Origin of the sequence: Psychrobacter aquaticus CMS 56 (assembly GCF_000471625.1) — a bacterium.
GTDB lineage: Bacteria > Pseudomonadota > Gammaproteobacteria > Pseudomonadales > Moraxellaceae > Psychrobacter > Psychrobacter aquaticus.
Map to the genome: position 1 here is coordinate 1 of NZ_AUSW01000015.1, position 230686 is coordinate 230686.

Below are 230686 nucleotides of genomic sequence, written 5' to 3' on the forward strand. Positions count from 1 at the left end.
TAAAGTAAAAGCCCCCTTCGCTAACGCCAAGGGGGCTTTTCTTTCGTCTGCAGTTTTGTATTGTCTACTATATTTCCCGCTACCTCTTTTATCTGTCCACCTCGCTATCCATACATATCTAGTATGATTACTTCCTTTGTTTAATAATCTTCATACTTCTGTTTTATGCTTTCCTTAACTTAAATATTCGCTGTCTATAAATCTACTTTAGTTGCTTGTCTCACTATATTTAGATTGTTGGTTGCCGATATTAGTGCTAAATTTGCAGGATGATAAAATCTCATCTATAAGAGCAAAAATATGAATGCTGGTAAACTCCCACCTTATATTGGCGCGTCAGATAAAGTGATTCTCTTCGATGGTGTTTGTAAGCTTTGCAACGCGTGGAGCAACTTTATTATTAAGCATGATCGACAGCGCGTTTTTAAGTTGTGCAGCGTACAGTCAGAAGAAGGTAAAAAAATACTTCTCCATTTTGGTCTACCTTCTGAATCCTATGAAACGATGCTTTATGTAGAAGGTTGTCAGTCTTTCCAAAAAAGCGATGCATTTTTTCAGATAGTGGCAAAGCTTGTCTATCCATGGAAAGCAGTTTGTATCTTTAGGGTTATTCCAAAGCCAATACGTGACTGGATGTATGATCGCATTGCTTTAAACCGCTACAGTTTGTTTGGGAAATACGATTATTGTACTCTACCATCGCCAGATCACGAGGCGCGCTTCTTAGATGCAAAACATTAAGCTTTTTCATGTTTCTTTTGTCAGCAGGCTGCTATTAGGGTTCTTGTTTATTTATCATGGCTTAGTGCCCAAAATACTATGGCTAAGCGCGGTTGAAATTCATTTGGTTTCACTGAGTGGCCTTAATTTGCCAGCTAATATTGTTTCTCCATTAACTGGCATTGGAGAAATAATTTTGGGGTGCTTGATCATATTTTTTAGAAAATCTACTCTGCCTGTTTATATAGCAGCAGTCGCTTTATGTTTGTTATTGATCTTCGTAGGTTTAGCAAGCCCAGAATACTTGATTAGTGCATTTAACCCTGTTACCACCAATATCTTAGGGCTAGGTTTTTGTTATTTGATATTGTTTGTAGATAAAAATGATAATGCATAAGTGATGGTTCAAACGGTTCAATATTTTATGCAAAGAAACACATAAAAGTCGATATGAAAAATTCATACGATTAGTCTTCGAGACTTGAGTAACTAAGTTTATTAAAAGCTAAATGGAGTACTGATTGGCTTAGCGTCATGATGTGTTTGAATGGAAATTTATGCGTGAAGGTATGAAAAAAATCAATGTAATAGGAACTAGCGGAAGCGGTAAATCTACCTTTAGCTGTATGCTAGCGACAAAATTGAGTTACCCTTATTTTGAAATGGACGCGATGTTTTGGAAGCCTAATTGGCAAGAATCTACTGATGAAGAATTTTTTACCAAACTTAGAAGTTGCCTGTCTGGTGATACTTGGGTTCTTGATGGTAACTACCATAGAACAGCTGAGATAAAATGGGCCGATATTGATTCTGTTATATGGATAGATTACTCGTTCTCTCGTACTATTTATCAAGCGGTAAAACACGCATTTATTCGTTCAGTCAGCAAAACTGAGCTTTGGGATAATACTGGTAATGTTGAGACATTTGCTAAGTCATTCTTTAGCCGCGATTCCATTATCATTTGGACATTAAAAACGTATAAGCGTAACCGTATTCGTTACACAGAAATCTTTAACGATCCTAAGTATCGTCATATAGAGTTTGTAAGATTGAAAAGCCCTAAAATGGCCAAGGCGTATATAGACGAGCTACACACATCGTAAAGTGTTTAAAAAATGAATACGTCACAATTACCTTGGTTCTGCTTTACATTCTAGCCAATAATTAATTAGACGTGTCATATGGTTTTAGCTGCCTTTGGAAATCATCATGAATGTAACTAATATAAAAGTGTTTGTCCCTAGTAAGGATTATGAAGTCTCAAAGTTATTTTATTCTGAAATTGGCTTTAAACCCAAGTTTGTAACCGATAATTTAACACTCTTTCAAAATGGAGCGTGTTTTTTATATCTGCAACGGTTTTATAATCAAGAATTGGCAGATAATTTTATGCTGCAGATTTGCGTCTCAGATCTCAAAGAAGCGTTCGATTTGTGCTCAAGTTCCAAGCATAAGACAAGAATTACACCGATTCAACCAGAGGAGTGGGGCAAGGTCTTTTATTTATGGGGTCCAGCGGGTGAATTGCTGCATATCACTGAGTTTGATAGTTAATAATAAGTTTTGCGAAGATAGATTTTGTGCAGGCTTCGAACCAGCGGTAATTTTAGGCGTTATTTTAGATCTGTATGTAAAGGATAGATGTATGAGTATTCAAAAAGTGGCACTCATCACAGGTGGTGGTCGGGGTATTGGTGCTGCTACAGCGAGGCTGTTTGCCAAGCAAGGTTACGCGGTGGCTATTAACTATAAATCTAACTCAGAAGCGGCCAACAAACTGGCTGAGACGATCACGGCTGATGGTGGAAAGTGCATTGTGATTCAGGCAGATGTCTCTTTTGAAGAAGACGTCATCCGTATGTTTTCCACCGTCGATAAAGTGCTAGGTAGACTATCCGTACTCGTAAACAACGCTGGTATTTTGAAAAAACAATCCCGTTTAGAAGATATGACTGCCGACAGAATAAACGCAATACTCGTAAACAATGTCACCAGCTATTTTTTGTGTTGTAGAGAGGCGGTAAAACGCATGTCTACTCGGCACGGCGGCTTGGGAGGTGTCATTGTGAATGTCTCTTCTAGAGCAGCACGCTCAGGCTCACCGAATGAATATATTGATTATGCTGCATCGAAAGGCGCTATTGATACCTTAACTAAAGGATTGTCATTGGAAGTTGCGGCTGAAGGCATTCGGGTTAATTGTGTCCGTCCAGGGTTGATTTACACTGATATGCATGCCGATGGCGGAGAGCCGGAAAGAGTAGAGCGATTAAAGACAGTGATTCCACTGCAAAGAGGCGGGCAACCTGAGGAAGTTGCTGAAGCCATCTATTGGCTGGCGTCAGATAAATCTTCCTTTTCGACTGGAAACTTCTTGGATATTACAGGTGGTTTGTAAGTGGGATAAAGAGTTTAAAGATGAATACTTAATATTTTTTGCTTGGTTTATGTGAAGGTGAATAATAGCCTATTCTAGGTAAAATCTCCTTTCTTAGTAAAAAGGTACTTTTGCAAGAGGACTATAATTGGTTATATCAGAAATAATTTTATTTCTAACTTATTATTTTTTATATTATCTAATAATATACTTGATATACACTTTGTTAGTATACTGCTATTTTTAATTTTTTGATAAAATTTCACTTATCCTAATTAGCTATTATAGCTGGAGAAATATAGATGCAACGTAAATTATCAGCATTTATAGTAGGAATTTCTGCATACCCAGATGGTGCAGCACTGAAAAATCCAGTGAATGATGCCGATGACGTGACCGAAGCCCTTGAGGAATTAGAATTTAATGTGATAAAGATAACTGATGCTAGCGCAGAGGATATTGACAGAGGGTTGGAGGATTTTAAAGATTATCTTAACAATAGCGATGTGGGTTTGTTTTATTTTGCTGGGCATGGAATGCAGATCAAAGGCGAAAATTATCTTAACACTGTAGATACAAGCTTCGTAGATGAAATTTCAGCTAAACATTCATCGTTTCCTCTAAATCAAATTATTGATACGATGGATTCATGTACGAACTCAACTAATATAATTATTCTTGACGCTTGTAGGAATAATCCATTTATTAGAGCTTGGAATAGGGGGCCTGAACAGAGTGGATTGGCATCTGTTTATACTCCAAAAGGAACTTTTATGGCTTTTGCGACCTCCCCTGGTGAAATTGCAAAAGATGGATTAGGACGAAACGGTAGTTTTACGGAGTCTTTTTTGACTCATATAAACACTCAAGATGTCCCAATTGAAGATCTATTTAAGAGGGTTAGAAACACGTTATCAGCTAGAACATCTGGATCTCAAACATCTTGGGAACATACATCTTTATCTGGTAATTTCTTCTTCAATATGAGTATTGGGAGAATTGTTGATGAATACAGTTCTGAGTCGCTAGCAGACTCACTCTACATGCTGACATCTGGAAAAAAAATTGATGAAGTTATTAAAGACTTAAAAATAGGTAACTGGTATATACAGAACCCTGCAGTAAAAAAATTAACATCCGATGACATAAATGCTTCTGATAATGACTCCTTATTTGTATTAGGAAGGAACATATATCAAGCCTCTTGTGGTAGTTCAGACGCTGCAACAGAGTTTATTAAAAACTTCAAAGACGAAGTATTATTAGAAGAAGATAAGTCTAAGTGTATTTTAGATGGTATGTTATTCGAAATATTCTTCAACTCAAAGGGGGAGCTCAGATCAAGTTTCAAGGCAGCTCAATTTGAATTAGTGTTTTCTCTAAAATCTTATTCAAAGTTTTCAGGAAGCTTCGATTTTATATCTGAGATACTTTTGAAGTACCAGAATAGATTTTATGTGATACCTGGAAAAAATAACCAAGTTAATGTTGATGTAGTTTCACATAAAAACGATGAAAATGAAAATGTGATTGCGGAGATTCATTTTCAAGGTTTTAATATATTAAGAAAAGATGATAGAAATAATCGCTTAGATATGGGTACATATCCAATTAAATATAGTAAGTTAGTTAGACTTTTATCAGAAGAGATGATAATTCCTAACGCTCAACTAGTAGTTACAGCTTCTTTCACCAGTGAAGACAGGATTCTCTTCCCATATGGTATGAGCGTCAGTAAATGATGCAATAATTTGCGTAAAATAGGCTTCTTTGTTGGTGCGCTATTCTACTCAGCAATATGCGAAGAAAATAGAGAGAACTTCCTCTCTATTTATTAAAATAGATCTCTTAGTGAGAAGGGGTAAGTTGGCTACCTCTTCCACGGTGAGCATTAATACGAGAGTACAGAGCTTGCGAGTTCATGTTGAGCAGCTTCGCAATATCCTTAACAGAATAGCCTTTATCATAAATTTGCTGTAGCATTTCGTCTTGATCTTTACGTGGCATCTGATCAAAAATTGCTCGATTAAATTCTTTCTGAATACCGTTATTGAAAGGGAACATAGGATATATCCTTATACACATGATGACTAGTTGGTAGTAATCTAATATTAGTATGAAAAAGATACTGTTTTCATACTAATATTCTTAACTAGTCATTGTCAATATATAACTTCAACATGACTATTGCGGAAGTTAGAAAAATATAATGATTTGAGAGAATTCCCATGACCACGTCAAAAGTAACCTACCAAGGCGATTTGCGCACCACCGCCATCCACTTGCAATCAAACAATGAAATCATCACCGATGCGCCAACGGACAATCAAGGCAAGGGCGAGGCGTTTTCTCCGACTGACTTGCTAGCCACCAGCTTGGCAAGTTGTATGTTGACCATTATCGGTATCAAAGCCCGTGACATGGATATCGATATTGCAGGGACGACAGCTGAAGTGACCAAAGTCATGGCTGCTGATCCAAGACGCGTGAGCGAGATCCATATCATCGTGACGTTTAATAATGAACTTGATGATAGAACGCAAACGATCTTTTATAACACCGCATTGACTTGCCCAGTCGCCAAGAGCATTCATCCCGACATCACGCAGAACTTAACGTTCCGTACTGCTCGTGGCCTTTAAAGCTATGGCAAAAACACTACTGATAGTCGCGCATGCGCCATCGCCCAACACTGAAAAGTTGGCGCAAGCGGCTTACAACGGTGCCAATCATCCTGATATAGATATCAATGTCGTTTTGAAGTCGCCACAGGACACGCAGCCTGAAGATGTATTGGCTGCTGATGCATTACTACTAGGCACCACTGAAAATTTGGCGTACATGGCAGGGCTGACCAAAGACTTCTTTGATCGTTGTTACTATCCTGTGTTAGAAGAGAAGCAAGGTTTGCCATTTGCACTATACATACGTGCAGGACATGATGGTACAGGTACCAAGCTTGCCATGAAGACAATTACGACGGGGCTGCGTTGGTCATGGATTCAAGAGGCGTTGATACTACAAGGCGATTGGCAAGATAGCTTTACCGACCAAGTAGAGGAACTTGCCATGACATTAGCCGCTGGCGTAGAGGCAGGTATTTACTAGTAGTGAGTTGTTTGGGCAATCACTAGGGCAATATTTGACAATGCTCATCCATATATTGCAATCGATGCCAAGAGCATAATAGACGGTTTGGAGAATAATAATGCAGAACGATAATCCAAATAGTAAAATTGATATCGCTGCATTGCCATTTTCGCAAGCGTGTGAGAACAACAAGCAGCCCATCTTAGAAGTATTACAAAGCGAGCTGCAAGGCTTTACGCATGTACTAGAGATTGGTTCTGGAACGGGTCAGCATAGCGTCTATTTTGCACCGAATTTACCTGAGATACAGTGGCAGACCAGCGATGTCCTCAGTAATCATCGTCATATAACCGCTTGGCATAATGCCTATCCTGCGCCCAATCTATTTTTGCCGCTAGCGTTTGACTTGGATCATGATTCGATACCTGTTAATACTCATTTAAATAGCAGTCATTTAGATAGCAATCATTTAGACAAGCCTTATGATGCGTTATTTACGGCTAATACGTTACATATCATCAGTTGGGTTTTGGTCAAACGGTTATTTGCATTGGCTAGTGATGCGCTACCTATGGACGGCAAGCTAATTGTCTATGGCCCATTTAATGAGCATGGCAAATATACCAGTGAGGGGAACCAGCGATTTGATGCGATGTTAAGACAAGGTAATACTGACAGCGGCATCCGCGATAAAGAAGACATTGTCAGTTTGGCAAACGCACATCATCTACAACTCACTAATACATATGTAATGCCTGCCAATAATCAGCTATTGATATTTCAGAAACGTTAAATTGTTAAAGCCTCAGAAAAAAAGACACCGCAATTGATCGTTATAAGATCTTGATTGAGGTGTCTTTTTATTTAGCGTTACTTATATGGTTACTGATATTTTTATACCGCTAGGCTATTTATATTCATCTGCCAAAAAATCTAAATAGCGTTTCCAAGAACGCTCATCAGCGCGAGCATCATATCTATCGCTTCCGAACACGCTAAAGGCATGTGGCGCGCCACTGTAGGTGATCATCTCATGAGGTACATTAGCCGTTTCTAACGTCTTACCCAAAGTAGCGAAGCTCTCGAGAGACACGGATTCATCAGCAGAGCCATGGAATACCAATATCTCGCCTGTGGTATTATCATAATTTTGACCTGCTGGGGTATCAAAAGCACCGTGGAAAGGAACAAAGGCTTTTTGCTCAAAGCCAGATCTGGCAATCTCCAAAGCAACCGTGCCACCAAAACAATAGCCCATCGTTACGCCATTACGGACATTGTTACCTTGTAACTGGCCTGCAGTTAAAGCGCCAGCAACGATGCGTCGCATCTTGTTTCGGTCATCATATAGGGCGCCGGTCAAACGTTTATTCTCTTCAACAGACGTAGGGCGAATGCCTTGCCCAAACATATCTGCTGCTAGTACGTTGTAACCTTCTTCGGCCAACATGTCAGCGCGCTTGCGCTCATAATCTGTCAAACCGTCCCAATCATGAATCAATAAAATAAAAGGGGCATTCGGCTTATCGGCTTTGGCGTAATAGCCTTCGTATGCTTGGTTATCTACCGTGTAGGTAACATTTTTGGTCGTAATCGCGGCCGCTGTCTGACTAAACGTCAGTGCCATCACGCCCATTGATGCACCCACAACCAATGAATGATAAGATCTTTTAAACAGAAAATTCGCAGTTGATAACATAATAGATCGCCTTATGATTTAATAAAAAAGATAAATATATGGCTAAGAATGCTATCCATTTTATTTATCAGTGAGTTTTAGTTTTCATAAAATCATACCTTAAAGAATAACTACATTACAAGACTCGATTGTTAATGTCTTAATTTACATAAGAGAGATTAACATGCTTAAAAAAAATACATGATGTCTTATTTATGACAAGTGCAAAAGTTAACTAAATATAAACAAGGTTTACCATAAGTGAAGCTCGATTTTGGGTAGTATGGCTCGTAAGCCTATTATTTTTTTATATTTTTTAATAATTGGTAACATTGAAAACACAGATAAATAATCGACAGACGAAGTCATCATTATCTCCAAGGATACTAAATCTGTGTAAGTAAATTATTAATGGTCTCAAAAGGGATCATTTTATTCACTAGCCAGGACATTTTATGAATAATAATATTGATCATACCGACCCCGCCAAAGATATGAACATGGAACGTGGCAACGGTGGCGAGACTCATCAGCGTGCAGGCGAGGACACCAAAGTGTTGACGACTCAGCAAGGTGTGCCCATCAGTGACAATCAAAACTCGCTCAAAGCCGGTAGTCGTGGCCCCACGCTACTAGAAGACTTTGTATTGCGCGAAAAAATCAATCATTTTGACCATGAGCGTATCCCTGAGCGTATTGTTCATGCGCGCGGTAGTGCAGCGCATGGCTATTTTGAATTAACAGAATCATTAGAAGAGTATACCGTTGCCAAAATCCTGACAGAAACAGGCAAGCAGACGCCACTCTTTACGCGTTTTTCTACCGTGGCAGGTAGCAAAGGCTCAAAAGATACACCTCGTGATGTTCGCGGGTTTTCTGTAAAAGTCTATAGCGAAGAGGGCAACTGGGATATCGTTGGTAACAACATGCCGATTTTCTTTATCCAAGATGCGATTAAGTTTCCAGATTTGATTCATGCGGTTAAGCCTGAACCTGATCGCGGTTTTCCGCAAGCGGCCTCGGCTCATGATACGTTTTGGGATTTTGTATCGTTAAGTCCTGAAACCATGCATAACCTGATTTGGCTCATGAGCGATCGTGGTTTGCCACGTAGCCTACGTATGATGGAAGGCTTTGGTATTCACAGCTATCGTTTGATTAATAAAGAAGGCAAAAGCACCTTTGTACGTTTCCATTGGAAACCAGTACTTGGTGTGCAGTCAACCACATGGGATGAAGCAGTAAAAATCTCTGGCGCTGATCCTGATTATCATCGTCGTGACTTATTTGAGTCCATTGATAACGAGATGTATCCTGAATGGGAATTTGGTGTACAGCTATTTACAGAAGAAGAAGCGGATAATTTCCCATTTGACCATTTAGATGCGACCAAGCTCATTCCAGAAGAATTGGTACCCGTAAAAATCATCGGTAAAATGGTATTAAACCGCAATGTCGATAACTTTTTTGCAGAAACTGAGCAAGTGGCGTTTTGTCCATCGCACGTGCCACCTGGTATCGACTTTAGTAACGACCCATTACTCCAAGGTCGTCTGTTCAGTTATCTAGACACTCAGTTGTCACGCTTGGGTTCACCAAACTTTGCACAGATTCCAATCAATGCACCGAAATGCCCGTTTGCCAATAATCAGCAAGATGGTCATATGCAAATGCAAGTACCTAAAACACGTGTGCTTTATGAACCACAAAGTCTAGATCCAACTAGACCGCGTGAAAGCGCTAAACGTGGTTTTGCCTCATTCCAAGAGCAGCTGGATGATGGTGTCAAAGGTCGCATAAGAGCAGAAAGCTTTGCCGATCATTACAGTCAGCCACGTATGTTCTATCGCAGTCAAACCGCAGTAGGACAAGCGCATATTGCCTCCGCTTATGCATTTGAGTTGGGTAAAGTGGATACCGCTCATGTACGTACCCGTACGCTGAGCCATCTGCGTCATATCGACGAAGAGTTAGCAAACCGTGTGGCTACTGCACTTGGTATGGAACTACCAGAACCAGCTGATGCTGCCGCGCCTGTGCAAGATTTGGCCACTTCTGAAGCAGTTCAAACTATTGGTATCAGCCCAAAAAGCTTAAAAGGTCGTTTGGTCGGTATCTTAGTGGCTGAAGGTTCTAGCCATAGCGAAGTTGAGAAGTTTGAAAAAGCGGCTCGTGAAGCTGGCGCTAACGTCAAGATCGTTGCTCCCAATAAAGAAGTGATTTTAGATAACGGTACGCGCATTCAAGCGGATGAGCGTTTGGCTGGCGCGCCTTCAGTCATCTTTGATGCTGTGGTAAGTATCATCATGCATCCACCTGCTAAAAAGCTGGCCAAAGACGGCGCAGCACTAGACTGGTTTAATGATGCGTATGCGCATTGCAAAGCGATCGCTTATTGCCCTGCGACCGAAGAGCATATCTTGAGCAAATTACCTATTGAAAAAGATGCCTTTGTGACGCCACTTGATGATGTTGAAGGTTTTATCGAAAATGCTAAAACTCGTCTATGGGAACGTGAGCCAAAGGTACGTGATTTGGCGTAACTTATGAATCCATAAGGTTTATTTTGAACACAAAAAACCCAGCTTATGTGCTGGGTTTTTTTAGGGATAAAAATTTTTCGTAAGATATTGAGATGACCATAGGATAAACAAATAATAGTCACAAGCGTTCACTGAAAAGGATTTATTTCGTATTGATCAACGTTATACTAAAAATATAAATACGATCTAGTCAGGGACGATGAATGAGTTTATGTGAAATTGTACGTTTAGAGGGATATATCCAAAGTACGTATCTGGCGGTCTATCCTGACAAAATCCTATTATTAGATGGCGGTTGCCGTCCTGATGTGGCAATGGTGCTAAATTATATTGCAGTCAATTTGCAAAGACCAGTAACGGATCTAAAAGTAGTCATGGTCACTCATATGCATCCAGATCATGCAGGTGGCGCTCATAAATTTAGAGAAAAAACAGGCTGTCTGGTGGTTTCAGCCGATAAACAACATCAGTGGTACAGTGGGTTTGGTGGCCGTGCCATGCATCTTGTGGACATCAATCTTGCGCATTATGTAGCGAAACGTCAAGGCCGATCATCCAAGAATCTATATTATCCAGCGCATCTCAAACCTGATGTTAAGGTCAAAGATGGTGACGTCGTACCAGAGTTTGATGAATGGCAGGTGCTTGAGACGCCAGGACATACAGACCGCGATTTGTCTTTGTTTCATGTACCCAGTCGGCAAGTATATACGGCTGATTTGATTATTAAACTGCGTCATAAGTTTGTGGCGCCTTTCCCCATTTATGACCCCAAGGTGTATATCGAGTCACTACAACGCATAAAGGACTTAAAACCTTCAAAGGTTATGATGGCGCATGGCGGTGAGCTGGTGATAGATGAGGCAACTTTTGAAAGTTTAATTATCCAAGCACCGAAGCACCCACGCACGATTAAGGATACTATTAAACATAAATTGCTGTGGCGAAAGGAGGCTGGCTTCAGTATTCGTAAGCACAAGCATTAATAAATATTTTGAATAAAAAAAAGCCCCGTCAATTAAATGACTGGGCTTTCTAAATATGGTGGGCCGACCGCGACTCGAACGCGGGACCAATTGATTAAAAGTCAACTGCTCTACCAACTGAGCTATCGGCCCTGAAGAGCGTATAAAAAAAGCACTGCTTTTTTAGCTCTGCAAGTGAATTTACATGTTCGTAAATTCGGTGAAGTTTTCTAAAAGAAAGCTTCTTAAACTTTGTTACTTATTACGCCAATACCTGATAGGGCAATGTACACAACAAGCGCACTACTAAATATGGTGGGCCGACCGCGACTCGAACGCGGGACCAATTGATTAAAAGTCAACTGCTCTACCAACTGAGCTATCGGCCCTGAGTGAGGATAAAACAAAGCACTGCTTTGTCCGAGCGCAAGAGAATTTATATTTTCTTAAATTCTAAAAACACTGTATCCAAACTAGGTTTGCATTTACTGCAAGATAAACTTCCTTAAAGGAAAGTTTATTGAAACCAGACATCTAAAAAATGTCTCAAACTTAATTTTTTATATATTGAGTTATCAATAGTAAAAAATACATTAAGCTTGCTTCAACGTTTAAAGCATTTGTATCCCTAAACGTGAGAGCACATTATATATATTATTATGACAATTACAACCCCGAATTTGAAAAAAAATGCCAATCTCAAGTAAAAACATATATTTTTTCAAAATTTCACTGTGGTTTCATACAAAGTATTGAGCATTTTGCTTACACGTATTAGAAATGGCTGCTTAATCTCTAGACAGTGCTTCCACAGGATCCAATTTAGCAGCATTACGTGCTGGCAGGAAACCGAAGACGACACCAATCAGCGTTGAGCAAACAAACGCTGCAATGATAGAGGTTGACGAGTAGATCACTTGAAAGCTGTCACCGCCCACACGGTTGATGAGTTCACCGACAGCAAATGCTAAGCCAATGCCAATTAACCCTCCTAACACACAGACCAAAATGGCTTCAATCAAAAATTGCTGCATGATATCGTTTTGGCGTGCACCGACAGCCATGCGTACGCCAATCTCATTGGTGCGCTCGGTGACTGATACCAGCATAATATTCATCACGCCGATACCGCCAACGACCAAAGAGATAATAGCAATAGATGAGATTAATAACGTCATTGCCGTGGTAGTTGATTCAATAGTTTGGCGAATAGAGTCTGAGTTAGTGATACGAAAATCATCGGTGCCATGACGGCTTTCGATCAATTGATAGATAGCAGATTCAGCAGCGGTAGAGGAGATGTTATTATCAATCAGTGCAACAAAGCTTTCAATGTTGGAGCCGCCTATGATACGTGACATCATCGTCGTATAAGGCATGTACAAGGTTGGTGTATCGACACTTCTACCAAAGCCACCAGTATTAGGTGCAAGAACACCTATGATGCGTCCTGGTACGCTACCGATCAACACCACCTCACCGATGGGGTCGGGATTATCTGGAAAAAAGGTTTTTTTGGCATTGTCATCAATGATGATGTCTTGTGTTCGGCGTAATATACTTTGCTCATTAAAACCCTGACCTTGTATCAGTGTTTCACCACTGACACTCAGGTATTCTTCACCGACGCCACTGATGCTGGCTGCTTCTTGGATGTTGCGATAACGCACATCCAAATTGGTATCAAGCTGAGGACTGACACTGAGGACATAAGGCTGATCGGCAACCGCTTGCGCATCTTGCGGTGTCAAATTGTCATCGTTATATTGCCGTCTGGGATCTCCATAGGGATAGCCATCACGCACGGTAATGGTATTGGTGCCAAGCGAGCTGATGTTAGAAAGTATTTGCGCCTGTGAGCCTTTTCCAAGCCCGACGACTGAGACCACTGACGCAATACCAATGATAATACCCAGCATGGTAAGCAAGGTACGCATTTTGTGGGCGCGCATCGCTAGCAAAGACATTTTAAAGGCTTCAAGCAAACGATCGATGAAGCTGCTAAAAACGCTTTTACGATTGTTGTCTAAAATCGGCTCAGGTTGTACGTGGTTTTGCTTATAATTATCGTTTTTATAATCGGCAATTACGTAGCCGTCTTTGAGTTCAATCACACGCTCGGCTTGCGCCGCGAGATTGGGGTCATGGGTAACCATGATAATAGTATGACCTTGAGCGTTTAGGTCATACAAGATTTTCATAACATCTTCGCCAGACTTGCTATCAAGTGCCCCTGTTGGTTCATCCGCTAAGATGATATCGCCACCATTCATGAGTGCACGGGCGATAGACACACGCTGCTGCTGACCACCTGAGAGCTGGTTTGGACGATTATTGACTTTTTCGCCCAAGCCCAAATCTGTTAATAGTTTTTCGGCACGCTCGTTACGGGTTTGTCCATCCATACCAGCATACACGGCGGGGACAGAGACATTGTCTCGCGCACTGATATCGCCAAGCAAATGGTAACGCTGAAAAATAAAGCCAAAATGCTCACGGCGCAGTTTGGCCAGCTCATCGGCGTCTAAGCGACTGACTGACTGTCCATATACTTTATATTCACCAGCAGTTGCCTGATCCAAGCAACCTAAGATATTCATTAAGGTCGATTTGCCAGAGCCTGACTGACCAATGATGGCGACCATTTCGCCTTGATTGATGGTCAGATTGATATCATGGAGCACCCGAATGGTTTGTTCACCAGCTTTGAACTCTCTTATTAGCCCTTTGACTTCCATCAATGGGGTATCTGCTGCGATAGTAGGGCTGGGGTCTAGGGTATTCATTTGCGCTGCTACCTATATCAATACTGATTACATAATTGCTTTTGTCAAATTGAGTAGATACTTATTGATTAAGATACTTACTCTAAGATACCTACTCAATTTTTGTGATTAAGCGTTAAAAAGGTCTACCACCTTTGCTGCCTTGTCCTTGCTCTGCACTTTCTTCGCTTAATATCACTTCATCGCCTTCATTTAGACCGCTCAAAACCTGTACATTGACGCGGTTATTGATACCCGTTGTGACTACTTGTTCCACTACTTGACCATCCGCTTTTAAAACGCGAACCTGAGACGTTGTTACATTTGGATCGGCGTTGGGTGTACGTGCGTTGCTAGTCTTGCTGATAGGTTGTAGGGCTGCAGCCGGGATAAGTAAGGCGTCTTTTGCTTGATCGATGACAATATAAACCTGTGCGGTCATATCAATACGAAAACGTCGGTCAGTATTAGGTACTTCGATATAGCCGACATAGTAAATCGCAGAATCGGTCGAGCTGGTATCACTGATTACTTCGGGGGCAGGTTCGACGGCCTTGAGAACAGAGTCGAATTTTTGATCAGGATTGCCAATGATGTTGAAATAAACAGGCATCCCAGCATTGACGTTGATAACGTCAGCTTCGGATATTTGCGCGTTGATACGGACAGTAGATAAGTCTGCCAATGTAACGATGGTTGGCGCTGTTTGATTGGCGTTCACTGTGGTGCCTTGCTCGGTGGTGATTGATACCACCGTACCTGATATCGGTGCACGGATAGTGGTATAGCTGAGATCTTCTTGAGCAGTACTGACGTTAGTCTGTGATTTGCGCAGTGCCGCTTGTTGGCTATTGATATTGGCGTCTGCGGTAGCAATGGCTGCTTTAGCGGTATCGATAGCAGCACGTGCGTTAGCGACAGCCGCTTTGGCGGTTTCTACGCTGGTCGCTTGAGTGTCATACTCTTGCTGGGATATCGCGTCAATGGCGACCAAAGACTGCAAACGGGTAAAGTCCGACTGCGCTTGTTTGAGCTCAGACTGACGGCTGGCAAGATCGGCATAAGCACTTTCTAAGCTGGCTTGACGGCTCAATGCTTCTGCTTGAGCGCTTTGAATCGCAGCAACGCTTTGATCAAGGCTGGCTTGCTCATTGCTTAAGTTATTTTTTTGCGTGACTTGATCGATTTGGGCAATCAGGTCGCCTTGCTGCACTTCATCACCAACCTCGACGTAAAGGCGTTTTACTTCACCGGACACCTGAGCACCGACATCAACGGTATTGAGTGCTTTGACTTTACCAGAAGCCATCACGTTATTTTCGATATCACCAATTTCAGCCTTGGCAGTCAAATAGTTAGGGGCGACTTCTTCTGGTTTTAAGAAAGTGTAGGCCAAAGCCCCTAGTGCTATGATAACTAAGGCGATAACTCCCCATTTAATAGCAGATTTTTTGCTCATTTTGCGCATGACAACTATCCAATCACAATTAAATCAAGTGTAACTATAGTAGAGACTTCACAGGCAAAAGGGAATGGCAATTAGTTTAAGAAAGGTTAAGGCAAGGTCGGGGCAGTAAAAGTATAGAAGGAAAATGGAAATGAGAGAGAAAGTCAGAGTAGAGAATAAAAGAGAAAAGATGATTGATATTTATCGGCTAGCAAACAAACGCTTTCCTGCCAGCTCAAGTGCTGCCTGTAATAATAGCTCCCATGCTGGCTGGCGAATGAGGCCTTTGATGGCTTGGTCACAGCGATAAAGTAGGGCGAGCCACTCGGCAGTTTGCGCGTTTGAATGCCTGCGGCAAGCTTGTTGATACAGTCCTTGTTTACTACGCCAAATGCCAAGTGCTTGTGGATCTTGTCCATCCATCAACTGCATAATTTGACGCATGTCTTTACTGATTGCCCAAAGGACTAATGTGGTTGGCTCATCTGTGGCTTTGAGCTGAAAAATGATTTTGGCGACTTGTGGGCTGTTGCCTGCAAGCATGGCATCAGACAAATCAAACACACTAAATTGCGCATCACTGACCAGCGCGGCTTGTAAATCGTTAATGTCCAAAGCCACATTTGTCGTAGGCTGTGTAAGCTTATCTACGTGTTGATACGAGTCGTCATTGTTACCAACTAACTGCGGAGCAAATAAATAAGACAGTCGCCACAATGTTTGATAAGCACTTAATAAGTGGTGTTCGGTATGTGACATAAGCAGCTGCCAAGCATCTTGAGACAGTTTTAGCCCAAACTGCTCGGCTTGTATTTGTAGTAATTGCTGTCGTTGCTGCTCGTTGTATAAATTACAGTCAATCACGTGACCATATTGAGCAAACGGCGCAAACCATTTACTGCTTTGAGTACGGCGATCTTGTTTAGGTGTTAACCATAATAAGCTGTGACTATGCGCCCCTGTTTGTGCATCCTGTGCAAAACGTTCTAGCGCTTCGATAACGGCTTTGTCCGGTTTATGATTGCCTGTCACGATTAGCGCACTGGCATCGTCAAATAAAGATTGGCTGCCAAGCTCCGATAGCACTTCTTGCCAGCTCTTAACCGATATCAGCTCTATACGCTTGATTGCGTAATTCTGCGCGCGCCAATGTGGCCGCATGGCATCGATAAGCCATTGACTCAGTAACGGTTCATCACCATGCGCCAGCCACAAGCCAGCTACTGCAACGGAAGGCTGTAGTAGTTTTGGATAGGCTTGTATAAAGGTATCTTGCATAGACTCATGAGACACAAGTTGATGGGGGTGAGTAACGTAACGCGTTTATTTTGAACGGTCTATACGTTATGGGGTTGGCACTACTACTGCTGTTGAGGCAGAGCCGTTACCAGCAGGTATAGGTTTACTAGCGCCATTCGATGTCACTTTAGGTAAAGAGATGGCGACATATTGGTCAGTAATACGGCGCGCTAAGCTGTCATAAAGCCAATCGCGGATTTGGTCACCTTGTTGATCATCAGTATTTACCGACGCCTCATTATATTGATAACTGCGCTCGACTTGGATAGCGTTGCTTAGTGTCATTGGTTTGCCATTTTCTATCGTTTGGTAATTGACATCAGCTGACAGTACTAAGCGGATTTCTGTCAAAACACCGACCAGCTCATAACGCCTAAAACGGACGTTATTGATAGTAATAGCGGCAACGGGTGCAGCGCCAGCTTGTTGATTGTTATTGGCAACGTCAGCCACAGTCATATTATCAATAACGTCGACACCCAACGTTTCTAGGCTGCGCGTTAATGGTAGCTTGAGCGGAAACGAGGTACGATTGTCTTCGATAATCACCGCTGTTTTGGCGACATTAAGTAGCATCGGAGCGTCATAGCCACGTAACTGAAAGCCGCAACCACTCAGACCAGCTGTTGCGCCCAGCACTGCAAACATGGGTAAAGCTGCAAGTAGCGCTGTGGCTAGCTTTGGTACGTTCGACTTTTTGATAAAAAGGGTGTGTTTGCTTAATCTGGTTTGATGTGACTGCCCAGCTCGATGTTTATTTGACATAAACGCTATCCTTATATGATAAGAAGGCCTAGCGCATTAAAAGCACTAAGCCTAAAAGATCTAGCCTACAACCACGATATTAACCAGTTTATTAGGGACGACGATTTCTTTTTTGATCTCGCCAGTAATGAACTTTGCCACACTCTCCATCGTCCGAGCTTGTATTTTTAATTGCTCAGGATCACTGTTCGGTGCTACATCCATTTTGCCACGCATTTTACCATTGACCTGTACCACCATCGTAATAGTATCTTGTACCAGCGCGTTTTCATCAACGGCTGGGTAGTTCAAGGTCAATGTATCAAGGCCTAGCTGCTCAAGTAAATGCTCACCAACGTGCGGGGCATATGCCGATAGCATAATGAGCAAGTTAACCAGTGCCTCGTGTTTTACTTGCAACGCTTGCTCGCCACTCTCGTTAAAGCCAGTTAGCTCATTGGCAAGCTCCATGAGGCTCGATACTGGCGTGTTCAATGCCAAACGCTCACCCAAATCCTTATCAATTTTGGCAATGGTTTCATGCGTCTTGCGACGTAGGTTTTTCGCTTCTTTGCTCAAGTTTTTAGTATCAAACGAGCTATGATTTAGCATGTTTAACGGCATACCTGCACTTGCCAATGCTTGGACATGATCGCTGGCAATGCGCCAGACTTTTTTCACAAAGTTATAAGGGCCTTTTAAAGCATCATCTGACCACTCTAACGTTTGATCCGCAGGCGCAGTAAACAGCGTGTATAGACGAACTGTATCAGCGCCGTATCTATCAATGGTTATCTGTGGATCAACGCCATTGTTTTTTGACTTGGACATTTTTTCGATTTTGCCAATCGTCACGGGCTGTCCATCCAGCTTTAAGAGGGCTTTGATTGGTTGTCCGCGCTCGTCATAATCAATATCGATGTCTTCTGCAAAATAATAGGTGGTACTGCCATCAGCATTGACGCGGTAAAAAGTACCAGCAAGTACCATACCTTGAGTCATCAGATTGGCAAAGGGTTCATCACCGGTTACTAAGTTCTCATCACGCATGAGCTTGTGGAAGAAGCGTGCATACAAGAGGTGCATAACAGCGTGTTCTACACCGCCAACATATTGATCGACAGGCAGCCATTTGTTGGCAGCCGATTTGTTGACCATGTTTTGTGCATCATTTGGACTGGCAAAGCGTGCGTAGTACCAGCTCGATTCAACAAAAGTGTCAAAGGTATCGGTCTCACGCTCAGCAGGATTGCCACATTTCGGACACGTGGTGTTCACAAATTCTGGCAAGTTTTTGAGTGGGTTACCACGACCGTCAGGGACGACATCAGTCGGTAAGACGACTGGCAAGTCTTGCTCTTCGACAGGGACTGTGCCGCAATGCTCGCAGTTAATCATTGGGATAGGACAGCCCCAATAACGCTGGCGTGATACACCCCAATCTCGCAAGCGATACTGAATTTTTTTCTTAGCCAGTTGCTTGGGTTCAAGTTTGGCCAGCATGGCTTCAAACGCTTGCGCAAAATCTAACCCGTCAAATTCACCTGAGTTTACTAAAACATTACGTTCGGTATAAGCGAGATTGGCCTGAGTATCATTCGCTTTGGCATCTGCTTCTATCTCATCAAAATACCCAGCAGGAATGTCGATAACTTGCTTAATCGGTAAGTTATATTTGATCGCAAATTCATAATCACGCTCATCATGAGCAGGAACCGCCATAACGGCGCCTGAGCCATAACTCATGAGTACATAGTTGGCAACCCAAACAGGCACTTCTTCACCTGTGAGTGGATGAGTCACGGTGAGACCCGTGTCCATACCGATTTTTTCGGCTTTGGCCAAATCTGCTTCAGCGACCGAACCTTTTTTGCAAAGCGCACAGAATTGCGCAATCACTTCATCGTTCTCAGACGCGTACTGGGCGAGTGGATGCTCTGCTGCGACGGCGACATAAGTCACCCCCATCAAGGTATCAGGACGCGTGGTGAACACATCTAAAGTATTTTCTTGGCCAGCCAGCTCATAAGAAAAATGCACCTCCATACCTGCACTACGACCAATCCAGTTACGCTGCATGGTTAGCACTTCAGATGGCCAATGACCCTCTAACTGATCTAAATCATCGAGTAGCTCATCGGCATAATCAGTGATGTTGAAGTAATACATAGGGATGTCACGTTTTTCGACTGGAGCACCACTACGCCAGCCTTTACCGTCGATGACTTGCTCATTGGCTAAGACCGTATTGTCGATCGGATCCCAGTTAACCGTGGCAAGCTTTTTGTAAACCAAGCCTTTTTTGTATAACTGCAAAAACAACCACTGCTCCCACTGATAATACTCAGGACTACAGGTGGCAAATTCACGTGACCAGTCGATTGACAAGCCTAGTAATTTAAGCTGTGCGCGCATGTTGTCAATGTTAGCAAACGTCCATGCAGCAGGCGGGGTTTGGTTGGCAATCGCGGCATTTTCTGCTGGCAAGCCAAAGCCATCCCAGCCCATTGGTTGCATGACCTCATAGCCTTTGAGGCGATAATAACGGCTCAATACATCAGAAATCGTATAGTTACGAACGTGCCCCATGTGCAGCTTGCCACTTGGATAAGGGAACATCGACAGCATGTAACGACTTGGCTTGTCGCTTGGCTCATTACCCACTTCATAGCGCTTGTCTGTTGCCCATTTGGCTTGCTGCGCGGCTTCTATCTCTTGTGGGTTATAATAATTGTTTTCTGATTGGTCTGCTGTCACGGCATTGCTCATAGTCGGCTCGAAATTGGTTGATACAGATAAAAAATAGGTGGAATTTGACAATGCCATAGCATAGCGTAATTTGACAAAAATTGCGATGATATGATGACTTTGCTTATGAGGTTTACCACTTAGAAGTGGCTCATTAGAAGTGACGCAAAATTGATAAGCTGTTTCGTCTATTCAGACTTGGGTATAATCAAGCAGACAATAATCGTTACCAAGGAGTTTCCATGACCATCACTATTTACGGTATCAAATCTTGTAGCACGATGAAAAAAGCGTTTAACAAGTTGGACGAATTAGGTGTCAGCTATGAGTTTCATGACTATAAAAAACAAGGCATCGATAGACAAAGTGTACAGCGCTGGGTAGATGAACTGGGTATTGATAAAGTGCTCAACAAACGTGGAACAACATGGCGCAAGCTAGATGACAGCCAGAAGCTTGCAGCTGATGCCAGCGCGAATCATGCCATTAAGTTGCTGGTCGAAAATACCAGTATGATTAAACGACCAATGGTAGAAGGTCAGCTTCTCGACAAGAACCAAGGTCAGACAATATTGCTTTGCGGGTTTGACGAAATTGAGTTTGAAAAAGTTTTTTCATAAAAATGTTGTCAGCTTGGCGCATTATAAATTATGCTAACGTTTATAGAATAAAGTTTGCTAATTTAGTGTATTCAATAATGGAAATAAGACGATGAAAAAATTATTAATAATGGCTGCCTTCACATGCGCTCCTTTGATGGTTACAAGCGTTCAAGCGGCTGATACATCTACCAAAATCACTTTTGCAAAAGACAGTTATTGCGGCAGTTTTGCCGGTAATATCGAAAACGGAAAAGTATTTCGTCTATGGCTTACACCAGATCAAAATCTAGTCATTCGCAATGTGGGCGATGATCAAATAAACGTTGCTTATGTATCAGGGCCCAGTGGACGCCTAAATGGTGATCGCTATGACAATGAAACCTCTTATATCACTGAGCGTAAAGGTAATCACCGTATGAAAGTCTATGGCAATAGTAGCTATAGCTCGATAGAGTTTTGTGCTTATTAAATCCTTTGAGAGACTCGTGATAAAGCCTGAGTTTAGATCAATCTAAACTCAGGCTTTATCACGCCTACAATAAACCACAGCACACTAAACGCCCAGATAATGAGAACATATAGGCGAATCTGTTCGGCATTCCAGTCTAGCGCAAACCACTCAATGAGAAAAAAGGACTTCCAACCCTCGACCCATTTCGCGCCACCATAGCCAATAATCCACCAGCAATACAAACTTTCTAGTATAAAAAGCAGACACCATAGCCACAATGCCATTTTTTACTCCTACGCTAGCTCAAGGTAGAATCTAAATCACGACTGATGAGTGTACCAACGCCTTCATTGGTGAAAATCTCAAGTAACGTGGCATGAGGGACACGGCCATCGACGATAACGGCACTTTTTACGCCACTACGAACCGCATCGAGCGCACATTGTATTTTGGGAATCATACCACCTGAAATCGTACCGTCTTCGATTAAACTGTCGACTTTTTTGGGCGTGAGTCCAGTGACTACCTCACCATCACGACCCAGTACGCCTTTGATATTGGTCAGGAGCATGAGCTTTTCTGCTTGCAAAAATTCAGCCACTTTACCCGCGACCAAATCCGCATTGATGTTATAGGTATTGCCTTCGCTATCAACCCCAAGCGGCGCGATGACGGGAATAAAGTTCGAAGAGATAAGCATATTAATCACGTCTTTATTAACACTGACTACATCACCGACGAATCCTAAATCAACAGGAACAGCAATACCGTCTGCGCCGATTTTTTCCATCATCAGTTTTTTGGCAGTAATCAAGTTGGCATCTTTACCCGTGAGGCCAATAGCGCGGCCACCATGTTTATTGATTAAGCTCACGATAGACTTATTGACACTACCGCCCAAGACCATTTCTACGATATCCATGGTGCGTTTGTCAGTGACGCGCATACCATCGATACGATCAGATTGACGTCCCAGCTCTTTTAGTAAATTGTCAACTTGTGGGCCACCGCCATGTACGACGACTGGATGCATACCAACGGTTTTTAACAAGACAATATCGCGCGCAAACGAGCTTTCAAGCTCAGGATCAGTCATGGCATTGCCGCCATATTTGACCACGATAAGTTTGTCAACGAAACGTTGGATATAAGGTAGGGCGGTGGTCAATACCTCAGCGGTGATTTTGGCTTCATCTAAATTCAGTGTCATTACAAGCTCCTAAGGTATGGTTTAGAGGGTTTTGTTTTTGTATATGATAATTTTTGCAGCATGATTCATAAACAATCGATTGTCAGGATAGGCTTATTCGGCAGGCATAGTAGCGATTTGTCTTGCCAATTGTTTATCAAAGGGGTGACATAGAGCTGCAAATTTTGCTTGGATCTCTTTGAGATCCTCTAAAGTGTCACCAGCAAAACGGGCAGTCAGTTTGTGGCTAGTGTTTGATTGACGCAGTACCCCAAAACCGTGTGCAAAATCTAAACGTACCCCATCGATACAGCTCAGCTTGGTTCCTACTGGTAGTAAATCTCTGGCTTGTTTGAGTGTTATGCGTTGTCTGTTTGCTGAACAACGACAGAACGATGGCAAATCAGTATGTATCAAGTAATCGTCAGCGTCCTCTTCTACAGTCATATCCACAAGTTTGCGTAAATACTGACAAAGTCTGCTCAGCTGCTCGACGAATGAGCAGTCACTTTCAGGGATTGTTGGCATTGGTAGATAATGGTCAGCGGTATTAACCATGGCTGGTAAGCATTGTGTAATATCAGTGAGAGATCTTTTGCCATTGCCATTGATATCGTCAGCAGCGGCTAACCAGTGCAATAGGCGTAATGCTGCATACATTGCATCATCATAAATAATAAAGCGCTGATCATTAAATATGAAATGCCCTGACAACTCACCGGCAAAGAGAATCTGACTGTCAGCATGCTGCATCTGTTGACGCATAAAGCTGCTACCCGTTTTACTTATCACGGGGACGGTGCCAAGCTCAGACAGCAGTTTTGGCAGATGGTGGGAGCACTTAATATCAAAGAGGATTTGCGACGTCAACGATGCATCAGTTAAGGGTGTAGGACGTTCAGCCAGCGCCACTTGTGCCAATAAGTACAGTAAATGATCGGCAATGACCACGCTACCGCTATTGTCAACGACCATCAAGCGATCGCCGTCACCATCAAAGGCAATACCTATGTCTGCCTGATGATGAAGAACACTTTGCTGTAACTGTTTAAGGCGATAAGGTTCAGTTGGATCAGGATTGCCAAAGGGTAAATTGCCATCTGCTGTGTCATTGAGCATGATGATTTGCCTGCAAAAACGATCAAATAAACGCTCGGCGATATTGCTAGTGGCACCGTGTAGACAATCAATCACCACGACCAAATCAAGTTTGTCAGAAGATGAAGTATTATTTGAATTCTGTTTACAGGACGGATAAATTTGCCAAAACACTTGCGCGATAGCATCGATATAGACCTCGATGACTTGCTCACCCGATAGGTCGTTTTGATTGGTCGGCATAGGAATATCAAGTGTGTTTAAAAGCGTGTTTTGAGCGTTGCGTTGGTTTTGTGAATAATTATCGGTCAGTTGCTGATACAGTAATTGAATCTCGCGGCTACTAGGAGATTTATGATTGACTAACCATTTAATACCTAAAATATCTTTAGCAGAATGACTGGCTGTTACAACGATGCCATGACCTTGATATTGCTCTGTCCAAAAAGCCATCATTGGGGTAGTAATTAACCCCAACTGGATAACTTGTAAACCATGTTGAGTCAGTATATTTGCTAGTGTCTGAGCAATGGTGTCACTCCCAAAGCGCATATCATAACCAATCACGACGATGTTTTTGTCCGTGTTTTTTGGATTGCTGTCATTTTGCGTGGTTGCGCTGTTTTTTACATCACTATCTTCAAGGTGGTGATTGGCCGCGCGATAAAGGTGAGCAAAAGCATTGCCCACAGCATATACAAAATCGGTAGTAAAATGCTGGCGCGACCCGCGAATATCATAAGCACGAAATAAGCATTGCTGCGCAGCAAAAGACGGCATCGCTTATTCTCCTTACTCTTGTGATTATGTTATGAAGTTTATTGTGAATGAAGTTATCGTGGTTAGGACATGTCTTCAATTCAATTGATGTCCTTTTGATCGATAGTCCTCAAAAAACAGTACCTATTGACGACCAGAATGACCAAAACCGCCTGCACCGCGCACGCTCTCATCACTAAATTCTGAGACAACTTCAAATTCAGGACGAGCAACAGGAACCACAATATACTGAGCCATACGCTCTGCTGGATTGAGGACAAAGTCTTCCTCACTGCGATTCCAAATACTGACCATCAGCTCCCCTTGGTAATCGGCATCAATCAGCCCAACCAAATTGCCCAAAACGATACCATGCTTATGTCCAAGACCTGAACGCGGCAAAATCATACCAGCATAATTCGGATCTTGAATATAAACGGCAAGACCTGTCCCTATTAAGTGTGTTGTACCCGCTTTAATCGTCAAAGGCACATCGATGCAAGCGCGCAGATCAATGCCTGCGCTACCATCAGTGGCGCGAGTAGGGAGAGAAAAGGCTTTATCTTCGATGATTTTAGGGTTCAAAACTTTGACTTGTACAGCTTGCATAACGCACTCACTTAAAAATTTGATGATCTGATAAATAGAACGAATATGAATATAGGTTTTTAGACGCTCATGATAATAAGGTTGTTAAGGTAAAAGCAAACAATGGACTGTAGATTAAAGTATCAAGATACTGGCTAAGCCCAAAAACGACATAAAGCCGACAATGTCAGTCACCGTGGTGAGAATGACCGAGGCCGATAGGGCAGGATCAATGTCCATGCGTTTAAGCATCAAAGGAATACTAATGCCGGAAACATTGGCAGCGGTCATATTAATGGCAATGGCAAAGCCAATCACGGTGCTAATTTTAATGTCATGAAACCACAATTGGGCAATAAATGCCATTATTATCGCCCATATGATACCGTTTATCGCGCCGACCCACAGCTCTTTATTGAGTAGCCATAAACGGTTAGAGCCACCGATTTGCCCCATGGCCATACCGCGAATCACAACAGTGAGTGTCTGTGAGCCTGCAATACCGCCCATGCTTGCGACTACTGGCATGAGAACGGCTAGTGCCACCACTTTTGCTAGTACGGCCTCAAACTGACCAATTACTGCTGCTGCCAATAGTGCGGTACATAAATTGATACCCAACCAAACGCTACGACTTTTGGCACTGGTCAAAATAGGCGCAAACAGCTCTTCGTCCTGACTGACACCCGCAAGGTTTTTCATCGTGCTATCGACATCATCTTGGATAATCTCCATGATGTCTTCGCCATTTAACTGACCAACCAGCTCGCCATGACTGTTAATGACAGGTGCGAAGCGAATGTCTTCTGAACGAAAAATCGCGGCGGCATCTTGAATGTCTAAACGATCATTGATGGTGATGGCCGTATCGATCAGCTCGGAAACCAAGGTGCTTTGGTCATGTTTAATTAAGTCAACCAGACTCAATAACCCGAGTAACTGCTGACTTTGATCGACCACCAACAGCTCTTGGCTTTCATCATCGAGCAACTCGTCATTTTCTCGCAGCCAATTTTGTACTTCTGCCAGACTAATATCTTCTCTAACCTGAATGAGGTCAGGATCCATATAGCTACCGACTTCCCAATCTTCATAGGTGTCGAGTTTATTGACCTGAACACGAGTCTCTTCATCTAGGGTCGCCATGACAGAGGTACGTACGCTCTCAGTCACGGTATCTAAAATCTCAGAGATGTCTTGGGCATCGAGATCTTGGGTGAATAAAGATATTTCCTTTGAGGAGATATTCTCCATCAATGGCTGGCGCGTATCAAATTCTAGCTCAGCGAGTACTTCGCCTTTGATATTCTCAGGGACTTGCGCCCAAATCAAAAGGCGGTTTTGGGTAGGAAAAGACTCCAGTAAGTTCGCAATCTCATATTCCGACTGTTTTTCTAAAAACTCAGTAATGGCCTCATACGCCTTATCGGCAACCAAACCTTGCAAGTACAGTAGTTTATATTCGGCACTATATTCTGCCGGATTATAGTCTCCTGGTAGCGTAGAGGGGCGTTCCTGATCAGGCGTAGGCATAAGGGTTCCAAAGTTTTCAAAAATATAAATAATAGCAAATGGTGAAACGCTGGGTTATCGCCTGCTTAGTTATAATCAATCCTAAATAAAGTGGATACACGACATCATGACGCAGGGCTGCTACAAATTTTTCTTGCTTGCTGTGCCTGCGCAGCTCGATGCTGCAAAAAATTCGTAGTAGTCCTGCCGTATCCTTTTTATATTGACCTGACTATGGTTCTATTTGGCATCATTACTACTCGTACTGACGTTAGCGCTTACCTAGCAGCGCTCTAATATTGGCCAAATATTCATCAGCGACCGCTTCAGGGTCTTTGCTGGCTTTTTTCTTTTTCGCCTTGGCAGGCCAGTCGATATGATCTTCTGGTAGCTCGTCCAAAAACCGTGATTCTGAGGTGACACGCATTTGACCGCCCGCACGGCGCTGAGTCGCCAGTGTCAATGTCAGCTCACGGCGCGCACGGGTGATACCTACATACATCAAACGGCGCTCTTCTTCGACCGTTTCGCTCAAGATAGAGTTGCGGTGCGGTAGCATCTCCTCCTCTAATCCCATGATATAAACGTAATCAAACTCCAAGCCTTTTGCCGCATGCAGCGTCATCAGATTGACTTTATTGGTATTTTCTTCTTCTTGCTGCTGCTCCAGCATATCAAGCAAGACCAGCTTACGAATGATGGTATCAATCGTTCGGTCTTCGTCTTCTTCCGCGCGATTGATCAAAGATTGAATACTGGTATAGAGCATGTCAATATTATCGATACGGTTTTTTTCTTGTTGCGGGGTTTTGGAGTCACTACGGACAAAGTCAATGTAGCCTGTCTCATCAATCATCTGCCGCACGATAGGCACAGGGTCAGGATGTTGATCCAACTCGCGCGTATAATGCTCAATAAATTCACCAAACTCTTTTATCGTGCCATAAGCCTTGGAAGGTAGTACATGAGTTAAACCCGCATGAGTACAAGAAGCCAATAGCGATATGCTATGTTCTTGTGCAAACAAACCAAGTTTCTCTAATGTGGCCGGACCCATACCACGCTTGGGCGTATTGATGATACGCAAAAACGCGCTGTCATCTTCGGGGTTCAAAATCAGACGCAGATAGCCCATGATGTCTTTGATTTCACTACGCGCAAAAAATGACTGCCCGCCAGATAACTTATAAGGCACTTGCAATTGACGCAATTGCGCCTCTAACATACGCGCCTGAAAGTTACTGCGATAAAGGACAGCATATTGCTCCCACTCATTGCCAAAACGCAGTTTATGAGTGACGATTTCTTTGGCGACGCGCTCAGACTCATCGTCATCATTGTGGCAATTAATAATACGAATTTTTTCGCCTTGACCTTTGTCTGACCAGAGTTTTTTCTCAAATAAATGCTCGTTATTGGTAATAACAGCGTTGGCAGAGGTCAAAATACGCGTGGTCGAGCGATAGTTTTGCTCAAGCATGACGATTTTTAGTTTAGGGAAATCTTCTTTGAGCAGCGCCATGTTTTCAGGCTTTGCCCCGCGCCACGCATAGATAGATTGGTCATCGTCACCAACGACGGTAAAGCGTCCTTGTGGCCCGACCAGATATTTAATCATTTCATACTGGGCGGTGTTGGTATCTTGATACTCATCGACGAGCAAATAACGAATACGATTTTGCCATTTGTCCCGAAGTTCTCTATTTTCACGCAGTATTTTGGTGGGTAATACAATCAAGTCGTCAAAATCGACCGCATTATAAGCCCGTAGGTTACGCTCGTATAGTGCATAAAGGGTGGCAAAAATCATATCTTCGGGATCGTCTAACGTTTCCATCGCCTTGTCAGGATCGATCAAGTCGTTTTTCCAGTCAGAAATCATTTTTATCGCTTTACCGACCAGCTCACGACTTTCGGCGCCGCTTAAGTTGTCGCGCATCATCAACTCCATCAGCAAGCGTTTACTGTCATCGCTGTCCATGATGGAGAAATTGCCTTTAAGCGGGGTATGAAGCAGCTCGTAACGCAAAAACTGTAAGCCAAATTGGTGAAAGGTGGAGACCGTTAACCCGCGCATTTTTTCGCTTGGCAACAGTTTACTGACACGGGCTTTCATTTCGCGCGCGGCTTTATTGGTAAAGGTCACCGCTGTGATGCGCTCCGCTGGCATGTTGCATTCTTCGATAAGATAAGCAATCTTGCGCGTAATCACTGAGGTCTTACCGGAGCCTGCACCTGCTAGCACAAGTAATGGACCAGATACGTAGAGCATGGCCTCGGTTTGTTTGGGATTCAGTTGACTCATAACGTGACCTGTAAGACAAAAGCAAAAAAGAGAGTGGCGCTGATAACATCACGCCCTAATATAGATATTGCAGAGTTACTTCAATAGAAAACGGCTCATTGAAAGTAAGCAAATTTGCTGTTTTATAATTTTATGGTTTTATAATAAGCCATTGGATTTAGATGCGCCATTATAAAGCAAAAACTGTGGCTTTGGGTGAGGAGTTGAGTGCTGACATAAGCGTATTGAACGAGAGCTTAAGGTCTTATAAATTGACTATAATGGCCGACGATTAAAAGTACAGATTTGGAGTTAATATAAGGTAACGTCCATATCATAATTTATGATAAAAAAAACATCTCTTTTTTGCAGATAAAGTGACCGTTCAATACAGCTAAAAACTAGCTTTTAAAAACCGATAAGCGTATAGTACGTAAATAATTTATGCCAGTTGTCACGTCATTATTGACCACGTGTAATGAGCTATTAAATCAATTAAGTAAACGCTTGGATATGATATTGATTTAATACGTTGATCTTACGTTGTTAGGAGATGCGTTAGGCGACCAGCCTTTTATCCGCACGCATATCGGAATATCTACAGTTGGTCACGTCTGACATCGTCGTCAATAAGCTTGATAATTGGTTATTACCAGCACAGACCCTAAAATAGTAACGTAAATGCAGTGGCTCAATGACAGTCGCTTTGTGTTTTCGTCTGCGTTATGCCTATCGCTAGACGGCCTTAAAACAGGTCAATATTTGCGCTGGGCTTAACACTCGATTGGGTGAGGAGCACGTATTATCATGTCTGCTTTTAATTGGTCAGCAGTTGCTTTTATCTTAGCCGCCATTGGGCTAGTTGTCTTTATGCTGGTCGTGCCGCGTTTGCTTGGCGGTCGTTCTCAAGGCTCACAAAAAGAAGAAATATTTGAAGCGGGTGTTGTCGGATCTGGCAACGCCCGTATTCGTTTGTCTGCCAAATTTTATTTGGTGGCGATTTTCTTTGTGATTTTTGATTTAGAAGCCCTCTATCTTTATGCGTATGCCGTTTCAGTACGTGAAGCTGGCTGGCTTGGTTTTGCTGCTGCCGCCGTATTTATTACTATTTTAATCATTGGTTTGATATATGAGCTTAGCCTTGGTGCGATGAACTGGGCACCTGCTGACAAACGTCGCAAAAAAGCCCGTCTACATGCAGCGCCAGCTGGTTTCAATTTGGCTGATATCACCAAGTTTGATGGTGCTCACGAGCTGATGGTTGATCCAACGGGCAAGGTTCCCGCGCAGTCCTCCGGTCAAATCAACGTCTCAAACAACATTGAGACCAATCGTCGTCATCTACAAAATATCGATCATATTAATACCACGGGTAATGTTACTTCTGTGGATTTCAGTTCGTCTGCACGGAAAGATAATGCTGGGCGCTAATTGATTTTGATGGCTTTTGTTTTGGCTTTTTCGAGCTTACAGAGACTGCTAAGAAATATGATGACGCAATCATATTTAAATTTATATGAATGAGCATTTATTAATAATAGAAGTTAAGGCAATAGTGACGGCAAGATGATTGCCACGCTACACCTAATATAAAGGTTGTATGTTATGAAATACACATTAACAAAAGCCAACCCTGATGCAGATACCTATCCTGCACAGACCAGTCAAACGGTCAATGATCCTATCGAAGACGAAGTCAATAAAAACGTCTTTATGGGTCGCCTCGAAGACCTCGTTCACTCGACAGCAAATTGGGGGCGCAAGCACTCACTATGGCCATTTAACTTTGGTACGTCTTGCTGTTATGTCGAATACGCCACCACCTTAACGGCGGTTCACGATTTGTCACGCTTTGGGGCAGAGGTTATTCGTGCCTCGCCGCGTCAGGCGGATGTCATGATTGTCGCTGGTACGTGTTTTGTGAAAATGGCGCCCGTTATCCAGCGTCTCTACGAGCAAATGCTTGAGCCAAAATGGGTCATCTCGATGGGGGCCTGTGCCAACTCGGGCGGTATGTATGATATTTACTCTGTCGTACAAGGCGTGGACAAAATTATCCCTGTCGATGTGTATGTGCCAGGCTGTCCGCCACGTCCAGAAGCGTTGATTCAGGGTTTGATGTTGCTACAAGAATCTATTACTAAAGAGCGCCGTCCACTGGGTATTCATGTCAATGAGCAGGGCATCTATCAGCCGCAAATGACGCCTGAGCGTGACCGTAAGCAGGCAGATCGTATCGCTGTCAAAAACTTGCGTAGCCCAGATAGTATTTAAATATTAGACAGCATTTAGATTCACAGCAATAACCTCAACATTTTATGCGCTCATCATAGTTCGGTTATGATTAACATAGCTCAGTTATGGTTGACATAGTTTAGTTATGATTAATGAAGGAATGCATCATTCATGGTCACGGTAGTCGAAAACACAGATCCTAATATCAAGCCTGTTCCAGCAGTCATCACTGAGCTGGAGCAAAAATATGCTGGTAAATTTGTCGTGCAGCACACTGTGGATGAGATTCCAACGGTTTGGGTGGCGCGTGCTGATTTGTTAGACATTCTCTTATTCTTGCGCAAACTGCCTAAGCCTTACGTCATGCTGTTTGATTTGTCAGCGATAGATGAGCGTCTGCGTCAGCATCGCCAAGGGTTGCCTGACAGCGATTTTACAGTGTTTTATCATCTGATGTCGCTTGAGCGTAATAGTGATGTACGCATTAAAGTCGCGCTGAGTGAAGACGATCTCAATGTGCCAAGCGCCACCCAGATTTGGCCAAATGCCAACTGGTACGAGCGTGAAGTGTGGGACATGTTTGGTATTGTCTTTACAGGTCATCCGCATTTAACGCGTATCTTACTGCCAAAATACTGGGAAGGTCATCCACTGCGTAAAGAATATCACGCACGTGCGACTGAATTTACCCCGTACTTCTTGAACACAGCTAAGCAACAATACGAGCAAGAGAACCTACGTTTTGTCCCAGAAGAGTGGGGCATGAAACGCTCAGGTCGTGATGAAGACTTTATGTTCTTGAACATTGGTCCTAACCATCCCTCTGCTCACGGTGCATTCCGTTTGGTGTTACAGCTTGATGGCGAAGAAGTCGTGGATTGTATCCCTGATATCGGCTATCACCACCGCGGTGCAGAAAAAATGGCTGAGCGTCAAACATGGCACTCATTTATTCCTTATACCGACCGTATTGATTATCTTGGCGGTGTGATGAATGAGCTGCCGTACATCATGTCGGTCGAAAAGCTAGCAGGCATTACCATTCCGCCTCGTGCTGAAACCATCCGCGTGATGATGAGCGAGTTTTTCCGTATTACCAATAACCTGCTGTTTGTCGGTACCTTTATTCAGGATGCGGGCGGTATGACCCCTGTGTTTTATATGTTTACTGATCGCCAAAAAGCCTATGACGTGATTGAGGCGGTGACAGGTTACCGTATGCATCCAGCATGGTTCCGTATCGGCGGTACGGCTGCTGATCTACCACGTGGATGGCAGCGTTTGGTTCGCGAGTTTTTAGACTGGATGCCAAAACGCTTGGACGAATATGTCAAAGCGGCGCTACAAAACAGTGTGCTCAAAGGTCGTACCCAAGGTGTGGCGCAGTACAATGCCAAGCAAGCATTGGCTTGGGGCGTGACGGGTGCAGGTTTACGTGCCACAGGCGTGGATTTTGATCTACGTAAAGCACGTCCATACATGGGCTATGAGAATTACGATTTTGAAGTGCCAGTTGGTTATAACGGTGATGCTTATGATCGTTGTATGGTGAAAGTCGAAGAGATGCGTCAGTCTTTACGTATCATTCGTCAGTGCATGGATAACATGCCACAAGGCCCTTACAAAGCGGATCATCCATTAGCCGTACCACCGCCGAAAGACCGTACGTTGAACGATATCGAGACGCTTATTAACCACTTTATCTCCGTGTCGTGGGGTCCTGTGATGCCAGCGGGTGAATGCACGACGATTGTAGAAGCGACCAAAGGTCTGAATAGTTATTACATTACCTCAGATAAAGCCACGATGAGCTATCGCACCCGTATTCGTACACCGACATTTGCGCATTTGCAGCAGATGCCATCCGTCATCAATGGCTCACTGGTTTCTGATGCCATTATGTATCTGGCGTCGATTGATATTGTGATGGCGGATTGTGACCGTTAGAGTTTTTTAAAAAGAGACGTTAATCAATATATTACTGCTAAATCGCACACCAAAATGCTTTCATATTTCAATGTGACGACAGTCGTCGCACGACTGACGTCATAATGTAATAGAGCGTGATGAGTGAGGAAAGATAGAAGATTATGAAAATTGTTTCCGACAAAATGCCAAAAGTAGATGTGGCAAGTATCCTCACCACTGAGGAAATCGCCGCGATTCATGAATTTATGCATCATTACCCACAGGCGCGTGCCGCCTCGCTCGATGCGCTAAAAATTGTGCAAAAACGCAACGGCTGGGTCGATGATGCACAAGTCAATGCCATTGCCAATATCCTCGATATTCCGATGTCAGACATGGATGGCGTCGCCACCTTCTTCAACCGTATTTACCGTCAGCCTGTCGGTCGTCACGTGATTCTCATCTGTGATTCTGTGGCGTGTTATTTGACAGGTTATGAGGCGCTATCGGCTGAAATCAGATCGCAATTAGGCATTGAGTATGGACAAACGACGACAGATGGTCGTTTTACGCTATTGCCGATTTGTTGCTTGGGCAACTGTGACAAAGGTCCTGCGGTGCTGATTGACGAAGACACTTATGGTCCTGTTCAGCCCTCCGAAGTCGCGCAATTATTGGAGCTATACTCATGAGTTTAACGATTTCAGAGCAGATTGCTCGTCGCAGTCAAGGTCAAGCGCCAAGCCAGCTGAGTGCACAGCGTGTTCCAATTTATGGTGATAAAGCCACAGCCACGAGCGAAACCAAGCCTTTGACGTGGCGTTTGGCACATCACGATGCTGTGCTTGATTTGGCAACTTATGAGTCTTTAAAAGGGTTTACGGGTTTACGACAAGCATTGGATAAATCACCTAAAGAAGTTGGTGACATGATTAAAGCTGCCAATGTTAGAGGTCGCGGCGGTGCAGGTTTTAATGCTGGTTTGAAGTGGACATTTATGTCACCGCCGGATGGTTTACCTCGTTATCTCATTTGTAATGCTGATGAAATGGAGCCGGGTACGTTTAAAGACCGTCTGTTGATGGAACGTCTGCCGTTTCAATTGATTGAAGGTATGCTCATTACTGCTCATGCGATTGGTGCAACTGACGGGTATATCTTTATTCGCGGTGAGTATATCTTGGCCGCTGAGCGCTTGGTCACTGCCATTGAAGAGTGTTTGGCTAATAATCTCATGGGCGACAATATTTTAGGCTCAAATTTTAGCTTTAATTTGCATGTCCATACTGGTGCAGGGCGCTATATCTGCGGTGAAGAGACAGCCCTAATTAACTGCCTAGAAGGTCGCCGCGCTAATCCGCGTACCAAGCCGCCATTTCCACAGATTTCTGGTGCTTGGGGCAGACCAACGGTTGTCAACAACGTTGAGACCTTGTGCAACATGCCAGCCATCCTAAATCATGGTGTGGAGTGGTATCAGTCATTGTCTAATATCAAAGGCAAAAGCAAAACACCCGGCACCAAGCTGTTTGGTTGCTCAGGTTTGGTCAATGACCCCGGTCTATGGGAGCTGCCATTTGGCTATACCGCGCGCGAGATTATTGAGGATTTAGCGGGCGGCATGAAAGATGGCAAAAAGTTAAAAGCATGGCTACCGGGCGGCGCATCAACCGACTTTTTGACCGCCGACCATTTAGACGTGGTCGTGGATTTTGATACCATCCAAGAAGCAGGTAGCCGTATGGGTACAGGGCTAATCATGGTGGTCGATGAGGCACAAGACATGGTGCCACTGTTACGCAATCTTGAGATTTTCTTTCAGCGCGAATCTTGTGGTTGGTGTACGCCGTGCCGTGATGGTCTGCCGTGGGGTGTTAAATTACTCACCGCGATTAACGATGGTGAAGGGCAAATCGGCGATGTGGAAAAATTAGAGGGTCTCACGCGTGACTTATGGATTGGTAAAACATTCTGTGCTCATGCTCCGGGTGCGATGGAACCACTAATGAGTGCGATTAAATATTTCCGTCCTGAGTTTGATCAAAAAATCGTGCAGGCGGTTGGGGTAGATATCATTGATGCTGCAGCCAATCAACAGCCAGTAGTGAAATAAGGAGAGCGGCATGGCAGTCATACATATTGATGGAACCACTGTCGAAGTAGATAGCACAGATAACTTGTTACAAGCCTGCTTATCACTTGGCATTGATGTGCCCTATTTTTGCTATCACCCAGCCCTCGGCTCAGTCGGCTCGTGTCGCCAGTGCGCGGTCAAGCAATACCAAAACGCCGATGACATGAAAGCAGGTCGCGGTCGTCTAGTGATGTCATGTATGGTCGCCCCTGGCGATGACATGTATATCTCTGTCACTGACGATGAAGCCAAAGCCTTCCGCAAGTCGATGGTTGAGCTACTCATGACCAACCATCCGCATGACTGCCCAACTTGTGAAGAGGGCGGTCACTGTCATTTGCAAGACATGACTTACATGTCAGGTCATAGCCGTCGTCGTTATCGCTTTACCAAACGTACCCATCACAACCAAGAGCTTGGGCCATTTATTGCCCATGAGATGAACCGTTGTATCGCGTGCTATCGCTGTGTGCGTTTTTATAAAGACTATGCAGGCGGCGAAGATTTGGGCGTGTATGGCTCAAACAATCGTGTTTATTTTGGCCGTGATAAAGATGGTCAGTTCGAAAGTGAGTTCTCAGGTAACTTGACCGAAGTTTGCCCAACGGGTGTCTTTACGGATAAGACGCATTCTGAGCGCTACAACCGCAAATGGGACATGCAGTATGCGCCAAGCATCTGTCATGGCTGCTCGGCTGGCTGTAACATCTCACCGGGTGAGCGTTATGGTGAATTGCGCCGTATCGAAAACCGCTATAACGGTGAAGTAAACCGCTACTTCTTATGTGATCGCGGTCGCTTTGGTTATGGCTATGTCAATCGTGACGATCGTCCAACCCAAGCACTGGAACGTATCAATGATAAGCATGTCAAAATTAACATCGACTATGCTCTAGATGAAACCATCAAACGTATCAAAGGCAAAAAAGTTATCGGTATTGGCTCACCACGTGCAAGCCTTGAGACCAACTTCGCATTAAAAAATCTAGTCGGCTACGATAAGTTTTCAACGGGTCTGAATTATCAGCAGCAAGCACTGGTCAATAAATGTATCGAAGTGCTCAGTACTGAGGGCATTTATAACCCTAGCATGACTGATATCGAAAGTTATGATGCTGTGTTGGTTTTGGGTGAAGACATTACTCAAACCTCATCGCGCGTTGCGTTGTCAGTACGCCAAGCAGCAAAAAACGAAGGTCTGAAAATGGCAGCCGCGTTACAGACGCAACCTTGGCTTGCTGAACCAGTCAAACGTATTGCTCAAGATGCGTTAAGTCCAGTATATGTCATTGATGTGACCCAAACGAAGCTAGAAGACATCAGTAAGGTCAGCGTGGTCGCGACGCCTGAAGATATTACCAAACTTGGTTTTAAAGTGGCTTCTGAGATTGCCAATTTTGCGGATGACTTATCAGAAATCACTCATCCAAAAGCCACTGCGCAACAAAATGCAGATGACAATATTAATGCTAATGCTGATACTGACGGCATGCAAGCGCTGGCTCAGCAAATCGCTTATGACTTGCTGCAAGCGGATAAACCGTTGGTAATATCAGGTACAGGTTTATCGTCTATCGCATTAATAGAGGCAGCTGCACAAATTACCCAAGCATTAACACAAAAGCGGGCTGTTATTAAGGCGACAGAGCAACATCAAATTGACATTCATAATGAAAAGGTTCGTGCGGCAGAACAACAAGCACAAACTCATCAGCCTGATGAAGATCAAGAGTTGTCGGCCAAACCAGAGAAATCAGACACAGGTACGGATAAAGACGCGCAAGATGATGTTGAGCGCGAGCCTGCTAATAAGCTTGAATTAAAAGAAGTAAACGACAGCTATCATGCGCAAGCGGGTATTTATTTAACGGTTCCTGACGCCAATAGTATCGGGGTTTGTATGCTTGGTGGTCAATCCGTTGAAGAGCTACTGGCCACTGACTTTGATGTCGTCATCGTTGCAGAAAACCAGCTGACAGATGCGATTGATGCCAATAAATTAAAGCAGCTATTGACCGATAAAACGATCATTGCACTAGACCATCAATTGCTTGATTGGCATAAAGACGTCGACATCGTATTGCCAGCCGCAAGCTTTGCAGAAGCTGATGGTACCCTGATATCGGCGGAAGGTCGGGCGCAGCGTTTCTTCCAAGTTTATGACAATAACTACTATCATCCTATGAGCAGCATCAAAGAAGGCTGGCGCTGGTTGCATGCGGTGCATAGTAGCATTGAAGGTCGTGATGTCGATTGGACACAGTTAGATGATGTGATTAATGCTTTAATAGTGACGCATCCTAAGCTTGCCGGTATCAAAGGCGCTGCACCTGACGCTGATTACCGTATTACGGGTCTTAAAATTGCGCGTCAACCGCGTCGCTATTCAGGCCGTACCGCCATGCGTGCACCGATTTCAGTCCATGAACCAATGCAGCCAAAAGACTTAGATACAGGTTTAACTTTCTCAATGGAAGGCTATAGCGGCAAAGAAACGCCAAGCTCGATGATTCCTTTTGCTAATGCGGCAGGTTGGAACTCACCACAAGCATGGAACAAATATCAAGACAAAGTCGGCGGTCATCTGAAAAATGGTGATCCGGGTGTGCGTTTGTTTGATGGGTTAGAGCGTTTGGCCACTCGTCAGTATGTCGCACCAGAAGCAACGGCTTCGAGCACGACTGACATGCAGAAAGGACAAGCCAAACTGGTGCCAATCTATAATATCTATGCCAGCTCGATGATGGCCTCGCGTAGTCCAATTGTTGCTGAGCAATTACCAATTGCGGCATGGCGTATTGGTATTGATGATGCTAAAAACTGGAATGTCGCTGCGGGTGATTACTTGGCGATTGAAATCGATAAGCAACAAATCATCTTGCCAATACAGATTGTTGGCTATTTAGCAGAAGGCTGTATAGGTTATCCAGTTGGGCAGGTGAGTATCATTCACCCATCAATGCCAGCGTCGGCACGTAAAGTGGATGCGCCACTTATGATGATGGGTAGTATGGCTGACGATATGATGAATAATAATGCCGCGCAAATGAACACAGCGCCGACCACCACACAGGAGGTGTAATATGCAAGTTACCCGTATTATCCCTGATGTGCCAAGCTTTTTGGCCGGTAGCATGAGCTTTGATGCTTGGTCCATTCTGTTTTTGGTGAGCCAATCATTGGTTATCTTTTTAGTCGTGGTACTGGTTGCTGCGATGATGATCATCTATGAGCGCCGCATGCTAGCATTATGGCAAGACCGTTACGGTCCAAACCGTGTAGGGCCGTTTGGTTCATTGCAGCTGGTTGCTGACATGCTGAAAATCTTCTTTAAAGAAGATTGGACACCGAATTTTACCGATAAATTTATGTTTACCTTGGCGCCTGCGGTTGCCATGTTTACTGCCTTAGCCTCATTTGCCATTATTCCTATTTCACCAACACTTGGTGTGGCTGATTGGGACATTGGTATTCTGTTCTTCTTTGCGATGGCAGGTATTGCTGTCTATGCCGTGATGTTTGGCGGTTGGGCATCTGCCAATAAGTTTTCGTTATTGGGTGGCTTACGTTCAGCGGCACAAACGATCAGTTATGAAGTCTTTTTGGGCTTGTCATTGATGGGTGTGGTCGCCTTAACAGGCTCATTTAACTTGCGAGCCATCGTTGAGTCGCAAGTGGATGGCTGGTATATCATTCCACAGTTTTTTGGGTTTTTAACCTTCGTGGTAGCTGGTGTGGCGGTGACGCACAGACATCCATTTGACCAACCAGAAGCAGAGCAAGAGCTGGCGGAAGGGTATCACGTTGAATATTCTGGCATGAAATTCGGTATGTTCTTCATTGGTGAATATGTCAACGTCGTCTTGATTTCTGCATTAATGACGTGTCTGTTCTTTGGAGGCTGGCTTGCACCTTTTGATCTAGATATTCCATTTATTCCACCAGCTTTTTGGTTCATGATTAAGACGCTGTTCTTCATGACCATGTTTGTTTTGGCTCGAGGCTCACTCATGCGTCCGCGCTATGATCAGGTGATGAATTTTGGCTGGAAAGTTTGCCTGCCAGTAACGCTGATTAATTTATTGGTTACTGCTGCGGTCATTTTGATCTTTTCTCCAACGTTGTAGTCATCACTAGTAGCCATTACTAGTCATCATTGATGAACTAGGGTAAAGCTGATAAGGATAATAATCCCATGTTTACTACCATAAAAAAGACCGTCATTGGTATATTTACCATTGTCCGCAGCATGTGGATGGTCAATAGTCATGCGCTCAGACCGCGTGACACCATTCTTTATCCTGAAGAGCCGGTTCCTGTACCGCCGCGTTTTCGTGGACGTATTGTCCTCACGCGTGACCCTGATGGGGACGAGCGCTGTGTCGCTTGTAATTTGTGTGCGGTGGCCTGTCCGGTCGGCTGTATCTCCTTGCAAAAAGCGGAGCGTGACGATGGCCGCTGGTATCCAGAATTTTTTCGGATCAATTTTTCGCGCTGTATCTTTTGTGGATTGTGCGAAGAAGCTTGCCCAACGACCGCCATTCAGATGACACCAGACTTTGAGCTGGGTGAATATAAGCGCCAAGATTTGGTCTATGAAAAAGAGCACTTGCTCATTTCAGGACCAGGCAAATATCCTGATTATAATTATTACCGTGTGACGGGTATGGCGGTAGCGGACAAACCAAAAGGGGCCGCTCAAAATGAAGCGGCGCCTATTGATCTACGGAGCTTGCTGCCATGATGAATATCTTGAACCATCCTGAATTGGCAGGGTTTTATTCACTCGCTGCCGTGGCAATATTTGCCAGTTTACGCGTGGTGACGCAAGCCAATCCAGTTCACGCGATTTTATCGATGATTGTGTCATTACTGGCGATCGCTGGTATATTTTTTGTGTTGGGCGCGCCATTTGCAGGAGCGCTCGAAATTGTTGTTTACGCGGGCGCTATTATGGTGCTGTTTGTCTTTGTCATTATGATGCTGAACTTAGGCATGAGCAATGATGAGCGCGAAGAGCGTTGGCTCGATGCCGGTACGTGGGCAATACCGACTGGATTGACACTTATTATTGCCGTAGTGCTGTATGCAATGATTGGGCTCAATCACGACGAAGCAGCTATGATTGGCGGCACAACAGTTTCAGCCAAAACCGTCGGTACGGTATTGTTTACCAAGTACGTTATGCTCATACAAGTGGCGGCTTTACTACTACTGGCGGCTTTGGTTGCGGCTTATCATTTGGGTAAAGAAGCGATCGATGATGAGATTGTCGGTAATGACAGTCAAAACTTTCAGCCAAGCGTGGGTAGTATCAGAGAATATGAAAATGAGAGTACTCATACAGAATACGATGCTGTAAAAATGGCTGAACCTTACGAATATAAAGATGTTGACCCACATGACTATGTAGGTATGAAGGTAGGTAGTCAAGTAGGTGTGAACAAAGTCACGCCCAAGGAGTTAGACTGATGGTACTAGCAGCGAGCGTGGCACAAGATGTGTCAAATGTGCCGTTTGCCCATGAGGTAGCAGGCTTAGTACAGCCTGTTGCTGAGGCGCAAAATGTATTGGGTATGATACCGATGAGTCATGGACTAATTTTGGCAGGTATTTTATTTGCTATTGGTCTATGCGGCGTCATGGTACGACGTAACTTCTTATTTATGCTAATGAGCCTTGAGATCATGATGAACGCGGCAGCATTGGCATTTGTTGTGGCAGGTAGCCGCTGGGTTGATCCTGATGGACAGATTATGTTTATCTTTATTTTGACGTTAGCAGCAGCAGAGGCGGCCATTGGTTTGGCAATATTATTGCGGTTTTATCATAAGCGTGGGCATCTCGATGTCGATAGCGCCAATGAGATGAAAGGATGATGTCATGAGTTTATTACCATTAACCTTTATATTCCCGCTCGTTGGCTTTTTGATTTTAGCCTTTATGCGTGACAAATTAACAGAACAGGTGGCAGCGATTGTCGGTGTCGGCAGCATGCTGCTATCAGCATTATGCACGCTGGTGGTCAGCTACACCTTTTTGACCACCAATCCAGCAGGCACAGTGGTACAAATGCCACTATGGACATGGTTTCAAGTTGGGGATTTTGCGCCGAACTTTGGACTGAGCTTTGATGGCTTGGCATTGACTATGACTGGGGTCATTACGGGTATTGGCTTTTTGATCCATCTGTTTGCCGCTTGGTATATGAAAGGCGACACTGGGTTTGCCCGCTTCTTTAGTTATATGAACTTGTTCGTTGCTAGTATGCTATTGCTGGTATTGGCAGATAACTTGTTTTTGCTTTATCTTGGTTGGGAAGGCGTGGGTATCTGTTCGTACTTACTGATTGGTTATTATTATCATGACCGAGCCAACGGTCTTGCCGCGATGAAGGCTTTTACCGTTACGCGTGTGGGTGATGTGTTTTTGGCCTTTGGTTTGTTTTTATTATTCCGCGAATTTGGCACGCTTAATATCCAAGAAATTATTACTCGGGCGCCAGAAGTGTTCGATATCAATAATCCGATCATGATGTTGACCACCATGATGTTGGTGGGCGGCGCAATGGGTAAATCAGCCCAACTGCCATTACATACGTGGCTTGCCGATGCGATGGCAGGCCCAACGCCAGTTTCTGCACTAATTCACGCTGCAACGATGGTGACGGCAGGCGTTTATTTGATCGCCCGTCTACATCCTTTGTTTGAGCTGACTCCTGGTATCTTATTGTATTGGGTAGGCGGCGTCGGTGCATTGACGCTAGTCGTCGCCGGCTTCTGTGCCTTGGCACAAACGGATATTAAACGTATCCTTGCGTATTCAACCATGAGTCAGATTGGCTATATGTTCTTAGCACTTGGTGTCGGTGCATGGCAAGGGGCGATCTTCCATTTGATGACGCATGCTTTCTTTAAAGCTTTATTGTTCTTGTCATCAGGTGCTGTCATCCTTGCCGTACATCATGAGCAAAACATCTTTAAGATGGGCGGTTTGCGCAAAAAGATACCGTTAGTATTTTGGTGCTATATCGTCGGTGGTGGTGCACTGGCTGCAATACCTTGGGTTACGGTTGGCTTTTATTCTAAAGAAGCGATTCTTTGGGAGACGTATGCCACGGGTCACATGGTGCTGTTCTATATGGGTGTGTTCGGTGCGTTCTTAACCGCGCTTTATACCTTCCGTATGATTTGGATTATCTTTTTTGGTGAAGAAAAAACGCACGCGCACAAGTTATCAGGAGTGTCGTATTGGTTGCCACTGACAGTGCTTCTCGTATTATCTACTGCTGTCGGCGCATGGATCACACCGCCATTACAAGGTGTGTTGCCAGAGAGTGTTGGACATTTATTAGAAGTGGCGGGTCAAGACCATGCTAAGCATACAGCAGAGTATATTGCGATGGGTGCGATGCTGGCTGGTTTGATAATCGCGGCGCTACTATATGTGGTGAATAAAGGTCGTATGCTCACGAGCTTTAAGCGCACACGCATTGGCGGGGCACTGTATCACTGGTGCTATCACGGCTTAGGCTTCGATGCGCTATATGATGTGATTTTTGTAAAACCCTTTTTGTTCATCGGCCGCTTGTTTAAAGCCGACCCTATTGATAAAACGTGGTATGTATTACCTAAGCTGGCTTCAGCAGGTAATAAGGTATTGTCTGCGACGCAAACAGGGTCACTTCGAGGTTATGCTGCAAGCTTTGGCTTGGGCATGGCTGTATTGCTCGTGCTGGTAATGATGACGGTGGTATAAGATGATTGAGTTACAACAAACGTGGATGCTACCAGCATTGATTGCGATACCTTTTATTGCAGGGTTGCTGTGTTGGTTGGTCGAGCGGTTTAATAAACGTCTGCCGCGCTGGATTGCCTTAATCGGTATGACGTTGACTTTTGTATTGTCACTAGTATTGTGGCACTACGGTGATTTTAGTGGTATGAGTCAGCAAGTCATTGCGCCAGACGCGGCAGTGCCTTGGGTCGCTGAATTCAGTGTGCCGTGGATACCAAGCTTTGGTATCAGTTTCCATTTGGCGTTAGATGGGTTGTCGCTGATGATGGTGGCGTTGACAGGACTGCTTGGCGTTGCTGCGGTGGCTTGTTCGTGGAATGAGATCCAGCGCCGTGTTGGCTTCTTCCATTTGAACTTGCTATGGAGCTTAGGCGGCGTTATTGGCGTTTTCTTAGCCATTGATATGTTCTTGTTCTTCTTCTTTTGGGAGATGATGCTGGTTCCTATCTACTTCTTGATCGCTATTTGGGGTCATGATGTCGTTGGTAAGACCAAAGAATATGCGGCAACCAAATTCTTTATTTATACCCAAGCGTCTGGGCTAATCATGCTCGTTGGTATATTGATATTGGTCATTATTAGCTACGCACAAAAAGGCGTGGTGAGCTTTAACTATAATGACTTGCTCGGTACGTCACTTGGCGGCTGGGAATATCCAGTTATGCTGTGCTTCTTTATTGGTTTTGCCGTTAAGTTGCCGATTATTCCTTTTCATGGTTGGTTGCCAGATGCGCACGCACAGGCACCAACGGCAGGTTCGGTGGATTTGGCAGGTGTGCTAATTAAAACGGCCGCTTATGGTTTGATTCGGTTTGTCTTGCCATTGTTTCCAGCAGCGTCACAAGATTTTGCACCCATTGCCATGACTTTAGGGACGATTGGGATCTTCTATGGAGCATGGCTGGCCTTTATGCAGACGGATATGAAGCGTTTGCTTGCTTATACCAGTATCTCGCATATGGGTTTTGTGGTGTTGGCCATTTATGCTGGTACGCTACTCAGTTTACAAGGTCTCATGATTCAGATGCTTGCACATGGCTTAAGCTCGGCGGCATTGTTTATCATGGCAGGTCAGTTGTATGAGCGCCTACACACACGCGATTTGACCTTGATGGGCGGCATGTGGGGACAGTTTCGCTATTATGCGCCGATATTGATGTTCTTCTGTGCTGCTTTACTGGGTATCCCAGGCACAGGTAATTTCATTGGCGAGTTTATGATTTTGTTTGGTGCCTTTGCGCAGTATCCAGTATTTGTGGTATTTGCCACATTTAGTTTGGTACTCGCCGGTTTATACTCACTTATTCTGATTCATCGCGCCTTATTTGGTGAAAACAATATCGCAGCATTAGCAGAGCGAGAAACCAAATCACATGGTTTGCCACCGCGTAAATTAAAAGATTTGGGCAAACGTGAGCTATCGTTGTTATTGATGCTAGCAGCGGGGTTGGTATGGCTTGGATTATATCCACAGCCGTTTTTGGATACGTCAAGTCATGCGATGCAGTGGATTAACAATGCGTATGTATACAGTCAAGTGACACAAGTAGATGCGTCACAACTGCTTGATGCAATGGAGGCACGTTAAGTCATGAATGAGATTACGATGAATGATTTGATGGGGTTGCTGCCTTATGCGCCAATTATTACCGTCGTTATTACGGTATTGGTCGTCATGATTGCTATCGCAGTTAAACGCTCACATATAGTTACTGGTACGGTCACGGTCGTCGGTTTAAATATTGGCCTGTTTACTTTAATTGGGCAGATGGCTGGTGTCATCGAGAGTGGGGCTATCGCGCCAAATGCTGAGCAACTATTTGTTATTGATAATTTTGCTCAGTTCAATATGGTGGTTATTTTCATCTGTGCATTGGCTTGCTGTACGCTCTCTTATGCATACTTGATGAACTTAAAAGACAATAAAGATGAGCTGTATTTGCTCATGTTGTTATCGACCATTGGCGCGCTGCTAATGGTAAGTGCTCAGCATATGGCATCGTTCTTTATGAGTTTAGAGATGCTATCAGTGCCGTTATACGGTCTGTTATCTTATACTTATATGCGCAACCGCTCGCTTGAGTCGGGGCTAAAATACTTGGTATTGTCTGCGACCGCCTCGGCAACTTTGCTCATGGGCATGGCTTTTATTTATGCAGAAGTAGGCTCGCTTGCGTTCAAACCTATCAGCATGGTATTGGGCAACCTTTTTGAATCGCCACTGTTGATACTTGGGGCGGCGATGATGATGTTCGGTATTGCCTTTAAATTGTCTGCTGCGCCTTTTCATATGTGGACACCCGATGTTTACGAAGGTGCACCAGCACCCATTGCCACATTTTTAGCATCGGTATCAAAAGTGGCTATGATGGCGCTGGCGGTTCGCTTCTTGATTGATACGTCTTTATTGGCATTACCATCGGTACAGATGTTATTGATGGTGATTGCGACCTTATCGATTTTGGTGGGTAACTTGTTGGCAGTACGTCAAACGAGTCTCAAACGTCTACTCGGTTACTCTTCGATTGCCCACATGGGTTATGTGTTGATCGTTATCGTCAGCATCGGTACAGCAGCGGACAGTATCTCTAGTATGTACATGGCAATTTATGCCTTTACGTCTATTGGTGCTTTTGGTGTGGTGACCTTGATGTCTAGTCCGTATCGCTTGTCTGGGGAAGCGGATGAGCTGACTCATTATCAGGGGCTGTTTTGGCGTCGTCCGGTATTGACCGCTGTCATGACTATCATGATGTTGTCATTGGCGGGTATTCCGTTGACAGCAGGCTTTATCACTAAGCTATTTGCCATATTGGCTGCGGTACAAGGTACCAATTGGTTCTTGGCGGCGATGATTATTTTGGGTAGTGCGATTGGCTTATTCTATTACCTGCGCGTTATGCTCACGCTTTTCAAACGTCCTAAGCAATTTATTGAGTTTGATGTTTCTAAGCAATGGGGCATTCGTACCGGCGGTATCATGGTTATTGCCGTGACCGTAATTATTGTCTTCTTCGGTGTCTTGCCAAACAGTATGATTGAGTTCGCAAGTCTGGCTCGTATTTGGTAAGGTTGTGATATTTGGTAGGACTGTCATGCTTGGTAGTTTTGTCATAAAAGACACGAGATAATTTGCTGCTGCTTATATGTGGTTATTGTTCTATTATTACTGTCAGAAAACCAAGATGCGCCAGCTTTGTGATAAGCTTGGCGCATCTTTTCGTTTGTATTATTTAAAAAATTAAGTACGAATATAGTTGAGGCAGTTTAAAGTGGGCACAAGGCAACCGAGTGCAGATAGTACCGTTGTACAGCAAGCGAGGTTAACACCGTACCCATTTATAAATGCTTTGACTATATAAATAATAAGTGAGTGAATAATCATCATGAGTGACAATATTCAAAAGGTAACGGTGCTCAGTAAAACCACATGGACGCCAAATCTGTTTAGCTTTACCGTCAGTCGCCCCGATAGCTTTAAGTTTACGGCAGGGCAATTTGTCCGTCTGGGCGTCAATCCCAGTCAGCTACTGCATTATAAGCAGCAAAGCGCAATGTCTAATGAAGCCATTGATGACAGTCTTAATAGCGCACTGAATGAAGACATCTTTCGCGCTTATTCCATCGTTTCCTCACCCTTTGATGAGGTGTTAGAGTTTTTCTCTATCGTCATCCCTGATGGTGCATTTACCTCGCAGTTGCAGCACTTGCAAGTAGGTGATGAGCTGCTGCTCAACACGATGCCGTTTGGGTTTTTGACGTTGGCGCGTTATCAAAAACCATTGCCCAAAGACTTATGGTTACTCGCGACAGGAACAGGTCTTGCGCCATTTTTATCGATGCTCCAAGACCTAAAAACATGGGAAGATTACGAAACCATTGTATTGGCTTATAGTGCACGTTCGCTAGAAGAGCTGGCTTATATAGAGAAAATCGAAAGCCTACAGGAAGATTTTGGTGCATTAGTAGACAATCCAGCGACATTAATCTTTATTCCAATTGTAACTCGCGAGCCTGTTGAAGGCGCATTGACAGAACGTCTGCCAAAGCTACTGCTAGAGGGCACATTACAAGAGCGAATAGGAATGGCGTTAGATATCGATAGCACCCATGTCATGCTATGTGGCAATCCAGATATGGTAGAAGACACAAAAGAGACGTTAAAAACGCTGGGACTGGTGATGAATCGACGCGGTGAAGGCAATATTGCGGTAGAAAATTATTGGTAGTTATTTTATTGATGTGAGTCTACAGCAGAATTTTTTGAAAAAAACGCGGTATCCAAAAGACAATTGTTTTTTGGATACCGCTTTTTTATATGAGGCTAAAGTTAGTGTGTTTTACACTTGGCTTGGTTCAGTCGCATCGTCTATCGGATTGATAGGACCTTGCATCAGCTCAGGCTCATCATCATCGTTAATGATGTCTTCGTTGCTATTTGCTGATAACAAATCCCGATAATTGATTTGCGCCTTTAAGATAAGCTGTTCTTCTTCAAGTTCGCCATAGTTCACTTGAACCTTATGCAAGGTACTGATAATTTTATTATTACTCTTAAGCCAGCGATTGATATCGAGATAAATGACTTCATCTTTTGCGCGAGCAATATTGATATAAGACAAAATAAACCCTAAAGGGTCTTTTTTAAGGACGCTGTGGTAGAACCAGATGAACAGCTTGATGCCTTGGCGTTTAAGAAAAGACTCACAGCGTAGGTTTAGCACATCGGTATAAGTTTGTTGACCGAAGACAAAGCGTTGGACATTGCGATCAAGCTGTACATGAACCAAACTAAAATTACTGGCCACTTCAGCATAAATACCACTGGCATCGACCGTACAGTATAGACGAAACCAGCCGTCATGCATCTCAACGCGTAACTCTAAAATGGCTTTTACATTATCAGTCACGAACTTTTGCAATGCATCATTGACGTACTTTTGGGCAACGGGTAGCGCAAGTTCGTCTTCAAACTTATCGGCAGTTTTGTTGTATATCTGTTTGATAGACTGCGTGAGCCGCTCCCAACCATCGCTAAATGACTCATCAAAACGATAGCCCATATTTTCAAAAAACTCATCAAAGTTTTCTGAACTATTCACATTATTATTCAAATTATCAAAATCACTCAAACTTATTATCCTTATGATGATAGGGTCGTCATTGACTAGATCGCCTAAACAAGGCTTATTATCCGTTTATATTTGTTAATACTAGGGCGTTTTGAACATTCAACAGGCCCTACTATAAAACAGTATATATCAAATACGAGAGCTTCAAAGTAAACACAGGCATTAGAAACGTAAGTACTATAAACCCAAGTACTATAAACCTAAGTACTATGAACACAACTATTACAAGTATAGACGCTTTAAGTATAAGCACTTTGTGTCAACTCATTTGATAACTGACGTTAAAAAACAAAATTAATATAGCTACGTACGTTTTATAACATTTTTGACTGTTCATTTTTTCAATAAATGAACCGAAGGTTAAAAATATTGCATGAGTTGGTTAGCATGAGTCATCAATGGTTATGCTAGCAGCCCAATTCTCTGTCATGTTATGATAGCACTGGCACGCATCTCATGCTTTACTATAGTCAGGTTGTCATAAAAGAGAGTCAGCGAGACGGGGATAAATTTTTTGTAGCCTCTGTCTGCGAAGGCACAGCAAGCAAGAAAAACTTATCCCAGTCTCGTATTATAATGTTGTGTATCCATTTTATTTGGTATCGACTATATGATAACGCTTACTTTTTACTTAATTTATACTCATCAATCTGAGACCTATTGTGGCCTATATCAAAGACTCGCAAAGCTATCACTTTTCTGCACAAGCCCCTAAACGTGACTTTGGCTTGCCTGTCGCTATTGTCATAGCCGTTGCAATACATGTGCTGATTATTTTTGGTATCAGCTTTTCGATGGGCAAAGACCCCGCTGCCATGATGCAAGATGTTGCAAAAGCGCTCACAGATAATATGAAGCCGAATGAAGACGCGCATTTTATTGCCAATGCCTCACAAGAAGGCGGTGGCACGATACATGAGACGTTGAGGCAAGAGACCGATCAGACCAGTCCTTTGTCTGCTGAACAAATGAGTGAGACGCAAGATGTCATTAATTTGCAGCGCCAAGTTCGTCAGCAGCGCTATCAAGAAAGCTACCTGCGAACCACGTTAAGCTGGCGTCAGGCGACGGTCGAGTCTGATAATGACAGCAAACAAGCTCAAGATGACATCATGGCACAAGAAGAGCGGCTACGTAAACAGATCGCAACGTTAGAAGCACAGCTCTCTCAACGTCAGCAAGTCTATGCAACCAAGTCTAAAGTCGTGACGATTGACAGCAACTCGACAACGCGCGGTGCGGCCGCTGATTATATCAATACTTTCCGCGAGCATGTTGAGCGCGTTGGCAATCTGCACTATCCAGTACAAGCGCGAGCCCAAGGCATCACTGGTGATGTGCGCCTGATGGTCATCATTAGTAATAATGGTAACATCAAAGCCATTCGACTGCTAGAAAGCTCAAATTCGACGATATTAGATGAAGCGGCCAAGCAGTCCGTACGCCAAGCGGCACCTTTTGGTGAGTTTACTGAGGATATGAAAGATATTGTCGAGTTGCGTTTGATACGTACTTATCGTTATAGCGACAAAGTCGATGTCACTTATTAATGGTTGATTTTTATTGCTAAAGAAATGAACATTAACGTTCATCAATATGAATTTATCCTTACATTTATAGAATAAAGAGTCAGTATGGAATTTTTAGGTTTTACCGTAGATGTCGCCACCCTAACCAATAATGCGTTAAGCTTAGCCATGAAAGTTTTGTTGGCGATATTAATATTCGTCATTGGGCTTTGGCTGGCCAAAAAGGCGGTGAGCGTTGCCCATAAGGTTATGGTGCGCGGGCGCTTAGATGACACCGTTGCTAGCTTTTTGGGCCGTCTGTTATATGGCGTTTTGTTGGTCGTGGTTGCCTTGGCAGCTTTGAGCAAAGTTGGCGTACAGACCACGTCAGTCGTCGCGATATTAGGCGGCGCAGCAGTGGCCATTGGTTTGTCACTGAAAGATCAGCTGTCTAACTTTGCTGCTGGTATTATGATTGTGACTTTTCGCCCATTTGTACGGGGTGATTATGTGCAAATTAGCAGCTACACGGGTACGGTGACGGAAATCACTTTGGTTAATACCCATCTAACGACGATAAACAATCACGATATTATCATTCCAAATAGCGATATCACGACCTCACCTGTCACCAATTATACAGCGTTGCCCAATCGCCGCGTCGATATCACGGTTGGTATTGGCTACGATGCCGACATCAAAACCGCCAAAAACGTTATGCTGAGCTTGGCAAAAAATAACACGATGGCTTTTACCGACCCTGCGCCAATTGTGCGTGTGACCAGTCTGGGTGATAATTCTGTGGATTTGACCTTAAATGTCTGGACAACCAATGCCGACTGGTGGACGATGCAGTGTGATTTGCTAGAGCAATTTAAGCACGCGTTGGATGACGAAAAAATTGAGATTCCATTCCCGCAGCGTAGTGTCCATGTAAAAGGCTTGGATCAGATGATTAATCAAATGGGTCAATCACAAAAACTACCCATGACCAAGGACTAGTCAATCAAGGACTGATCAATCAAAACTGCTTGGTTAATAGGCTTTAAATATAAGGATTGGGCAGGTTTAGACTTGCCAAAATCTCGATTTCAAAACGTTCCATCTCATCTTGTTCGGCTTGGCCAAGCTCATGATCAAAACCGAGCAGATGCAGCACGCCATGTATCAATAAATGGCTAATATGCTGCGTCACGGTTTTGTTTTGCTCTTTAGCCTCGGTCGCCACGACTTCATGGCAGATAACGAGCTCACCGAGTGGTAATACGGGCATTAGCTCAATGATTGCAGTAGGTAAGTCGCTTGGATAAGACAAAATATTGGTCGCATAATCTTTATCACGAGCGTCCAAATTCAAAGCGCGCCCTTCAATAGCATCCGTAACATATATATCTAGAGCTTTAAACTTTTCCTGCCAGCGCTCAGGGTCTATATCGATGAAGTAGGGCAGCGTTAGCCCATCATTGATGCGCTCATTTATATAATCTAACGTCGCTATCATGATAGGCAATAAGGTGTCATGATGATAAAACGTATCGAGTGTCTTATCGCCGATACTATCAATCGCATTGATATCGAGTGCGGCTAGACTTGTGTTGTTGCTTGTGATCTCATCGTCTGCATTGTGGTTGCCATTGTTAGACTGACTCATGCCATTATCCTTTTATCGTCTCAAATATTTTAATTGCTTTTTTTAGATTAAATCTAAAAAAGATCAGCAGTAAAAAACCGGACTACGAGTCAGTAATCCGGTTTTCTTATTTTAAAATTGGCACATTAATTTTGCCAGTTTATAATTTAGCAGTCGCGTTAGCGATCACTTGCCTGCGTTCTTGCTCTTTGATACGCTCAAACTTGCGTTTTTCTTCTAGTATCAATTGCTCACTATCAAAGATGTCATAAGCTTCAACGATCTGTTGTACCAACTGATGGCGTACCACGTCTTTTGAGTCAAACTTAGTGATATGAATCTCTTCGATATCTTTTAAGATTTCCATGGCTTGTGCCAAACCTGATTTGTGACCACGAGGCAAATCGACCTGTGTGATGTCACCTGTGATGACGGCGCGTGAGCCAAAACCCAAACGGGTTAAAAACATTTTCATCTGTTCAGGCGTGGTATTTTGCGCTTCATCTAGAATGACAAAGGAGTTGTTTAAGGTGCGGCCGCGCATGTAGGCAAGCGGTGCGACTTCGATGACTTGTTTTTCAATCAACTTGCCCACTTTTTCAACGCCGATCATCTCATATAACGCATCGTATAATGGACGCAAGTAGGGATCGATTTTTTGCGTTAAATCACCCGGTAAGAAGCCCAGTTTTTCACCCGCTTCTACTGCTGGGCGTACTAATAAGATACGCTCAATCTCATTGCGCTCAAGCATATCCACGGCACACGCGACTGCTAGATAGGTTTTGCCAGTACCTGCAGGACCAATACCAAATGAGACGTCAGAGCTAAGGACATTATGTACATAACGTTGTTGATTGCCACCGCGTGGAACGATGCGACCTTTGCGTGTGCGTAAGCTAATGGGCGTAAATTCGGCAGCCTCTAAGTCGTTTTCATCTTCTACACTTGCCGCATTTTGCTCATCGGCTTCCATATCTTCATCGCGAGAGATGCTTGATTGGATGATAAGGTGTAGCTCTTCGGCGCTGATGTCTTTGGTGTTTTGTGCTTCATCTACCAGCTTATATATGATACGTTCACCGCGCTCGACACCTGTCACATCGCCACTGAGACAAAAATCCCCTTGGCGCTGAATGATTTTGATATCGAGGCGTTCTTGGATATATTTCATGTGATTGTTGTATTCACCCAACACGGTTTTGAGCTGTGCTGGCGTCAATGATTCAAACTTTATACGGCGGCTCATGGAATCAGTCAAGCGATTATCCTTGTGTTGTGTGCCCGCTGTTATGATTTAGTTTTGATGAAGCTGCGGGCTTGAACGGTAAGTGGTTAATAGGTTTATATCGGTGTTAAAACGTAGAGATAACATGGTAGTGATAAGAATGACGGTCAAATTATTGTTGGTTTTAGGGATTCGAACAAGCGAAGTTTTTCAAATCAGCATCTTGCCTTTATTATGGTAGATAGATTTTAAATTTCAAGCATTACATCTGATAGATGTCGCTGTTTTTGTATGACGATTGCAACGGCTACAACTGCTTTTTAATATTTATAACCTTTACACCCCATTGAATATAGTCGATTTTAAATAAAACAGAACCATTATATTTCAATGCTGAACTGCAATAAATTTTTCTGGCTTGCTGTGCCTTCGCAGCTCGATGCTGCGAAACTTCTCGTTTAAAGATAAGCATTCCAGTCCCGCAGACTCGTTTTTATGCTGAACTCACTACACTTTTGTCGTCATGGCAACTTTCGTTTCTCTATGAATTTATGATTTTTGCTACACGCTTTGCATACGGTTAATGCCGCTGAATGCTCGGTAATTTGTGGTAATCTATGGGTTATATTATCGTGAATCTGTTATGGCAACTTGTCATCACGATTTGCCATAGCGTTTAAAATAGGAATAATAACGATGCACAATACTGATTCAACTTTATCAAATTCTAAAAATATAGAGGGAATAACCGAGCAACAGGTGCTTATCGCTGGGGGTGGTCATGTGGGTTTGTCCTTTGCCTTGCTATTGGCGCATCATGGAATTGCTAGCACGCTACTAGAAAAGAACAGCTATCCAACCATTAGTCCCAATGATGACAGTAAACGTAGCCACTATTTAGACAGCCGTAATACAGCATTATCACGTCGCACTGTACAGATTTATCAAGAGATTGGCTTATGGGCAGAGCTACAAAGCCATGCTTGCCGCATTGATGCGGTGCAGATTAGCGAGCAGGGTAGCTTTGGCCGCGCGCAGCTGAATAAGGCCAAAGAAAAAGTAGAGTCGTTTGGGCAAGTGATGGAAAATGCTTGGCTCGGACGTAAGCTTTTATTAGCAGCGCAGGAGGAGCCTCTGATTACCTTGATTGATCATGCCAATGTGACCGCGGTTGAACAGCAAAGGGATGGGGTGACGCTGAGCTTTAGCTATTACGGTGAAGAGGCGCATGAGCAGCAACTACAAGCCAGCGTCTTGGTCGCTTGTGATGGTCGCGATTCTACTGTACGTGAATTATTAAATATCGGCACAACGACTTATGACTACGAGCAAACCGCCATCGTTGGCGTGGTAGAGACAGATAAGCCGCACGAGCATGTCGCTATTGAGCGTTTTAGCCCAGCAGGGCCATTAGCAGTACTGCCATTGACGGATCCAGAGGGCGATGGCAATGAAGATTACCAAAAGGGCAATAGGCGCTCGGTGGTTTGGGTTTGTCCTAAAGGTGAAGATACGCAGTATTTAGACGATGACGCGCATTTCTTAGCGACGCTACAGCAGGCCTTTGGCCAACGCGCTGGCACGTTCGTGACGGCTGGTCGCCGCGGTGCTTATCCATTGACACGCGTGTTGGCAGATAAGCAAGTGGCTGGGCGCTGTGTCATCATGGGCAATGCCGCTCATACCTTGCACCCTGTGGCAGGACAAGGTTTTAACCTTTGTATGCGAGATGCGCATGTATTGGCGCAGATGATGAGTGCGCAAGTGCTACGAGGCGAAGACATCGGCGATACGCAACTATTGAAACGCTATGAAAAAGCACGTGTAAGCGATCAAAAACGTGTCATTCGCTTCTGTGATGCAGTGGTACATGGCTTTACGCATCCTAACCCAGCAGTGAAGCTAGCTCGTAACGTGGCGTTGGTTGCCTTTGACAAACTGCCAAATATTAAGCCGTTAGTGGCTAATTATGCAATGGGTTTAAAATCGTAACAGTTCCTAAAAATTCAATGGTATCTCAAATTAGTAAGTCATAAATACGATGAGCGTACTATCGCTCACTAAAGGATGTTCCATGAAAAATAACCATACACTCATTATTGGCAGCGGCATCGTCGGTGCCACGCTTGCGCTAAAACTCGCACAAGCAAGAATGCCAGTGACATTGATTGATGCACGTCCTGCGCGTGATGAGTCGACTTGGCAAGCGGTTCTGAGCGAACGTGATGCCCGTGTTTATGCGCTTAGCTTGGCCAGTATTAACCTACTGACCGATATAGGCGTGTGGCAAAAAATTGCCACATCCGAACGTAAAGCGGACTACTCGCAAATGCAGGTGTGGCAACTCAACGGTATGGGCGAGTTGCTGTTTGGTGATAGTGGGACTGATAATAGTACTGTCAATAGCCATCCTTATGATCCAGATTCTGATGTAAAACTACTGGGTAGTATGGTCGAGCCAGCAGTTATTGAACATGCACTGTGGCAGCGTTTACACGATCAAGATGTCAGTGATTACCTGACGGTCATTACTGGCCAAAAAGTCATAGCCATGGATTGGTTTGGAGCGCAGCAAGGTTACCGCGTGACTTTAGAAGATGGTGCGGCTATTGATGCTGCGCTATTGGTCGGTGCCGATGGTCGTGGTTCTTTTGTGCGTCAGCAAGCAGCGATTGGACTAGACACCTTAGACTATCAGCAAACGGCGATTTGCTGTGCGATTCAGACCGAAAAACCGCATCAAGCAACGGCGCGTCAAGCCATGCTACCTACTGGCACATTGGCATTACTGCCATTAGCAGATATTACAGATGTAGATAAAGCAACGCCGCAACATTGGCAATCGGTGGTATGGACGTTGCCACGCAATCAGGCATTGGCATTGATGGAGGAGGAAGATCGCTTTGTCGCAGACAAACTGGCTGCTGCTAGTAACTATGAGCTAGGGGCAATTCGTCAGATTGAATCCATCGTCAGCTTTCCATTAGCGGCGCAACAAGCAAAGAGTTATGTCGCTGATAACTTAGTATTAATCGGTGATGCGGCGCATGGTGTACATCCTCTGGCAGGACAAGGGTTAAATCTGGGCATGCTTGATGTGAAAGTATTAAGCGAACAATTAGCGCATGACTTTATGCGTAGTGGCGGCACGCTTTGGGGCAGCAATCAAACATTGCGTACTTATGAGCGTTCGCGCCGTCCGCATAATAGCCTGATGATGCACAGTTTTTCTGCGCTGAACTGGCTGTTTGCAGGGTCACTTGCCCAAATGCGTCCTGTGCAGCAAATACGCAGTGAAGGCATATATAGAGTGGGCAAAATAAAACCGTTGATGCGATTGTTTGCTAAGCAGGCGAGTGGAGTTTAAGTTTTGACTTAGGAATGAGTAGAATATGAATATTCAGTTATCGTCAATAGTGACTATTATGGTAAGTGCTTTAGCACTGATGGGTTGTCAAACGGCCCTTCAGAAATCTGAGTTGGATAATCAAGCAGGTCGCACCCTCAACATGCTCACTATTTTGGTTAATTTGGATAGCGACGGTGATAGAGTGGTTGATTCATTAGACGAATGCCCAGGTACACCATGGAACGTAGTGGTAGATGAAAGAGGGTGTCCTGCTTCGTTACTTCCTGATGAGAGTACTTTTACAATGGAGACTAGAGCTTTCTACCAGGAAAATAGCAGTGAAATAAAGAGTCAATATTATGAAGAGCTCAACAGATTAGGCGAGAGACTTCAGCAGCATCCGGACGCTATAAGTATTATGGATGGTCATATCTCAAAACGTGAAGACTATAAAACTAATCAAACACTATCTAAAAATCGCGTTGAAGGCATTAAAAATTATTTGATACTAAAATATCAGATCGATCCTAATCGTATTAAGACTTTTTATTATGGATCAGATCGACCGATTGCGTCAGATGATAATACTGAAAACTGATGCGGCGCGTTATAATTTTTTGAAAATTGCGTTATAAATGCATCGCATCATTATTACATAGTCAGTAACTCTATTTCATTTCTTTCAAGTACCTCTCGAATAATTCTAAACCCAATGGCGCGAGCTTACCCTGCCATAGAGATTTGATCGTATCATCGCTGCTGATCGTTACACTAGCTTGATCAATGACAAGTCCTGTATCCCAACCATCATCCAATTGATAGAGCGAGCCTCCCGTTAGGGTCTCACCAGCTACAAATGCGTCTGCGATGGCGGTTTTGCCTTTATACGCTGGTAGTAGGCTTGGATGGTAACCTACAGCTCCATGTTTGACTTTAGCTCTAGCATCATCATTTATAAAGCAATGAGCATGCGCCATTAGCATAATATCAATGCCGTTCGGCACGTCTTCAGCTAATAAGGTCTTGCCATGAGTCATAACGGGAATAAGAAGGTTGTTAGCCAATACAGCCGTTCTATCATCAATATGAGGTGCTGAGACCATCACTACGTCGATGCCTTCCATACTAGCGCAGAGTTTAAGCAGCTGTTCTGCTAACCATTTTTGACCAACTATCATTACTTTAATCACAGCTAGCTCCTAAATAGCGAAAACCTTGCACAGCTCGAAAATGCCCACCGTACTTGCCGCCAGCCGCAGTAGTAGAACGTGAGGCTCGGCCTCCATGCAATTGACCACTGATCTGCGTCCACTTAGTACTGCGTCTTAGGGCAGCAGCTAGGTTTGGATGGCTAGTGTGGAATATAGTACGTAAAGGCTTATCGTAACGATTTTCAGCGTTCAGCCAATGTTCGCTCACTTGGTTTAGAAAGCGCATACCTATGCCAGCACCTTGCCATTCGGGCATAACTACCAAGCGACAAGAGCGGGCTTCAATAAGACCAGGACGCGTCGATACTGCGATATGAGCAACTAGCTTCCCATTTACTACTGCCACATAGTTAGTGGCCGCAATCATAAGTGGCATTTTTAAATAATGATGCGGCTCAAATAAGTGCCAAAATTGCCAGTTTGTTTGGTAGATGTCGAATGTAATAGGTGGGCGTTGCCAAAGACTCCCCCGTGTAAATTCGCTTTTTGAGGTGTCATATACCCAGTCAGGCTGCAGCCAATCAAGAACGTCGTAATGACAGGTCAGTAGTACTGCTTGCTTACCTTTTGTTCTACGCCAAGCCTTAGCAAACGCATTAGCACCGATACAGGCAATTTGGCGATCAACGACACTACTAAACTCATCAATGACCAAGCGATTAGGCTCATCAGCCAAGGCACGTGCAAGGTTAGCGCGGAACTGCTCACCATTACTAAGTACATGATGCGGGCGTAGCCATGCTGGTACAGTGCCAAGTCCTACCGCTGATAGACATGCTGTGGCATCATCAATGCTACCTTCAGCTGCGATCTGGTCAATGATAGGTTTGGTTTTGTCCCACTTAGGATTATGTATAGGTGTGCGAGGCCATAGCTTTTTGCCAATGCTGGTTTTGCCTGTACCTGAGCCGCCGACAATGACACCGATTTGCCAATCATCATCTTCAATAGGCAGGTCAGCGTTGATATGGACATTTGCACCTTGCTCAACGTTAAATAAGCTTTTAATACGCGCAGAGCGATAGCTATCATGGTCGGTACATTGATGATGAATATTGATATTCATACGACCACCACCTTAAGGTTGTAGCCTAGCTGATTGAGCTGATCGTAGACTGCTTTTTGGTGAGCTTCATTAGTACAGTTTACGATTACACCGAATTTAGGGCTGTATTTAAACCCATTCTTAGCTGGTGCTTTTGAATCGACTTTGGGGGTCTTTGACTTGATTGTGGCCACGAGTACTTCCTTCTTTAGTTTGAGACTCGTGGTCTTCTGGAGTGGCGTTCTGGACGCTCAAATAATTGATAGTTTTACACCTTGGGCATTTGATAGATAGGTGGTCAAACTTACCTATCTTAAGTAGCTTTTTGGTGCAGTTTTGGCAATTTAAGAATTTCATATTACTTCCTGTGCAATAGCGTTTCATATTATGATATCCTTGCCATCTCTCACGTGAGAGGCAGGGACTTGCTTTGCGACAGGGGGCTTAAGGTCTAGCTGTCAAAAGGATCGACTGGCTGTTGACGCAGTCAGTCGTTTCCCTGTTTATCATTTGAAATACCTATTATTCGGTACGTCTCCAGCGTCCAACAACAACTGAAGGCTGTGTATTGTTGTGTGGCTCACCTCCGCCGACCGATTGCTCCGTAGCCTGTAACCAATTAGAACTAGTTAAATTGCCCGTACCGTACTCTTCAGTTAGATGATCATAGTCACCGCTACCTTGGGTTTCGAGACCTGATTCCGATGCGTTAGAGCCAAATTTATTATAGACGTCGTCTTTACTATGCTTATGCGCCGGAGCTTCATCAATGATAAGCGAATGCTCATATTCCCCATATTCAGTACCTATAACTTTAGTCCACCCTGGATCAGCTGTCTTTGAAGATACTCCAACAGTAACTAAGCCTTCACCAAAGCTTACCCATGTACCATAGCCCATAGCGGCAGCAACTTCAGCACCAGATGTATAGACTACAGTTGTTTCAAATAGTCCACCAACGGGTAAGAACGGTAAATTATCAGTAGGTGCTTCTTCCAAATCTTTAATACGTTTAAGCAGCGTTTCGAGAGTAACAGGTTCAGTTGGCTCACCTTGAATATCTTCGATTTCTTTCTTGAGATAAGCTGTACGGTTTGCCAATTGCTCATGCGGTACATTGTCTACGCCACCAGCGCCACCTTGAACGGGATCGTTTGGGTCGATTTGCGTAATGCCAGTTACCCATACTGGGTTTTCTTTGACTACAGCCATTGTTTGATTACTCCATCATAGTTATATGTGCCATCATGCTTGATGACGCTATTGTGATTAACTGGAATGCTGATTGAGACTAGCTTGCAACGTAGAGGCGCGACGTCTATTAAAAGATTGCGAATACGCTCAGCGTCACTAACAGTCATCAATCTTGGGGTTATAAGCTTATAGTGTGTCCAATCACCACCGACACCATATCGATGCTTGCTGTCATGTTTAATAGAGCTATTGTGCTCAAGAAATCCCGTGCGCTCGATCAGTTCGCAATCACCGTAACCTAAGAGCTTTAATACACGTTTAATTGCCCAAGGCGTACCCTTGTATCTGTGTATTTCGATTGCTTCTTTAATCAATTCTCGTTGTTCAGATTCAGTTACTGCAAACCCCCAACCATCAGCAAACAGGCTAAAATGATCTGCAAAAAATGGTAAGGCATTCGCTGGAGTAATGTCTGTCAGCATTATAATAGTATGCTTACTTAGTCCATTTAGCCTCTCAAGCAAGCTCTCTAATACTGCAAAGCGCTGGTTCTGTAACGGCATAGGAAGGACGCTGTCAGTGACTAGATCAGCCATTTTGTGCATCCCCTAAAGTTACCAATATTTCAGTACAGTTCGCCAACTGCCAAGGCTCAACTATGAGACTCTCTGCTGGCAATATCACGTTAACCTGCCAAACGCCATCAACATTTAACTCGTTTATGATTTGACTGGACACAACGTCTTGACCTAACTTAATTTTTAGGCGTTCTACGTAGCTCTCTGCTTTTTCAACAGTTCTAGCAAGTACTGTCTGAGGATTTGCACTCGCTAGCGGTGTTACTTTTATGACTAGCTTAAAGTCCAATGCTTCTCCAGCAGTGACATATACGCTATCAGATAAGGGGCGTTTTTTCTCATCGCTGGTGTTGTCTAGGACTGCTTGAATAAGAGTCTCGCTGGGGTTGCCATCAGCCGTCAATATGTATATAAAAACCTTACCGTTATTACCGCGCACAGCTTCACAGTCAATGATAGAGGCGTCAGTTGATAATGCGTGAAAGATATAAGCTTGGCGACTACCTGTGGTCGCGTAACTCTCGGGTGCTAAGCGTATACGCTTACGTAATTGCTCATCGTTCTCACTGTCCAAACGCACAACCCCGAAAAAATCTCCTAAATAATCCAGCATGACGCCATTAGCAAAAGCAATAAGATTTTGCTTACCAGCCTCGTTAATTTGAGTACGAATAAGCATTTCTCTATAGGCAATGACATCGATCATCAGTCGATCAGCTTGAGCAGGATATAGCGTCTTGCCACTTAATGCTTCATATTCTGCTATTAGCTCTGCGGTGATGACATCAGCATCACGAGCAATAAATTCAGGCGGTGCAAGCTGGCTAATATCTGTCATGGCTATACTCTATAGGTTGTATTTTGCGGTATTAGGCTATCTATGGGTGTCCATTGAATATTGAATGTCGCCCCTGCAAAGCCTTGTTGTTCACCGTGTTGCAAAGCACTGATTTTAACGCTCTCAACTCGCGGCTCATGTGCCAATATGGCATCAGTCGCACGGGCAATAAACAAGGGTGCTACATCTTTAAAATTACCATCTATAAGTGGCATTACCTCACAGCCAAATTCTGGTCGGTGCGGCACATTGCCTTTAGGTGTTGATAAAATAATACGGATGGCTTGCTCAACATCGGCGAAGCCTTCGACAATACTGTCGCTACTCAAGCTTGACTGCCAATGTAAGCTATTACTAATTACTGCTGTCATATGCCATCCGTATTATTGGTCTATTTATTATCTAATTGAATTTTATAAAAGCATTACATAATGACCTCCTATACCTAATTAATAACAGTATTTACTAGATGTGAGAGACCTTATATTAAACGGCTAAGCGATTTCTTGATTTTATGATTAATTAAGGGTTAGCTGGGCGCAGACGTAGATGAGCCACCGTTTTCAACACCGCCATGCGTGTGACCTATAAATGATATACCACCAATGACCGCATCATCAGTGATGATAGCCGTACCATTGATCGTCGTATTTCCATTGATCGTAGTCTCAGCATTGACCGTTGCAATATTTGCAGTAATTTCTGCATTCTGACAAATCATTTGTACATCACCCACAGCCTTGATCGTTAGCACACTTGATTCATTGTCGTACTCGATGCGCGTGCCATCATCAAAATCTTTAATATAACGATGATCGTCTGCAGGACTATTATCGACGTCGCTAAATACTGACCCTAGACAAAGTGCCGATTCACCCTCATCAGTGAGCAATAGAGCTACTTGCTCGCCCTTAACGGGTGGATCGTAGCTCTTAGCGCCTTGAGTACGAGCGCTTAATATCAGCGCCCACGGACTTAAGATACCGTCCATATCAGGCAGTACAGCTTGGATACGCAGCGGATTATATTCGATATTTTCAACCAGCCCATACACTACTTCAGTCATGTGATATACCTTAGTGAGTCGCCACATTATCAATCTTAGTAAAGTCAACGCTAGTTGTATAACCGTTGCTACGACTAATGCTATGAGTTGCCTGCTTAATACGATATTTACCATCGAAGCGATCAAAGCCTGTCATTTTAATATTACTACCAGCCGTTAGCCGAGTGTCACCAGAGAGACTAAACTGCCCCTCACAGCCTTGCTCATTATCAGCGTTAAGCTGCGCATCTGCTTTGGCTGTAGCCACATCTTCGGTCGCGGCATGAGAGCGGCTATTTATCTTGTCGTTACTACGATTTGCCATTGATAGTCTCGATATTATAGAAATTATACTGGTGCAATTACGCCATCTTTTAACCCATAAACTTTCAAAGGCAGTTTTTGCTTTTTGGTCTTGCGCGAGGATTTAGGTACAGCTGTAATTTTATTCGCTCGTTTTTTTGCAGCGGTCTTTTGGCTCACTTTTTTAACTGCTTGCTGTGTTGCCTTAACTGTTTTTTTAGTCTTAGGATTGTGACGAGTGACAGTGGCTTCTTTTTTAACCGTGCGTATCTGATCGCGAAAACTCCAACCACGGTGCATCTCTGTACGATCAATAGTAGCGATGATTACCGCATCATTTAATGCTTGTAAATGACTAAATATCAGCCGCTTGCCGATTACCTTAACAGCATAGCCATAGGTTATGGCCAGACGCTTAATAAAGGCTAAATCTGTCTCCTTTTGGGTAATGCGCTCTATACGTAGCGCGGCAATTTTACCCTCTACGCTATAGCCTAATTGACGAGCCACTTTCACGATGACCTCATTGAGCGTCTGGTCATCGTAAGCGACATGTTTAACCGTACGTAGACCATCATTTACACCTGCAGACAGCGCACGAATTTGTACCGTATTAGGAGCGTCATTAAGCGTAATCTCATCAATCTCAAAAATGCCACAATCAAGCAATGGCTCACCCTCATATCCAATACTAAACATTAAAGTTGCGCCTTTATTAGGATACCAGTCCGACATCCACAGCCTATCGGGATCAGCTAACGTAATACTGAGCTCATCCGCTTCACCTGATAGATGATCGACGTACGAGGCATCAATCATTGATTCTGCAATATCATGAGTGGCCGTCTTGTTGTTATACAATAAAGTAAACGCTGGTATTCTAATCATCCTCATCTGCCTCATCTTCCCGAAGCCATGGTGGTAAACTGTCGCTAAGCTGTTTACTTGGTGTCGAAATAATAGGTATAAAAACGATCTGTCCTGCGCTCAATATCGTCGTAATAGACAGATGACGATTAGCGATAATGATCTGCTCATATGCTATTGCATTACCATAATATTGATAAGACAGACTATCCCATCGATCTCCATCTGATGCGATATGCTGCAAATATCCTTGCGCGATAACTTGAGTCATAATTGCCGCCTTGTGGCTGCACTGCGCGTCAGCTCAAGCATCATTGCTTGACGACTATCCAATATTTGTGACAGATCGTTGATATTATTACTATCAAGCGTAGGGAGAGGCGGCACAGTGTCACCTGTCCAATCACTACTAGCAAAGTAAGCATTGATTATCATTGTCGCGTTATTGACTTGACTAAAATCACCTTGAGACACACCTTGTAAAGTACGTAATACACTGCGCGCTCGATGCTGAGCGATCAGCGCATCTTCTAAATGCTGCATTGGTTGACGCACAGGCAGTAGGCTCGCGACATCGGTAGTTACTGCGGTCTGAACAGGCGCGGGATTCGATAGAGCTTGGCTAGTATCACGTACGGCAGGAGCGGTTGGCTTAACTGCCGTATCACCCGTGAACTCTGACAAACTCAATGAGCCTGTTATTACTAGTGGCTTACCATTGGGCGCGATCTCCTGATAAGTCACATCGACATCATCAAGTGTCACCCAGCCTTTATAATCGACATAATCGAACACCAGTGGCATCGGCTCACCTTTAGCACAAGCACTTTGAATAAGATCTAAGAGCACTTGCGGCTCACAAAACATATGATGCAGCTTAAAGCTTAAGCGCCATTCATCAAGCTTAGCCCCCAGTCGTTGCTTAGTGGTTTTATTTAACGGTCGCTCATGAATAGCAAAGTCGTAGCCGCTTCTTAACGTCAGACCATGTATGCTTCGAGCTTCGCCAAGATTAATCTCACCTAAATGGGTAATCATGCAAACGCCCTCCGTTTTCTATTACCCTCAACTTGCATCAGCATGCGCTCAAAATCTGCATAACTAGCTGCTAGACCTTGCTGCACTTGTCCTGATACGTCACTGCTGCCGGCAGCGACTTGCACATTAATAGTAGGGCTAAAGCTAATAGAACCTGCACTCATGCCACCCGCCAAGCTTTGCGAACCGAGCACCTGATTGGAGTACTGCGTTTGCGCAAGACGTTTTGCCATTTGTTCAGAGGCTTTAAGCGCCAGCGGTGTGCCTTGCGTGATACCGAGTGCTGTCCCTTCAGGGATACCACCACCTAGCTTAGTGAAGACTTTGGATGGTGAATTTATACCAAGCTTCGATTTAAACCAGCCTGATACCGAGTCGCCCATAGTGCTAATAGTATTTTTTAATTCTCCAAATTTAGCTTTGACACCACCGATCAATCCTTGAATAATATTGACACCATACTGTCTAAAGCGTGTAGATAATCCTCCAAAATATCCAAAAACAAAAGAGAACGCCCTAACAAACAATCCAAGCGGACTAAAGCTTGCAAGTGTAAATAAGATATTTTTGACGCCGCTGTTAGCGAAAGTTTTGAGACTGTTCCATATGCCAATAAAAAACGCTTTGATAGGTGTCCAATTTCGGTATATTAGATAGGCGGCTACAGCTAGCAGACCAATAGCGATAAACAATGGATTCGCCATGGCCGCCAGACCGACTGCTCGTAATATCCCACCGACGAACTTAAGCGCACCACCAAGCTTCATAAGGATTGGCGATAACTGACCAAGCAGTGCCATATTACGCAGTACTGTTATGCCTGCGCGCAGTCGATTAAATAAAGTAATCATAGACATAAACGGCGAGATAATAGACAGCACTGCAAAGCTCACGCCCCAAAACGCTACTTTCGCCAGTAGCAAACCGCCGACGATTTTCACTGTTCCTGCTATCAGCTCAGGGTTTGCTCTTGCCCACGCCGCAAATGTCTGCACCAGAGGTAACACTGCTGTTAGCGTCTCATTGAACGCAGGTAGTAGCGCGCTACCGATAGTAACAGCCACCTCAGTGGCATTGATCTTAAGTTTTTTGAACTGTTCGGTAGGTGATGACATACGCTGAGCAAAGTCAGTGCCGATACCATCATTGCCAGCCGCTTGTTCTGAGCCTAACTTGATACGCTCGAACTCATCTTTGTTGCCGATCATAGGACGAATAAAGCTCAATGCTTGCTGATCCTGAAACAGCTCACCCAGCTTATAAGTTTCAGCCAATCGATCCACAGCCATTTGCCGCTCTTGATCATCTTTGATACTCATAGCCTTGGTGAATTCAGAGGCAGCTTTAGGCGACTTCGTGCCAATGTACTGCTCAACCAGACCCATCATTGCCGTCATTGGCGTCATACCATCTTTGACCAGATTGGTCATAGATTTTTTTAGATCGATTCCAGCATTCTCAAAATCATCAAGCGTGCTAGGTGCAGTAAGCTTTGCCATGAAGTTACGCATGTTATTCGCCGCCTCATCGCTTGAGCCTGCGCCCATTCTCGCCACCTGTAGTGCTGCGCCAATCTCTGAGACGGCTTCCTCGCCCTGAATACCTAATGATTGATAAAACGGTGTAAGACTCGGCAGCCACTTGGCCATATCGCGCGCTTCAAACTGACCCGCTTTGCCCGCATAGCCAAGCATATTCATCGACCGATCAAAGCCTTCAGCCGTAACACCTAAGTTATTTTGTAGTGCCAGAGCCGTATTGCCCACATCCTCAAACGAGGTGCGCCAAGCGGTCGCAATGCGCGTCATCTTAGGCGCGAACATTTCAAGCTCTTTTGCACTACCGATACCACCTGCGACCAGCGTACCAAGCCCTGAATTTATATCGGTTAGTGTCTGATTATACTCGAGTGCCGTACCTCGTACCGTCTCACCAATACGGACTTGCTCTGCCGCTGACCAGCCACCCGTGATTGCCAAATCAGTAAGCTGGTCTTGAAACTCAGCCGCCTGTTTTATAACAGCACCCACAGGTAGCGCAAACGCAGTCAGCTGAGCCGTACTGGTTGCTAAATTGCCACCAGCCGTATCTCGCAGGTTGCCTATACGAGCGCCGCGCTCAATGGAACGGTTAAGACGTTCTTGCGCCCGTCGGGTCTCTTCAATAGCACGGGTAATACGATCATAGTTTTGCCGCAAGCGACCTAGATCCGCATTGGGTCGCTGCATCGCACGCGCCATGACAGCACCTAAGCGCTGTTGACGAGCAGTGAGCTGCGTAGTGGTGGTATCTAATCGATTCATATCTCGATTGACACCGCCAAGCGCACGGTCAAGTGCACCATCTACCACCGCACCGATACGCATCATGAGCGACATATTTGCCATACTTACAACCTATTTTGACTGCTTATTTTGCGACTCTATTTGAGCATTGGCCTCATCGATCCAAACCATGAAGTCATCAATGAGCATCTCATTGATCTCACCAGGTTGGATGTGGAACCACTTAGCCAGCAGACCCTGTAGACTCTGCCATTGATCCATCGGTACCACCGAAGTTAAGGCTAGAAAATCGCGCCCGCACCGCTTGATAGTCAATCATGTGCATATCATCCAAGTCCTCCATGACCAAATCACAGGACACCGCTACCATAGCCGTTTCAGTTTCAGCCTCATCTGTACCGCCGCGTCGCTGTGCCTGTTTCATTTCACGCACGTTGATACCGCGAACATTTACCTGATTGATAGGCGCGCCAGCAGCAGTGGTATATGGATGCTTAAGTTTAATAGGCGGATTAGGTTTAGTAGTCGCTTCTTTAGCTGTAGTCATGATCTGTATCCTAAGAGTTGTATTGTTAATTTAAAAACACAAAAAAACCTTAATGTCGCGATGCAACATTAAGGCTAGGATAAACAGATAATCGCTTGCTTAATTTTATGATTGATTAAGGAATAACGCGGCTTACATTACGTTGGAGCGGTAGTCTGCGAGCATGTCCTCACCGCCGATCTTAAAGATATTTGCCATCGCATCATACTCAACGATATCCACACCGTCGAGCACCTGCTTGACATAGATACAGGTCAAATCATATTCAAAGTCGACGTTCTTTTTATCACCGAACTTACCTAACGGCATGTTCTTTACAGCGACCGTCATAAACGTAACCAGTGGCAGCTCACTGGCACGCCCCATACTATTATGCACACTGACACTAGATCGCGCCTGAATCTGCTTGTATCTAAAAGGCGTTAGCTGACGGGCAACATCACCATACAAGCTGTTCATCTTGATCTTGCCTTCCAGTTTGTCCACCGCGTTCGTTGGTAGTTCAATTTCGCCGATCATGCCTAGCGCCTTGAACTCTTCAAACATAAATTTAAGCTCAGGCAGATCTACTGTTTCAGCTTTACCCAGCATTGACTTACCATCAAGATAGAGCACTGCTTGGGTGATTTTATGAATTTCGATACCGTTATTGGACATTAGATGCCTCCCATATTGACGGACTTAAGATCAAGCAGATATTCACCCGTAACTTCGCGCTCATAGGTGATACGTTCCATTGGGAATATCGGCGTAAATTTGTAGCCGACGCGGATTTGACCTTGTGATACTTGGCTGATAGGGTTACGTGCAGGGTCAAAGTAAGCCTGACCACCCACGATAGCGCCACGCATAATGAGCACTCGCAAGTACTCATCGACGAACCCAACGATAGCATCGATCTGCGGCTGTCTGATATCACTATCGACGAACGGCAAGCTTGATTGATGAATACTCACTTCGATATTGTCTTTGGTACGCTGTACTTGCTCAAAGTTTTCATAGTCATTGATGACAGGGAATGCAGCCGTGCGATTGCCCCATGTGAGGAAGCTGGTACCAAATGATTTAAACATCGTAGAGATGCCTGCCTCATTGAGTAAGTTCGTCTCCGTATCAGGGTCATCGATACGCGCCGAAATCACCCGCTCAAGTCCCAACGTCCCGCGTATCTCTTTATTCGACGAACTTGTCCAATAGCCGACCTCACGATCTACTCGAGCGCGGACACCTGCCCATGCGATAGACGACGGCTCAAGCTTGACGCCGCTGGTGACTGGATCAAACACTTTACGATGTGGGTAACAGATACGTATGCGCTTTGATTGTGTTTGATAGACCTCAACACCAAGTGGTGCAACACTACCGCGACTCATTACCGCTTCAGTTGGCTTAAAGCCAAGCGGTAGATCGATATAACTGACCGCTTTAATTTTAGCAGCCATCACGTCCAGAGCACCAGCCACAGCAGGTACACTGCTAAACCCTGGTGCGATCAAAATCTTCGCATCATAGCCGTAGATACCATAACCGTCACCGAATAGCTGAATGCCCGTACGAGCGCCCTCAGACGTTGTCGTACCGATGATATCAGCCACATCGATAGTATTGGTATTACTGCCAACATTGATCACCATGACCATACCGCACCCTTGCTCACGCAAGCTCTTTAGCGACGCTGGGATAGTGTGGTTGCTAGTCACTGCGCCGAACTGCGCATCGTCAGTTGATGACAGACAGATAGTGATTGTATTCACATCGCCTGCCGGCGCAGTACCGACCAGACCAATGATGCCAGATCGTACCTCGCGCACTTGCGTTGTACCTTTTGAGACATCGATGGTCTCAGTACCGTGTAAGAATTGGGTCATAGTAAACTCCATGATGATTATGAGAATAGTGGCAGCGGATCTGTCTTATTACCTTTAAAGCCTTTGCTTTTTAGTGTCAACGCGGCAAATCTAAAGGCTGAGTTATTTGCATGGCACAAGCGGCAGCTGTAAACTCAATATAATCACCATCTGAGTGATAAACCGCAGGCGCTAGCCCCTTGCTATTAAGCACCGCTATATTATTTGCCAAGCAAGATTTGACGATATCAAAAGCATCAACATAAGGGGGGAAGTCAGGCTCATACAACCCATCAATTTCTGCTTGTGTGCAACGCATTATTTTAAGTGTTGAAGGTTGGGTAATAATACTTATATCAGTATCCGCATTAGGTGCATTTGCAGATATCACAGTATTAAGATCTGCAATATCAGTGTTTTGTATTAGGTCGAACCATTCTGTTAGTGGCATAACATTCAACCCACCTACCGTAGGTACTTTATTTGCAATCTCATCTTTTAGTGTCTGCTCTGTAAAACATGCCAAACTAAGACTGGTATCAGGGTGGCCCAGCAACTTATCACTTTCAATAATTGTCCCTATAAAAACATCGAACTCTGGCGGGAACAGGGGTGGAGTTACGTAATACCATTCGGTGAATCCATTAAAAAACAAACTAAGATGACTAAAAGCTTTGAGATCATCGATTTTGCTGCCTGCGACCGCATCGATAGCAAACTGAAAACCACTGTCAGTAAATTTATTGATATTAATGGGATCGTTGTTTAATTGCATTTTAAGGCATGATGATATAGCCATGATAAATCCTTATAATTAGTGATTAAGTTAAACCGCCGATACGACCATCAGGAAGTGGAAGCGCTAGATTGATATAACTCACGCCAGAACCACCCTTCATACCAACCAACAAGCCCACACCAACCAAACGCTCGGTATACGCATTTGTCGGGCGAGTGACAGGCATTGGTGTCTCAGTAGGTTGGATTAATTGCGTCACGCCACTTTCAGTAACACCCGTCACACAGCCTAGATATTCATAATTTGCCATCTCGTTATCCTTCTAGAATTCATTGATTGGTAGAGTTTGCACAAGCACTGCTTCCGTCTCAAAATCCACCCCGTAATACCACAGTCCCGACTGGTGCTGGATAAAATAATCACGCACAGGCGACAGCGGCTGATCACAATGAGTAGGTGTAAATCCTGACAGCATTGCCAGTACCCAGTCGACCAATGGCACAGCCCCATAGCGATCATATAGACCACGACTTACGATAGTAATAGTGAGCATCATTGTGCGAGGCCGTACTACTGCATAGGTATCGTTGTGCTTTGGATAGTTTGACTTGCCATAATTAACCAGTAACGCGCCGTTTGCATGATTGAGTCGATAGTTAGCAGGCTTCTCAGGATAGAACTCGACGGCCAGCTCATTGCCCACCGTATCGCTTAGCTGATCTACAATAGACTGGCTAAGGGTTGTGGTTAGGCTGTGTTCTGGTAGTCCCATTAACTGATCCTTTTACCTAGTATTGATCGAGCAAGTCTTTACTAAAGGTCGCCTGTTTATTGCGACTAGGTCGCACGTGTACCCGAAACTCACCATCATCTACAACTTGCTTGCCTGCCATCAGATTCCCTTCAGGAACACCAAGCGTGATTGTCCCATTTTGGATTTTAACCAAATCTTTGAGTGCGTCTGTATATCCATTGCGCACGGTTTCTGGCAGCTCAAACCCTTCAGGGCGACGCTCATATAACTTATAGCGAGCGATCTGTTTAGCGATTGATGAGATGACCGTCGGCGTAGTGCGAAAGGGTAATTGATAGCGCCCGCGTAGATATCCGTCGACAGTTTCGCAAGCTTCCATAATGACCGTTTCAATAACGACGACATCAGCGATACCGTCGGCATCGTCATCAGTCAGCTCAGTCATGACGCGATCTGGTACGAGTGTCTTTTGGTCAGTAGCGCTGATATAACTCATTACTCGGCAGCCTGTACTTGTTTGGCATCATCAGCCAATAACAACGCTTCAAGCTCATCGTTGCGAGCAGTGGCATCATGCTCAATATCGCGACCATCCAGCTCAGCGTTTAGATCTTTTTTGAGCCAGCCATCGTATGGATTTTTGACTGATTCAGCCACTTCGACGGCTTCAACAATTTCAGGCTCGACAGCTTTGACTGCCTCAACAGCCGCTACTGGCTCAGGCTGCGGCGCTTCGATTACAGCTTCATGCTCAACTGGCAGACCGATAGTCTGTACTTCATTGACTGGCGGCGTGGTATGGTGCGCCTCAGTTGTTGGCGGTTTAGGTGCATTGATAACTGATGTATCAGGTTCACTATCACTAGGTGGCTGCGGCTGTAGTCCTGCATGCTCAGTATTATCAGGTGTAGTGGCGGTGACTGTCGCTAGCGTCTGACGCTCTTCATACGCTTTTAGCTCATCAGAGCTAGGCTCTCGTACCGCGCCACTCATCCGCAAAAACGTTACATCTTGAGCGGACACTTCTAACACGCTACCAGCTGGGTAGTCGATGCGGTTATGGCTGATCGCCATCATCGCAACGACGATAGTATTCAATCCTGTGCGTAAACGTTGAGTCTGTTTCATATCTCTATCCTTAATAAAATGGTTTTAAATAAGTGGCGCTGCGTCTGGCAACGCGACTTATTGATAGGCTACCTAGATGCTACTAGGCGACGTTTTTAAACAAGAAGCCTGCACTGATACCTGCGATGATTGGCTTACGCTCATGCGTCACGGGATAGATCCAGCTTTTCTTGTTATCGTCATAATATTTTTGCTCGACGTATGGATGACCTTCCATCTCGTAGGTATAACCGTATGCTGGCATCTCCATATCTAGCTCAGCCTCGCTTGGTGTATAAGCCAAGATCGCATCATTACCCCATGCATCGACGGTATCGCCTAACACATCATCGAAGTACAAGGCACGACCCACGACCACTTCATCCAGATCAAATAAATCAGCCAACATTTCAGCAGAGACCGATTTACCATCAGCCGTGATGGTTAGACGTGCACGGATTTTAGGATGATTTTTGAGCGCAGTGAATGCTGCAGGACCAAGTACTAAACGATTAGGTTCGACGGCACAAGACGCACGAATGACGTCACGACCCGCATCGACATCACCGATAGGATCGCTATCAGGGTCTGTCCATTGGCTAGTACCAGAGAGTACTTTCTTATTACTAGCAGCGTAGCTTTCAGGCTTACGCGCGGTTAGTGCTTGTTGCACTTCAAGCTCAAGCATCAAAGCGTTCCACGGTTTACGCACGGTGCGTTGTTCGATCTTGATACTTGGTGCAGTCGCATTAGCATCACGCAACTTTTCACGTGGTAACACACCTTCTAAGCTATGATTTTCAAGCACATAATCCACGCCCGCGTAGCCGACATCGATACGCTTAGTATTAGATCCTGGTGCACGCGCCGTGTGATAGATGCGAAAGTCACGGTCGGTGAACATAATGACCTTGCCGCCAGTCGTTTGCACAGGCACACGTGGGAACAGTACGTGACCGACGTTAGTAGCTACGCCGTAGCCTTGTAGCACTTGAGTGAGAATAGGATCTACAATGATTGTGATCATGACATTTGCCTTTTAATTATTTAGTTTGATGACGTTTGTATGACTAATGGTTAGATAAAGCGCTGCGAGCACTTAGCGCAGTAGTACCTCAGCATGACCAGTTGCCGCGGCGTCATAGAGCATGATGCCGCGCACTGTATTAGGTACAGCTACAGCTTCGCTTGATGGCTTAATAGTCATCGCACCTGTCTCATAGCAGATAGCGTCTCCTCGTAGCACCGCCGTATTTGCGATACCGACCATATTCACACTAGCCGTACCCATCACCGTGACTGCCACCATTTCACCTGCATTAGCATCATGTTCAGTGACGCCAAGCGGTAAGGCGTTGGCACTGATGGTTAGACCCATCACATCGACCCACGTGCCTTTTACTGTATCCTGCTGTACAGTGACTGGCAGCGATAGCACGTTGATGTGTTGTACGCTTTTATCCATGTTATCCATCGTCGTATTCCTATTAATTAAAGTTTTTAGCCATCCAATTGCGAGCAGTGCCAATGCAGGCTAACCACCGATTGCTATAATGGCAGTGCTGTAGTCCACTTTATGTGCCTCAGCGTAGGTTACTGCTTGCTGATGTAAAGCAAGACGGTCACTGTCGACAGCCGTACCTGATGGCGCATCAAAGCCAACTTTGCCATGAGCAGGAACAGATGCAGCCTCACTAAATAAATGCGCGAACGTAGACGCATCTGCTTTGGTAAGTGTCTCCTTTACCGCTTGTTTGAGCGGCTGCTTAGCATCGCCTTCACCGAAGTCAACAGGGCTATTGCCACTGTCACGATCCAGCGCATCTAAGATAGCCGTCACCATAGTTTTGCTAGCGGGAGATACTTTGCCATCGCTGACTAGGCTTTCTGCAAAGTCAGCGTTTTCTTTTTCAGATGCTTGAGTTTTGGCAGACGATTCCGCTTGCGTCTTAGCATCCAGTTGCGCTTGTAGTGCCGCGATTTGAGCATCTTTATCTGTAGTATTGGCTGTCGCTGCTGCGGGTACGGCTGGTGGCGTGGCTGGAACAGGCGGTACTGGTGGAATAGTAGGGTCAGACATAGGGTCATCCTTTTGAGTATCAGTGTTAAGATTTTGATCATGAGTGGTAGTCTCTGTCGTATTGCTCTCACCAAAAAACAGCGTTTGCATAGCCGAGACAAAACTTTCAAAGGCAGACTTCTTAGCTTCAGCAAAATCTACCGTTAGCGTGACAACGTCGGCATCTTCATTGAATTCGATCGGTTGCAAGCCTTTTATGGCTGGTGGCTCTGCACCTAAAAACCCTACATGACGTAAATAGTAAGAGCCTTTGACAGGATTAGTAGGGCTATTAGGCGGATAGAATGAAGCAGATACTTTCTTATAACTGCCAGCCGCGACTTGTTCGCTAAACTCAGCATTAACTTGTTCGGGAGTTGCAAATAAATTGCCATTGTCACTTGTAAGAGATTGCACCCAGCCGTATGCGGGCGCTTCTGTTGTTGGATGTCCAACCACAATAGGTGCTTGATGCAGACTAGGATCATAGGCAGCGATAGCAGCAGCGAGATCAGATTCACCAAAGGTCAGCGTTTGACCGTGGCTATCAGTATGTGTACCCGTTTTAAAGATGTGGATGCGTTTCATAGAACAGTGTCACCAATAGTGCATTTATGACACATAGTAACGAGCTGATTAGCTTGATAATTTTATGGTGGATTAAGGAATAGCGAGGTTGTATTGATAAAATGAAACGTCATTACCTGTCGTGTAATTTACGCGTATCTCTTGAATTGTCCTTAGGGTTAGCGGATGCTAAAAGCTCAATGAGGCACAACTTGATATAATTAAGGAGGTTTTAACATGCAAACTAGTGCTATGCCGTCGCAAGATCATAAAGCCAATGCGACTTTAATAGGCGTCTTAGACGCCAAAACTCATGCCAACTTGCCACAGTTTTTGCATAAACTATCGGCGGGTAGTCCCACATCCACAGCCGATGATATTAAGATGATAGATCTTAATACGCTATGCTTGCAGCATCCAACTGAGACCTTCCTTTACCAAGCTGGCGGTGAGTCAATGGTCGATGCGGGTATCGATGATGGCGACTATTTGCTAGTAGATCGCCAGTTAGAGGCCAAGTCAGGGCAGCTAGTTGCCGCCTCATATTTTAATGAGACTTTAATTAAAGAGATGGTCATTGATGATTACGGCATTACGCTCATTGCCCATAGTGATAACCACAAAGATTTGGTCGTTGAGCATCCTGAATATTTTATAGTGATAGGTGTCGTCACTTGGGTATTTGCTGACAAGCGCGGGTGGCGAGGATGAATGATAACAACACAGCAATTAAAATAGCCGTGTTCTTCACAATAGCGTGGCTACTATTTTGTCTATTCTTTACTTTTAGTGTCAAAGGCTCTGGTAATACTGACTTTGCTACAATTGGTAGTTATATCGTGGGTATATTTGCTCCCATTAGTACGATACTATTTTTTGCAAGTATATTAATTCAAAAATCAGGGTTAGACGATCAGAATAAACGCTCTTTAGAACAATCCCAAGCAGTAGAAAAACAGCTTCAAATTGCTGAACAAAGATACCAAAATGAACAAAAAGAGATTGAAGACAATAAACCTAAATTTACCATATCCTCAAATCTAGACGAGATACTAAATAGTGTTGCTATGCATGGTAATTTTGATATTGAAATACTTATTGATAATAAGCGTGGTGCGGCTAATGTCACTGATGTCGAGGTTTCTTTTAATCCCTATTTAGCAATTGATAATATCACTGTAGCCTATTTAGCAGATAATATTGTGTTCACAGCATCTATAATTCATAGAAATAATAATTGTTTTATTAATATTTATAGCAGAACCGATATATCAACTTGTTTAAAACATTTTAGTCAGCAAAACTGGATTGATCTTTCAGGAATCGCGCCATATAAGAGAGAAACAGAAAGACTGATTGCAAACTTACTATCTGAACTTAAATTAAATATCTTCTATGACTCTCGACGTATTGGAGCAAATTCAGACCATTATAATTTTGAAGTTCAATATGACTCCAATCAGATTGAAATGAAAAGATGCTAATGCTACTTAGATCTTGTTCTATTACGACGGGTAAAAGGCGTTTATAAACGTTTATAAACGCCCTTGATAGCCAATCATACCTATCCGCCACTTAAAGGCATTAAATACGCCTAAATCGAAGATATGAATGATACTAGACTTGAACTTTTATATCTTAGTACACACATCAATAAGTCCGTTCATTAATTAAAAGGTATAGCCATGTCAAAACTAAGTAGAGAAGCCGTAGCTGAATTTGCAGCTATAAAGGTCGTCATAAGCAAAGCCCCTCGTGACGCTGCTGTTCAAGAAGTCATAAACAATGATGAGGTATTTCAAGACGAAGGTACTAGAGTTTTAGGCGAAAGTGGTCTTGACTGGGATTCTGCCGAACTAGTTGAATCACTTACTGACACATCAGAATATGATCAACCCAAAATGCCTAGCGACTCTAAAAAGATTCAACAGATCATGGCTGTTAGAAAAGAATTGTTAGAAGATGGCACAGTAGATAAGTTTTATGTTGATGACCTTGTGTACGAACGTGTTAGATAATTAATATCAGTTATTAATTAGATACTCCGTCGCCATATTCATAAGTATATCTACATCCTCTTCGCTTGCACCCAGATAATTGCGAGCGGGGATATCGCCCCACAGATACGGGTAATCTGCCTTACTACCGCCAAAGTGCATCATCGCGCCGTAGACCATATTCGTGCCTATCGTCACGCTATCACTAGCTGCCTCATAATGGATAGATTGCATCAACGTATTGTTTGCAATTAGCGGACGCTTACTCATTATTTTATTAGCACCGCGTCTGTTGAGTCGCCCGCTTTTATTAGTATGTGATTTACCAAGCATAGCCGCCAGTGTTACTGCGCTATTGGACTCCCAGCGTGTACCATCGGGTGACGTTGAGGTTTCAAAGTTATCGTGGGTACTATTGATCATGTGCTCACCCATCTGTTCCATCAAAGGCGACAGATCGCCCGTACGCTCTAGTATACGCAGCAGTTGAGCAGTGATTTGCTCCATACCTTCTACATCAGCTATAACCATTGTTATCCACTTATTATCACGTTATAATAAATACACTTAGCCCACAACTGCGGTGAGTCTCCCTCCCGCCACTAACCACTATTAGCATCCTTGTTAATCTTAAGGTTTCAGTGATTGGCTTGAGGACTCAGGGAGCGTCCTGCTAAGCCCCTCATTTCTGCATTACCTCTCAAGCAATACCTCACCGCGTTTTTTAATAGCAGCATCTTTAGTACTATCCAGACGATATGATTTCAAATAGATTTCACTGCCATCTTGTGTCTGATGCAGTACTGCACTATATCTTGATTTCTTATCTTTCATAAACCCTTCAACCCATAGTGTTCGCTTCGATAGCTCCCCTGTAGGCTTGTGAATTTGACGCACAATAAGCGATGCATCGTCGATGACTCGCTGCACTTTTTGATAGCTTGAGGCATCAAAACCACGGTTGCCTTCTCGGCTTATCGCTTGCTTGAGCGCATCATACTCACTTAAGCGCACAGTCTGCGTTTGAACGCCCAATAGTTCACGTTGCTCATTACTAAGTACGGCTACTACAAAATCTTCACCAGTATCTTGTGCGCGTATCAGTCTGTTTTTATCTAACCCTGATCCTACATAATTGCCACTGGCTTTGAGCTCATCCTTTTGTGTTTGCATGCGCCCAATCCAACGTTCAAATACACCATCAGCCATACTTGATGCCACCATAGACTTTGCAATCACAAAGCTGTACTTATCAATGTTTGGTTGCCATGTAGATCCTGCAGCATGCTCCCAGCCGACTTGAGTATAGCCGTCTATATCAGGAGTGTTAGCAACTGACAGACCCAGCCGATTCATATCAGCTTGGCTGAGCGTACGGGTGTAGCAGTTGCAACCATAGCCGTTTGGCGGATAGTTGACTTGCCACCACGCATCATCTGCTTTTAGAACTTTGTTGTTAAGGCGTTGATGATACAGGCGTGGATTGTCTCGTGTCACATGACGATACTGCCAGTATGGACGGGCTTTCATCATTTCTGGCGTGGTCATCTGTTGCCAGCGGCCAGCAGCATGGCTGGTACGCATATTGGTTAGATAGATAACCCGAGTACGCCAAGCGCGACCAACTGTGCTATCACTTCCCGTGTAGTCCTTCCAGCCTCGTTTCTCTACAATAGACGCAAAACGCTTCCGAAACGCACCAAGGCTTTCACCATCTTCGATCGCACGACCTACCGCACTTTGTAAGTCTCGCAGTAAATCTGCTTTCATAGCACCAGCCACCACAAAGGCTTTGTCGTGTTGGATTGCCGATATGTCTTTATAGCTCTGTGTTGGCAGCCGCACTTTTTGCTTAAAGAAATCTATCTGCGACTGGAACTTAAGCCCGAATGCAGCTTGTACTTTGGGTAGCTCATTCACAGATCAGCCTCCGCTTGCACCTCAGTACGTCCCGCTAGTGTCGCCGCCATAAGCCCCATCTCAATCACATCGACGAGCTGCTCGGTGGGTAGGTTGTCGAACTCAGCCGCAATCATATCAGGCAATGCCTCCATACTAGGGGCGCTATTTACTAGCAATTGCAAACGATTTAGCCAGTCATTAACATATTGCTGACTAGCAGCGGTAATCTTATCAATGTTCGCATCAGCATAGTCGAGACGCAATGGTTCAAATTCTTGCTCACTAAAGTCAGCTTTAACGCCTGATACTTGAGAAGCAGTGCCATCAGATTCATTCACCCGCGTGCGACTGGTTGCACCCAGTACAGCATCAACCTCTACCTCATCATCAGCCAATTTATACGCTCGCATAAAGTACTGCTTAGTCAGACGTGCGCCCGCTTTTTGTAGTTTCTCATCGCGTCCAGCCAGTGCTTCAGTAATATCTTCATCTGACCACATCGACCAGATTGGCATGACCTCATTATCACCGATATTGATCTGTACGGCATAACGCAGCAGCTCATTGATAGCTTCGCTTATCATTTCTCCATCAGCGTCGCGGATATCATCTGTGACCTCAAGCCCTGCTTGCGCCGACGCATTCGTACTAGAGGAGTCCGTCGATTGGTCTTGACCGAGCAGTGCGATATTGATTTCACTCCGACAGTATTTAAGTAGACGCTCAAACATATCCGCTGTCGCGCCTTTGCCCGCCGCTTCCATAATCTCAACGGAGCCATCATTAGGGATTGCCGCGACACCATCTTGCGACAGCGTCTCTAAGCTATCCATTATCAGATTGACCTCACTCTCAGGTGTTCCGCGTGGATGCTTACCGACGATGAATGCTTGTCCGTACTTATCCGCAAAGCGTAGCCAAAATTTAAGTCCGCCTTTACGAAATACCGCCGACCAATACACTGCCGCTAGATCAGCGACCCCATACGGATTAGCAAAGGTCGCATCGTTACGCGCCATAATGAACTTCATATCAGGGACAGCATCCCCTGTGATATTGCCAAGCTTACGAAAGCATAGCTGATTCTCATAGTCGAAGCTGAACCATTCGGGTGGTTTGCCAAGCACTCGCTCAGGCAGCCAGTATGTGCCCACCTTACTGGCACTTTTTGTCCAATAGATCTCAGCTGGGCTATAGCCATACAACGATGCATCGTGAAGCTCGCGTATTAACGATCGTAGCTTTACATTTGCTAGTATTTGCTGACATAAGCTCATGACTTTATCTGAGGCATCGCCTTGTTCAAGTCCATACTCAAGACTAACTACTGATGAGCGCCGACGTCTGACCGCGCCCTTGATAGCAGGGTCGTTAAGAATATCGCGGTACACCTCGACATCACGCCCGAGCTTTTTCAGCACCGCATCAGGGTTAGGTAGTGACATCATAATACCGCCGATATCGAATGACCCATAGGCAGTTGCTTGAGCGCGGCTTGCGATCTCAGTGGATAGACTCTGTGTTGCAGTTTCGATTACTGTTGTCATTTAATACCCTCGAATAATACTGTTAAATCGCTGGCGGATTCCGATGCCTTGCTGAATATTTTTATCTTGCACTGCAGGACGGCTATTCACCGTCAGCTTGCCGTTTTTCATATTGAGATAGGCGCAGTTTGATAGACATAATGAGGGCGCAAAGTCGCCATGACGCACCACATCAGGGTCTTTCAAATCTTTACGACGCAGGGGACTGATCATAGGAATACCATTGACCTCCTCAATCTGACGCAAATCTTGCGTCAGATTGCTATCAGCAGGCATCGTGATCATCCCGTCTTCAAACAGCCCCGTCATCTTTGGCATATACTCGCCATACCAAGACTGCGTAATCTTGACCTGCATAATGCGTGAGTGACCGAACTCATCAGCGGTCAGTTCAGCCACAGTTTCACCAGTACCTGTCGCATCCATCGCACCGCCAACGAAGTTAGGTAGACCATTAATAACGGCAAACAGTATCTGCAGCTGCTGCTTAGCGGGTACTTTTTGCATCTCAATCACGAACGGCACAGTGCGTTGCAAGTTCTGCTCTATTCCGAGCGGATTGATAATACTAAAGTCACGATGTCGCGCATAATCTTGCCCGAAATACCACGGGATACGCGGATCAAGCGCTGCCAGTAGCGGCTCTATATGGACGGTTATCCACGCGTTGACATGATCTTCACGCTCCGCGATGCTCTTTTCGACGAAGTTTTCAGGTAGAATGAGACGCAGTACTGGGCGACCCTGCACGGATGCACTTTCAATCCATACGGTAGGTAGACTGGTACTATTACCATCACGTGCGATAGCATCCAGCTCTTCACGCATCTGCGTCTTGCGACTACCATAGCCACGACGAATCTTTTTATACCACTTCTCTTTACCTTCGCTTGTTGGCAGCTCACCTTTGATCAGACAGACGCGCTCATATAGACCATTGGCGACAGCATCATCGAAAGTCACTTTATAGACGACAGCCGTATCCTCATAGACGCCGCTATTGACTTCTTTTATGAGCTGGTTAAAGGCGTTAGTCGTGCCATTGTGAGTGCTGATGATAACGATACGACTGCCCCAGATGAGCAGAGCAGTTGCCGCATCAAGTACCGCCTGCACATTTCTATGAAACGCCGCTTCATCGATTACCACATGCCCCTGCAGACCACGGATGTTTTCAGGGCGAGAGGATAGCGCGACGATCTGAAAGCCACTGGCTAGACGTATGCGCCAGCTGGTAATATATTTAGTCTTGCCGTGCTCGTCTTGATCTTCAAATAAGAACTCTTCAATACCACTAACACCTTGTCCTTGAGCGACCGCGATAGTGCGCAGGAATTTAGCGCAGTAGCCGACGAACTCCAGACCCTTTTCTTTGGTATCACCGACGTAGTAGACATTGTCACCACCGGCATGTCGTTGACTTGCTGCCACTAGCGACTTATCGAGCGCCATACCGAACGTGATACCAGTACGCCGTCCTTTTTCAACGACTAAAATATCGTACTCATGCGACAGCGCGATAGTATCTGACTGATGACTCATCAGCAGACCATCAGCCATCGGATTAAACGCTTCAGGGATATCACGGACAGACTGTGGCAGCTCCTCCCACTCGACGATACGCTTAGTATCGTGTGCAGACTTGAGCGTATTGAATAGCTTAGCACCTGAGTTGGCAGCACTAGAGGCAAATGCTTTTATCTTACTGTCCGTCACGGGTTAGTTTCCTTTTTTGCTAGCCGTTTTGACACCGAGGAACTCACGACGCCAAAAGTCCACTTGCTCAGCGCCCAATCCACCAGCTTGTGCATGTTCCTCAAGCTTTTCAGCTTGTTCTGCAAGCAGCTCCGCTCGAGCACGGGTTTTGACTTCCGTTTCCCATTTCTTTTGAGTAATGTTAGCGCGAGTCAGCTCAGCCATGGACTTACTAATTTTGGCAAGTAATAGCAGACGCTCTTCAGGTGGCTGATCGATCTCTAGATCCTTTAACGCTACTAGCGCATTAAAAGCCTCAGTTTGCATGAGGGTAATTGTCGCGTTGGACAGCGCACCTGTATCATCAGCCGCGTTATCAGCGAAGTGTATCGCCATATCAGTGGCGATTTTGGCAGCGGCCAGCTTACCTTCTAACTTTTTACCATAGCGATGGACACTAGATTTACTGATCTCATAACCAAGTTTTTGTAGCCATCCTGCTAGGTCTTGATAGCCGTTAAACCCATTGTCAAACAGCTTGTCATCTAGCTGATGCTTGTGCTCAGGTTGCAACTGATCTATTGCCGTTTCACGTGCCATAGCTTAGCTCCAGTATTTAGTGGGGCGAGCGATACCAGCGCGGCAGTCCACGGTATAGTCAACCACATCGATACCCAATGCCGTACAGCGTCCATGCCAGTGCCCATCAGGATGCTTAGTTAGCTCTACCATCTTGCGCTTTTCCAAGTAGCTAAGCTGTTGGTGCAACTCGTTTGGCGATACATCGTTATAGATATCATCCATGATAGTTTTTAGCATCACATCACCACAGCCAGTTGGCTCTACACGGTGCATAGAGACTAGCAGATACCAGCGCATACCCTCACGGCGGCTTTTTTCAATATCGATAGGCATGTTCAATCCTTATTTTTTCTGATTACTCAGCTCATATAGTCGGTCAAGCTTGGCATCAATCACCGTAAAGGTACGGTTGAAGTCCATGCGTGTTAGGTATTTTTCAGGCAACTCAGCCTTGAGTATCAAAAAATCTCTTTCGATTTGTCGCACTTCGTTGGTTTGTTGCTGCACTTGTATGGATACGTTACTAATAGCGTTTTCTAACGAATCATCACGCTCACGTAATGCGCTATCAAACCGTGCAAAGAACGCTTTGCCAGCACCCCATATCGAGCCGCCGATAGTCAACGCTATACCGATTGCTTGATAAGCCTCTAGTTCTAATATCATCGTTTATCCTTATCGTTATATCCTTGACACTCCAAGCAGTGCATGGCGTATGGTGCAGCATGTTTACGCGCCGCGCCTATAGGATCGCCGCAGTCAATACAGTTAGTGACGTTGTTAGCTGTCTCTATCTTGATATGCGACAGCGCTGCATTAAGATAGACATCAGCGACCTTATTCGCTTTATCTATAATGTCACCCATTGCCACCGCCTTTGATTGGCTGACCTGTGACTAGTCGTAGCACAGCATTGATAAAGGCGACTCCTGTGGCGATGACACCGTATACCTCTGCATTCATGTATTGCTCAAGGCTAGGCGTGGCGGCAGTAGCCAAGGTCATAGCAGTAATGATGAGATTGAACCAGATGGTTTTTGATTCATACCAGTGCTTAGGCTCAGACGGCGTAGGCATTGGATTGTCAGTAGCAGGTTGAAGCTTTAGATCAGCATTATTAGAGGTTTGCACCATCACCATCCCTCCCGTTTCGCTTTTTTATAGGCAGCTGCGAGTCTAATATCGTACTGATTCGCTTTATAACCTTCGCCGTTATAGCGATAGGCAAAGCCAGCCCAATCGTTGCGTTGTAGCTCATCAACTAAACCATTGACCTTAATGAATCGGCACATAGCATCTATCTGCGCAGCCTCCGATGTGTGCATAGCATCAATGAATGCTTTGAGAGAAGGATACTTTAGGTCTTGCCAGTTAAAGCCCATGACTTGTCCTTTGCCCCAAGAGCATGACATATGAGCTGCATCCCAGTGCAAAACCTTACATACCGCTAACTTTTCGTGTTGTGTTCGCACGTTGTACAACGACTTATCCCACGTTTGATTGCACATATCAGGGAACAGCGCTTGCAGCTGATCGCGTTTAGTGATGAAGTTTGCAAGGGTCAAGTACTTCCACATCTTATGTGGCTCAAACAAGATTGTAGGAAGACCGTCCGCGCCAAACCCAGGCTTTGGACATTCAACATCAATGACCGATTTTAAGGCAGCAGCTTCTACGCTTATACCTTTGGCAGAGGCTACGATGTCAGCACGAGTCAATACAGGTAGCGAACTGCTAACACCTGCACCCGCTTGTGCAGCGCTAGAGTTACCGAGGATAGTAATGACTTTTTGCAAGTCAGCAGGGTTGATAGGACGCAGTATTTTGTTTACTTCATCGACTATATCTTGCGTTAAAGTGTTATCAGGAATTTGTATTTTAGACCAATCAAAAAACTCTTTATCGGTCATCATTGGTTTGTTATCGGACATAAAAAAACCTGTTAGCTTGTGATTGCTAACAGGTTATAAAATATAGGGCTTTTATTATTTTATGACTGATTAAGGGTTAGGTAGTTGTATTATGTATAATTATTTTTTCAGGTACATAAGCCCGTTTGTTCTTGTCATATTTTCTCACAAGAGTTATGTCGGCTTTTAATTTTTTGCCTGCATTGTGAAGAGTAAATGAGTCCAAATCTTCTCCTAACTCAAATTTAACTCGATTGTCGAATAGCTCAGGTGCTATGCCAGCCCAACCACGACTATTGCTATCTTGGTCACTGGCATAAACATACAAATCAATATTGCTATAATCGTCTTCTTTTCTTTCAGGCGGTTCAAGACTAGACACCGTTGGAGCATTTTTTACCACTTCGCTTGGTATAGTTAGGGCATCATTATCACCTAATGAAATTGTCGCATTCTCACCTTTTGCAGGTTGCACAAAATCTACTGCACTGGCAGCCACTTTCTTGTTCATGTTTGCTTGTACAATATGCTCAAGCTCTTCACCCGTTATGCCTGCATCTTGTGCCACATTCACAATATTAACTGTGTTGTAGTTATTTACAGGTTGCACCTCAGCATCACCAAGCATAGAAGATCCTGCCATAATACCAGCACCAATAAATGCGCCTGTACCTAACATCACAAGGCTATTCACTTTTCCGCCATCCTGAAGAATATCATTGAATACCTCTTCTAATTTTTGTAGATTTTCCTCGCCAACCGCTCGTGTCAGACACGTTACTCTCAACCATTCATAAAGACTACCAGCCTCAATATCTTGAACGTAAACTTCAGTACTAACTATTTTAATATCAGGGTAGGCTGCCTCTAGCACTAATGCACCCTTTTTTATAAGGTACTCTAAACTAGACAGGCTTTTAATAACGTCTTTAACGCTAGGAGGATACTCAGTATTATAAGTAACTTTAAAGTCGGCTTCTATTATTCTTTCATTAGCAGCGAGTATATTTGCTTGCATTTACCTCTCCAGTATTAAAGTACGCACTTCTATTATTTTATGACTAATTAAAAGTTGTTAGTTCTTAGGGCAGCTCTTACCGTTACCGCCTTTATTACAGTCACAGGCACGACCATCCTTGTCACGGTCTAAGTTTTTCCAGCCAGTCTGCCCAGCTTTTTTACGAGTCTCATAATAGACTTGCGCCTCTTGCTGAGTCTTGAAGTCCTTACATGACTTAGCTTTAGCGAGCGCGGGTGTGGATAGCGCTAATAATATTAATGGCAGTAATGTCAACCCTATATTTTTCATACATGAAACCTTAAAAGAGTAGTGATATCAAATGCGAATACGTATTCGCTTTTAGGTTTTATAAGCAGACATTTACAAAGTCTTGCTTATTATTATCTCCCGCGCACCATGCCTCTATGACTTTGTGACCCATAGGCTGCCTGACACTGATATTTGCATAGCGTAGATAGTCATAGAAAGTAGAACTACTATCTACATTTAATTTTTTCAATTCTGAAACATCAAAATACACATCATACATCGGTTCTATTGACGGATTATTTTGAGTGTCTACTAGGTTTGCGTTAAAGCTCACATATATTTGCTTAGCCTCAGCATCAAGCGTGGGGTAGCTGACTAACACATGGTTTAACATATCTCCCATTCTGTTGAAGCCTACGTTTGCAGCATGTTCTAGATCATTATTCTCAGGCAAACTCATAGCAATCATTAGATGCTGATCACCCTCAATATACACATCACTAACTTGATAATCACTGATCAAGTCATCTTTCATATCATTTATGTCTTTTACTTGAGGCTCAGAGCTGCACCCAGCCATTGCCAATATCATGCCAATGCATATTAATTTTTTCATACTACCTCTATTACTAACTCAGCTGGTACAGCTTTTCTCTAAGATTATTTTTATGACCTTCTAGCTTACTGACAGCACCACAAAAAATAGCACCAGCTATCACACTGACTACCGTAAGCCAAAGAATATTAAACCATATAGACAGTCCAATCAATGCAACTGTAACGAGTATTGCGCACCCTAACCGATTCATCTGATGATTAGCACTATATATCTCAAGTCTAACTTTCTGACACTCTAGATAGTTTTGTATATCAGCACCGCAGTGGACACAATCCGCTGTTTTACGCCACGTGTATTCAGGACACTGAAAGCATTTAATCGCGTTAGGATGATTCTGAGGTGGTGCATCTCGTAATCCAAAGTACACATTCCCTTTATGATCGCCTTGATTAATATAGCCATGATTCTCAGGTTCATAATTACTTCCCAAATTTCACCTCGCCATCATGATTACCTTGATTGATATAGCCCTTATTTTTTGAGTTGTCAAAGTCTGTATTTGTGACTTCCACTCTTCCGTTACTAGCGAACAACTTAGCAGTTTGCATTATAGCAGCTTGTTTATCAGCATCCATTTTACGAAAATCATCTATCAGCTCAGTCTCATTGGTAGAAAAAGTATCCATCTTGCCGACAAGTGAAGTTTCGCCTTTATCACCAGTGAGTATGTAAAAGACATTCAAACCCAAATCAGACAAAAGCGTCAGCTTGTCACTGGGTATAGGTGTGCCACTTTCCCATCGACTAACAGTCTTTTCAGACACATCTGTCACCTTAGCTACTGCCTTTTGAGTAACACTTTTATCATTTCTCTGCTCTTTTAGGCGAAAACCGACATTTTTGTCCATAATAACCCTTGATAACCAGACATATTTGTCTTATTATATACGTATCGATTGATACAACTTTGTTTCATTAATAACCCATAAAAGGATGATAGCACATGGCAAAACATGACGCAGCACCAATCACAGCCAACCAATTCCGCAAGTCCCTAATTGATCAGGGGATCACTCACAAAGAGTGGGCAGAGGCTCGTGGCTATGATCCTGAGTATTGCTCACGCGTACTCACAGGCATGGTCAAAGGCACACGTGGCAAAGGCCACGCTATAAAGGTTGCAATGGGCTTAAAGATTGACCCCAAAGCTACCAGCGAGGTGACAGCGTGATTTCATCGATTAAAAAAGGTGCAACGCTACATCGTTTAAACCAGCCTGAATTGCAATTAGATCAACGTGAATTGCATCGTGAGCTACGCCGTGCCCAGCAGACCATTGAAGCAGCAGCATCTATTATGCGCTTACCACAACTCAATAAGCTTCATAACAACTTAGTCATCGACGGCGTTGTAGAAGAAGAGGACTGGTTAGGGACTGATGCTAGACATGCTGCGCTCAAGCGCACTAAGCCAAAGCGTGACTATCTCAAGATAGTTTTAGTAGCGCTCTGCATCTTACTAGGCGGGGCATGGTACAGCGCCCAATTAGACCGCGACTTATATATGCAACAGATTGTTCAAGGAGATAATCGTCATGGCTAATGCTACCAAGCGTGCGCTAAAAGTTATAAAGGCGATGCGTAGCGCGACCTTCAGCGGTATCAGCGTGACAGAATTAGCAAAAACAATAGATACCTCTGCTGCAAATATCTGCCGTGATCTAGATGACTTAGTAAGCGAAGGTATGGCAGAAAAGCGTGATGACGGACGTTACCAGTTATCAGTTGCTATGTTGCAGATAGCGACAGCGTACCAGACAGACTATAACCGTATGTCGAGCCGCTTAGCAGAGATTAATAACCGCATTCAGAACTCATAAGGAATCATTATGAAAGACATTACCCCAGATAAAGACGCTAATGTTACTACTACCAATCAGCTTGCTATTTCTACGGCTAGATTAGCGACTAGCTTGGGCTACGAGGGCAGCCTAACTATTGGAACACTAGAAGATGGCATTCGCTTCTATCAGCAACGCACAGCTGAAGCCTGCGTCGAGATGGGCAAACGCTTACTTATTCTTAAAGAGATGTGCCCGCATGGCGAGTTTCAAACGCGACTTGAAGTGCTCGGATTTCAAACGCGCACAGCCCAAAAGTTTATGCAAGCTGTACTCAAGATATCAAATGCATCAACACCAACACTTTTAAGCAAAGTAGGCAGCCAAAGCAAATTGTTAGAGCTGGTAACGCTTGATGATGATCAAATCGAAGCATTAAGCAATGGCGATAGTATCGGTGATATCACCCTTGACGATATCGAAACCATGAGTGTCCGTGAGTTAAAAAAAGCAATTAAAGACGCACGTAGTGACACCGCTGCCAAAGATGAGTTGTTGAACAATAAGAACAAAAAAATAGACGAGTTGGATGCAAAAATCAGCTTACGCCGCCAGCCTGACCAGCAATACGCCTTAGATCAAGAACGTGAGGTGCATATTACAGGGGAGCTTGCTCAGTCAGTGACCAGCCTTTTGACCGCCATCAGTCAATTTAATGCCAGCATCATAACGCTGCGTGTGCAGGCTGATGAAGACGTACCTCATCTAAGTGCCAAGATTGACGCTGATGTCAGTTACACCTATGGACGAATAGCTGAGCTTGCCACAATCGAAGGTATTGATATTGATCTAGCACAGATGATTACTCCTGATTGGATGAATGAAGAGACAGTAGTGAAGATACCCGCTGCTACGTCAAAGCCAGTCAATAAAGCTGAGGATGCTGCAAGCTTTCAAGCATGGAAGCAAGAGCAAGGGTTCATCACTGAAGACAATGAATAATTAGCAAACTCCTTAACCCTAATAATAAGAGCAACATTATGGATACCGCAACCCTCGACTACCTACGCACTATAGCTAAGCGCCTAAACGATGCTGCGCACGGTGAAAAAACCCCCATTGTTGAGCAATCGGCTAGCTTCCTTAATTGCTCAACCAAGCAGATTTATCAATTATTGCGCGATGCAGATTTAATGCCACCACGTAAGACCCGCACTGATAAAGGCGATAGCATCATCACTCGCGCTCAAGCCGAATTAATCGGCGGGATGATACTAGTCGCTACTCGAGCTAATGGCAAACAGATCCTAGCCGTGACTGACGCCGCAGAGATGCTAAAAGCGCAAGGCAAGATTCCTGATGTAGCTGTCAGCACAATACTGCGAGCACTAAAGGCGTATCACTGCCACCCAAGTCAACTTGCAACACCCACCGCACATGTGACCCAACGTAGTCTCCACCCTAACCACGTTTGGCAGATAGATGCCTCAGTTTGTGTGCTGTTTTACTTGCCCAAAGGTGGTTTGGCTGTGATGGAACAAAAAGAGTTTTACAAGAACAAACCTGCCAATGTAAAGAAGATTGAAAAAGAGCGTGTCATCCGTTACGTGGTCACTGATCACTATAGTGCAGCGACTTATGTCGAATACGTCATGGGCGCAGAGTCGAGCGAAAACCTCACGCAAGTGTTCCTTAACTCAATCCAGCGCCGTGCCGCTAACGATCCTATGCATGGTGTGCCGAGTATTTTGGTCATGGATAAAGGATCGGCTAACTTATCAGGATTATTTCTTAACCTTTTAGATCGCCTTGGTATTGAACATATTGAGCATGCCGCTGGTAATAGCCGTGCAAAAGGTCAAGTTGAAAAGCATAACGACATCGTCGAGTGCAAGTTTGAAAGTCGTTTGAGCTTTTTAAATGTTGGCACACTTGCAGAGCTGAACGCCTATTGCCAACGCTGGCGCTCACATTTCAATGCTAACGCCATTCACAGCCGCACTCGCAAAACCCGTAATGCCGTTTGGCTGACTATTACTAATGAGCAGCTGCGCCTAGCACCGAGTTTAGAGGTATGCCGTGAATTAGTAACTACCAAACCAAAAACCATGCAAGTACGTGGTGATCTATCAGTCACGCATACTATTAAAGGCTATCCGAACCAAGCCTATGATTTAACCCATTTGCCTGATATCTATCCCAAAGCCGTCGTTGACATCGTCGTCAATCCTTATCGCGCCCCTGATATCGATGTGGCGTGGCTGGACAATATTTATACCATTAGCCCCATTGAAACCGACGAAGCAGGATTTGCTATTCATTCGCCTGTGATTGGTGTGCAGATGATTACTAAGCCTGAAAGCAGCGCTGACAGCAACCGCAAAGCAATGCTAAAAGCCGCTTATGGCGTAGATACCGAAGCCGATGTGGACAAAGCCCGTAAGAAAAAACAAGCCGCTTATGTTGGTGCAATCGATGCCATGGCAGACGTAGATAACAGTCATAACGAGGGTAATGTGCCAAGTATCATCACCAAAGCAGCGATAACGGTTGATACCAGTGCTCATGTGGCCAGTCGCGAGATCAAACCTCTAACGCATGTTGAAGCCGCCATGCAATTACGGGGGCTAATTAGTGACTTATGGCACGCTGAGCACTTTAGCGACTTACAAGCGCAATATCCGCAAGGCGTACCCCATAGCGCCATTACTGAGATTGCAGATCGCATTATTGTAGGCAAGCCCATCAACTATCTAAAAGCGGTCAACGAATAATAAGGATAAGACGATGCAACACGTCAAACAACTTTTAAAAACAAACGGTATTAGTCAACGCAAGTTATCAGAGCATCTAGACCTTAGCCCCGCGTCGGTCAACTTAATACTTAACCATGACCAATACCCAAAAGCGCCTAGCAAAAGCATCATTAATGAAGGTATCAGCCAATTTTTAGCGAAGCACAGCATTGCCTTAGATTTATTAGAGCCATTGACCATAACTGATGATTACAACGACAAGGAAAACCCCATGCTACTACGCAAACAGACCCTAACCGATGCAGCCCGTAAGCAGTTCAAGCTATTCATTAATCCCTTCACTAGCGACATTCGTAGTGCTGATGAGCTATACCAGTCAAATGATACCGCTTATGTTCGTGCAGCTATGCACCATACCGCTAAGCACGGCGGATTCATTGCCGTCACTGGTGAGTCAGGCGCTGGCAAAACTACGCTAAAGCGTGACTTGATTGACCGCCTAAAGCGCGAAAACCAATCCGTCATTACTATTGAGCCTTATGTTTTAGCTGCCGAGGACAACGACATAAAAGGTAAGACACTAAAAGCCGCTCACATTGCTGAAGCTATTTTTAACGCCTTAAGTCCACTTGAGCACATCAAGCGCAGCCCTGAAGCACGTTTTCGTCAAGTACACAATGTTCTTAAGGAGTCGCACAAAGCAGGCAATAGCCACGTCCTCATTATCGAAGAGGCGCACAGTTTGCCTATCCCAACACTCAAACATTTGAAGCGATTTTTTGAATTAGAGGACGGCTACGACAAACTATTGGGCATTATCTTAATTGGTCAAAACGAGCTTGGTCTCAAGCTATCAGAGCAAAACCCAGCGATACGCGAAGTTGTCCAGCGTTGTGAAATTGTCACGCTTGAGCCAATAGCGCCAGCTGAACTATCAGGCTACCTAGCCAAGCGCCTATCTAAGCAAACCAGTCTTGACAGCATTATCGATGAGTCAGGTATTGACGCTATGGTCAGTCGCCTAGTACGTACCGATAGCAAAGGTCGCGTCGTGCAAAGCCTGTTGTACCCGCTAGCAGTCGGCAACCTAGTAACGGGAGCTATGAACATGGCAGCCAGCCTTGGAGTCCCCACAATCACCCGCGACATCATCATGAATGTATAGGAGTACGGAATGGATGCGAACATCGAGATCATAGCAAAAGGTAGTTATGAAGACGCTTTGAATGAGGGTCAAAAAGCAGCTGATAAACTCGCAAAAGGTGCTACTGACATAACCATCAGTGCTAGAAAACTAAAGAAGACGGGATATTGGAAGGTCATTCTTAAATACAAAAGAGAACTCAACGACAATACACCTTTTGACTTTAATCACTTCTTAAAAAATCTTATTTAACACAGGAGCAATACTCATGATTAATCAAACCACCACACCTACCTGTACCTTAAACGGCGTCGATTATATGACTGATGAAAAAGGTCATCTGATCCCTGTCGATTCAATCAAGCCAATTGACAAGCTCCGTGATGAGACTGTGATTAACATTGCTAATAAAGCACTGACGCTTAATAGCATTATGAAAACAGAAAAAGAAGCGTTGTTCTCACTTATTTATGACTTTTTAGAGCTATCAGCCAGTGAGTATAAGACCCAATACGGTGGCAAAAAAGGCAACGTCAGCCTACCGTCATTTGATGGTGCTTTCAAAGTCCAGATTGCGATGCAGGACAACATCGTTTTCGATGAGCGTTTGCAGATCGCTAAGAACCTAATCCATGAATGCATCGGTGAGTGGAGCGAAGGTAGTGATACCAAAATCATGACGCTAGTAAACGATGCGTTCCAAGTCGATAAAGAAGGCAAAGTTAGCACTTATCGTGTTCTAGGCTTGCGCCGTCACGATTTTGACGACCCAAAGTGGCTTGAGGCTATGCAAGCCATAGCAGATGCCACGCAGATCACCAGCACTAAAGAATACATCCGCATTTATAAGCGAGATGAAAACGGCAAATACGACCAAATCCCGCTCGATTTTAGCAAAGTATAAGGAGCGCGGCACTTATGACTACTGAGGTAAAAGTGAAACCCAAGAGTATCGTCAAGCTTAAAAAGCGTAGTGCTAAAGCAGCCAATCAGTTACAACGGATCGTTGAGCCATTGAACTATCGCCTCAAGCCACGAGGCATGATGGTGTGGTGGGATGGTGAGGAATACATGCTCAATACTGAAGCTGCTGATCGTAGTGTTGGCACAACTCTTTTCTTAGATGACCACTGTTTACTACAACTGATGGCAATGACAGATTGCAAACTCATAACTTTTCTAAAAGGTTTTTAAACCCGTAGCCAGTCGGACACTGGCATCTAACTTAAGGATCGACATCATGAATAAGCAAGATTTAATCAAAAAAATGGCAGCTGATGCAGGTATCACGCAAGATCAAGCGCGTTCAGCACTACAAGCGTTTGAGCATGGCGTGACAGAGGCACTGATTGCAGGTGATAGCGTACAGATGATTGGCTTTGGTGCTTTCAAACCTTCACTACGAAAAGCCCGCACTGGTCGCAACCCAAAGACTGGCGAAGCGATAGATATACCAGCCAAAACAGCGGTCAGTTTTGTAGCAGGAAAAGCCTTAAAAGAAGCCGTCAACTAATCTGGTACCTTAATTTATTTAGGTATACAAATAATAAAAAAAGGAGGGTGACGCTTAGCGACATCCTCCTTTTTTATTACTTCAATAGTAAGGAATTTAACCATGACTAACAAACGTACCCCAACTGTTCCTAAGCTCATACAGATCATTCATATAGCCAAGAATCAGCTAGACTTAGACGAAGCCACCTATCGCCATATGCTGACCGAGCAGACGGGCAAAAGTAGCACCAAGCAGATGACTAAAAGCGAACTCGTTACCGTATTTGAGCACCTAAAGACTAAAGGTTTCGCAACCAAACCTGCCAAGAGCGTAGGCAAACTTAAGCAAGCTGACGATCCACAGTCTAAGAAGATACGCAGCCTATGGATCACCTTGTATGAGCTTGGCGCAGTACGTAATTCAAGTGAGCTTGCACTAGCCAAGTACGTCGAGCGCCAAACAGGCAAATCAGCATTGCAGTTTGTTAATACTACAGACGCCAGTCGCATAATCGAATCTCTTAAACAATGGCAGCAGCGCGTAGAGAACGCTCAAGCTATAGCCGCGATAAACAACAAATAATCGGTTATAAATAGTAGACCTGCCATGCTACCCACACCTATATTTATTCAACTATAGTAAAATGCAATTATAGATCGGTCACACAATGGAGCAGATAATGTCAGACACCCAAACGGACGGTAAGTTTACCAAGCTAGGTACTGCGTTCTTACAGGACATGGTCGGTCACGGTGCTGATGTTATTGCTTCTTACACTGACATACCTACAGAAGCAGCTGAGCAGATAGCCTTTCATCTAGCAGAGCGTATGACAATACATTGGGGCGGCAGCATGTTATATGTTCCTAAGAATAGCCCCCTCAAGCTTCACAAGCGTGACCTTGAAATATGGCAGGCTTTCACTGGTAACAATCAGCACCAGCTCGCTCAAAAGTACAATCTCTCAATAATTACTATCTATCAAATCATCGCCAAGATCAGAAAGTCCCTACCAGACAAACAAAAAGACCTATTCGACGAGTAATAGGTCTTCAATTTATTCGTAGTCTTTTCATTACGCCTAGTGTAACCTCGTTACATACGTATCCCATCTAATCCCTGTCTATCACATCTAGTCCCACATTTATAACGCCTTTCTGGTATGTTTATCTAGAGTGGTATCAGAAAACAGCAAGATGAACCAACGTGTCTATGTCATGATAAGTAATGCAAAGTATGATATCGAACGTTTCAAAAAAATTGAAAATGATAATAAATAATACTGTCAATTATTCTAGATAAAAAGAGAGCGAAGATGATAACCAAACCCTATAATTCTTTGCTACTAGCAGCCTCTATAACTTTAGCTGGCTGTCAGACTATTGCAACTGCGCCATCTAAAGATATACCTCACTATGGAAACATAATGACGATGCAAGCAGCAGATATAGATTCAGATGGTGATGGCGTACTTGACGAGATAGACGAATGCCCAGCCAATCCAGAAAACGTGATAGTAGATGAAAGAGGTTGTCCTTTTACGACTATTGGGGTAGGTCTAAAAATGGAGTATCGGGCTTTTTTTGAAAAAGGTAGTAGTGCGCTACTTCCAAAGTATCAGCTTGAGCTTGACAAAGTAGCAGAACAGATGAATAAACATGATATCGCTACTATGAAAATTGAAGCTCATGCTTCAGAGGATGAGATCGATAGGGATTCAAGCTCTTTACCTAAAAATAGAGCTCTGATGGTCAAAAACTATCTTGTTTCAAAACATAACATCGAACCTATTCGTTTGAGCACTTTTAACTGTGGCGCTAGAGCTCCTATTGCATCGTCTGATACAGAAGAAGGAAAATTCATGAATCGCCGAGTTTATGGACTAGCTACGGAGCCTGAAAATGAGATAGCTTATCAGCAACCAAACAAAGTAGCTTCGACAATATGCGTCGAGTTTTAAATAATAGTTAACCATCAAAGCTTATACTTATCCCACTGCCGAGAAAAATACCATCAGTACTGGTGAGACGATGTTAATAATAAAGCCAAAACTAATCGCCAGTGGCACGACTTTAAGACCCCCTGATTGTTGAATAATTGGCAAGGTGAAATCTAAACTGGTCGCACCGCCAAGTCCGACTGCCGCCGATGGGTATTTGCGCATAAATACAGGAATGAACAGCAAGGCAAAAAACTCACGTACCAAATCATTGAATAATGCCACGCTGCCCCAAACCGCGCCATAAGCGTCGGTCATAACAATTGCGGATAGTGAGTACCAACCAAATCCTGAAGCAAGTGCCAAGCCCTTAGTCCATGACACGTCCGTAAATAACGCCGCAAAAATAAGCCCACCCGCCAATACTGATAGTGTAAAAATGACACTCATCTCAACGCCGCGTCTATTCAACATTACTTCTTTGAGCGTGATACCTGAACCCTTTAACCCAATACCGACCAATAAAATCAAGAGCATGAGTAGTGCAGTCATGGTGTTTTCAGGCGGCATATAAGCGGCTGGCAAGAAATAACCAATGATCATGCCGATCAGCACACAAACCACTTGTGCCAAGCTGCCACGAATACTGACGCGATGCTCCTTTGATTTTACACTGGGTTTTTTGGCGTGCCATGGGCGCACACGGTCAAACAACATGAGTGCAAACAAACCCGTGCCAATCGTCAATATCGATAGTACAGTAACGTATAGTGCGATTTCGCCCAGCTGACTGCCCAGTCCTTCGACCTGTGATAGCTCAATGCCAATAAGCCCTAAAATAATGAAGACCAAATAAGATAATCCTTTATCTGCAATTTTGGTCATAGTCGGATGAGAAGGGATGGCAAAGCCAATAAACATTGGCATTAATACCAGAACAAGAGTAATTAAGCTTTGCATGGTGGTCGGCTCGCAGCATTTTTAATAAGGCGCTTTTGACAAGGCATTTTTAAGAAACTGAAGATTGTATCACACCACCAAAAAAATACGGACTACTAAGGCGTGTCCTCAATCTGAACGAGGATGACTAAATGGCCTAAAAATGGCTAAATATTCGCCAAACTGTGTTAAATAGCTGGTTAATAGCCTGATATTATCGGCGCTATTTTCCTTGTTTGGCTTCAATTCATCTCATTTTTATGACCATTTTCAAAATGAGGACATGCCTTAAATTTCTAGCAGTCTATGATCGTCCTGAGTTGAATGTGGATAAGGTTGAGCGGCTTTTACAGATTGATTAAAGTCAGTATGTTGATGATAAAGCTGGTCTGATAGTGACTCAATCACACTGGTCAGCGGCATTGTCGCTAAAGTTGGACAGTCTTTTCGATAATGCCCACCGCGGCTCTCAAAACGCTGATAAGCAGACTGAATAATCAAGGTCGCTAATTGTAACTGCCTCGCCAGTTGCAAGTATGCAAGTTCGTCAACGACCATCACACTGCTTTTATCATGAGCATCGGATTGATGAGGCAACGCAGCACGGGTAAGCCACTGTTGCCATGCTTGTATTTGTGTCAGCGCTTGTTCTAATGCGTCAGCGCACCGCGTGATGCCCATATGATCAGTCATCAACGTTTTTAACTCAGCCGTTACTTTGGTAATATCGGGTTTTAGCAGACTGTCAGGGTCAAATTTGCCTTTACTATTATTCTCACCATATTTATTAAATACAGGTGAAGGGAGCTTGATAAATTGAGCATGTGCAATGCGTGGTGGCGTCCATATATCGGTGAGAGTTTTTTCGGTAGTGGCATAAGACGATGTTGGCAATACTGTTGTAAATGAGTCTGTTTCACGCGCAGTTACGTTTTTCAGATAACGCGGCAAATCCTTGGCGATATTGCGTCCGACCACCACGCATTCCAATAAAGAGTTGCTTGCCAAGCGGTTTGCCCCATGCAAGCCCGTATAAGCGACTTCACCAGCAGCATAAAGCCCTGCCACATCGGTCAAACCATTTGCGCAAGTGACCACGCCGCCGCAGCTATAATGGGCAGTCGGAGCAACTGGAATAGGATCAACAGTCATATTAATGCCAAGCGCTCGCAAGGTTTGGTCAATTTGTGGAAAATGCGCCCGCAAAAATGTCGCTGGCAAGTGGCTGACATCAAGGTGTACATAACCAAGTTTATTGTGATGAATCTGCTCTGCTATAGCCCGCGCGACGATATCTCGCGGTGCCAGCTCAGCTCGTGCGTCAACATCCAGCATAAAGCGGGTCCCAGTTTGCGGACAATACAGTCGCCCACCTTCACCGCGTAACGCTTCCGATATCAAAAAGCTGCTGTCAGCAAGTGCTAAACCTGTCGGATGAAATTGGATAAATTCCAGATTTGCTAAGCGGCATCCTGCTTGCCACGCCATCATAACGCCATCGCCGACACAGACATTGGGGGCGCTGGCACGCTTAAACAATTGACCTAAGCCACCACTAGCCAGTACGACTGTACGACTACGAAAGGTAAATTGACGCTGATTGATATGGTCAAACACCAGCGCGCCTTGGCAATGTTTAATCCTCGCATGAGGGTTCAGCTGGCTATCAGTGAATGGCGAGGTGAGTAACGTCAACGCTTCATGATAGGGTAAAATAGTAATGTTGGTTGCAGCATGTGCTTTTATGTTCAACGCTTCCATAATATGCCGACCAGTGGCGTCATCGGCATGCGCCACTCGGCGACAGCCATGACCGCCTTCTTGGGTTAAATGTAAGTCACTGGTGTGCAACTCGGTTAGCGGTTTTTTTTTGGCATTTTGTTGAGAGATTTGGGTATCAGGGTTTTGGGTAAATGGCACACCTTGCTCACATAACCATTGCACGGCCTGCTGCCCAGCGCTGAGAATGCTGGTCGTGTGCTCAATCTCACACAATCCGGCGCCAGCGATCAGCGTATCGGCGATATGGTCAGTGACGGAGTCGTTTTTATCCAAACTGGCTGCGATACCGCCTTGGGCATAGTGGCTTGAGCAAACCTCAAGTGCGTCTTTGCTCAATACCGTGATATTCAGCGACTTTGGCAAAGATAGCGCGGTGCTCAACCCTGCCAGCCCAGCCCCGATGATGAGGACATCCGTTTGTCTTGTGTCATCAGCGTCATTGCCTACTGCTTCTGCTTTGAATGCCTCACTCATGTTAAGCGGCTCCAACGTTTGCAAATAGGGTGCGGTCTTTGACGATATCGCCACTGGCGGCTACTCGCTGTTTTTGCGATTCGGCAAAATCAAGCATACGCTGTAGCGGTTTTTTGGCTGCGGTTGCCAGCTCAGGCGTCATCAGCACTTCGCCAGTATGATGAGTGAGACACTGCTCAATCCCTTGCAAGCCATTCATCGCCATCCACGGACAAAAGGCACAGCTTTTGCAACTGGCGCTCTCACCAGCGGTAGGCGCGGCCAAAAAGCGTTTGTGCGGCGAGCGTTTTTGCATCTCATGCAAGATGCCTAGGTCGGTCGCGACGATAAAAGTTTCGGCATCCATTTCATAAGTTGATTGCAACAGCTTACTGGTCGAGCCAACCACATCGGCAAGCGCAACGACACTATCAGGTGACTCAGGATGTACCAATACTTTTGCGTTTGGATGCTCATTTTTTAATTGCATGAGCTCCGTTGCTTTAAATTCGTTATGCACTAGACATGAGCCTTGCCAGAGCAACATGTCTGCCCCTGTTTGCTGCGCGATATATTTACCCAAATGACGGTCGGGCCCCCAAATGATAGGCTCGCCTTGTGCATGTAAATGCCGCACGATATCGATACCCACTGACGAGGTCACCACCCAATCAGCCCGCGCTTTGACAGCAGCACTGGTATTGGCATAAACGACCACGGTGCGCTCTGGATGGGCATCACAAAAGGCAGAGAACTCATCAGCAGGGCAGCCCAAATCAAGCGAGCATTCTGCCTCCAAGTCTGGCATCAGTACCGTTTTTTCCATACTTAATATCTTGGCGGATTCACCCATAAAACGCACACCAGCGACTACCAATGTTTGCGCGCTATGTGCTTGACCAAAGCGCGCCATCTCTAGCGAGTCACCAACGCAGCCACCCGTCGCTAATGCCAAATCTTGAATGAAGGGATCGACATAATAATGGGCGACCAGCACGGCATTGTTGTCCTGCAATAACTGCTTAATATTTTCTTCCACTTTAATGCGTTCTGTACGTGGCAAATCTACGGGTATTTTGGCTTTGGCATATTCGACATTCATTTGCGTTGCAATGCGACTGTCAGTGCTCATCATGGGCGCGTCATACGGATAAGTTTTCATAAGGACAACCTTTTTGGTGCAATAACGACAACTCATATGCCGTTAAAAGTGGGTCAATTAAATACCGCTCAAAAAAAGTATCTTAATTATGCTCGTTTTGAGCATAAATACAAGCATTTTTTATTGCTATGATTACAAAGGTGCGGGTTTAGGGAGAGCTTTTTTGTGATTTATGGTCAGCTCACAATAAAAAGAGTCGCTCCCAATCTCGCATATTTACAACGGCAGCCTATGATAGTTTTAGATTCACGCTATACTAAGTCACGCTATTAATACGCCGTTTTACAGTTTTCTTATCACACTCAACCATAAAGGATAATCCTTAAAGTCATGACGTTGTCTTATTCACATGCGCATCAACAAGGTAGTGGCACGACAGAAGTGGTCGCGGTACTGGTTGCTATTACAGATCATACGGCTCGGGTCTTAACGGTCGATCAAGGTAAATTATTGCCCAATGGCCCGCTCATGCCATTACATCGCTCATTGCAAGCTGGCGTGCGGCAATGGGTTGAGGAGCAAACCCAGCAACCGCTTGGTTATTTGGAGCAGCTATATACCTTTGTTGATACCAATAGGCGCAACATTGATGGTCATGCATTGGTCTATGTCAGTTATCTAGGCTTGGTACAAGAGCAAGAGGCGCAGACGCAGCCATTACAAAGTCAGGCATTGTGGCGTGATTGGTATGATTATTTCCCATGGGAAAATCACTTGGATGGTATGCCAAGTATGATTGTGGATTTTATTGTGCCTGCTTTATTAGACTGGGTAGATAAGGCAAAAGATACCGTTACCCAGCAGCGTCGGCGTCAGCGTGTCGAGTTGTGCTGGGGATTGACTGAGCTGATGTTGACCAGCGGTGAATCAAAAGATATAAATGCTGGCAGTGAGACAACAAGCGATAGTACATATGAAGGTAAAGAGTGGGTTGCTGAGCATGTGTTATTGCGTTATGAGATGCTTTATGAAGCGGGGCTGATACCTGAAGCACCGACTTATCTACCCAGTCCGCAAAAAAATAGCTTGCCTGCGGATTGGTCACAGTTCATCGGCGTGCCCATGTACTACGATCATCGCCGCGTGATTGCCACTGCTATCTCAAGACTGCGTGCTAAGATCGAATATCGTCCTCTTATCTTTGGTTTGATGCCAGATGTCTTTACTTTATCGCAGTTACAGCAAAGCGTAGAAGCCTTGTCTGGTGTGCGTTTGCACAAACAAAATTTCCGCCGTTTGCTTGATTCGCAAAATTTAGTGATAGAAACAGGACGGAGCAGTAGCGCTCAGCGCGGCCGTCCTGCCAAGCTTTATCGCTTTCGTCATGATATTGAACTGCAGAGTTTGCTGATGGATAGCAAATTGCCCAAACGTAAATAATTGCTAAAGATCTATGGGTTTTAATGCTTATCAAACCTTACTGGATGAATAAAGTGATGCGCCTGTCTTGCGAGGCGATGAACTTTACGCTATATTTATGCTCATTTTGAGTTTAATTATCTAGAGTTGATATCGCTATAGTTAGATCAATATAAAAAAGAGTCAGCGGGACTGGGATAAATTTTTTGTAGCATCGAGCTGCAACGGCACAGCAAGCAAGAAAAATTTGTACCAGTCGCGCATTATAATGTCGCTTATCCATTGTATTTAGTATTGACTATAGCGTGTTTATATAAGGGCAAAAAATGACAGTTAAAACAGAGCCAGCATTGGATGAGGTTTTGCTAAGACCATTGGTGCAAGCGGCTTTAACCGAAGATTTGGGCAGACGCGGCGACGTCACTTCGCAAGCGACTATTCCAGACGATATGCAAGCACAATTGCAGATTAAGGCGCGTCAGGCGGGTGTGATATGTGGTATGGATTTGGCACGTCTATCTTTTGCGTTGGTCGATGCTCAAATTGAATTTATAGCGCACGTCACGGATGGAGAGAGGGTCGCTGCAGGTACCGTTTTGGCAGTCGTTCGTGGTAATGCTCGTCACTTATTGACGGCAGAGCGTACAGCACTCAATTTTATGACCCATCTTAGTGGGATTGCGACAGATACGAAAAACATTGTCGATAGCATCGCCGAGTACCCAGCGCAAATTACCTGTACGCGTAAGACCATTCCGGGCTTACGCATCATTCAAAAATACGCGGTACGCTGCGGTGGTGGGCGCAATCACCGCTTGGGGTTGGATGATGCCATTTTAATTAAAGACAATCACATTGCCATTGCTGGCGACATCAAGACCGCCATTCAACAAGCGCAAGAGTTTGCCGGGCATCTGATTCCAGTCGAAGTTGAAGTCGATACATTGGAGCAACTAGCGCAAGCCTTAGATGCTGGCGTGAGCTTGGTATTGCTGGATAATATGGCGCCTGAGGCATTGTCGCAGGCGGTCGCGATGTGTAAAGGTCGTGCCAAAACAGAGGCATCGGGTGGCATTACACCTGAGACTGTACAGGCAGCCGCAAAAACAGGCGTTGATTTTATCGCGATGGGATATTTGACGCACAGTAGCACGGCGCTAGATATCGGTTTGGATTTTAGTGCATAGGTTAAGTTTTTGATATTTTTTAGTGAAACGTATCAAAGCGCTTACATAGAAATATTTAGGCAAAGTTAAGCGGTTTATTGACCTATCTGCCTATGTTACAATGCCATTTCTAAACGCCTATCGGGTCATCGTTGCACTCGCACGATGGCCATACTTTTTGTACAAGTTGTATCAATATACAAGCGAGCGCTCAGTGAATACTGAAATTATCAAGATAATCTTGGCCTTTATGGTATTGATTAACCCTTTTAGCGCCTTAACGTTATTCTTGGATTTGACCCGTGGTTATTCGATGAATAATCGACGTAAAGTTGCGCGGGTTGCTTGTTTGACTATTTTTATTACCATCAGCTTCTTTACCATAGCAGGTGAAGGGCTACTAAAAACACTGGGTATTTCCATCGGCTCTTTTCAGTTAGCAGGTGGTATATTGGTATTTTTGATTGCGCTGAATATGATGAATGGCGAGGGCAATCCTGTTAAGCCTGATCAAGAAAATTTTGATGTTGATCATGTACAAGATGCACCCCCAACGATGGCCTCTGCTGTCGTACCGCTGGCTATTCCTATGATGATTGGACCGGGCGGTATTTCAACGGTTATCATTTACTCTTCACAAGTTTCTGGCGTTCTGCAAGTATCCGCTATATTAATCGCTGGATTATTCATCAGTCTGTTTTGTTATTTGGCCTTAATGGCAGCAGGTCGTATCAGTCGTTTATTGGGTGATACAGGACTTAATATCATGAGCCGCATCATGGGCATGTTACTGGCTGCGGTTTCTATTGAAATTATTGTCAACGGTCTGCGTACCTTATTTCCCGATTTGGTGTAGTGGCTTTCTACCCATTCAGCGATTCAATCGACTTTCCAGTAAATATCATTGTATTTTTATAAGTGGCTTTTTTAACTTTGATACAAGTGCCACGCCAGATATAACATCAATATACCTACCAACCCATCAAGTATATTCCACGCTTTTGGTTTGGCAAATAAAGGCCTAAGTAGACGAGCACCATATCCTAAAGCAAAGAAGAAAAAGAACGACGCACTAACGGCACCTGCTGCAAAGGTCAGCTTGCTGCTTGCGCCTGTTGAAACCATGCCAACAAGCACCAATGTATCTAAGTAGACGTGTGGGTTGAGCCAAGTAAAACCAAAGCACAGTAGCAAGGCTTTTTTTAAGCTGGTTACGACTTGTCCATCGATGGTCAGTGCATGTGAGACACGCATACTGGCATATAAGCTCTGTAATCCATAACCCAGCAAAAATATCACCCCAGCAAATTTTGCGATGTCTACCACTTGCGGATAACGTGCTGTCACCGCGCCAAAGCCACCAACACCTGCAGATATCAACACCGCATCACTCACGGCACAAAATAGACAAACAAAAAATATGTGCTCGCGTTTGAGTCCTTGTTTGAGTACAAATGCATTTTGTGAGCCAATTGCGATGATGAGCGATAACCCAAGTAAAAATCCAGAAATATAATCGTGCGTGTTCATAATAATGTGCTTACTTAGTGGGTTAAAAGTTAGAAAGGGTGACATTTTGTTTACTGGCAGCGCCAAAAAAAGCTGTTAAGATACGCTATTGAATGAATGTATGCAATACGGGCACAATATGAACGCACTGAGTGAGGGGCTAGTAGGTCATGGTGGTAAGTTTGACGAGAATACTGCAGTCATTTGGACAAGCTCAAGATGACCTGCCAACGCTAGCTGCGAAAAACGCTCAAGAAATGAGTAGCCGTCAGGACGTAGGCGTTGATGACGATAATGCTCAAGCGAAGAGCGCGCTTACCGCGCCTGAGCGTGTAGATCGTATTTGCGATGCATTGGCGCAAGTGCAGGATATTCGAACGCCCACGCCCATGACGGATCGTTATTTGTCTAATCGTGCTCAGATTCGCCCCAAAAACAGACCCCCTTTTGACCCAGATACGTTATGGTATCTCAAACATGGACGCTGTCCGATTATGACTGAGCTTGTTGATGTGGTCGATGAGGCCACCCTAAATGCCATGCCGATTGAAGCCGTTGCCATACTAGATCGAATCAATAGCAAATTGAAGCGCTACCGAGAGTGGAGTAGCGAGCTGAATGACCAACAACAGCAGCAACACAATGAGCGCCAATTTGCCATTGATAAGCTTGTATCTGAAAGTATTCCTGAAGCGTTACACCATTATGAGCAACTACAACGCTTTAGTCCGCATCGCACCAAAAATAATACGGTACAAGGCAAAATGACCGCTGGCGATTTGCTGACTGATTTGTTCTTAGAAGTTGATTATGAGCTTGATGAGTTACTAGATGAGCTGCATCAAACGGTGATGAATCGCCTCGCTTCAACGCACCGTTATGTCAAAAGCCGGACAAAAAGTTAGCTTTTTTGCCTGAAATTTGTACCAGTCTTCCGTAATAATATCGGGTATCCATTTTGTTTGGTATCGATTATAGTAAATTTGCCAATTGATAAGGACAATATAATGACCCAAGTGACTGCGATGTTAGTGATGTTTGTGTTATATGGGGTGCTGCCAGCAGCTGGGTTATATCTGGGTTATCGTGGCATCAAAAAAGTAACGGCGCCCAAAATGCTTGAGTATGAAGCGATGCCACAATTGGGCTATATTCCTGAAAAAAGTTTACCAGAAGAAGTCAAAACAGCACTCGCCCAAATTAACCAAAAAGGTGAAAAGCTGCGGGTTATGTATGGTGACACCAATAATGATGGCAAAATCGATGACAAAGATACTGTCAATGAAACTTATATCATGATCCAAAATTTAATGGATAGGCATGTTCCACTCGCCGTGGCTGACTATCGCCGATTGCATGATTTAGATGGTGCGCGTGCTGATACCACCAAAATTAAGCACTCTAATGTCACTGGTAAAGAAGCGTTATTGGAGGTGCTGAGAACGATTAATACCCAGTTTGATGATTTACTCAGTGCCTCTTATCATCAGGATGGGCAAAAACTACTCGCCACCAATAGATATCTGCAAAAGCGTTTTGATACCCCAAAAACAGAGACAGATGCGCCATCTTTGACACATACTGAAGACACCGTCACAGCGATTGAAAACCCTAGCGATAAAAGCCCAAAAGCTGAGAATATTAGATTGTGAATGGTAGCTTATAAATGCTAAGTGATGAGATATATGGGTGAACGATAAATAGTGAGTATGTATGAGTATATTGATAGGCATTGGCGTTGTGACGACGATCACCACCTTTTATTTGGGGCGAAGGGGTTGGCAAGCTTTTCACAAAGTGGTTGGCATCACCCCAGGTGTACTCACGTACCAAGATTACCATGCGCCCTTGTCGTCAGCCGCTGTAAGTTGGCAGCGGTTAAAGCTGGACCAAAAACATCTGAAAAATGTGCCGGAGCATCAATTACGGCAATTACAGCGTATCGATGAAAAGGTAAACCGCTATGAAGTTTATCAAAAAGAGTTGCAGCAGCAGAATATAACGCCTGTAGCAACAGAATCACAATTCGTATTGCATAAGATGCTGCATATTCGATTGCCTGAAATGTTGGCCAGTTATCACCAACTAACAACTATCAATACAAGCGCTAAAAATGCGAATCATGAAAGAAACGTTGAAGCCAGTGAGTTATTGCAAAAAGTATTGAATAATATTGAGCAGCGTTTAGACAATCTCTTAGAGCAAATAGAGGCTCAGCATCTACAGAGTTTACGAGTAATGAACAGCTATATAGACAGTCACGATAGTTAAAATTTGAGCAACATAGTCAAAAATCTTTATAACACAGACCATAGAAAAGCGGCCAATGATAATAATAGTCATTGGCCGCTTTTTTATGATTTACTCTACCTCTTAAAGAGGGTTAAGTAAAATTAACGCTTGTCATTACGGTCACGGGTATTGCGTGTACCGCGGCTGGCAGGGCTCGCACTGCTTTTAGGCTTTGCGCTATTACTGCGGCTATCGCCACGATTATCAGTAGTACGACGAGCTTTAAGCGGCTTGTTTCTGATACGCTCTTGCTTTTCCTTGGCCGCGCCGTGTAGACCAGTACCATAACGGGGACGCAAGCTCACCAAGTCGGTCAAAGTGTTGATGTCTTTTTTATCAAGCTCTAAGAAACGACCAGTACGTAACTCTTTTGGTAAGGCAATCGTACCATAGCGCGTACGTAATAGACGGCTGACTTTCAGACCTTGCGACTCAAATAAACGACGTACTTCACGGTTACGGCCTTCTTTTAGCTGTACGTGATACCACTTATTGACGCCTTCACCGCCGCCATCTTTGATGTCTTCAAACTGCGCCATACCATCTTCTAGCATGACACCAGAAGTTAAAGCACGGGCGATATCAGGTGTTACTTCACCTAATACACGAACTGCATATTCACGCGTGACTTCACCAGACGGATGCATCAGTCGATGCGCCATCTCTCCATCATTGGTAAACAATAACAGTCCAGTTGAGTTAATATCCAGACGTCCAACCATTACCCAGCGGTCGTGAGTCAGTTTTGGTAAACGCTCAAAAACAGTTGGACGACCTTCTGGATCCTTGGCTGAGCAAACTTCACCTTCAGGCTTGTAGTATGCTAGCACGCGGCGACGCTTTTCATTTTCAGCCGTATATTTGATCTGACGACCATCAACACGAATCTCATCACCTTGCTCGACGCGATCGCCAATGGTCGCTGGACCATTATTAACAGACACACGGCCTGCTTTAATGACTTCTTCCATCTGACGACGCGAACCTAGCCCCATGCGGGCGAGGGCTTTCTGTAATTTTTCATCTTTCATTGTGATGTCCTTGAGTCGGTGGGTTTACATTTCTCAATGTATGAATAGGCACCATTTTATACATTGCTTCATAGTATTTTTATACATTGATTTACAGTATAAAGAAGGTGCAATCTTTTATTGCCGCGCTATTATACTAGCAAATGACATTTAATATTGGATTTTTAATCTTTTTATTCTATAAATACATTATTTAACTCTATTTGCAAATACTATCAATTATAGGGCATATTTAATAAATAATTAATATTTATTAAATACACTTCTTAAAATAAATGAACAAATTTCGAAAATATTTTTATGAAATTGATTGATTACTGACAGAAAACGATAGTTGATAATCGGCGAAGCATATATTGTGTATAACACGTCCAAATAAAAGGTCTTTTTGTATCAATCAATAAGAACGTTACTTCATATTAAAAAACTTATGTTATTATACTGCTTATTTTTGTTGAAAAACTAAGAATAAAGTAATGTTATCATAAAGTTATTTTCAAAAATTTGCGTGATTGCGATGATCGATGAGGCTCTTTTATATGAGACAGGCAACTAAGCTGTTAAGTACAGCGTGTTTATTACTTAGCAGTATGCTTTATGGGTGTGCCACTACCACTATCAATGCTGGTCTTCAAGCTGGTGAATTGCCACCAAGTGGTTCTTTTACGGCACAGAACGGTATTAATTTTAACGTACAGCCACTTACCCTTGCGACATTACCGCCTAAGCAAGTAGAGCGCTCGCAACTTAGCAATAATTTATCTAACTTAGTTCGTTCGTCTAGTCGAACGAACTATCGTATTGCATCATCCGATGTGCTGAGTATTATCTTGGTAGGTTATCCCGATATCACGTCTGCTGGCTCTTCCGGTTACCCTGTTGATCAGCAAGGTTTTATTCAGTTTCCACTTATTGGCCGTATTCAAGCTAGGGGTCTAAGCATCCCGCAATTTACTGCAAATTTGAGTTCGCGTCTGGAACGCTATCTGAAATATTCAGACCCACAAGTGAAAGTCATCGAATATCGTGGCAATAAATTTTTTATTGATGGCGAAGTAAACAAACCTGGTGAATTCAATATCACAGATGCCCCCGTATCGCTATATAGCGCAATCTCTATGGCAGGTGGTACAAGTGGAGAAGGTGACTCAAACAATATTATCTTAAGAAGAAATGGTATTGATTATCGTATGGGACTACAGTCTCTACGGCAGGCGGGGTTATCAGCCAATCAAATTTACGTGCAAGATGGTGACTCTATTCGCGTAGGTAGTGAAGATATCAATAAAGTGTATGTTCTGGGCGAATTCGGTAAAGTTGCGCCTGTACCTATTCTTGATCAAGGTTTAAACCTAGCGCAGGTGATTGGAGAGTCAGCAGGACTAAATCCAAGTACCGCCAACGCTGCCAAGATTTATGTGGTACGTGATCAACCTGAATATCAGCGTACGAATATCTACTATGTTGACATGCAGGCGCTCACCAGCTTTCCACTTGCCAGTCGTTTTGAGATGCAGCCTAATGATATCGTGTATGTTGATCCTACAGGGCTAACTCGTTGGAATCGCGTTCTTAGCGCGTTGTTACCGTCTACATCAGCAGTCAGAAGTTTTTCAAGTCTATAGGGAACTATTAGAATGGCGTTTGATAATATTTTAGTTGTTTGTATAGGCAATATATGTCGTAGTCCAATTGCTGAAGCGCTATTAAAAGAGGAATATCCACAAAAGCATATCGATTCTGCCGGTCTTTCAGCAGTGGTGGGAAACCCAGTTGATCCAAAGTCGCAACAAGTCATGAACCCATATAATATAGATATGTCTAACCATATCGCCAAGCAAATAAACGAAAACTTAGTTATGAAAGCTGATTTGATATTTACCATGTCAGACAGTCAGACCAAATGGATAGAAGAGCGATGGCCACATTGTCGTGGCAAGACTTTTAAGATTGGGCACTGGCATGATAAAGATATTGCGGATCCTTATCAGCATGATATATCGTTATTTGAGGTTGCAAGACAAGATATTGTCGAAAGCTTGAAACCTTGGACTGATAAAATTGGTTAATTGATCAATATTTAATAGATAGCATTGAACGACTAAATTTAAGTGATGAGTATATGGTAACGAATACAGATAAAAAAAACCTGTCAGGGCCAACCGAACAAAAGAGCGACGGTAATATATTAGCCCTATTGTTTTCAATATTACGTAGCTGGAAGACCATACTTTTCTTCGGGCTATTAGGTCTAATTATCGGTGTGCTTTATAGTCGTTATGAAACCACTATATACCAATCGAGTGCGCTTATACATATTGAGGCGAGCTCTAAAGGCGTTTCAGCACTTGGATCAGGTATTTCAGAGCTGATACCATCAGACGGAAGTGCTGCCCAAACAGAAGCGCAGCTTATACAATCACGTATGGTAATTAAGCCTGTGATTGATTTACTTCATTTATCTGTAAGACTCAACGATCCTAATGTCGACGCCATAGACAAGATTAGGACCAATAATATTCATACTCAAAATAATACGCCTGATGGTGTAATGCTTGAAACAGAGAGCGGACAGGTCGAAGTCAGTCAGTTTAATGTTTCTAAGGACTATTTAGATAAGTCATTTACTTTAGTGAGGTCAGATAGTGGCTTTACGTTAAGTAACGGCTTTGATAGTTTTCAAGGTCAGTTCAATGAGTTAATACGATTTCGTGGTGAAAACGGTACTATTGAAATTAATGTGAATGATTTACCAGCTAGTGATTACCCTATTAGTATAACCAAACAATCATTACAAAATACGACAAACGCTGTAGTAGGTGCTTTAACAGTAGCAGAAGTTGGTACCACAGGTATTTTAGCATTATCGATGATTGGACCTGATCAAGATCAGATAACTCGTATTTTACGCGAAATTGTCGTTTCTTACGTAGGGCAAAACAACTCTCGTGGTTCAGAAGAAACGACTAAAACCCTTGAGTTTATGGAAACTCAGATTCCAGTTATCAAACAAAACCTTGAAGAATCTGAGGCAGCATTCAACCAATTTCGTACAGAAAATAACTCGATAGATGTTAACCAAGAAGCGTCACTATTGGTAGCAGAGAACGCACGTATCGATAATCAGTTGAGCGAATTGAGATTGAAAAAGGCAGATCTCACTACTTATTATACTGAAGAACATCCATTGGTTATTCAAATTAATGATCAAATTGCACAACTGCAAAGTAGAATTCAGGTTATTGATAGTAGAGTTGAAGAGCTGCCTGAAATACAAAGAGAGTTTTTACAACTTTCAGAAGACGTTGGTATCAACCGAGAGATTTATCTCAGCATGCTCAAAAATTACCAACAATTGCAGATCGCTAAAGCAGGTCAGATCGGTTTTGCTCGCATTATTGACACACCTATCAGTACTTATCGTGCAATTGCGCCTAAGAAGTCGTTAATTATATTACTGTCTTTACTGACGGGATTGTTATTAGGGGTTATGGCCGTCTTATTGAAAAATATGATTAGAAGCGTTGTTAAGGATCCTGAACGTCTTGAAGCCAAAACGGGTGTTCCTGTGATTGCGACTGTACCACGTTCACCATTGCTAACGCGGCTCAATAAAAACAGTAAGACGAAAGCTCGATTACTCGCTAATGCCGATAATCATAGTCTGAGTTATGAGGCTATAAAAAGTTTAAGAACGCACCTCATGTTCAGTATGCCAAAAGATAGTAGAACGGGTCAGCGAGCTAAAGTAATACTGATCACAGGTGAAAGCCCAGGTGTGGGTAAGTCCTTTATATCTGCTAATTTGTCTGAAGTTTTTGCTCAGCTCGATAAAAAAGTACTTATCATGGATGCAGATATGCGTTTAGGCGAGTTACATAACGTATTCAATATGGATCAAGATAACGGTTTAGCCGATTATTTTCAAAAAGACAGTCATACGTTAGTTGATATTGTTCACCCAACCAGTATGGATAATGTTGATTTTATCCCTCGAGGTAAGCAACCACATAATCCGGCATCATTACTTTCTAGTGATAAGTTTGACACTCTTATGATTGAGTTGAATGCTCACTATGATTACATTGTTATAGATTCGCCACCTGTATTAGCAGCGTCAGATGCAATCATACTGTCACGACATGCGGACAAAGTACTTATGGTAACTCGTTATGACGACTCGATAGAAGGTCAGCTGGTCTATGCGATTAAGCAAATGAATAAAGCCAATGTAGAAGTAGATGGCATTGTTCTTAATGACGTCAAGCAAGGCCTCATGAGTAAGTACAGTTACAATTACAGTTATGCCTATGGTGATAACCAGTAATTGTTTCGTAGAGTATAATAATAGCCTTTGGCAATAGCGTCAGTTACGTAGTTAAATATTATGTTTATAGAACCAAATTCTAACCGTTACCATCAGTTACCTAATAAAAGTGATGGTTTACTGCAACACATAACGCATTATTTCTTGGCGTTATCACGTAGTAGTAAACGCACTATATTAGTGACTGCAGATTTTATCATGGCCATGGGATGCCTATTCCTAGCCTTACTATTGCGTTATGGTGATTTAGAACATAATGTTGATTTTTTTAACATGTTTTTATATGTGTTACCGGCTGTTATTGGTCTATATATTATTGGGTTCTATAAAGGGGTAGCTAGAGGGTTTTTTGATGCGGTAATGGGTAGTGTGTTGCAATTGTTCTTTTTGCTTATCTTACTGTATGAAGCCATTCTTTACTTTGAAATTGGACCGCAAATACCGCGTTCCACGCCTATTCTTTTCTTATTCCTATTTTATATTTGGTTATGGAACAGTCGCTTAACGGTCAGAGAGTTGTTAAGACGCTGGCAACGTAAAGGACAAAGCCGTCACAAATATAATAGTGATTATGATAATGTCATAATTTATGGGGCAGGAGAGGCTGGTCGAGAACTATTAGAAGGTCTTAGAAACTCACATAAATATCATGTAGTGGCATATGTTGATGATGATCCTCAGCTAACTGGGGCCTATTTGTTAGACAAGAAAATCTATTCAGCAAATGAGCTGGTAAACTTGGTTACTAAACTGGATGTGGCCCAAGTGTTTTTAGCAATACCTTCTGTTAGCCGTGCTCATAAAAGACACATTATTAATAAGTTAGAAGGTATTTCGATCAAAATAAAAGAATTACCCAGTTTAGAAGAAATTGCTGAAGAAAAAGTCACGGTTAGTAGTATGCGCAGAGTGGATATCTTAGATGTTTTAGATCGGCAAACTGTGGAGCCAGACGTAAATCTTTTGCGAAAAAATATTAATAATAAATCTGTATTGGTGACAGGAGCGGGTGGTTCTATAGGTAGTGAACTATGTCGACAGATAATTAAGAATAAACCCAGATGTTTGGTATTGTATGAACTGTCTGAGTATGCCTTGTATAGTATCCATCAAGAGCTTCTTGCTAAACAAGCAGGCGATCAGGATTATATTGATATCAAAATAATCGCCATTATTGGTAATGTTACCAATGAGAACAATCTGTTTAGAATATTTCAAAAATATAAGGTGCAGACTGTTTATCATGCTGCCGCCTATAAGCATGTACCCATTGTAGAGGATAATCCTTTTGAAGGAGCTATCAATAACAGTCAAGGTACTTATCATTGTGCCCGTGCAGCCATACAAGCAGAGGTGGAAACTTTTGTGTTAATCTCCACAGATAAGGCAGTCCGACCTACTAATGTTATGGGTGCCACTAAACGTTTGGCAGAATTGGCATGCCAAGGTTTAAGTCGGACTGGAAGTCATACTTGTATCAGTATGGTTCGATTTGGTAATGTACTAGGGTCATCAGGCTCTGTAATACCCGTATTTACCAAACAGATAGAGCAAGGTAAACCAATAACGGTTACTCATCCTGATGTGACTCGCTATTTCATGACCATTCCAGAAGCTGCAAATCTAGTGATTCAAGCAGGAGCAATGGCGACAGGTGGGGAAGTGTTTGTTTTAGATATGGGTGAGCCGGTAAAAATTGTCGATCTTGCTTATCGAATGATTCATCTAAGTGGCCATACACCTAAAACCGCTGAAAATCCTGATGGTGATATAGAGATAGTATTTACAGGGCTACGACCTGGTGAAAAGCTTTATGAAGAGCTGATTATCGGTGAAGATAATGTTGAAAATACAGGTCACCCCTTAATTATGCAGGCAATGGAACATAGCTTTCCGTTAAGCGATATTGAAAAAACTTTATTTGAGCTTGCTAATAAGGCAGAACAACAAGACATAGGCTGGCTCAAGGATCAGTTCAAGCACTTCGTGGCAGGCTATCAAGACAATTCAAAATCAACATGAAAGTCTTCCATGTTAATATAAATATACCGTTAAGTACTCATTAAGAAATCATTTAAAGGAAAACTATGTTCAATATTAATAATATAAAAATAGCGGTGATAGGTCTTGGTTACGTTGGCTTACCATTAGCAGTAGAGTTTGGGAAGCAGCATCCAGTGATAGGCTTTGACATCAATGTCAATCGCATTGCATCTTTAAAAGCAGGAACAGATCATACGCTAGAAGTCAGTGACGAAGAGCTATCTCAGGCATCAAATTTAAACTATAGTTCGAACATTGATGCGCTCAAAGACTGCAACTTTTTTATTGTGACAGTACCGACTCCTATTGATGACTATAAGCAACCTGATCTGACTCCATTGATTAGTGCGTCCAAAGCTATTGGTGGTTTGCTTAAACCAAATGATATTGTGGTTTACGAGTCGACAGTCTACCCTGGTGCGACTGAAGAGGTTTGTATTCCTGTATTAGAAGACGTCTCTGGACTTGTATATAATCAAGATTTTTATGCGGGTTATAGTCCTGAACGTATTAACCCGGGTGACAAGGAACATAGAGTTACTAATATTTTAAAAGTGACTGCAGGTTCCACGCCTGAAGTAGCAGACTTTGTAGATGAAGTATATAACTTGATTATTACTGCAGGGACACACAAAGCGCCAACCATTAAAGTAGCAGAAGCTGCAAAAGTTATTGAAAACACGCAAAGAGATGTCAATATTGCCTTAATCAATGAGCTTGCTGTTATCTTTAACAAGATGGATATAGATACTGAGGCTGTACTCATAGCCGCTGGCACCAAATGGAATTTTTTACCCTTTCGTCCAGGTTTGGTTGGGGGGCATTGTATTGGTGTTGATCCTTATTATTTGACTCACAAAGCACAAGCTATTGGCTATAATCCCGAGATTATCTTAGCGGGTCGTCGTTTAAATGATAGTATGGGCGAATACGTGGTCACACAATTGGTCAAGACTATGATCAAAAAGCGTATTCAAGTTGAGGGCGCAAAAGTTTTGGTATTAGGACTGAGTTTTAAAGAAAATTGTCCAGATGTTCGTAATACTAAAGTCATTGATATCGTTCGTGAGTTAGAAGAGTACAACATCGAAGTCGATGTCTATGACCCTTGGGTAGATAGTGCTGAAGCCCAGCGTGAATATAATATTACCCCTGTCAATGCTCCATTATCGAATCATTATGACAGTATTATTCTAGCGGTTGCTCATAGCGAATTTGTCAATATGGGTGTAGAACATATTAGAAACTTTGGTAAGGACAGTCACGTCCTTTATGATCTCAAGTATGTTTTTGACAAAGATAAAACGGATATACGTTTATAAACATCTAAAGCGATATGGAAGAACCTTATGTCTACAACGTACGAAACAGTTAAAGAAAAAATATTAAGTGAACCTAAAACATGGCTTATTACTGGAGTAGCAGGCTTTATAGGTTCTAATTTACTTGAAACGCTATTATTACTGAATCAAAAAGTAATTGGTTTAGATAATTTCGCTACTGGGTTTCAGCATAATCTCGATGAAGTTCAAGCATTGGTAAGTGCTGAGCAATGGCAGGGTTTTAGATTCATCGAGGGCGATATTCGCAATTTAGAAGATTGCCATACTGCTTGTGCAGGCGTAGATTACGTGCTTCATCAAGCTGCTCTGGGTTCAGTACCGCGTTCTATTGCGGATCCTATCAATACCAATCATACCAATATCTCAGGTTTTCTAAATATGCTGGTTGCAGCACGCGATGCTGAAGTAGTCAGTTTTACGTATGCGGCAAGCAGCTCGACGTATGGAGATCATCCAGCATTACCGAAAGTAGAAGGCATTATTGGTAATCCACTATCACCCTATGCGGTGACTAAATATGTGAATGAACTCTATGCGGATGTGTTTGCCCGTACGTATAAGTTTAATACAATTGGTCTACGGTATTTCAATATTTTTGGCAAACGCCAAACACCAGATGGCGCTTATGCAGCTGTTATTCCAAAATGGACAGCAGCGATGATTGCAGGCGATAATGTCTATATCAATGGTGATGGTGATACCAGTCGTGATTTCAACTTTATTGAAAATGCAGTACAGGCTAATATTTTAGCTGCTACTGCTAGTAATGAAGCTAAAAACCAAGTATACAACGTAGCTGTTGGTGGTCGTACGACTTTAAATACACTATTTGATGCTCTGAAAGAAAGTTTAAGCCGTAATCAGGTAGATTATAATAAAACAGCTACCTATCGTGCATTTCGAGAAGGTGATGTGCGTCATAGTCAAGCTGACATTAGTAAAATACAGTCATTATTAGGTTATCAGCCTCAGTTTGATATTATTCAAGGAATTGAGAAAGCAATGCCTTGGTATGTCCAGTTTTTAGATTAACTCTATAGTGAATTTATATGTTTAAAATGATAAAGCAGCTTTTCGCATTGCTTTCACCGCAGCAGGTTAGACAGTTTTATATATTGCAGGTTCTTGTCGTTCTTATGGCTTTTACTGAGCTGCTAGGTATTGCGTCTATAGCGCCTTTTATGGCTCTAGTGGGTGATATTTCTATACTAGAAAAAGACAACCTTTTTGCCAAATTATATCAAATGTCTGGTTTGACGAATCCTATGGATTTTGTGTTCTATACGGGTTTGCTGGTTCTTATTGCCTTAACGGTCTCTACCATAGTTTCTACGTATACGACTTGGAAACTATCACTTTATGGGGCTGGAGTAGGTATTGAAATTGCTGATCGCCTTTATGCTTATTATATGAGAGAAGATTGGCAGTTTCATGCCAGTGGTAGTAGTGCCCAATTGACTAAACAGGTATCTACAGAAGCCATGCGCATAACTAATGGAATAGTACAGCCACTTATGCGAATGAATGCAAAGGTGGTTTTATCTACTCTTATAGCAATAAGTGTCATAATTTATAACCCTGTTATCGCTATAGTCGGTTTAATAATATTCGCTTTAGCCTATTTCTTACTATATAAGCTTGTCCGTAAACAACTAGCCATTAATGGTCTCGAATTGTCTCAAGTTTCTACTGATCGTTTTAGACTAATGAATGAAGGATTTGGGGGTATTAAAGATGTCTTACTACTCAACCGTAGCCATGATTTTGTTAAACGTTTCGAAGAAAGCGGTACCATTTATGCTCGTGCTGTAGGTTTCAATGCAGGTATCAGTAGTGTACCTCGCTATATTATGGAATTGATAGCTTTCGGCTCTATGATTGGATTAGTATTGCTCCTAATTAAGTTACATGAAGGTAATTTAGGGGCAGTACTGCCAATCTTAGCTGTTTATGCTCTAGCGGCATTTAAATTACTTCCAGCCTTACAACAAATTTATGCGAGTGTGGCACAAATTAAAGGAAGTGCAGCGGCGTTTGACGCCCTCAAAGGTGACTTAGAACAATCAATCAATCAGGACAAACCTGTTATTAAAGAAGCACTATCAATACGCACAGAGTTAAAGAAACAAATCACTTTAGACAACATTAAATTTAGTTATCCGGGCAAGTCTAAACCTGCTGTAGATGGTGTTAGTTTGACTATTCCAGCTAATAGTGTGGTTGGTTTAGTAGGGTCATCTGGCTCTGGAAAATCTACCTTAATAGACTTATTGCTTGGTTTGTTAACGCCGCAAAGTGGTCATTTTTATATGGATGATACTTGCATTACTCCTGAAAACAAACGTGCTTGGCAAGATACGTTAGGCTTTGTACCACAAAGTATTTTTTTGAGTGAGGGCACTATTGCAGAAAATATTGCTTTTGGTTTACCTTCTGCGGATATTGACCTACAGCAAGTTCATAAAGCCATAGAATTGGCTAATTTAACCGGGCTGGTTGAAGAACTCCCTAATGGCATAAATACAAAAGTAGGTGAGCGTGGTGTGCAGCTTTCAGGCGGACAGCGCCAACGTATTGGTATCGCTAGAGCCCTTTATCATGAAGCAGATGTTTTGGTGTTTGATGAAGCAACCAGTGCACTGGATGGTATCACAGAAAAAATAGTTATGGATGCCATACATGATTTCAGTGGTCAAAAAACTATCATTATGATCGCTCATCGTCTAAAAACGGTTCAGAAATGTGACATTATCTACCTAATGGCTCATGGAAAAATAGTTGATTCGGGTACCTATGAGCAACTTATTGAAAATAATCCAGAATTTAGAAAAATGGCCGAACATGCTTAGTAATTAACTAACCTCATAAAGACTAATAGGATACTCTGATACATAAGTATTATATGTACACATATATAAAATATCTCCTAAAGATCTTTTCCTGAGAATAAAAAAAATAAAATTTAGAACTGCGGACGTTTTTCTAAAACAATGACTTACAACTCTAAAATTAGAGCTTATTTTACTTTTCAATGTTTCGCATCGGTTGCGATACTTACCGATCAAACAACATATTTCGATACTATTCGTAGAAAATTTTAGGAATAGTTTTCGTAATTTAAAAAAATTTTATTTTAATTTATGACTTAAAGGATATTACTTACATGCTAACCAATAAAACTATTCTTATCACTGGCGGTACCGGCTCTTTCGGCAATACTTTTGTCCCTATGGTCCTTGCAAAGTATAATCCCAAAAAAGTGATTATCTTCTCACGTGATGAAATGAAGCAGTGGGATATGGCTAAGAAATTTGTCGGTGACGATAGAGTTCGCTTCTTCATCGGTGATGTTCGTGATAAAGACCGGTTATATCGCGCATTAGACGGAGTTGATTACGTCGTTCATGCGGCTGCTACCAAGATTGTCCCCACTGCTGAATACAATCCTTTTGAATGTGTGAAGACCAATATCGATGGTGCAATGAACTTAATTGATGCTTGTATTGATAAGGGCATCAAGGGTGTTGTCGCGCTCTCTACTGATAAAGCCAGCAGCCCGATTAATCTTTATGGTGCTACTAAACTTGCCTCTGATAAATTGTTTGTGGCAGCCAACTCTTATTCTGGAGAGCACGGCACTAAATTTTCTGTCGTACGCTATGGTAATGTCATGGGCTCTCGTGGATCAGTCATTCCATTCTTTATGTCCATTAGAAACACAGGTGTGTTACCAATTACTGATGACCGTATGACACGTTTTATGATTTCGTTAGAAGATGGTGTTGAGTTGGTTTGGCACGCCTTTGAAGATATGGTTGGTGGTGAGATTTATGTTAAAAAGATACCATCAATGAAAATGACGGATTTGGCACGAGTAGTTGCTCCAGAAGCGAGGCAAGAAGTTATTGGTATCCGCCCAGGCGAAAAATTACATGAGCAAATGATCAGTGCTGAAGACGCTTATTATACTTATGAGTACCCTGAGCACTTTAAAATACTGCCTACGATAAATGAATGGGCAACTGATCCAGCACGAATCAAAGATGGCAAACGCGTTCCTGAAGGTTTTGTTTATGCCAGTGACAATAATCCAGAATGGATGAGTGACGCTGATCTGCAAGAGTGGATTGATGTCAATCGCGAAAAAATTGGTAAAATTTAAGCTATAGACGTATCTTGTAACAGTATTATCTATTCTAGACCTTAGTTACGAGGTCTAGAGTCATGATTTATTACGTCTAAAAGTAGAAATGTATGATTTAATAAGAGTTTCCTTAAATTATATGTCTTCATATTAGTTTGTAAATAAGTATTAAAATTTAGTAGGTGGAACTTATGAGAGCTGCAATAATACCCGCTCGTGGTGGTAGCAAACGCATACCTCAAAAAAATATAAAAATTTTTTGTGGTAAGCCAATGATTGCCTGGTCTATAGAAGCTGCTCTACAAAGTGGTTGTTTTGATCGAGTGATCGTTTCTACAGATGATACTGCGATAGCGGCAGTTGCTAAAGAATATGGGGCAGAAGTTCCTTTCATTAGACCACAGGAATTGTCAGATGATTTTACAGGCACTATTCCAGTAACTAAGCATGCTATTGAATACCTTGAATCTCAAGGTGAAACTTATGATGATATAATGTGTATATATGCAACCGCACCTTTTGTACAGCCCAAAATAATCACTGAAGCTTATGAGCAGTTTAAAAACAGTCAAGCCGATTATTGTTTTACAGCGACCAACTACGCGGCGCCCATTCAACGAGCTTTTAAACTGACTGAGAATAAACGAGCAAAAATGTTTAATCCTGAACAGTTCAACACACGCTCACAAGATTTAGAAGAAGCATATCATGACGCAGGACAGTTTTACTGGGGTAGCGCCGATGCTTTTAAACAGCTAAAACCTGTGCTTTCTGAAGTTGCCAGTCCTTATATTTTACCTCGTTATTTGGTACAAGATATTGATACACCAGATGATTGGATTTTGGCGGAGCTTTTATATCAAGCCTTAACGGCAAACGGTAATTTAGATAAGCAGTAATTTTCTAAGTGTTAAATGCTCATAGACGTTCTTAGGTTTTAAAATTATGGTAAAGAAAAAGGTATTAGTTTTAGGGGCAAATGGGTTGTTAGGGAGTGAGCTTCTGAGCAACGCATACCTGTCTCAATATGAGGTTGTCGGCCATTTTGGTCGCAGCAACGAAGATCATGCTGATTTAAGTGTGCTTGACCAGACTGTACACTATTTAGACCGTATTAAGCCGGATGTGATCATCAATCTTGTAGCTTTGACCAACGTTGATTACTGTGAGCAGAATCCTAATGAGTCGTATTTAGGAAATGTTCGGGTCGTTGAAAATGTGGTAGCTTGGATCAATCAACAATCCAATAAAATTCAGATGGTGCAAATCTCAACTGATCAGGTCTATGATGGGCAAGGGCCACACTTAGAAGACAGCGTCAGTTTAAAAAACTACTATGGATTCTCTAAATATGCAGGAGAGCTTGCCACAGGCTCTATAGATGCCGCTATTTTACGAACCAATCTTTTTGGTAAAAGTAAAACCGATCAGCGCGTAAGTTTTACCGATTGGCTCTATCGCGCCTTAACGAATAACGAGAACATCCAAGTTTTTGATGATGTGTATTTTAGCCCCTTATCAATGAGTACGCTTTGCAACATGATTATGCGGGTTGTGCAGCAAAATATTACGGGTGTTTATAATTTAGGATCAAGACAGGGACTAAGTAAGGCTGATTTTGCATTGGCATTTGCTCAGGCATTAGACTTAGATACAGAGCATATGACAAGAGCCAGTGTCGATGATGTGAACGTTATTAAGACTTATCGTCCCAAGGATATGCGACTCAATGTCGATAAATTTGAACAAACACTAGCGATAACGCTTCCGAACTTACATCAAGAAATCATAAAAGTGGCAAAGGAATATACACAATGAAAAAGAACAATCTGTTGACGATTAATGACAAAAAAATTGGCGAAGGTTATCCTGCTTATTTTATCGCCGATATCGGTGCCAACCATGATGGCAACATTGAGCGTGCCAAAGACTTGATCTACCTTTGTGCAGAAGCGGGCGCTGATGCGGCTAAGTTTCAGCACTTCAAAGCCGATAGTATCGTAAGTGATCACGGGTTTAAAAGTATTGGTAGCCAGATGTCTCACCAAGAGAAGTGGAAAAAGTCTGTTTTTGATGTTTATAAAGATGCCAGCATCAATTTAGAGTGGACTGAAACCCTAAGACAAACTTGTGAAAAAGCTGGTGTCGCTTTTTTTACGAGCGCCTACAGTTTTGATTTGGTTGATTATATCGACCCTTATGTACCGGCTTATAAAATCGGCTCAGGTGATATCACATGGACTGAGATGATCGAGTATGTCGCAAATAAGCAAAAACCTTATATCATCGCAAGTGGTGCCTCTACCATGGATGATGTGATTAGGGCAGTTTCAGCGGGATTAAAGATTAATGATCAACTCTGTTTGATGCAATGCAATACTAATTACACTGCTAGTTTAGAAAACTTTAAATACATTCAATTAAATGTATTGCGCGTATTTAAAGAGATGTACCCAGATTTGGTCTTAGGTCTAAGCGACCATACTCCGGGTCACGCGACCGTATTAGGCGCAATTACTCTTGGCGCAAAGATGATTGAAAAGCATTTTACCGACAACAATGACATAGATGGGCCTGACCATAAGTTTTCGATGGATCCTAAGTCGTGGAAAGAGATGGTAGATGTAACAAGAGAACTTGAAAATGCGTTAGGCAATGGCATAAAAAAAATCGAAGACAATGAGAAACAAACGGCTATTGTGCAGCGCCGTTCTATAAGAGTCATTCCTGATTTGTCAGCAGGTACTCAGATAAGTCAAGAGCATTTAACAGTATTGCGACCTTGTCCAGAAGATGGGCTTGCGCCGTATCTTATGGATGAGATCATCGGCAAAACTATCATTAGAGATGTCAAAGCTGGAGAACACATCAGATGGATAGATCTAAAATAGGGTTAGTCATCCCCGCATACAATGAGTCGGCAACCATATATGGTGTGGTAAAGGCTGCATCGATGTACGGTCAGCCTATTGTTGTCAATGATTGTTCTAGTGATGAGACAGCCATACTAGCACAAGAGGCAGGCGCCATAGTGGTGACTCATACAACAAATCTTGGGTACGATAGCGCACTTGACTCGGGTTTCATTAAAGCCAACGAGTTAGGCTGCCAATTTATTATTACGTTAGATGCGGATGGACAGCATAATCCACAGCTTATTCAAAAATTTATTGATAAGCTTGAGCTGGGAGCTGACGTGGTCTTAGGTGTCAGAGATAGCAAACCACGTATCAGTGAGCATGCATTTTCCCTGCTGACGCGTGTAAGATTTGGAATAAAAGACCCCTTATGTGGTATGAAAGGGTATACGATTGAGACATACAAACGGTTAGGACATTTTGATTCCTATCGCTCTATTGGTACTGAACTTATGCTCTTTGCCGCGCATCAAAAACTTACTATTGCTCAAATTCCTTTTCAGGTCGGTACAAGGCAAGATGCGCCGCGGTTTGGCAATTCAGTAAAGGCCAATCTCAAGATATTAAGAGCGATGGCGCTGAGCGTGTAGTTCGCTGTCATTCGTTTTTATTCATATACGTAAATGGATGATATCTGTACTTATATGAAACACCCAATCAAAGAGTAATCAAATAATGAATGCAATTTACTTATGTGCGATAGCACAACCTTGGATAAGTGTTATCAAGCAACTTGATTGTCAGTTTAATATAAAGCCCTCCTATATTGTCCATTGGAAAAACGATAAAAAACAATTTATCAAAGCGAATTTGAAAAGTTGTCATTTACAGCAAATAGATGATGCTTGGAAAGGTTTAGGGTTTCCAGCAGCAGCAGATCGATACATTTTTGACGAACAAGAGCTTAAAGAGATATCTTCTTATGAGCTTGTAGCGTTAAAAATGATGGACAGACTTGATCCCGATGGAGAGTCTTTTCCATTCAATACACGTTTATATTTTTTTCGTGACCTATTAGGCTATTGGTTCAATATTGTTGAGCAGAGAAATATAGATATAGTCATCTCTCCCTCTGTACCGCATAGGGTGTTTGATTACGCACTTTACGTTGTGTGTAAGATGAAGAGCATAAAATTTTTAATGTTTCAATTGACTCCATTTGGTAGTAACAGCATTTTGATTAACGATATTGAAAAAATGCCATTGCCATCAGATGACGGGATAGAGTATTTATTACCTTCAAAGGAAGTTCAAGAAAAAATAACCAAGGTGTATGAGGATTATAATAAAGCCGTACCAGATTATATGGTCAAGCACGAAGCTAATGCTAAAAAAGACTATGCTAAATTATCCTTATCTTACTCAAAAAAGCTCAGTCAATCTTACAAATTATTAACTTCATCACCCAATACTTATTGGGTGGAAAGTGGCTTCTTGCCTAACGAAACGCAGTATTCGTGGTTTAAGTTTTATGCTATGCAGCTCAAACGTAAAAATATGGTTGAGACTATTAAGAAAGATTATAGCGATATTGTAATACAGGAGTTGCCTAATAGTTTTGTACTGGTTGCTCTTCATTATCAACCTGAAGAAACATCATGTCCAACGGGTGGTACTTATTCAGATCAGATTTTAATGATTCAGTTATTAAATCAGCAGTTACCTGAAAATACCACTATTCTGGTAAAAGAACATAAGTCTCAGTTCTATTCTCACCAAGAGAGTGCTTCAGGCCGCAATTCACTTTTTTATAGGCGTATTTCTCAAATATCTGATCGCATAAAATTTGTATCTGAGAGCCATGATCCCTTTGAGTTAATAGATCAAGCACAAGCAGTGGTCACCATTAGTGGTACAATTGGTTGGGAAAGTGCAATCAGAGGTACGCCAGTTCTTGTATTCGGTAGAGCTTGGTATGAAGGAATGCCTAGAGTATTTAAAGTAAAAACCAAAAGTGATATTTTAGAGGCATGGCGACAATTATCAGAACAAAAAGATAAAGATTGTCAGTCTGAAATGATGAGATTTCATGCAAAGTTAGAAAAGAAATTTGTAAGGGCAAAGCATTATAAGTCTTATTTGAATAATGAAGATGTCACTATGGCTGAATCCGTCGACAATATTGTTCATGGAATAGTAAAATTTTTAGAATTGAAATCGAATATCTAGATTAATAGTTATTTAATAGTATACAAAAGACGCCTGTTGTAAAGATTGATTCGTATATGGTCTTGGTCTATCTTATATGATGTATAAATAGTATCTACAATAAAAAATCTATCGGAATGTTGAATTATGACTATTTATTTACTTACTCTTCCTAATGGTGCTTTTGGCAGTGCTGGTCAGAGCTGGAAGATGCTAGATTTAGAAAAAATAAAATCTCAATTGGATTTTAAGGTCATTGTTAAATCAATCTTGGATATAGAGAATATTGTTTTCAATAATGATGATATTTTAATTTATACATCCTCCCCTGATGAAAATATCAGAACATTTCTAAAAAACTCTTTATTTTACGTGAAAGATAAAATTAAGCTAATACCCAGCTTTGAGTTATTAATGGCACATGAAGATAAAGGTTTTCAAGAAGTATTAAAAAAACATAAGAATATTGGAGATTTAAACGGTCGATATATATTTGACGTAGACGATCATTCTTTGCCTTTTCCAAAGGTGTTAAAAACCTCTCAAGGAGCTGGCAGTTCAGGAGTTTTCTTGGTAAAGAAAAAGAAAGATCTTAAAAATATACGAAAAGACTTTCTTAATGAAGCTTTGAAAAGGAAATTAATCAATACACAACGCAAGTTTAAGTTAAGTCGTTCTGAGTATAAAATATATAGCTACTCTAAAAAGCTATTTTACCCTTTCGTCGAGCAAGATTTTATTCCTAATTTACAACACGATTTTAAGGTATTAGTTTTTGGAAATCGTTACTTCGTACTCAAAAGATCTATCAGAAAAAATGATTTTAGAGCGAGTGGCAGTGGGGATTTTGAGTTTATTGAGCCATCGCAAGCAGTTCTAGACTATGCCAAAAAAATATCCTTAGCATTAGATAATCCGTATTTGTCTTTAGATATTGCCCAATCTGATAGAGGGTGCCATTTGATAGAGTTTCAAGGTACTAATTTTGGTCCTTATACTTTATTAAATGCGTCATATAGATATGTATTTAAAGACAATGAGTGGCTTAAAGAAGAAAATTGTAAAGATCTAGAGGCAAACTATGGCTATGCCCTAAATCACTATATCAATACGAAGTTACGTTCTTCTGATCTTCATAAAGATAAGTTATGAAATGAGCAATTGTAGGAACTGGGTATGTGGGACTTTCTAATGCAATGATATTTGCCCGGCCTCATGAATAGCCACCACTGATATTTTTCCTGAAACAATTGAGTGGCTTAATAAGCTAGTTCCTGCTGTTAAGAGTAAGAATATTTTAAAATCTTTAAACGTATAACCGGAACAAGTATTGGGGACTGCATTTTAAATTTTGTTTATTGGTATAAAGAGTATTATTTAACATAGAAAGAGAAATTTATTTATAAATAATACAAGAGAGTTTAATAATGAAAGTAGTACACATAATAACAGGTCTAGATAATGGAGGCGCCGAGGGTGTTCTTTACCGTTTAGTGACATATGATCAAGATAATGAGCATGTGATAATCTCCATGATGGACGAAGGTAAATATGGAGCGCTATTATCTGAACAAGGGTTTGTCGTCCACTGTTTAGGTATGAAATCAGGGAAAATCTCAATACAAGCTGTTTTAAAGCTTTATAAATATTTGAGAGAAGCAAGTCCAGATGTAGTGCAAACCTGGATGTATCATGCGGATTTACTAGGTGGTATTGTTGCGAGAAGTTTGGGCATTAAAAAAGTTTTTTGGAATATCAGACAAAGTTGTTTTGATGAACGTTATGTTAAATCTAGTACAATAAAAATTGCAAATATATGTTCCAAACTAAGTAGTGTCATCCCCTCTAAAATTGTCTCATGTTCTACTAGAGCCGTAGAGGAACATATTAAGTTAGGTTATTGTAAGAATAAAATAGTAGTCATCGAAAATGGCTATGATTTGGATCTTTTCAAAGCTGACGATTATTCTCGTATAGAAACTAGAAATTCGTTAGGTATTGGTCAATATCCAGTATTAGGAATGGTCGGTAGATATAACCCTCAAAAAGATCATAAAAATTTAATTCACGCTTTAAGCATAGTAGATAAAAAGGGATATCAGTTCGAGTTGCTCTTAGTGGGCCGAGATTTAAATGAAAGTAATACTGAGTTATTGAGTATTATTAATAAATACGGTTTGAAAGATAAGGTTCACTTGTTAGACCAAAGAGCAGATATTCAAAATATTATGAATGCACTGGATATTCATATACTAAGCTCTACTAGCGAAGGTTTTCCTAACGTAGTTGCTGAGGCTATGGCATGTAGTACCCCATGCATAGTAACTAACGTTGGTGATTCTAAATTAATAGTAGATAAGTATGGTATTGTGGTCGAACCTCGTAATGCTAATGAGTTAGCAGAAGGTATCATCACTATGATGGATACTATGTCTAATGATAAAGAGTGGGATTGTTTAAAAAACGATTGCTCTACTCATATTAACGAAAATTTTAGCATTCAGTCTATGGTGTTAAGATACAACAAAGTTTGGAACAATGATTAAACTATGTTTGCAGTAGATTCAATGTTCTGAGTCAGTATTATGTAGTAAAGCCTATACAATTAAGCTAAGAATTTTTTTATCATAAAAGAGTTCTTAATATGAGTAATGTAATTGAATTTTAGTATGTTTATTCAGGCAATCATATTAGAGAAAATTGGCGTTATATATGAAAATATAGTCACTTAATTTATGATTGTTCGTCCCAATTAAAGTTCAAATTAGAGAATAAAGAGAAGCATGGCTTTGTTCTGACATGAAAATAAAAAATTTATCGATCGGGGAAAAATCACTTAAAGACTGAAATTCTATGTTTAGATTAAATGGCATATAACTTATCTAGACTACTTTAGGATATTGATTCTAATCATTGTATCTCCGTTTTTTAAGTTAAATGTATTATTTTTAGATAAATATATTATAAATAAAGACGAGATTAATTAGCAAATTTATAAAACTATAGAGAAAAATACGTGACTGATTTAAATTGGATATACACGCATGGATTTATAGGAATCAGATTATTTGAATTGCCTAGCCTTCTTATTTGCCTATTGGTAATTATGATACTCGGCTACAAGTTTGCAATTCCTTCAATTCAAAAGGTTGTTTTAAGTTTGCATTGTTTTTTACCTTTTGTATTGAATGATGTCTTATTTCGAGTAGCATACATGCCTGATCAGTTTAAATATTGGCGTGGAGTTAATGCTATAAGAAGTGGTGAGCTAGGATTGATTGAAGCGTTAATAGGTGGAGACAAGGGAAACAACGTAGAACAAGCCAGTGCTTTCTTCGCCGCCATGCCATTTCCAACGCCTGTCTCACCAATTAGTTTAGGTTTTTATAATACTTTTATTTATATTATTTTATTTTTTATTTTGTATGCTAAGAACGTTTTTACTAAATTTTCTCTTTGGTTTTATTTACTGTTTCCAAGTATGGCACTATATTCGGCATTAACCCTTAGAGAAACCTTGATACTGTTTTTTATGATAATGGCAGTAGTGTATGCTAGAGAATCAAAAATATTTAGAAGCATTCTTTGTATGGTGCCACTAACTCTCATTAAGATTCAAAATTTTTATATCGTTGGTCCAATAGTCCTGCTTTACTTTGTGTTTGACGTTGCAAAAAAAGGTATGGGGTTGACTAAGGCTCTAAGTATTGGCGTTATTGGTTTGGTTTCACTATTGGCTTCTGCTCCTATTGCGCTACCCATAATTAATAAATATAGAGTTTCCATGTTTATGGAAGATGGTGGGGATGCAAAAAATATTGAACTGATATCAGGAGTAGGCGATTTTGTCCTTCAAGGTTTGACTTCAGGTTTTTATTTCTTATCTAAACCCTTGCCTTGGGAAGCAACGAGCCCCCTACAGTTTATACAGTCTTTCGAGAACTTAATTGTTTTAGTTATTCTATTTTTAATCACTCGCCAAGCTTGGATAAAAAGTCCAGATAGATTGGCATTTTGGCTATTGTTTTTAGCTCTATCAATGTCTGTTTATGGACTGGTCGTAGCAAATTATGGTACAGCAGTACGCTATCGTTATGCTTTCATCGTTATGTATGTACTATTTTTATGTGCTGATTGCAATATTAAGAAGCTTTTTCCTAAAAAAGGTGCTGTTGCTTGACAGCAAACGCCGTTAAGATAAAAATGGTTATAATAAAGGACTAAGGACAGAGATTGAAAATATTATACATAGTTAATGAACCTTGGTTTTTCTTATCTCACCGTTTGCCTATTGCTATAGCAGCTCAAGAGCAAGGGTATACTGTGCATGTAGCAACTAGAGATGGTGAGGCCGTTCAAGAAATTTTAGAAAAAGGTTTTATTCATCATCCGATCTCATTATCACGTAATGGTAGCAGTTTACCAAGCGAACTAACTAGCCTATTGAGTATTTGGAAGCTCATAAATGAGGTTGAACCAGATGTTTTACATCTAGTTACTATCAAGCCCGTTATATATGGGGGTATCGCTTCTCGTTTTACGCCAGTTAAGAAGGTAGTCGCGGCCGTTTCTGGGTTAGGAACTTTGTTTTTAGCAGAAGGTTTTAAGGCAGAATTAAAACGTAATTTGGGTGTGGTGCTCTATCGTTGTGCGTTACGTTCTAATAAAACTACCGTTATCTTACAAAATCCCGATGATGAGCAGTTGTTAATAGATTTAAAAGCTATTAAGGCAGAACAAACTATACTCATACGTGGTTCAGGGATAGATCTAACTACATTCGAAGCTTCTCCCGAAAGGCTCAGTGGTACTCCTGTAGTAACCTTCGCTGCACGTTTATTATTCGATAAAGGAATAGCAGAATTTGTAGATGCTATTAAGCTACTAAATGAAAAAGGCATCGTAGCCAGTTACCAAATAGTGGGAGATTTGGATTTAGGTAATAGTACTAGTGTTACCACTAAAGATATCGACGATTGGAAATCTATCCCTAATTTAGTTGTTTTAGGATATCAGAAGGATATGTCTGCTGTGTTTACAGACTCCAATATTGTAGTGCTACCTTCTTATCGTGAAGGATTACCTAAAGTTTTGATTGAAGCTGCCGCGTGTGGTAGAGCAGTGATTACGACAAATGTACCTGGTTGCCGGGATGCCATAGAAGCAAACAAAACAGGTCTACTAGTTCCAGTTAAAAATTCAACTGAATTAGCGAATGCTATAGCAAAGCTAGTGACAGACTCTAAGCTTCGAGTAGAGATGGGTGTTGCTGGGCGACAGCTAGCCGAGAGAGAATTTGCAATTGAAAAAGTGGTAGACCAGCATCTATCTATTTATCAGCAAACCAATTAAGAGTTTTGATTGAGGATGTCTATCAATGAGTAATGTACATAAATTGCTTCTAACAGGTGCAACTGGTTTTGTTGGGAGTGCCCTGCAGCAGCGTATTGTAGCCGATGAGAACTATGATTTAACGATTGCCGTACGCAAAGTTAAGGAGCAAACGCCAGCGGTACACACTGTCAAAGTTAACGATTTAAACGCTGATACTGATTGGAGTGATGCACTAGAAGGTGTCGATGTTATTATTCATTCAGCTGCTCGCGTGCATGTGATGGATGACAAATCTGCTGATCCTCTAGCTGAATTTCGTAAGGTCAATGTAGAAGGAACTTTGAATCTAGCTCGACAAGCTGTTGAGGCAAGGGTTAAGCGTTTCATATTTATCAGCTCGATCAAAGTTAATGGCGAAGGGACCGAGCTTGGAAAGTCCTATACTACTGATTCTAAGCCAAACCCTATCGATCCTTATGGTGTTTCTAAATATGAAGCTGAGCAAGGCTTACTGAAGATTGCTGAAACAACCTCATTAGAAGTTGTTATTATTCGTCCTACTTTAGTGTATGGCGAAAATGTAAAAGGTAACTTTCATTCTTTGATGAAGTGGACTTATAAAGGTATTCCTCTCCCGATAGGAGGAATCAAGCAAAACTTACGTAGCTTAGTTTCTGTAGATAATCTAGTTGATTTTATTATTACTTGTATCGAGCATAAAGACGCCAAGAATGAAGTGTTCCTAATATCTGACGACAATGATATTTCTACAGCTGATTTATTAGAAGAAATATCAAAAGGTTTGGGCGTCAAAAATAAAGCGTTAAACATACCTCCTAAGTTGATTAATACCGCAGCGGGTACACTTGGTAAGTCGAGCGTGGCTCAAAGACTATCAGGCTCATTGCAAGTCGATATTAGTAAAGCTAAAAACTTATTAGGCTGGAAACCTAAGTATTCTACGAGCGAGTCTATTCAAAAAGCTGCAAAATCCTACAAATTAAATGTAATGGCTCCTAAGTCTATGACTTTGCAGAGACCTTTAGATATTATGTTTTCAGCAACAGGTCTGATAGTGGCGTCACCGTTATTAATTGGGGCAACCGCTATTGGTTATTTGGATACAGGCTCGCCTTTATTTATCCAAGAACGGGTAGGTAAAGATCAAAAACCATTTAAACTGATTAAGTTTCGTACTATGAAGGTGACGACAGAGTCTGTTGCCAGTCACCTTGTTGATAATACTTCGATAACGAAACTAGGTAAAGTGCTACGTAAAACAAAGCTAGATGAGCTACCACAACTTATTAATGTATTAAAAGGTGAAATGAGTTTGGTAGGTCCGCGCCCCAATCTTTTTAATCAAAAGGATCTCATAGAAGCGAGAGAACAGATGAGGGTTTATGACGTCTTACCGGGTATCACGGGTCTGGCTCAATTAAGTGGTATTGACATGTCTACGCCTGAACGTTTGGCTAAAAAAGATAAAGAGATGATTGATAGTATCAACCTTAAAAACTATTTTTCTTATATACTGAATACTGCTTTAGGTAAAGGTAGTGGCGACGCCATTAAATGAAAATAAACATAATTTCGGTTATTGGGAAGTAATTTATCATGAACAAGAAATTAAGCATTTTATTGGGTTTTGGCGTTTTATCATCAGTGTCCATGTTGGCGTCCGCACAAAATCTATATATGAATGATATGAAGCTAAAGTCGGAGCTTGACTGGCTCAATGCTCAGGGCGTCACTCATATTAGCACTAGTACTTGGCCATTAACCGCTAATGAAATTAGAAACGCACTCAAAACGGCTCAAGTGACGACTGATACCCAGCAAAAAATCTTACAGTCTGTACATACTACGCTTGCCCAAAACCCTAATTCTTTGGTCAAAGCAGAAGTAGATGCGTACTTACAAACCAGCCGTCAACAACTGCCGCAAACTTTTGCAGATGATCAGCTAGCAGGACAACAGCTTTCTGCAGCAATAGGTCTTAGTGAAGAAAACTGGGAGATGAAATTCCAAGCCAATTTAAAAAATGATGACCTAGTTGATAACGATGACGATATCAGCTTCGAGGGCTCATATGTTGCAGGAACTGCTGCCAACCAATGGTTAATAGCGGGTCAGGTACCAACATGGTGGGGACCTGGTAACGATGGTAGTCTCATTCGCGGTGATGCCAGTCGTCCTGTTGCTGGTATTACTATGCAGCGTGATGAGCAAAGCGCACCGACTTCTCCATACTTGTCTTGGGTAGGGCCTTGGCAGTATCAGCTATTCGCTGGGCAATTGGATGATTATGAGGCTATACCAGACGCTAAACTGTTTGGTGGGCGTCTTACGGCGAGTCCATGGGAATGGCTAGAGGTTGGGGCATCTCGAACCTTTATGTGGGGTGGGGATGGTCGTCCAAATAGTCTTAGCTCCTTTGGTGATGCCTTACTCGGAACAAAAGATAACGAATCTACTGGTAACAATACTGACAACGATCCTGCCAACCAACTTGGTGGTTTTGATGCACGGTTGAGCTTAATGCCTTTAGTCAAAGTACCTGCTGGTGTTTACGCTCAGTACGTCGGTGAGGATGAAGCGGGCGGCCTACCAGCCAAAAATATGTATCTCGCTGGCGCAGACTATGCTTCTGAAGCTTACGGTATGCCGTACCAATTGTATGCAGAATATGCAGACACACGTACTAGCGGTGAAGTCCGAGGCATTTCCTATGATCACTTTATTTATACAGATGGCTACTATCAACAAGGCTATCCACTAGGACATTCTTTAGGCGGTGATGCAGAAAGTCTCTCAATTGGCAGCAAAGTATGGCTCAATAATAGTGACTTTTTACGTGTTAAGCTTCAATATGCCAAAGTAAACCAAGCAGACGATTCTATCAATCAAGCATTTCCAACTGAAGATAAGCTCAAAGTGATTGACGTAGAGTGGGCGCATCAGTTGCATCCGCAAACTTTGTTGACCACTCGTGTGTGGGGCGTTGATTCAGATATGGGTTCAAGTGATATTGGTGCAGGCGTAGGCCTAGAGTTTAAGTCTTATTAAAATCCACCTCGTTGTACGAAGCATTACTAAATGCTTGATAATAAGGAATTTGTTTAATAGACAAGTTCCTTTTTTATTAAGCATAATTAAAGTAACTTAGTAGACCTCTTGCAAAAGACAGAAACCAATCTCGAAATTAATAATATCAGGGTAATTATTCCAACCATAAGAAAATTTATAAATAGAATTAAGCTGACTGAGTTAGTTTCTACATTGGTGTAAAACCATTGTTACCCAGATTAAGGCGCTCTTAATCATAATGATATAACTAGTCCTCTGCTTGTCGGGATACTTGCTCTAAAACAGTAAACAGCTCCTAGTTCAATCAATCATAGTGCATCGTTCAATTGTAACGCTCCACATAAGCATTTTGCTGCGGATTGTCAGGCTTAATATAGCTTAAGATACTACCTTGTTCTATTGCCCATTCTTTTAGAGTGTTGCTGATATACTCAGGGTCGTTGTCACATCTTATCTGAATCGGCTTACCTCGGCATTCAGTGAACTGATTTAGACTACGTATAACCCTTTGAGTTGGTAGTGAGAAGTCAACTTCGATGGTTAGGGCTTCTTGATTGTAGTTATTAATGACATTCAACAGTCTAAAAGTATGGCTATCGGTCAAGGCATCATGCATGAAGTCCATGCTTCAGCTTTAATTTATGCTTTCAGATAAAGCAAGTGGTACTGGTTTAACGCAGTGAATACGGCGTTTAGGTTTGATTCTCAGATTCAATTGAAGCTCGCAATAGATACGATATACGCGCTTATGGTTGTATCTCAGTCCCATCACGTTATACCGGGTTAAAAAGCATAAGCCAAAACCCCAATTCTTATTCTTAGTAGGCAGCTCTATCAGCAAGTCACAGTCACACTGATGTTAAAGATGGGGCAAGCACAGCGTATGCTAATACTGAACTCTTTAATATAATGACAAGCAAAGGCTTTGCGCCTTTGGGGCGCTACCACTTTTTTATCATGGCATCCTCTAGGATATCGGACTTAAATGTATCTTCGGCAAAGCTCAGCAATAGGCACGCCTTGCTTCGCTTGTTTTAGGATGCCTACCATCTGGTTGCTATTAAAGCGTGTCTTTTTCATAGGATTCTCCTGCTGATATATTTTAGCAGTTAATCTCTATTTCTAGGTGTTCTTATTTATTGGGGGAGTTACCTGTGTCTTTAAATAAGATAAAAGTCTTTTGTTCATTTAGATTTTTTTGCTCAAGCTATCCATTTTTTTTCGTCTTATAGCTACTATATTCAGCTTTAACTCTTCTCAAAGCTAAACCAACTTTAACTTTTCTAAAAATTAAGTTAGGTGTCCTCTGATAGAGTTTTAAGAAAACAAATCTAGGCTCTGGTTGGGGAAGAGCGAGTTTAGCGTAACCTTTCGCTATAGAAAAATTTTCTTCCAACGTTGCTGCTATGACTGCATTGAATACTTTCCTATTAATATATCTTCTTATACCATTCTCCTTGAGAATATCAGGGTTTTTTATCGCCTTTTCTAATATTACGTTCACCTGTGGTGATATGTCTTTTAGTGACGAAATATGCTGACGTTTCTTCTTGCTCTCATCTTTGCTTTCCGTAATGCCCCCAGTACCTCTGAAGTAGTAAGCGGTTACTTTGTCGGATGTTGCTACTGGATACGCTAGTGCAACCTTTACCCAATATTCTAAGTCTTCACCCCTTTTTTTATCACTGAAACCACCAATATTATCAAAGGCTTTTTTACTTATGGCCACAGAAGAGCTACATACCAGACTTCGCTTTTTTGAAGCCTCTAGAAAATAATCTATAAGACGAATATTGCCAGGCTTAGCATCATCGATAGCAGGTGGATTTGTATTTGTCTTCAAAGCCTTAGTCGCCACCATTCCTAAAGATGAAAAAGTACTAATAATTTTGGACAATTCACTTAAATGGTCGATAGACCAGGCATCATCGGCATCAAGAAGGGCTATCCAATCATACTTTGCTTCAGCCATTCCTTTATTTCTCGCGGAACCCACACCTTGATTGGTCTGCTGTATTATTCTAACTCTAGAATCTGAAATACTTTTAATGACCTCTAAACTGTCATCAACTGAACCATCATCTACAATAATCAGCTCGAAGTCTGCAAAATTTTGAGAAAGCACACTTTCTACTGCTCTTAGGATATATTTTTCTTTGTTATATAGAGGTATAACTACACTAAACATTTAAGTAGCCTTACGTTAAAAATGATAGAAGTTTATTATATATAATACGCCAATTATTAACAGTGTAGGGGCATAATAAATGTCGTAGATGGCCTAATAGGCAGTAGTAAACCTCTTGCAAAAGCAGAATCATGGGTTAGAATAAACGTCATACTCTCAAACAGATGGTTGCCATTGTCTCATCTGTCTGGCATGACCGCTGATTTGTTCTGTGAAGCATTGAATATGGCCATCAAAAATAAAATGGCAAACTAATGGCTAATTTTACACTTTGACAGAGGCAGCCAGTACCTATAGCCATAAAATCATCAAACCGTATACGTGTACCGGCTCAATGAGCAGCAAAGGCAATTGTTTCGACAACTCTCCAATAGAAAACTTTAGGGGCATATTGAAGGATGAACTGATGTATCACCAAGACTATAAAACAAGATCTGGAGCCATCAATGATCTTATTAAATATATATATCTGATAATCTAATAGGACACACTGTTGGCAGATTTCGTGCGATAATGCCGCTATTAAATCAAATCAAAGTATAATTTTTGTAAAATTGTGGGAGCGTATATATTGGAAAATGTGTCAGTAGTAATACCTAGCTATCGGTCAGAAAAGCTAATATCTAGAACAGTATTGTCTATTTTAGAGGCGGGTGTACTTCCTAGAAATATATTTGTTATAGAGGATGGGGTCTTTGATAATACTGGAGATGTATTAAAAGAATTTCCCGGCATAAATCATATTTCATGTGAACAAAATAAAGGCGCTCCCCATGCGAGAAACTTAGGGTTGAGTAAAGTTGAGACAAAATATGTAATGTTCATAGACTCTGATGATTTTATTTCTGAATCCTTAATTATAGGTTTAGTAAATTCAGCAGAAAAAGAAAATGCTGATATGGCATTTGGACCATGGAGAATGGATGGCGATAGCATTCCTCAAGGTAAATTACGTCAACCTCCAAGTTTAAGTAGTAGTGGTTGGGTTTTGCATTGGCTAAATACTGAATATGTGCCTACCTGTAGTGTCTTATGGAAAACAGAGAAAGTAATAGAAATAGGAACATGGGATGAAAGGCTAAAGAACAACGAAGATGGAGAAATAGTAGTCAGAGGGCTAATGAGTACGGATAACTTATCAATAAGCACTCAAGGGTATAGTACATATTGGCAACATAAATCAGTGTATAGAGTGACCGCTGCTCCTATTGAGGATAGAATATTCGCTGCAAATGTAATATATACCAATATACTAAATTGGATTAATGAGAATAAATCTTTAAACAAATATCGTATGGAATTGGGGCGCTTCTGTTATAAAACTGCTTGGGTGGCTCAAGCTAAAGGCTTAGAGTCAGTATCAGATGAGTGGTTTTCAAGAGCTAGAAAATTAGGTTATAAGAAGCAAGGTTATAATAATAAGACGAAATACTTATCAGTTTTATTTGGTTTCCGTTATGCTGTTGCTATACATTCTAATTTATTAAAAAATAAGTCTAAAATAAAAAAGATAAAAAATAATTTAAAATAAAAAAGTGATATAGAAACGATGACCTGCTCAGCATATTTTTGCAATAAACTTATCATAAAATAAGACTTGGTATAGATCACCATGTTTCAGTAGAAGCCGATGAGCTTTTCGATGGCGAAGTAGAATTAGATAAAAGTTACTTTGGCAGTATATGCAAAGACAAAAGAGGTCGAGGTGCTGCTGGTAAAAGCAAGCATATGAATGGCATCGAGAACTCTTGGAATCAGTTTAAAAGAGTGCAAGTTTAGGTTTAACTGTGGCTCACCATCTAATCAGTTTAAAACTCTGAGACTATGGTGTGCTATTTAACCCTTATCTACTACAGCCCCATACTTTTTTACTTGCTGTATTCAGGCTTACTTTTGAGCAATAGTTTAAATTTATAGTCAATAATATTTTTACCTTCCTTTCCTTGTTACACTGACATTTTTTGGCAAATTAATATGAAACATGTAAGCTCTTTTCTGAATACCCTACAGCGTAATAGTCTTGTTAAATCAACAATAAAAAGTCTCATTCCAAAAGAAGCGCGAGTAAAGGTTTATAGATTTTTGAATAAAGATTCTTCGATAAGGCTCTACTTCGAAAATAATACAGCTCTTTTTGATCCTAAAAGTAAAAATATACAAGGATTGATACCAGTATTTTATTGGGACGGCAAGCCTAATTTTGGTGATGTTATTGGCCCATATTTAATTTCTAAGATAACTGGTAAACCAGTTTTAAATATTAAGAACTTACAGTATCCTGGAATCATGACTGTTGGTAGCATCATACAACTGCTCAATAGAAAAAATATGGTTATATGGGGTAGTGGTTTGATGTACAAGCCAACAGATGAACAAGTGAAAGCACTCAAAAAATATAACCCAGAAATTCTGTCTGTCAGAGGTCGAGAGACTGCTAAACAATTATTAGAAGCTGGTATAAATGTTCCTGATCAAAGCACTTATGGTGATCCTGCTCTGATCTTGCCATTATTTTACACGCCTACAGTAAGTGGTCCCCAAAAAATTGGTATCTGCCCTCATTACATACATAAATCCCATTTTTTAGAATGTATTAATGATAAAGATAATTTAAAAATTATAGATGTGCAAAATGATCTAGAAACTGTTGTAGATTCCATTAGTTCATCATCTGTATGTATTTCCACCTCATTACATGGCCTTATAATTGCGCAGGCCTACAACATCCCGTGGGTATGGCTGGAGATTTTTGATAATAATTTGGGAGGTGAGGACTTTAAATTCAAGGATTTCTTCTCTACTATAAATGAATCTCAAGTGTCACATGTCAGGGTTAAAATGGAAGAAATTAAAAATCTTAACTACAAAGAGATAGCGGAACAGGCGAGCTTACCAGATAAACTATATAGTGAAGAGCGGATATTAGAATCCCTGAAAGTATACCTAAATAGAGAGAGAAAGTGACCTATGTAGGGGCTTTATGAAATTGGACAGTGTTTAAACAGTTATATTAACCCAAAATAGGAACATAGTATGACTAACAAACGCAATTAATATACCCGAGAATTCAAATGAGAAGCCATTAGCTTAGTTACTGATCACAACCGCACCATACCTGACGTAGCAAGCTCACTGGGCATTGGCAAATCCACACTGTAGAAATGGATGGCTGAGTCCGTACCGTCAAGAAATGTGTGGCCAAGCCCCTAAAGTTGGCAATGCTATAACTGATAAGCAGCGAGAGCTCCAAAAGCTACGTAAACAAGTTAAGCCTCTAACTATGGAACGCGATATTCTAAATGAGGAGGGTTAAAGCGAAGTGTTGCTTCGTCCCGACGCATGACAACCCTTTAGATCGCAACTTTAGCCCATCAGCGCCCAATCTAACTTGGACAGGCGATGTCACTTATATTCGTATCAAAGGCAGCTGGTATTATCTAGCTGTCTTTTTAGATTTATATATCTGGCCTGTGATCGGGCTTGCCATGTCAGACTCACCTGACACGACAGTAACGGCTGCTTTCTTGTATATAGAAAATTGGACAAGAGATTCACTATTTAAAAACTTCATCATAAATCGGTGATATTAATTTTGAACCATAGCTACTTAGATGGTCGTCATCAAAATATAATGGTATGCCATTTTTATCACCATAACAGGAATCACTGTTGCATAGATAAGGGATAGGGTCTAATATTTTAGCCCCACATCTCGTTACGGCTTCATCTTGCATTCGATACGCGGTTCTTTGACGTTCTTGATAACTTGTTAGTGGTATTTTAACCTTTTTAGGCACTCCATTAAACATTGATGTCCTGAACATTGTCAGCGGAACATCAGTTATCAATTCTGGAGTTGGACGCATTAAGTAAACAGGATTATTTTCCGAAAATTCACATATTGTATTAACCATATGTTCTGTAAGGTTTATGCGATATTCGTCATTTCTTTCGACAAATACTTTATTTACGAAATTAGTTGGGAGTGCTGAAAGGCTGTCTTCGTGCTCATTAAACCCATGTAAATTTTGCGACGTTCTATTTATGATGATAATTGGAACGTTAGGATATTGCTTAGCTGAGATATTTATGGCGTTTTCTACTAATTTTCCGCAGTTGTAATTTGGGTTATTACCATTACTGTCGACTGAATATAATCCTTTGATAGTACTACAAGCCGATAAACTCAAATCAAGCACGCTACCTCCATGTTGTTCAGCTATATCACCAATGGTAGATACTTGGGCTTGTGCGTGACTATCACCAACTCAAATAGCTTTAACTGGACCATTACCATAAGTGCACTCTGGCGAGATTCCATTTACTACTCGACCACAAGTGGACTCTCTAGGGTTCCTTTCTTGCTGATCTGTGATTGTGCCTTGCACTTTAGATAGACGGATAGGTGTCAACACGTCATATTTCATAAATAACGCACTCCCTAAAAGCCCAACAATTCCAACAATATAAACAGGCTTACATTTTGAGTAGCTTAAGATAGTAGGGAAACTTCTCTGAAAATTAATTTTCTCAACATACTTATAACTTAAGAATCCTAACAATATTGAAAGTACCATACCTATATAAATATAGTAATCAGGAAGAGAGAATAGATAGATAGCAACCACAAATGGCCAGTGCCACAGATAGATAGAGTAAGACCATGTTCCCAACTTCTGAAAGACAATATTACCTGTAATCAAACTGTCATTGCGTTGTGCTTGGATAATAAGAAACGAGCCTAGAACGGGGAATAGTGCTAGATAACCTGGCCAAGCATTTTCTGCCGAGATTAAAAAATAAGAGCCTACAACTAAAGCCAGTCCTGTCCACTCCACAAGCTTCTTTCTATTTTCTTGCAACGTAAAAGGATAAAGGTAGGCAACACCACCCAACATCATCTCCCATGCTCTAGTATGGAATAGATAATAAGCTGCACTAGGTGACTTGTATGTTGCAAAAACAGAAAATATAAAGCCAAGTACGGTGCCAATGATGAGTAATAATTTCAGAGTCTTTATAGATAGAAATCTACGTAGAGCAAGAAGCACCAGGGGATAGATGATATAAAACTGCCACTCAACAGATAGCGACCAAGTATGTAATAGCCACTTCTCATGAGAAGTAGCATCAAAGTAACCAGCTTCTGTCCAATAAACAAAATTAGATAAAAAACCAACGCTACTCGCAGTATGCTTACCTAGTGCTCTGTATTCTAGAGGTGTAAGATAAAACCATCCAAAAATTAATAATACGAAACAAAGTAGAGCTAAAGCCGGGATAATCCTATTAGCACGAGCGACATAGAAATTTAAGATAGAAAAATTCTCTTGCTCGATGCCTCTAAAGATAATCCCAGTCATCAAAAATCCAGAGATTACAAAAAATACATCAACGCCAGCAAAACCACCCGGCATCCAAGAAGCATTAAAATGGAACAGTACGACAGCAATTACTGCAAAGGCCCGAAGACCGTTAATATCTTTTCTGAATTTCATGCTTTTTACATACTAATAAAATATTTTTGATAGTATAGCTTCATTGTAGTTAGCTGTACACTATACATCTCAGTTATCAGTGTTAGGTGAATGAGCGGTAGATTAAAGTCATTAAGATCGCCACGATATAAGAAAATTGCTATCCCATATAAAATAGCTAGGGCGTGTTATCAATTAAATTATGAGAATTTAAATGAGATAAATTAGAGGTTGGATAGAATTCAAATCAAAGGCAACCAAATAAAAACACAAGCCAGTATGATCGCAGTCCCGTAACTGTCTTTAAGCTTATCATAACTAGTGGCGCTGCCTCTAAAATGCTTCAACCTAGCCAAAGTATTTTCTACCAAATGGCGACAGCGGTATAAATACCAATCCAAGGTATCGTTATTGTTTTTAGAGTTAGACTTAACCGGTATGACCGACTCAGCACAGTGCTTAAAGACACACGCTCCAATGTCGCTACTATCATGGCCTCTGTCTGCTACTACCTATAGCTTCATCACGACAACTGGCTGCACCTGTACTGTGCTGATGGGCTTTGACCACACTACCATCTATAAACAACCATTCGCTATCACAGCCTACTGTTACGATTGCCATAAGTTTTTGCCATTTACCTGTTTTACACCAATAGCGCTATTGGTAATAGACGCGAGACCAATTGCCAAAACAGGGCGGTAAGTCACGCCATGGACAGCCCACTCGTATGCAATATAGCATCGCTTCAACGGTTCGTCTTAGATTGGGCTTATTATATATGTTGATTTGTCGCAACATATTAGACAGCTTGTGCCAGTACTCATCAGTGAGCTTGGTGCAAGCCATAAGCAACGCCTTACCCTTTTGTTGTGGTAAACAAAAGGGTAAGGCGTTGCTTATTTTTTTCATTTAGTGAATTCTATACAGTCCCTATAAAAATTGTATTTTTTATTTTGCTTAACTCACAGGAATCACCCACTAGTTAAAAACTTCATCATATATAGGTGAGATTACTTCTGAACCGTAGCTACTTAAATGGTCGTCATCATAATAAAGTGCAGCGCCATCAATGTCCCCATAGCAGTATTCACTATCACATAAGTAAGGGGTAGGGTCTAATATTTTAGCGCCGCACTGTTTTACAGCTCTATCCTGCATTTGAAAAGCAACGTTTTGCCGTTTATTATATTCTTCATACTTTATTTTAACCGTGTCATTATTTTTATCTAACGTTGACAACCTAAGTAAATTTGCTGGTACATTCCTCATCATTTCAGGTATTGGCCTAACCAAATAGACTGGGTTATTTTTTGAGAAATCACATATGGTATCTACCATATGACCTGTTATATTATTTTCATAATCGTTATTACGCTCAGTAAACACTTTGTCAACAAACCTAGTGGGTACTGATGACCACTGCTTATCTTTTTTCTTTTCATTATACCCGTGTATATAAAAGGATGTTCTATTGAGAATAATTACAGGTATATTTGGATACTCGTCTGCTGCCAAATCGATAGCGTCTGCCACTAACTTTCCACAATTATAGTCAGGTTCTTTTTTGATTCCAGGATATACTCTATATACATTTTTTATAGTAGGACAACCTGACAGCACGAGACTTAACGCACTACCGCCAGCTAGCGAAGATGCCTTATTACCAACTATGAAGCCTTGTGTTTGTGCATGACTGTCTCCAATAATGATAGCCTTTACTGGACCGCTCCCATAAATACAGCCTAAAGAATTTTTGTTCTCTGCCTTATTACATTCTAAATTTTTGGGATCGTGGAATTGCTGTTTTACCATTAAATACTCGTCTTCGGAGAAACGGTAATCTGTAATTGCATTAGACTCTATAAACAACGCACCTCCTAAGATGCCTATAAACCCTGCCATATATACTGGTTTACTCGTAAAATAGTCAAGTATGCTAGAAAAATTGTTTCTAAACTTGAGTTTCTCAACATATGTATAGCTCAAAAAACCAAGAAGTACAGAAAGTACCATTCCTAGATACATGTAGTAATCAGGCAGTGAGAACAGGTAAATTGTAACGACAAAAGGCCAATGCCATAAATAAATCGAGTAGGACCAAGATCCTAGTTTCTGAGAGACTATGTTGCTAGTGATAAAACTATCATCACGTTGGGCTTGTAAAATAAGGAATGAGCCTACCACAGGAAATAGTGCTAGATAACCTGGCCAAAGGTTGTCAGCTGATATCAAAAAGTAAGAGGCGATCACCAAAGCCAATCCTGTCCACTCTACTAACTTTTTTCTATTCTCTTGCAATGCAAGGGGATAAAGATAAGCAATCCCACCAATCATCATCTCCCATGCTCTAGCAGGAAATAGATAATACGAAGCGTTAGGCCATCTGTAAGTTGCAAAAGCGCAATAAACGAATCCTACTACGGTGCCGACTACCAGCATTATCTTCATGGTATTGATAGACATAAACTTGCGCATAGCGACAAGGACTAGCGGATAGATGATATAAAACTGCCACTCTACCGATAATGACCAAGTATGTAATAGCCATTTCTCGTGAGAAGCGGCATCAAAATATCCGGCTTCATTCCAATAGGTAAAGTTAGATAGGAAGCTTACACTACTGGCAGCATGCTTATTTAATGACTTATATTCTAGCGGTGTAAGATAAAACCATCCAAAAATTAATAATACGAAGCAAAGTAGGGCTAAGGCAGGAATGATCCTATTAGCACGAGCGACATAGAAATTTAAAATAGAAAGGTTTCCCTGCTCTATGCCTCTAAATATGATTCCGGTCATCAAAAACCCTGAAATCACAAAAAAGACATCGACCCCAGCAAAGCCACCCGGCATCCAAGAAGCATTAAAATGGAACAGTACTACAGCAATGACAGCAATTGCTCTAAGGCCATTAATATCTTTTCTGAATTTCATAACTTTACTCATTGTGTGCTAATCAGATATTTTGGTTTATTAGGTAATAACTAAATATTTCGGATAGTATAGCTACGTTATAAGGGTATGTACAATGAGACACTAGATTGTTTGCGCTCTGCTGAAAAATTCATTGACTTAAAATCGGTGAAATAGCCATGCTATGAGAGTCTTGTTGTAAAACATAAAACGGTTAGGTACAGTGGATTAACGATATATGAGCATTCAAGCAAGTTTTATCTTAGGCTAGGATTTTGCAGCGTACACGGGTACAATATTACTTATAGTCAAAGATTGACGAACCATAAGACAGGCTTGCAAAGTACTTGCAAGCGCTGTCTTTATTTTTTTAATGCTTCCTATATTGGAGTTCATATGTCTATTGCGTCTACTGCTCAAGCACCCGCCACCATTTTGGACGGCAAAGCACTTGCCAAAAAAATAGAACAGCAACTGCGCACGCGCGTAGATATTATCAAAGATAAGACGGGACGTACCCCAAGCCTTGCGACGATATTGGTTGGTAACGATCCAGCTTCAGCGACTTATGTGCGTATGAAAGGCAATGCCTGTAAGCGGGTTGGCATGGACTCTATACGAGTTGAGATGGCAAGTGAGACAACGACCGAACAGCTCATGGCAAAGATAGATGAGCTAAATAATAATCCTGATGTACATGGTATTTTGCTGCAGCATCCCGTGCCTGCACACATTGATGAACGTGCTTGCTTTGAGCAGATTGACTTGGCAAAAGATGTCGATGGGGTGACTTGTCTTGGCTTTGGTCGTATGGCCATGCAGCAGTCTGCTTATGGCTCATGCACACCGCAAGGCATCATGCATTTGTTGGACCATCATAATGTCGAGCTTGCGGGCAAAGAAGCGGTGGTAGTAGGGCGTAGCGCTATCTTGGGCAAACCAATGGCGATGATGTTATTAAATGCCAATTGTACAGTAACGATTTGCCATTCAAAAACTCAAGATTTGGCCGCTCATATTAAGCGTGCAGATATTGTGGTCGGTGCAGTAGGTGTACCAGAGCTGATTAAAGCTGAGTGGATTAAAAAAGGCGCTGTCGTCATTGATGCAGGTTTCCATCCAACAGATAATGGCGGCGTCGGTGATATAGAGTTGCAAGGTGTAGAGAGTATTGCCAGTGCTTATACGCCAGTACCGGGCGGTGTCGGGCCAATGACGATTAACACACTCATACGCCAAACGGTCGATGCCGCTGAAAAATCAGCAGGTCTAGACATCAATTAAGAAATGAATATTAGGAGTGCTGATCGCCAATAAACAAGGAGCCTGAGGTATTACAGACTCAGGTTAAATCAACCACATCTCAGTTGATAGGACCTAAAATGGCTAAAAAATATATAGATATTCATGAGCGGTTACAAGGTATTGGCAGAGAGTTTGTTGATGTCTGTCATTACATTATCTTATTTTTAATCAGTGTGGTAGTGGTTTGGACCGCAGGTCAAGAGTTTGTTGGGATTATCCAAAAAGGTGCAGCAGATCTAAAAGATATTTTGATGTTATTTATTTATCTTGAGCTGCTGGCGATGATAGGTATTTATTTTAAAACCCATCGTCTGCCAGTGCAGTTTTTGATATTTATTGCCATAACGGCTTTGTCGCGACATTTGGTAGTTGATGTGCAGGCCGTCTCAGATTACTTTCACTTGTGGCTACTGGCGACGATTTCGGTGGCTATCATGTTATTAAGCGCTGCGATCGTTGTATTGACATGGACGGCACGAACCTTTGGTCGTCCAGAAGACAATCTCGATCAGCAGCATGCAAATCTAACAGTTAAATCGCTTCTGCCTGATGATGCGCAGGCGCCTAGCAGTACTACGAAGCATCGCCGCGAATGATGCCTGAGCAAAGCAAAAAAAGGGTTACCATCGGTAGCCCTTTTTTATGCATGGCTTTTTATATCATAACCACTTTAGTTTTTTGAAGTTGTAATATAGGTAGCCACACAAGGAACCAATAACCACCATGATGACAAGATAGCCATATTGCCAATGTAGTTCAGGCATAAAGTCAAAGTTCATGCCATAGATACCAGCAATGGCCGTTGGCACTGCTAAGATACCAGCCCAAGCGGCAAGCTTACGCACCACCTCGTTCTGTCCCATATTGACCATGGCCATATAGGTATTCATCACCACGCTCAGCATTTCATTAAGACCATTAATAGCGTCTAAAGAATGCAGAAGATGGTCATTCACATCGCGGAAATAAGGTTTGGCCGCCTGAGAAAAACCAGAAACCAGTTCGCTTTTTTTATGATTGATAAAAAAGCTACAGATGTCTTGCACAGGCAAAATAATAGCACGCATGTGTACCAGTTGTGATTTCAACTCATAGAGGTTTTTTAAAGTGCCTTTGTCAAACTCATAGGTAAAGACATAGCGCTCTTGCTCACGTAAATACCGACCCAAGCGATCGGTGATGGGCATGTAGTTATCCACGATAAAATCGAGAATGGCATGTAGTACAAAGATAGGCCCCATGCGTAGCTTTTCAGGACGACGGTGACAGTGCTCACGGACGGGTGCATAAGAATTTGAGGGGCCATTACGAATGGTAATGAGGTAGTTTTTGCCCATAAATATCGCTGTGGTGCCATAGCGAATAATATTGTCTTCAAGCTTGGCAGTACGCAGCACGACGAAAACCATATCGTTGTCGTAGTTTTCAACTTTGGCGCGTTGATGATCGGCAAATGCATCTTCAATCGCCAATTCATGCAAACCAAAAGCTTCTTTGACTTTGACCATGGTTTCTAGACTTGGGTCATAAAGACCCAACCAAATAAACTGCCCGCTATTGCTCAATGCACGACTGACATCATTTAGGGCAATTTGATCAAGCTTTTCACCCGTTTTTCGCGAATAGGTGTAGCAATTGACCACTTCTTCAGTACTGGATAAATCAATATCTTCATAGCGCTCAGAGTCTGGATCGTAGACCGTCATGGTCTCAATCGTGTCCTCAGTCGTCGCATCGGCATCACCATAAATATAGCTGTCATCATTGTCTAGATACAGATGCTTATCACTCATATTGGCATGAATACGACTGACATCAGAGTTAGGTGCAATACGCGCTGTTTTTTTGATCAATTGGTCGTTATTGTCTTCCATACACCCTCCCTCAATAAAGTCAAAGACCTGTAACGATCAAGACGCATCATACGATTTATTAAAGCGCGTAGCTTTTTAACGTGTCAATATCGACCAAGCTCAATAAGCTTTCGTGACACGCTTCTAGTTTTATTTGCGGTGCAATATCAAAGTCTAGCGCTTCGACCCAGCGTAGGGCACAGATACACCAGTAATCGCCTGGCTTTAACCCCTCAAAGCCATACTCAGGCAGAGGCGTGATAAGATCATTGCCACGACTGGCTGAGAAGTTTAAAAACTCACTGGTCATTTTGGCACAAACGGTATGCTGGCCGACATCGTGATTGCCAGTATGACAAAAGCCATTGCGATAATAGCCGGTAATAGGATCGAAGCAGCAGCTGGCAAGCGCCGTACCTAAAACATTGGTTTGATTGATGGCTGGGTTTGGGTGATAATCAGATGACATAAGGCTTCCGAGATAAAAATATGTGTTAGTGTACCATGAGTCTGTGTCAAAGGCGTTGTTCTAACTAGGCGGATAATGCTCTTTATGATAAAGAATGAAAAGCATCACTTTCAATCAATCAGCCGTTTATGCAATGTGATTATAGTCTTCTGACCTTTAGGCTTGATGAGACGTAATTAGATAGTGATTGGGGGTAATTGTCACTAGGCGAACCTAAACGGCTATGCTAAACTAAAGCGGAAATGCCTTGGTGATTTATTAGGGTCTATTAGCTTATCGCCGTTTATTAGCGCATAGAAATACTCGTCTTATCATTCTGAATTATACTGATTACTCACCCTTTTGCGGTTACCTATTTGTTTATAACCCGTTTGTTTATAAATAATTGGGTCAATGATGTTGCGCGTTAAAAATAAAAAATGTGCTACGTCTATGCAATGGTAAATATAACCTTTAAGTACCGCATCAATATCGCGTTTTTGGTAAGCGATACGCCAAACAAGGATTTATTGTGTCTGTTCGTTCTGATTCTACAAAACCCGCTCAGTCAAATACTATCAATAAAGCGCTGACTCAGCCTGCTGCAAGTGCTGTTTCGCCCAAGTCTGTACCTTCTTTTAGCAACTTTACGAATGACGTTGCCAATAGCTGGTTACTGCCTGATGGGGTGGTGGACGTGCTGTTTGAAGATGCCCATAAGCAAGAAGTGCTTAGGTATCAGTTGACTCAACAACTTATCGCTCACGGTTATCAGCTGGTCAATCCGCCAATGATTGAGTTCACTGAATCGTTATTGAGCGATGCGTCGGAGGATTTAAAGCGTCAAACCTTTAAGATTATCGATCAGCTAACGGGTCGATTGATGGGTTTGCGTGCTGATATCACTCCGCAGATTTTGCGTATCGATGCGCATCATGGTGGTACGGGCATTGCGCGTTATTGCTACGCAGGCGATGTGATTCATACATTACCATCAGGGCTTTTTGGCTCGCGGACGCCGCTACAGTTGGGTGCTGAGATATTTGGTTGTGCTTCACTTGCCGCAGATATCGAGCTAATAGATGTGTTGTTCGGCATGGTCAATATGCTAGACATGAGTGCCGACCTGCATATCGATTTGGGTCATGTAGCCATATTTAAGCGTTTGGCCGAATTGGCCGAGCTAACAGACAGTGATACTGAACATTTAATGAATTTATATGCCAATAAAAACCTGCCAGAGCTTAAACGAGTTTGTAAAGCATTGCCAATGGGTGATGACTTTTATGCACTAGCGCGTTTTGGTCATGATATCGAAAATCTCTTGGCCAAGCTATCAGCGACTGCTCAGCAAGATACGCAAATTGCAGATGCTGTCGATGAGTTGCAACGGTTAAAAACCCATTTACATGAGCAGTGGCAGTGCCCAGTCAGTATCGATGTGACAGAATTATCAGGCTATCATTATCATACTGGCATTGTCTTCAATGGTTATATCAATAGCGAGACCCAGCCACTGGTACGCGGTGGTCGTTTCGATGGGATGCAAAGCGGCAGTCAATTAACAGGCCATCAGCTGCGAGAAGCCACTGGCTTTAGTATGGACGTCAGCCGTTTGCTGGCTCATACTCAGCTTGATGCACCAATTGTCGTACTGGTAGATTATATGGCGTCCAGCAGTGCAAACGAAGAACAAAGACAAACGTTATTGCAACAAGTTGAAAGTTTGCGCCAACAAGGCTATCGTGTCACCATGCCTTTAAATGCAGAAGACCGTCCAGCAAATATAACGCATCATTTGAGCTTTATAAATAATCAATGGCAGTTACAAACTGTTTCAGCTTGACCTTATTAACCATTTACTGAATGGATAATTGACCAAATGCACACCGAAAATTAAGCATTGATTTTTAATATAGTGAGTTCAGTATAAAAATGACATAGCGGAACTGGAATGCTTATCTTTAAATGAGAAGTTTCGCCGCCTCTGTCTGTGAAGGCACAGCAAGCCAGAAAAATTTATACCAGTTCAGCGTTGCAATATAATGCATCTATTTTATTTAGAATTGGCCATATTATAAATTTTAGCGTTATTAAATTATTGTTATTAAATTATTGTTATTAAAATTATTATCATTAAAATCATCGTGGTTTTTAAACCGTTATTGCACACACCTCAATACATAAAGGTAAGGATTGATCATGGGTAAGAATGTCGTAGTTTTGGGTAGCCAATGGGGCGATGAAGGCAAGGGTAAAATCGTCGATTTACTGACCGAAAAAGCCTCAGCCGTCGCGCGTTTTCAAGGCGGTCATAACGCTGGTCACACATTGGTTGTCGATGGCAAAACCACTGTCCTACATTTAATCCCATCAGGCATCTTACGTGAAGGCGTGACATGCTTTATTGGTAATGGTGTGGTGTTAGCACCTGACGCACTGCTGAAAGAGATGAAAGAGCTTGAAGACAATAACGTACCCGTACGTGAGCGTCTGCGTATTTCACCCAATTGTCCGCTTATCATGCCATACCATGTCGCCCTTGACCAAGCTCGTGAAGCCAAGCGCGGGACTGGTAAAATCGGTACGACAGGTCGCGGTATTGGCCCTGCGTACGAAGACAAAGTGGCACGCCGTGCGATCAAGCTGGCTGACTTATTCCGCAATGATTTAGAGGAAAAGCTACGCAACTTAATCGAATATCATAACTTCCAGTTGACGCAGTATTATAAAGTGGATGCGATTGATTTTGATGATACGCTTAGACTTTGTAAAGAATGGAAAGAAGAGATCAAAGGGATGGTTACCGATGTAACTGAAGACCTTAATCAGTTGCGTTTGGCTGGCAAAAACCTGATGTTTGAAGGTGCGCAAGGTACGTTACTAGATATCGACCATGGTACGTATCCGTTTGTGACCAGCTCAAGCGTAACTGCTGGTGGCGTATCGACTGGTACTGGTATTGGCCCATTGTATTTAGATTATGTGCTTGGTATTACTAAAGCCTATACCACACGTGTTGGTAGCGGCCCGTTCCCAACTGAGTTGTTTGATGATGTTGGCGCTCATTTGGCCAAAGTCGGTCATGAGTTTGGCGCAACGACGGGTCGTGCTCGTCGCTGTGGTTGGTTTGATGCCGAAGCATTACGCCGTGCTGTAGTACTCAACTCACTGTCTGGTATCTGCTTGACCAAGCTTGATGTATTGGATGGCCTAGAAGAATTGCTTATCGGCGTGGGTTATAACCTACCTGAGACTGAGTGTGCAGGCGCGCATGATGCTGAATTCTATGAGTCAGTGACCCCAAAATATGAGACGCTACAAGGCTGGAGCGAGTCAACCGTTGGTATCACCAATTATGATGATCTGCCAGAAAATGCCAAAAAATACATCAAGCGTATCGAAGCATTAATCGGTTGCCCAATCGATATTATCTCAACCGGTCCTGACCGCGAAGAGACCATCGTACTTCGCGACCCATACGATGCTTAATGTAGTGGGACAACTACAAGGCTGTTACTGTGTCAGACTCGTTTAATGTACTAGGTGTACAATTTGCACTTGTCTTCCTTGTATCCGCTTTATATTTGTCCCACTATTAATAGATAGATTAAATAATCAAACCCCAGTGCTGAGCATTGGGGTTTTTTTTTGTGAGATATTGCGGCTTTATTAATAATTTTGACAGACTGAATTTACTTTTATGCAAGGTATGGTCATAAATTAACCCTATCATTTATGGCCTTAATCATTATAATAGGCAGCAATCCTGTGTTGGCTAAGTTGGCACTCTTGCTTTCATTTTGGTAAATCATGAGTGATTTAAATCAGCCCAAGTCAACATAGTGGCTAAAGATAAAACAAAGCATTTACGATTACATTTTTCTCGACTTTATTTATTAGGAGCTTTTTATGGCTAACGAACGTACTTTATCTATCATCAAACCTGACGCAGTTGCTGGCAACCATATCGGCGCTATCTATGACCGTTTTGAACAAGCGGGTCTAAAAATCGTCGCAGCCAAAATGCTACAACTTGATGATGAAAAAGCAGGCGGTTTTTATGCAGAGCACGCAGAGCGTCCATTTTACAATGATCTAAAATCGTTCATGATGTCAGGCCCAGTATTGGTATCAGTACTAGAAGGCGAGAACGCTATCGCTAAGCATCGTGAAATCATGGGTGCAACCAACCCAAAAGACGCAGAAAAAGGCACTATCCGTGCTGACTTCGCGAGCAGCATCGATGAAAACGCGGTTCATGGTTCAGATTCAGCCGAATCAGCCAAACGTGAAATCAGCTACTTCTTCAGCGATGATGAAGTGTGTGCACGTACGCGCTAGTAGCGGCGATTATTAATATTCTCTAGTGTCTATTGTAGTGGTTATTAATAATTATTTTCGCAAAACGGCTTATATCTTATGGGTATAAGCCGTTTTAACGATTATAATAGCGGTATTCTTGATTGAAATTGCTGGTTGTTTCCCTCATTATCGGTTTTCGTCAGCGTTATCAATCCCTTATCAGCATGCTTTTATCAAATTTTTACCCGTGACTGGAGAAATTAATTGATAAAACGGGCGCTTATAACGGATTGCTCATGCATCGCATATGGCAACGCTCATATAAATAATTGCACCGCTTATCTAAGCTCCTGCAAAAAGGTTACCTATTATGTCAACTGTACAAACCCCGATCCAGCACATACCTGCTAAGATTACTGACAGCATCAAGCTAGTAGACGAAGCGCACGCAAAAACCAATCTACTAGGTATGACGCAAGCACAATTGACCGATTACTTTAAGAGTATTGGTGAAAAGCCGTTTCGCTCTACGCAAGTAATTAAGTGGATATATCAGCACGGCGTGACTGACTTTGAGCAAATGACCAATTTGAGCAAGTCGTTGCGTGACAAGTTGTCACTGAATGCCTGCGTTGTTCCACCAAAAGTGATTCATCGTCAGTATAGCGAAGACGGCACACGCAAATGGGTGTTTGAAGTCACAGGCGGCTCATTGGTCGAGACGGTATTGATTCCGGCAGATGATAGCAAAGTTAATGGTCGTAAAACATTGTGTGTGTCTTCACAAGTGGGCTGTGCGCTAGATTGTAGCTTTTGTAGCACGGGCAAGCAGGGCTTTGAGCGTGATTTGAGTGCTGCTGAGATTATAGGACAGCTTTGGGTAGCCAATGCCTCTTATATGACCGATGAAAACGATAGCTTAGAACACGTTGACCACAGTTTATGGGAAAACAATGTGACAAACGTAGTCATGATGGGCATGGGTGAGCCACTGTTAAACTATAAACCTGTGGTTGGTTCAATGGAAATCATGCTGAGCGATCATGCTTACGGCTTGTCAAAACGCCGTGTGACTTTATCAACCTCAGGCGTCGTCCCTAAAATGTATCAGTTGTCGCAAGATATTGACGTGGCATTGGCCATTTCATTGCATGCACCAAATGATGAGCTGCGTAATGAATTGGTACCGATTAATAAAAAATACCCGTTAGAAGAGCTGATCGCAGCCGCAAAAAACTATGTTTATGATGTCAATCCACGTCATAAAAAACACGTAACGATTGAATATGTGATGCTCGATGGTGTCAATGATAGCAATGAACATGCAGAGCAACTAGTTGAATTGTTAGAAGGTCTACCGAGCAAAATCAACCTTATTCCCTTTAATCCGTTCCCGCATGCTCCTTATGATAAGTCAAGCAACAACCGCATTCATGCATTTAGCAATATTTTAAGCTCGGCAGGTTTTGTTTGTACCATTCGCCAAACTCGCGGTGATGACATTGATGCTGCTTGTGGTCAATTGGTGGGACAAGTGGCCGATCGTACCAGACGCTCAGCCGCTTGGCAGCAAAGTATTAAAGATCGTGAAAGTGTTTAGGGTGATGTTTGAATGAATGGCAAAAACTTGCGTAACATTTAGAGTTAGCTCTCTTTTATATGTCGCAATGGTAATGAAAATGTAGCAATAATGGTTGGTATTGAGGAGCGAAGCAATTAATGACAACTAAATTGTACTTATGGGGGCTAAATCTATTAAACTGAGGCTTCTTGATCGAACGCATTGAATCACAGTTTTATGATGGCGGCTATGATGACTTTTAAAAATTCTTGTCAGTTCAAATATCAAAAACCTTTTTTTCAAGATTGTCAGCAGAAGAGCGCAGTGCCTACACAAGTCGTGTTGTCAAAGAGTATGCTATTGTCAGCAGCGTTAGTAGGACTGTTACTGACGGGCTGCCAAAGCACGTCGACCAGCGATTTAACAGGCAGCACCTCTTACCAGACGTCCACGCGACCGAGTGACAATCGTAACCTAGATCAACAAGAAATCGCCCGCGTGCGTACATCACTTGCCGCACAATACATCCGAAAAAATGAGCTTGATACCGCTCAGCGCCAGCTCGAAAAAGCCTTTGCTGCTGATAGCCGTTACGCGCCCGCCTATGATATGATGGGCGTTTTGTTGCAGCAAGAGGGCAGCCGTATCAATCTTGAAAAGGCCGATCAATATTTTAAAAAGGCGATCGCGCTCGATAAAGATTTTGAGCAAGCCCACAATAACTATGGTGTTTATTTATCACAGATGAAGCGCTATAGTGAGGCAGCAGCGCAGTTTGAGATTGCTGGTGCAGCATTGGGTTATGAAGGCCGTATTGGTGCGTTAGAGAATTTAGGACGTACTTACCTTCAACTAGGTGACCGTAGCGCCGCTTCCAAAGCGTTTTTGCGTGCACTTGATGGCAATCGTAATAGCATTATCGCCCATATAGAATTGGTAGATTTGTTGCTCGAGCAGCAACGTGTGCCGCAAGCTCAAAGACTGTATGATGAGACATTGGTGCTGGTACAAGGGCAGGGCATTAGCCCGCGTTTGTTATTACAAGGTATCAAACTTGCCGCAGCGCAAAACAACATAGCAACACGCCAGCAATTGGCACAGCAGCTTTTATCCGCTTATCCTTTAAGTGAGGAAGCAAAACAACTTAAGACTTGGCTTAACAATCCAGAGGCACCATGGCAATGACCACCCCATCATCAAACACTCAATCTAACGCTCAGGGATCTTTTGGTGCCATGTTGCAGCAAGCCCGTAAAACCAAGCAAGTCAGCTTAGAAGAAGCGGCCGCCGAGCTATTTATTTTAAAGCGTCACTTGCAAGCGCTGGAAAACGAGAACTTTGCTGATTTGCCACAAGCAGCGTTTGCTCGTGGTTTTGCGATTAACTATGCCAAATACTTGGGATTGGATGCAACAAAAGTCGCCAGCAGTTTTGATGCGGCTTATCCGAATGAACTTAAAGCGCAAGCATCAAATAACACGGACACGCCACTGCGTCCAATGGGAACGTTACAGCGCGATACGCATAACCGCATTCGTTTTAACCCATTACTGATTTTGGCAGTCATTGGTGTCATTGTCTTAGCGATATTTTTATTTCGTATGGTCAGCAACGCCAGTAAAGAAAATAACGAAGAACCAATAGCTACAGCGGATGATGTATCAGCGATAGAACAAGCTCAAGGTGCTGCGATTGAAGATGCGAACGGGATTGGGGCTTCTGGTTCTGCACTGAATTTGGGTGGTGCTAGTACAAGCATGGCTGCTTTAGACATGACATTGACTGATACGGCTGTCGTTAGTATTACCGATGCGTCTGGTAACAGTTTAATAAGTGGCGCTCAGACGTCAGGCAATTATCAATTGTCAGGTATGCCACCATTTAATGTACAAATTGATAATATTGATAACGTTCGCTTAACACTCAACCAAGAAGCCGTGGCTTTAGAGTCTTATGCGACTGACAAACAAGCCAGCTTTGAGCTAGCGCCTTAGTTTTTAAACAGTTATTGAACGTTCTTAGTAATTGAATATTCTTAAAAGTTATGGCTAATTTTTACAGCCACTTTTTTATAGCCACTTTTTTACAGCCACTAAACATGTTTTTTTCGTTCGTCTTTCTCGCTTTAATTAAAGGGTTTGTCTATGTCAACGTCAGCGCCTATTAACCGTCGTTTTACCAAAAAAATATACGTCGGTGATGTCGCGATTGGTGGCGATGCACCGATCAGTGTACAAAGTATGACCAATACAGAAACCTGCGATGTGGCCGCGACTGTGGCACAGATTGAGCGCTGCGTCGAAGCAGGCGCGGATCTGATGCGGGTATCAACACCGACGATGGACACCGTAAAAGCGTTTGGTGAAATTCGTAAGTTGGTGAGTGTGCCATTGATAGCCGATGTGCATTTTGATCATAAAATTGCGTTAGCCGTTGCCGAGGCAGGCGCAGATTGTTTGCGTATCAATCCTGGTAATATCGGTAGCGATGCCAAAGTACGTGAAGTGGTTGCTTGTGCCAAATATCACAATATCCCTATTCGTATTGGCGTCAATGCAGGCTCGTTAGAAAAAGATATCCAGCGTAAATATACAGAGCCAACTGGTGCTGCAATGCTTGAGTCAGCCATGCGCCATATTGATATTTTAGAACGCCTCAATTTTGATCAATACAAAGTGTCTGTTAAAGCCAGTAATGTGTTTTTGACCATGGATGCCTATCGCCTAATATCAGCTCAGATTGACAATCCACTGCATTTGGGCGTCACTGAAGCCGGTGTGTATCGTACTGGCGCAGTAAAATCTGCCATTGCCCTTGGCGGTTTATTACTGGACGGTATTGGCGATACCATTCGGATTTCGCTAGCAGCAGAGCCTGAAGAAGAAATAAAAATTGGCTTTGATATTTTAAAGTCACTGAATATTCGCTCTAATGGTGTCAACTTTATTGCTTGCCCCAGCTGTTCACGTCAAGAGTTTGATGTGATTAGAGTCATGACGGCATTAGAATCACGCCTAGAAGACATTCGTGAGCCGATGAACTTGTCCGTGATTGGTTGCAAAGTAAATGGTCCGGGTGAAGCGAAAGAAGCAGACATCGGTATCGTGGGCGCCGCGCCAAAGTCGCTAGTGTACCGGATGGGAGAGAAGAGCCATTTAATTGATACCGATAATTTGGTCGATGAAATAGAAAGCATGGTACGTGCCCACGCAGACAACTTGGCCAAAAAGCGTGAGAATGAGATTATTCGCGTAAAATAAGCCGCCGTATGACATTGGGGTTTATAGGAGCTCATAGAAAAGAGTCTCGCATCACCATGTAGCGTATCGATTCTATTTAGTATTGACTGATAAGTTAATTAAAAGCCACATTCAGTAATGAGTAAAAAAATAATAGAAATGCCTGTTAAAATTTTAAGGATATGACCGTACCATGATTAAAGCGATTAAAGGGTTCAATGATATTTTGCCTAATCAGTCTGCAAAATGGCTGCACTTAGAGTCGATATTGGCTGATGTGCTGAGCAGATACGGCTATGAGCATATTCGTCTACCAATCGTTGAACAAACGGATTTATTTGCGCGTGCTATCGGCGGTGCAACGGACATTGTTGAAAAAGAGATGTACAGTTTCACCGATAAGTCTGAGCCGCCAACGCCTTTGGCTCTACGTCCTGAAGGGACAGCAGGCGCTGTGCGTGCGGTCATTGAGCACAATTTGTTACGTGGTGACACGCCCAAATTGTGGTACATCGGTCCCATGTTCCGTTATGAGCGTCCGCAAAAAGGTCGTTATCGTCAGTTTCATCAATTGGGTGTGGAGAGCTTCGGTAGTGCGCTACCAGATGCGGATGCTGAATTAATTGCGATGACCCATCTGATGTGGCAAGAATTGGGTCTAAAAAATGAGATGCATTTGCAGCTGAACAGCTTGGGTGAGCTTGATGAGCGCCACGCTTATCGCGAAGCGCTGGTAGCCTATTTAACCGATAAAAAAGACCAACTCGATGACGATAGCAAACGCCGTTTGACGACCAATCCATTACGTATTTTAGACAGCAAAGAGGCGAGTACACAAGCGGTACTGGCAGACGCTCCGAAGCTTGCTGACTTTTTGGGTGCGGAGAGTGTGGCGCATTTTGAGCAAGTGCAAACTTATTTGACTGCGCTTGGTATCGACTTTGAGATCAACCCTCATTTGGTGCGCGGACTTGATTATTATAATAAAACCGTCTTTGAATGGGTAACGGACAAGCTTGGCAGCCAAGCCACTGTCTGTGCTGGCGGTCGTTATGATGGTTTGGTCGGACAATTAAAATCTATCGGCGCAGATGGTAATAAACCCGTCAAGTCAGAGCCTGCCGTTGGTTTTGCCATGGGGCTTGAGCGTTTATTATTGCTGATGGAAGCGGTAGCACCGATTGCTGATATGCCAGCTTGTGATGTCTTCGTTGTTGCTCATCCAGAGGTTTATAGCGCTGGTATTGGTTATGCACAAAGCCTGCGTTATAGTCGCCCAGATGTACGGGTAAAAATGGCAAGTGCCACCAGCCTAAAAGCACAAATGAAAAAAGCAGACAAGTCGGGTGCGGCATTGACGGTCATTATCGCGCAGCAAGAGCTGGATGATAATACCATTAGCATTAAAGACATGCAGACAGGCGCGCAACAGACAGTTGCGCAAGATTGGCTCTTGAATCAAGATAATTTTTCACGCCATTGATCAGTAAAATTGATCGCGTGAACCATAATATCTGCCAATATGTCATCGATTTTGACTCTAGTAGCAGCAATTTAATAACAATTTTATCAGGTAAATATATATGGCTCTGACACCCAATTCGCCAAATGCAGACAATTCAATGCAAGCGTTAAAGCAATATGGCAGCTATATTGTCACTGCGATTTTGTTAGCACTGGCCGCTTACTTTGGTTGGACATATTGGCAGAATAACCATGCGCGGGTAGATACTGTGGCAGCGGATCACTATGCAGACATTCAGCGGTTGAATGAAGAAGTCAGTTTGGCCTCACAGAACCCAGATTTAGAAGCAGAAGCACAAGAGGCGCTTGTTCAAAGTCGGACACAAATGAATGAAGATATTGATGCACTAGTCAGTAAACATGGGGATTCCGTTTACGCTTGGCAGGCTTTGATGATTAAGGCGCGTCAACAAGTTGATAATGATGAGTTTTCTGAGGCCAGTGAGACGCTTAAAAAGGCGCTGGCAATCGACTTAGGTGATGCAGGTTTACAGGCAATTACTCGACTACGCTATGCAACCACACTGTTGGCCGCAGGTGATGCCGATGCTGCATTAGCGCAAGCGAACAATGATATGCCAAGCTCGTTTGAAGCCAGCCAGCAAGAATTGCTAGGAGATATTTATTTGGCACAGGGCAATAAAGACTCAGCGATTCAGTCGTACAATAATGCTTGGGAGCTATTACGTAGCCGTCAAGAAACACGTGCAGTATTGGCATTAAAAATGGAAAGCTTGGGTGTCATGCCTGAACCTATTGATGAGCAGGCAAGCCTTATTCAAGAATCAACCTTGTCTGAGCAACCATTAGTCACAGACGCGGCAGAAAATGCTACCCCCGAGATTGCCCAGTAATTGTACAGCAGTAAGCGTAAGCGACTAATAATAGCGCTAGCGTTTTACCTAATTATTCATAATTTATTTGTAGTGAGAACCTATAATGACTCAATCTATTCGCTTTAGCAAAATATTAAAAGCCAAAACCATCAAAAAGACGGTTATGCATGTAGCTGTACTGGCAGTAATGAGCACTGCGGTGATTGGGTGTAATCGTGGTATCAAACCAGTGGTCAATGAGCCAGTAAAGTTGGTACAGATTGCTGAGCCTATTAGTGTGTTGCAACCTGTTTTTAGTACGGATGTCGGTAATAAAAAAGCCAGTAAAAAAGATCCGCTAGATTTGCAGGTAGGTTATGCCAATGGGCAAATCGTTACAGCATCGCGTGGTGGTGATTTGATCGGTTTTAATAGCGCTGGCGAACGTTTATGGTCAATAAATGTCGATGATCAAATCACGGGTGGAGTTGCCTTAGATGCCTTGAGTCAGACGGCTATTGTCAGTACGCGCAGTGGTAAAATAATGGCTTTTGATAGCGCTACTGGTGCAAAACGCTGGCAGCAACAGTTGTCAGGGTCTGTTTTGACACCTGCGCTTATTACCAATAATCGTGTGATCTTATCAGCAAATGATGGCTTCTTGCATGGCTTATCACTACAAACAGGTCAGTCTGTGTGGCAGTTTGCTACTCAAGTGCCAGCGATCAGCGTGCGCGGTAGTGCGGCACCAACATTATTAGACAGTAAGACCGCTCTATTAGCGACTGCCGATGGCCGATTGCACGCGGTAACGACCGATAGCGGTTTGCCACAATGGTCAAGACGTGTTGGCGTAGGCTCTGGTAGTAGCGAAGTTGAGCGAATGAGCGATGTCGATGGCACGCCTATCGTGGATAAAAATCAGTTGTTTGCCATCAGTTATAGTGGTCAGTTGCTAGGGATTGATTTGGCATCGCGTCAAGTCATGTTTGTCAAAGAGCTTGCTAGCCTAAAAGCACTGACAGTAAATAATCAACAAGTTATTGCCACAAGCTTAGATGGTAAGGTCGTGGCTTATAACCGTACCAGTGGTGAGATGTTATGGGAAAATGAAGCGTTGGCTTATCGTCATTTAACCAACCCTGTGATGATTGGTAATTACATTGCAGTCGGTGATTTAGAGGGTGTGGTGCACTTATTTGATCTTGCTAGCGGCAAAATTGTTAGCCGTGTACAAACCAAAGGCGCTTTAAGTAGCTTGCAAGTACAAGGCAGTCGTTTGATGACCCAGAGCACCTCAGGACAAGTGGCTATTTGGCAGTTAGCTCGCTAAGTTTTTTATTAATCAATCTTAGGGCGTGTCATCAATTAGCACATTGATGCATTTTATGGCCTTAAAATGGCTAAATTTTCGCTAAACGGTGTCAAAATTCTTGTCAATATGTTCATATTCACTGCGAATTTTTCCTTGTTTAGCAGCAATTTATCTCATTTTAATTCTCATAATCTAATGGATGACACGCCCTAGTTACCTATAATCAATCCACTGTAAAATATAAACGCTGCTTGGTCAGCGTTTAGTGCATGGTGTAAACTGCTTGTTTAAATATAAGCTTTCGCGTACTCTATGCGACCGATGCGCTGTCAGCATTAGTTATATTCAGTCCATTCATGTTAAGAAGCATGCCAATTTAATGTGTTCTTGCTTATTTTGGATTGACCATACTGCTTATATATAATTTGATCCACCTATTTGCTAATCGTCATATATCTGATTATTATTGTCGCTATCGTTTTATCATTCATTTTATTTTACGGCCAAGTGCAACATGTTCGCTACTGGTTTTATCAGAGTAACTGTACTGTCCGTCATTGTGCCTTTCACTGAGAGTAACCCATGAGTATCAAGCCTGTGGTCGCCTTAATTGGTCGTCCAAACGTCGGTAAATCCACCTTATTTAATCAGTTCACAAAAAGTCGGCAGGCATTGGTCGCTGATTTGTCGGGACTGACTCGTGACCGTCAATACGGCGATGCTACCTATGAAGACAAATCCTTCATCGTGGTCGATACGGGCGGTATTGGTGAGGCAGATGATGGCAATGGCAACATTGATGATTATATGTCTGAGCAATCACATACTGCCATTCATGAAGCGGATATTATTGTATTCGTCGTCGATGCTCGTGCTGGTATGATTGGCGCTGATGCCGAAATCGGTAAGTTTTTGCACACCCTTGGCAAACCCGTCTATGTCGTTGCCAACAAAGTCGATGGTGCTCACGACGCGGCACCTGCTGAGTTTTATGCGTTAGGATTGGGTGAGCCGTATCCGATGGCTGCTAGTCATGGTCGCGGTGTGGGCAATTTGCTGGAAGTGTTGACAGCTGATATGCCTGAGCAAGAGAATATTGTAGAGCCAAGAGGTCTCAAGCTTGCCATCATTGGTCGTCCAAACGTTGGCAAGTCGACACTGGTCAATCGCCTATTGGGCGAAGAGCGAGTAGTCGTTTTTGATATGCCAGGCACCACACGTGACAGTATTTACATACCCTATAAACGTGAAGGCAAAGATTACGTGTTGATTGATACTGCTGGGGTACGCCGCCGTGGAAAAATCGATGAAAAAGTAGAAAAGTTTTCGGTCATCAAAACTTTACAAGCGATTGAAGATTCTAACGTGACCGTTATTGTGATTGATGCGCACGAAGGCATTGTCGATCAAGATTTGCACATGATTGGTTATGCACTTGATGCTGGTCGCGCTTTGGTGGTTGCAATTAACAAATGGGATGGTCTAACGCAAGATCAAAGAGACTACATTAAAATTGAAATGGATCGCCGCTTCAACTTTATTCCTTATGTGAAAGTACATTTGATATCAGCCCTTCACGGTACGGGCGTCGGTAACTTATATCCTTCTATCTTGCGTGCTTATAAATCGTCAATGTTTGAAGTATCAACTAATCGCTTGACTCAGATTTTACAAGATGCGGTCACTGCCAATCCACCACCGACGGTTGCTGGTCGCCGTATTAAGTTGCGCTATGCCCATATCGGTGGTCATAATCCGCCTGTCATTGTTATTCATGGTAACCAAACCAGCGCATTGCCTAAGAGCTACCAGCGTTATCTTGAAAATCAATTCCGTCAAGTATTCAAGCTTGAAGGCACACCGCTCAACGTTATCTTTAAACAAAATGACAATCCATACGCCAACAAAAGCGATACGCCAACCAAGGCGAAGGCGCAACAGCTGCGTCAACGTGAGCGAAATCGGACACAGAAATTCACGACTAAAGACAAAGATAAAAAACCTCGCAATCGCTAGGGCGTATCATCAATTAGATTATGGGAATTAAAATGAGATAAATTGATGCTAAACAAGGAAAAATTCGTAGTGAATATGAAAATATTGGCAAGAGTTTTGACACTGTTTAGCGAAAATTTAACCATTTTAAGGCCATAAAATGAATTAATGTGCTAATTGATGACATGCCCTATATCAACGGACTTATAACTTGCTTTGTTGTGCTGCTGTATTAGGGCGTAATAAAGCAAGCCTCGTGTGACTCTTTTATGATGGTTGTCTTAACGATCATAAAAAAGCGCCTCAAAAATATCCGAATGTTTCACTTATCACACCTCAAAAATATCTGTAATATAGATAAAAGTTGTCTTAACTCGGTTGGGTGATATGAACAACTATTCCTCTAAAAACATTTCTACGCTTATCTGGCGCTCTGTCATACAGGCCATTATTTTGGCAGTATTGGCAGGTTTTTTCTTGTCTCTCGCTTATGGTTTATTAGATCACTATAAAGAGAAGCGGCGGCATACTCAACAGCTGGCTACATTATTGGCTACCAGTGCCTCAAAGGCTGATGGTGCAGATGTGGTGGCTGAGCAAGTCAGGTTTTTACTAGAGCATGAACCGAGCATTCAAAGTATTTTATTTTATTCAACACCTCAACCTCTTGATGGTATCAAACAATCAAGAGCGGATTGGAAAAATGCTTTATTCGCCAATACAGTCAGCTTTAACTATCCTGTTACCAGCAATTATATCGATACTGATAGCACACTGGATGCGTTAAACGCAGGTCAGCGCTCTACCACGACGTCATCAGGCAGTATCATTGAACCACCAACTACGAATAGCACCATCCAAAATAGTGCTTTAGTGGGGTATATTAATATCACTCTGGATATGAATACGCTGCGTTTACGTTGGATACAAAGCAATCTATTATTATGGCTGTTGATTACAATACTGACGATTTTTTGGGTACTGTATATTTTGCGCAAACTTAATTGGCCAGCTAGAGATATAGAGGCTTTAACTGAAATATGTGACACAGTTATAAAAACTCCAGAACTCGAACAACTACCAGTTATCCCGCAGCGCTTCAACTTTCAAGAGTTGATGCAGATTAAGCGGGCTTTTATCGTTTTATTTAATCGTTTACAGAAAGTCAAAAAGGATTATGAAGCGCTTGCGGCTTTTGAACAACAACTGCATAAAAAAGACATATCGCTTGATGTGCAACTGCATAATTTCCAAAGCATGATAACCCATGAGCTAAAAACCTCACTCAATGCAATTGTGGGCGGCTTACAGTTATTAGATTATGACTCTTTAGATGGAGAGCAAAAAGACGCTGTTCAAATTATTAGCAACGGTAGTGATAAGCTGGTATTGTCGCTTGACCACATTATTCAACTGAACCAAATACAAAAAGGTCAGATGAATGTCAGTAATAGTGGGTTTAACCCACTATTACTGATTGCTGATCTTTTGGCAAAATTTGAGCCTATCGCGCAACAAAAAGGGCTGGAGTTAATCAGTCAAGTTCATCACATAGACTATAACCTTGAAGGTGATGCAGAAAAAATACAACAAATATTGTCGATACTACTCAGCAATGCGATCAAGTTTACGCCAGCGGGACAGGTAACTATTATCTCGCAATTGACCCATTTTGATAAAAGCAATCGCTGGCAGATTAGTGTGAAAGATACAGGTATTGGTATTGATGGTAATCATATTGATGATATTTTTAATCCGTTCTTTCAAGTCGATTCATCTCAAACCCGTCAGTATGAAGGGTCAGGCGTTGGCTTACCAGTGGTTAAGCAAATTGCTCAGCTCATGGGTGCGACTATAGACGTGGAGAGTACGTTAGGCGTAGGTACGCAGTTTGTGCTGACGATAGCGATGCCGAACCAACATCAGACTCGTCAGCCGCATTTATTGGCCAAACTGACCGTAATTTATTATTACTATAATGAGACAGGATTTTTGGCAAATGAGTTGGAGCGTTTAGGAGCGACAGTTCGTTATCACCAGCACGAACAGCCAGTAATAGAAGATATAAATAGAGAAAAAATTGATATGGTGATGTTTGCAGAGGATGTGTCTCCAAACAAAGCGGAGTCATTAGCCAAGCGTATTCGTCAATCTGAAAGTGAGCACCGTACGTTATTGGTATATTGGTATCCACCTCATAGAGCACGATATGTGAATAGTTTTGAGCACGGTTTAAAAGCAGCCGGTATCGATTACTGTTATAGCGCCACTTATAAGGATAAGGCATTGAGCGATTTATTAAAGCGCTGGCTGGTATGGACGTAATAGCTTTTATAGAAAAACTATACCAATCCCGCTGACTTCCTTCTATATTGATCTGACTATACAACATGAAAAAAGACGCCCAATTTTTAGGCGTCTTTTTTAATAACATACTTGATAGACAGCTCGTTACGAAACGAGTTTTTTACTTTTTAAAATAGGTTTTGTGCCCAGCGTACCACACGTTGCCAAGTGCGGCTCATAAAGCCTGACTGCTCGATATCACTAGTCGCTATAATCGGCACTGACGCGACAGCTTTTCCATCGATAACCGCCATCATTTTGCCAATCTCTTGACCTTTTTTGATAGGCGCTTCTAAGCTTTCAGGAATATCAACCACCGTCGTAATTTTATTTTTTTGCGTTTTGCTGGTTAGGATTTGCAAATTATCACCCGTTACGAGTTCTATTTCATCTGCTTCCCCAAACCATACTGGGATTTTATTAACGAATTGTCCTGCAGGTGCTTTGGTAACGGTCGTGAAATGACCAAAGCCCCAGTTAAGCAGTTCGCGTGATTGATCTGCACGAGCTTGCTGGCTGTCTGTGCCCATAATGACAGAAATCAAGCGCATACCGTCACGGTCACTTGAAGCAACCAAGCAATAGCCAGCGGCGTCAGTATGACCTGTTTTTAGACCATCAACGGTAGGGTCGGTAGCGAGCAGGGCATTACGGTTGCCTTGGGTAATACCGTTATAGGTAAACTCTTTTTCTGCATAAAGCTCATAATAATCGCCGCTGTTTTTTATGATAGCGCGGGCAAGCTTGGCCAAATCCAAGGCAGAGGCTTCATGACCTTCATCAGGCATACCGGTTGAATTGACGAAGTTCGTGTTGTCCATGCCCAGCTTTTCTGCTTGCTCATTCATCAAGATGGCAAACGAAGCCTCACTACCAGCGATATGTTCAGCCATTGCTTTTGAAGCATCATTACCTGATTGAATGATGATACCGCGTAGCATATCGATGACGCTGGCCGTTTTATTGACGGGAACATACATACAAGATTGACTGCTACTACCGCGGCACCAAGCATTTGGACTCATTAATACTTGGTCTTCTTCTTTGAGGTCACCTGATGCTAAGCGCTGCTCAATGATGTAGCTGGTCATCATTTTTGTGAGAGATGCTGGTGGTAGTGACTCATTGGCGTTCTTTTGAGCCAAAATTTCACCAGTATTATAGTCCATCAATACATAGGCGGTATTGTCCATCTCTGGCGGCTGTATGGCTGCGTTTGCCATCACTGCACTCATAGAGATACTCACACCAACTACCAGCTGTACAAACTGTTTTTTTACACGCTTTACTGTCATATATCGTTACACCGCATCATGGAACCAAATGTATCTATCGCTTGTGCGCCGTACTCAATCTCATCCATTATGATAAACGGCAGATCTCAAACATCATGTTTGCAAACACTATGATAATGCAAGCAATGACAGCCAAGCGACAGACATAAAATTAACGCCTTATCTTAGCAAAATGACAACCGATGGGGAATCGATAAATGCAAAAAAAAGGACGGGACTAAAAATAAATAGCAATAATATATCAGATGCTTACTCATGTCGGCAGATACTCAGTATTTCGCTCACGACATATGTGCCAGCCATAAAAAAGCTTGCTGTTATCCTGTGATTTAAGACAGGACGCCAACAAGCTTTTTATTACAGCAACTCAATAAATCAGATAAAGCTGTCTTTTATAAAGCCAGCGCAACACCTTAAAACTGATAATACCATCGCATCAATATTCAGCATCTGCTAAATCTTGGCATAGTGCTTTGTTTTCTTGTTTTGAGAATCCCATCGTCCAGCTACGAATGCTTTGGAGTATTTGGCGATAATCTTGCTGAGTTGATAGGTATTGAATCGCGGCTTTCGGGTCTTCTAAAGACGGCATCAACTCATGAAGCTGTACGGTATAAGACTTATAAAAGCGTTGTTTTTGTTTGCCATTCAGCATTGGTGGACATATTTCTGATAGCACTTGCATCACCGCAATTTCATGTTTGGTTATATTAATGCCAGACATGTCTAGGGGTATGGTTGTCGCCGAATCGTTCGCTGCAAGAGAGGCTTGCGACAACATGGCAACAGACGTTATCAATCCTGCAAAACCGACTTTTGATGCGGTTTTTGCTATTACAGAAACTATAGATAATATCGATTGATTTTTCATTCAGCATTACACTCGCTTATCTTTATTTAATGGTGATATGTTAATGGGTAAAAAAACAAAAGTCACATAAAATATTGATTTATGTGTAGATTTCTTGTGAGCCAAGGCTATTTTTTAGCAACATATCAGTAGCATAGACTCATAAGTTACGTCAGCATAAAAGTATAAGTTTATATTGTTGTACCTTGTTGCCTATTGTAACGTGATGCACTATATTTTTGCCTTACAGATGTGATAATCACACTAAAAAATACTGAGTCAAAAAAAATAACGAGCAAATTCTAAGCAAGGAGCTGGGTTCGTGTCAGCATGTTATTGAGGTATAATCGCCCAAAATATAGTTACACTTTAGCTAGCATTTTCGGGTCTGATTATAGCAACTTTATGATAATAAAGTGTATAAGTGGACAGACGGTCATTTATAAATATATTGAGCAAACATGAAATTTTTAATTAGTAATGATGATGGAGTGTATGCGCCCGGTTTATTGGCATTGTATCAGGCATTGTCTACGATCGGAGAAGTGACGGTGGTTGCGCCAAATAACGAGCAGAGTGGCTGCGCTAGCGCCTTGAGTATCTCAACGCCCTTATACATGCATCAATTGGACTCTGGTTTTGTGGTGGTGAATGGGTCACCAGCTGATTGTATTTATTTGGCGTTACATGAGTTGTATCGTCACACACGTTTTGACTGTGTGATTACGGGGATCAACTCAGGTGCCAATCTCGGTCAAGATGTTATGTTTTCTGGCACTTTTGGGGCGGCATTGACCGCGCAGCTTTTTGGTATACCCGCTATTGCGACTTCCTTAGTGGGTGGCGGTGTCAAAGGTAAAGTGCAGGAACAAGCCAGTCATTATCGAATAGCGGCAGATGAGATTGTTAAATTACTCACAGAAACACCAATATTGGATATTTGCAAAAATTTGCCCTATCACGTATTAAACGTTAATATTCCTGATGTTGATAGTGCCAATGATATCAGAGGTCGAAAAATAACCTCTTTGGGGCACAGTCAGATTGCCCGTCCTGTGCATCATATGGTCGATCCACGTGGGCGAGATGCGTATTGGTTGTCGCTGCGCAAACGTCAGCATGAGATGCCGTTAGACAGTTCACCCGAGCCACTTTTGTCACAACAGGTAGTGCTGGACGCCGCAGGGACTGCATCAGTGCCAGAAATGACGGATTACCGAGCAATCACGGCAGGTTACGTAAGCCTATCACCAGTACGATTGCATCATACGCCAGCTGCCTCGCTGGATAAGCTCTCCGAATTAGCATTATAAGTTAGCTGCTTTAGAGGTGAGTTGCATTACTGGTAACAACGATGAGAATCGGTAAATAATATCAGGTCTTTTTTTGATAGTATTTACCAAATACTAAACGATATAACTGTTAGCAAAATGCTTGTGAGTAACACAAGGGGTTTGTGAGTAACATAGAGAATAGGAAATCTTGTATGAAAAAGCTTATGACTGGATCGCGATGTGTAAAAATGGTATTGATTGGTACTATGACAGCAGCAACGCTAACGATGGTCGGTTGTGCAACAAAACCCACTTATCAATCACCCAATCAAGCTGGGCCAAAGATTATTACCAATGCTCAAGGTATTCCTAACTATCATCGCGTACAGCGCGGGGATACGGTCAGTCAAATTGCTGAGCGCTATCGTATCAATTACCGTCAAATTGGTGCGCTCAATGGCTTAGACAGTAAATATACCATTTATAGCGGTCAATGGCTTAAGCTATGGCAAGGTACATCCGCGACGAGCGCTGATAATAATCGCTATAATACATCTTCACCAATAGTGTCACAGCCAACATATACGCCTCCTATGACCAGCGCGCCCATGACTGGCTCATCAAGCCCTGCATACGAAGTGACTGCCAATGCCACTTCAGGTTATGAATACCCAAGCCGCAATCAAGTAACTCGCAATTTTGATGCAGCTGCTGGCACGATGGGTATGGGGTTTGCTGGTAACGTCGGTGATCCAGTGCTGGCCAGCCAATCTGGAACGGTGCTTTACTCAGGCAATGGTCTGCCAGAATATGGCAACCTCATTATGATTCGCCATAGCGACAATTATATTACGGCCTACGCTCATAATAGCCAGCTGCTTGTCAAAGAAGGGGACACGGTACAACGAGGTCAGCGTATCGCAAATATGGGAAGCAGTGGCCAAACCAACCAAGTGGGCTTAGAGTTTCAAGTGCGCTTAAATGGCAATCCTATTGATCCACGTGCGGTACTGGGTCGTTAAATCTGAGGCAATTTTTTGATTGCTTGGCTGCTTTTTTGGCATTATCAAAACTGCTTTGTTTGAGCGATTTCACTTATTCACACCTGAGACTTTTTATGATGTTAAAAACACGCTATATTGCCCTTTTTCCTGCCTTAGTAATGGTCGGGTGTACGAGCCAACAAGCCATGCAAAAGCAGAGTAAACCTGTTCGTCAAGGCAACGTTGAGATTACGCAAACCCAAACCATTCAAGTGAAACCAACGCCGCGTCCAGTAGTCAAGCCGCAGCCAATAGCCAAGCCAAGCTATAACAGTTTTTCTGATTGGAAGTCAGACTTTTCTATGCGAGCGATTTCGTCAGGTTACGATGCCGCCACTATTCGCCGTCTTCTCGATTCAGCTTACCTCAATCAGCAGATTATCTCTTTAGACTCAGGACAGCCAGAATTTTCTAAAATGCCTTGGGAGTATGTTGATTCTGCTGTATCAGACGGTCGAGTAAGCACTGGTAAGCGCAAGTTTGCCGAGCAGCGCGCCTTTTTATCGCAGTTAGAATCACAATATGGCGTTAATGCAGAAATAATTGCAGCGATTTGGGGTATGGAGTCTTCATACGGTGTGGTGACGGGTAATAGTAGTATTCCAAGCTCGCTTGCAAGTTTGGCTTATGACGGTCGTCGTCAAGAGTTTGCCGAAACTCAGTTGTTATCGCTTGCTACATTGTTACAACGTGGCGATGTGTCTTGGTCACAGCTTGATGGCTCTTGGGCGGGCGGCATGGGGCAGACTCAGTTTATCCCTGATACGTGGCTCAAACAAGGCGTAGACGGCGATGGTAATGGTCATCGCAATCCGTGGGCAACGGGTGATGCTTTGGCGTCTACTGCCAACTACCTGAGCAACTCAGGCTGGGTTCGTGGTTTAGCACCATTTTATGAAGTGACTGTGCCTGCTTCATTCGATTATTCAGTGGCGGGCAGTAAACAACCTGCGGCTAGATGGGCAGCTATGGGTGTGGATACGATAGCCGATGTCTACTTGGATGCCAATACACAGATGGAGTTGTGGTTGCCAGCTGGCAAGGATGGTCCAGTGCTACTGCTCAGTCCAAACTTTGATGCTATCAAGGTTTATAACAATTCTTCAAGTTATGCGCTAGGTGTCAGTTTATTGGGTAAAGCACTTGCTGGGCAAGGTGGGTTGCAGACATCATGGCCACGTTATGAGCGTCCATTATCGACGGCTCAAGTGCGCAATTTACAGCAGCGTTTGACCAGCTCAGGTTATGATACAAAGGGCGCCGATGGTATTGTGGGAACTAATACACGCATGGCATTTCAGCGCTGGCAAGCAGATAATGGCCAAACTCCAGACGGTTTTATCACTCAGCGTAGTGCCTCATCATTAGCGTCGTGGTGAAATAGGTTTTTGGCATTATTGTTCGGTCATTTATGTTTATAATAAGTCGTTTTATGTAAGTTTTTTAGCTGCTATCATTGAGACGATTATCTTAATAAGTACAACAAAAAAGCACCTTGTCGAGGTGCTTTTTTGCTTTATGATATTATTGCTTTGTTGATATTTACCAAAACTGTAAACAAGAAAACTTATTGTGTCAAACTTTACGATAGGGTATTGGTACAAGAAAATTTATAGTATGAGTGATAAACTCTAGGTAAGGTGTTTTTCAATACGAATAATTAAAACGACTAATAACTAATAACTAATAACTAAGATGACAAAAAGAGTGTCCTATGATTACCATGGAAGAATTACAGTTTGCAATAAAGCAACGTATAGATGACTATAACAATAATGATTTTTCGCTAAAAAACAGAGTGATCGCTACCTTTGATTTGCTAGAAAGCTGTAATCAAATATTGTCTCAAGATATCGCTTCACCGTTTGATGTACCAAGACAAAACGTATCTGCGATGGATGGTTATGCCATTAATCGAGGTAGCAAGCTGGCAAAAGACAGTGTGATCGAAATCATTGGAGAATCACAAGCGGGTAGTGCTTACACAGGGAAGATGGTAGCGGGGCAGGGCGTACGTATCTTTACCGGCGCAGTGGTACCAGATAGCTGCGATACCGTTATCATGCAAGAAAACACCAATTTTTCTGAGATTAGAGACACGCTTGATAAATCACAACCTTATTCAATCATCTTAAAACAAGCCGCTCAAATTGATGACAATATCCGTAAACAAGGCGAAGAAATTGAATCGGGCGAAGCGGTTTTGTTAGCAGGAAAACGTCTCAATCCTACGGATATTAGCTTGCTTGCAAATTTAGGTATTAGCCAAGTTAAAGTGTTTGAGCCACTGACCGTCGGAATATTAGCGACGGGTGATGAGCTCGTCGCCATTGGCAATGAACTTACAAGTTTGGCGCAAATATACAACTCCAATACGCCAACGCTTAAAAGCCTACTGTCAAATCTACCGATCAATATTCGTGACTACGGCATCATTCCTGACAACTTAGATCAGACGATGACCGCTGTGAATGAAGCCATGCACGATTGTGATGTCTTGATTTCGACGGCTGGCGTATCTGTCGGCGACTATGATTTTCTGACCACGGTGATAGATACGTTAGGACAGATTAATCATTATAAAGTGGCGATGAAACCCGGCAAGCCTTTCGTGTTTGGTGAATTAAATAAAGGAATCGATAAGCCCGTGTTGTACTTTGGGTTACCGGGCAATCCGCTGTCTACGGTAGTTGGCGCATTACAGTTTGTCATACCAGCACTGTGGCAGATGTCAGGTGCGCTACTAGTGGAGCAGCCCATACAGCTGAACCTTAAAGCCGCGCTCATTAATAATATTAAAAAGTCAGTTGGGCGCAAAGATTTCCAGCGCGGATTTTTGTCACAAAACGAAGCAGGCGATTATCAAGTTGAATGTTTCTCAGGTCAGCAATCGCATCGAATCAAGCAGCTTAGCCGTGCTAATTGTTTTGTCGTTTTAGACAAAGACAGTGGCAATGTTTCGGCAAACAGTATGGTGACGGTACAACCCTTTCCTTGGTTATACACGTAATTTATCGTTTGCCAATTTACTATAAGATGACTACAGAAAAATGGAAAACCAACCTTAAAATGGTAGGTTAAACCTGAATAATAAAGTAATGCTGATATAGTCAATCCAGAATGAAAATGGTACATGCGTTCATTATGTTCTACCGGTATAAATTTTCCTCGCTGGCTGTTCGCAAGCGTGACAGATGCTTCATAAAATTCACACCAGCAGAACCGTAACATTTTTAAAGTGGATCAATTATAACAAGTGATACTAATGGCAATAAACTATGAGTGATGACAACTTTGAAATAGGCAGTGCCCAACGGTATTCGCCTACATCCATGCTTGATACATTAGATGGTTACAGAACATCGTCTGTAGTCGCGCCTACAGAGCAAGCCGTCCAACACTATGAGCCTTTGACCGACGGATTTGCCCGTCGTCTGACGTATCTGCGTCTATCCATTACTGATTTCTGTAACTTTCGCTGTGAATACTGCCTCCCAAATGGCTATCAAGGCAAGCGACCTGATGATGAGCTGAGCGTCCCTGAGATTGCCACCTTGATACGTGGTTTTGCGCAGATAGGGACGAAAAAGGTTAGAATCACTGGCGGTGAGCCCTCCATTCGCCGTGATGTCGTCAAAATCATTGAAACCATCAAACAAACTGATGGCATCGAAACTGTGGCCATGACCAGCAACGGCTATAAGCTTGGCAAGCATGTGGCCAGCTGGCAAGCAGCAGGATTGGATCAGCTCAACATCAGTATGGACAGCTTTGATGCCGCGACCTTTTATAAAATGACGGGCTTTGATACGTTGCCACAGTTGCTCATTGATATGGATACACTGCTTGCGACCACAGATATCAAACTTAAAATAAACAGTATTCTGATGGCAGAAACTGCCTTTAAAAACCTGATAGATGCCATCGACTACGTGAAAGACAGACCCGTCACCTATCGGTTTATTGAGTTTATGCAGACCAGTGACAACAGTGAGTTGTTTTTTGCTCAGCATGCTCAGTCTGATAGTATCATCGACTATCTACTAGAACACGGCTGGCAGTCACATGAACGCGGTAGCGCTGATGGTCCAGCAGTAGAATACAGTCATCCGAATTACCTAGGTCGCATCGGCATGATTGCGCCTTATGCTGCACACTTTTGTGATACATGTAACCGTCTGCGGGTGAGCAGCCAAGGCAAAGTACATCTGTGTTTGTTCGATCAAGGCAATTATGATATTCGTCAGTATCTACAGCAGAATGATATTGAAGGGTTGGTCAATACCTTACACAGCTTTATGCCGATTAAGCCTGAGCATCATCACCTACATGACTCAGATAGCGGTATCATGCACAATCTGTCCATCATTGGCGGCTAAACGCACTGGTTGATAGGTTTCTTTATGGTGAGTGAAAGCCAATGACCATCAAATTTTTACGGAATAAAAACTCTAATAAGGAATGTTTATGAGCAAGCCCGCTGCAACATTTATCCCTCTTAATATTGCTGTATTGACCGTGTCTGACAGTCGTACGCTCGCAGAGGACACTTCGGGACAGTATCTGGCAGACAGCCTAACGGAAGCTGGGCATCATCTTGCAGACCGCAAGCTTATTACTGACGATATTTATCAAATAAGAGCGGTTGTCAGTGGTTGGATTGCCGATCCCAATGTTCATGCGGTGATAACAACTGGTGGCACGGGATTCTTTATTAGAGACAGTATGCCAGAAGCTGTTAAAGTGTTGTTTGATAAATCTATCGATGGCTTTGGCGAGATGTTCCGCTTAATCTCAAAAGACGAGATTGGCATGTCAACTGTGCAGTCGCGTGCGGTCGCTGGCATGGCGAATGGCACTGGCATATTTTGCTTGCCGGGTTCATCTGGCGCTTGCCGTACGGGTTGGGAAAATATCCTAAAAGAGCAGTTCGATAGCCGTACTCGTCCATGTAACTTTGTGCCACATTTTATGGCGCAAAATCCTAGCCATGACTGATATATCAAATGATTTAAACAGCTTGGCAGGAGTGGTTATTTTGGCGGGCGGTGCATCTAGACGAATGGGAACACCCAAAGCGAGGCTTATTTTACCGACAGGCGAGCATTTGCTGGATTATCATGTTCGTCATTCGTTAGATCTGAATGTGCCCATTATGATTGCAGATAATGAGCGTGGTTTTGGTATTCATTCAGATCTGATGTTAAAAAAACCGTGCTCGCCTATTTCTTACATTGCAGATTATGAGCCTAGTAATGACGAGGCTAATGAAAGCGATGAGCAGGGTGGTAATGGCGGTGCATTGGTTGCGATTGAATCAGCGCTGCAAACATTGCTAAATATGAATAACTCAGGCAATTTAAGACAGAATCAGTCATCTTGGCTGTTGGCTATTAGCTGTGATAGCTTAATTCCTGCTACGGATTTGTGGCAAAAGCTACAGGAATCAATCACGCAAGCGGTGGATAAAAAAGTGATTTGTTTAACCGATGATAGTCATTTATACCCATTGTTAGGCATTTATCGATTGAGTGTGGAGCCTGATTTAAAGGTATATATTGATCGTGATCAGCGTAGGGTCATGTCGTTTATTACGCCCATTGTACAGTCTGTGCCATTTGCAAAAAACTGGCAAGACTTGACCAATTTTAATACGCCTACAGATTTTACGCGTGCCTGTGTGGCTTTGAGTGATTTATAAAAAGGTCTACGAGAGAAACTATAAATGAATATTGACAGTCAAAAGACCAGCAATCAGAAAGAAAATCAATCTGCCTTATCGCATTTAGACAGTAATGGCGATATCACCATGGTTGATGTCAGTGGCAAGACCGCAACGACGCGAGAGGCTACTGCTGTCGGACAAGTTCGCTTTCCTAGCGAGATTTATCAGCAAATCAAAGCCGCTGATGGCATGACCAAAAAGGGCAGCATCACCCAAACGGCACATATCGCAGGCATCATGGCAGCCAAGCGCACCCACGATTTGATTCCACTTTGTCATCCTCTGCCATTAGATAAGATTGGCTTAACCTTTGATTATGACGACGCCCTTAACAGCATTGCCGTCAGTGCCATTGTTAAAGTCACGCACAAGACTGGGGTTGAGATGGAAGCATTAACAGCTGTTAGCATTGCCTGCTTGACCATTTATGATATGACCAAAGCGTTGTCACATGATATCGTTATTGATAATGTTCGTCTTATTAATAAGACAGGTGGCAAGTCAGATTATAAACATGCTTAGCAAGACAAATGGCCGTTTTAACGATAGCAAACATGATGAGTATCAAGCTGGACAGCTGACAGAGAGTGGAGGGTTTCATGCGTACGATTGATATGGACACAAATACCGACTCAACGATGAATATTAATGTTCTGTATTTCGCGAGCCTAGCGGATGAAGCCAACTGCCAACAAGAGACGGTCACCATACAGCAGTCGACATCATTAACAGAATTGTATGAGCAGCTTTGTCAAAAGCATCGTTTTAGTCGTCCGCAGTCAGAGTTACGTGTGGCGGTAAATGATTACTTTGCTAAATGGACAGACCCCATTCGTGATGGCGACAGTGTGGTGTTTATCACGCCAGTCGCTGGTGGCTAATTTTTAGCAGAAAACTTTATATTAAAAAAATGACAAATAGAGAGAACAAATGACAGATAACGTCCATGGCCATTCTATGACCATCAAGCGTAGCGTTGATGACGTGTATAAAATCGCTGCACGTGATGGTTTTGCGCTGTTAGATATCGATATTGATGAAAGTCGACTTAAAAAAACACTCGATGATGATAGCTGCGGCGCATTTGTGTGTTTTGAAGGCAGAGTACGCAATCATAATAATGACACGAGCGTTGAGCGTCTGACTTACTATGGCTATGAAGATTTAGCACTTAATCAAGGGCGCGCCATTATAGAAGAAGCCAAAAAGCGTTTTGAGATTACACATGCCATTGCGATACACCGTATCGGTGCGTTAGAGGTTGGCGATGTGGCCATATGGGTTGGGGTGGTTTCTGCCCATCGCTATCCTGCATTTGACGCCTGCCGCTGGATACTGGACACCATTAAAGCCGATATTCCAGTTTGGAAACAAGAATATTACGAGGATGATTCTTCTAAGTGGCTCAGCAACAATGGTTAAGCCAACAGTCGCTACCTCTTTCTTTGTTTGTCTATTGCTATTAAGCGCCTGTACGCAAGAAAATAGTGCCAATACCGTACCTACTGCCAACAACTCTTCTGAGCAGACTCAAACCCTACGTATCGCTGCTGCTGCCAATTTGTCTGATGTACTGCCGAAAATAATCGATGATTATAAGGCTTCTAAAAATACCCCTGAACAGCATGTAGAAGTGACTTATGCTTCATCAGGGAAGTTATACGCACAAATTAAAGCGGGTGCGCCTTATGATGTATTTTTGTCGGCCAATCAGGATTTCCCTGCTAAGCTCGCTGAAGAAAGGGCAGTTAACGCTACTGGTCAAAACAATGTTGCTCACCAAAATGACGCTACCTACAGTCCGTTTACTTATGCGCGAGGTCAATTGGCGCTATATAGCATCACGAAGCCTCTGGATAAACTCAATACAGCGTCGCTGACTAACGTATTTATAAGCGATATCAACAGTAAGGTGACCATTGCGAATCCTGAACTTGCGCCTTATGGAGCATCTGCAAAGGCGTATTTACAATCGCAAAATACTTATCCTATTTTGAACAAACAAAAACGTTTGATACAAGCGGAAAATATTGGTCAGGCGTTTCAATATGTGCATACAGGTAGTGTCGATTATGGTCTGGTCGCCCAATCACAAGTCATAGCGATTAAGGCCAAACCTGAGCAATTTATTACTTTAGCGCCAGTATCCTATCCTGAAATTTTACAAGACGGCATCGTAATCAGTGATAGCAACCTTGCGATAGATTTTACGCATTATCTACGCTCAAAAGCAGGGCAACAGCATTTCTTGCAAGCAGGATATTTGCCAGTTTAATAATTGAATAAAGTATCACCTCTACCAATAAGACGAGCAATGACATTATGATAGACCATTCTCTTATGTCAGATATGCTGAGTCCGTTTTGGGTAAGTATCAAGCTCGCTAGTGTTACTACTTTATGCTTATTATTGTTTGCAACTCCTGTGGCGTACTGGCTTGCGAAACCCAGTCGCAAACAAGCTGTCGCCCGCCTTAAAGTTATGCTCATGGGCATTATCGCTATGCCACTTGTTTTGCCTCCTACCGTCATAGGTTTTTATCTTTTATTGTTACTAAGTCCTAGTGTGGGTATTGGTCAATGGCTTGGTGAACATAACATTAGCCCATTGATCTTCACTTTTGAAGGTCTTGTTATTGGCTCTATTATTTACTCATTGCCTTTTTATATTCAACCTGTATATGCCCAGTTTTTGCGCATTCCACAAAGTGTTATGGAGGTTGCTCATCTATTAGAGCCCAGTTCTTTCAGGCGTTTTATCAGCGTGGCTTTACCGCAAGCGCGTGTTGGAATTGTGCTGGGCAGCTTGATTAGCTTTGCCCATACGATTGGTGAGTTTGGCGTGGTGCTAATGATAGGCGGTAGTATTTCGGGGGAAACGAAGGTAGTATCGATTGCGATATATGAGCAAGTTGAGGCGTTGAATTATGAGGCAGCGCATGTGATGTCTGGCGTTCTCATTATCATGGGAGTCGTCATGGTTGCATTGATTGCTAGTGTCAGTCGAATGAGTCAGCGTGCGTCGAATTAAAGCGATCAGCGGCAGGTTAGTAGCCGTTCAGCTTGAGCAGCCACTGTCAAAAAAATTGCAAACAACAATGGCAACTAATGCAGAAGTAGGGGAGCTATGATACGCCCACTATAGTAAATTGGCCCTTAAAGGCAATTAGCCTTTTAGAGTGTCATCTCTACCTTTAAAAATTCAACAAAAGAGCTGACACGTTCTGATAGTTTTCTGTTTTTATAATAAACAAGGCTGATAGGTCGCTGTATTTTTATCGTACTAGAAACCAAAAGTTGAATCAAACGTCCTTCTTTGACATCTTGATGGATCATAAAATCTGATAAACAAGCGATACCTGTCCCGCATAAAGCAAGCTGTCTTAATGTCTCGCCACTATCGGCTTTTATGTTTGTATGAACATGGAATAAATTGTTGAAAGTGTCATAAATCATGCTATAGGTTTACGACACATAAAAAAGGTAGTGATAATCCATCTATGAGATGACGTATCACTACTATGATTGAGATTAGCGACTGATAGCTAAATCTAGTCTCTTTCTAACACCACTCGATAGCGAGCGTTGCCACTTTCTAGTCTTTCAAATGCTTCGTTTATCTCAGACATTTTATACGTTTCGGTGACTGGTTGAATATTATGTCGAGCGGCAAAATCTAGCATTTTGCGAAGGGTTGACGGTGAGCCAACTGGCGAGCCTGATAGGCTTTTTTGAGCCATAATCATTGGTGCGGTCGCTATCTCTAGCGGTGCTTCTAATATACCAACGAAGTGTAGTTTGCCCTTTGGCTTTAAGGTCTTAATCACGAGATCCCAGTTCATATCGACATTTACTGTTGATATAATTAAATCAAAAGAACCCACTGCTTTTTCGATTTCGCTATCATCTCTTGAGTTTAGGGAATGGTGAGCACCCAATTCTTTTGCCTCTTCCATCTTTGAGCTACTGGTAAAAGCCGTTACCTCACATCCCCATGCGTTGGCAAACTGGAGCGCAAGATGCCCTAAACCGCCGATACCAATAACGGCCACTCTAGAGGTGGGCTTGATATCGTACTGCATCAGTGGGTTAAACACCGTCACGCCGCCACACAGCAATGGTCCTACAGTATTAAAATCAAGGCCTTCAGGGATTTTTATCACACTGGTATCTTTTGCTCGTACTTTATCTGCAAATCCGCCATGATTACCAATAATGGTACCTTCTTGTTCAGGACATAGGTTGTGGTCTCCACCGATACATAGGTCGCAGACGTTACAATACCCTTTATGCCAGCCAAGTCCGACTTTGTCGCCCAATTCAAGATGTTTGACATGCTTGCCTTTGGCCAGCACTTTTCCTGCAACTTCATGTCCACCGACAAACGGGTACTGAGTCATGCCCCATTCGTTTTGCCACATGGATAAATCACTGTGACAGATACCGCAGCTATGCACTTCGATTTCTACTTCGTGATCGCCTAAGGTGTTAGGCTCGTATTGATAAGGCGTGAACTTGCCACCTTTTTCTGTTGCTGCATAGGCATTAATCATAGTTATTCCTTGTTTTCTGTTATTGGTGAGAATTTATATATATTTAATGATTGAGTGCTCAGAGTATCGCTCAAACTTATTATTAGACTTTTTTAGGCATTAACAATTCTATAGTAACCTCAAAACAATACTCATCTTTGATGGTAATATTCACTTTTCCTTTATGAGCATTAGCAATAGCTTGAACGATAGACAATCCTAAACCTGACCCTGAATGCTGATTGCCCGTTTTATCATGACGATAGAAGCGTTCAAACAGCCTAGTGGCTTCAATCTGATCGAGTGGTTTGTCTAGACGATTGATTATAGACATTCTTAACCATGGCTGCTTTGAAGATTGAATATCGGCTTTTGCAGCATTAGGCGAAGTAATTGAGGGGATAACGGTAGCAGATATTAAGATAGCGCTGTCACTAGCTGCATAATAAATCGCATTTGACATCAGATTGGCAAACAACCGTTGCAATAAACCTTCATCTCCTAGTACTGTTTTAAAATCACCTGATTTCTCAAAAACTATCTCACGATCCTCGGCAATCATTTCATAATAGTCTATAAGCTTTGAGATCAGGCTCTCGGTATCGACATGACTGATTTGCGAATCACTTAGCGCTTTTTGAGTTTTTGCCAGTAGCAACATATTGTTAATCATAGCAGATAATTGCTCTAACGTATCATGCTGATGGTGCAACTGCTCAATATATTCGTTGCCCTCTCTTGGCTTAGTTAACATGACTTGCGTTTGCGTACTCAGCGTCGCTATTGGCGTACGTAACTCATGGGCGATATTATCTGAAAAACGTGACAATGATTCAAAGTTACTTTCAAGCTTGACCATCATCGAATTATAAGACTCCGCTAGCGGACGCAATTCTAACGGCATATCACCAACCACAACTCTTTCATCTAACCTTTGAAGATTTATGCCTTTCATTTTTTGTACGATGGTAGCCAAAGGAGCAAAGCCCCAATACACACTTAATGCCGCTACTGAAACCAATAATAATGTGATAGCGATGAGTATTAAACTCAGTTGGCGATTAAACTGGATAAGATATTGATGATGCACATCGATAGGTAGGGCAATAAATGCCAAAACCTCTTGGTTTGTAATGATAATTGCTCGATAATGCCTGCTATTTATCTTGATCATGAACTGCTGATCGTGATATTCCTGCCATAGTGGTAATAAGCTAAAATCAGCGGGTAGATCATGGATGAAATTACTGGGATCGCTGGATAATAATGTGCCACTTCTATCTGATATCAAGGTTTTTAAGTCATAATCTAGCCAAGAAGAGTGCAAGTGATTATCATCAATTAGCGCTTGGGACTTTGAAACTGTCAGTGGTTTTATTTGGTCGTCCAAATTAATCATACGTTTGCGTAGGTTAAAAGCTGCATGGGTAATAATCTCTGAGTCCATTTGCTCAAAGTGTCCACTGACAGAGCGCTGCACCCACGCATAAATAATGCCCTGAGAGATAATAACGAACACTGTCAGCAAGAAAATAGTTCGCCATAGCAGTGACCAGCGCCGATTTGTAAATTTATAGTTCATTCTATTTAGAGTCGTCTCCGCTATTGCTAGTATCTACTACATCCAATCGATAGCCCATTCCTCGTACAGTATGTATCAGCTTTACATCAAAGCCATCATCAATTTTTATTCGCAATCGCCTTATAGCCACGTCAATGACGTTAGTGTCACTACTGAAGTTGATATCCCATACTTGAGAGGCGATAATAGAGCGTGGCAATACTTCGCCTTGACGTTCTAAAAAAAACTGTAAAAGTGCAAATTCTTTTGCGGTTAGTTTGATTGCTTTGTCATGCCTATGTACGATGCGTTTAGCAATATCCATTTTTAGATCAGCGATGTGTATCACAGAGCTTTTATAATCAGATTGATTGGCACGACGTAGCAAACTTTTTATTCTGACAATCAGCTCTGCAAAGGCAAAAGGTTTGGTTAAATAATCATCCCCACCGATTTCAATGCCCTTAATTTTGTCGCTTAAGTCATCTTTAGCCGTCAAAAATAGAACTGGTGTGTTATTACCAGTTGCTCGAAAGTTGCGCACCAGCTCAAAGCCATCAACGTCAGGTAGCATCACATCCATCACGATGACACTAAATTCTTCGGTCATTAAGGCATGATAGCCATCTAAACCAGTAAGTTGATGCTCAACGATAAAGCCAGCTTCCGTTAATCCTTTCTTTACATATTCTCCAAGTTTTAACTCGTCTTCTACCAACAGAACTTTCATGACTTCTCCATTTAATATGATATTAGCCATCACTGGCAGTATCGATGTTACTCGGCATGTCAGTGGCTAATGCGCATACCGCAAACTTAGATGATTCTGTTCCTAATAATTGTGATGCAGTGACTAATTTTGCAAAAAAACTTAGATAACAATGATCCGCAGATTTCTAGTGCGCATATGAAAGATTATATCGATGCCAGAGTCGCCTGTTAGGTTCAACATCAAGACCAACACCTGCAATCTGAAAAGTATTTTGTGAAAAAATACGGTAGTAATAAGTAATAAGTAATAAGTAATAAGTAATAAATAATAAGTAATAAGTAATAAGTAATAAGTAATAAGTAATAAGTAATAAGTAATAAGTAATAAGTAATAAGTAATAAGTAATAAGTAATAAGTAATACTAAAAGATTATCTGCGATATTGAAATACGAAATTAGAAGTATGACAGCATTGTAATCTTAGCGTCATCTGTCAGTCAGAATAGATAACGTACCATTTAGACTGGTTTAAGAGCCATTGTACGCAACAGACTTTAGTCCAACCACTAGGAATTAGTTATGTCAAAATTTAAATTACTGTCTAAATCAATCACAGCAACTGCCATAGCTTTGATCGTTTCAACCTCAGCAATGGCACATGACCCAAAAATGCATGCTGAGAAAGACCAAATGAATTGTGAAAAGATGAAAAAACACATGCAAATGATGGAAAAAATGGATCATAGCAAGATGGATATGAATGATCCTGCCATGAAAGCAATGATGGCTAATATGGGTAAAATGAAACAGATGTACCAAAAACACTGTGTGACAAGTGATAGCAACTCTTAACGATTCACTTTATACACTCATGATTATTGTTAGGTAATTTTTATCAAAGGGTAATCGGGTATTAATAAAAATGGATTTTTAGGATGAGCCTATGAAGTTTTTACTAGGAATACTCTTTGCTGTCTTTGTCGCTATTGTAGGTGTTTTTGTGGTAGTGACTAGTGGTGTGATAAATATTGGCGCTGATCAAGCCCATAGTCCACTGGTCTACAAGTTTTTAGAGACCGCCCGCACGCGCTCAATAGCGAATGCTAGCAAGGACATCATCGTTCCAAACCTAGAAAAAGTAGATATGATCAGTACAGGCGGTGCGGATTATAAAGATATGTGTGCAGGCTGTCACTTATCTCCTGGGGTAGAAAGCACCGACTTTAGCACAAGTCTATACCCTAAACCGCCCAACTTTACCAACACTGATGTGGTTGAGCGCTATCAAACAAAAGCTGGCGCACAGCAGGGATTTTGGGCGATTAAGCACGGGATCATGGCGTCCGGAATGCCAGCATGGGGTGCGTCTCACGACGACGACAGGATGTGGGCGATGATGGCTTTCATTAGATCGTTACCTGAATTAAATGAAGCCCAGTACACGATGCTAACCACTAGGATAGATACTGACATTATGGAAATGAGCTTTGATGGAGATATGGATATGTCGGAAGATGGCTCTGAAATGCAGCACTAGTTATTCAATAAAAACCGTATCACTAAAATAGTGCTGCTTTTTGCAGTTTAAGTTTGGCCTGTTTTACTTTATTTAGTGATAGGTTGTAGATATTTTAAAATGTTCAATAGACAAATACATGCTTAGGAGTGTTTTATGAGACGCTATACCAATATGTTTTCTAGTAAGCACAACCAGTCATCTGGTCGTACTCTTTTAGTGGCGATGATATCTTCACTGCTACTAGCGGCTTGTAGCCAATCAAATACGAGCACTTCTGATTCAAAACCTGTACAACCTGAGCCAACTGTCGCCGCCACACCGACCACTCAGGTGACAGAACCACAAGCTGAACTTACAGCGGTTACGACGCCTGTAGTAAACCAATCAGACCTACTTAAAAACGTCTCGGCAACGGTTTATAAAGATGCCAACTGTGGGTGCTGCAAAGAGTGGGTAAGCTATGCAGAAGATAATGGATTAAGCGCAACCGCACATGATGTTGAAGATTTGTCTTTATTCAAAGAACGCTATAGCGTACCGCAGCAAATGCGTTCTTGTCATACCACAGTCACTACCGATGGCTTTGTTTTTGAAGGGCATGTGCCTGCGAAGCACATGGCACAGTTCTTAGCAAATACTCCTGCACAAGCCATTGGACTTGCTGTACCAAGTATGCCTGTTGGTAGCCCCGGTATGGAGTTTGAAGGTAAATTCATGCCTTATAAGGTAATGCAACTTAATAAAGATGGCACCACAGAAGTTTATGCCGCTATTGAGTCTCCTCAGCAGCAACTATGATTGAAGTATCCGCTAAATATAAAAAATATTATAACCATAAGCTTAACCACCATCTCGCAGATTAAATTAGGTCATCATTATGAATAAACAGAACATATTGAACCGCCGACGTTTTTTGACTGGATCTTCTGCTGTCATTGGCGCCTCCTTGATACCTACCATTGCCAGTAGCGCATTAGGACATTCGAGTCGCTCGGGCAGTCAAGGCGCTATTATTAATAGTGATCAAAACATTCACAAAGTGCCTATATTGACAGGTAAAGAATTTGATTTATACGTTAGTAAGCAGTCTGCTATTGTGAATGGTAAAAAAAGCATGGCAACGCTCATCAATGACTCACTGCCAGCCCCAACGTTAAAGATGCGTGAAGGTGATACGGTGGTGATACGTGTTCATAACCAGATGGATGAATCAACTTCTATTCATTGGCATGGGTTGCTGGTACCGTTTGAAATGGATGGGGTGCCAGGCATTAGCTTTGAGGGCATTCCTGCACACAGCACTTTTACTTATAAATTTAAGCTCATACAGTCGGGTACTTATTGGTATCACTCACATAGTGGATTCCAAGAACAAACCGGTATGCTGGGCGCTATAGTAATTGAGCCCAAAGGTCGAGAGCGTCATCCTATCGAAGAAGACCACGTAATTGTGCTTAGTGATTGGACCAGCCGCAACCCGCATAATCTACTGAAGCTGCTCAAACAGCGCGCAGACTTTGACAATTATCATCTACCAGACTTCAAGAAGCTACTGTCTGATATTGCCGAAACAGATATGAAAACCGCGTTTGATAAGCGCAAAATGTGGAATCAGATGCGCATGATGCCCACTGACTTCACTGACTTGTCGGGCGAAACTACTTTTACTTACCTTATCAATGGCAAAACAACGGCAGCTAATTGGGCACAAATTGTCAAAGCAGGACAGCGCGTTAAGTTACGCTTTATCAATGCCTCAGCACAAACCATCTTTGATGTGCGCATACCCGGTCTCAAAATGACTGTGGTGGCAACCGATGGTATCGATGTCGCACCAGTCGCGATTGATGATTTTCGTATTGGTGTGGCTGAGACTTACGATGTCATTGTTACCCCGACCAAAGATGCGCATACCATATTTGCTCAAAACATAGACCGTTCAGGCTATGTCGCAGCAACGCTTGCCACGAAAGAAGGTGCTCGTGCTGCGATACCTGCTATGGATAAAATCGAATGGCTCACGATGGCAGATATGATGGGCGCAATGGGCGCTGATGGTTATAAAGCCCGTCATGCCAAAACAGAATACGATTTTAAGAGCGATATGCGTGTGGACAGTCCTCGTATGAACCTTGATGATCCGGGTATCAACCTGCGCAATATTAATAGAGATGTTTTGAATTATAGCCAGCTGCGCTCTGTCGATGAGGCCATATTTGCCGAGCAACGCAAGCCTACTCGAGAGATTGAGCTACATTTGACTGGTAACATGGAGCGCTATATTTGGGCTTTTGATGGTGTCAAATTTAGTGACGCGACACCAGTGAATATTAAGCCGGGTGAGCGCGTGCGTATTACCTTGGTCAATGACACGATGATGAATCATCCGATGCATCTACATGGGATGTGGAGTGATTTACGTATGCCTAACGGCGAATTTCAGGTACGTAAACATACGATTGTGGTGCAACCGGCACAAAAGATTAGCTTCGATGTGACAGGAGAAGCTGGACGATGGGCTTGGCATTGCCATCTGCTTTATCACATGGAAGCTGGTATGTTCAGAGAAGTGGCCGTCGTTTAATAAACCTTCGAATATGGGCCTTATTATGAAAATTTATAAAGTAAGTCTACCGTTTATTGGCATGTCATTTCTGCTGTTATTACTGTCACCTCTTGCAAACGCTGCTGAGATGTCGGGCATGGATCATAGCAGTATGGATATGTCAGGCATGGATCATAGCAGTATGGATATGTCTGACATGGATCATAGCAGTATGGATATGTCTGACATGGATCATAGCGGTATGGATATGTCAGGTATGGATCACAGCAGTATGGATATGTCAGGTATGGACCACAGCAGTATGGATATGTCTGACATGGATCATAGCAGTATGGATATGTCGGGCATGGATCACAGCAGTATGGATATGTCAGGCATGGATCATAGCAGTGTGGATATGTCAGGCATGGATCATAGCAGTATGGATATGTCAGGTATGGATCATGGCAGTATGGATCATGGCAGTATGGATATGTCAGGTATGCAGGGTGGTGAGGCGCCAACTGATGCTCGAAGTCCCGACTATTCAAATGGTGTTCCCTATGGACGTTATGATAAGCCTATGATGATGGGTGATATGCCATTGTGGGGTGTTTCAGTAGACGATTTAGGTTATCAATTTGATGATGATCAGATTAATTATGAGGTTGGTGCTTGGTATGGAGTAGATGAGCACCGCCTATCTTTACGCAGTGAAGGGAGTGTTCAGACCAAGGACGATAAAGACATTGATAGTTTGACCTCTTTGTCTTATTGGAAGCCGCTAAGTATTTTTTGGAATGGTTTGGCAGGGGTAGCTTACGATACCAAGAATGATAAATCTGCAATTATGGCGGGTATTGAGGGCACGGCACCTTATTTTATTGAAACCGATGCAATGGCTTATCTGTATTCTGATGGACAAGTCCGATTGGATCTTGGTGCAGAGTATGAATGGCGTTTGAATCAGCATTGGGTTGTGATACCAGAAGTAGGGCTAACGGCATTTAGCAAAGAGGATAGCGACAACCATATTACTAAAGGCTTTAATGAATTAGAGGCTGAAGTTAGGCTTACTTATGAGACATTAAGTCGCCAATTAGCGCCTTACGTTGGTGTGAGTTATGAGACGGCGCTTGGTAGTGCTCGTGGTGAACGACGTCAACACAATGAATCAATTGATAGCAGTAGTTTGACAGCAGGAGTTAAATTCTGGTTCTAATATTATTAAAATAATAGGGGATACACTATGAGTATTTCAGATCAAAACAGGATGAATCATTAAAGCCATCAACAAAAGCATATGAACCCTTATGTGAAGTTCACTTTGATGATTCTGACGTCTTGATGATTCCAACCTCTACGATTGCGATGTATATCATGATGTATTTCGATACTCATCAATGGGATCACGTTTACTTTAGCGAAACGCGAGCTTATATGGGCGCTGGTTTGACTTTCATCGTCAGGCTGCGTAACTAAAACCTCTCAAGTTAATGTCTACAGAATTTACAGCATAGGTCAAATTTTAAACCCTATAAAAAGCCAGATACTGCAAGTTGAACTGACCCCCATAAATTGGACATAATTTATGGGGGTTATTTTATGCGTTACGATCTAGACTTTAAGATTAAAGTCATTTCATACTATAGAAAAGGACGTACTGGAGTTTCCACAGCTAAGAAGTTTGGACTTGATGAGAAGATAGTATCTAGATGGGTCCAGCAATATCAAATCGGTGGTATCGATGCTATCAAGCCTAAAAATAGCAAAACCAGATATAGTGCTGATTTTAAGTATAAAGTGATAACAGTGATGTTGACAGAAGGTTTGAGCCAATCTGAAACGGCACTTAAATTTCATATTAGCTCACCTGCTCTCATCAGCCATTGGCATAAAGCTTATCGACTCTACGGTATGTCTGGACTCACATCCAAACATAAAGGTAGTATCCCTATGAAGTCTCCTATCATAAGCAAACCTGACGATGAAAAGACGCCTGCTGAATTGAAGCGTGAGAATGAGTATCTACGCGCAGAGAATGCCTATCTAAAAAAGCTGGATGCCTTGCTAAGGGAAAGGGAACAAGCTGCGACAAAGCAAGGCTCATCGAAGAGTTAAGAGAGCAGCATCTATTATCTGACTTATTAACCATAGCAACCCTTGCAAGGAGTAATTTCTACTACCATAGAGCGCAGCTGTGGAATAAAGATAAGTATGCCGACTTAAAGCAGCATATCACCACTCTTTATCACCAGCACAAAGGCAGATATGATTATCGTCGAATAACAGCTGCCCTAAAACAGCTAGGGATTCATCATAATCATAAACTTATCGCTAAGCTTATGAAGCAGCTGAAGCTCAGTGCACGGATTCGACGGCAAAAGTGGCGCTCATATAAGGGACAACAAGGCAAAATAGCAAACAATCATCTAAAGCGTCGGTTCAAGGCAAGTAGACCCTTTAAACGTTGGCTCACTGACATTACCGAGTTTAAGGTCGGTGATAACAAATTATACTTATCACCGATACTCGATTGTTATAATAATGAGATTATTAGTTATACGCTTTCAAAAAGGCCGACCTATGATTTAGTAAGTCGAATGCTAAGTCAGGCACTGGAAAAAACTAAAGCCAGCCGTCATAAGAAGCTAATGCTACATTCAGATCAGGGATGGCATTATCAGATGAAGCCGTTTAAAAAGACGCTCAAAAAGCATCAGATTAAACAAAGTATGAGCAGGAAAGGCAATTGCCTCGATAATGCGCTGATGGAAGGCTTCTTCGGTACACTAAAGTGTGAGACTATTTATATTGAAAAGCCAGGCTCGATTGAGGCGTTAGAGAAACAGATTCATGAGTATATCCACTACTACAATCATGAAAGAATTCAGCTTAAACTAAAAGGACTGAGTCCTGTGCAATACAGAACTCAGTCCTTGAAATAAACTTAAACCGTCTAAGATTTGGGGGTCAGTTCAAAGTATCTGGTTTTTTATTTTTTTATGAAGCGCTGCACATTATTTTTTCTTCTTGTTTTTATAAAAAGATACAAAAATTAGTAAACAGCCCCTAAATTAAAAAAATTAGATTATAAAGCGTCAAAATGTTTTTTTGATGTTTATCCTCAGGCGGCTTAACCAAAACATCTCAAGTCAATATCTACGGAATGGACAGCACAGTTTATATAATCGTGAATTAAATGAGATCACAAACTCGAAAGCAGAACACTTGTTTCGCTATTAAGAATGCCATCAATTTCTCTTACTTGACGTAGCACTTCATCAAATTCTCTCAAGCTTGTCGTGTGTATCTCTGCTACCAAATCCCATGCCCCATTGGTCGTATGTAGCTTAATCAGTTGCGGGATACCTTGTAACTTCCTAATCACTTGTGAAGTAGACTTTCCTGTTACTTCAATCATCATCATAGCTTTGACGGTTTCTTTATCTAGTGCCTCATGCACTCGAATCGTAAATCCCAAAATAGCGCCGTTATGAATCAGTCTATCCAATCTGTTTTGGACAGTGGCACGAGAGACTTTGAGTTTTTTAGCAAGGTTTGAGATGGTGGCTCGACCATCTTGTCGAAGTTCAGATATCAGTTCGCTATCTAAAGAGTCATAAGTATAATATGCCACAAAAATGCTTCCTTCATTGAGTTTTGACATTATGCTAAATAGCACCTAGCAATGTGTCAAAAAATAATCAATATTTAATAAATTATTGACATTTTAACTGACAATTATAGTTGGTAGGATATTGATTGTCGATTTAATAAATAATATTCATGGAATGGAGCAAAGTTAATGTCTAAATTTATCGTATCACAAAAGCAGGGTGTGCCATTTGTTAGCGTACAGGCAATGGCTGAAATGATTAGTAATCATGGTATAGAACAGACCATAAAAGAATTGGTAGATGCTTTAGAGCAAGATTTTTCTCGCTGGGATAAGTTTGAAAAATCCAGTCGTTTTGCTTCACATTCGAAAAATGGTGTGATTGAGCTGATGCCTGTCAGCGATGGTGAAATGTTTGCGTGTAAGTATGTCAATGGCCATCCCATCAATACCAAGCGTGACTTGCAGACGGTAGCAGCTTTTGGCGTCTTGTCTGATGTCGAGACAGGCTATCCCATTTTACTGACAGAGATGTGTATTTTAACCGCACTACGCACGGCGGCGACCTCGGCACTGGTTGCGAAATATTGTGCGCCTAAAAACGCCCAAACTTTGGCGCTCATTGGTAACGGTGCTCAAGGAGAGTTCCAAGCAATGGGTATGAAGGCAGTAGTAGGTATCTCAAAAGTGCGTTTATATGATGTCGATCCAGCCGCGTCTGAAAAAGTGGCGCATAACCTTGCTGATTCAGGCTTGGATATCACTATTTGTAAGACGGCAGAAGAAGCTGTTGAAGGCGCAGATATCATCACTACATGTACAGCAGATAAGAAAAATGCCACCATTCTCCGTGATGATATGGTCAAAAAAGGCGTCTTTGTCAATGCCATTGGTGGCGACTGCCCTGGAAAAACCGAGCTGGATGCAGAAATCTTGTTAAGAGCCGATCATGTCATTGTAGAGTTTGAACCACAAACCCGTATCGAAGGCGACATTCAACAGCTCTCTCAAGATTTTCCTGTGACAGAGTTTCATCGCATCGTAAACGGTGAGAAAGAAGCGCGCACCAACGAAAATAACTTAGTGGTATTTGATGGTGTTGGTTTTGCCTCAGAAGACTTTACAGCTTTGGTATTTTTGCGTGATTTAATCAAAAAACAGGACGCATATGAGCTGCTTGATTTGATCCCTCATCAACAGGATCCTAAAAATCTCTATTCGGTGGTAAAAGCTCATAGCAAAGATCGTGGCATAGCAATGAATGAAACCATGGCTATAGCGTAAATAATTATTATAACAAAATGATAAGCTCTTTTTATTTTATGTAACGAGTTAAAAACCATAAAATTTTTTAAAGAGTTTATCTATGTTTGTTGTAATTGTTAAAAAATTATAGATGTATTTTTATTTTAATAAAGTATATTGATATTTTTTAAATATTCAGTGCAAAAAAATATAAATTTAACTAATGATTTAAATAATGTAAAAATTTACTTTATTTGATGGAGAAAAAATAATGACCGACATGATGAAAAATATAAGAATAGTAGAAGTTTATTCAGATATTGCAGGGTATAAAAAAGGTGCGTCTCTAGGAATTGATGCATTAAAAGCTTCATCAAAAGAACTCAATGCAGATTATTTTGAAAAACTGCAATTTGAAAGTATTAAGGATGATAGTAATAATGAAGGGGAGTCACAATTTTCGCATGCAAAATATGCTGATGTGATTGAACCGATTATCTCTAAGTTAGCACATAAAATAAAAGATATAAGAAATGAGAATAAATTCCCAATTGTTTTAGCTGGAGATCATTCTAGCTGTGCAGGAACGATGCATGGCCTAAAAATGGCGCATCCTGATGCTGAAATTGGTGTGGTTTATATAGATGCACATGCTGATTTTCATTCACCCTATACAAGTGGGTCAGGAAATATGCATGGTATGCCTTTGGCAATGGCGTGTGCAATTGACAACTTGGAATGTAAGCGTAATGAGCTCTCTGAAAAAGAAAAAGAGTATTGGGATAGATTAAAATTCATGGCATCCAACGAGCCATCAATTAAGCCAGAAAATATAGTTTTTTGTGCCGTTAGAGATTACCAAGAAGAGGAGATGGCGTTAATTAAAAAACATAAAATTCCTTTATATTCTGTTGCTGAAATCACTCAAAAAGGCATCAGTTCGACGGTAGAAGAGATCTTTAAAAAACTGGAATATTGTGATCATATTTATGTGTCATTCGATGTGGATAGTGTTGATCCTTTATATGTTCCAGGTACAGGTACACCTGCAATGAATGGTCTATCATATGAGCAAGCGATGCAGCTTAATATAGAATTGATTAAGAATGAAAAAGTATGTTGCTGGGAAATGGCAGAAATTAATCCTTTGTACAACAATTCAAAAGACGACTCAACCAGAATATTTAAGATTCTAGAAAAAGTGACACATACTCTTTTAGAGAATTATTAGTATTAAATATTTAAGACAAGTTAAAGGATCTAGCATAAATATATTTATTAAAAAAATTTATTTATGCTAGCTAAAAAAGGGACTGCGAGTAAAAATAATATGGACATTATTAAAGCCAATGCTTCAAGTCAAGAAGTTAGCAGTATCACTATCAGACAGTTTTTAAAATTCTTTATACCGTCTGTGATAGGTTTGATGCTCTTCGTATTTCCAATTCCATATGTAGATGGTAAGTTTGTTACATATGCAGAAGGATTTACTATTCCTATATCTGTATTAAAAGATTACATACAAGGTTATATAGGTGACCTTTTGCCGTTGTTTGTTGTAATCTCAATTATGATTACATTGTGTTGTACTTTATATACTAAAATCATGAAGCCTTCATTAATTTTAAATAATGCGTTTTTAAATAACTTGTTGAACGTTACGACACCTTGGCTCATTATTAGAATGCTTGGTGCGTTTTTTGTTGTAGTTACCTATTTTAAGTATGGTTATGAATTTATATATTCAGATAGTATCGGGGGATTGATATTATATGAATTAATGCCGATACTTTTTATAGTGTTTTTTTTAGCTGGATTGTTACTACCACTATTACTTGATTTTGGCTTACTAGAATTTTTTGGTGTTTTATTAAGTAAAGTAATGAGACCTTTATTTGGTTTACCAGGTAGATCATCTGTAGATTGTTTAACATCATGGTTGGGTGATGGAACTATTGGTGTATTATTAACTGATAAACAATTGGAAGGTGGATTTTATACTAAAAAAGAAGCAGCAGTTATTGCTACAAGTTTTTCAGCAGTCTCAGTTACATTTTGTTTGGTTGTCATCTCTCAGGTTAAACTAGAAAGTTACTTTCTTAACATGATTGGGGTTGTTGCTTTATGCGGGATCGTTTGTGCTTTAATAGTACCAAGATTATTACCTTTATCTAGAATTGAAAATACCTACGTAAAAGAAAATAGTGATAGAGACCACGAAACCATTCCCGAAGGAAAAACATTATTTGCCCACGGTTTACAAAAAGCCGTTCAAAAAGCAGAAAAGAGTCCAAGTTTTTTTACTTTCCTAAAAGATGGGTTGAAAAATATTTTGGATATGTGGATCGGAATATTACCTGTCGTTATGGCAATCGGGACTATGGGCTTAATCGTTGCAGAAGAAACACCTATATTTGATTATTTAGGTATGCCATTTATTCCATTCTTAGAGTTATTAAATATACCTTTTGCAGCAGAAATGTCAAAAACAATCATGGTAGGTTTTGCAGATATGTTTTTACCTGCTATTATTGGTTCTTCAATAGAGTCGGATTTAACTCGATTTGTAATAGCTTGCTTGTCAGTTTCTCAATTGATATATATGTCGGAAGTAGGGGGATTGATTTTAGCAACAAAGATCCCAGTTAGCTTTTTTCAGTTATTGGTTATTTTTCTATTAAGAACAGTTATTTCGTTACCGATTATTGCATTATGTGCTCATATGATTTTTTAATGACATTCAACTGTAAATTTAGCTTCACAAGAGAATTTTAAATAGAATTTTCTGAAAGCTGGCTATACCACGTCTGAACAAGAAATCAGCAGCAAAAAACCACCTAGCAGCGATATGCGGTCAGGTGGTTTTTTATCGTTTTTACTTTATTATCTTTAACTTTTGCAGCTTCTGTGTTGGGTGCGCTCTACTATGCCTACTTATAACCTGTTAATTTACAAGCTCTCAATAGAGCGATATAGATACCTGTCCAGTCTTGGGATATCATCGGTATGCACCTTTTGCTGCTGATTAAAAAAGTCAGCGTGAGCAAGCGGTTGACTACCCGGACAGGCGAAATTACAGAGCATGATGTTTTGCAAATTTGTGCTGTCGTTCTTGGTGAGCACATAAGCTGAGTCGCCAAACACCTCATACCAGTTTTTAAAAATCGTCTGAGTATAGCCGTGCTTAGGCGTCGGCATTCCTATGATATTGGCCATGATATAGTTGCTATTGGTTTTGAACTGCGTGAGGGCTTCTAGCGTATACAAGTTGCTCGCGACAAACCGACCTTGAAAGGCATCAATCAGCATAAAGTCGTAGGACGCATCACGATGGCGAGTCAAATACCCACGCGCATCATCGCCTATAAACTCAATATTCGGGGCTATAGACGCTTTCAAAAAATGCGTTTCGATAATGCTGGGTAAGTCTTTATCAATATCGATGACCGTGAGTGCCATCTCAGGGTTAGCATGCGCCACTTCGCTTGGTGTACCCATACCCGCACCGCCTAAGAACACTAACGACTTAGGCTCTAGTTGCTCGATAGCGGCGACGGTAATCTCGCCATACCAATGGCAATTTTTCTTAGTGAGATATATCCAGCAGCTACTGGTCGACTGTCCCGGCTTGTCGGTAATGGTCACGGCAAGCTTGTCCTCATAAATGATCTGCTTGATAAACCACGCACCTGTAGCCGTCTGATAGCCGGTATCGACTCGGCTTAGCATAATAAAAGCGGCGGTGATAATAACGGCTGACACCGCTAGCATATGATTTTGGCGGGGTGTCAACGCACTGACATAATCATCAGGATACAGCTGCACGGCAAGCTTGGTACACAGATAGCTACTGATCGCCAGCGTGACAATAAACAGCGCCAAGCTACTCATCAGGCCGATATAAGGCAATAATAAAATCGGTGTCAGCGTTGAGCCCAGCACACTACCGACAGTGGTAATAGCAACCATCATGCCCGCATTTTTGCCCGTGTCCACGCCTAGATTCGCGCCGCTATTGCTATTAACGCTATCACTTTTGTGCTTTAAGGATAAAAACTGGGTAATCAGTGGAATAGCGGTCGAACCAAACGCTAACCCGACGCCAAATAACAAGCCGACACCCATAGCCGCGAGGATCGGGCTACTGGTATTGGCGGTCATAAAGGCGAGCAGTGGCAGTTGCATAATACAGGCGATAGCGTGCGAGATAGCCGACAAAGATAAGACGTGACCGGCCTTGAGTAACGCTTGGCGCGGGGTGCTGATATGCTGTGATAAACGACCGCCATACCAGTAGCCCACCGCTATCGCGATCAGCACCATCGCTAGTATGACCCCAGTGATAGAGATGGACGCGCCGATATAGGTCGCCGATATCCTAATCGCATAAATCTCGATACCGAGACCGGCAAACCCTTCTAGCAGCGCAATGACCAAACAGATACCTAAGACTTTTTTTTGCATAAAGCGACTCATCACCATGATTTAGCGGATACCAAGATTTTACACTATTCTTGATTGGGTAGGATGGTAGGTGTTGTTTGAATGTTTGTGACTTTATAAAGAGTTAATCATTCTAGAGGGTGTGCTCAGGGTGACAACCACATCAACGGCATTGAAAAATTCTAGAATCTGTCTAAACGTACGCTTAGAGAATACAACGGAATCGATAAGAAGAACTCCTACTTGTTTCTAAAAGAGTGTGAGTTTAGATTTAATGATGGCTCACCCTTTAATCCGCTTAAAATTCTTAGAAAATGGTCTGGTATTTGATTCTTGTCTACTACAGTCCTCATTTTTTATTTGCCCTGTTCAAGATCTTTTAGTATGGCGCAATCTGCATTTTGATCCCCTAAACAATGATCAGCAGAAGTCTGTAACAAGCTCACGATATCTTGTAATTGTGCTATTTTTTGGTTTAGGGCTTCTATATGTGTGAGTGTCAATTGTTTTACATCAGCACTTTGCCGATCTGTGTTTTTCCATAAATAAAGCAACTCTTTCATCTGTTTAGATGAAAAACCCAAATCGCGAGCCTGCCTTAAAAAGCACAAGTTTCTTATATCTTGCTTAGAATACATGCGATAACCTGAATTTGAGCGTTTTGCGGTATCAAGCAAACCTATCTGTTCATAATAGCGAATCATTTTGGGTGAGATTCCTGATTGCTCTGATGCTTGTCCAATGTTCATATCTGTCCTCCTGATATAAAAAGGGTTAAAGCCAAACGTCTACTTTGAATAGCTACTTTAACCCTATATTGATAGAGTCTACGCTTTAATCGCTGGTACTTGAAAGTACTTTAAGCGTAAGGCGTTACCTAATACGAAAACAGAGGACAGAGCCATTGCACCTGCGGCAAAAACTGGTGACAACAAGATACCAAATGCTGGATATAAAACCCCTGCGGCAATTGGAATTAAAGCAACATTATAGAAAAATGCCCAAAATAGGTTTTGTCGAATATTTTTGATAGTCGCTTTACTTAAAGCAATCGCATTAGGTACACCTTGTAGGCTACCCGACATTAATACAACGTCCGCTGCTTCAATCGCCACATCTGTACCTGTCCCTATCGCCAGACCGACATCAGCTTGAGCGAGAGCAGGGGCATCATTAATCCCATCACCAACGAAAGCCACCCGTCCATACTGTTGTTGCAATTGACATAACGCATCCACTTTTCCATCTGGCAACACTTCTGCGACCACTTGATCAATATGTAATTTTGCTGCAATCGCTTGCGCAGTATGCCGATTGTCGCCTGTAATCATTGCAACTTTCAAGCCCAATTGATGTAAAGCGGCAATAGCGGCATAAGTGGTTTCTTTAATGGGATCGGCAACGGCAATAACGGCTGCCAGCTTTTGGTCAATCGCGACATAGAGTGGGGTTTTACCTTCTTGTCCTAAGCGAGTAGCTTCGTTTTCAAAGGATGTAATATCAAGTGCTAATTGCTTCATATAACGATCAGCACCAATGTAAACAGCCTGACCTGCAACTTCCGCTTTAATTCCTAATCCAGTCACAGATTCAAAGGCGGTAATGGGTAATAAACTGATATTTTTTTGTTGTGCGGCTTGAACAATGGCTAATGCAATTGGATGCTCAGACTTGGTTTCAACCGATGCCACAATACGCAAGACTTGTTCATGCTCGAACCCTTGTTGCACATGAAAATCCGTTAAGGTTGGTTTACCTTCGGTCAATGTGCCTGTTTTATCGACAGCAATAACTTTAACTTCCTGTAAAGCTTGTAATGCCTCACCTTTACGGAATAACACGCCCATTTCCGCCCCACGACCTGTACCAACCATAATTGAGGTAGGGGTTGCCAATCCCATGGCACAAGGGCATGCAATAATCAGGACGGCAACTGCGTTGACGAGACTAAAAGTTAAAGCAGGTTCAGGACCAAAAACAAACCAGACCATAAAAGTCAGAGCGGCTAAGAGCATTACGATGGGCACAAACCACATAGTGACTTTATCAACCAATGCCTGAATCGGTAATTTAGACCCTTGAGCCTGTTCAACCATACGAATGATTTGCGCCAAGACCGAAGATTCGCCAATGGCTGTTGCCCGAAAATTCAATGTCCCATTCTGATTGACCGTCCCTCCTACCACTTGATCACCCAATTGTTTTTTGACAGGAACAGGTTCACCTGTAATCATGGATTCATCAATATAACTTTGGCCTTCAACCACTTCACCATCGACTGGCACACGCTCACCAGGACGAATTTCAACAATCGTTTCTGTGGTCACTTCTGCAATCGGCACTTCAACTACTTGTCCGTTATCATGAATACGCGCTGTTTTTGCTTGCATACCCACTAAATGCTGAATGGCTTGAGAGGTACGTCCTTTGGCCTTTGCCTCAAAATAACGCCCTAATAAAATCAAGCTCACAATCACAGCAGCGGCTTCGTAATAAACATGCACAGTGCCTTCAGGTAGAACTTCTGGAGCAAACGTTGCCATTAGAGAAAAGCTATAAGCCGCCAATGTACCAACCGCTACCAATGAGTTCATATCTGGGGCCAAGCGCCATAATGCCGGAATGCCTTTTTGATAAAAACGTCTTCCCGGAAAGACAAGTACCAACGTGGTCAAAACACATTGAATTAGCCAGCTTTGTTGAGTGCCGATATTGTGCATCACCCACATATGAAAGGCTGGAATCATATGTGAGCCCATTTCTAGAATAAAAACAGGGACGGCCAAAATCAAAGAGATGATTAAATCTCGTTTGAGCTGCTGCTGTTCTGTGGCTTTCTTATCCCTCTGGTCGCTTTGGTCTTGCTCAACCTGCTTAGCATGGTATCCCGCTTTTTTAACTGCCTGAATCAGATCGCTACTCTGTACCCGAGTGTTGCCTTGCACCCATGCTCGTTCAGTAGCAAGGTTGACGTTAGCTTGTTGTACACCTTCGACCTTTTTTAATGCTTTTTCCACCCGTCCAACACAAGAAACACAGGTCATACCTTCTATCAAAAGCTCGATCGGCTGAGTTGCCAAGACCTTATAACCTGCGCGTTCTACTGCATTGGTTAATGCGATAAGATCTAAAGGTTGAGACGAAGAAATTGTCGCTTTTTCAGTCGCAAGATTCACCTCAGCATTTTCGACACCCTCAACCTTTTTTAATGCTTTTTCTACTCGCCCCACACATGAAGCACAAGTCATACCCTCAATGGGCAATGTTTCACTATAGAGATAAGGCTTACTATTTTTCGAATTCATAACAACCTCCATCATTTTCAATCTGTTATCAACAGCATATAGGTTGACATAATGGTAAGGTCAAGCATGTTTTTTTAAAATATATTTGACTTTACCATCATGGCAAGGCTTAAGCTTGGTGATGAAATGAGAACTTATCTGGAGAAAAGTTATGAAACTATTGATTGTAAATATGAACTGTAGCGGTTGTGCTCGTGGTGTGACAGCAACTATTCAGAATATCGACCCAAACGCCAAAGTTGATATTGATTTAGCAACCAAAGTGGTAGATATCGAAACCATCGCAAGTGTTGACCAGATGACAGCTGCTTTAGCAAAAGGTGGTTTCCCAGCACAAGTGCAATAAATTGATATTATAATTGCGCGGCCTGCCTTGCTTCGTTAAAACGATTAAGAAATGAGCTATGCTGAAGAAACCGTAGAGGCAAATCAAGGCCAACTTGTTCGCACAGAAAAACATAAACCTAAGCTTAGAGTAGTCTTTGGTTTGAATAATGACAGCCACTCGTTTTCCTGAGTCATTGGGGTTATCGGAGAAAATTTAGGATTGAGTTTTCGACAATCTTGGGCGGTTCAAGTGGAGCTCGGCTTGGTGAAGATTGAGCAATCGGACGAAGCCGTGGCGGATCAACTACAAAGATACACCTCTCCTTTGATGCCGATGGATATCCGCTCGATTTCAAAGTCACTAGGGGTGAAGTCCACGACAGTCAAGTTGCAAACCAATTGATTGAAGTAATTGGCCAAGCTGATTATTTTATCGTTGATAAAGGCTACGATTCAGAAGCTATCAGAGACAAAGCACGCATGCACGATATAATACCTGTTATCCCTAAAAGGAAAAATACCAAACAGCCTAACCCAGAATTTGATCATTATTTGTACAAGTTACGCCATTTAGTAGAGAATATGTTTGCGAGACTCAAGCATTTCCACAGCATAGCCATTCACTATGAGAAGTTGGCTCGCAATTTTAAGTCAATGCTTTACTTGGCCTGCACTATTATTCATTGCAATATGAATTGAGGACACGCCCTAGTTCGGGTCATGGGCGACTTGCAAGCAAAAAGCTGTATTTCTAATAATGCAGTAAGGCATCTTAATATAAAATGTACCAATGGAAAATTATGCGCCTCTACCTGTCAATCAGATGAGGGCGGTCCGTCCTTTCCCCATTCTCCTTCTTGGCATAATAAATCAAAATCTTCAAGAAGATCAGCGAGTGTAATACATGCCAGACGCGAACGTATCACCCTCTCTGCATCCTGAAAAGTTTGTCCTAAAGAATTTATAACAGATTTTTCAACCGCACACTGGGTATTGTCAGATCCTACTCCTATAGACAGAAGGCGTGGTTCGCCTACGGCTTTGTAAATATCGTCAAGAGTCGTGGTTTTTAGCTCGCAGGAAATTTTCCATCCACCACCACGACCATTTTCAGAGTGAACATAGCCCGCTTTCTTAAGACCGGCCATCGTTCGCCGCACTAGGGCAGGATTGGTGTCTAACATTTTTGAAATCTGTTCTGAGGTAAAAGGCTGATCATGACGTGCCATGTGCAATAGTACATGCAACATTCGGGACAGGCGGCTATCTGTACGCATTTTAGTTACCTTTGACTGTGTTTTTTAATCCGAAGTTCCGAGATTTTCTGCTCAAGTAGATAATTGGTTACGATTGGACCCACGCGCGTTCCTGCGGCTGCCGCATGTGCCAAATGATCCCAAGGCTGAGTGGCATTACCTATAGCATAGACGCCCGGATAGCTTGTTGCACCAGAGGCATCTGCCACGGCAAAGCCATTGGCGTCAACTTCACATAAAGCCGCAGCTAGTGGTGAGGTAGCGCGTGATGCAAGAGCAACCCAGGTTGCATCGCAAGGGATTTGTGCACCTTTTTCAGTGATTACTCCTGTCAATTGCTGTCCTTCATGGTCAAGACCCGCGACATCGTCTTTGACAATCTTAATCCCAAGAAGATTCAAGCGCTCAGATTCTTCTTCATTAAAGTTATGACGTGAAACGATGGTCACGTTAGCGGACCACATACTGACCCACAAGGCCATATGTGCCAATTTATCTGGAATGCCAAAAACGACAAATGCGCCATCTTTGACTTCATTGCCATCGAAGCAAGGACACACTTTAAGGTCACGTCCCCATTTTTCAGGAATTCCCGAGATATTAGGCAATTCATATGTTTCGCCAGTGGCAAGAACTACTGTACGTGTAGTGATCCGCCCACTTGGATAGACGACTTCAAAATTGCCATTTTTTAAGGGAAGGATATCCGTAACTAGCTCTTCGCGTAGCTCAACGCCATAGCGTATCACCTCATCACGCGCCTTTTGTAGCATCTCAGTTGGTGAAACGCCATCGAAACCAAGATATTCACGAACAATATCTACTGACAAAATGGTTGATTGTCCACCATCGAAGACTGAGGTAGAACGACCAGCACGTCCCAAAAACAAGGCTGCCGCTAAACCGCCGACGCCACCACCCACTACTACGCTATCTATTGTTTTCATAAGTTATCTCATGTAATTCGCGATTTTATAAGAGAATTTTATATTGTAATATTAAAAGTTACAATATAAAATTTATGAAATCTTACAAAAATAAGAAAAGATAAGGTATTAGGCCGTGTCTTCAAAACTTAGGCACAATTTGGGCACACAAGTTTTTTGATGATGCTTGCTAAGACTATTAAAACAGGAAATTTCTATCGACATAGAGTATCCAGTTCTCCTACAGCCCATATTTTACGGACAAAAAAAGCCCCAGTCGTTAAACTGGGGCTTTCTAAATTTGGTAGGCATAAGCAGACTCGAACTGCTGACCTCTACCATGTCAAGGTAGCGCTCTAACCAACTGAGCTATACGCCTATTTAGGTTGAGCATTTTAGCAAGTTTTGAGGACTTTGCAAGTCTTTTTTATATAATATTGAGTTATTGTCAAAATTTTAAAAAATTGGCCTTTATGTCACTTCTCATACTTAACGTCATAACAGCAGTAACCTAAAGTTGGTACAATAACCAAGATAGTGTCTACCTTCAATAGTGGCACTGTACAGAAATATTACTATGGATGCGAAAGATCAATAATCGCAGATATTTGGTAACCATTACATAAAATCAAAATATAAAGGATAAGAAGATGGGTTTATTAGTCGATGGTCAATGGCAAGACAAATGGTATGACACAGACGCCAATGGTGGAAGTTTTAAGCTTGAAGATGCTGGTTTTAGAAATTGGGTAACCGTAGATGGTAGTGCAGGCCCAACAGGTAAAGGTGGGTTCAAAGCCGAAGCCAATCGCTACCATTTATATGTGTCGTTGGCTTGTCCTTGGGCGCACCGAACCACAATCTACCGCAAGTTAAAAGGCTTGGAGGACATGATTTCGATGTCGGTGGTACATCCATTTATGGGAGATAGAGGGTGGACGTTTGCAAATGGTGAAGGTGTTATCGCCGATCCGTTATTTAACGCTGACTACCTATATGAGGTTTATATTGCAGCCAAGTCAGATTATACAGGCCGCGTGACGGTTCCTATTTTGTGGGATAAACAAACCAACACCATAGTGAGTAATGAGTCCTCTGAAATCATTCGTATGTTTAATTCAGCCTTTGATGAAGTAGGGGCGACAGCAGGTGACTTTTTACCATCAGCGTTATTAGCAGAAATCGATGAGATCAATGCATTTGTTTATTCTGCCGTAAATAATGGGGTGTATAAAGCGGGTTTTGCGACCACTCAAGAGGCTTATGAAGAACCAGTAACCGAGCTATTTGAGGCGCTAGATACACTAGAGGCACGTTTGGCAGAGCGTCGCTATTTGATGGGAGAAAAGATAACAGAAGCCGACTGGCGCCTATTTACCACATTGGTACGTTTTGATGCTGTATATGTCGGGCACTTTAAATGTAATATCCGCCGTATCGTGGATTACCCAAATCTCTGGGGTTATCTGCGTGAGCTGTATCAAGTGTCAGGTGTCGCAGAGACGGTCAACATGGATCATATTAAGACCCATTATTACACCAGTCATACCAATATTAACCCCACTGGTATCATCCCTGTTGGCCCTGTTCTTGACTTTACTGAACCGCATGAACGCGATTATTTTTAATACCAAACTTAAGAAATACGATTGGCCGTATTACACTCGTTTGGCCTAAAAGGTATAGTGAGTTCTGTATAAAAATGAGTCAGCGGGACTAGAATGAATTTTTTGTAGCATCGAGCTGCGAAGGCACAGCAAGCAAGAAAAATTTGTACCAGTCCTGCGTCATAATATCGTGTATCTATTTTATTTAGTATCGACTATACCGTACTGTGCTTTACTACGCTGATCTTTGTAAATAGTGTGAGTCGACTTATTAATATAAAAAATGCGCCAGCTGATATCAGGCAGCTGGCGCCATGCGTTTAAAAGCCGTAAAACTAAGCTGAAAAACTAAGCGTTATTTAACTGTCTGGCTGCCTCTAGAGCAAAATACGTTAAGATACCATCAGCACCAGCACGGCGGAAGCCAATCAATGATTCTAAAATGACCGCATCACTCAGCCAGCCATTTTGAATGGCCGCCATATGCATGGCATATTCGCCCGAGACTTGGTAAGCGAATGTCGGTATGCCAAAAGTATTTTTCACTTCGCGAATGAGGTCTAAATACGGCTGACCCGGTTTAATCATCACCATGTCTGCGCCTTCATTAATATCCATCGCCACTTCATGCAGTGCTTCAGCACGATTGCCAAAATCCATTTGGTACTGTTTTTTATGACCACCTTTTAAGTTGCCAGCACTACCAACGGCATCACGGAATGGACCGTAGTAAGCAGACGCATATTTGGCTGAATAGGCCATGATGGCAGTATTGACGAAGCCCTCTGATTCAAAAGCATCACGCATGGCTCTGATGCGGCCGTCCATCATGTCGCTAGGCGAGATGATGTCGGCACCAGCACGGGCGTGTACCAATGCCTGCTTCACCAACACATCAACCGTTGCGTCATTAACGACATAACCGTGCTCATCGAGTAGGCCGTCTTGGCCGTGTGACGTATAAGGGTCTAACGCCACATCAGTCATCACTACCATTTCTGGAATGGCATCTTTAACCGCTTTTACCGCACGTGCCGTCAGGCCATTTTCGTCGTAAGCGGCTTTACCATCCGGTGTTTTCAATGAATTATCAACGACTGGGAAAATGTCAATGGTGGTGACACCTTCTGCCAATAACTCTTTGGCATAGCCAATGAGCAAGTCAATCGATAAGCGTTCAACACCTGGCATGCTAGCGATTGATTGACGTTGATTGGTGCCTTCTAATACAAAAACAGGGGCGATGAAGTGTTTAGGGTGCAGCTCCACTTCACGAATCATTGCTCGGACGTTATCGTTATAACGCAAGCGACGCAGGCGAGTTTGGGGAAATTGGCGGTTGAATGTATAAGTCATAATTTTTCCTTATTTGAAGGTCAATCATTGTTATTTTAATCTTAAAAACAATGGTCTTGTTAAAATTGTTTTATGCAATTCATCTATAACCAATAACAGGTTACGAAAGCAAAAAACCCTACCGAGTCGGTAGGGCTGATTGTAATTATTGACGGTCAATGTGAGGCCGAAACAATGTCACAGAGTAATAGCGTCACAGAATAATAATATCATATAAATTAAGGCTCAATGATCTGGGTGACAGGTACTTGCTCAACACTTTCGTCATTAGAAATCGTTGTTTCAGTGATGACTCCTACAGCCGCATCCGTTGTACCGTCATTATTGATATCAACGGTAGCAGTCGGCTCAAAGGTAGTCACCTCTTTGGCTTGTGCTTGCTTTATAGCGGCGGCTTCTTGCGCAGATGCCACACGTGCTGAGCTGGCAGCATCAATCGCATTGATTGCTTGTGCTTTTTTGCTATTGGCTGGTAGATTGACGACTTGTGCTAAATTGGTATACTGCGGCACAGGAATGATGGTCGGTACGTCCAGATTGGCACCGCCACCTAGCACTTGGTATAGCTCAATTTGGCTGACGAGTTTTTGTAGCTCTAAATCTAAAATACCCTGCTGCGTTGAAAACAACGAACGCTGCGCATCGAGCACATCCAAGTAGTTGTCAATACCCGCTTTAAAGCGTGCATCTGCAATCTGATAGGTCTGCTCAAAATTATCTTGCAAACGATATTGTGCTTCGAGCTGCTCGCCAAGCGTCGCCCGTGTTGCTAATACGTCCGATACTTCTCGGAAAGCAACCTGTATAGATTGCTCGTAACCTGTAAGTGTTTGCTCACGCTCGATTTTGGCCACGTCATAATTGGCATCTAAGCGACCAGCATCAAAAATAGGCACACTGATGCTCGGTCCAAATGACCAGCCAACCGCGCCACTTTTGAACAAGTTGTCTAAACTGTCGCTACTAACACCGATGCTGCTTGATAAGCTGATAGAAGGGAAGTAAGACGCACGCGCTACTGCAATATTGGCACCAGCGGCTTTTAAATTATATTCCGCTTGTAGCACATCTGGACGGTAGCGCAGCAATTCACTCGGCAACCCAGCATTAAATATCTGCTGATTGGTGATATTGCTGACTGCTGGTGTTGGAATCAGATTGGTTGGAATGGGTCCACCAACCAAAAATTGCAGGGCGTTACGTGAGGTTAAAATACTGCTCTGTGCGCGTAATACCGCCAGTTTGGCAGTCTCTAGCGAAGCACTTGCCTGCAAAGAAGGTAGTCTAGGATCGATACCTGCTTCAAAGCGTTTGCTGGCGATAAACAGCGATTGTTCACGGCTCTCAACAGTCGCTTCTGCCAGTTTTAGTTGCGCTAAACTATAGCTTAAATTGGCATAACTCTGCGCAATATTACTAATTAAACTGATTTGAGTCGCGTCTTTAGCGGCCGTTGTGGCTAAAAAATTCTGTAGTGCTTGATCTTTTAGGCTCGCAATTTTACCCCAAAAGTCGAGCTCGTAGTTAGCCAGACCAAGGTTGACGTTATAGCCATCACTCGTGACGTTTCTTTGGCGTTGACGAGAGTAGCCAGCGCTACCATCGATACTTGGCAAGTCATTGATATCGGTAATACGATATTGGGCACGTGCTTTTTCAATCGCTAGACGGGCAGTTTCGAAGTCTTTATTGTTTTCAAGACCCAAAGCAATCAAACCTTTTAAACGTTCATCGCTATAAAAGTTCTGCCAACGTTGACTGGCGATACTTGCTTGCTCACCTGTACTGACAGTTTCCTTATCGAACGCGCCATAAGTTTGTCCGATAGGAATATTAGGCTCTGCAAGGACAGGGCTCATATCAGCTTTTGGAATGGTGTTACAAGCGGCCATACTTATGGCCAAGGCAGTTAAGCCTAAGAGACGACCACCATTTTTACGCATTCTTGATAGCACGGGTTGCGCAGTAGTAGCAAAGCTTGCTACCGCTGCTGAATTGATGGTAAATGTTTTTTGAGCGCTCATTGTGTATTGTCTCCAAAGCTTGCAGGCTGATAACTCTCAGAAGGCGTTGGGTTGTGTGGGTCGGGCGTACCATTACCACCATCTTTATCATTTGGCTTGTTATTCTCATATTTGTGCGGGAACAAACTACGCACCCAGATATAGAACATGGGAATAAAGAAGATACCTAAGAAAGTAGCGGTAACAACCCCACCAAGTACACTGGTACCGATGGCGTTTTGACTGCCTGAGCCAGGACCTGTGGCGATAAATAATGGCACAACACCCAGTCCAAAGGCAAGTGAAGTCATGATAATTGGACGCAAACGTTGGCGTGCTGCTGTCATGACCGCTTCGGTGAGACTGTAACCTTCCTCTTGGTGTTCTTTTGCAAACTCGATAATCAAGATGGCGTTTTTGGCAGATAGACCAACCACGGTGAGCAGACCTACTTGCAAATAAATATCATTGCTAAAGCCACGTAACCAAGTAAAGATTACGGCACCCAATACCCCAAGTGGGATAACCAACAGCACTGAGAAAGGAATAGACCAACTCTCATATAAGGCTGCTAGACACAAGAAAACGACCAAAATTGAAAGCGCATATAGCATTGGCGCTTGCGCACCTGACTTTTGCTCTTCAAGTGACATACCTGTCCACTCGTAACCCACGCCTTCAGGTAGATTTTCTATCATCGCCTCCATCGCGCTCATCGCTTCACCAGTACTCAAACCGGGCGCAGCGGCACCTTGAATATTCATGGACGGTAGGCTGTTATAACGAGTCAGACGTGGTGACCCAGACTCCCATACACTGCTCGAGAATGCATCAAATGAGATCATCTCATTAGTGTCATTACGCACATACCATTTACTGATATCATCAGGGTTGGTACGGCTGCTCGGTTCACCTTGAATATAAACGCGCTTAATACGACCACGATCGACGAAGTCATTGATATAACTCGAACCCCACGCCGTGGAGATAACGCTATTGATATTGGCCAATGACAAGCCATAAGCCGCGGCTTGTTCTTGATTGATATTCACTTTTAATTGCGGTGCATCTTCTTGACCGTTTGGACGGACGTCAGCGACTTGATCATTTTGTGCCGCCATGCCTAAGAGCATATTACGCGCTTCAAGTAGCCCTTCATGTCCAAGATTACTTGTGTCCTGAAGCATTAAGTCAAATCCACTGGCATTACCAAGTTCGGTAATTGCTGGGGGTACAATGGCAAATACTTGTGCTTCGTTTAACTGGGTAAAGAAATAGCCCATGGCGCGACCAGCAACCGCCTGCGCAGTGTTTTCTGCACCAGAACGATTTTCCCAGTCTGATAAACGGACGAAAGCCAGTCCCATGTTTTGTCCTTGACCGGCAAAACTAAAGCCTGCGATCGTAAAGACAGAGGCGATATTATCCGTCTCTTGTGTTTCGTAATAATTACTGACTTTATCGAGTACATCTTGCGTTTCATCCAGCGTCGAACCAGCAGGAAGCTGAACCAAGGTAAACATGATACCTTGATCTTCTTCTGGTAAAAATGAACCTGGAATACGTAAGAATACGACCGCCATAATCCCGATGATGGCAGCATAGCCAATCAGATATAACCATTTAAAACGAATACTCTTACCAACGAAGTTTTCATATGAGCGGCTAAGCTTAAAGAAACCACGGTTGAACCAGCCAAAGAATCCTTTTTGCTCATCGATACTGCTTTTATCATGACTCTTACTACGTTTGAGTAAGGTCACACATAGGGCAGGGGTAAAGATAAGGGCAACTAAAGCGGATAACACCATACTGGTAATCAAAGTGATCGAGAACTGACGATAAATCACACCCGTTGAGCCACCAAAGAAGGCCATCGGTACAAATACAGCCGATAGAATCAGTGCAATACCGATAACGATTTTACTAATCTCACCCATGGACTGTATGGTGGCGTCCTTGATGGAGATATGGGGATCTTCCTCCAAGATACGTTCAACGTTTTCGACGACGACGATCGCATCATCGACCAGCAGACCGATGGATAACACCATCGCAAACATGGTAAGCACGTTGATACTAAAGCCTGCGACATAGAGTACCGCAAAAGTACCAAGTAGCACGATAGGTACGGCAAGCGTCGGAATAATCGTTGCACGCCAGTTTTGTAGGAAAATGAACATGACGATAAATACAAGTACAATGGCTTCAATTAGCGTCATCACGACTTGTTCGATAGATAAGCGAACAAATGGAGTGGTGTCATAAGGCACGACTGATACCAGACCGGCTGGGAAGTTTGATTCTAGCTCTGCCATCCGTGCGCCGACTGCTTCACGAGTCTCAAGCGCATTGGCACCACCAGCCAATGAAATACCTAAACCAGCTGCTTGTTGGCCGTTATATAAGGAGACAACGCTGTAGTTTTCACTACCAATCTCAACATCAGCGACATCACCCAAACGGACTTGTGCACCCGAAGTATCTGTCTTCAATAAAATATTTTTAAATTCTTCTGGGGTTTGTAGATAGCTTTGGACGGTGACAGTGGCATTGATAACCTGCTGTTCAGTGTCAGCAGGTGCTTGACCCAACTGACCAGCAGAGACCTGTGCATTTTGCGCACGTACCGCATTGACTACATCAGATGGCACCATGTTGTAGCTGCGTAAGCGAGAAGGATCTAACCAAATACGCATGGCATAAGTCGAGCCAAATACTTGAACTTCACCCACACCTTCGACACGGCTGATCTGATCGACCACGTTGGAGCTGACATAATCAGCGATATCGCTGCGATCCATACTGTCGTCTTCAGAGACAAAAGCTTGCACCATTAAAAAGCTGCTAGACGACTTATTAACGTTGACGCCTTGACGCTGTACCGATTCAGGTAGCGCGCTCATGGCTGCTTGCAATTTGTTCTGTACCTGTACCTGCGCAGTATCAGAGTCTGTTCCGTTTTCAAATGTTAGGGTGACAGAAGCACTACCATTCGAGGAGCTTGATGATGACATATACATGAGACCATCGAGGCCTTTCATGCGTTGCTCAATGATCTGTACTACTGAGTTTTCGACGGTTTGTGCGTTAGCACCAGGATAGCTGGCACTGACTGAAATAGTCGGTGGCGCGATACGTGGATACTGTTCAATCGGTAAGCTAATGACCGATATCACCCCGATGAGCATGACCAAAATAGCCAGCACCCATGCAAAAATAGGGCGATTAATAAAAAAACGTGACATAGTATATCCCTAAGTCTTCCTATCTTTGAATGGAGTTATTGAGCGGCGGCTTCTGTAGATTTTTCGTTAGAATCATCGTTACTAGCTGGCTTATTATTCACTGTTTTTGCAGCTTGCTGCGGCGTTTTGGCATTAGGAGCAGATGGCGCTGGATTGGCATTTTCTAATGGTTTGACGACCACCTCTTGTTCAGGTTTGACCTTACTACCACCAATCACCACTACTTTATCACCTGCTATCAAGCCATCAGTGACGACCCATTGTCCATTATAAGTACCATTGATAGTCACTGGACGTAATTGGATTTTGTTGTTTGCATCAACGATATAGACTTGTGTCTCACCTTTAGGCGTACGGGTAACAGCGCTTTGCGGTACTAATGCCGCATTGGTAATTACGCTCTGCGTCAAGCGGGCTGTCACATACATACCAGGTAGCAAAATATTATTGTTGTTCGGGAAGACAGCACGCAAGGTCACAGCACCTGTTGACTCATCAACCTTTGCTTCAGATAAAGCAAGTCTGCCGCGTACGGGATAGACCGAGCCATCTTCTAATATCAATTCAACTGAATTCATGCCAGGCTGTGCTGTGCCTTCAGATATTTGTTGGCGCAGCTTTAATAGCTCAGATGATGATTGACTGATATCGACATAGATAGGATCTAAACGGGAGATTGTAACCAAAGGATCACCTTGACCTGCGCTCACGAGTGTACCAGCAGTTACGCTAGAGCGATCAGTGCGACCAGTAAGAGGGGCACGGACGATGGTACGGTTAAGATCTAAGTTACTAGCATCCAAACCGGCCTGCGCTGTCTGGATACCAGCACGGGCACTTTCTATACCAGCCTGTGTCTGTCCGACAGAAGCCGCGGCGCTTTGTACCGCAGCTTGGGCAGTACGTACTTGCGTTTGCGCCTGCTCATACTGTTGCTTCGAGATGGCGTCAATACTGACCAAGCCTTGCAAGCGTTGCAGATCATTTTGTGCTTGTGCCAATGATGCTTGGCGGCTGGCTAGCTCAGCTTTTGCATTGGCGTTATTTGCCTGCGCTGTCTGATAGTTGGCCTGTGCTTGTTGCACTGCGGCTTGTCCACTCGTTACAGAAGACGCATAGTTGTCCGTATTAATACGATAAAGTGGTTGGCCTTTTTGAACGTTACTTCCCTCGCGGAATAGTACTTCGTCAATAACGCCGTTGACCTGTGGGCGAACGTCGGCAGTTTGATAAGCCGTCGTACGTCCAGAAAAAGTTTGTACTTGAGGTACGGTATCAAGGGTGACAGTCTGGACGTTGACAACTGCGGGCGGCATTTGCTGCTGTGCGGCTTGATCCCCAGCGGCGTCCTCGTTTTTGTCACAGCCAACCAGTACAGCTCCAGATAGTACAGATGCTATTACAAGCGCAAGAGTAGAGTGCTTCATCAATGTCCTCGGCAATAGGTATAAAATAAATAATGACAGTATAAAAATTTATCAATCTTAGCGTATTGAATATTAAAATTAGTATTTGTTCCAAGACTCATACCTTTTTTGCTAAATGAGCTTTTAATCGGCCTATTTAGCAAAGCGTCACTACTAGGACATCGGATAGCAATATATAGATTAAGTATGAGCGTAAGAGTTCTTGGCATTAAAGCAGTAGCTAGACCAACAAAGTTAGACTAATAAATTTAATGCGTTATTATAAACTATAGGGGTAACCCCACAGTCAAGTGATTAAGAATGGTATTTATCGTGAAGAAAGGTAATATTGGTTTTTATGAATACATGAAATGCCGTTGTAGTAAGCGTTGCCTGCACTAACAGCTAATACGGAGTCGTACAACATTCAATTGAAAGCAATTGTAAATATTTGTGAAAATAGCAAGACCATATGACTAACAGGGTCTTAAAACCCTGTTAAATTTGCTTTGTATACAAAAAAACAACTTTAGCAACCCTTAAATACGTATATCAAAATAACAGATCATTGAAGTGACAGTCTTTAGCGATAGCCATTCAATATTATTTTATCAATGATAACAGCGGATAATGACAGCCGTGTTATAGCAAGCGGGCGCTAGCAAGTTCGGTCAGCTGATATAAACCTGTACGATAGCGGTTATCAGGTAAAGTACTCAGTGCTTGTTGCGCCAATTTAGTTTCTTCTAACGCGCGCTGTTTACAATAGTCAAGCGAGCCTGAGCGGCGTACCAATTCGATGAGTTGCTCAGCGTTTGGTGTTTTTCCTGTTTGAACGGCGATACGTAGTTGCTCATAGCCCTCAATATCACTGTCTTTTAATAGCTCAAGTGCTTTAATAGTGGGCAACGTTGGTTTACCTTCTGCCAAGTCATCACCAAGATTTTTACCCATGAGTTCGCTATCACCACTGTAATCAAGCACATCATCAATGATCTGAAAAGCGTTGCCGAAATGTTGACCAAAATCGCCCAACGCCTGCATGTATTCTGTCTTATCCTGTAAGATAGCTGCTCCTTGGGTCGCCATCATAAATAAACGTGACGTTTTCCCATCGATAATACGCAAGTAGTCGTCTTCGGTTGCAGTAGGATTGTGCTGATGTTGCAATTGCAAAACTTCACCTTCAGCGATATCGCATGTACCGTCTGAAAACACTTGTAATAGTGGCAAGCTTTGAAAGCCAACCAGTAGATTAAAGGCACGGGCAATCAAATAATCACCGACCAATACAGCTGTGGCGTTGTCCCATGTAGCATTGGCTGTAGGCTTGCCACGACGCTGGCCAGACTCATCAATGACATCGTCATGAACCAAGGTCGCTGTGTGCAGCATTTCAGTGATTGCTGCTAGGTGCATGGCTTTTTCTGATGGATTGTCATCAAACATGCGGGCACATAGCAAAGTAATTAGTGGGCGCATCCGCTTACCACCCGCATTGATCACATGTTGCGAGACGCTCATCACCAGTTTAACTTTTGAATTAAGACTACCGAATACTTGCTTATCCATAATCTCAAAATCAGCAGCCACGATACTTTGAATATCAGCATAACTGGGCGTTGGCTGAAGGGGAGAGTTGGTATTATTTAAAGGAGTGCTGGTCATAATAAATTGTCATATTAATAAGAATAGAGAAGGTTTTTTATAGCCTTGGCTTGATATATAGGTAAGGCAACGTTTTGTCTATAATAGCATAGCTATACTTCTAAATTGTTGGTTAAAACATGCCAAAAGCAGAGTCATTCTCTTTATTTATATGAGATGCATCAGATATCAAAAATGAGGTTTGAGCAGTAAAAAACCGCTACAATGGTAACCAAATGAACCCTCACATAGTTGATGTCCATATAGTCAATTTAGAGGATAATAAAAGACTGTAAGTAACTGATTACATAAGCTATAATAGCCACCGTTGGGTTGTAACCCTCATTTGTAGTGACTATTTTGCAGGTTTTTATCGAAACTGGCCTCTGTGGCACCTTCGTAACCAGCAGTATACATAGCAATATGGACGAGAGTTGTTAGTATAAATCCCTTACAAAACCAAGCCAAACAAGTAAGATAGACAGCTTGCTTTTATGAGTAAAAAGTCGTAAAATCTTGCCTTTAATTTTTCCCTGTCGTGTTCGTCGTAAAAGCGTTGGTATGATATCAGCCACGGCACACGGGTTAAACGGAGTCATACAATGTACGCAGTAATTAAAACTGGTGGTAAACAGCACCGCGTAGTCGTCAATGAATTGCTTAAAGTTGAACTACTAAAAGCAGAAAAAGGCGAAACAATCAAATTTGACGACGTATTGATGGTTGTTGACGGCGATAACGTCAAAATCGGTCAACCTGTCGTTGATGGTGCTAGCGTAGAAGTTGAAGTTGTTGAGCATGGTCGCGGCGAAAAAATCCGTATCATCAAGCACAATCGCCGTAAGCATTATCACAAAGAGCAAGGTCACCGCCAATGGTACACCTTGTTAAAAATCAAAGCCATTAATGCCTAATTACCCATTTAGCTATGTTTGCTAAATAGCGCACTAAATGCTTCAGAGTTATCGCATTAGCGATAAGTCACATTAACAAGGAGATTTTCTCATGGCACATAAAAAAGCTGCCGGTTCGAGCCGTAACGGTCGTGATTCAAACCCAAAAATGCTTGGTGTAAAGATCTTTGGTGGCCAAGCTATCACAGCTGGTAACATCATCGTTCGTCAACGTGGTACAGAGTTCCATGCAGGCGAAGGCGTTGGCATGGGTCGTGATCATACTTTATTTGCACTGAATGATGGTGTTGTAAAGTTTGCGACCAAAGGCAAATTTAATCGTCGTTATGTGACGGTTGAAAACGCATAATTGCCCATCTGTATTATTTCACTTTTTTGAATGAAATAATTTGATGAATAAAAAGTCCCTATTACCGTGTGGTAGTAGAGGCTTTTTTTATCTATGGTTTAATACAATGGAGTACGGCCTTCTTTAAAGATACCAACATATCAAAAGAAGTATGACGCAGGATGGCTTGTAACTCTATTGGTTACAAGTGTGTATGGCAGGCGTAGTAATGATTGCAAATCAGGACTAGGCGCGTAATAAAAAAACTGGCACACTGTCCTCCTTACTTATTGACACCATTTTTATGTTGGTGCATTAAGCAATCATAGAAAACAAAAATTTGAATAAGATGTTTTATTTTTTCAGCGATTATGCATTTTGAGAGAGGATTAATGATGACTTTATTAACCAAACAATCAGCCAAACAGACAACCCTAAAACAAAAAATAATGAGCGGTGCGTTAGCAGGTATGTTGATGACATCGCTTGGTATTGCAGCACCTATGATGGCACTGACACAGTCTGCTACGGCTGCACCTGCTGATAATTTAACAGCTGCCAAACGCTTGAACAAGCTTTTAACCAATACCAAAAGTATGACTGCCAATTTTAGTCAGACAACTAAAGGCGCGAGCAGTGGTAATTTTAAGGGTACCATGAGCGTGCAGCGCCCAAATAATTTTCGTTGGGAAACAAAATCACCATCACAGCAGCTGATCGTTGCTAATGGTAACTCTATGTGGATTTACGATAAAGATCTAGAGCAAGCAACTAAGCAGAATGTCGACAGCCAAGTCGGTAATACCCCTGCGCTTTTATTATCGGGTGATCCAAGTAGAATTGATCAGAATTTTAAAATCACTCAACCGTATGCCAATAAAAACTACTATGTGCTTTACCCAAAATCAAACAGCGCCAGCTTTAAAAGCTTATCAATGAGCTTTAGTGGTGGTAAACCTGTAATGATGGTATTAAATGATAGCCTAGGTCAGACCACATCGATCAAGTTTAGCAATATCAAGCTAAACCCAAGCATTAATAGCAGCCAGTTTAAGTTCACGCCACCTAAAGGTGTTGACGTTATTAATCAGTAATAACCAATAAAGTGAACCGCTAAGCAGCATTGATTCATTGAATAAAAAAGGACAGATCCTACGGGGTCTGTCCTTTTTTTGAGCATAAAACAAGATTGAATGTAGATTGGTTTTTTCACAATGATGCTTATGTTGAAAGCATTTGGATGCTCTAAGATAAGGTGTGAATGGCTTCTATATCTGGCATTGGTGGCAATTCATCTAAATGTGTCAATCCAAAAGCATCTAAGAATTGGGCGGTGGTGTGCAATAATGCAGGGCGGCCTAAAGTATCTTTGTAACCTTTCTCAACGATCCAATCCTTATCGAACAGTTGCCGTAATAGGTTGCTCGATAGTGTCACACCGCGTATTTGCTCTATGTCACTACGTGTCACAGGTTGTTTGTAGGCAATGACACTCAATGTCTCGAGCAATGCTTGGCTGAGGCGTTCTTGACGCTGTGGAAAGATACGCTGGATCAATGCACTATAACGGTCTGCGATTTGTAAGCGATAACCACTGGCAGTCTCGTGCAAACTTAATACGCCCGTATCTAAGCGTTTTTCTAATAATTTTAAGGCCTGATTTAGCTCTTTGGTAGACAAAGACAAATGCTGTTTGAGTGTATTCGCAGTGAGCGGCGTTTCTGAGGCATGCAATAGCACTTCAATATGCTTGCTTATATCTTCAAGAGACTGCTGCTGTTCATCAGTCAATGGCAGTACAGTTGCTGATATTGGTTTTTGTGCGTTGTCATCTTGTCTTGTGTCATCAACATCTACCATGAGAAATGTGCTCTTTTTTAAATATTACGTTTGCAATAACGCCTAAGTTATTGAACTTATTTGGTCATTGTTAAACCAGCCACTGTAATGTTAATGGTGGAATGTCATGGCTCGTACTGGTTTGATCTGTACCATGAGTATCAGGTGTAATGCTGCTGTCTGCCTCAGTATATGCCACGCCAATCAGCTGCCGCTTCATCAATTCGAGCACGGCCACAAAACTGACAACCACGCCTATTTTACCTTGCGTTTTGTCCAGTAGCTGATAAAAAGAGCGGGCGCCAGCAGTGCTGAGTTGCCGACTGATACTGGCAATACGATCAGCAAGTGGTACGGCATCAACGTTAATGGTATGCATTTGATAGTTAGGCTGCAGCTGCATTTTAAACAAACTATCAAGCAATAAGTTTGGAGAGTAACTGGGCATTTCAGCACTCATAATGTCTTGATTAGGTATACTCACCATCGCCAAAAACACATCGCGCTCCAGACGTACCAAATTGTCTAAACGCTGACTGGCTGCTTTGATTTGTGCATACTCTTCCAAACGCTCAATTAACTCTGCCTTTGGATCGCGTTCATCGGTAGGTGTTTCTGGCTTAGGTAGCAGCAGTTCAGTTTTGATCGCAATCAACGTTGATGCCATCAGTAAGTAATCACCTGCCAATTCAAAATGTTCCGTGTCCAGCTCGCCAATATAAGACAAATATTGCTCAGTGATAGGCAATATCGGCATCTGTGTCAAATCAACGTTGTTTTTTTTGACCAAATACAATAAAAAATCCAATGGCCCAGCAAATTGTTCTAACCAAATCGCAAACGCTTGCGGCGGCACATAAAGATCTTCTGGTAAATGCTGTACGGGTGTTTGGTAGATGCGGATGGCAGCAGTATCAAATATATCCATAATACTCAAGGTTCCTGACATACTGCCATAAATAAGCCTGCACCAATATCTAAAGTATGACAAATATAACGGGAATTATTTTCAAATACTGCTAAAAAATCACCAACCTCATCATCATGAGAGAGGACATTATCTACGATGAGGACACTACCAAGGCTTAAGGCTTTATGTAACTGCTCGGTATAATCGCAATAAAACTGACGCTCTGCATCTAAGAAAATCAAATCAAAAATCTCTCTGTTTTGATTTAAAAAATCGAATGCATCTTGCACCAGTAAGCTGACGCCAGCAGCTAAACCAGTATTCTGTAAATGTGCTTTGGCAATACCGCTACGGCTTTCGTCTATGTCTAGCGATATCAAATCGACATTAGATTGATGGCGCAAACCATAGGCAAGCCATAACGTCGAAAACCCAGTTGACGTACCAATTTCTAGTACTTTTTTGGGCTTTTGTATCATTACAAGGCTTGCCAAAAATTGAGCAGAATCTGGCTCTACATGACGATGACGCTCAAGTCGATTTGTTTGCTCGGTGTCGTACACTTTGTCATTGTCATACAAAGATTGACAGTAGGACAGAAAATAAGCAGGTTCGAAGCATTTATGCGTTGTCATTAACAATATCCGCCAGTACTTTTTCTATTATTTAAGCTTAGCAAGTGGACGGATGCCAATGGCGCGGCGAGTCTTATCTAACTGCTTACGGCTATGTCGACGGGCTTTTTCTGCACCCATTTGCAAGATTTCTTCTAACTCTTTTGGGTTATTCATCAACTCCTCATAACGCGCGCGAAACGGGGCAATCTCATCATTTATTTTGTTAAATAAAGCAGTTTTGGCATCGCCCCAACCAATACCTGCGGCAAACTGCGCGCGCATATCAGCGATCTCTTCAGGGGTGGCAAAGGCTTTATAAATTTCAAAGATAGCAGAGTCATCAGGGTCTTTTGGCTCGGAAGGCAACTGAGAGTTGGTGACAATCTTCATGATGGCTTTATGCATCTGTTTTTCAGGGCTAACTTGTGGATTGGGTTCCCCAAATAGAGGAATGGTGTTGCTGTAGCTCTTACTCATTTTGCGCCCATCAAGCCCTGTCAGCAGCGGTATGTCGTTATCCACGACAGCGGACGGTAACGTGAACAGTGTTTTGTAACGATGGTTAAACGTACCAGCGATATCACGCGCCATCTCAATGTGCTGTACTTGATCGCGGCCAACAGGTACGTGAGTTGCATTAAACATCAAAATATCAGCCGCCATCAGCACTGGATATCCGAACAAACCCATGGTGACACCCTGATCAGGATCGACATCGCTCTTTTCCATATTGATATCGACAGACGCTTTGTAGGCGTGGGCGCGGTTCATTAGACCTTTCGCACATGAGCAATTCAAAATCCATGCTAATTCTGGGATTTCAGGTACATCCGACTGGCGATAGAAGGTCACACGCTCAGGATCGAGACCGCACGCAATCCAAGTGGCGGCAATGGTCTTAGTTGACTCATGAATAATAGCAGGGTCATAGCAGCCAATAATGCCATGATAATCTGCCAAAAAGAAAAATGCTTCATGCTCACTATTTTGGATAGATTCAATCGCTGGACGAATAGCACCAACGTAATTACCCAAATGCGGAATACCAGTTGGCTTGATACCCGTTAGAATACGTTTGGCTTCGGTTGAGTTATCAGGAGTCTGACTGTTAGAAATGCTATTATTGCTCATGAAAAATCCGTTATTTTGTTTATTAAATTATTGTAAATGCGTTGTTATTTATGTGTGGGTAATAGTGCAAAATATCAGCCATAAAGTATAGCAAACTTTATCGGTATTTTTGAGAATAAAGGCCTACTTATAGATATCGGTACGTCCGCTTGGCCCATGTTTAAAACGGCGATGAAACCACATCCACTGAGTGGGATCAATACGAATCAATCCTTCTAATAACTCATTAACGCGAGTTGCATCAGCGACTTCATCATGGCTTGGATAGTTCTCTAGCTCTGGCGTAATCGTTAAATGGTAGTGCGGGCGCTTACCGCGCGATAGATTGTCTGGTGTCTGCCGATAGGTGTGCAGTGCCATGACAGCGGGTGGATGATCTTTGCTACCCAACTTTGCCATGCGCCGTGAGGCGGTAATTGTAGCTGCTGGCACACCAAAAAACGGCGCCATTACGCCTTGTTTTAGCCCATAGTCTTGGTCAGGCGAGTACCAAATAATGTGTCCCGCTTTGATAGAGCTGACTAAGCTGCGCATATCACGACTAGAAATCTGCTTGCCAAAAATGTTGGTACGGCCGTTATAAATGAACCAGTCAAGCAACGGGTTATTCTGTGTGCGATACATACAGTCCAAAGCAAAAAACTGGCCACAAAACAATCCACCCAGATCAAGCATTGTATAATGTGCGCCCAATAGGATCACAGGACGATTATCTTTTTGGGCATTAATGAGATGCTGTAACCCGGAGATCGAAACAGTACGGGTAAACACATTGGGGCGAAACCAAGCGCACAAAGTTTCAAACACCCCAATTCCTTGATTGACAAACACTTGTTTTGCCATCAATTCTCGCTCGGCTTCTGGCTTTTCTGGAAAGGCTAGCTTGAGATTGATTAATGTATCACGGCGACGTGAGCCAGCCATGTTATAAGACAATATACCAAGCTTACGCCCTAGCCAAAACTGCCAACGTAATGGCAGATATATCATGGGTAAAAATATCAAAAACACCAGCCAGATACCCCAATATTTTGGCAATAAAAACTGCCATTGAAAGGGTTTTTTATCTGCTTGGGCTGTGCGCTTATGGGTTTGCGTAATCGTGGGTGTGCCCTCAGGTATTGCAGGCGATTTAACGGCATTGCTATGCTGCGTGTTAGTCGGTGCTGGCATATCAATCTTTGAGGAGGGTTTACTGGGGTCGTATTGTTCGGGCGCTTTCATAATATCCTTTTGCAGCACTATGGATGGCATCGGGTTATAGCTATCTTATAGCATTGAGGCTAAGTAAGCCTGACACAGTGAGTCATATTTTTTGGCGTTGGGATTGATATTATGATGGGGTAGAGGCAGTCTGTTTGCAAGCTCGTTTTTGACAAATCCAGCCTATTAAGATTCCATAAAGTTGGAGTCATTGTGAAGTGCCTAATGATGAGAGGCTTTTCAAATGGCCACAAAAAAACCTTACAAGCTGTGACCAACTTATAAGGTTTTGCAAAGCTACCCTCTTACCTAACGCTTTTACTGCCACTCCGAGAAAAAGACAACAGTAGCAAAAAGATAAGAGAGAGTTTTGATTAACGTTTTGAGAACTGTGGACGTTTACGTGCTTTACGTAGACCCAGTTTCTTACGTTCAACTTGACGTGAATCACGAGTAACGAAGCCAGCTGCTTTTAGAGCAGGTTTTAGCGTTTCGTCAGCTTCGATTAATGCACGTGTAATACCGTGGCGGATTGCGCCCGCTTGACCACTAATACCACCGCCTGCAACAGTAACATACAAATCATATGCATTAGCAGAGTCTAGTAGTTCTAATGGTTGACGAACAACCATGCGTGACGTTTCGCGGCTGAAATATTCATCAAGTGGCTTACCGTTTACAACGATACTACCAGTACCTTTTGATAAAAAGACACGAGCAGTAGAAGTCTTACGACGACCAGTTCCGTAATTGCGTTCCATAAGTGTATCCTTAGATGTCTAGTGCTTTAGGTTGCTGTGCTTCATGTGGATGTTCAGTACCCGCATAAAGTTTTAGCTTCTTGATCATCGCATAGCCAAGAGGGCCTTTTGGAAGCATACCCTTAACTGCTTTGTGTAGAACATCTTCAGGCTTATGTGCAAGCAGTTTACTGAAGTTAGTTTCTTTAATACCACCTGGGTAGCCACTGTGACGATAGTACTTTTTATCTTGCGCTTTTTTACCCGTTACCGTGATTTTGTCAGCATTGATGACAACAATAAAATCACCAGTGTCTACGTGCGGCGTAAAAGAAGGCTTATGCTTGCCACGTAAGCGACTAGCGATTTGAGTGGCTAAGCGACCAAGGGTTTTGCCGTCAGCATCTACGACATACCAGTCATGGGTCACTTCAGCTGGTTTTGCACTAAGTGTTTTCATGATAAAACCTTAAAATTAGAATTCGTTGAGAGTTTAGCTGGGAACGGGGCTCTCAAAAAACAGACTGCACATTATAAGCAGTAGCGCCTACGCTTGCAAGCTGCATTGGGGTTTATTTTCGCCTTATATACATTAAACTGCAGCGTCGGCCAGTTTTTAGCGGTTCTAAACATTTGTAAAAGTCGTTAATAGCTGTCATTAACCCGACAATTATGACGGTGATAGCTGATAAAGTCCAGCAACAACTTGACCGACTTTGGTTTGTTTCAAACATTCAAAGCGGATTATTTGCTGAACATTACCTAATTGAGTTTCTAGATTTTTATTAAGCGTCTCTTCCAACTGCTTAAGTTGTGGTGCCAAATCTTTATCCGCTTCCAAATAAATCAGCGTGTTTGTGTCAATCAAGGACTGGGTAATCAATGCTGTTAAAATAGGCTGCCATAAGTCCTCGGCATAAGGTGGATCAATAAATACAATATTAAAATGGCGCTGAATCAGCTGATTTTGCGTCAATGTCTGCTCGGCTGTGCCCTGAACAATTTGGTAAGTAGTCAAACTAAGGTGTAACTGCTCGGCGCTTTGGTGCAGCATGGTGCTTTGAGCAGGGTTCAATTCGATAAAAGTCGCGTGTGCCGCGCCGCGTGACAATGCTTCAAAGCCTAAGACGCCACTACCTGCACAGCTATCGAGTACGTGAGCACCGTGGATATCAGCCAATAACCAGTTAAATAACGTTTCTCGTAAGCGATCTGGTGTTGGGCGTAAACCCTCTGCATCGACAAAACGTACAACACGGCGCTTAAATTGACCACCGATAATACGCACATCACCAGCGGCTACATTTTTGAGCTGACTGTTGTTTTTAGACTGGCGACCACTTGGTGATTTTTTCATGGTATGTCTCGTTGACGGTATGTTTATTCAGATGTCGCTGTAGTGGTGGTTTCTTGAGCTTCCAACGCCTTTTCCTCTTTTTCACGTAAGGCATCACGCATGAGCTTTTCAAAAGCTTTTTGGCGCTTGATCACTTTTAATTGATCAGCAGAGGGGGGCAAAATAGGATCTTTTTTGCGTTGCATTACCCAATAGTCAAATAAAGCGCGGCCGATAGGGGCAGCAACAGCACTGCCACCGCCTCCGTTTTCGACCAACACGGCAAGGGCGATTTGAGGGTCTTCTACTGGCGCAAAACCGTTGAACCAAGCATGATCCCAATGACGTTGGTCTATCGCTGATTTATCATAGCGTTTGCCTTGTGCAATAGACTTGACCTGTGCAGTACCTGTTTTACCAGCGATGCGATATTTCGGCGTATAAATGCCGCGTCCAGTACCATTTTCTACCGTTTCTTCCATGGCATTGTGCATACGAGTCCAGTCAGATGCTTTACCATTATAGTCAATTTTGCCATCGGGCTTGGTGATGACTTTTACTTCTGCTGCGCCATCGCTGCTTTTTAACAAATGCGGAGTAATGTGATGACCTTTGTTAGCCGTCATGGCGGTGGCGTTGGCTATCTGTAGTGGTGTGGCCAAGAAATAGCCTTGACCAATACTGACCGAAATGGTTTCACCAGGTAGCCAGTCTTTATCATAAGTGTCTTTTTTCCATTTCGGTGACGGCATGATTCCTGATTTTTCGTTCGGTAAGTCGATGCCAGTTTCTTGACCAAAACCAAAGCGTATCATCCAGTCATGCAGACGCTGAATGCCCATCTCATAAGCCAGCTTATAATAGTAAGTATCAACCGACATCACGATGGATTTTTTTAAATCTACCGTACCGTGCCCGCCGCGCTTCCAGTCACGGAAACGATGTGAGTCTCCCGGTAAGCTAAAGTAGCCAGGGTCATAAATCGTGGTATCCCAGTTGCGTAAACCATAATGAATCGCACCTAAGCCTTCAAATGGTTTGATGGTAGAGCCAGGCGGATATGTCCCCTGTAACGCTCTATTGTATAATGGCTGATCGAGATCTTCTCGTAGCGCCCCATAATCTTTAAAAGAGATGCCTGAGATAAAAGGGTTGGGGTCATAGCTTGGGTTGCTGACGAATGCCAACACATCGCCGTTTTTTGGATCGATTGCTACAATCGCGCCGCGGCGTCCATCAAGCTGCTGTTGTGCTATCGTTTGTAAGCCGTAATCCAAGCTCAACGTAATGTCATTGCCTGAGATAGGGGGTTTGGTATCTAATTGCCGCAAAATATTGCCATAAGCATCGGTTTCTACCGATTGGTAACCCGGTTGTCCTAATAGTATGTCTTCATAATAATCTTCGATACCAATCTTACCGATCAGATCGGTTCCAGCGTAGCGATCTTTATCAATGCGTTTGGTTTCTTTGTCATTAATACGACCCACATAACCAATGACGTGTGCAAATAGCTCGTCATAAGGGTAGGCACGCGTTAACTTACTTTGAATGGTCACACCGCGAAAGAAAGGTTTACGCTCACTAAACTGCGCCAATTGCGCCTCCGTTAAATCAATCTTGACAGTCACAGGGTCATTTTTACTTTCACTCAGACGCGCCAAGATATCTGTGATGTCTTCGTCAGTTAACTCAAAAATAGGCGCAAGTAAACGTAATGTGCGTTCGGGATTTTCAACTTCGTCAGGACTTAACATCGCTGTAAAAACCGGCTGATTGTCTGCCAATATGATGCCATTGCGATCGTAAATATAGCCGCGACTGGGTGGGGCAGAGATCAGTTTGATACGATTGTTGTCTGCCTGTGTCGTATATTTATCGTGGGCGTAGACTTGCAAATAACCATAACGCAGTATCAAGCCGCCCAAGCCAATGAATATTATAATCCCAAAGATAATAATACGACTGGTAAAAACACTGTTGACCTGTTCGGTATCGGGAGTTAGCGGTTTATTCATATAAAGTCAGAGCCCAAACGGTCAGTGAGTCAATAAAAAAGGATAAATGGGCGAGTGTGTTCAAAGCGCGGTGAGCATAAAGGATAATACAAAGGATTTCAATCACATAGGTTGATACAATTTAAAATGACAATGCTTTTACCTGCATACCAATATTTGCTGGAATTTTATCGTAAATTATAACAGAACAAATGAGAGGACGCAGTAGTCAGCCATTTATTTTGCCGCTGTTATTCGCCATGGGACTGGCAGGTCATATTACGGTTTTTCTCAGTGAGGATGCATGCTAAAACGTGTCATCTCTAGTCACAACTTGCCTAGGGTCTACATGTGCTAATGACCATCAAGTATGCTAAAATCAGGCGATTTATTTTATAGTTATTTTTTTCATTTTATAGACACAATTATGAGTAGAGCGTGTTTTATGATGCGTTCTCATTTGCTAAGAGCATTCTATTAGCACGACAATCAACCTGTCAGGGACAATATAAGTGATGGATGCAACTTCATTGTGGCAGACGATAGCTGAGCACCCAGAATTTTTTGCCATGCTGACCATTCCACCGGTGACAGCATTCGTCACATGGATACACGTGTGGATGGCGCTCAAAATGCTGTTTTATCCGATTAAGTTTCGGGGTATTCGTATTCCGAATTTCCCGTTTTTTGGGTTACCGGGTATCGGCTGGCAAGGTATCGTCCCACGTAAGGCTGGTAAAATATCCGGCGTTATCGTTGATCAGACGCTATCAAAGCTCGGCTCGCTTGATGAGTTTTTTAAGGCGATGGAGCCTGAGCAAATGGCGATATTCATCACTGATACGGTGGACAAAAACCTTGAGCCACTGATCGATGAAATCATGCTGGATCACTCGCCCGCGCTGTGGGGCAATTTGCCCTATGCGCTAAAACGCCGTATCTACGCCCAGGCGCACCAAGAATTACCCAGTATTATGCAGTCTTTGGTAACTGACTTGACTCATAATGTCGAAAATTTGGTTGATATGCGTAAAATGATTGTCAATACGATGGAAAGTGATCGTCGTTTGATGGTTAATATGTTTTTAAAAGTAGGGCAAAAAGAGATCGATTTTATTTGGCATATCAGTGCTTTGATTGGTTTGATCTTTGGTATTATCCAAATGTTCATATTCTTGCTGGTGCCGCAGCATTGGACAGTGCCATTTTTTGCAGCGATTTGGGGGTTTCTCACCAATTGGATTGCTATTTGGATGGTATTCAACCCAGTAGAACCGCGCTTTATACCGTATTTGAAGTTTTTTACGGTACAGAGCGGCTTTCCTTTTATCAAGCTTCAGCTACCCCATATTGCGCAGTATCGCTTGCAAGGCGGTTTTATGAAGCGGCAGGAGGAAGTATCTGAAGTGTTCGCTGAGATTGTCGTAAAAGATTTGGTGACGCTTGAAAACATCATGAATGAGATGATGTATGGCGACCGTGCTGCACAAACGCGTGATTTGATGAAATCACATTTGTATAAAGTGCTGGAGTCGCCAGTGATTAGTACCACATTGCGTGTCGGTTTAGGTCGCCGTGAGTATGGCCAGCTAAAAAACACCATTATTGATAAGTCGATTGTCGCAACGATGGTGCCATTACGTGATCCTGAACTCAATGAAAGTCGCGCCAGTAAAATATTTGGTCTGTTTCGGGATCGAATTCGGGCGTTGACGCCAAATGAGTTTCAAAACCTATTACGTCCTGCTTTCCGTGAAGATGAAATGACCTTGATTGTTTTGGGTGGTTTAACGGGATTTTTGGCAGGCTGGTTGCATTTGGTTTTGGTGTTTTTTCCAGCAATTCAATAATAAAGACGATTTTGCGCGCTTTATACATACCGCATACAGAGTAGATACAAAAATGTGACAAGTTGACGCTAATGTACCATGCTGTAAGCGTTACCAACTGAGATCGATACTAGTGTGAATCGTAGTAATTACGAATACTGGACTCTTTTGAACATCCTAAAAGTTCAACGTATAAAATAAACAATGACCGTATCAAGGTAAACAAGGTTAGACCGTATGTTAATCACAGAATTGGGTTATTTTGCCTTGCTAGCCGCCTTTATGTTGGCGATTTTGCAGGTGGTATTACCGACCATTGGTGTTATGCGCGATCACGTTGCTTGGCAGCGTCTGGCACCAAGTCTGGCATGGGCACAGTTTGCAGCAATGAGTATATCGTTTGCGGCATTGATGGCGGGCTTTTACTATAATGACTTTAGCCTCGTCTATGTCTCGCAGCACTCCAACACCTTGCTGCCTTGGTATTACAAGTTGTCGGCGACTTGGGGCGGTCATGAAGGGTCATTGTTGCTTTGGATGACCATTATGGCGACTTGGTGTGCGCTGGTTTCTTATTTCAGCCGTGGTTTACCCTTGTCTATGCGTGCACGGGTACTGGTGATTTTAGCTGGCGTGCAAATGATGATGCTGGCGATGCTTATCTTTACCTCATCGCCATTTGATCGTACCTTACCTAATTTGCCTGTAGATGGTGCGGATCTAAATCCTGTTCTGCAAGATTTCGGTTTGATTATTCATCCGCCCATGCTTTATATGGGTTATGTGGGCTTGGTTGTGCCCTTTGCTTTTTGTATGGCCGCCCTATGGGAAGGTCGTTTAGATGCAGTGTGGACACGTTGGTCGCGTCCATGGGCATTGGCTGCTTGGGGCTTCTTGACAGTTGGTATCGCGCTTGGCTCTTGGTGGGCTTATTATGAGCTTGGCTGGGGTGGTTGGTGGTTTTGGGATCCAGTAGAGAACGCTTCACTGATGCCATGGCTGGCGGGTACGGCGCTGCTACATTCGCTTGCGGTCACTGAAAAACGCGGGGTCTTTAAAGCGTGGACGATCATGCTGGCGATTTTTGCTTTTGCACTCAGTTTGCTGGGTACGTTTTTGGTACGTTCAGGTGTTATTACCTCAGTACATTCGTTTGCTGCTGACCCAACGCGTGGTCTGGTCATCCTCATCATTTTGGGTGTGATTATTGGTAGTGGGCTGTTGATGTTTGCAATACGCGGCTGGCGTTTGACGGTCGAGAGTCAGTATCAGTTGATCTCACGTGAGTCGTTTTTAGTCGTTAATAACGTGATTATTTTGATTTCAACGTTGGTGGTACTACTCGGTACGCTCTATCCTGTCATTGCAGATGCCTTTAATTTGGGTCAGGTGTCCGTTGGCCCCCCTTACTTCAATGCGTTGTTTGTCCCATTAACGTGGTTGCTATTAATAGCGATGGGTATGGGTTCGAATATTCGCTGGAAAAAAGACAGTCGTCCGCTATTGGGTGCAGGCATGGTTATTGCCGTAAGCAGCCTTGTATTAGCAGCGATTATCACGTACTTCGTCAGTCCGTCTGCGATGCTCAATATTGGTGTGACTTTGGCGGTCAGTTTTTGGGTGCTGTTATGGATGGTTGTCGATTTTACCGACAAAACCAAAAATGCACCCAGTCGCCTGAAAGGTTTACGTCAGTTACGTCTGAGCTATTGGGGTCAGCAGACCGCCCATATCGGCGTGATTATTGCGGTCATTGGTGTTGCATTTACTACTACGTTGAGCATTGAGCGTGATGTGGCGCTGGGCCCCAATGACAGTGTTAATGTCCAAGGTTATGACTTTGTTGTTAAAGACTTTCGTGAAGTTAAAGGCAGCAATTTTGATGCGACACAAGCGGAAGTTGAAATAAGCAAGGACGGTCAAGTTGTCACTACCTTATACCCTGAAAAACGTAATTATATTATCAGCATGATGCCAATGACAGAAGCGGCGATTGATGCCAGTCTCATGCGTGATGTGTACGTCGCGCTTGGTGAGCCAATTGCCGAAGACAGCAATGAATGGGCGTTTCGTATCTATGTCAAACCGCTGATTCGCTGGATATGGCTTGGTTCGCTTATTATGGCGTTCGGTGCATTGCTGAGCATACTTGATAATCGATATCGTATTAAAAAGACTAAGACGCTTGTACAAATGGTCCCTAAAAAGTCAGGTGTGAGTGCGGCTACCGATTTGGATATGCCAGTATCAAAGATAGGGGGCAAGTGATATGAGTGCATCAAACAATGCCCCTGATCAGAATGACAAGCAAGATAAAATAAGCGGCACGAAGACCATGAACAAAAAGCAGCTTAAGTTGTGGTTTTTAATTCCGCTGATTGTTTTTATTGGCTTGATCATCATGCTATATATGCGGTTGGGCAAGCCAACGGACATCGTGACCAATACGGCGCTTGAGCGTCCAGTACCAGCTTTTGAGCTCCCTTTGTTGTCAGACACCAGCCGTATCATGACCAATGACAATTTGCCTGATAAGCCCTTTTTGATGAACATCTGGGGTTCTTGGTGTCCGACTTGTATCATTGAGCACCCTTTTTTAATGCAGTTAGAAGCGCGCGGTGTTAATTTGGTGGGTGTCAATTACAAAGATGAGATTGGTGATGCCTTGGGATATTTGAACCGAGGCGGTGATCCCTTTTCCATGTCTATTCAGGATTTATCTGGCCAGTTTGCTCTAGACTTAGGTCTGACGGGCGCACCTGAAACCTTCGTTGTTGATGGTGACGGGGTTATTCGTCAGCATATTATTGGTGAGGTTAACGAAAGTAACTGGCAAAGTCGTATTGCGCCTTGCTTGATGGTTCTCAATGAGGCCAGTAATAACAACGTCAGTCCAGATACGAGTCAAGTTGCGGAGGCGTGCCAATGATAGCCAATCAAATAAAAACCTTTACCTTACAGCTAGCAAGCTTAATGATGGCTTGTCTATTGAGTGCGGCAAGTTATGCTGCAATTGATGTCTATGATTTTGACTCTGTACAACAAGAAGCTCAGTATCGTGGTCTTATTGAAGAGCTGCGCTGCCCAAAATGTCAAAATCAGAATCTAGCTGGATCTGATGCTCCAATTGCACAAGATTTAAAGCAAAAAACCTATGATTTGGTAAAAGATGGCCGTAGTGATGGCGAGATTCGTGCTTATATGCAAGAGCGTTATGGCGACTTTATTAGTTATAAGCCACCTGTGCGTCCATCCACGTGGATCTTATGGTTTTTCCCACCATTGTTGCTCATTGTCTTGCTGATAGGATGGTTTTGGCAAAGCAAACGGCGTCAGCTTGTGGCCAGTGGTGAGAGTGGGATAAAAGTAGACAGTAACGCTGCTGCCCTGTCTGTTGCCGAACAAGCGGAACTTGATCGTCTCTTATCACGCGCTGATAATGACACAAAAAATGATCATGACATCACAAGCCTTAAGGACAAAAAATGACCCTATTTTCTACTGCTGGCTTATTTATTGCTCTAAGCTTACTTGTGGCTTTGGTACTTGCTGTTATTACTATCATGCCATGGCTGCGAGCCTCACGCTCGCAGCATAAACCCGTTGACAATCAACTATTAGATATCAATGTTGCTGTGTTCCGCGAGCGTCTAGCAGAGCTAAAAACGGATAAAGACAGTGGTACTATTGATGACAGTCACTACCAAAATCAAAAGCTTGAGCTTGAGCGTCAGCTTTTAGATGCGCAGCGTGAAGTCACGCCTATGGTCACGCCTGGTATTAAAAGTCGATTGATTATCATGGTTTGGGTACCTGTATTGACGGCGATGGCGTATCTGATGGTTGGTGATCGCACACCAGTGTTTGAGCTTTGGGCAGCCGAGGACAAAGTAGGTCAAGTTGCCGATGATTTATTGACAGGTAAGATCGATCAGCCGCCAGCGTGGGCGATCGAAGATGGTACGCAACTGATTAGTGCGATGCAGACCAATGTGTATCGTCATGCCGATGATCCCAATCGCTGGATGCGTCTATCGGAGCTGTTTTTATCGTTAGAAGCGACCGATTCGGCACTAGAAGCCTTATCACGTGCCTATCGTTTGTCGCCAGATAACGAAGAGATTGCAACTACCTATGCACAGATTAGTTTCTTTGCGAATAAAGGTCAGCTAGATGACAGTAGCCGCCGAGTACTACAGGACGTCTTGGCCAAGAACCCACAGCATGAAGGGGCGCAAATGCTCATGGCAATGGGTGAGGCGCGCAGTAATAATTTTGAGCAAGCACAAGGCTGGATCAAGCGCTTACGTGCCAGTATTGCTGCTAAACCTGGTGACCATACTCAAGCATTGACGAGTTTAGATGAGTTAAGTGCCAATGTGACCGCTCAGCAGCAACAAGCGTCTGAAGGCGTTGAGGTGACAGTAAGGATTAATGCCAGTCTACTGCCATTGGTAAAAGCCGATGACGTATTGTTTGTGGCGATACGTGATGTGAATGGCGGCCCACCATTTGCCGCCAAACGCTTACCGATTAGTGTTATTAAGCAAGGCGAAGCAATTATTAGCCTAAGTGATCTTGATGCTATGATGCCTGAGCGTACTATGGCGTCTGCTCGAGCCGATAAAATCCAGTTGGCAGTTATTGCTCGTATTAGCCATAGCGGAACGGCCAGTGCCGAGTCAGGGGATCTGTCTGGTAACCCTGTTGTGATTAACGCTGACCAAAATCAGGTCAATGTGGAAATCAATCAGCAAATTCCATAGTATGGTTATCTATCTCTGTCAGCTTTTAAGGCTTGCGTGCTGTTGCCGGATACACAGCGCGCAACAGCCTTGTATGAACAGCTAAGTCATGGCAACTTAGCACAGCAATAAGGAAAATACTTGAGGTTTGTAGAGCCACAAGATAAGGTGGTTCTGCAATCAACCAATCCCTAAGTTTTATTAATCCCAAAATCCCATTTAATTAAGGAGAGTCGCATAATGATGCGTATTATTTTGCTAGGTCCACCAGGCGCCGGTAAAGGCACTCAAGCCCAGTTTATTTCTAAAGAATTTGATATTCCGCAGATATCAACTGGCGATATGTTGCGTGCAGCCATCAAAGAAGGCAGCGAGCTTGGCAAAAAGGCCAAAGATATCATGAATGCTGGTGGTCTGGTTTCTGATGACCTCATTATTAACCTAGTAAAAGAGCGCATTGCTAAGCCTGATTGTGTCAATGGTTGTATCTTTGATGGTTTTCCACGTACTATCCCGCAAGCGCAAGCGCTGGCAGATGCTGATGTGGCTATTAATCATGTGGTTGAAATCAGTGTCCCTGATGATGAAATTGTGAACCGTTTATCTGGTCGTCGCCAGCATCCAAATTCAGGCCGTGTTTATCATATTCATCACAATCCACCTAAGGTCGATGGGATTGATGATGTGACGGGTGAAGCGCTAATCCAGCGTGAAGATGACAAAGAGTCGACTATCCGTGAGCGTTTAGCTACTTATCATGAGCAAACATCAACCCTAGTTGGCTTTTACCAAGCCAAAGCTGAAGAAGGCGATGACGCGCCTAAATACAACAAGTTTGATGGTACGCAAGGTATTGATGATGTTAAGCAACAAATCTTATCTGTGCTAAAAGGCTAATGATCAATTATAGATAGTCTATTAGATATAAAAAACCCTGTTTATTAGCAGGGTTTTTTATATCTTGGGAGTGAAGGGAAAAATTAAGCAGCTGTCATATTGTTATTTGATATTTATTCAATATAAACGCATTAATTTTTTCAGTACAGTCTAAACTTAATAGTTCATCTTCTTCTGAGGAAGATAACTCGCATACCCCAAAATGCTTTACATAATTCTTAGCATAAGAATAATAATTTGAAGAATATGGCTTACTGGTATTTCTTATGTAATAGTCAAAAACATCTGACTCTAAAATCTTTTTTAGAATTAACAGCTCTCTTTCTGATTTAGAAAAAATAGCATAACCACAATAGATTAGCATCTCCGCATTATTGGTGAAGACGAAATGAGGCCTTTTTGCCATATATGGGAATAATAACTTAAGCCCACTATCAGCAAGAGCTTGTGTCCTTCCAAATGCAAACCACTCTTTGTATTTTCCATTTCCTTTATCACGTTCATTAAGTTGAGTTTTGTAATCTGAAAGATACTTAAAAGCAAAAGGATATTCTTTATTAAAAAAATCTTCTTCTAATAGTTGTAGAACCTCTTTAGTTTTTAAATAAGGGAATATGATCTTTTCCATTGCTGGGTCTATATCATCCTCGGATTTAAGTACATTAGGTTTGATTATATCTTTACATATTAGCTTTTCTACCTGTCTTTCAGCTTTATCTTTAAAGAAGTAGTAATAGTCATTATCCTCTCTTATAGGTTTGAAAATGAAAATATCATTACTTAATGTAGCGATACCATTTTTTATAATATATAACTCATCAAGAGTTGATCCAGTATTCTCGATTTTATTAATATTTGAGACAGTTACAGAGTTGCTTAATAGCCAACCTCTATGATGGTTAAGGTCATCATATTGTAAAATAGAAAAATCTATACATTCCTTGTTTTTAATATCATTACTTGTCGCTCTAGCGTAAGAAATATTGCCTACAATAGCTTTATCAACAAAGAATAAACAAGTATAAGTTAGTCTGTTTTCGAAAATCTGTTCATTCCCGAAATTGATTATATCTATAGAGTATCTCTTTTCAGACAAATAATTTCTTAAACCCCTTGCGTTTACACTTTTAAAAAAAGAATTTACTGTAATATATCCAAGAATTCCATTTTCATTGAGTATGTTAATACCTATCTCAAAAAAAGGAATATATAAGTCTATATTACCTGATGAACCAACTTTAAGGCTCTTAATAATCTCTTTAGATTTTGGATCAAGGTTTTTAGCTCTTACATATGGAGGGTTGCCTACTACTAAATCAAATCCATTATTCTCATATATTTTTTTAACTTTAAACCAGTTATAATCTAGAGAGTTCCCTTGGAAAATATTAAATTCGTAACTATTCTGATCTTCACCTTCTGTAATAGCTAAAATAGATAATAATATTTTAGCCCTTTGCACACTATTTCCACTTATATCAAGACCATAGAGCTGAGGAAATATTTCTTTATATGGCTTACCTGTCTCAAGCTTTAATTTCTTAGCTGCGGAATACAAAAAAGCTCCGCAACCACAAGAAATATCAGCTATTAAGATAGAATCCAGTTTTTCAGAAAACCTGTTGAAGGTATTATCAATTATATATTTTTTTATAAAGCTAGGGGTATATATGGCGCCATTAGTCTGCTTCTCATTTTTGGGAATAGCTATCTCGAAAAGCTCTATTAGTTTTTTAGTGGATAATTCAGAATCCATTTGAGCCAGTAATTCCAATACTAATTTATTAGTTTGAGGTAATAGATAACTTTTAATTAGATCATTATTGACCTCATATATATTGCGTGAATAAAGATATAGTGTTGTAAATAACTGGTCTAAAAAAAGGTTGTCATCTGAATACTCTAGTACTATATGCTCAAATAATTTTTTCATTCTACTTCCGTTGATTTAAAGATTCTACTCTATTGATATTACGTCCTCTTTGATT

At 42.5% G+C, this 230686-nt stretch carries 216 protein-coding genes, 3 tRNA genes and 8 pseudogenes; 128 read left to right on the forward strand and 99 right to left on the reverse strand.

Annotated elements, in window-relative coordinates:
• Positions 1 to 300: 300 nt before the first annotated feature.
• From M917_RS03585 to M917_RS03610, 6 genes are all read left to right on the forward strand, one after another.
• Positions 301 to 741: a thiol-disulfide oxidoreductase DCC family protein gene (locus M917_RS03585; protein ID WP_040641860.1), complete on the forward strand. Its 441-nt coding sequence runs from the start codon at positions 301 to 303 to the stop codon at positions 739 to 741.
• Positions 728 to 1117: a DoxX-like family protein gene (locus M917_RS03590; RefSeq protein ID WP_040641862.1), complete on the forward strand. Its 390-nt coding sequence runs from the start codon at positions 728 to 730 to the stop codon at positions 1115 to 1117. Before M917_RS03585 ends, M917_RS03590 begins: the two co-directional genes overlap by 14 nt.
• A 160-nt stretch (positions 1118 to 1277) precedes the next feature.
• Positions 1278 to 1826 (forward strand): P-loop NTPase family protein, encoded by a 549-nt coding sequence (locus M917_RS03595; RefSeq protein ID WP_021813405.1) that lies wholly within the window; start codon positions 1278 to 1280, stop codon positions 1824 to 1826.
• Positions 1827 to 1932: 106 nt separating this feature from the next.
• Positions 1933 to 2277: a VOC family protein gene (locus M917_RS03600; protein ID WP_021813406.1), complete on the forward strand. Its 345-nt coding sequence runs from the start codon at positions 1933 to 1935 to the stop codon at positions 2275 to 2277.
• Between the two features lie 91 nt (positions 2278 to 2368).
• Entirely contained in the window at positions 2369 to 3121 is a 753-nt protein-coding gene (locus tag M917_RS03605; RefSeq protein ID WP_021813407.1) for an SDR family oxidoreductase, read from the forward strand.
• 281 nt (positions 3122 to 3402) lie between these two features.
• Complete coding sequence (locus tag M917_RS03610; RefSeq protein ID WP_021813408.1) at positions 3403 to 4842, forward strand: caspase family protein; 1440 nt, start codon at positions 3403 to 3405, stop codon at positions 4840 to 4842.
• 106 nt (positions 4843 to 4948) lie between these two features.
• On the opposite strand, the gene M917_RS14250 is transcribed toward M917_RS03610, so the two are convergent.
• The gene (locus tag M917_RS14250; protein ID WP_021813409.1) at positions 4949 to 5164 is read right to left on the reverse strand and encodes an RNA polymerase sigma factor sigma-70 region 4 domain-containing protein; all 216 of its coding nucleotides are present in this window, start codon (positions 5162 to 5164) and stop codon (positions 4949 to 4951) included.
• A gap of 164 nt (positions 5165 to 5328) precedes the next feature.
• Here M917_RS14250 and M917_RS03620 point away from each other — a divergent pair, with 164 nt between their 5' ends.
• The 3 genes from M917_RS03620 to M917_RS03630 all read left to right on the forward strand — a co-directional run bounded on the left by M917_RS03620 (position 5329) and on the right by M917_RS03630 (position 6983).
• Positions 5329 to 5742, forward strand: coding sequence for an OsmC family protein (locus M917_RS03620; protein WP_021813410.1), 414 nt, complete (start codon positions 5329 to 5331; stop codon positions 5740 to 5742).
• Between the two features lie 4 nt (positions 5743 to 5746).
• On the forward strand, positions 5747 to 6208 hold the full coding sequence (locus M917_RS03625) for a flavodoxin family protein (RefSeq protein ID WP_021813411.1): 462 nt from the start codon (positions 5747 to 5749) through the stop codon (positions 6206 to 6208).
• 100 nt (positions 6209 to 6308) lie between these two features.
• Positions 6309 to 6983 carry a DUF938 domain-containing protein gene (locus tag M917_RS03630; RefSeq protein ID WP_021813412.1) on the forward strand — a complete coding sequence of 225 codons (675 nt, stop codon included), beginning with the start codon at positions 6309 to 6311 and terminating at the stop codon, positions 6981 to 6983.
• Between the two features lie 114 nt (positions 6984 to 7097).
• Here M917_RS03630 and M917_RS03635 read toward each other — a convergent pair whose 3' ends face one another.
• A complete protein-coding gene (locus M917_RS03635) occupies positions 7098 to 7889 on the reverse strand; it encodes a dienelactone hydrolase family protein (protein WP_021813413.1) in 792 nt (263 codons plus the stop codon).
• Positions 7890 to 8323: 434 nt separating this feature from the next.
• On the opposite strand from M917_RS03635, the gene M917_RS03640 reads away from it, so the two are divergent.
• Positions 8324 to 10411, forward strand: a complete 2088-nt coding sequence (locus M917_RS03640) for a catalase (RefSeq protein ID WP_021813414.1) — start codon at positions 8324 to 8326, stop codon at positions 10409 to 10411.
• A 203-nt stretch (positions 10412 to 10614) separates the two neighbouring features.
• Positions 10615 to 11397: an MBL fold metallo-hydrolase gene (locus tag M917_RS03645; protein ID WP_021813415.1), complete on the forward strand. Its 783-nt coding sequence runs from the start codon at positions 10615 to 10617 to the stop codon at positions 11395 to 11397.
• A 56-nt stretch (positions 11398 to 11453) separates the two neighbouring features.
• Here the strand turns inward: M917_RS03645 and M917_RS03650 are convergent.
• The 7 genes from M917_RS03650 to leuS all read right to left on the reverse strand — a co-directional run bounded on the left by M917_RS03650 (position 11454) and on the right by leuS (position 20400).
• Positions 11454 to 11529: transfer RNA gene (locus M917_RS03650), tRNA-Lys, on the reverse strand.
• A gap of 160 nt (positions 11530 to 11689) precedes the next feature.
• A tRNA-Lys gene (locus M917_RS03655) sits at positions 11690 to 11765 on the reverse strand.
• Between the two features lie 399 nt (positions 11766 to 12164).
• A complete protein-coding gene (locus M917_RS03660; RefSeq protein WP_021813416.1) occupies positions 12165 to 14162 on the reverse strand; it encodes a MacB family efflux pump subunit in 1998 nt (665 codons plus the stop codon).
• Between the two features lie 115 nt (positions 14163 to 14277).
• Positions 14278 to 15609 carry an efflux RND transporter periplasmic adaptor subunit gene (locus M917_RS03665; RefSeq protein WP_021813417.1) on the reverse strand — a complete coding sequence of 444 codons (1332 nt, stop codon included), beginning with the start codon at positions 15607 to 15609 and terminating at the stop codon, positions 14278 to 14280.
• 180 nt (positions 15610 to 15789) lie between these two features.
• The gene (holA, locus tag M917_RS03670; RefSeq protein ID WP_021813418.1) at positions 15790 to 16866 is read right to left on the reverse strand and encodes a DNA polymerase III subunit delta; all 1077 of its coding nucleotides are present in this window, start codon (positions 16864 to 16866) and stop codon (positions 15790 to 15792) included.
• A 66-nt stretch (positions 16867 to 16932) separates the two neighbouring features.
• Positions 16933 to 17652: an LPS-assembly lipoprotein LptE gene (locus M917_RS03675; RefSeq protein ID WP_021813419.1), complete on the reverse strand. Its 720-nt coding sequence runs from the start codon at positions 17650 to 17652 to the stop codon at positions 16933 to 16935.
• Positions 17653 to 17712: 60 nt separating this feature from the next.
• Positions 17713 to 20400, reverse strand: coding sequence for a leucine--tRNA ligase (gene leuS, locus M917_RS03680; RefSeq protein WP_021813420.1), 2688 nt, complete (start codon positions 20398 to 20400; stop codon positions 17713 to 17715).
• Between the two features lie 221 nt (positions 20401 to 20621).
• Here leuS and M917_RS03685 point away from each other — a divergent pair, with 221 nt between their 5' ends.
• Entirely contained in the window at positions 20622 to 20999 is a 378-nt protein-coding gene (locus M917_RS03685) for an arsenate reductase (RefSeq protein ID WP_021813421.1), read from the forward strand.
• 91 nt (positions 21000 to 21090) lie between these two features.
• A complete protein-coding gene (locus M917_RS03690) occupies positions 21091 to 21450 on the forward strand; it encodes a hypothetical protein (protein WP_040641865.1) in 360 nt (119 codons plus the stop codon).
• A 32-nt stretch (positions 21451 to 21482) separates the two neighbouring features.
• Here the strand turns inward: M917_RS03690 and M917_RS03695 are convergent, their stop codons facing one another.
• The 6 genes from M917_RS03695 to M917_RS03720 all read right to left on the reverse strand — a co-directional run bounded on the left by M917_RS03695 (position 21483) and on the right by M917_RS03720 (position 28883).
• Positions 21483 to 21716 (reverse strand): hypothetical protein, encoded by a 234-nt coding sequence (locus tag M917_RS03695; RefSeq protein ID WP_021813423.1) that lies wholly within the window; start codon positions 21714 to 21716, stop codon positions 21483 to 21485.
• 14 nt (positions 21717 to 21730) lie between these two features.
• The gene (argB, locus tag M917_RS03700) at positions 21731 to 22642 is read right to left on the reverse strand and encodes an acetylglutamate kinase (protein WP_021813424.1); all 912 of its coding nucleotides are present in this window, start codon (positions 22640 to 22642) and stop codon (positions 21731 to 21733) included.
• 93 nt (positions 22643 to 22735) lie between these two features.
• Positions 22736 to 24499 carry a phosphohexomutase domain-containing protein gene (locus tag M917_RS03705; RefSeq protein ID WP_021813425.1) on the reverse strand — a complete coding sequence of 588 codons (1764 nt, stop codon included), beginning with the start codon at positions 24497 to 24499 and terminating at the stop codon, positions 22736 to 22738.
• 123 nt (positions 24500 to 24622) lie between these two features.
• Positions 24623 to 25087: a dUTP diphosphatase gene (dut, locus tag M917_RS03710; RefSeq protein ID WP_021813426.1), complete on the reverse strand. Its 465-nt coding sequence runs from the start codon at positions 25085 to 25087 to the stop codon at positions 24623 to 24625.
• A gap of 114 nt (positions 25088 to 25201) precedes the next feature.
• The gene (mgtE, locus tag M917_RS03715; RefSeq protein ID WP_021813427.1) at positions 25202 to 26599 is read right to left on the reverse strand and encodes a magnesium transporter; all 1398 of its coding nucleotides are present in this window, start codon (positions 26597 to 26599) and stop codon (positions 25202 to 25204) included.
• Positions 26600 to 26849: 250 nt separating this feature from the next.
• A complete protein-coding gene (locus M917_RS03720) occupies positions 26850 to 28883 on the reverse strand; it encodes a UvrD-helicase domain-containing protein (RefSeq protein WP_021813428.1) in 2034 nt (677 codons plus the stop codon).
• Positions 28884 to 29669: 786 nt separating this feature from the next.
• Between M917_RS03720 and ndhC the strand changes: the two genes are divergently transcribed.
• The 14 genes from ndhC (at position 29670) to M917_RS03790 (ending at position 47165) form a co-directional block, all read left to right on the forward strand.
• Positions 29670 to 30293 (forward strand): NADH-quinone oxidoreductase subunit A, encoded by a 624-nt coding sequence (gene ndhC, locus M917_RS03725; RefSeq protein WP_021813430.1) that lies wholly within the window; start codon positions 29670 to 29672, stop codon positions 30291 to 30293.
• Positions 30294 to 30467: 174 nt separating this feature from the next.
• Entirely contained in the window at positions 30468 to 31136 is a 669-nt protein-coding gene (locus M917_RS03730) for a NuoB/complex I 20 kDa subunit family protein (RefSeq protein WP_021813431.1), read from the forward strand.
• 132 nt (positions 31137 to 31268) lie between these two features.
• Complete coding sequence (gene nuoC / locus M917_RS03735; protein WP_021813432.1) at positions 31269 to 33044, forward strand: NADH-quinone oxidoreductase subunit C/D; 1776 nt, start codon at positions 31269 to 31271, stop codon at positions 33042 to 33044.
• A 143-nt stretch (positions 33045 to 33187) separates the two neighbouring features.
• Positions 33188 to 33697, forward strand: coding sequence for an NADH-quinone oxidoreductase subunit NuoE (gene nuoE, locus M917_RS03740; RefSeq protein ID WP_021813433.1), 510 nt, complete (start codon positions 33188 to 33190; stop codon positions 33695 to 33697).
• Positions 33694 to 35118, forward strand: coding sequence for an NADH-quinone oxidoreductase subunit NuoF (gene nuoF / locus M917_RS03745; protein ID WP_021813434.1), 1425 nt, complete (start codon positions 33694 to 33696; stop codon positions 35116 to 35118). The genes nuoE and nuoF overlap by 4 nt, the downstream gene beginning before the upstream one ends.
• Before the next feature lie 10 nt (positions 35119 to 35128).
• Positions 35129 to 38221, forward strand: coding sequence for an NADH-quinone oxidoreductase subunit NuoG (gene nuoG / locus M917_RS03750; protein ID WP_021813435.1), 3093 nt, complete (start codon positions 35129 to 35131; stop codon positions 38219 to 38221).
• A 52-nt stretch (positions 38222 to 38273) separates the two neighbouring features.
• On the forward strand, positions 38274 to 39266 hold the full coding sequence (gene nuoH / locus M917_RS03755) for an NADH-quinone oxidoreductase subunit NuoH (RefSeq protein ID WP_040641931.1): 993 nt from the start codon (positions 38274 to 38276) through the stop codon (positions 39264 to 39266).
• 68 nt (positions 39267 to 39334) lie between these two features.
• Positions 39335 to 39883, forward strand: a complete 549-nt coding sequence (gene nuoI, locus M917_RS03760) for an NADH-quinone oxidoreductase subunit NuoI (RefSeq protein ID WP_021813437.1) — start codon at positions 39335 to 39337, stop codon at positions 39881 to 39883.
• Positions 39880 to 40611: an NADH-quinone oxidoreductase subunit J gene (gene nuoJ / locus M917_RS03765; protein WP_021813438.1), complete on the forward strand. Its 732-nt coding sequence runs from the start codon at positions 39880 to 39882 to the stop codon at positions 40609 to 40611. The genes nuoI and nuoJ overlap by 4 nt, the downstream gene beginning before the upstream one ends.
• Positions 40612 to 40709: 98 nt before the next feature.
• Positions 40710 to 41018 carry an NADH-quinone oxidoreductase subunit NuoK gene (gene nuoK / locus M917_RS03770; RefSeq protein ID WP_040641932.1) on the forward strand — a complete coding sequence of 103 codons (309 nt, stop codon included), beginning with the start codon at positions 40710 to 40712 and terminating at the stop codon, positions 41016 to 41018.
• A gap of 4 nt (positions 41019 to 41022) precedes the next feature.
• A complete protein-coding gene (nuoL, locus tag M917_RS03775) occupies positions 41023 to 42897 on the forward strand; it encodes an NADH-quinone oxidoreductase subunit L (RefSeq protein WP_021813440.1) in 1875 nt (624 codons plus the stop codon).
• 1 nt (position 42898) lies between these two features.
• The gene (gene nuoM, locus M917_RS03780) at positions 42899 to 44524 is read left to right on the forward strand and encodes an NADH-quinone oxidoreductase subunit M (RefSeq protein WP_021813441.1); all 1626 of its coding nucleotides are present in this window, start codon (positions 42899 to 42901) and stop codon (positions 44522 to 44524) included.
• Positions 44525 to 44527: 3 nt separating this feature from the next.
• On the forward strand, positions 44528 to 46006 hold the full coding sequence (gene nuoN, locus M917_RS03785) for an NADH-quinone oxidoreductase subunit NuoN (protein WP_021813442.1): 1479 nt from the start codon (positions 44528 to 44530) through the stop codon (positions 46004 to 46006).
• A gap of 316 nt (positions 46007 to 46322) precedes the next feature.
• A complete protein-coding gene (locus M917_RS03790; RefSeq protein ID WP_021813443.1) occupies positions 46323 to 47165 on the forward strand; it encodes a ferredoxin--NADP reductase in 843 nt (280 codons plus the stop codon).
• 111 nt (positions 47166 to 47276) lie between these two features.
• Here the strand turns inward: M917_RS03790 and M917_RS03795 are convergent, their stop codons facing one another.
• A complete protein-coding gene (locus M917_RS03795) occupies positions 47277 to 48068 on the reverse strand; it encodes a hypothetical protein (RefSeq protein ID WP_021813444.1) in 792 nt (263 codons plus the stop codon).
• A gap of 662 nt (positions 48069 to 48730) precedes the next feature.
• Here M917_RS03795 and M917_RS03800 point away from each other — a divergent pair.
• Positions 48731 to 49618, forward strand: a complete 888-nt coding sequence (locus M917_RS03800) for an energy transducer TonB (RefSeq protein ID WP_021813445.1) — start codon at positions 48731 to 48733, stop codon at positions 49616 to 49618.
• A gap of 84 nt (positions 49619 to 49702) precedes the next feature.
• The gene (locus tag M917_RS03805) at positions 49703 to 50578 is read left to right on the forward strand and encodes a mechanosensitive ion channel family protein (RefSeq protein WP_021813446.1); all 876 of its coding nucleotides are present in this window, start codon (positions 49703 to 49705) and stop codon (positions 50576 to 50578) included.
• 43 nt (positions 50579 to 50621) lie between these two features.
• Here M917_RS03805 and ybeY read toward each other — a convergent pair whose 3' ends face one another.
• Both ybeY and M917_RS03815 read right to left on the reverse strand, forming a co-directional pair.
• A complete protein-coding gene (ybeY, locus tag M917_RS03810) occupies positions 50622 to 51227 on the reverse strand; it encodes an rRNA maturation RNase YbeY (RefSeq protein ID WP_021813447.1) in 606 nt (201 codons plus the stop codon).
• Between the two features lie 139 nt (positions 51228 to 51366).
• Complete coding sequence (locus M917_RS03815; protein WP_040641870.1) at positions 51367 to 52455, reverse strand: PhoH family protein; 1089 nt, start codon at positions 52453 to 52455, stop codon at positions 51367 to 51369.
• Between the two features lie 675 nt (positions 52456 to 53130).
• Here M917_RS03815 and M917_RS03820 point away from each other — a divergent pair.
• The 3 genes from M917_RS03820 to M917_RS03830 all read left to right on the forward strand — a co-directional run bounded on the left by M917_RS03820 (position 53131) and on the right by M917_RS03830 (position 56381).
• Entirely contained in the window at positions 53131 to 54426 is a 1296-nt protein-coding gene (locus M917_RS03820) for an FAD-dependent monooxygenase (RefSeq protein ID WP_021813449.1), read from the forward strand.
• 82 nt (positions 54427 to 54508) lie between these two features.
• A complete protein-coding gene (locus M917_RS03825; RefSeq protein WP_021813450.1) occupies positions 54509 to 55801 on the forward strand; it encodes an FAD-dependent monooxygenase in 1293 nt (430 codons plus the stop codon).
• 25 nt (positions 55802 to 55826) lie between these two features.
• The gene (locus M917_RS03830; RefSeq protein WP_051354218.1) at positions 55827 to 56381 is read left to right on the forward strand and encodes an OmpA family protein; all 555 of its coding nucleotides are present in this window, start codon (positions 55827 to 55829) and stop codon (positions 56379 to 56381) included.
• 70 nt (positions 56382 to 56451) lie between these two features.
• Here M917_RS03830 and M917_RS03835 read toward each other — a convergent pair whose 3' ends face one another.
• The 26 genes from M917_RS03835 to M917_RS03945 all read right to left on the reverse strand — a co-directional run bounded on the left by M917_RS03835 (position 56452) and on the right by M917_RS03945 (position 73828).
• A complete protein-coding gene (locus M917_RS03835) occupies positions 56452 to 56973 on the reverse strand; it encodes a formyltransferase family protein (protein ID WP_021813452.1) in 522 nt (173 codons plus the stop codon).
• The gene (locus M917_RS03840; RefSeq protein ID WP_021813453.1) at positions 56966 to 58060 is read right to left on the reverse strand and encodes a GNAT family N-acetyltransferase; all 1095 of its coding nucleotides are present in this window, start codon (positions 58058 to 58060) and stop codon (positions 56966 to 56968) included. The genes M917_RS03835 and M917_RS03840 overlap by 8 nt, the downstream gene beginning before the upstream one ends.
• Positions 58057 to 58233 carry a hypothetical protein gene (locus M917_RS14255; protein ID WP_021813454.1) on the reverse strand — a complete coding sequence of 59 codons (177 nt, stop codon included), beginning with the start codon at positions 58231 to 58233 and terminating at the stop codon, positions 58057 to 58059. The genes M917_RS03840 and M917_RS14255 overlap by 4 nt, the downstream gene beginning before the upstream one ends.
• Complete coding sequence (locus tag M917_RS14595; protein ID WP_084606140.1) at positions 58181 to 58423, reverse strand: Com family DNA-binding transcriptional regulator; 243 nt, start codon at positions 58421 to 58423, stop codon at positions 58181 to 58183. Before M917_RS14595 ends, M917_RS14255 begins: the two co-directional genes overlap by 53 nt.
• Before the next feature lie 138 nt (positions 58424 to 58561).
• Positions 58562 to 59251, reverse strand: a complete 690-nt coding sequence (locus tag M917_RS13655; protein ID WP_021813455.1) for a phage baseplate protein — start codon at positions 59249 to 59251, stop codon at positions 58562 to 58564.
• On the reverse strand, positions 59242 to 59829 hold the full coding sequence (locus M917_RS03850; RefSeq protein ID WP_021813456.1) for a phage tail protein: 588 nt from the start codon (positions 59827 to 59829) through the stop codon (positions 59242 to 59244). The genes M917_RS13655 and M917_RS03850 overlap by 10 nt, the downstream gene beginning before the upstream one ends.
• Positions 59822 to 60649: a baseplate assembly protein gene (locus M917_RS03855; RefSeq protein ID WP_021813457.1), complete on the reverse strand. Its 828-nt coding sequence runs from the start codon at positions 60647 to 60649 to the stop codon at positions 59822 to 59824. Before M917_RS03855 ends, M917_RS03850 begins: the two co-directional genes overlap by 8 nt.
• Positions 60650 to 60651: 2 nt before the next feature.
• On the reverse strand, positions 60652 to 61020 hold the full coding sequence (locus M917_RS03860; protein ID WP_021813458.1) for a GPW/gp25 family protein: 369 nt from the start codon (positions 61018 to 61020) through the stop codon (positions 60652 to 60654).
• Between the two features lie 158 nt (positions 61021 to 61178).
• Positions 61179 to 61715 carry a phage baseplate assembly protein V gene (locus M917_RS13660; protein ID WP_021813459.1) on the reverse strand — a complete coding sequence of 179 codons (537 nt, stop codon included), beginning with the start codon at positions 61713 to 61715 and terminating at the stop codon, positions 61179 to 61181.
• Positions 61716 to 61725: 10 nt separating this feature from the next.
• Complete coding sequence (locus M917_RS14090; protein ID WP_021813460.1) at positions 61726 to 62019, reverse strand: hypothetical protein; 294 nt, start codon at positions 62017 to 62019, stop codon at positions 61726 to 61728.
• Between the two features lie 23 nt (positions 62020 to 62042).
• Complete coding sequence (locus M917_RS03875; RefSeq protein ID WP_021813461.1) at positions 62043 to 62885, reverse strand: phage late control D family protein; 843 nt, start codon at positions 62883 to 62885, stop codon at positions 62043 to 62045.
• Positions 62878 to 63135, reverse strand: coding sequence for a tail protein X (locus M917_RS03880; RefSeq protein WP_021813462.1), 258 nt, complete (start codon positions 63133 to 63135; stop codon positions 62878 to 62880). Before M917_RS03880 ends, M917_RS03875 begins: the two co-directional genes overlap by 8 nt.
• Complete coding sequence (locus M917_RS03885) at positions 63132 to 63902, reverse strand: phage tail protein (RefSeq protein ID WP_021813463.1); 771 nt, start codon at positions 63900 to 63902, stop codon at positions 63132 to 63134. The genes M917_RS03880 and M917_RS03885 overlap by 4 nt, the downstream gene beginning before the upstream one ends.
• Positions 63899 to 66289: a phage tail tape measure protein gene (locus M917_RS03890; protein WP_021813464.1), complete on the reverse strand. Its 2391-nt coding sequence runs from the start codon at positions 66287 to 66289 to the stop codon at positions 63899 to 63901. The genes M917_RS03885 and M917_RS03890 overlap by 4 nt, the downstream gene beginning before the upstream one ends.
• Before the next feature lie 9 nt (positions 66290 to 66298).
• On the reverse strand, positions 66299 to 66448 hold the full coding sequence (locus M917_RS14095; RefSeq protein ID WP_021813465.1) for a GpE family phage tail protein: 150 nt from the start codon (positions 66446 to 66448) through the stop codon (positions 66299 to 66301).
• The gene (locus M917_RS03895) at positions 66411 to 66734 is read right to left on the reverse strand and encodes a phage tail assembly protein (RefSeq protein WP_021813466.1); all 324 of its coding nucleotides are present in this window, start codon (positions 66732 to 66734) and stop codon (positions 66411 to 66413) included. The genes M917_RS14095 and M917_RS03895 overlap by 38 nt, the downstream gene beginning before the upstream one ends.
• A 132-nt stretch (positions 66735 to 66866) precedes the next feature.
• Positions 66867 to 67391, reverse strand: a complete 525-nt coding sequence (locus M917_RS03900; RefSeq protein ID WP_021813467.1) for a phage major tail tube protein — start codon at positions 67389 to 67391, stop codon at positions 66867 to 66869.
• Complete coding sequence (locus tag M917_RS03905) at positions 67391 to 68602, reverse strand: phage tail sheath subtilisin-like domain-containing protein (RefSeq protein ID WP_021813468.1); 1212 nt, start codon at positions 68600 to 68602, stop codon at positions 67391 to 67393. Before M917_RS03905 ends, M917_RS03900 begins: the two co-directional genes overlap by 1 nt.
• Before the next feature lie 76 nt (positions 68603 to 68678).
• A complete protein-coding gene (locus M917_RS03910) occupies positions 68679 to 69380 on the reverse strand; it encodes a hypothetical protein (protein WP_021813469.1) in 702 nt (233 codons plus the stop codon).
• A 22-nt stretch (positions 69381 to 69402) separates the two neighbouring features.
• The gene (locus M917_RS03915) at positions 69403 to 69630 is read right to left on the reverse strand and encodes a hypothetical protein (protein WP_021813470.1); all 228 of its coding nucleotides are present in this window, start codon (positions 69628 to 69630) and stop codon (positions 69403 to 69405) included.
• A gap of 12 nt (positions 69631 to 69642) precedes the next feature.
• Positions 69643 to 70092, reverse strand: coding sequence for a Gp37 family protein (locus tag M917_RS03920; RefSeq protein WP_021813471.1), 450 nt, complete (start codon positions 70090 to 70092; stop codon positions 69643 to 69645).
• A gap of 16 nt (positions 70093 to 70108) precedes the next feature.
• On the reverse strand, positions 70109 to 70570 hold the full coding sequence (locus M917_RS03925; RefSeq protein ID WP_021813472.1) for a gp436 family protein: 462 nt from the start codon (positions 70568 to 70570) through the stop codon (positions 70109 to 70111).
• Entirely contained in the window at positions 70570 to 71202 is a 633-nt protein-coding gene (locus M917_RS03930) for a hypothetical protein (protein ID WP_021813473.1), read from the reverse strand. The genes M917_RS03925 and M917_RS03930 overlap by 1 nt, the downstream gene beginning before the upstream one ends.
• 82 nt (positions 71203 to 71284) lie before the next feature.
• Positions 71285 to 72208: a major capsid protein gene (locus M917_RS03935; RefSeq protein WP_021813474.1), complete on the reverse strand. Its 924-nt coding sequence runs from the start codon at positions 72206 to 72208 to the stop codon at positions 71285 to 71287.
• Positions 72209 to 72280: 72 nt separating this feature from the next.
• Positions 72281 to 72655 (reverse strand): capsid cement protein, encoded by a 375-nt coding sequence (locus M917_RS03940; protein WP_021813475.1) that lies wholly within the window; start codon positions 72653 to 72655, stop codon positions 72281 to 72283.
• Positions 72656 to 72715: 60 nt separating this feature from the next.
• Positions 72716 to 73828 carry a phage protease gene (locus M917_RS03945; protein WP_021813476.1) on the reverse strand — a complete coding sequence of 371 codons (1113 nt, stop codon included), beginning with the start codon at positions 73826 to 73828 and terminating at the stop codon, positions 72716 to 72718.
• Positions 73829 to 74044: 216 nt separating this feature from the next.
• Here M917_RS03945 and M917_RS03950 point away from each other — a divergent pair, with 216 nt between their 5' ends.
• The 3 genes from M917_RS03950 to M917_RS03960 all read left to right on the forward strand — a co-directional run bounded on the left by M917_RS03950 (position 74045) and on the right by M917_RS03960 (position 75825).
• Positions 74045 to 74518, forward strand: coding sequence for a LexA family protein (locus M917_RS03950; protein ID WP_021813477.1), 474 nt, complete (start codon positions 74045 to 74047; stop codon positions 74516 to 74518).
• Positions 74515 to 75291: a hypothetical protein gene (locus tag M917_RS03955; protein WP_021813478.1), complete on the forward strand. Its 777-nt coding sequence runs from the start codon at positions 74515 to 74517 to the stop codon at positions 75289 to 75291. The genes M917_RS03950 and M917_RS03955 overlap by 4 nt, the downstream gene beginning before the upstream one ends.
• Positions 75292 to 75492: 201 nt before the next feature.
• A complete protein-coding gene (locus M917_RS03960) occupies positions 75493 to 75825 on the forward strand; it encodes a hypothetical protein (RefSeq protein ID WP_021813479.1) in 333 nt (110 codons plus the stop codon).
• A gap of 6 nt (positions 75826 to 75831) precedes the next feature.
• Here M917_RS03960 and M917_RS13665 read toward each other — a convergent pair whose 3' ends face one another.
• The 14 genes from M917_RS13665 to M917_RS13675 form a co-directional block, all read right to left on the reverse strand.
• Positions 75832 to 76335 carry a phage virion morphogenesis protein gene (locus tag M917_RS13665; RefSeq protein ID WP_021813480.1) on the reverse strand — a complete coding sequence of 168 codons (504 nt, stop codon included), beginning with the start codon at positions 76333 to 76335 and terminating at the stop codon, positions 75832 to 75834.
• Positions 76336 to 76497: 162 nt separating this feature from the next.
• Positions 76498 to 77724 (reverse strand): phage head morphogenesis protein, encoded by a 1227-nt coding sequence (locus M917_RS13670; RefSeq protein ID WP_021813481.1) that lies wholly within the window; start codon positions 77722 to 77724, stop codon positions 76498 to 76500.
• Complete coding sequence (locus M917_RS03975; RefSeq protein ID WP_021813482.1) at positions 77721 to 79253, reverse strand: DUF935 domain-containing protein; 1533 nt, start codon at positions 79251 to 79253, stop codon at positions 77721 to 77723. The genes M917_RS13670 and M917_RS03975 overlap by 4 nt, the downstream gene beginning before the upstream one ends.
• Positions 79254 to 80969: a phage terminase large subunit gene (locus tag M917_RS03980; protein WP_021813483.1), complete on the reverse strand. Its 1716-nt coding sequence runs from the start codon at positions 80967 to 80969 to the stop codon at positions 79254 to 79256.
• Between the two features lie 3 nt (positions 80970 to 80972).
• Positions 80973 to 81548 carry a DUF3486 family protein gene (locus M917_RS03985; protein ID WP_021813484.1) on the reverse strand — a complete coding sequence of 192 codons (576 nt, stop codon included), beginning with the start codon at positions 81546 to 81548 and terminating at the stop codon, positions 80973 to 80975.
• Between the two features lie 3 nt (positions 81549 to 81551).
• Complete coding sequence (locus M917_RS03990; protein WP_021813485.1) at positions 81552 to 81863, reverse strand: hypothetical protein; 312 nt, start codon at positions 81861 to 81863, stop codon at positions 81552 to 81554.
• 9 nt (positions 81864 to 81872) lie between these two features.
• Positions 81873 to 82196, reverse strand: a complete 324-nt coding sequence (locus M917_RS03995; protein WP_021813486.1) for a hypothetical protein — start codon at positions 82194 to 82196, stop codon at positions 81873 to 81875.
• Positions 82193 to 82396, reverse strand: coding sequence for a TraR/DksA C4-type zinc finger protein (locus tag M917_RS04000; protein WP_021813487.1), 204 nt, complete (start codon positions 82394 to 82396; stop codon positions 82193 to 82195). The genes M917_RS03995 and M917_RS04000 overlap by 4 nt, the downstream gene beginning before the upstream one ends.
• The gene (locus tag M917_RS04005; protein ID WP_021813488.1) at positions 82389 to 82664 is read right to left on the reverse strand and encodes a hypothetical protein; all 276 of its coding nucleotides are present in this window, start codon (positions 82662 to 82664) and stop codon (positions 82389 to 82391) included. The genes M917_RS04000 and M917_RS04005 overlap by 8 nt, the downstream gene beginning before the upstream one ends.
• Positions 82664 to 83461, reverse strand: coding sequence for an N-acetylmuramidase family protein (locus M917_RS04010; protein ID WP_021813489.1), 798 nt, complete (start codon positions 83459 to 83461; stop codon positions 82664 to 82666). Before M917_RS04010 ends, M917_RS04005 begins: the two co-directional genes overlap by 1 nt.
• A gap of 76 nt (positions 83462 to 83537) precedes the next feature.
• Positions 83538 to 84458 (reverse strand): hypothetical protein, encoded by a 921-nt coding sequence (locus M917_RS04015; protein ID WP_021813490.1) that lies wholly within the window; start codon positions 84456 to 84458, stop codon positions 83538 to 83540.
• 57 nt (positions 84459 to 84515) lie between these two features.
• A complete protein-coding gene (locus tag M917_RS04020) occupies positions 84516 to 84749 on the reverse strand; it encodes an excalibur calcium-binding domain-containing protein (RefSeq protein WP_021813491.1) in 234 nt (77 codons plus the stop codon).
• A 58-nt stretch (positions 84750 to 84807) separates the two neighbouring features.
• A complete protein-coding gene (locus tag M917_RS04025; RefSeq protein ID WP_040641875.1) occupies positions 84808 to 85326 on the reverse strand; it encodes a hypothetical protein in 519 nt (172 codons plus the stop codon).
• 422 nt (positions 85327 to 85748) lie between these two features.
• Positions 85749 to 86177, reverse strand: coding sequence for a helix-turn-helix transcriptional regulator (locus M917_RS13675; protein ID WP_021813494.1), 429 nt, complete (start codon positions 86175 to 86177; stop codon positions 85749 to 85751).
• 95 nt (positions 86178 to 86272) lie between these two features.
• On the opposite strand from M917_RS13675, the gene M917_RS04040 reads away from it, so the two are divergent.
• From M917_RS04040 to M917_RS04100, 13 genes are all read left to right on the forward strand, one after another.
• The gene (locus M917_RS04040) at positions 86273 to 86500 is read left to right on the forward strand and encodes a DNA-binding protein (RefSeq protein WP_021813495.1); all 228 of its coding nucleotides are present in this window, start codon (positions 86273 to 86275) and stop codon (positions 86498 to 86500) included.
• Positions 86497 to 86871 (forward strand): hypothetical protein, encoded by a 375-nt coding sequence (locus M917_RS04045; protein WP_021813496.1) that lies wholly within the window; start codon positions 86497 to 86499, stop codon positions 86869 to 86871. Before M917_RS04040 ends, M917_RS04045 begins: the two co-directional genes overlap by 4 nt.
• On the forward strand, positions 86864 to 87148 hold the full coding sequence (locus M917_RS04050; RefSeq protein ID WP_021813497.1) for an IclR family transcriptional regulator: 285 nt from the start codon (positions 86864 to 86866) through the stop codon (positions 87146 to 87148). The genes M917_RS04045 and M917_RS04050 overlap by 8 nt, the downstream gene beginning before the upstream one ends.
• Positions 87149 to 87157: 9 nt before the next feature.
• Positions 87158 to 88111, forward strand: coding sequence for a DUF3102 domain-containing protein (locus M917_RS04055; protein ID WP_021813498.1), 954 nt, complete (start codon positions 87158 to 87160; stop codon positions 88109 to 88111).
• 38 nt (positions 88112 to 88149) lie between these two features.
• On the forward strand, positions 88150 to 89883 hold the full coding sequence (locus M917_RS04060) for a DDE-type integrase/transposase/recombinase (protein WP_021813499.1): 1734 nt from the start codon (positions 88150 to 88152) through the stop codon (positions 89881 to 89883).
• A 13-nt stretch (positions 89884 to 89896) separates the two neighbouring features.
• Entirely contained in the window at positions 89897 to 91030 is a 1134-nt protein-coding gene (locus tag M917_RS04065; RefSeq protein WP_021813500.1) for an ExeA family protein, read from the forward strand.
• A 9-nt stretch (positions 91031 to 91039) separates the two neighbouring features.
• Positions 91040 to 91261 (forward strand): hypothetical protein, encoded by a 222-nt coding sequence (locus M917_RS04070; protein ID WP_021813501.1) that lies wholly within the window; start codon positions 91040 to 91042, stop codon positions 91259 to 91261.
• Positions 91262 to 91277: 16 nt separating this feature from the next.
• The gene (locus M917_RS04075; protein ID WP_021813502.1) at positions 91278 to 91913 is read left to right on the forward strand and encodes a DUF3164 family protein; all 636 of its coding nucleotides are present in this window, start codon (positions 91278 to 91280) and stop codon (positions 91911 to 91913) included.
• A 14-nt stretch (positions 91914 to 91927) separates the two neighbouring features.
• Entirely contained in the window at positions 91928 to 92203 is a 276-nt protein-coding gene (locus M917_RS04080) for a hypothetical protein (RefSeq protein ID WP_021813503.1), read from the forward strand.
• A gap of 46 nt (positions 92204 to 92249) precedes the next feature.
• A complete protein-coding gene (locus M917_RS04085; protein ID WP_021813504.1) occupies positions 92250 to 92522 on the forward strand; it encodes an HU family DNA-binding protein in 273 nt (90 codons plus the stop codon).
• A 102-nt stretch (positions 92523 to 92624) separates the two neighbouring features.
• Positions 92625 to 93086 (forward strand): gp16 family protein, encoded by a 462-nt coding sequence (locus tag M917_RS04090; RefSeq protein ID WP_021813505.1) that lies wholly within the window; start codon positions 92625 to 92627, stop codon positions 93084 to 93086.
• Between the two features lie 97 nt (positions 93087 to 93183).
• Positions 93184 to 93549 carry a Mor transcription activator family protein gene (locus M917_RS04095; protein ID WP_021813506.1) on the forward strand — a complete coding sequence of 122 codons (366 nt, stop codon included), beginning with the start codon at positions 93184 to 93186 and terminating at the stop codon, positions 93547 to 93549.
• A gap of 270 nt (positions 93550 to 93819) precedes the next feature.
• Positions 93820 to 94464 carry an OmpA family protein gene (locus M917_RS04100; protein ID WP_021813507.1) on the forward strand — a complete coding sequence of 215 codons (645 nt, stop codon included), beginning with the start codon at positions 93820 to 93822 and terminating at the stop codon, positions 94462 to 94464.
• Between the two features lie 27 nt (positions 94465 to 94491).
• Here M917_RS04100 and M917_RS04105 read toward each other — a convergent pair whose 3' ends face one another.
• The 3 genes from M917_RS04105 to nadA all read right to left on the reverse strand — a co-directional run bounded on the left by M917_RS04105 (position 94492) and on the right by nadA (position 98779).
• Positions 94492 to 95403, reverse strand: coding sequence for a lysine exporter LysO family protein (locus tag M917_RS04105; protein WP_040641881.1), 912 nt, complete (start codon positions 95401 to 95403; stop codon positions 94492 to 94494).
• 267 nt (positions 95404 to 95670) lie between these two features.
• Complete coding sequence (gene nadB / locus M917_RS04110; RefSeq protein ID WP_021813510.1) at positions 95671 to 97638, reverse strand: L-aspartate oxidase; 1968 nt, start codon at positions 97636 to 97638, stop codon at positions 95671 to 95673.
• Position 97639: 1 nt separating this feature from the next.
• Positions 97640 to 98779: a quinolinate synthase NadA gene (gene nadA, locus M917_RS04115; protein ID WP_021813511.1), complete on the reverse strand. Its 1140-nt coding sequence runs from the start codon at positions 98777 to 98779 to the stop codon at positions 97640 to 97642.
• A gap of 330 nt (positions 98780 to 99109) precedes the next feature.
• Here nadA and M917_RS04120 point away from each other — a divergent pair, with 330 nt between their 5' ends.
• The 3 genes from M917_RS04120 to M917_RS04130 all read left to right on the forward strand — a co-directional run bounded on the left by M917_RS04120 (position 99110) and on the right by M917_RS04130 (position 102160).
• On the forward strand, positions 99110 to 100159 hold the full coding sequence (locus M917_RS04120; RefSeq protein WP_021813512.1) for an NUDIX hydrolase: 1050 nt from the start codon (positions 99110 to 99112) through the stop codon (positions 100157 to 100159).
• Between the two features lie 305 nt (positions 100160 to 100464).
• Positions 100465 to 101325 carry a carboxylating nicotinate-nucleotide diphosphorylase gene (gene nadC, locus M917_RS04125; protein WP_021813513.1) on the forward strand — a complete coding sequence of 287 codons (861 nt, stop codon included), beginning with the start codon at positions 100465 to 100467 and terminating at the stop codon, positions 101323 to 101325.
• 193 nt (positions 101326 to 101518) lie between these two features.
• Positions 101519 to 102160, forward strand: a complete 642-nt coding sequence (locus M917_RS04130) for a MarC family protein (RefSeq protein ID WP_040641980.1) — start codon at positions 101519 to 101521, stop codon at positions 102158 to 102160.
• A gap of 71 nt (positions 102161 to 102231) precedes the next feature.
• Here the strand turns inward: M917_RS04130 and M917_RS04135 are convergent, their stop codons facing one another.
• Positions 102232 to 102834: a LysE/ArgO family amino acid transporter gene (locus M917_RS04135; protein WP_021813515.1), complete on the reverse strand. Its 603-nt coding sequence runs from the start codon at positions 102832 to 102834 to the stop codon at positions 102232 to 102234.
• 152 nt (positions 102835 to 102986) lie between these two features.
• Here M917_RS04135 and M917_RS04140 point away from each other — a divergent pair, with 152 nt between their 5' ends.
• The 3 genes from M917_RS04140 (at position 102987) to M917_RS04150 (ending at position 105084) form a co-directional block, all read left to right on the forward strand.
• A complete protein-coding gene (locus tag M917_RS04140; protein WP_227500815.1) occupies positions 102987 to 103718 on the forward strand; it encodes a hypothetical protein in 732 nt (243 codons plus the stop codon).
• 102 nt (positions 103719 to 103820) lie between these two features.
• On the forward strand, positions 103821 to 104465 hold the full coding sequence (locus M917_RS04145; protein ID WP_021813517.1) for a hypothetical protein: 645 nt from the start codon (positions 103821 to 103823) through the stop codon (positions 104463 to 104465).
• A 61-nt stretch (positions 104466 to 104526) separates the two neighbouring features.
• Entirely contained in the window at positions 104527 to 105084 is a 558-nt protein-coding gene (locus M917_RS04150) for a hypothetical protein (protein ID WP_021813518.1), read from the forward strand.
• 122 nt (positions 105085 to 105206) lie between these two features.
• Here M917_RS04150 and rluB read toward each other — a convergent pair whose 3' ends face one another.
• Positions 105207 to 106136: a 23S rRNA pseudouridine(2605) synthase RluB gene (rluB, locus tag M917_RS04155; protein ID WP_021813519.1), complete on the reverse strand. Its 930-nt coding sequence runs from the start codon at positions 106134 to 106136 to the stop codon at positions 105207 to 105209.
• A gap of 539 nt (positions 106137 to 106675) precedes the next feature.
• Between rluB and M917_RS04160 the strand changes: the two genes are divergently transcribed.
• The 19 genes from M917_RS04160 to M917_RS04250 all read left to right on the forward strand — a co-directional run bounded on the left by M917_RS04160 (position 106676) and on the right by M917_RS04250 (position 131462).
• Complete coding sequence (locus tag M917_RS04160) at positions 106676 to 107761, forward strand: polysaccharide biosynthesis/export family protein (RefSeq protein ID WP_021813520.1); 1086 nt, start codon at positions 106676 to 106678, stop codon at positions 107759 to 107761.
• 12 nt (positions 107762 to 107773) lie between these two features.
• Positions 107774 to 108205: a low molecular weight protein-tyrosine-phosphatase gene (locus tag M917_RS04165; RefSeq protein WP_021813521.1), complete on the forward strand. Its 432-nt coding sequence runs from the start codon at positions 107774 to 107776 to the stop codon at positions 108203 to 108205.
• A gap of 53 nt (positions 108206 to 108258) precedes the next feature.
• Positions 108259 to 110463 carry a polysaccharide biosynthesis tyrosine autokinase gene (locus tag M917_RS04170; RefSeq protein ID WP_021813522.1) on the forward strand — a complete coding sequence of 735 codons (2205 nt, stop codon included), beginning with the start codon at positions 108259 to 108261 and terminating at the stop codon, positions 110461 to 110463.
• A 60-nt stretch (positions 110464 to 110523) separates the two neighbouring features.
• Positions 110524 to 112485, forward strand: coding sequence for a polysaccharide biosynthesis protein (locus M917_RS04175; RefSeq protein ID WP_021813523.1), 1962 nt, complete (start codon positions 110524 to 110526; stop codon positions 112483 to 112485).
• A 65-nt stretch (positions 112486 to 112550) separates the two neighbouring features.
• Positions 112551 to 113828, forward strand: coding sequence for a Vi polysaccharide biosynthesis UDP-N-acetylglucosamine C-6 dehydrogenase TviB (gene tviB, locus M917_RS04180; protein WP_021813524.1), 1278 nt, complete (start codon positions 112551 to 112553; stop codon positions 113826 to 113828).
• Positions 113829 to 113855: 27 nt separating this feature from the next.
• On the forward strand, positions 113856 to 114881 hold the full coding sequence (locus M917_RS04185; RefSeq protein WP_021813525.1) for an NAD-dependent epimerase/dehydratase family protein: 1026 nt from the start codon (positions 113856 to 113858) through the stop codon (positions 114879 to 114881).
• Positions 114882 to 114898: 17 nt separating this feature from the next.
• The gene (locus M917_RS04190) at positions 114899 to 116698 is read left to right on the forward strand and encodes an ABC transporter ATP-binding protein (RefSeq protein ID WP_040641887.1); all 1800 of its coding nucleotides are present in this window, start codon (positions 114899 to 114901) and stop codon (positions 116696 to 116698) included.
• Positions 116699 to 117012: 314 nt separating this feature from the next.
• A complete protein-coding gene (gene pseB / locus M917_RS04195) occupies positions 117013 to 118011 on the forward strand; it encodes a UDP-N-acetylglucosamine 4,6-dehydratase (inverting) (protein WP_021813527.1) in 999 nt (332 codons plus the stop codon).
• 173 nt (positions 118012 to 118184) lie between these two features.
• On the forward strand, positions 118185 to 118892 hold the full coding sequence (pseF, locus tag M917_RS04200; RefSeq protein WP_021813528.1) for a pseudaminic acid cytidylyltransferase: 708 nt from the start codon (positions 118185 to 118187) through the stop codon (positions 118890 to 118892).
• 46 nt (positions 118893 to 118938) lie between these two features.
• On the forward strand, positions 118939 to 119811 hold the full coding sequence (locus M917_RS04205) for an SDR family oxidoreductase (RefSeq protein WP_021813529.1): 873 nt from the start codon (positions 118939 to 118941) through the stop codon (positions 119809 to 119811).
• Entirely contained in the window at positions 119808 to 120884 is a 1077-nt protein-coding gene (locus tag M917_RS04210) for an N-acetylneuraminate synthase family protein (protein ID WP_021813530.1), read from the forward strand. Before M917_RS04205 ends, M917_RS04210 begins: the two co-directional genes overlap by 4 nt.
• Positions 120866 to 121501 carry a glycosyltransferase family 2 protein gene (locus M917_RS13680; protein WP_021813531.1) on the forward strand — a complete coding sequence of 212 codons (636 nt, stop codon included), beginning with the start codon at positions 120866 to 120868 and terminating at the stop codon, positions 121499 to 121501. The genes M917_RS04210 and M917_RS13680 overlap by 19 nt, the downstream gene beginning before the upstream one ends.
• Before the next feature lie 85 nt (positions 121502 to 121586).
• Complete coding sequence (locus tag M917_RS04220; protein ID WP_021813532.1) at positions 121587 to 123080, forward strand: capsular polysaccharide export protein, LipB/KpsS family; 1494 nt, start codon at positions 121587 to 121589, stop codon at positions 123078 to 123080.
• Between the two features lie 126 nt (positions 123081 to 123206).
• Positions 123207 to 124211, forward strand: coding sequence for an ATP-grasp domain-containing protein (locus tag M917_RS04225; protein WP_021813533.1), 1005 nt, complete (start codon positions 123207 to 123209; stop codon positions 124209 to 124211).
• Between the two features lie 275 nt (positions 124212 to 124486).
• The gene (locus M917_RS04230) at positions 124487 to 125605 is read left to right on the forward strand and encodes a glycosyltransferase family 4 protein (RefSeq protein ID WP_021813534.1); all 1119 of its coding nucleotides are present in this window, start codon (positions 124487 to 124489) and stop codon (positions 125603 to 125605) included.
• 470 nt (positions 125606 to 126075) lie between these two features.
• On the forward strand, positions 126076 to 127239 hold the full coding sequence (locus tag M917_RS04235) for a hypothetical protein (RefSeq protein ID WP_040641889.1): 1164 nt from the start codon (positions 126076 to 126078) through the stop codon (positions 127237 to 127239).
• Positions 127240 to 127292: 53 nt separating this feature from the next.
• A complete protein-coding gene (locus M917_RS04240) occupies positions 127293 to 128411 on the forward strand; it encodes a glycosyltransferase family 4 protein (protein ID WP_021813536.1) in 1119 nt (372 codons plus the stop codon).
• A gap of 25 nt (positions 128412 to 128436) precedes the next feature.
• Positions 128437 to 129972 carry a hybrid nucleoside-diphosphate sugar epimerase/sugar transferase gene (locus M917_RS04245; protein WP_021813537.1) on the forward strand — a complete coding sequence of 512 codons (1536 nt, stop codon included), beginning with the start codon at positions 128437 to 128439 and terminating at the stop codon, positions 129970 to 129972.
• A 38-nt stretch (positions 129973 to 130010) separates the two neighbouring features.
• The gene (locus M917_RS04250; protein ID WP_021813538.1) at positions 130011 to 131462 is read left to right on the forward strand and encodes a capsule assembly Wzi family protein; all 1452 of its coding nucleotides are present in this window, start codon (positions 130011 to 130013) and stop codon (positions 131460 to 131462) included.
• A 271-nt stretch (positions 131463 to 131733) separates the two neighbouring features.
• Here the strand turns inward: M917_RS04250 and M917_RS04255 are convergent.
• A pseudogene (locus tag M917_RS04255) lies at positions 131734 to 132563 on the reverse strand (DDE-type integrase/transposase/recombinase); the annotation flags it as partial.
• Positions 132564 to 132690: 127 nt separating this feature from the next.
• Complete coding sequence (locus M917_RS13685; RefSeq protein ID WP_021813540.1) at positions 132691 to 133671, reverse strand: glycosyltransferase family 2 protein; 981 nt, start codon at positions 133669 to 133671, stop codon at positions 132691 to 132693.
• 192 nt (positions 133672 to 133863) lie between these two features.
• Here M917_RS13685 and M917_RS14370 point away from each other — a divergent pair.
• The 5 genes and pseudogenes from M917_RS14370 to M917_RS14600 all read left to right on the forward strand — a co-directional run.
• Positions 133864 to 134143: pseudogene (locus M917_RS14370) on the forward strand (IS3-like element ISPar1 family transposase); the annotation flags it as partial.
• A gap of 108 nt (positions 134144 to 134251) precedes the next feature.
• Entirely contained in the window at positions 134252 to 135202 is a 951-nt protein-coding gene (locus M917_RS14190) for a glycosyltransferase family 2 protein (RefSeq protein ID WP_040641892.1), read from the forward strand.
• 50 nt (positions 135203 to 135252) lie between these two features.
• Positions 135253 to 135511: pseudogene (locus tag M917_RS14375) on the forward strand (hypothetical protein); the annotation flags it as partial.
• A gap of 134 nt (positions 135512 to 135645) precedes the next feature.
• A complete protein-coding gene (locus M917_RS04270; protein ID WP_021813542.1) occupies positions 135646 to 136635 on the forward strand; it encodes a polysaccharide pyruvyl transferase family protein in 990 nt (329 codons plus the stop codon).
• Positions 136636 to 136970: 335 nt separating this feature from the next.
• On the forward strand, positions 136971 to 137255 hold the full coding sequence (locus M917_RS14600; protein WP_406621796.1) for a DDE-type integrase/transposase/recombinase: 285 nt from the start codon (positions 136971 to 136973) through the stop codon (positions 137253 to 137255).
• Here the strand turns inward: M917_RS14600 and M917_RS14490 are convergent.
• From M917_RS14490 to M917_RS04290, 4 genes and pseudogenes are all read right to left on the reverse strand, one after another.
• Positions 137226 to 137927, reverse strand: a pseudogene (locus M917_RS14490) (SGNH hydrolase domain-containing protein); the annotation flags it as partial. The gene M917_RS14600 and the pseudogene M917_RS14490 sit on opposite strands and share 30 nt — an antisense overlap.
• Before the next feature lie 12 nt (positions 137928 to 137939).
• A complete protein-coding gene (locus tag M917_RS14495; protein ID WP_021813544.1) occupies positions 137940 to 139169 on the reverse strand; it encodes an acyltransferase family protein in 1230 nt (409 codons plus the stop codon).
• Between the two features lie 221 nt (positions 139170 to 139390).
• A pseudogene (locus M917_RS13695) lies at positions 139391 to 139997 on the reverse strand (transposase).
• Positions 139998 to 140129: 132 nt separating this feature from the next.
• Entirely contained in the window at positions 140130 to 142085 is a 1956-nt protein-coding gene (locus M917_RS04290) for an acyltransferase family protein (protein ID WP_021813548.1), read from the reverse strand.
• Positions 142086 to 142460: 375 nt separating this feature from the next.
• Between M917_RS04290 and folD the strand changes: the two genes are divergently transcribed.
• Both folD and M917_RS04300 read left to right on the forward strand, forming a co-directional pair.
• The gene (folD, locus tag M917_RS04295) at positions 142461 to 143348 is read left to right on the forward strand and encodes a bifunctional methylenetetrahydrofolate dehydrogenase/methenyltetrahydrofolate cyclohydrolase FolD (RefSeq protein WP_021813549.1); all 888 of its coding nucleotides are present in this window, start codon (positions 142461 to 142463) and stop codon (positions 143346 to 143348) included.
• 98 nt (positions 143349 to 143446) lie between these two features.
• A complete protein-coding gene (locus tag M917_RS04300; RefSeq protein WP_021813550.1) occupies positions 143447 to 143965 on the forward strand; it encodes a phosphate-starvation-inducible protein PsiE in 519 nt (172 codons plus the stop codon).
• A gap of 63 nt (positions 143966 to 144028) precedes the next feature.
• Here M917_RS04300 and corA read toward each other — a convergent pair whose 3' ends face one another.
• Positions 144029 to 145243 carry a magnesium/cobalt transporter CorA gene (gene corA, locus M917_RS04305; protein ID WP_021813551.1) on the reverse strand — a complete coding sequence of 405 codons (1215 nt, stop codon included), beginning with the start codon at positions 145241 to 145243 and terminating at the stop codon, positions 144029 to 144031.
• Between the two features lie 58 nt (positions 145244 to 145301).
• Positions 145302 to 145691: a DUF2237 family protein gene (locus M917_RS04310; protein WP_021813552.1), complete on the reverse strand. Its 390-nt coding sequence runs from the start codon at positions 145689 to 145691 to the stop codon at positions 145302 to 145304.
• A 511-nt stretch (positions 145692 to 146202) separates the two neighbouring features.
• On the opposite strand from M917_RS04310, the gene M917_RS04315 reads away from it, so the two are divergent.
• From M917_RS04315 to M917_RS04370, 12 genes are all read left to right on the forward strand, one after another.
• On the forward strand, positions 146203 to 147516 hold the full coding sequence (locus M917_RS04315; RefSeq protein WP_021813553.1) for an ATP phosphoribosyltransferase regulatory subunit: 1314 nt from the start codon (positions 146203 to 146205) through the stop codon (positions 147514 to 147516).
• A gap of 356 nt (positions 147517 to 147872) precedes the next feature.
• A complete protein-coding gene (locus M917_RS04320) occupies positions 147873 to 149162 on the forward strand; it encodes an adenylosuccinate synthase (RefSeq protein WP_021813554.1) in 1290 nt (429 codons plus the stop codon).
• A 420-nt stretch (positions 149163 to 149582) separates the two neighbouring features.
• On the forward strand, positions 149583 to 150014 hold the full coding sequence (ndk, locus tag M917_RS04325; protein ID WP_021813556.1) for a nucleoside-diphosphate kinase: 432 nt from the start codon (positions 149583 to 149585) through the stop codon (positions 150012 to 150014).
• Between the two features lie 331 nt (positions 150015 to 150345).
• Positions 150346 to 151575 (forward strand): 23S rRNA (adenine(2503)-C(2))-methyltransferase RlmN, encoded by a 1230-nt coding sequence (gene rlmN / locus M917_RS04330; RefSeq protein ID WP_021813557.1) that lies wholly within the window; start codon positions 150346 to 150348, stop codon positions 151573 to 151575.
• Positions 151576 to 151860: 285 nt separating this feature from the next.
• Positions 151861 to 152721, forward strand: coding sequence for a type IV pilus biogenesis/stability protein PilW (pilW, locus tag M917_RS04335; protein ID WP_227500811.1), 861 nt, complete (start codon positions 151861 to 151863; stop codon positions 152719 to 152721).
• Positions 152712 to 153530, forward strand: a complete 819-nt coding sequence (locus M917_RS04340) for a helix-turn-helix domain-containing protein (protein WP_227500812.1) — start codon at positions 152712 to 152714, stop codon at positions 153528 to 153530. The genes pilW and M917_RS04340 overlap by 10 nt, the downstream gene beginning before the upstream one ends.
• Before the next feature lie 150 nt (positions 153531 to 153680).
• Positions 153681 to 154796, forward strand: a complete 1116-nt coding sequence (gene ispG / locus M917_RS04345) for a flavodoxin-dependent (E)-4-hydroxy-3-methylbut-2-enyl-diphosphate synthase (protein ID WP_021813560.1) — start codon at positions 153681 to 153683, stop codon at positions 154794 to 154796.
• Between the two features lie 172 nt (positions 154797 to 154968).
• Positions 154969 to 156258 carry a histidine--tRNA ligase gene (gene hisS, locus M917_RS04350; protein WP_021813561.1) on the forward strand — a complete coding sequence of 430 codons (1290 nt, stop codon included), beginning with the start codon at positions 154969 to 154971 and terminating at the stop codon, positions 156256 to 156258.
• 100 nt (positions 156259 to 156358) lie between these two features.
• Positions 156359 to 157153, forward strand: a complete 795-nt coding sequence (locus M917_RS04355) for a YfgM family protein (protein ID WP_021813562.1) — start codon at positions 156359 to 156361, stop codon at positions 157151 to 157153.
• Between the two features lie 85 nt (positions 157154 to 157238).
• Positions 157239 to 158447 (forward strand): outer membrane protein assembly factor BamB, encoded by a 1209-nt coding sequence (gene bamB, locus M917_RS04360; RefSeq protein ID WP_021813563.1) that lies wholly within the window; start codon positions 157239 to 157241, stop codon positions 158445 to 158447.
• A gap of 564 nt (positions 158448 to 159011) precedes the next feature.
• Positions 159012 to 160445 carry a ribosome biogenesis GTPase Der gene (gene der, locus M917_RS04365; protein WP_021813564.1) on the forward strand — a complete coding sequence of 478 codons (1434 nt, stop codon included), beginning with the start codon at positions 159012 to 159014 and terminating at the stop codon, positions 160443 to 160445.
• Positions 160446 to 160811: 366 nt separating this feature from the next.
• Positions 160812 to 162749, forward strand: a complete 1938-nt coding sequence (locus tag M917_RS04370) for a sensor histidine kinase (protein WP_021813565.1) — start codon at positions 160812 to 160814, stop codon at positions 162747 to 162749.
• A gap of 149 nt (positions 162750 to 162898) precedes the next feature.
• Here M917_RS04370 and M917_RS04375 read toward each other — a convergent pair whose 3' ends face one another.
• The gene (locus M917_RS04375; RefSeq protein ID WP_021813566.1) at positions 162899 to 164065 is read right to left on the reverse strand and encodes a D-alanyl-D-alanine carboxypeptidase family protein; all 1167 of its coding nucleotides are present in this window, start codon (positions 164063 to 164065) and stop codon (positions 162899 to 162901) included.
• A 436-nt stretch (positions 164066 to 164501) separates the two neighbouring features.
• Positions 164502 to 164936: an MCR_0457 family protein gene (locus M917_RS04380; protein WP_040641897.1), complete on the reverse strand. Its 435-nt coding sequence runs from the start codon at positions 164934 to 164936 to the stop codon at positions 164502 to 164504.
• Positions 164937 to 165376: 440 nt separating this feature from the next.
• Here M917_RS04380 and surE point away from each other — a divergent pair, with 440 nt between their 5' ends.
• From surE to modB, 12 genes are all read left to right on the forward strand, one after another.
• On the forward strand, positions 165377 to 166228 hold the full coding sequence (gene surE / locus M917_RS04385; protein ID WP_021813569.1) for a 5'/3'-nucleotidase SurE: 852 nt from the start codon (positions 165377 to 165379) through the stop codon (positions 166226 to 166228).
• A gap of 173 nt (positions 166229 to 166401) precedes the next feature.
• A complete protein-coding gene (locus M917_RS04390) occupies positions 166402 to 167211 on the forward strand; it encodes a peptidoglycan DD-metalloendopeptidase family protein (RefSeq protein ID WP_021813570.1) in 810 nt (269 codons plus the stop codon).
• Between the two features lie 95 nt (positions 167212 to 167306).
• Positions 167307 to 168611, forward strand: coding sequence for a lytic murein transglycosylase (locus tag M917_RS04395; protein ID WP_021813571.1), 1305 nt, complete (start codon positions 167307 to 167309; stop codon positions 168609 to 168611).
• A gap of 335 nt (positions 168612 to 168946) precedes the next feature.
• Entirely contained in the window at positions 168947 to 170242 is a 1296-nt protein-coding gene (locus M917_RS04400; RefSeq protein ID WP_021813572.1) for a molybdopterin molybdotransferase MoeA, read from the forward strand.
• Positions 170243 to 170510: 268 nt separating this feature from the next.
• A complete protein-coding gene (gene moaA / locus M917_RS04405; RefSeq protein WP_021813573.1) occupies positions 170511 to 171611 on the forward strand; it encodes a GTP 3',8-cyclase MoaA in 1101 nt (366 codons plus the stop codon).
• An 88-nt stretch (positions 171612 to 171699) separates the two neighbouring features.
• The gene (gene moaB, locus M917_RS04410) at positions 171700 to 172230 is read left to right on the forward strand and encodes a molybdenum cofactor biosynthesis protein B (RefSeq protein WP_021813574.1); all 531 of its coding nucleotides are present in this window, start codon (positions 171700 to 171702) and stop codon (positions 172228 to 172230) included.
• Positions 172223 to 172933, forward strand: coding sequence for a molybdenum cofactor guanylyltransferase (gene mobA / locus M917_RS04415; protein ID WP_021813575.1), 711 nt, complete (start codon positions 172223 to 172225; stop codon positions 172931 to 172933). Before moaB ends, mobA begins: the two co-directional genes overlap by 8 nt.
• A 24-nt stretch (positions 172934 to 172957) precedes the next feature.
• Positions 172958 to 173479 (forward strand): cyclic pyranopterin monophosphate synthase MoaC, encoded by a 522-nt coding sequence (gene moaC, locus M917_RS04420; protein ID WP_021813576.1) that lies wholly within the window; start codon positions 172958 to 172960, stop codon positions 173477 to 173479.
• A gap of 77 nt (positions 173480 to 173556) precedes the next feature.
• Positions 173557 to 173838 carry a MoaD/ThiS family protein gene (locus M917_RS04425; protein WP_021813577.1) on the forward strand — a complete coding sequence of 94 codons (282 nt, stop codon included), beginning with the start codon at positions 173557 to 173559 and terminating at the stop codon, positions 173836 to 173838.
• 76 nt (positions 173839 to 173914) lie between these two features.
• Positions 173915 to 174379, forward strand: coding sequence for a molybdenum cofactor biosynthesis protein MoaE (locus M917_RS04430; protein WP_406621819.1), 465 nt, complete (start codon positions 173915 to 173917; stop codon positions 174377 to 174379).
• A complete protein-coding gene (gene modA, locus M917_RS04435; protein ID WP_021813579.1) occupies positions 174372 to 175232 on the forward strand; it encodes a molybdate ABC transporter substrate-binding protein in 861 nt (286 codons plus the stop codon). Before M917_RS04430 ends, modA begins: the two co-directional genes overlap by 8 nt.
• 47 nt (positions 175233 to 175279) lie before the next feature.
• Positions 175280 to 175987, forward strand: coding sequence for a molybdate ABC transporter permease subunit (gene modB, locus M917_RS04440; protein ID WP_040641901.1), 708 nt, complete (start codon positions 175280 to 175282; stop codon positions 175985 to 175987).
• A gap of 143 nt (positions 175988 to 176130) precedes the next feature.
• Here modB and M917_RS04445 read toward each other — a convergent pair whose 3' ends face one another.
• From M917_RS04445 to M917_RS04460, 4 genes are all read right to left on the reverse strand, one after another.
• Complete coding sequence (locus M917_RS04445) at positions 176131 to 176412, reverse strand: LysR substrate-binding domain-containing protein (protein ID WP_021813582.1); 282 nt, start codon at positions 176410 to 176412, stop codon at positions 176131 to 176133.
• A 95-nt stretch (positions 176413 to 176507) separates the two neighbouring features.
• Positions 176508 to 177509: an NADPH-dependent aldehyde reductase Ahr gene (gene ahr / locus M917_RS04450; RefSeq protein WP_021813583.1), complete on the reverse strand. Its 1002-nt coding sequence runs from the start codon at positions 177507 to 177509 to the stop codon at positions 176508 to 176510.
• A gap of 82 nt (positions 177510 to 177591) precedes the next feature.
• A complete protein-coding gene (locus M917_RS04455; protein ID WP_040641904.1) occupies positions 177592 to 179070 on the reverse strand; it encodes an ATP-binding protein in 1479 nt (492 codons plus the stop codon).
• 1 nt (position 179071) lies between these two features.
• Entirely contained in the window at positions 179072 to 179779 is a 708-nt protein-coding gene (locus M917_RS04460) for a heavy metal response regulator transcription factor (protein WP_021813585.1), read from the reverse strand.
• Positions 179780 to 180339: 560 nt separating this feature from the next.
• On the opposite strand from M917_RS04460, the gene M917_RS04465 reads away from it, so the two are divergent.
• From M917_RS04465 to M917_RS04495, 8 genes and pseudogenes are all read left to right on the forward strand, one after another.
• Positions 180340 to 180612, forward strand: a complete 273-nt coding sequence (locus M917_RS04465) for a hypothetical protein (protein WP_021813586.1) — start codon at positions 180340 to 180342, stop codon at positions 180610 to 180612.
• 91 nt (positions 180613 to 180703) lie between these two features.
• Positions 180704 to 181297, forward strand: a complete 594-nt coding sequence (locus M917_RS04470) for a c-type cytochrome (protein ID WP_021813587.1) — start codon at positions 180704 to 180706, stop codon at positions 181295 to 181297.
• Positions 181298 to 181432: 135 nt separating this feature from the next.
• On the forward strand, positions 181433 to 182077 hold the full coding sequence (locus tag M917_RS04475) for a DUF411 domain-containing protein (protein WP_021813588.1): 645 nt from the start codon (positions 181433 to 181435) through the stop codon (positions 182075 to 182077).
• A gap of 79 nt (positions 182078 to 182156) precedes the next feature.
• Positions 182157 to 183863: a copper resistance system multicopper oxidase gene (locus M917_RS04480; protein WP_021813589.1), complete on the forward strand. Its 1707-nt coding sequence runs from the start codon at positions 182157 to 182159 to the stop codon at positions 183861 to 183863.
• Positions 183864 to 183888: 25 nt separating this feature from the next.
• Entirely contained in the window at positions 183889 to 185046 is a 1158-nt protein-coding gene (locus tag M917_RS04485; RefSeq protein ID WP_021813590.1) for a copper resistance protein B, read from the forward strand.
• A gap of 125 nt (positions 185047 to 185171) precedes the next feature.
• The gene (locus M917_RS14500; RefSeq protein ID WP_021813591.1) at positions 185172 to 185306 is read left to right on the forward strand and encodes a hypothetical protein; all 135 of its coding nucleotides are present in this window, start codon (positions 185172 to 185174) and stop codon (positions 185304 to 185306) included.
• 123 nt (positions 185307 to 185429) lie between these two features.
• Positions 185430 to 185945 (forward strand): helix-turn-helix domain-containing protein, encoded by a 516-nt coding sequence (locus tag M917_RS04490; protein ID WP_021813592.1) that lies wholly within the window; start codon positions 185430 to 185432, stop codon positions 185943 to 185945.
• Positions 185924 to 186772 (forward strand): annotated as a pseudogene (locus M917_RS04495) (IS3 family transposase); the annotation flags it as partial. The gene M917_RS04490 and the pseudogene M917_RS04495, both read left to right, overlap by 22 nt.
• Positions 186773 to 187032: 260 nt before the next feature.
• On the opposite strand, the gene M917_RS04500 reads toward M917_RS04495, so the two are convergent.
• Complete coding sequence (locus M917_RS04500; RefSeq protein ID WP_021813594.1) at positions 187033 to 187464, reverse strand: Lrp/AsnC family transcriptional regulator; 432 nt, start codon at positions 187462 to 187464, stop codon at positions 187033 to 187035.
• Positions 187465 to 187632: 168 nt separating this feature from the next.
• On the opposite strand from M917_RS04500, the gene M917_RS04505 reads away from it, so the two are divergent.
• The 3 genes from M917_RS04505 (at position 187633) to M917_RS04515 (ending at position 191422) form a co-directional block, all read left to right on the forward strand.
• Positions 187633 to 188727, forward strand: a complete 1095-nt coding sequence (locus tag M917_RS04505) for an ornithine cyclodeaminase (protein WP_021813595.1) — start codon at positions 187633 to 187635, stop codon at positions 188725 to 188727.
• Positions 188728 to 188959: 232 nt separating this feature from the next.
• Entirely contained in the window at positions 188960 to 189919 is a 960-nt protein-coding gene (locus M917_RS04510) for an arginase (RefSeq protein WP_021813596.1), read from the forward strand.
• A gap of 63 nt (positions 189920 to 189982) precedes the next feature.
• Positions 189983 to 191422, forward strand: coding sequence for a YjiH family protein (locus tag M917_RS04515; protein WP_021813597.1), 1440 nt, complete (start codon positions 189983 to 189985; stop codon positions 191420 to 191422).
• Positions 191423 to 191637: 215 nt separating this feature from the next.
• On the opposite strand, the gene M917_RS04520 is transcribed toward M917_RS04515, so the two are convergent.
• Positions 191638 to 193152, reverse strand: coding sequence for a fused MFS/spermidine synthase (locus tag M917_RS04520; RefSeq protein ID WP_152513955.1), 1515 nt, complete (start codon positions 193150 to 193152; stop codon positions 191638 to 191640).
• Positions 193153 to 193251: 99 nt separating this feature from the next.
• Here M917_RS04520 and M917_RS14385 point away from each other — a divergent pair.
• Positions 193252 to 193461 (forward strand): annotated as a pseudogene (locus M917_RS14385) (IS1595 family transposase); the annotation flags it as partial.
• 26 nt (positions 193462 to 193487) lie between these two features.
• Here M917_RS14385 and cueR read toward each other — a convergent pair.
• On the reverse strand, positions 193488 to 193880 hold the full coding sequence (gene cueR, locus M917_RS04525; protein WP_021813599.1) for a Cu(I)-responsive transcriptional regulator: 393 nt from the start codon (positions 193878 to 193880) through the stop codon (positions 193488 to 193490).
• Positions 193881 to 193958: 78 nt separating this feature from the next.
• Positions 193959 to 196436: a heavy metal translocating P-type ATPase gene (locus tag M917_RS04530; RefSeq protein WP_021813600.1), complete on the reverse strand. Its 2478-nt coding sequence runs from the start codon at positions 196434 to 196436 to the stop codon at positions 193959 to 193961.
• A gap of 151 nt (positions 196437 to 196587) precedes the next feature.
• Between M917_RS04530 and M917_RS04535 the strand changes: the two genes are divergently transcribed.
• Positions 196588 to 196782 (forward strand): heavy-metal-associated domain-containing protein, encoded by a 195-nt coding sequence (locus M917_RS04535; RefSeq protein WP_021813601.1) that lies wholly within the window; start codon positions 196588 to 196590, stop codon positions 196780 to 196782.
• 227 nt (positions 196783 to 197009) lie between these two features.
• Positions 197010 to 197462 (forward strand): annotated as a pseudogene (locus tag M917_RS04545) (IS5 family transposase); the annotation flags it as partial.
• Between the two features lie 116 nt (positions 197463 to 197578).
• Here the strand turns inward: M917_RS04545 and M917_RS04550 are convergent.
• The 3 genes from M917_RS04550 to M917_RS04560 all read right to left on the reverse strand — a co-directional run bounded on the left by M917_RS04550 (position 197579) and on the right by M917_RS04560 (position 199324).
• Positions 197579 to 198040, reverse strand: coding sequence for an Rrf2 family transcriptional regulator (locus tag M917_RS04550; RefSeq protein ID WP_051354222.1), 462 nt, complete (start codon positions 198038 to 198040; stop codon positions 197579 to 197581).
• 5 nt (positions 198041 to 198045) lie between these two features.
• Positions 198046 to 198966 (reverse strand): NAD(P)/FAD-dependent oxidoreductase, encoded by a 921-nt coding sequence (locus M917_RS04555; RefSeq protein ID WP_021813603.1) that lies wholly within the window; start codon positions 198964 to 198966, stop codon positions 198046 to 198048.
• 281 nt (positions 198967 to 199247) lie between these two features.
• Positions 199248 to 199324, reverse strand: a tRNA-Val gene (locus tag M917_RS04560).
• 271 nt (positions 199325 to 199595) lie between these two features.
• Between M917_RS04560 and M917_RS04565 the strand changes: the two genes are divergently transcribed.
• Positions 199596 to 200573, forward strand: coding sequence for a glutathione S-transferase family protein (locus M917_RS04565; RefSeq protein ID WP_021813604.1), 978 nt, complete (start codon positions 199596 to 199598; stop codon positions 200571 to 200573).
• 327 nt (positions 200574 to 200900) lie between these two features.
• On the opposite strand, the gene hemB is transcribed toward M917_RS04565, so the two are convergent.
• The 5 genes from hemB to M917_RS04590 all read right to left on the reverse strand — a co-directional run bounded on the left by hemB (position 200901) and on the right by M917_RS04590 (position 210233).
• Positions 200901 to 201908: a porphobilinogen synthase gene (gene hemB, locus M917_RS04570; RefSeq protein WP_021813605.1), complete on the reverse strand. Its 1008-nt coding sequence runs from the start codon at positions 201906 to 201908 to the stop codon at positions 200901 to 200903.
• Between the two features lie 218 nt (positions 201909 to 202126).
• A complete protein-coding gene (locus M917_RS04575) occupies positions 202127 to 203932 on the reverse strand; it encodes an efflux transporter outer membrane subunit (RefSeq protein WP_021813606.1) in 1806 nt (601 codons plus the stop codon).
• The gene (locus M917_RS04580) at positions 203929 to 207159 is read right to left on the reverse strand and encodes an efflux RND transporter permease subunit (RefSeq protein WP_021813607.1); all 3231 of its coding nucleotides are present in this window, start codon (positions 207157 to 207159) and stop codon (positions 203929 to 203931) included. The genes M917_RS04575 and M917_RS04580 overlap by 4 nt, the downstream gene beginning before the upstream one ends.
• A 35-nt stretch (positions 207160 to 207194) precedes the next feature.
• Positions 207195 to 208586 (reverse strand): efflux RND transporter periplasmic adaptor subunit, encoded by a 1392-nt coding sequence (locus M917_RS04585; protein WP_021813608.1) that lies wholly within the window; start codon positions 208584 to 208586, stop codon positions 207195 to 207197.
• Positions 208587 to 209207: 621 nt separating this feature from the next.
• The gene (locus tag M917_RS04590) at positions 209208 to 210233 is read right to left on the reverse strand and encodes a polyprenyl synthetase family protein (RefSeq protein WP_021813609.1); all 1026 of its coding nucleotides are present in this window, start codon (positions 210231 to 210233) and stop codon (positions 209208 to 209210) included.
• Positions 210234 to 210814: 581 nt separating this feature from the next.
• On the opposite strand from M917_RS04590, the gene rplU reads away from it, so the two are divergent.
• The 3 genes from rplU to lolA all read left to right on the forward strand — a co-directional run bounded on the left by rplU (position 210815) and on the right by lolA (position 212548).
• Positions 210815 to 211126 carry a 50S ribosomal protein L21 gene (gene rplU, locus M917_RS04595; protein WP_021813610.1) on the forward strand — a complete coding sequence of 104 codons (312 nt, stop codon included), beginning with the start codon at positions 210815 to 210817 and terminating at the stop codon, positions 211124 to 211126.
• A 91-nt stretch (positions 211127 to 211217) separates the two neighbouring features.
• Positions 211218 to 211475 (forward strand): 50S ribosomal protein L27, encoded by a 258-nt coding sequence (gene rpmA, locus M917_RS04600; protein WP_021813611.1) that lies wholly within the window; start codon positions 211218 to 211220, stop codon positions 211473 to 211475.
• A gap of 374 nt (positions 211476 to 211849) precedes the next feature.
• Positions 211850 to 212548, forward strand: coding sequence for an outer membrane lipoprotein chaperone LolA (gene lolA / locus M917_RS04605; RefSeq protein ID WP_021813612.1), 699 nt, complete (start codon positions 211850 to 211852; stop codon positions 212546 to 212548).
• A gap of 151 nt (positions 212549 to 212699) precedes the next feature.
• Here the strand turns inward: lolA and scpB are convergent, their stop codons facing one another.
• From scpB to mrdA, 9 genes are all read right to left on the reverse strand, one after another.
• A complete protein-coding gene (gene scpB, locus M917_RS04610) occupies positions 212700 to 213245 on the reverse strand; it encodes an SMC-Scp complex subunit ScpB (protein WP_040641998.1) in 546 nt (181 codons plus the stop codon).
• Between the two features lie 139 nt (positions 213246 to 213384).
• Positions 213385 to 214221, reverse strand: coding sequence for a segregation and condensation protein A (locus M917_RS04615; protein ID WP_021813614.1), 837 nt, complete (start codon positions 214219 to 214221; stop codon positions 213385 to 213387).
• 5 nt (positions 214222 to 214226) lie between these two features.
• A complete protein-coding gene (locus tag M917_RS04620; RefSeq protein ID WP_051354224.1) occupies positions 214227 to 214838 on the reverse strand; it encodes an O-methyltransferase in 612 nt (203 codons plus the stop codon).
• A 27-nt stretch (positions 214839 to 214865) separates the two neighbouring features.
• A complete protein-coding gene (gene trpS / locus M917_RS04625; protein WP_021813616.1) occupies positions 214866 to 215951 on the reverse strand; it encodes a tryptophan--tRNA ligase in 1086 nt (361 codons plus the stop codon).
• A gap of 123 nt (positions 215952 to 216074) precedes the next feature.
• The gene (locus M917_RS04630) at positions 216075 to 217175 is read right to left on the reverse strand and encodes an LpxL/LpxP family acyltransferase (RefSeq protein WP_021813617.1); all 1101 of its coding nucleotides are present in this window, start codon (positions 217173 to 217175) and stop codon (positions 216075 to 216077) included.
• Positions 217176 to 217528: 353 nt separating this feature from the next.
• Entirely contained in the window at positions 217529 to 217915 is a 387-nt protein-coding gene (rpsI, locus tag M917_RS04635) for a 30S ribosomal protein S9 (protein ID WP_021813618.1), read from the reverse strand.
• 10 nt (positions 217916 to 217925) lie between these two features.
• Positions 217926 to 218354, reverse strand: a complete 429-nt coding sequence (gene rplM, locus M917_RS04640) for a 50S ribosomal protein L13 (protein WP_021813619.1) — start codon at positions 218352 to 218354, stop codon at positions 217926 to 217928.
• Positions 218355 to 218564: 210 nt separating this feature from the next.
• Entirely contained in the window at positions 218565 to 219251 is a 687-nt protein-coding gene (rsmD, locus tag M917_RS04645; RefSeq protein WP_021813620.1) for a 16S rRNA (guanine(966)-N(2))-methyltransferase RsmD, read from the reverse strand.
• Between the two features lie 23 nt (positions 219252 to 219274).
• Positions 219275 to 221248: a penicillin-binding protein 2 gene (mrdA, locus tag M917_RS04650; RefSeq protein WP_021813621.1), complete on the reverse strand. Its 1974-nt coding sequence runs from the start codon at positions 221246 to 221248 to the stop codon at positions 219275 to 219277.
• Positions 221249 to 221742: 494 nt separating this feature from the next.
• On the opposite strand from mrdA, the gene M917_RS04655 reads away from it, so the two are divergent.
• The 6 genes from M917_RS04655 (at position 221743) to adk (ending at position 228698) form a co-directional block, all read left to right on the forward strand.
• Positions 221743 to 223077, forward strand: coding sequence for a hypothetical protein (locus tag M917_RS04655; RefSeq protein WP_021813622.1), 1335 nt, complete (start codon positions 221743 to 221745; stop codon positions 223075 to 223077).
• A 216-nt stretch (positions 223078 to 223293) separates the two neighbouring features.
• Positions 223294 to 225324, forward strand: coding sequence for a heme lyase CcmF/NrfE family subunit (locus M917_RS04660; RefSeq protein ID WP_021813623.1), 2031 nt, complete (start codon positions 223294 to 223296; stop codon positions 225322 to 225324).
• Position 225325: 1 nt separating this feature from the next.
• Positions 225326 to 225985: a DsbE family thiol:disulfide interchange protein gene (locus M917_RS04665; protein ID WP_021813624.1), complete on the forward strand. Its 660-nt coding sequence runs from the start codon at positions 225326 to 225328 to the stop codon at positions 225983 to 225985.
• On the forward strand, positions 225982 to 226545 hold the full coding sequence (locus M917_RS04670) for a cytochrome c-type biogenesis protein (protein ID WP_021813625.1): 564 nt from the start codon (positions 225982 to 225984) through the stop codon (positions 226543 to 226545). The genes M917_RS04665 and M917_RS04670 overlap by 4 nt, the downstream gene beginning before the upstream one ends.
• Positions 226542 to 227822 (forward strand): c-type cytochrome biogenesis protein CcmI, encoded by a 1281-nt coding sequence (gene ccmI / locus M917_RS04675; RefSeq protein WP_021813626.1) that lies wholly within the window; start codon positions 226542 to 226544, stop codon positions 227820 to 227822. The genes M917_RS04670 and ccmI overlap by 4 nt, the downstream gene beginning before the upstream one ends.
• Positions 227823 to 228044: 222 nt before the next feature.
• A complete protein-coding gene (gene adk / locus M917_RS04680) occupies positions 228045 to 228698 on the forward strand; it encodes an adenylate kinase (RefSeq protein WP_200861739.1) in 654 nt (217 codons plus the stop codon).
• A 94-nt stretch (positions 228699 to 228792) separates the two neighbouring features.
• Here adk and M917_RS04685 read toward each other — a convergent pair whose 3' ends face one another.
• Positions 228793 to 230631: an HsdM family class I SAM-dependent methyltransferase gene (locus tag M917_RS04685; protein ID WP_021813628.1), complete on the reverse strand. Its 1839-nt coding sequence runs from the start codon at positions 230629 to 230631 to the stop codon at positions 228793 to 228795.
• Between the last annotated feature and the right edge of the window lie 55 nt (positions 230632 to 230686).

Coding starts and splice junctions, on each gene's coding strand:
- M917_RS03585 (WP_040641860.1), top strand. CDS start 301: ATGAATGCTGGTAAACTCCCACCTTATATTGGCGCGTCAGATAAAGTG.
- M917_RS03590 (WP_040641862.1), top strand. CDS start 728: ATGCAAAACATTAAGCTTTTTCATGTTTCTTTTGTCAGCAGGCTGCTA.
- M917_RS03595 (WP_021813405.1), top strand. CDS start 1,278: ATGCGTGAAGGTATGAAAAAAATCAATGTAATAGGAACTAGCGGAAGC.
- M917_RS03600 (WP_021813406.1), top strand. CDS start 1,933: ATGAATGTAACTAATATAAAAGTGTTTGTCCCTAGTAAGGATTATGAA.
- M917_RS03605 (WP_021813407.1), top strand. CDS start 2,369: ATGAGTATTCAAAAAGTGGCACTCATCACAGGTGGTGGTCGGGGTATT.
- M917_RS03610 (WP_021813408.1), top strand. CDS start 3,403: ATGCAACGTAAATTATCAGCATTTATAGTAGGAATTTCTGCATACCCA.
- M917_RS14250 (WP_021813409.1), bottom strand. CDS start 5,164: ATGTTCCCTTTCAATAACGGTATTCAGAAAGAATTTAATCGAGCAATT.
- M917_RS03620 (WP_021813410.1), top strand. CDS start 5,329: ATGACCACGTCAAAAGTAACCTACCAAGGCGATTTGCGCACCACCGCC.
- M917_RS03625 (WP_021813411.1), top strand. CDS start 5,747: ATGGCAAAAACACTACTGATAGTCGCGCATGCGCCATCGCCCAACACT.
- M917_RS03630 (WP_021813412.1), top strand. CDS start 6,309: ATGCAGAACGATAATCCAAATAGTAAAATTGATATCGCTGCATTGCCA.
- M917_RS03635 (WP_021813413.1), bottom strand. CDS start 7,889: ATGTTATCAACTGCGAATTTTCTGTTTAAAAGATCTTATCATTCATTG.
- M917_RS03640 (WP_021813414.1), top strand. CDS start 8,324: ATGAATAATAATATTGATCATACCGACCCCGCCAAAGATATGAACATG.
- M917_RS03645 (WP_021813415.1), top strand. CDS start 10,615: ATGAGTTTATGTGAAATTGTACGTTTAGAGGGATATATCCAAAGTACG.
- M917_RS03660 (WP_021813416.1), bottom strand. CDS start 14,162: ATGAATACCCTAGACCCCAGCCCTACTATCGCAGCAGATACCCCATTG.
- M917_RS03665 (WP_021813417.1), bottom strand. CDS start 15,609: ATGCGCAAAATGAGCAAAAAATCTGCTATTAAATGGGGAGTTATCGCC.
- holA (WP_021813418.1), bottom strand. CDS start 16,866: ATGCAAGATACCTTTATACAAGCCTATCCAAAACTACTACAGCCTTCC.
- M917_RS03675 (WP_021813419.1), bottom strand. CDS start 17,652: ATGTCAAATAAACATCGAGCTGGGCAGTCACATCAAACCAGATTAAGC.
- leuS (WP_021813420.1), bottom strand. CDS start 20,400: ATGAGCAATGCCGTGACAGCAGACCAATCAGAAAACAATTATTATAAC.
- M917_RS03685 (WP_021813421.1), top strand. CDS start 20,622: ATGACCATCACTATTTACGGTATCAAATCTTGTAGCACGATGAAAAAA.
- M917_RS03690 (WP_040641865.1), top strand. CDS start 21,091: ATGAAAAAATTATTAATAATGGCTGCCTTCACATGCGCTCCTTTGATG.
- M917_RS03695 (WP_021813423.1), bottom strand. CDS start 21,716: ATGGCATTGTGGCTATGGTGTCTGCTTTTTATACTAGAAAGTTTGTAT.
- argB (WP_021813424.1), bottom strand. CDS start 22,642: ATGACACTGAATTTAGATGAAGCCAAAATCACCGCTGAGGTATTGACC.
- M917_RS03705 (WP_021813425.1), bottom strand. CDS start 24,499: ATGCCGTCTTTTGCTGCGCAGCAATGCTTATTTCGTGCTTATGATATT.
- dut (WP_021813426.1), bottom strand. CDS start 25,087: ATGCAAGCTGTACAAGTCAAAGTTTTGAACCCTAAAATCATCGAAGAT.
- mgtE (WP_021813427.1), bottom strand. CDS start 26,599: ATGCCTACGCCTGATCAGGAACGCCCCTCTACGCTACCAGGAGACTAT.
- M917_RS03720 (WP_021813428.1), bottom strand. CDS start 28,883: ATGAGTCAACTGAATCCCAAACAAACCGAGGCCATGCTCTACGTATCT.
- ndhC (WP_021813430.1), top strand. CDS start 29,670: ATGTCTGCTTTTAATTGGTCAGCAGTTGCTTTTATCTTAGCCGCCATT.
- M917_RS03730 (WP_021813431.1), top strand. CDS start 30,468: ATGAAATACACATTAACAAAAGCCAACCCTGATGCAGATACCTATCCT.
- nuoC (WP_021813432.1), top strand. CDS start 31,269: ATGGTCACGGTAGTCGAAAACACAGATCCTAATATCAAGCCTGTTCCA.
- nuoE (WP_021813433.1), top strand. CDS start 33,188: ATGAAAATTGTTTCCGACAAAATGCCAAAAGTAGATGTGGCAAGTATC.
- nuoF (WP_021813434.1), top strand. CDS start 33,694: ATGAGTTTAACGATTTCAGAGCAGATTGCTCGTCGCAGTCAAGGTCAA.
- nuoG (WP_021813435.1), top strand. CDS start 35,129: ATGGCAGTCATACATATTGATGGAACCACTGTCGAAGTAGATAGCACA.
- nuoH (WP_040641931.1), top strand. CDS start 38,274: ATGAGCTTTGATGCTTGGTCCATTCTGTTTTTGGTGAGCCAATCATTG.
- nuoI (WP_021813437.1), top strand. CDS start 39,335: ATGTTTACTACCATAAAAAAGACCGTCATTGGTATATTTACCATTGTC.
- nuoJ (WP_021813438.1), top strand. CDS start 39,880: ATGATGAATATCTTGAACCATCCTGAATTGGCAGGGTTTTATTCACTC.
- nuoL (WP_021813440.1), top strand. CDS start 41,023: ATGAGTTTATTACCATTAACCTTTATATTCCCGCTCGTTGGCTTTTTG.
- nuoM (WP_021813441.1), top strand. CDS start 42,899: ATGATTGAGTTACAACAAACGTGGATGCTACCAGCATTGATTGCGATA.
- nuoN (WP_021813442.1), top strand. CDS start 44,528: ATGAATGAGATTACGATGAATGATTTGATGGGGTTGCTGCCTTATGCG.
- M917_RS03790 (WP_021813443.1), top strand. CDS start 46,323: ATGAGTGACAATATTCAAAAGGTAACGGTGCTCAGTAAAACCACATGG.
- M917_RS03805 (WP_021813446.1), top strand. CDS start 49,703: ATGGAATTTTTAGGTTTTACCGTAGATGTCGCCACCCTAACCAATAAT.
- ybeY (WP_021813447.1), bottom strand. CDS start 51,227: ATGAGTCAGTCTAACAATGGCAACCACAATGCAGACGATGAGATCACA.
- M917_RS03815 (WP_040641870.1), bottom strand. CDS start 52,455: ATGAGCCGCCGTATAAAGTTTGAATCATTGACGCCAGCACAGCTCAAA.
- M917_RS03820 (WP_021813449.1), top strand. CDS start 53,131: ATGCACAATACTGATTCAACTTTATCAAATTCTAAAAATATAGAGGGA.
- M917_RS03825 (WP_021813450.1), top strand. CDS start 54,509: ATGAAAAATAACCATACACTCATTATTGGCAGCGGCATCGTCGGTGCC.
- M917_RS03830 (WP_051354218.1), top strand. CDS start 55,827: ATGAATATTCAGTTATCGTCAATAGTGACTATTATGGTAAGTGCTTTA.
- M917_RS03840 (WP_021813453.1), bottom strand. CDS start 58,060: ATGAATATCAATATTCATCATCAATGTACCGACCATGATAGCTATCGC.
- M917_RS14595 (WP_084606140.1), bottom strand. CDS start 58,423: ATGAAACGCTATTGCACAGGAAGTAATATGAAATTCTTAAATTGCCAA.
- M917_RS13655 (WP_021813455.1), bottom strand. CDS start 59,251: ATGGCTGTAGTCAAAGAAAACCCAGTATGGGTAACTGGCATTACGCAA.
- M917_RS03850 (WP_021813456.1), bottom strand. CDS start 59,829: ATGGCTGATCTAGTCACTGACAGCGTCCTTCCTATGCCGTTACAGAAC.
- M917_RS03855 (WP_021813457.1), bottom strand. CDS start 60,649: ATGACAGATATTAGCCAGCTTGCACCGCCTGAATTTATTGCTCGTGAT.
- M917_RS03860 (WP_021813458.1), bottom strand. CDS start 61,020: ATGACAGCAGTAATTAGTAATAGCTTACATTGGCAGTCAAGCTTGAGT.
- M917_RS13660 (WP_021813459.1), bottom strand. CDS start 61,715: ATGACTGAAGTAGTGTATGGGCTGGTTGAAAATATCGAATATAATCCG.
- M917_RS14090 (WP_021813460.1), bottom strand. CDS start 62,019: ATGGCAAATCGTAGTAACGACAAGATAAATAGCCGCTCTCATGCCGCG.
- M917_RS03875 (WP_021813461.1), bottom strand. CDS start 62,885: ATGATTAGAATACCAGCGTTTACTTTATTGTATAACAACAAGACGGCC.
- M917_RS03880 (WP_021813462.1), bottom strand. CDS start 63,135: ATGACTCAAGTTATCGCGCAAGGATATTTGCAGCATATCGCATCAGAT.
- M917_RS03885 (WP_021813463.1), bottom strand. CDS start 63,902: ATGATTACCCATTTAGGTGAGATTAATCTTGGCGAAGCTCGAAGCATA.
- M917_RS03890 (WP_021813464.1), bottom strand. CDS start 66,289: ATGGCAAATATGTCGCTCATGATGCGTATCGGTGCGGTGGTAGATGGT.
- M917_RS14095 (WP_021813465.1), bottom strand. CDS start 66,448: ATGGATCAATGGCAGAGTCTACAGGGTCTGCTGGCTAAGTGGTTCCAC.
- M917_RS03895 (WP_021813466.1), bottom strand. CDS start 66,734: ATGACTACAGCTAAAGAAGCGACTACTAAACCTAATCCGCCTATTAAA.
- M917_RS03900 (WP_021813467.1), bottom strand. CDS start 67,391: ATGTCCAATAACGGTATCGAAATTCATAAAATCACCCAAGCAGTGCTC.
- M917_RS03905 (WP_021813468.1), bottom strand. CDS start 68,602: ATGACCCAATTCTTACACGGTACTGAGACCATCGATGTCTCAAAAGGT.
- M917_RS03910 (WP_021813469.1), bottom strand. CDS start 69,380: ATGGCTATATCATCATGCCTTAAAATGCAATTAAACAACGATCCCATT.
- M917_RS03915 (WP_021813470.1), bottom strand. CDS start 69,630: ATGGCAAATTATGAATATCTAGGCTGTGTGACGGGTGTTACTGAAAGT.
- M917_RS03920 (WP_021813471.1), bottom strand. CDS start 70,092: ATGGGACTACCAGAACACAGCCTAACCACAACCCTTAGCCAGTCTATT.
- M917_RS03925 (WP_021813472.1), bottom strand. CDS start 70,570: ATGAGTTATATCAGCGCTACTGACCAAAAGACACTCGTACCAGATCGC.
- M917_RS03930 (WP_021813473.1), bottom strand. CDS start 71,202: ATGAAACAGACTCAACGTTTACGCACAGGATTGAATACTATCGTCGTT.
- M917_RS03935 (WP_021813474.1), bottom strand. CDS start 72,208: ATGATCACAATCATTGTAGATCCTATTCTCACTCAAGTGCTACAAGGC.
- M917_RS03940 (WP_021813475.1), bottom strand. CDS start 72,655: ATGGATAACATGGATAAAAGCGTACAACACATCAACGTGCTATCGCTG.
- M917_RS03945 (WP_021813476.1), bottom strand. CDS start 73,828: ATGAAACGCATCCACATCTTTAAAACGGGTACACATACTGATAGCCAC.
- M917_RS03950 (WP_021813477.1), top strand. CDS start 74,045: ATGCAAACTAGTGCTATGCCGTCGCAAGATCATAAAGCCAATGCGACT.
- M917_RS03955 (WP_021813478.1), top strand. CDS start 74,515: ATGAATGATAACAACACAGCAATTAAAATAGCCGTGTTCTTCACAATA.
- M917_RS03960 (WP_021813479.1), top strand. CDS start 75,493: ATGTCAAAACTAAGTAGAGAAGCCGTAGCTGAATTTGCAGCTATAAAG.
- M917_RS13665 (WP_021813480.1), bottom strand. CDS start 76,335: ATGGTTATAGCTGATGTAGAAGGTATGGAGCAAATCACTGCTCAACTG.
- M917_RS03975 (WP_021813482.1), bottom strand. CDS start 79,253: ATGACAACAGTAATCGAAACTGCAACACAGAGTCTATCCACTGAGATC.
- M917_RS03985 (WP_021813484.1), bottom strand. CDS start 81,548: ATGGCACGTGAAACGGCAATAGATCAGTTGCAACCTGAGCACAAGCAT.
- M917_RS03990 (WP_021813485.1), bottom strand. CDS start 81,863: ATGCCTATCGATATTGAAAAAAGCCGCCGTGAGGGTATGCGCTGGTAT.
- M917_RS03995 (WP_021813486.1), bottom strand. CDS start 82,196: ATGATATTAGAACTAGAGGCTTATCAAGCAATCGGTATAGCGTTGACT.
- M917_RS04000 (WP_021813487.1), bottom strand. CDS start 82,396: ATGGGTGACATTATAGATAAAGCGAATAAGGTCGCTGATGTCTATCTT.
- M917_RS04005 (WP_021813488.1), bottom strand. CDS start 82,664: ATGGTGCAAACCTCTAATAATGCTGATCTAAAGCTTCAACCTGCTACT.
- M917_RS04010 (WP_021813489.1), bottom strand. CDS start 83,461: ATGTCCGATAACAAACCAATGATGACCGATAAAGAGTTTTTTGATTGG.
- M917_RS04015 (WP_021813490.1), bottom strand. CDS start 84,458: ATGCAAGCAAATATACTCGCTGCTAATGAAAGAATAATAGAAGCCGAC.
- M917_RS04020 (WP_021813491.1), bottom strand. CDS start 84,749: ATGAAAAATATAGGGTTGACATTACTGCCATTAATATTATTAGCGCTA.
- M917_RS04025 (WP_040641875.1), bottom strand. CDS start 85,326: ATGAAAAAATTAATATGCATTGGCATGATATTGGCAATGGCTGGGTGC.
- M917_RS13675 (WP_021813494.1), bottom strand. CDS start 86,177: ATGGACAAAAATGTCGGTTTTCGCCTAAAAGAGCAGAGAAATGATAAA.
- M917_RS04040 (WP_021813495.1), top strand. CDS start 86,273: ATGGCAAAACATGACGCAGCACCAATCACAGCCAACCAATTCCGCAAG.
- M917_RS04050 (WP_021813497.1), top strand. CDS start 86,864: ATGGCTAATGCTACCAAGCGTGCGCTAAAAGTTATAAAGGCGATGCGT.
- M917_RS04055 (WP_021813498.1), top strand. CDS start 87,158: ATGAAAGACATTACCCCAGATAAAGACGCTAATGTTACTACTACCAAT.
- M917_RS04060 (WP_021813499.1), top strand. CDS start 88,150: ATGGATACCGCAACCCTCGACTACCTACGCACTATAGCTAAGCGCCTA.
- M917_RS04065 (WP_021813500.1), top strand. CDS start 89,897: ATGCAACACGTCAAACAACTTTTAAAAACAAACGGTATTAGTCAACGC.
- M917_RS04070 (WP_021813501.1), top strand. CDS start 91,040: ATGGATGCGAACATCGAGATCATAGCAAAAGGTAGTTATGAAGACGCT.
- M917_RS04075 (WP_021813502.1), top strand. CDS start 91,278: ATGATTAATCAAACCACCACACCTACCTGTACCTTAAACGGCGTCGAT.
- M917_RS04080 (WP_021813503.1), top strand. CDS start 91,928: ATGACTACTGAGGTAAAAGTGAAACCCAAGAGTATCGTCAAGCTTAAA.
- M917_RS04085 (WP_021813504.1), top strand. CDS start 92,250: ATGAATAAGCAAGATTTAATCAAAAAAATGGCAGCTGATGCAGGTATC.
- M917_RS04090 (WP_021813505.1), top strand. CDS start 92,625: ATGACTAACAAACGTACCCCAACTGTTCCTAAGCTCATACAGATCATT.
- M917_RS04095 (WP_021813506.1), top strand. CDS start 93,184: ATGTCAGACACCCAAACGGACGGTAAGTTTACCAAGCTAGGTACTGCG.
- M917_RS04100 (WP_021813507.1), top strand. CDS start 93,820: ATGATAACCAAACCCTATAATTCTTTGCTACTAGCAGCCTCTATAACT.
- M917_RS04105 (WP_040641881.1), bottom strand. CDS start 95,403: ATGCAAAGCTTAATTACTCTTGTTCTGGTATTAATGCCAATGTTTATT.
- nadB (WP_021813510.1), bottom strand. CDS start 97,638: ATGAGTGAGGCATTCAAAGCAGAAGCAGTAGGCAATGACGCTGATGAC.
- nadA (WP_021813511.1), bottom strand. CDS start 98,779: ATGAAAACTTATCCGTATGACGCGCCCATGATGAGCACTGACAGTCGC.
- M917_RS04120 (WP_021813512.1), top strand. CDS start 99,110: ATGACGTTGTCTTATTCACATGCGCATCAACAAGGTAGTGGCACGACA.
- nadC (WP_021813513.1), top strand. CDS start 100,465: ATGACAGTTAAAACAGAGCCAGCATTGGATGAGGTTTTGCTAAGACCA.
- M917_RS04135 (WP_021813515.1), bottom strand. CDS start 102,834: ATGAACACGCACGATTATATTTCTGGATTTTTACTTGGGTTATCGCTC.
- M917_RS04145 (WP_021813517.1), top strand. CDS start 103,821: ATGACCCAAGTGACTGCGATGTTAGTGATGTTTGTGTTATATGGGGTG.
- M917_RS04150 (WP_021813518.1), top strand. CDS start 104,527: ATGAGTATATTGATAGGCATTGGCGTTGTGACGACGATCACCACCTTT.
- rluB (WP_021813519.1), bottom strand. CDS start 106,136: ATGAAAGATGAAAAATTACAGAAAGCCCTCGCCCGCATGGGGCTAGGT.
- M917_RS04160 (WP_021813520.1), top strand. CDS start 106,676: ATGAGACAGGCAACTAAGCTGTTAAGTACAGCGTGTTTATTACTTAGC.
- M917_RS04165 (WP_021813521.1), top strand. CDS start 107,774: ATGGCGTTTGATAATATTTTAGTTGTTTGTATAGGCAATATATGTCGT.
- M917_RS04170 (WP_021813522.1), top strand. CDS start 108,259: ATGGTAACGAATACAGATAAAAAAAACCTGTCAGGGCCAACCGAACAA.
- M917_RS04175 (WP_021813523.1), top strand. CDS start 110,524: ATGTTTATAGAACCAAATTCTAACCGTTACCATCAGTTACCTAATAAA.
- tviB (WP_021813524.1), top strand. CDS start 112,551: ATGTTCAATATTAATAATATAAAAATAGCGGTGATAGGTCTTGGTTAC.
- M917_RS04185 (WP_021813525.1), top strand. CDS start 113,856: ATGTCTACAACGTACGAAACAGTTAAAGAAAAAATATTAAGTGAACCT.
- M917_RS04190 (WP_040641887.1), top strand. CDS start 114,899: ATGTTTAAAATGATAAAGCAGCTTTTCGCATTGCTTTCACCGCAGCAG.
- pseB (WP_021813527.1), top strand. CDS start 117,013: ATGCTAACCAATAAAACTATTCTTATCACTGGCGGTACCGGCTCTTTC.
- pseF (WP_021813528.1), top strand. CDS start 118,185: ATGAGAGCTGCAATAATACCCGCTCGTGGTGGTAGCAAACGCATACCT.
- M917_RS04205 (WP_021813529.1), top strand. CDS start 118,939: ATGGTAAAGAAAAAGGTATTAGTTTTAGGGGCAAATGGGTTGTTAGGG.
- M917_RS04210 (WP_021813530.1), top strand. CDS start 119,808: ATGAAAAAGAACAATCTGTTGACGATTAATGACAAAAAAATTGGCGAA.
- M917_RS13680 (WP_021813531.1), top strand. CDS start 120,866: ATGGATAGATCTAAAATAGGGTTAGTCATCCCCGCATACAATGAGTCG.
- M917_RS04220 (WP_021813532.1), top strand. CDS start 121,587: ATGAATGCAATTTACTTATGTGCGATAGCACAACCTTGGATAAGTGTT.
- M917_RS04225 (WP_021813533.1), top strand. CDS start 123,207: ATGACTATTTATTTACTTACTCTTCCTAATGGTGCTTTTGGCAGTGCT.
- M917_RS04230 (WP_021813534.1), top strand. CDS start 124,487: ATGAAAGTAGTACACATAATAACAGGTCTAGATAATGGAGGCGCCGAG.
- M917_RS04245 (WP_021813537.1), top strand. CDS start 128,437: ATGAGTAATGTACATAAATTGCTTCTAACAGGTGCAACTGGTTTTGTT.
- M917_RS04250 (WP_021813538.1), top strand. CDS start 130,011: ATGAACAAGAAATTAAGCATTTTATTGGGTTTTGGCGTTTTATCATCA.
- M917_RS13685 (WP_021813540.1), bottom strand. CDS start 133,671: ATGTTTAGTGTAGTTATACCTCTATATAACAAAGAAAAATATATCCTA.
- M917_RS04270 (WP_021813542.1), top strand. CDS start 135,646: ATGAAACATGTAAGCTCTTTTCTGAATACCCTACAGCGTAATAGTCTT.
- M917_RS14600 (WP_406621796.1), top strand. CDS start 136,971: ATGAGGAGGGTTAAAGCGAAGTGTTGCTTCGTCCCGACGCATGACAAC.
- M917_RS14495 (WP_021813544.1), bottom strand. CDS start 139,169: ATGAAATTCAGAAAAGATATTAACGGTCTTCGGGCCTTTGCAGTAATT.
- M917_RS04290 (WP_021813548.1), bottom strand. CDS start 142,085: ATGAAATTCAGAAAAGATATTAATGGCCTTAGAGCAATTGCTGTCATT.
- folD (WP_021813549.1), top strand. CDS start 142,461: ATGTCTATTGCGTCTACTGCTCAAGCACCCGCCACCATTTTGGACGGC.
- M917_RS04300 (WP_021813550.1), top strand. CDS start 143,447: ATGGCTAAAAAATATATAGATATTCATGAGCGGTTACAAGGTATTGGC.
- corA (WP_021813551.1), bottom strand. CDS start 145,243: ATGGAAGACAATAACGACCAATTGATCAAAAAAACAGCGCGTATTGCA.
- M917_RS04310 (WP_021813552.1), bottom strand. CDS start 145,691: ATGTCATCTGATTATCACCCAAACCCAGCCATCAATCAAACCAATGTT.
- M917_RS04320 (WP_021813554.1), top strand. CDS start 147,873: ATGGGTAAGAATGTCGTAGTTTTGGGTAGCCAATGGGGCGATGAAGGC.
- ndk (WP_021813556.1), top strand. CDS start 149,583: ATGGCTAACGAACGTACTTTATCTATCATCAAACCTGACGCAGTTGCT.
- rlmN (WP_021813557.1), top strand. CDS start 150,346: ATGTCAACTGTACAAACCCCGATCCAGCACATACCTGCTAAGATTACT.
- M917_RS04340 (WP_227500812.1), top strand. CDS start 152,712: ATGGCAATGACCACCCCATCATCAAACACTCAATCTAACGCTCAGGGA.
- ispG (WP_021813560.1), top strand. CDS start 153,681: ATGTCAACGTCAGCGCCTATTAACCGTCGTTTTACCAAAAAAATATAC.
- hisS (WP_021813561.1), top strand. CDS start 154,969: ATGATTAAAGCGATTAAAGGGTTCAATGATATTTTGCCTAATCAGTCT.
- M917_RS04355 (WP_021813562.1), top strand. CDS start 156,359: ATGGCTCTGACACCCAATTCGCCAAATGCAGACAATTCAATGCAAGCG.
- bamB (WP_021813563.1), top strand. CDS start 157,239: ATGACTCAATCTATTCGCTTTAGCAAAATATTAAAAGCCAAAACCATC.
- der (WP_021813564.1), top strand. CDS start 159,012: ATGAGTATCAAGCCTGTGGTCGCCTTAATTGGTCGTCCAAACGTCGGT.
- M917_RS04370 (WP_021813565.1), top strand. CDS start 160,812: ATGAACAACTATTCCTCTAAAAACATTTCTACGCTTATCTGGCGCTCT.
- M917_RS04375 (WP_021813566.1), bottom strand. CDS start 164,065: ATGACAGTAAAGCGTGTAAAAAAACAGTTTGTACAGCTGGTAGTTGGT.
- M917_RS04380 (WP_040641897.1), bottom strand. CDS start 164,936: ATGAAAAATCAATCGATATTATCTATAGTTTCTGTAATAGCAAAAACC.
- surE (WP_021813569.1), top strand. CDS start 165,377: ATGAAATTTTTAATTAGTAATGATGATGGAGTGTATGCGCCCGGTTTA.
- M917_RS04390 (WP_021813570.1), top strand. CDS start 166,402: ATGAAAAAGCTTATGACTGGATCGCGATGTGTAAAAATGGTATTGATT.
- M917_RS04395 (WP_021813571.1), top strand. CDS start 167,307: ATGATGTTAAAAACACGCTATATTGCCCTTTTTCCTGCCTTAGTAATG.
- M917_RS04400 (WP_021813572.1), top strand. CDS start 168,947: ATGATTACCATGGAAGAATTACAGTTTGCAATAAAGCAACGTATAGAT.
- moaA (WP_021813573.1), top strand. CDS start 170,511: ATGAGTGATGACAACTTTGAAATAGGCAGTGCCCAACGGTATTCGCCT.
- moaB (WP_021813574.1), top strand. CDS start 171,700: ATGAGCAAGCCCGCTGCAACATTTATCCCTCTTAATATTGCTGTATTG.
- mobA (WP_021813575.1), top strand. CDS start 172,223: ATGACTGATATATCAAATGATTTAAACAGCTTGGCAGGAGTGGTTATT.
- moaC (WP_021813576.1), top strand. CDS start 172,958: ATGAATATTGACAGTCAAAAGACCAGCAATCAGAAAGAAAATCAATCT.
- M917_RS04425 (WP_021813577.1), top strand. CDS start 173,557: ATGCGTACGATTGATATGGACACAAATACCGACTCAACGATGAATATT.
- M917_RS04430 (WP_406621819.1), top strand. CDS start 173,915: ATGACCATCAAGCGTAGCGTTGATGACGTGTATAAAATCGCTGCACGT.
- modA (WP_021813579.1), top strand. CDS start 174,372: ATGGTTAAGCCAACAGTCGCTACCTCTTTCTTTGTTTGTCTATTGCTA.
- modB (WP_040641901.1), top strand. CDS start 175,280: ATGATAGACCATTCTCTTATGTCAGATATGCTGAGTCCGTTTTGGGTA.
- M917_RS04445 (WP_021813582.1), bottom strand. CDS start 176,412: ATGATTTATGACACTTTCAACAATTTATTCCATGTTCATACAAACATA.
- ahr (WP_021813583.1), bottom strand. CDS start 177,509: ATGATTAATGCCTATGCAGCAACAGAAAAAGGTGGCAAGTTCACGCCT.
- M917_RS04455 (WP_040641904.1), bottom strand. CDS start 179,070: ATGAACTATAAATTTACAAATCGGCGCTGGTCACTGCTATGGCGAACT.
- M917_RS04460 (WP_021813585.1), bottom strand. CDS start 179,779: ATGAAAGTTCTGTTGGTAGAAGACGAGTTAAAACTTGGAGAATATGTA.
- M917_RS04465 (WP_021813586.1), top strand. CDS start 180,340: ATGTCAAAATTTAAATTACTGTCTAAATCAATCACAGCAACTGCCATA.
- M917_RS04470 (WP_021813587.1), top strand. CDS start 180,704: ATGAAGTTTTTACTAGGAATACTCTTTGCTGTCTTTGTCGCTATTGTA.
- M917_RS04475 (WP_021813588.1), top strand. CDS start 181,433: ATGAGACGCTATACCAATATGTTTTCTAGTAAGCACAACCAGTCATCT.
- M917_RS04480 (WP_021813589.1), top strand. CDS start 182,157: ATGAATAAACAGAACATATTGAACCGCCGACGTTTTTTGACTGGATCT.
- M917_RS04485 (WP_021813590.1), top strand. CDS start 183,889: ATGAAAATTTATAAAGTAAGTCTACCGTTTATTGGCATGTCATTTCTG.
- M917_RS14500 (WP_021813591.1), top strand. CDS start 185,172: ATGATTCCAACCTCTACGATTGCGATGTATATCATGATGTATTTCGAT.
- M917_RS04490 (WP_021813592.1), top strand. CDS start 185,430: ATGCGTTACGATCTAGACTTTAAGATTAAAGTCATTTCATACTATAGA.
- M917_RS04505 (WP_021813595.1), top strand. CDS start 187,633: ATGTCTAAATTTATCGTATCACAAAAGCAGGGTGTGCCATTTGTTAGC.
- M917_RS04510 (WP_021813596.1), top strand. CDS start 188,960: ATGACCGACATGATGAAAAATATAAGAATAGTAGAAGTTTATTCAGAT.
- M917_RS04515 (WP_021813597.1), top strand. CDS start 189,983: ATGCTAGCTAAAAAAGGGACTGCGAGTAAAAATAATATGGACATTATT.
- M917_RS04520 (WP_152513955.1), bottom strand. CDS start 193,152: ATGCAAAAAAAAGTCTTAGGTATCTGTTTGGTCATTGCGCTGCTAGAA.
- cueR (WP_021813599.1), bottom strand. CDS start 193,880: ATGAACATTGGACAAGCATCAGAGCAATCAGGAATCTCACCCAAAATG.
- M917_RS04530 (WP_021813600.1), bottom strand. CDS start 196,436: ATGAATTCGAAAAATAGTAAGCCTTATCTCTATAGTGAAACATTGCCC.
- M917_RS04535 (WP_021813601.1), top strand. CDS start 196,588: ATGAAACTATTGATTGTAAATATGAACTGTAGCGGTTGTGCTCGTGGT.
- M917_RS04550 (WP_051354222.1), bottom strand. CDS start 198,040: ATGCGTACAGATAGCCGCCTGTCCCGAATGTTGCATGTACTATTGCAC.
- M917_RS04555 (WP_021813603.1), bottom strand. CDS start 198,966: ATGAAAACAATAGATAGCGTAGTAGTGGGTGGTGGCGTCGGCGGTTTA.
- M917_RS04565 (WP_021813604.1), top strand. CDS start 199,596: ATGGGTTTATTAGTCGATGGTCAATGGCAAGACAAATGGTATGACACA.
- hemB (WP_021813605.1), bottom strand. CDS start 201,908: ATGACTTATACATTCAACCGCCAATTTCCCCAAACTCGCCTGCGTCGC.
- M917_RS04575 (WP_021813606.1), bottom strand. CDS start 203,932: ATGAGCGCTCAAAAAACATTTACCATCAATTCAGCAGCGGTAGCAAGC.
- M917_RS04580 (WP_021813607.1), bottom strand. CDS start 207,159: ATGTCACGTTTTTTTATTAATCGCCCTATTTTTGCATGGGTGCTGGCT.
- M917_RS04585 (WP_021813608.1), bottom strand. CDS start 208,586: ATGAAGCACTCTACTCTTGCGCTTGTAATAGCATCTGTACTATCTGGA.
- M917_RS04590 (WP_021813609.1), bottom strand. CDS start 210,233: ATGACCAGCACTCCTTTAAATAATACCAACTCTCCCCTTCAGCCAACG.
- rplU (WP_021813610.1), top strand. CDS start 210,815: ATGTACGCAGTAATTAAAACTGGTGGTAAACAGCACCGCGTAGTCGTC.
- rpmA (WP_021813611.1), top strand. CDS start 211,218: ATGGCACATAAAAAAGCTGCCGGTTCGAGCCGTAACGGTCGTGATTCA.
- lolA (WP_021813612.1), top strand. CDS start 211,850: ATGACTTTATTAACCAAACAATCAGCCAAACAGACAACCCTAAAACAA.
- M917_RS04615 (WP_021813614.1), bottom strand. CDS start 214,221: ATGGATATATTTGATACTGCTGCCATCCGCATCTACCAAACACCCGTA.
- M917_RS04620 (WP_051354224.1), bottom strand. CDS start 214,838: ATGACAACGCATAAATGCTTCGAACCTGCTTATTTTCTGTCCTACTGT.
- trpS (WP_021813616.1), bottom strand. CDS start 215,951: ATGAGCAATAATAGCATTTCTAACAGTCAGACTCCTGATAACTCAACC.
- M917_RS04630 (WP_021813617.1), bottom strand. CDS start 217,175: ATGAAAGCGCCCGAACAATACGACCCCAGTAAACCCTCCTCAAAGATT.
- rpsI (WP_021813618.1), bottom strand. CDS start 217,915: ATGGAACGCAATTACGGAACTGGTCGTCGTAAGACTTCTACTGCTCGT.
- rplM (WP_021813619.1), bottom strand. CDS start 218,354: ATGAAAACACTTAGTGCAAAACCAGCTGAAGTGACCCATGACTGGTAT.
- rsmD (WP_021813620.1), bottom strand. CDS start 219,251: ATGAAAAAATCACCAAGTGGTCGCCAGTCTAAAAACAACAGTCAGCTC.
- mrdA (WP_021813621.1), bottom strand. CDS start 221,248: ATGAATAAACCGCTAACTCCCGATACCGAACAGGTCAACAGTGTTTTT.
- M917_RS04655 (WP_021813622.1), top strand. CDS start 221,743: ATGGATGCAACTTCATTGTGGCAGACGATAGCTGAGCACCCAGAATTT.
- M917_RS04660 (WP_021813623.1), top strand. CDS start 223,294: ATGTTAATCACAGAATTGGGTTATTTTGCCTTGCTAGCCGCCTTTATG.
- M917_RS04665 (WP_021813624.1), top strand. CDS start 225,326: ATGAGTGCATCAAACAATGCCCCTGATCAGAATGACAAGCAAGATAAA.
- M917_RS04670 (WP_021813625.1), top strand. CDS start 225,982: ATGATAGCCAATCAAATAAAAACCTTTACCTTACAGCTAGCAAGCTTA.
- ccmI (WP_021813626.1), top strand. CDS start 226,542: ATGACCCTATTTTCTACTGCTGGCTTATTTATTGCTCTAAGCTTACTT.
- adk (WP_200861739.1), top strand. CDS start 228,045: ATGCGTATTATTTTGCTAGGTCCACCAGGCGCCGGTAAAGGCACTCAA.
- M917_RS04685 (WP_021813628.1), bottom strand. CDS start 230,631: ATGAAAAAATTATTTGAGCATATAGTACTAGAGTATTCAGATGACAAC.